Origin of the sequence: Paenibacillus canaveralius (genome assembly GCF_047238265.1) — a bacterium.
GTDB lineage: Bacteria > Bacillota > Bacilli > Paenibacillales > NBRC-103111 > Paenibacillus_F.
Genome location: NZ_JBDFMM010000001.1, coordinates 3,539,944 through 3,770,629, shown reverse-complemented (window position 1 = coordinate 3,770,629; position 230,686 = coordinate 3,539,944). Strand labels below are relative to the sequence as shown.

The following is a 230,686-nucleotide window of genomic DNA, read 5'->3' as shown; positions in this document are numbered from 1 at the left end:
CCTTCGCAGAAATGTGGACCGGGTGAACGGGTTGAACGTTTTCCCCGTCCCTGACGGAGATACCGGAACGAATATGAACCTGACGCTTACGTCGGGCGTAGAGGAACTGAAACGCAAGCCGTCCGCACATATCGGGAAGGCGGCGGAAGCTTTGTCCAAGGGACTGCTCATGGGCGCCCGGGGTAATTCCGGCGTGATTTTGTCCCAGCTTTTCAGAGGCTTCGCCAAGTATACGCACGATATGGAATCGATCGATGTGCAGCAGTTTGCGGCGGCTTTGCAGCAGGGTGTGGACACCGCTTATAAAGCGGTCGTCAAGCCCGTGGAAGGCACCGTGCTGACCGTGTCCAAGGAAGCGGCGAAGCATGCCGTTGCCTCGGCAAGACGCTGTGCGGACGTCACGGAGCTCGTGGAAGAGGTGCTGAAGCAGGCGACCGAAACCTTGTCCAAAACGCCGGACATGCTTCCCGTCCTCAAACAGGTAGGCGTAGTCGACGCGGGCGGGCAAGGCCTGGTCTGCATTTACGAAGGATTCGTTTCCGCACTGAACGGTGTACAGCAGGAGGACACGTCCTCCTTTATCGTTGCGGACGCGCCCGTCTTGGGACAGGCGGCCAAGGACAAGGACATTGCAACGCTCCAGCTCGCTCCCGAGGCCCATCACATGGACCGCACGAGCCCCGCGCAGCTTCATATGTCTACGGATGATATCGAATTCGGCTACTGCACCGAGTTTTTGCTGAAAGTCGTTCCCGGCAAGACGAAAGGGATCGAATTCAACGAAATTAATTTCCGCAGCCAACTGGGCAAGCATGGGGATTCGCTGCTTGTCGTTGCGGACGACGAGCTTGTCAAAGTTCACATTCACGCGGAATATCCCGGACAAGTCATGAACCTTGCGATGGAATACGGAGATCTGACCCGGATCAAAATCGAGAACATGCGCGATCAGCATTCGCATATCCTGGAAGAAGCGGCTGAAGTCTACGAGCGTGCCGCCGAAGAGGAAGCGCAGCGCTCCGTTGTGCCGGCCGCCAGAGAAATGAAGCCGTACGGGTTCGTAGCCGTCGCTTTGGGCCAAGGCATCACGGAAATCTTCACAAGCGTCGGCGTGGATGTCGTTTTGTCCGGCGGGCAGACGATGAATCCGAGTACGGAAGACGTGGTGAAGGCGATTGGGCAAATCGATGCGGAAACCGTGTTTATTCTGCCCAATAACTCCAATATCATCATGGCCGCGAAGCAGGCGAAAGACCTCGTGGAAGACAAGCGGATTGTCGTCATTCCGACGAAGTCGATTCCGCAGGGGCTTGCTTCCATCCTGGCGTTCCAGGAGAAAGCCGCTCCCGACGTCAACGAACAAACCATGAACGAGGCGATCCAAGGCGTTCGTTCCGGCCAGGTTACCTTTGCGGTTCGCGATACGTCCATCGACGGCATCGAGATCAAAGAGGGCCATTTTATCGGCATTGAGGACGGAAAAATCGTCGTATCCGAACCGGAGCTTGTCGAAGCGAGCCGGAAGCTTCTGGATCATATGATCCGAGAAGCCGAAATCGTGACGATTCTGACGGGCGAAGATGCCAGCGACGAGCAGACGGAGCAGCTTACCGCCTATATCGAAGACCGGTATCCGAACGTGGAGATCGAGCTTCATCCGGGCGGACAGCCGCTGTACGCCTATATATTTTCCGTAGAGTAAGAGAGGGGTTTGCATATGAGCCGTGTTCGTATTGTAACGGACAGCACGTCGGATATTCCGGAAGCTACCCGTGAAAAACTCGGTATTGAAATGGTTCCGCTCAAAATCCACCTCGACGGAGAAACTTATCTGGATGCGGTTACCCTGGATGCGGAGCAGTTTTATCATAAGCTGGTCGCCGCTCACAGTATGCCGACAACCTCTCAGCCTTCGCCCGCGGAATTTCTCGCCCTTTATGAGAAACTGCTGGCCGAGGATCCCGAGGTTCAAATTTTATCGATCCATCTGTCATCGGCCATGAGCGGGACTTACCAGTCCGCCCTGCTGGCCAAATCGATGCTGGATGAGGAAGACCGGGTACAAGTGATCGATTCCAAAACCGCGTGTTACGGAATCGGCGCCCTTGTCGTAGCCGCCGCGGAAGCGGCCCGGGAAGGCAAAAGTCTGGAAGAATGCGTGGAGATCGTGCGGAAAATCCGCGAATCCTTCGTCATTTACTTCCTCGTCGATACGCTCGAATATTTGCAAAAAGGGGGCAGAATCGGCAAAGCGTCCGCTTTGATCGGTTCCCTGCTCAACATTAAGCCGATTCTGTCCGTAGATCCCGAAGGAGAAATCGCTTCGGTGGATAAAGTACGCGGGCAGAAGAAGGCAATGGCCCGGATTATCGAAATGATGCGGCGGGACATTCCCGGCGGAGAAATTCATATCAGCGTGGCACACGCGAACAACACGGAAGCGGCGGAAGAGCTGTACCGCCTTATCGAGCAGAACTTCACGATCAAGAGCATGCAGTACATTACCATCGGTCCGGTTATCGGAACCCACGCGGGACCGGGAACCGTAGCCGCATTCGTGAGTCCGGCCTGACATGGATCTTAACGAAATTCCGGTTACCGAAGTCCGCGGAATCGGCGGACAGAAGGCCGAGGAACTGCAGGCGCTTGGCATTACCCGTGTTGCTCATCTGCTCGAGTACTATCCGTTCCGCTATGAAGATTACTCCATCCGCGATCTGACCCAGGTCAAGGACGGAGAGAAAATTACCGTGCAGGGCAAGATTATGTCCGAGCCTGTCCTGCAAAGGTACGGCCGCAAAAACAGACTCAGACTGCAAAGTGGTCATTGACCACTTTTTTGTTACCGCCGTCTGGTTTAACCGCCCGTTCCTGAAAGACCAGCTCGTTCCGGGACGGGAAATCGTCCTGACGGGCAAATGGGACCAGCGCCGTCATCAGATGACGGTTACGGATTCCGAATTTCCCGATAAGGGAACTTCCAAGACCGGCACTTTGCAGCCGGTCTATTCCGTTGGAGGCTCCCTTACCCAGCATTTTATGCGCAAGGCGACGGCTCAGGCGCTTACCCAGTACGGGGCCATGGTAAGGGAGATCGTCCCGGCGGAACTGCTGCGCAAATACCGCCTGCTGCCCCGCAGAAGGGCGATGGAGATCATTCACCGTCCCCAGGGGACGGAGGACGGTAACGAGGCCCGCCGCCGTATGGTGTACGAGGAGCTGTTCCTGTTCCAGCTCAAAATGCATGCCTTCCGGGCCATCACGCGCAGCCGCGCCGACGGGCTTGCCCAGCAGGTGGACCTGCCGAAGGTGCGTGCCTTCGTGCGCGGCCTGCCGTTCACGCTGACGCCCTCGCAGAAGAAGGTCATCGCGGAGATCCTGCAGGACATGCAGGAGCCTTACACGATGAACCGGCTGCTTCAGGGCGATGTCGGAGCGGGCAAGACCGTCGTCGCCGCGGCGGCGCTCTACGCGACCGTAACGGCCGGCTGCCAGGGCGCTCTGATGGTGCCTACGGAGATCCTCGCCGAACAGCATAACCGCTCGCTGACGGCGATGTTCGAGCCCTACGGGCTGCAGGTCGCCCTGCTTACCGGCAGCACGACCGCCCGCCAGCGGCGGGAGCTTCTCGCGTCGCTGCAGATGGGCATGCTCGACATTCTGGTCGGCACGCATGCCCTTATCCAGGAAGACGTCTTCTTCCGCAAGCTGGGTCTTGTCGTCACCGACGAGCAGCACCGGTTCGGGGTCAACCAGCGCAGCATTCTGCGGCGCAAGGGGATGAACCCCGACGTGCTGACGATGACGGCGACGCCGATTCCCCGGACGCTGGCGATTACGGCGTTCGGCGATCTTGACGTCTCGACGCTCCGGGAGCTTCCGAAGGGCCGCAAACCCATCAAAACGTACTGGGTGCGGCACGAAATGTTCGACCGGGTGCTCGGCTTTATCCGCCGGGAAGCGGATGAAGGCCGCCAGGCTTACGTGATCTGCCCGCTGATCGAGGAATCGGAGAAGCTGGACGTGCAGAACGCGATAGACGTGCACATTCAGCTTCAGCAGGCGTTCCCCGATTTGAAGGTCGGTCTGCTGCACGGGCGGATGGCCGCGGCCGAGAAAGACGAGATCATGCGCCGGTTCAAAGAGGGCGAGATTCACACGCTCGTATCCACAACGGTTATCGAGGTCGGTGTGGACGTGCCGAACGCGACACTCATGGTCGTATACGACGCGGACCGCTTCGGCTTGTCGCAGCTGCATCAGCTGCGGGGCCGGGTCGGGCGCGGGGAGCACCAGTCGTTCTGCGTCCTGATCGCCGATCCGAAAACCGAGGTCGGCAAGGAACGGATGCAGGCGATGACAGATACGACGGACGGTTTCGAAATCGCCCGGCGAGATCTGGAGCTTCGCGGACCCGGAGATTTTTTCGGCACGAAGCAGAGCGGCCTGCCCGACTTCCGGATCGCCGACATGATGGTCGATTTCGAAACGATGGAGCTGGCCCGGGACGATGCCGCCGAGCTTGTGGCGCGGCAGGAGTTCTGGACGGCTGCGGAGTATATTCCGCTTCGTGACTTTCTCCAGCGGGAGCTTATTTTCGACGGGGATGTCATGGACTGAGGAATGGCACAGACAGACAACAACCGACCGGCGCTGCCGGCCGGTTTTTTTGTGCGCCACACGCGAAACTTGCAGCGCTCGCTGCTCGGCCTCACATAAGGGCGGTAAACCACGCAGGGGTTCCCGGCGCGCCAGTGCTTGGCGTCACAAGGGTTGACGCCATTCCAGGGACTCGACCGCCTCCCCGCGCATTGGAGCGGCGCGCTTAGGTTTCGCGCCGTAGTCGAGTCGTTTCTTTCCTGCGCGGGGCGGCCCGTGTTTTTGCGGACCGGATCCGGTAATTCCGATGAATCGCCGTTCGGGATAAAACTTGAGCGTGAATGGGATCCTGCCGCAGGACGGGCCGTAAGCTTTTCCACACGTAAAATCTAGGCACATCCGGGCATCCGCCGACATATGTTAGCAGGGATGGATAACGGGGAGGTGTTCAAGTGAGCTATCAGCAATATGGAATCGATCCGGCTCTGGTCGAACGCGTGAAATGGAAAATGAAAAACCCGGAAATTAAAGAACGCATTAAGAGGCTTCTCGAAGGGGTCACGAAATACGATCTGCAAAACCGGCAGAAGGTCGCCGTTTTCGTCGCCCAGTTTTCCAAAGTGCTGGGTGAACCGCTTACTCAGTCTCAGTCGTCGTCTCTGATTGATTTTGTCATCGCCCAAAAAATCGACCCCAACAATACGTTCCATTTATTAAAGCTGTGGGGGATGTTCCGTTAAAAAAGTCCGGCGAGTCCCGAAGATGACAGGCACGAAAGGTTCCGTTATTTTTCGTGCTCATCTACAAAAAAACCGTCTATTCTTCGATAAAGAAGAGAGACGGTTTTTTGCTTTTTTGTTCGTTGCGGCAGATTTGTCCGAAAAGGGTTCTGTTTATTCCCGGATAGTCGGAACGGATATTTCCTGTTTTACTAGAATCCGCCGTAACGGGATTTTTAATTGCTGATTCTGAGAATATCGTCATAAGCGAGCCGGCGCACATCGCCCGGCACTTCAAGATGGATTTCCTGCTTCAGAGCGTCGATGCGGCGGACGATCCCGGTTATTTCCTCGTCCTCGAAAGGGCCGAATACCGTCACGGTCAGCATCCGTCCCGTTGCTTTGGCCTGGGCCAGCAGGCTGCCGATGCGCTGGCGCTCTTCGTCTTCCAGAGACGGATGAGCCCGGCGGTTCAGTTCCCGCTGATGGCGCAGGTAGGCTTCCTTATGCTCGGGCAGCATCATGCGGGACGATTCGTACAAGCCGTTTCCTTGAAGTTTCTTGCCTGTTTTGGAACCCGCCGAGGAAGATTTCACTTGTAATGACCTCCGATCTTATGGGATCTGTCTTTGGCCTGGCCGGCCGGTGTGGCGGAAACCGCGCGCATGATGGCGGTGCTTCCGAACCGCTGCCGGATCGTATCCGTCGTCCGCTCCAGAGCGATTTTGCGCTCCTCGTCTCCGAACATGAGCAGCTGGTATTGATCATCGGGCACGAGGTCTCCGAGCGTGACCCCGACCTTGCGTACGGGAAGGCCGTCCCAATGCTTGCGGAACAGCAGCTGCGCCGTCTCGTAGACCGTATCGGTGAGCTGCGTGGGGTCCGGGAGTTTCATTTGGCGGTAAAAACCGCTGGGATGGTCGTAATCCGCTCCCTGACAGCCGACGGATACGACCTGGCCCTTGCGGCCTTTGGCCCGGCAGCGCTGGCATACCAGCTCGGAGAGCTCAAGCAGCACGACTTTGATTTCTTCGGCCGTCGCATAGTCGCGGGGCAGTGTCATCTGATGGCCGACGGCCTTCTGCCCCTCGTGAGTCTGAGGAGTCACCGGAGAAGGATCGATGCCGTTGGCTACCCGCCAGATGACTTCTCCGTTAATTCCCCAGCGGGCGCGAAGCCGGGCCAGAGGGGTTCTGGCCAGGTCGCCGACGGTAAGGATGCCCATACGGTTAAGATGCCGGGTCATCCGGGACCCGATCAGATACGTTTTGCTGACGGGTAGCTCCCAAAGGCTCCCAATTTCGTTTTTGGGCAGAGTGAAGATGCCCTCCCGGTTTTTCTTGGCGAAATTGTCGCAGGCCATTTTGGCGAGCACTTTGTTCTCGCTGATGCCCACCCGAGTCCATACGCCGGTTTCCTGCAGCACTTTGTGCTGGATGTCTCTGGCGATTTCGACGGGGGTGCCGAAGAGATGCAGGCTGCCCGTGACATCGAGGTACTGTTCGTCGATGCTGAACGGCTCCACGAGATCGGTGTATGTCTGCAGAATGGCCGTAATCTGCATGGAGACTTTGATGTACTCTTCCATGCGGGGACGGATGACTACGGCATCGGGGCATTTCCGGAGGGCCTCGCCGAGCCTTTCGGCCGTCGTGACGCCATGCGCTTTAGCGAGGGGACAGGCGGCCAGAATAATGCCCGAACGACGGGCGGGATCGCCCGCTACGACGACAGGCTTATCGCGGTATTCGGGATGAGCGGCTTTTTCCACGGATGCATAAAATGACTGGCAGTCCGCCAGCATGATTACACGTTTGCCTTGCTCAGGGAAGGCGGTCATCGGTAACACCTGCCATTTTTGTCGGAATGATAACATGCATTGAGATAAGGGAACTTACGTTCGTGTCTATAAATAAACCATACACGAACATTCATTCGCTTAACAACCGGTAATGTTTGCCTGCCCGGTGTTTTCGGTGCCGGATCCGGCGGCAGAATCCAGGTACGTCCCCAGCGTGGTAACGATTTCCGCGCGGATCAGCCGCCACAGTAAAGAAAACCGGTGGTGATAACCGCGGCATATGTAAGCAACGCTCAAACCATCCGTCGTGCGCCTTTGCTCGTAAATCCGGATGCCCCGCCCGCGGAACTGTTTGCGTAAAAAAGCCATGTCGGCCGTGACGCGATCCTGGATCAGGCGAAGATGGCCGATCAGCGGCTCGGGAAGTTTGCCGGAGCTTTCCAGCAGCAAAATGTTCTTTTCCAGTACGTCCAGCAGAACCGGAAGCAGCACATACCGCTTAACGAGCATGGAATCGTCACGGGTTTGCAAAGGCGGCTGCATGATGTCTCACTCCTCAGGTATGGAAACGTATGTTCTTATGTAGTATATTCAGAATAACGAACATATATTCGATTTTCAAGAAGAGAATTATTTGGCATTTTTGTGTGGAATTCGCCAGTTCAGTACTCCTTTTGCGTGTAGCCGTAAAAAAAGAGATCATGGTACAATAAAAAGAGCAACATGCCATTTATTGGGAGAGGGGACGCATCTTGCGAACATATACATACCGGCAGCTTCTGCTGGCTCTGCTCCGCAATTACCTGCTCGGCTCCGCGATTGCGGTGCTGGGAGTAGGCAGTGTTCTGATTTATTCCACACTGCGGGCGACCAATCGCGAAATGTCCGTCATGCTGGTTATCCTGGGCGTTTCGCTCTTTGTGATGATACTGGCCGAGCTAACCGTGTTTGCGCGTCAAATGAGGCCGGTCCGTGCGGTCTTTCTCAAACATAGTCCCACTCTGGGAGAAATCAAGGAAGCGTATATACGTATTCACCAGCTTCCGGTACTGGCGGTTAAGCGCATTTTCGGACCGCACTTGTTCGGAATGGTTCTGCCTGCCGTCGTGCTGGCAATCGCCGCCATCCGTATGGGCATGCTGGAAATCAGTTATTTTGACCTGACGCTTGCCGTGCTCGGCGCTCTGCTTGTAGCGTGCATGCACGCGATGATCGAATTTTTTCTGACCGCGTACTCCATCCGCCCGGCGATCCGGCATACGCACGATCTTGCCCTTCGCCTTCACGGCACAGAAGTGTCCTTGGACGGCAGAGTGCTGTTTTCAATTCGTAAAAAGTTCCAGTGGAGCGCGTTTCTGATCGGCACCTTCCCGCTTTTTCTGTATTATTTGACCGTTCAGCTCCGTCTGGTCCGGGAAGATACGTCGCTGCTGATCGATTACTGGAACTGGGACGCGATGATCATCCTGCTCGGCATTCTGTTCGCTTCGCTGGGTGCCTGGCTGCTTTCCCGGGATATCGAGCATCCCATCGGGCAGATACACAAAGTCATGGGAGAAGTCCGTGCGGGGAATCTGGCTACACATGCGCCTGATCTTTATCCCGATGAGTTTTCGCGTCTGGTAGCGGGCTTCAATCACATGGTGGAGGGTCTCCGGGAGCGGGACCGGATTAACCATGAGCTGATTTCGGGCTACTTCGCCGCGCTGGCCGCCGCGCTGGATGCCAGAGACGCCTACACGGCGGGACACTCCGAACGGGTCGCGGGGTATTCTGTCCGGATCGGCAGTCTGGCGGGATTCTCCGAACACGATTTGGAGGAGCTTCGCAAAACGGCGCTGCTGCATGACATCGGCAAGATCGGAATCAGCGATACCGTGCTGTTAAAAGAAGGGCGGCTCACGGACGACGAGTTTGCCCAGATTCAGATGCATCCGGCGCTGGGGGAGCGGATTCTGAGGCAGATAGAGCCGAAGAGCCTGATGGCTCCGTTCCTGCCGGGAGTCCGTTCCCATCATGAACGGTTTGACGGCCGGGGCTATCCGGACGGCCTGAAGGGTCAGGATATCCCCCTTTTCGGCCGGGTGATTGCGATTGCCGACGCTTACGACGCGATGACCTCGGACCGCCCGTACCGCAAAGGAATGTCCGCGGAGAAGGCGCTGTCCATTTTGAAAGAAGGAAGAGGCACGCAGTGGGACCCTCACTTCGCCACCTTGTTTATAGGCTGGCTGGAAGAAGAGAGCGGACCGGATACATCATTGGCCGGAACGGAAAGAACGCGCGAACACGCCGGCTGACTTGGCGGAATAAGGAAGACAATGGCCCTGCCGTCCGGGTAGGGAATGAACGAAGAGACACAGGTACTTTCCGCAGGGCGGAGGTGATGTGTCTTTTCGTTACACGAGGAGCCTTGAGGTCCGTGCCGGTTGCAGCGGCGGAAGAGGGGGCCCATAATTTGGAGCCCAGGCGGCCGCGGTTTTTGTTTGAATTCAATTGCCCGGTGTATTACGGTGTATTTAAACGTGTGTGAATAAGGAGGAAATGTCCATGTGCGGACGGTATACGATCACGGTAACGGTAGAGGAGCTTATGGCCCGCTTCGGCCTTTTCGATGCGCCGGGCATTCCTTATCACAATCCGAAATATAACGTAGCTCCCGGCCAGATGGTGCCGGCCGTCGTGAACGACGGCCGGAGCAACCGGATCGGCGAGCTGAAATGGGGGCTGATCCCGGAGTGGGCCAAGGATGAAAGCGCCGGCGCCAAAATGCTGAATGCCCGCGCGGAGACGGCCGCGGACAAACCCGCTTACCGCATCCCTTTGCGCCGCAAGCGGTGTCTTATTCCGGCCGACGGTTTTTACGAGTGGAAGCGGGAAGGGGGGCGCAAGCAGCCTATGCGTATCCGGCTGAAGGACGGCGGTTTGTTTGCGATGGCCGGTCTCTACGACACCTGGCTTTCGCCGGACGGCCGGCGCGTCAGTACCTGTACCGTGCTGACGACGGCACCGAACCCGCTCGTGGCGGAAATTCATGACCGGATGCCGGTTATTTTGCGGCGGGAGGACGAGGCTTTCTGGCTGGACCGGCAGATTCAGGATCCTGCCGATCTGCTGTCTTTGCTGCAGGCCTATCCGGCCGCGGAGATGGAGGCGTACCCGGTTTCGCAGCTGGTCGGGAACGTGCGCAATGACAGTCCGCGGCTGATCGAACCGGTCGTGCCTCCGGAAAGTCCCGTACAGGAAGGATGGCTGCTGTAAGAAGCGGCCTGAAACAGGCCCACCCGGCTGCAGGATTAAAAAACGCCCGGCACTGCCGGGCCAAACACCCGAAAAAAGCGGGGATCCTCGTGTAAAGGATCCCCGCTTTTTCGATTGATTTACTCCGCGGCAGGTTCGGTTTTGCCTGCCGGATCTTTTTTCCGTTCGGTCAGTCTGATTGTCGGTACGGCCACCGTAAGCACGGCTCCCAGTATAATGAAAATCAGCGCGAACAAGTAGACGGAATGCAGAGAGGAGACGAGCGAATTTTTCAGAATCGGAGCAATGGTTTTCAAAAACTCCGCGGGCATCTCCTTCATAGCTTCCGGGCTGAACAGGAACGAATACAGTCCTTGCGGATTCGTATGAATCATCTCCGTAAATTTGGCCGTCAATTCCTTCGCCTGTTCGGGCAGCTTTTGCAGCACGGGGACAAGCGTGTCCGTCAACTGGCTGGTCGATTTATGATTCATAATCGCCCCGAGGATGGTCATCCCGAACGTTCCGCCGATGGAACGGAAAAACTGGCTCGACGATGTGACGACCCCGAGCTCCGATTTCGGGAACGATTCCTGGAGCACAAGCGTTAGGATCGGCATCACAAGCCCCATGCCGAGACCGATGACGAGCATAATCATCGTAGCGGTAAGCTTCGTCGTGTCAATGCTCATCGTGGTCAGGAGCAGGAATCCGGCCGCCATCACGATCATGCCGATGCTGATTTGGACTTTCGGACCGATCTTGTAGACGATCTGACCGCCTATGATACTGGCAATGATCATCGTAATCATCATCGGGGTCATGATGGTACCGGACGCCGAGGCGCTGACACCGACAACCCCCTGCATGAAGAGCGGCACGAAAATAATGGCGCCGAACATCCCGATGCTCATCAGAAAACCGATGCCGTTGAGCACGGTAAACGTGCGGTTTTTAAACAAACGGACCGGAAGGATCGCTTCCTCCGTACGGGATTCGATAATAATAAAAGCGGTGATGGAGATGACGGCGAGAACGAACAGGCCGATAATCTGCCAGGACAGCCACGGATACTCGCTGCCCCCGAAGCTGAGACCGAGCAGGAGACTGACGACCCCGACAATCATGGTAAACATGCCGGCTACGTCAAACTTGACGGGCCCTTGTGTCTTATGTTTGCTGAGGCCCATGGCGATAAAGATAACGGCGATAATCCCGACGGGCAGATTAATGTAGAACACCCATCTCCAGTTGAGGCCGTCCACGATCCATCCGCCGATCTGCGGACCGATTACGGATGCGAGACCGTACAGGGCACCGAAAACACCCTGCCATTTGGCACGCTGCTTGCCCGTAAACAAGTCTCCGATAATAATCATCGCCATCGGCATCATAATGCCGCCGCCGATACCTTGAATGCCGCGGTAGACGATAAGCTGAGTCATGCTGTCGGTCGTTCCGCAAAGCGCGGAGCTCACCATAAATATAATAAGCCCCGTCACATAGACGACACGCCGGCCGAGAAGGTCGGCCAGTTTACCGGCAATCGGCACAACCGCGGTAGACGTCAGCATGTAGGCGGTAGTCAGCCATGTCATATAACCGAGCCCGCCGAGCTCACCGACGATACGCGGCATAGCGGTACCCACGATCGTTCCTTCGAGGGCTCCGAACAGCATGGCGATAATCAGACCCGCGATCAGCATGCCGCGGTGTTTGGTCATATCTTGTTGTTCCTTTTCCAGTTGAAGTGTTTCTCCCATCGTTTAAACTCCGTTTCTTTCTATGATTTGCAGCAATTTCCGCTGCCGTCATTTTCATCTCCGGCAATGTTTTGCAGTTTTTCGGAAATTTTCATCAGCGACTCCAGCTCGTCCTGGTCGAGCCGCGAATAATACTGTTTGATGACTTCGAAAGTTCTCTGCTTCGCTTCTTTAAGCACACTTTGCCCGTGTTCCGTAAGAGATACCATGACGACACGGCGGTCATTCTCATCGTGATGCCGGACGACAAGCTTGTTCTGTTCCATCCGGTCGATCATAACCGTAATGGCACTGGGCTTTACTTCCATCATTTCAGCCAGCTGGGTGATTTTTCCGGGTCCGGTCTCCGCGATCCAGTTCAGCACATGAAATTGCGGACCGGTCAGCCCCATTTCTTTAAAATGAGACATCTGAGGCCCGATCCTGCGGTAAAAGGACATGGTGGCCCGTAAAATTCGAGCTACGTAATCTTCGTTATCTAGCACGGAAGATTGTCTCCTCCTCTCCATTCAAAAAAATATGTTCATTGTTTATTATTTAAACTATATAAATATTAAGTGCTATATATAAAAAAGTCAATCGCACGGTTTATAAAAAGCGGAGCGCCTTGCCGGAAAAGAAGCAAAACGCTGTCCCGATGTGCTACAATGAAGAAAGCAGGTATAGTTGCGGAGGGTATAGATGAGAACGACGATAAACCAACACAGAAAACCGGCATGGATCGGTTTCCTGCTGGGCCTGCTGACTGCCTGCATCCTGATCGGACAAGCTTACGCTTTTCTCTGGACGGAGCAGCAGAAGGCGAACAGCCGGAACCATCTGTTCTGGGATTCGTATTTAAACGCCATGTACGGCGTTGATAAAAATTGGTCTTCCGTAATTAAACAATTCAAACAAGATTCAGACCCGCAGCGCTTGGCCGCAGATGCCGGTCTTCGCCTGTACAATGCCGATCAGAAGCTGCTCTTCGACGCGGCCGCAACGTCTTCATCCGATAAGGAAGACGTTACGGCCGCCGGCATCGACTTGAGGACCGTTAAGGACGGTAACCGGACTCTGGGTTATTATAGTTTGCCCGCAGCGCCGTTTCATCATCCGGAGCCGCCGTTCTGGGCCGCGGTATTGGCTGGCTCCCTGCTCGTCGGAGGGGCCGCCGGTCTCTACCTGAAGCGGGGAGACAAGCGGTTCCAGACGATGCTGGACCGCATCCTCTTCCGCCTTTCCGTTCTGGCGAGGGAAGACGGATCCGGACTTTCTTTCAGGCGGGGCAAAATAAACGACGGTACGGACATAAACGCCAGAACGGCGGAAGCGGATGCCCTGCTTACGGGCGTCGAGGACAAGCTGCGGCAGATGGAAACCGTGCGTCCGCGCATGGTCGCCGATCTGACCCAGGAGCTCAGGCGCCCGCTTACGGTGCTCCGCTCCAGCCTGGAGCAGGCGCAGATCGAAGAGAAGAGGCTCACGACCGATAAGGCGGCCGCACTCTTCGAGGAAGTCAGCCTTATGTCGGCGCTCGTGAACGACATGCAGCAGCTCATGCTCGCCGAATCCGGCCATCTGGAGCTGGAGCGGCAGTGGTTCTCGCTCCGGGCGAGCCTCGATCCGCTGATCGCCCGGCTGGAAACGGAGGCCCGGGCTTCCGGCATCGAGCTGCGCTATTCGCCGTCCCGGGAGGTCAGCCTGTACGGCGACCGCCACAAGCTGGAGCAGGCTTTCGGCCATCTGATCGGGAACGCCGTGCGGTTGGCCCGTTCGTCGGCAGCCGTGTCGGTCACCGTTAACGATCTGGAAGTGACCGTCACTGTCCGTGATGACGGGGCCGGCCTTGCGCACGACGAGATTCCGCATCTGTTCGAACGCTTTTACCGGACCGCGTATCCGTCGGCCGCCGCGGCTTCCGAACCGGGGCTGGGCTTCGGGATGGCTCTGGTCAAACAGTATGTGGAGGCCCATAACGGAAGTGTCCGGGTCACAAGCGAAGCGGGTCAGGGAACGTCTTTTACCGTCCGTCTGCCTATATTTACCGGCACGTAATCCGGATACCACAAAGGCTGCGGGCATACCTTCAAATGAGGAGGGACGACGATGAGCTACCTTAAATTGCTGCAAATTTACGAAAATGACGGTATGACGCCTAAACGCGCCACCTCATTCCGATATGATCAAATGCTCGGAACCATCCTGCAGGAAATGAAGCCTACGGAAGTGGGCCATTCCATGGTGCTCTGCCGGGTGGACGATTTCCGGTCTTTCCAGACAACCCGGGTTCAGGCCATCGACCGGGACGGTGCCGAGTTCCGGGTGCTCACCCGGAACACGATTTACCACTTCGAAGTCGTGGAGAGCCGGAACGCTTCGCCGGCTTCGCGCCGTGCGTTATGCGAAACCTCTTCGTGAAACCGAGACCGGTCACAGACATCGCCAAAACGTATGCGGTGCCCGGTTAAGCGATACCGAACCGCGTGTGAGCGAGAAGCTTGCACGATATGCCAAAACGCCTCTCAACCCGGTTTAACGGGCTGAGAGGCGTTTTTGTTATGTCAGGCGCAAGTCAATCGCCGGTATTCCGTGCCGCCGCGGCAGCGGGACTCTTTTCGCTGAAAAAGAATTTCATCATCGGCGGTGTGACGATGGTGGTCACGAGAACGACCACGACAATGACCGCGAACATTTCTTCGGAAAGCAGTCCCGACTCCTGACCGATGGCGGCAATAATCAGGGCGACTTCGCCGCGGGATACCATGGCCGCACCGATGGCCAGAGAGCTGCGCCACTTGAACCCGGCGAGTCTGGCGCCGACGGCGGAACCGGCAAGCTTCGTCGCGATGGCCAGAAGACTGAGCATCACGATAAGCCCGATCGAAGAGGAAATTCCCTGGAATTGCACGGTAACTCCGATAGACGTGAAAAAAACCGGAACGAAGATGGAGTAACCGATCGTCTCCACTTTTTCGAACACTTCGTGCTTGAAATTCGTCAGGCTTATGGCGACTCCGGCGATATAAGCGCCGATGATGGCTGCGACTCCGGCATATTCCGCCATATAGGCGTAACCGAAGCAGATAATGAGAGCGGCGGAGATTACCGTTTCCGTAACTCGCAGGGGAGCGAATTTTTTCAAGATCCAAGGGACCGCTTTCCAGGCGAAAAGAAGAGCAAGCGCGAAGAAAACGACTTTTTTCACGACAATCATGCCGAGGTTGACGTCTCCGCCCGCCATGCTCATCACAAAAGCGAGCGCGATAATGACCAGCACATCGTCAATGACGGCCGCTCCGAGGATCGTCGTCCCTTCCCTGGATTTCAGCTTGCCCATCTCCTTGAGTGCCTGAACCGAGATGCTGACGCTGGTCGCGGACAGAAGAAGGCCGAGAAAGGAAGCTTCCAGCGGAGATTGATTCAGCAGGATGCCGGCGAGATAACCGAGGCCGAACGGGACGATAATGCCGGCTACCCCGACGTAACCGGAGGCTTTGCCCGTACGTTTAAACTCCTCCGTATCGGTTTCGAGGCCCGCGATGAACATCAGCAGAATGACCCCGATTTGACTGATTTCCTGCAGCACGTCCGTATTCGTCACAAGGCCGAGAAGATTGGGTCCCAGCACAATCCCGATAAGAAGCTTTCCCAGAACCGAAGGCTGACCTAGCCTTACGCTGATGTCCCCGGCCAGTTTCGATGCAAGCAGAATAATAGCAAGTTGAAAAATTAGCACGTACCGCCTCACACTCCTTGTTGTCTTATTGTAGTCCCGGAAGCCGTAAAAGCATACAAAAAGAGCCCGTTACCAAAACCCGCTGTGTAGACACAGCAAGGCCTTGGTGACAGGCTCCTCCGGGAACTGCAATTTTAAGTTGCTATAATTATACACCGGTGACGGACGAAAAGCAATGGAAACAGGTGGGATAGACAGATGACAGGCCGGTGAGCCATTTTTCGCAAGATGCCCAAGATTGTGGTACAATTTAGGAAATAAGGTTGGGAAAGGAAGGCGCCTGCATGAAAATAGTTAAGGAAGCAATGGGTTGGGCCGGGTCTATCGGCATTTCGTTTGTTCTCGTCCTGTTTATCGGTATTTTCGTTTTTCAGCCCTACAAAGTTGACGGACATTCCATGGACCCTACGCTTCAAGATAAAGAGCGGATATATGTCTCCAAGCTGGTACATACCTTCGCCCAGGAACCGGAATACGGGGACATCGTCGTCATCGACAGCCGGGTGGACCGTCCTCGTACATTTAAGGACAGCTTGATGGAACAGCCGGTCATTCAGATGATTGCGGGAAGCGCGAATAAGAAAACCTTTTACGTCAAAAGAGTGATCGGCAAAGCGGGGGACGTTCTGGAATTCAAAGATCATCAGGTGTACCGGAACGGACAAGCGCTTGAGGAGCCGTATATAAAAGAAACGATGGAGTTCGTTTCCGATCAGAAGTGGACAGTGCCGGAAGGCCATGTTTTCGTGATGGGAGATAACCGCAACGACAGCGAGGACAGCCGGGACATCGGATTTATCCCGCTTGGTCATGTGATGGGAGTCAAAAAACTGCCATAACCGGTTGCGGAAGCATCGGCAAAGATCAGTTTTACGAACGGCGGCTGAGACCGGAAAGGAGGTTATTATGAGAACGCCTACGGACGATCAGGCATGGTACAGTTATCCGGGAATGGTGGCCGTCGTGACTTCACGTTACGGCGGTCGGCAAAACGTGATGGCCTCCGGGTGGCACACCTACATAGGCTCCTCTCCCGGTATATACGGCATTTCTTTAAGGAAAGAGACCCATACCTATGCTCTAATAGAGAAGAGCGGCGTGTTCGGCGTTCATTTTCTGCCGGGTTCGAAGTCGGAGCTCATCCAAGCGGTGGGAACGTTCAGCGGAAGAGACATGGACAAGTACAAGGAATTCGGAATCGCTTATGACAACGGACTGCTGGCGGATATTCCTGTTTTGAAGGATGCCTACTATGCTTATGAGTGCAGAGTCACGGATATCCGGACTTACGGGGATCATGAATGGATTGCGGGAGAAATTCTCCAGCGGTATAAGGACGAAGACTTGTTTTTGGACAACGGCCTGTCCGATTTGGGCAAGCTTCAGATTCCTTTGTACATGGGAAGGTCCACCTACCGTATCGTGGAGGAGAACACGAAAGAAGCGAAGCATCTGTTCGGATAAGATTTTTTGTGTACAGTTGATAAAACAAACCGCCCCGTTTAACGAGGGCGGTTTTGTCTGGTTTGCCGCTTGTTCCAACATACCCCGGCATTAAGCAGGAGCTGCCCTGTCGTCGGGCAAATACTCAACGGACCGCTTTTTGAAAGAGGCTGATGTAAAAGTCCGGAGCGACTTCCACGTCCCGTTCATGCTTGTAGCCGTTTTTCAAATATAAATTTTTCGCCGGAACGTTGTCCTTGCCCGTCGCTACGTTAATCAGGGACATGTGGCCCATGTCGGATTCCAGCGTGTTTAAAAGCTTCTGGGCGATACCCTTCTTGAAATGATCCGGGTGGACGACCATCCGGCAAATCGTGACCGTTTCTTCTTCGACCGTGCAGGAAACGGCTCCCGCGAGCTGATTGTCCAGGAAATAACCTCTAAACTGTTCGCCGCATGTCAGAAATTGTTCGAAAGTCTCTTTTAACGGCGGAATCTCATAGAAATCGATAAGTTTAGCTTCGATTAAGTAAGAGGCCCGCTGTAATTCATACAGATTGCGTACGAGCTCCGTGTCGTTAAAATCTAAGATTGTAATAAAGCCTTCATTCAAAATAGGTCACCTCATGGATTGTTAGGAGTAGTCTCTATCATACGGAGCGGGGATTTTAAATTAAAGAGGAGCGTTTCATTATAACGAATTTTTCCAATGGAATTAGTATCCATATAACAAATATAAAATGGAAAAACCCCGTGCCGAATGGTACGGGGGCCTTTTTTAGATAGAAGTATCAACTTGGAACTCAACTTTTTTATAACCGTTCAGCTTATCCATAGATACGAACTGAACAGTTTTACTTTCCCCTTTTTTCAATCCTTCGACGCCGCCTTGTGCAATCCCCAGACGTTTTTCGTCTTTATCATAAAGTACTGCACTCAGCACGGCTGCTTGAATATCTTTATCTCCGGTATTTTGTACTTTAGCTGTTACCATCCACATTCCGGCCGATTCTTTTACGGATACGCCCGTGATTTTAAACTCTCCCGCAGTATATTCGCCTTCGCTTTCTTTCGCTTTAGGAGCTTCGGAAGGCTTAGGTGTAGCTTCCGGAGTTGCTTTAGGAGTTTCGCTGGGAGCGGAACTAGCAGCAGGTGGTGTTTCGGCAGATGTTTTGGCCGGTTGCTCAGAACTGCAGCCAGCGGCTAAAACTAAGGCGGCAACAGATACAAAAAGAATCTTTTTCATTTTTCCCCCTATGAACATAAACCATATTTAAATACAATTGCTAGTTTAGCAGATAGAGGGAATTATATCCATATGATTTGAGACTTTCTGTTATCGGTCATCCTGTTTATGTAGAAATTTATGAAACAGTAACGCTTGCAGGATTGAGCGAAAATCCTCTTACTCCCGCCGGTCCTCTTGGGTGTCAGTCCATTCATATAAGTCATCCATATAACAATTGAGGATTATTGCGGCTTCCCTGGTTTTAACTAAAGATAAGCGCCTCTCACCATGGACAACTTTAGAAACGAAGGAATCTGAAAGGTTTAATCGTTGGGCCAATTGTGCTTGTGTCATACCTTTACTGCCGAGGAGTTCGGGCAAGCGGCTTCTCCCAATACGGAGCGCCAAAGAAAGGACCTCCTTCATGGAACAATTCATTTGGATAAATTGTATCACGCTTATTTCAAGCAGGTAAACGGCCATGGGGACTAGACGCGTATCTATAGAAGAAACAAATTTTTTAATTGTGAAAAAACTATACCTAAAGGTCTATAAATAAAAATCGGCCCCCGTATCACTACGAGGGCCTTTCATGGGAGAGGAGAAACCGGACGAAGAGCTTATGGGGAAACGTAAGTCTTCTCCGCGGTTGTCTACGACACTTTTGATGTCGATAATTCAATCATATCCGAAAAAAAGACAGGCTATACACGGACAGGAAATTTTTATTTTTCAAAGCCCTTTTGTGCAACGAACAAAGATTGTGGTACGATAACAGAAAACCGACAAGAACAATACAGTGGGGAATTTAGCGTATGAGAGTGATTTCTGGAAGTGCCCGGGGCCGTTCCTTAAAGGCCGTACCCGGGATGAGCACGCGTCCGACGACCGATAAGGTCAAGGAGGCGATCTTTTCGATGATCGGGCCTTATTTTGACGGAGGCACGGGACTGGATCTGTTCGCCGGAACCGGCGGTCTCGGGATCGAGGCTTTGAGCCGGGGGCTGGACACGTGCATATTTATCGACCTGGAGAAAAAAAGTTTGGACACCGTGCGCCACAATCTGGAGGTTACCGGATTGACGGACCGTGCGGAAATATACCGCAATGATGCGGGACGCGCACTGAAGGCTCTGGAGAAACGGGGAAAGCGGTTCGGGCTTGTTTTCCTGGACCCGCCTTACCGGTTTAAAATTACCGGAGAACTTATGCAAAAAATGAAGGGATCGGGACTGCTCGAGCAGGGGGCGACGATCGTGGTGGAACATGACGCCGCGGACAAGCTTCCTGAGGATTTCGAGGGTTTTGTCATGCAGCGGCGAGCCGATTACGGGGATACGGCCGTGACTTTGTACACCTTTGAAGACACCGGGCTGAACTGAACCGAACAGAAGAAGGAGCTGACACAGCTGTGCATCAGGAAAAACCACGCTTGAAAATAGCGGTTTATCCGGGAAGCTTCGATCCCGTGACGAACGGCCATTTGGACATTATCCGCCGGGCGGCAAAAGTTTTTGATAAATTAATCGTAGCCGTACTGAACAACACGTCAAAAAATCCTTTGTTTTCTCTCGAAGAACGTATCGAACTTCTGACGAAAGTGACGAAGGACATTCCGAACGTCGAGGTGGACGGGTTCCGGGATCTATTGATCAACTATATGGAATCCAAAGATGTACATATTATTGTCCGGGGACTCCGTGCGGTCTCCGATTTCGAATACGAGCTGCAGACTGTCGACGATGAACAACAAACTGAACGAAGAAGTGGAAACGTTCTTTATGACCTCTTCACCCCAGTACTCCTTCCTCAGCTCCAGCATTGTAAAAGAAATTGCCCGTTTTCACGGCCCGGTTTCCCATTTCGTGCCGCAGGAAGTGGAAGAAGAGCTGAAACTGAAATTTGCCGCAAGCACGCGGCAACCGTAGAACAAGGAAGGCTGCCGGGTGCAGGCTTCCTCTCTCTTTTGCGGGCTTGTCAGGCTTTAGGGCCCGCATGGAGTGCGCGCTGCGAGCGTACATGCAAAGCATAGGAGAGGACGCAGGCCGCGGCCAGAACGAGCAGAAGAATGCCAAGCTGCGCGAAGGCAGGCATCCAAACGCCCGAGAAAGAGAGCAAAGGCCACTCCTCCGCCCTTGCCGCAGGGGCTAGAGTTCCCGAAACTTCGAGCGTTTGCCGCGCGGAGGGCGCATAGGGGAACAGTCCGCTTGTGAAGCGCCATAACAGAAGCACCAGCACGTATGAAAAGCAGGCGTGCAGCAGGCGCGCCATCAGAAAGGGCAGATACCGCAGACCCGCGCCGTAGGCGGCGCTCAGGGCCTGTGCGTGGGAAGACAACCCGCCGAACCCGAGAAAAGCCGCGATTAAAGCGAGTTTGATGCTCTGGGGCAATGCCTGCTCTCCCGCCGCGGCGTGAGCGCCCAAGTGCAGCTCGAACAAGCCGGAGGCGAGATGATGCAGCAGGTCGGGCCCGACGGGCAGTCCGAGGAGCCCTCCGGCGGCTTGCAGCATCTCCGGCATCGTTATTAGGTGAATAATGACGGAGAAAATCATAATATAGCCGCCGACGACCATCAGCGACTGCACCGAAGCCGTCACGGCCTCGCCGAGCAGCTGGCCGAACGCGCGGCCGTCCTCGCTGCGGGCGTGGGCCAGGCTGCCTGCGGCCTGCCGCCACAGGGAGGCGCCGGAAGCCCGGCTGACCTCCCCGCGGCGCTTCGCGGGTGGGGCCTCGGCGCCGCGGCCGGGCGCTGACGCGTCCGCCCGCCAGGCACGCTCCCGCGCCTCGCCGGGGCCCGCGTGCGTGCGGGCAGGCTCCGCGCCCGCCCCGCCGGCGGCTTCACGCGAATCCCCGGCTCCGTCCGCGGATTCGGGCTGCCCCGGCTCTGCAGCGCCCGCCGGCTTCTTCGGAGGCGGCAGCACGAAGCCGAGCAGCAGCGCGCCGCCGTAGTGCACGCCGGCCAGCAGCAGCCCCAGGCGCGGGCTGTGCAGGAACCCGGTGCCGATCACGGTGACGATCAGCACCGGGCTTGCCAGATGCGACAGCGCCAGGAGGCGCTCGCCTTCCCCGTGCGTAAGCAGCTCCCGGCGGCGGAGCTTGGCCGTGAAGTGGGCGCCGCCCGGGAAGCCGCTCAAAGCTCCTGCGGCAAGCGCCAGGCCGCCCGCGCCCGGAAGGCGGAGCAGGAGCCGCGCGAGCGGCTCCAGCAGGGTGCCGAGGGCGTGAACGACACCGAAACCGAGCAGCAGCTCGGTAAGAATCATAAACGGCAGCAGCGCCGGGAATACGATATTCCACCAGATCGTGATGCCCTCCAGGGATGCCTGGAGCGCCTTGTCCGGAAAAGCGATAATCGACGCGACCAGAGCGGCCGCAAGACTGCCGAGCAGCAGCGTGGTACGATACCCGCCGCCGCGGTGCGTTAGGGATTTCGGCATGTAAACACCTCGATTCGTTTGCTACATGTGTACGCCGGACCGAAGATGTTTAGACCAAGCCCGCCCCGCATACACTAACAAACATCCATTCTCCGATTTTCGGAAACGGAACGGGAGGGAGCCCTTTAAAATGACTGACAAAAATTATGAAAACCAGCGTTACAACGACGAGCAGGAACAAGAAGAACGCGAACGGGAAACGGATTACGGCAGCGGAGCCGATGAAGAGGTTCGGGAGAGGCCCGTTATCCGCCGGGCGCATCCGCAGAGGCGTTCCAGGCGTTTTTTTACGTCGCTTCTTGTCGGCTTTCTCTGTTTCGTTATCCTGTTTTACGTTCCTCTGCCCTTTTTTATCTATATGCCCGGTACGGCTGAGGCCGTCCATCCGATGGTCAGTGTCCCCAAGAGCGATAACACCGATGAGAAAGGCTCGCTTATGCTCGTTACGGTCCGGGTGGCCAATGCGAACGTAGTAACGTATCTGTGGTCCCTGGCCAACAAATACGACGAACTCCAGCTCAAGAAAGATGTCCTCCGGGGGATGTCCGAGAAAGATTACAGCCAGCAGCAGCAATTTGTCATGCTCACTTCCCAAAGCGACGCGATTCAGACCGCTTACAAGAAAGCGGGCGTTCCTTTCCATATAAAAGGAGAAGGTGTGATGGTCACGGGCCTCTCGCCGGGTCTTCCCGCAGAGAAAGTGATGCAGGCCGGAGACAAGGTCACCAAAGCGGACGAGAAGGAAATCAAAACTTCTCAGGACCTTTTCGCCTTTCTGGAAAACAAGAAAGAAGGGGACACGGTTACGCTAACCTTTATCCGCGGAGATAAAGAGATGACGGCGCCGCTCACGCTGGCCAAGCTGCCGCCCGATAAAGACACCGGCAAGAGCCGTGTGGGTATCGGGATTACGATGGCCGAAATGCAAAGCGTCCAGGCGGACGATCCTTCCAAGCAGGTTACCATCAAAGCGGGTGAAATCGGCGGCCCCTCGGCCGGTCTGATGTTTTCCCTGGAGATTTACAACCAGCTGCTTCCCGAAGACATCACGAAGGGGCACAAAATCGCGGGAACCGGGACGATCGATACGGAAGGGAAAGTCGGCGTTATCGGCGGAATCAAGCATAAAGTCATCGCGGCGGACCGCGAAGGAGCGGAGATCTTTTTTGCTCCCCAGGATCTCAAAACAGACAAAGGCACGATCTACAATTATACCGAAGCTTTGGCCCGGGCCAAGGAAATCGGAACGAAGATGAAGATCGTTCCCGTCGCGACGATGGACGATGCCCTAAAGTATTTGGCGGAGCTTCCTCCGAAATGATTGACAAACCGGAAGATTAATAGCTATAATTATCTTTGTTTGTTTGAGGTGATAAAACATGTGGATTCAACTGAAAGAAATTATGGCCAAAGGACAGCCTGTTGCCATCCGCGAATCGCTTAACGGCGAGGCGCTGCTGAAGGGCCGCAAGGATATTTTGTCCGCAGGACCGATCGTCACGGATCTGGAGGCGAAACCGGCGTCCGACGTCGTGGAAGTAACCGGCCGTGTTTCCGTCGAGCTTGAGTTTAGCTGTTCCCGTTGTTTGACTCCGTTCAAGCAGACGTTGAACATTCCCTTTCGGGAAATTTTTACTTCGAAGCCGGAAGTGGAAGCTCAGGCTTCCGAGGATGAGGACGAGATCATCCATCTGGTGCGCGAAGATAAAGTGGAATTGAACCCTTACATTGAAGAGAATATACAGCTTGAGCTGCCGCTCGCGCCGGTTTGCCGGGAAGACTGCAAAGGGCTTTGTCCCGAATGCGGAACGAACCGAAACGAACGCGACTGCGGCTGCAAGAACGAACGGATCGATCCAAGACTGGCCGGTCTGGCTGATTTTTTCAACTCGTAGGGATATGGGGATTACGTTAAGGAGGTGGAATTCATGGCAGTACCGTTCAGAAAAACATCCAAAACCCGCCGCGACAAGCGCCGTACCCACTTCAAATTGGAAGTTCCGGGCATGGTTAAGTGCGAGCAGTGCGGAGAACTGAAACTTTCTCACCGCGTTTGCAAAAACTGCGGCACATACAAAGGCAGAGAAATCGTACAAGCTTAATTTTATTAGGCTGACAAATAGTACTTCATCTTAGGTGAGGTGCTATTTTTTTTGCCCAAAAGCCGGGAGTGCTATAAGGTGAAAGGAGGACCGGAGCGGATTTGTCCGCAAGGCTTCCCTTTTGCACGCAAATTATATATACTACTTTTAGTACTAGGTAATAAGAGGAGGCCATATTACCGGCCGCCTCCACAAGCAGGGTGGTGCTTGTCATCGAACGTCTTCCGAAACGCACTCGTCAGCAGCAGCTGCTGCAGGCAATTGAAGATAATCCGTTTCTGACGGATGAAGAATTAATGCGCAAGTTTCAAGTTAGCATTCAAACCGTTCGACTGGACCGTCTCGAGCTGGGGATACCCGAGCTGCGCGAACGGATCAAGCATATGGCGGAACGCTCCTACGATCAGGTTCGTTCTCTGCCCATTGATGAAGTGATCGGGGAAATCATCGATCTGCAGCTCGACAAGAGCGGCATTTCCATGTTCGAACTGACCGAAGATCATGTTTTTTCCCGTACCAAAATCGCGCGCGGGCATCATATTTTCGCCCAGGCCAATTCGCTCGCCGTTGCGGTAATCAACGATCCGATCGCGCTTACCGCTTCGGCCGACATCCGGTTTATCCGCTCCGCCATGCTTGGCGAGAAATGTATCGCGAAAGCGTACGTTAAGTCCCTGTCGAAGGGGAAAGCCAAGGTGGACGTGCAGACGTTTATCGGAGACGAAGTTGTTTTCGAAGGCAGCTTCGTCATCTTTCACTCCAAGAAAGAACAACTACGAACAGAAGGTGGGCAAGCCAATGCGGATCGCAATTGACGCAATGGGCGGCGACCACGCCCCGGCAATCGTCGTGGAGGGAGCTCTGGCGGCAGCCAAGGAATGGACCGATGTCGAGCTTCTGCTCGTCGGCGATTCGGCGAAGATCGAGGCGCTGCTTACGGAGCGCCCCTCGAATCTGCGTGTCATTCACGCTTCCGAGATCATCGAAGCCGAAGACGAGCCTGTCCGGGCCGTCCGCCGCAAGAAAGACGCCTCGATGGTCGTCGCCGGCCGGCTGGTCAAGGAAGGCGGAGCCGACGCGATGATTTCGGCCGGCAACACCGGCGCCCTTATGACGACGGGTCTTCTCGTAGTCGGCCGGGTGCCCGGCATCGAACGCCCGGCTCTCGCGCCGATGATCCCGACGCTGGACGGCAACGGTGTTCTCGCGCTTGATCTGGGCGCGAACATGGACTCCAGTCCCGAAAACCTGCTCCAATACGCCATTATGGGAAGCATTTACAGAAGCAAGGTTCACGGCATGGACCGTCCGCGCGTAGGTCTGCTTAACATCGGCACGGAAGCGAAGAAAGGCAATGAGCTGACGAAGGCGGCATATCCGCTGCTGGAGCAAGCTCCCGTACATTTCGTGGGCAACGTTGAGTCCCGCGATATTCTCCGCGCCGAATGCGACGTTATCGTCTGCGACGGATTTGCCGGCAACATTATGCTCAAAACGCTGGAGGGAGCGGCCTCGGCCATCTTCTCCGCTTTGAAAACCGAGTTCACCCGTACGACGCTGACCAAACTGGCCGCGGCCGTACTGAAGCCGGGCTTGTCCGCTTTCAAGGGCAAGCTGGATTATACGGAGCACGGGGCGGCTCCCCTGCTCGGATTAAGCGGGCTCGTGCTGAAAAGTCACGGCTCGTCCGACGCGAAGGCGATCAAGAACGCCGTGCGCCAGGCGAGAACGGCGCTCCAGAACGACCTGGTCGGCGCAATCGCTACGGAAATCAAGAACGGGAAGTGAGTGGTCCTAATGAATGGCATTCCTGTAGGCATTCTGGGCACGGGTAAATATGTGCCCGATCGGGTTTTAACGAATCAGGAGCTTGAAACGATGGTGGAGACGAACGATGAATGGATCGTGACGCGCACCGGAATCCGGGAACGGAGAATGGCGGCTCCCGAGCAGGCAACCTCAGATCTGGCATTGGAAGCATCGCGCATTGCGCTTGAGAAGGCGGGAATTACGGCGGATCAGCTCGATTTGATCATCGTGGCTACCGTCACGCCGGATATGGCGTTTCCATCGGCTTCCTGCATTCTTCAGGAGAAGCTGGGCGCCAAGAACGCGGCGGCTTTTGACTTGGCCGCAGCCTGCGCCGGTTTTATCTACGGATTGGCCAACGCGTCCAATTTTATAGCGAACGGTGTTTACAAGTATGCCCTGGTCATAGGAGCGGATACCTTGTCGCGGATCACGGACTATACGGACCGCAACACGTGCATTTTGTTCGGCGACGGAGCCGGCGCGGTCGTGATCGGCGCGGTTCCGGAAGGACGCGGGTTCAAATCCTTTGAACTGGGAGCCGACGGCTCCGGTGCGGAACTTCTTAAGATCGCCGGCGGCGGCTCACGCAATCCGGCATCCCCGGAAAGTCTCGACCAGCGTCTTCACTATATCTATATGGCCGGCAGCGAAGTGTTTAAGTTCGCGGTACGCATCATGGGATCGGCCGCGGAAGAAGCGCTCCGCAAAGCGGGACTTCACAAAAACGATATCGATCTGCTGATTCCTCACCAGGCCAACATCCGGATTATCCAATCCGCGCTCAACCGTCTGGACCTGACCGAGGATAAATGCATGATCAATCTGGACCGCTACGGCAATATGTCGGCGGCTTCCATTCCGGTAGCGCTGGCGGAGGCTGCGGATCAGGGCCGTCTTAAAGAAGGCGATACCACGGTGCTGGTCGGTTTCGGCGGCGGTCTGACCTGGGGAGCGTCCGTACTGGTCTGGTAAAATAGCGGAAGGGGAATTCTGACGTTTATGGGCAAGATAGCTTTTGTATTTCCGGGACAGGGAGCCCAGTCCGTCGGCATGGGGAAGGATGCTTATGACGCTCATGAAGGAGCGAAGCGCGTCTTTGACGAGGCCGACAAGGCACTGGGATACTCCTTATCCTCTCTCATATTCGAGGGGCCCGAGGATGAACTGAAAATCACGTATCATACACAACCCGCTCTGCTTACCGCGAGTGTGGCTTATCTGGAAGTGTTCCGTCAAAAAGGCATCGTGCCGGACTTTACGGCCGGTCACAGCCTGGGCGAATATTCCGCACTGGTAGCCTCGGGCGTGCTCGGCTTCGAGGATGCCGTGCGCACCGTGCGTGCACGCGGCGAGTTTATGGAGCAGGCCGTGCCGGACGGGCTCGGCGCAATGGCTGCCGTATTGGGAGCCGAGCGCGGGGCGCTGGACGAGCTTTGCCGCTCCGTCAGCGGAGAGATCGGCGCAGTCGAGCTGGCCAACATCAACTGCCCGGGCCAGATCGTCGTTTCCGGCACCCGTGAAGGCGTGCAGGCGGTCGTGGACCGCGCCAAAGAAATCGGCGCGAAACGGGCGATTCCGCTCGAAGTGAGCGGACCGTTCCACTCCTCGCTGATGAAACCGGCGTCGGAGAAGCTGGCGGACGTGCTTGCGGGCCTCAGCCTGCAGGAAGCTGCCGTGCCCGTCGTGGCCAACGTTACGGCGCGTCCGGTTACTTCGCCGGATGAGATCCGCGATCTTCTAGTCCGCCAGGTATATTCTCCGGTGCTGTGGGAGGACACTGTCGCGTGGCTAATCGAGCAGGGAGTGGACACCTTCGTCGAGATCGGCTCGGGGACCGTGCTCGCCGGTCTGATCAAGAAAGTCAGCCGGAGCGTGAAAATCGTTTCCGTCAACAGCCTGGAAACGGCGCTGCAGGCGGAGGTTTAAGCGTCACACAATCCAATATGTAGTCGGGAGGACACAAGCCATGCTGAGTGGTAAAGCGGCGCTCGTTACCGGAGCTTCCCGCGGAATCGGCCGTGCCATTGCCCTGGAACTTGCCGCAAGCGGCGCCGATGTGGCGGTCAACTATGCGGGCAGCGAGCAAGCTGCGGAAGAAGTCGTTAAAGAGATCGAGGCGATGGGAAGACGCGCGGTCAAGCTGCGCGGCGATGTAAGTAAATCCCAGGAAGCCGAAGATCTTGTCAAGCAGACGATTGAAGCCTTGGGCAGTCTGGACATACTGGTGAATAATGCCGGAATTACCCGGGATAATCTCATTATGCGGATGAAAGAGGAAGACTTTGACATCGTCATCGCGACCAATCTCAAAGGCGTTTTCAACTGCACCAAAGCGGCGACCCGCCCCATGATGAAACAGCGTTCGGGCCGCATTATCAATATCTCGTCCGTGGTGGGCGTGCTCGGCAATCCCGGGCAGGCCAATTACGTGGCGGCGAAAGCGGGCGTCATCGGTCTGACGAAGGCGTCCGCCAAGGAGCTTGCATCCCGCGGAATTACCGTCAATGCGGTAGCGCCGGGCTTTATCTCCACCGATATGACCGACAAGCTGCCGGAAGAGCAGAAGGCGTCCCTTCTGCAGCAGATTCCGCTCGGCAAGCTCGGCAAGCCGGAAGATATCGCGAAAATCGTCCGTTTCCTCGCTTCGGACGAAGGTTCCTACATGACCGGCCAGACGCTTCACGTCGACGGCGGCATGTACATGTAAGACGCCCTACGGGGTCCGTGCCGCAGTCGGCGGTTGTCCCGCTTAGACAAGTATGGCATTTTGATTCGTATTCTCGTATAATACCAAGGAGGAGGTGAGCCGGATGTCCGACGTACTAGATCGCGTAAAGAAAATTATCATCGACCGTTTAGGGGTAGAAGAATCTGAAGTTACCCTTGAAGCGTCTTTCAAAGAAGATTTAGGTGCTGATTCTCTCGATGTTGTAGAATTGGTTATGGAACTTGAAGATGAATTTGATCTGGAGATTTCCGACGAAGATGCTGAGAAGATTACGACTGTGGGAGAAGTAGTGAATTACATAAAATCTCATACGTAAAAATCTTTGGAGTCCCGTTCTAAAAAGAGTCCCGTTCTCATAAAGGCGGGACTTCTCCTCATTTTCTGAACGTAGAAAAAGCGAGAGAAAACACCCTTAATTCAGAGGTGGTACACGTGAATAGAGTCGTTATTACAGGACTTGGAGTTATGAGCTCCCTGGGTCAAGAAGTGGATACTTTCTGGGGCAATCTGCTTGCGGGCAAATCCGGTATCAGCGCTATCGAAAGCTTCGACGTAAGCGAGTATCCGACGCGCATCGCCGCATCCGTTAAAGATTTCAACCCCGAAGATTATATAGATAAACGTGAAGCAAGAAGAATGGACCGCTTCGTGCAGTTCGCGGTTGCGGCCAGCATCAATGCCTTGAAGAGCTCCGGCTTGAACATACAGGAAGATACGGATCCCGAACGGGTCGGCGTTTATGTCGGTTCCGGAATCGGCGGCCTGTCGACTTGGGAAGAACAGCATAAGATTCTGCTTGAAAAAGGACCGAAGCGGGTCAGCCCGTTCTTCATTCCGATGATGATCGCGAATATGGCTTCAGGCCAAATCTCGATGATTACCGGAGCGAAGGGTCCGAACAGCACGGCGGTTACCGCTTGTGCGACCGGAACGCACTCCATCGGAGATTCGTTCAAACTTATTCAGCGCGGAGACGCCGATGTGATGATTTGCGGCGGAGCCGAGGCGACTATCAGCCCGACGGGCGTTGCCGGCTTCTGCGCGCTGCGTGCGATGTCCACCCGCAACGACGAGCCTGAGAAGGCGAGCCGTCCTTTCGACACGGGCCGTGACGGTTTCGTGATGGGCGAGGGTGCGGGCGTCCTCGTGCTTGAGTCGCTCGAACACGCACAGAAGCGCGGTGCCCACATCTATGCCGAAGTTATCGGCTACGGTATGAGCGGAGACGCGCATCACATGACGGAGCCCGATCCGGACGGAGCGGCCCGCTGCATGGTCAAAGCGATCAAGGATGCAGGCATCGCGCCGGAAGACATCGACTACATCAACGCGCACGGTACGAGCACGCCGGTCGGGGACAAGTCCGAAACAACGGCCATCAAGAAAGCGCTGGGTGAGCATGCTTACAAAGTCGCTGTCAGCTCGACGAAATCCATGACCGGCCATCTTCTGGGCGCGGCCGGAGGCGTTGAAGCCGTTATTTGCGGGCTCACGCTCGAAAACGGTATCATTCCGCCGACGGTTAACCTGGACGACCAGGATCCCGAATGTGATCTGGATTACGTGCCGAACGTTCCGCGCAAGAGTGACGTTCAAGTGGCCATGTCCAACTCCTTCGGATTCGGCGGACATAACGCAACGATTATTTTGAAAAAATATCAAGCCTAACAACCGGCCGGTGGTGAGAACATGAACCGAGACGTCAATCAGCTTCTAGCCGACATGGAGATCCGTTTTCAAGACCTCGATTTGCTTAGGCAGGCTTTTACGCACTCTTCCTATGTGAATGAACACCGGATGGCGAATTACCAGGACAATGAACGTCTTGAATTTCTGGGTGATGCCGTTTTGGAACTTACGGTGTCGGAATACTTGTACTTCAAGTATCCGCATCGCACCGAGGGAGAGCTGACGAAGCTGCGGGCATCCATCGTATGTGAGCCCTCGCTGGTCAATTTTGCGGAGAAGCTCAATTTCGGGAGTTACGTACAGCTCGGCAAAGGCGAAGAAATGACGGGAGGCCGTTCGCGTCCCGCGCTTCTTGCCGATGTTTTCGAATCTTTTATCGGAGCGTTGTACCTGGACCAGGGGCTTGAAGCGGTTAAGCTCTTTTTGCAGCAGCATGTGTTTCCCTATGTATCTGCGGAGGGAAAGCTGCTTGTGATCGATTACAAGACGCAGCTGCAGGAGCATACCCAGCACCACAATATGGGGGCGCTCGAATACCGTATCGTGGAAGAGCGGGGTCCGGCTCACGAGAGAGAGTTTGTGGCTGAAGTGTATATGGATTCCAAACAGCTCGGCAAGGGAGCGGGACGTTCCAAGAAAGAAGCGGAGCAGCAGGCGGCTTCCCAGGCATTGACGAAGCTGAATGTACCCATGGAACGATAGAAGCGCAGCAAAAAAGGCCGGTGCGGAGGAGTACCGTTACCAAGCGCCGCCTTATAAAGCAGAGAAGGAGCAGCCACGCAGACTGCTCTTTTCTTTTGCGTTCTGTTTTGAACGCGGGATATGGTACAATAGAGGCTGGACCGGTGCCGGTCCGTGCTCTTTTACAGGGGACAAATTCTCCCGGTTTGAAAGAACAAACCGCCGAGAGACCGGACACCGGACAGGCTGGCGGAACGGCTGGTAAAGCGGGCGGCTTCGGGCGCCTTAAACTTACCGTATGCGCAGGCAGCCGGGAACGCTGCGAATACGGCCCGTAATTGCCGTAAGCGGTATTTTGGCGAAAAGGCGGGCATCGTATACAATATTTTTGTTTCGCGAAGTTTAACCGCTCGTTAGAAAGAAAAACTTTTCTTTTCTTGCGAAAAGATCCAGCAATGCTTACAAAGTTCGGCAGTTCTTACGAAATAACTTTGCGGTCGCAAAGTTCAGCAACGCCTATGAAGTAATTTTTCTTACGAAAAGTTAAGTAACACTTACGAAGTAACTTTGCTGTCCAAAGTTTAGCAGTCCTTACGAAGTAACTTTTCTTACGAAAAGTTTTGAGGTGAAAAGAATCTATGTTTTTGAAGCGGATTGAATTATCCGGATTTAAGTCGTTCGCGGACCGCACGGAGCTGGAATTCGTCAAAGGAATCACGGCCGTAGTCGGACCGAACGGCAGCGGGAAGAGCAACATTTCAGACGGTATCCGCTGGGTGCTCGGAGAAACAAGCGCGAAGAGCTTGCGCGGCGGCAAGATGGAAGATGTTATTTTTGCCGGCAGCGACGCGCGCAGAGCCGTCAATTACGGCGAAGTGTCGCTCACGCTCGACAATACGTCCCAGTCGCTGCCTCTCGATTACAATGAGGTGACGGTCAGCCGGCGTGTACACCGGAGCGGTGACAGCGAGTATTTTATAAACAAGCAGTCCTGCAGGCTGAAAGACATTACCGAGCTGTTTATGGATACGGGGATCGGCAAAGAGGCCTACTCCATTATCGGCCAAGGCCGGATCGAAGAAATTTTAAGCAATAAATCGGAAGAGCGCCGTAGTATTTTTGAGGAAGCGTCCGGGATCGTCAAATATAAATCGCGCAAGAAGGAATCGGAGAAGAAGCTTCAGGAAACCGAGCAGAACCTTCTGCGTATTCACGACCTCGTCACGGAGCTGGAGGATCAGATCAACCCGCTGCGTGAGCAGGCCGAGAAAGCGATCCGCTACAAAGAGCTGAAGGAAGAACTTAAGCACAGCGAAATTGCGGTGTACGTTCACCAGATCGATCAAATCTATGTCTCCTGGTCGGAGACAAACGAGAAGCTCACCGCTTTAAAAGAGGAGCGGCTCAGCCTATCCACGTTTGTCAGCCAGCACGATGCCCAACTGGAGAAACACCGCTGGGAAACGAAACGGCTGGAGGAAGAATTGGAGAAGCTCCAGGAAACCCTGCTGCAAATTTCCGAGGATTTCGAAAAATGCGAAGGCCACGGCGAAGTGCTCAAAGAACGGAAGAAAAATTTCGCTTCCAATGAGCAGCAGCTGGAACAGACCATCCTTTTTCAGGAAACGAGATTTGCGGAGAAAGAAGCGGAGCTGGCCGGGCATCGCGAGAAAATCGTACATATCGGCGCGCAGTTGTTCGAATATCAAGCCAAGCTGTCCGAAGAGGAAAACCGCCTTCAAGGGGTAAGCGGCGGGCTGAATTCCGGCGTGGAGGACCAACTGAAGTCCGAGCTTCTCGATAAAATGAATGCGATGGCGCAGTGCCGCAACGAAATCCGCTATGCGGAGCAGCAGCTCGAATCTCTGGGACGGCGGCTTCAAAAGCTGGAAGAAGAAGGACAGAAAAGGACCGCTCTGCAGTCCGATATCGCCGCCCGCAAGAAACAGCTCGAAACAAAACTGGAGCAGACCCGTAAAGAAGTCGAGAAGATCCGCTCCGCCTATTTGGATTTGAGTGAAAGCCTCAAGAAGAAGCAGACTCTGCTGGAGGAATCGTCCGGTATGCTGCGCAAATGGGAGCAGCGGATCGACGCGCTCACATCCAGACGCGACACGATGAAGGAAATGCAGAATGACTACGACGGCTTTATGCACGGCGTTAAGGAAGTGCTGAAAGCCAAGAACCGTCCCGACGGGCTTAAAGGGATTCACGGGGCCGTGGCGGAGCTTGTCAGCGTGCCGGCGGAAATCGAGCTGGCCGTGGAAACGGCTCTCGGCGGCGCCTTGCAGAACATCGTCGTGGCGACGGAAGGATACGGCCGCGAAGCGATTGCTTTCCTGAAGCGCCGCCAGATGGGACGCGCGACGTTCCTCCCCATGGATGTCATCCGGGGGCGTTCGATCGGTGATAGCGAACGCGGTGCGCTGATGTCTTCGAAGGGGTTCGTCGGCATCGGGGTTGACTTGATTAAATTCGATACTCAGTATCACAATATTTTTTCCAGTCTGCTGGGTACGGTTATTATCGCGGAGACGCTGGAAGATGCGAACCGCATTGCCGCCAAAGCGAACTACCGGTACCGTGTCGTTACGCTTGAAGGAGATATCGTGAACCCGGGCGGTTCCATGACAGGCGGGAGTCTTCAGAAAAAAAGCTCCAACCTGCTCGGCCGCCAGCGGCAGATCGAGGAGCTTGACGGCGAAATTACGGCTGCGGAGACGCAGCTTCAACAGCTCAAGACAAGGGCTTCCCAGGCCCGCAAAGAGATCGTCGAAGACAACGCGAATCTGGAAGAACTGCGGGGGCGCGGCGAGCAGAAGCGGATCGAAGAACAGCAGATCCGGGCGGATCTGGCTCCGCTTGAAGCGGAAGTGCGCCGCATGCAGGAGCAGCTGACACTGGAACGCGACGACCGTTCGACGCTGCTTGAGGAACGCGGCCAGCAGGAGCGCAGCATCGAGGAGAACCGCCGTCAGCTCGAAGAGCTGCAGCAGGAGGAGGAAGCGCTCCAGCAGGCTATCCGGGACGCCGAGTCTTCACGCAAAGCGAATGAATCGGCGAAGGAGGAGCTGCAGAACCAGCTGACGGACCTCAAGGTTCGCGTCGCTTCCGCTTCGCAGGAGAAGCAGTCGCTGCAGGATCAGCAGCGGAGGCTCCAGCAGGATCTCGCGGAAGCGAAGCAGGAGCTGGAGATGAACCGACGCCAGCTGTGGCAGCTCCGTGCGGAGATGGAGTTCCATGCGGAAGAAAGCGTCAAGCAGGTGGAACTGCTCAATACGCTGAAACTCCGCAAGCAGAAATGCACGGAAGACATCGAGTTCAAGCGTTCCGAACGCGCGGGATGGATGGACAAGCTTCAGCAGGCCGAGAACGAGACACGCGAACAGCGTACGCAGCTCAAACTGGTCGAGGAACAGTGCCTGCAGCATGAGGTGCGCGTGAACCGGCTGGACGTAGAGCTGGAGAACCTGCTCAAAAAGCTGGGCGAAGAGTACGAAATGAGCTACGAGCTCGCCAAAGAACGCTACCCGGTGCCCGAAGATATCACGGGTGCGCAGAACAAGGTGCGCGATCTGAAGCGTTCCATCTCTTCGCTGGGCGATGTCAATCTGGGCGCGATAGAGGAATACGCCCGCGTGTCGGAACGTTATGATTTCCTGTCCGTCCAGAAGGACGATCTGGTGGAGGCGAAAACGACGCTCTATACCGTGATCCGGGAAATGGACCAGGAAATGTCGAAACGCTTCAAGACGACTTTCGATGCGATACGTTCCCACTTCGTCGTCGTTTTCGTGAAGCTGTTCGGCGGAGGCCGGGCGGATCTGATTTTGTCCGATCCCGAAAATCTGCTGGAGACGGGCATCGAGATCGTAGCCCAGCCTCCGGGGAAAAAACTGCAGAACCTGCAGACTGCTCTCCGGCGGAGAAAGAGCGCTCACGGCGCTTGCGCTGCTGTTCTCGATTCTGCGCGTCAAGCCCGTTCCGTTCTGTGTGCTGGACGAAGTCGAGGCAGCGCTGGACGAAGCGAACGTCACCCGTTTTGCCGAGTATTTGCGCGAATTCTCCGAAACGACCCAGTTTATCGTGGTCACGCACCGCAAGGGAACGATGGAGGAAGCGGACGTGCTGTACGGGGTCACGATGGAAGAAGGCGGCGTTTCCAAGCTCGTGTCCGTCAGGCTTGAGGACGAAGAAGCGATGATTTCCGCCTCTTGACGAGAAACGATCGTTCCGGGAAACATATCGTCCGCTGGGAAAATGATTTCACGGACGGTAATCCGGTTATATAAACGTGTATTTCAATCAGCCACCTTTAACAGGCTCTTCAAGAGCCATTTCAGAAAGCGAGGAACAGCTTCAGATGAGTTTTTTTAAACGGTTAAAAGAGAGCATTTCGAGCAAAACCGAGGCGGTAACGAATAAATTCAAGGAAGGCCTCACCAAAACGCGCGATGTCTTCGTGGACCGTGTGGACGATCTGTTCAGCCGCCGCAAAAAAATCGACGAGGAGTTTTACGAGGAACTGGAAGAAATCCTCATCGGCGCCGACGTCGGCGTAAGCACGGTCATGGAGCTGATCGAGCAGCTGCGCGGCGAAGTGCGCAAACGCAGAATCGAAGATCCCAACGACCTTCAGCCGGTTTTGTCCGAGAAACTGACGGAGCTCCTGAAGGGCAGCGAGGACAGCAGCATGAAGCTGGCTCCGGGCGGACTGAGCATCATTTTGTTCGTCGGCGTCAACGGCGTGGGCAAAACGACCACAATCGGCAAAATGGCGCACATGTACAAATCGCAGGGTAAAAAAGTGATTCTCGCCGCAGGCGATACGTTCCGTGCCGGTGCCATCGAGCAGCTCGAAACGTGGGGCCAGCGTGTCGGCGTGGACGTCATCAAGCAGCAGGCGGGTTCCGATCCGGCGGCCGTCATGTATGACGCCGTGCAGGCCGCCAAGAACCGCGGAGCGGACATACTGCTTTGCGATACGGCGGGACGTCTGCAGAACAAAGTGAATCTGATGGAAGAACTCAACAAGATTTACCGGGTTATCCGAAGGGAAGTCCCCGACGCTCCGCATGAAGTGCTGCTCGTGCTGGACGCTACGACAGGCCAGAATGCCCTCCAGCAGGCCAAAATGTTCGGCGACAAAACCGGTCTGAGCGGCCTCGTATTAACGAAGCTGGACGGTACGGCAAAAGGCGGCATCGTGGTTGCCATCCGCCAGGAGCTGAACATTCCCGTGAAATTCGTGGGACTGGGCGAGAAAATGGACGATTTGCAGCCGTTTGATTCGGAGCAGTTCGTCCACGCGCTGTTCGGGAAGTGGATCGCCGAGGAAAAAGCGGAAGCGTAAACGGGCTTTCGGTGTGCGGCAGATCCGCGTAAGCAGCAGTGCGGCTTCACTTGTACGGTTTGTATGTGTGAGCCTCCGGAAGACCGTATTCCGCGGGGGTGTGAATTTTTTCTGCTGACAAGGTGCAGGGCTTGACATCCCCTCCGGCATCCTATAATATAAGGACTGTTGCTGGTGTAAAGTGCATAACCTTGACGGAGGCGGGCCTTATGACGGAAGATCGCATTCTGGAGAAAACGAACCGAATTAATCTTCTGTTTGATTTCTACGAGCCCATGCTGACGGACAAACAGCAGGCTGTGCTTAAACTGTACTTTCACGACGATTACTCCCTCGGGGAAATCGCCGAGCAATACAAGATCAGCCGTCAGGCTGTTTACGAACATGTGAAACGCGCGGAGCAGATGCTCGAGGATTACGAGAGCAAACTTCTGCTGCTGGCAAAACACGAACGCCGCTTGAAGCTGCTGAGCGAGGCGGAGGAGATGCTTCTCCGGTCGCCGGGCGATCTTGCGGACCGGGCGGCAGACTATATGCGCCGGATCGTTCATACGGAATAGAACGAATAACTCTGCCGAGGCAGAAACCCATACATGTACGAAGATGCAAGTTAAGAGCAATTGAATCAGGCAGGAAGGAGGCGGTTTAGATGGCATTCGAAGGATTAACCGGCAGGCTGCAGGGCGTGTTCGACAAGCTCCGTGGCAAAGGCAAACTGACGGAAGAAGATGTGGGCGAGGCGCTTCGCGAAGTGCGTCTGGCTCTTCTGGAAGCCGACGTTAACTTTAAAGTCGTCAAAGACTTCATCGCCAAGGTGAAAGAACGCGCGGTCGGACAAGACGTGATGAAGAGTTTCACTCCGGGCATGGTTGTCATCGACATTGTAAACAAAGAGCTCACCGAACTTATGGGCGGAACGCACACGAAGCTCGCCAAAGCGAACAAACCGCCTACCGTTATTATGATGGTCGGTTTGCAGGGTGCGGGTAAAACGACGACGTCGGGCAAGCTGGCCAAAATGCTGCAGAAGCAGAACCATAAGCCGCTGCTGGTCGCCGGCGATATTTACCGGCCCGCTGCGATCAAGCAGCTTCAGGTGCTGGGCGAACAACTGAAGGTTCCCGTATTTTCGATGGGAGATCAGGTGAGTCCCGTCGAAATCGCGAAGAACGGACTTCAGTTCGCCAAAGACAACAACAACGACTACGTGATCGTCGATACGGCCGGCCGGCTGCACATTGACGAAGCGCTCATGGATGAGCTGAAAAACGTGCGCGAAGCGGTAGGCCCGCACGAAACTCTGCTGGTCGTCGACGCGATGACGGGGCAGGATGCCGTCAACGTGGCCGAGAGCTTCCATAAGCAGCTGGAGCTGACGGGGGTCGTTCTGACCAAGCTCGACGGCGATACGCGCGGCGGTGCCGCACTATCGGTTAAAGCCGTTACCGGCTGTCCGATCAAATTCGCCGCAATGGGCGAGAAAATGGACGCGCTGGAGCCTTTCTATCCGGAGCGGATGGCTTCGAGGATTCTCGGTATGGGCGATATGCTCACCTTGATCGAGAAGGCTCAGGCGGGCATCGATGCGGATAAAGCGAAGGAAATGGAACGCAAGATGCGCAATGCCGAGTTCACGTTCGATGATTTCCTCGAACAGATGGAGCAGGTGAAGAAGCTCGGTCCGCTGGACCAGCTGCTGGATATGCTGCCCGGAGCCGGCAAAATGAAAGGCATGAAAGACCTGAAAGTCGATGACAAGCAGATGGGCCGTGTCGAGGCTATCGTGAAATCGATGACGAAGGAAGAGAAGCGCAAGCCTGAAATCATTAATGCCAACCGGCGCAAACGTATTGCACTGGGAAGCGGCAATTCCGTTCAGGATGTCAACCGGCTGCTGAAGCAGTTTGAAGATATGCGCAAAATGATGAAGCAGTTCTCGGGCATGATGAATCCTAAGGCCATGAAGAACATGAAGAAGCTGGGCAAAGGTTTCAAGTTTCCGTTCGGTTAACGGCCGGCGGTTTCAATACAAGGCGTTTATTCTATGTGGGAGGTGATATTCATGGCAGTTCGTATTCGTTTGAAGCGTATGGGTGCTCACAAAGCTCCTTTTTATCGTGTAGTTGTTTCCGATTCCCGCTCTCCGCGTGACGGACGTTTTATCGAGGAGATCGGTTACTATAACCCGGTTGCTCAACCTGCAGTCGTTAAAATCGACGAGGAGAAAGCACTGAAATGGCTCCAAGACGGCGCGCAAGCGTCCGATACGGTTCGTTCCCTGTTCAGCAAAGCAGGTCTTATGACCAAGTTCCACGAGTCTAAGCTGAAAAAGTAATCCTACCCAGGCATTTCGGAGGTCTTTATGAAAGAGGTCATTACCGTTATCGCGAAGGCACTCGTGGATCATCCGGAAGACGTGCGTGTGAATGCGGTGGAAGGCGAGAACAGTGTCGTTTATGAACTGTCCGTACACCCGGGAGATGTCGGTAAAGTTATCGGCAAACAGGGGCGTATCGCCAAAGCTCTTCGCACAGTCGTCACGTCAGACTGCAGTCAAGGAAAACAAACGGGTTACCGTTGAAATTATGTCATAGAGGAAAAGGTTAGGATCATTCCTAACCTTTTTCTTGCATCTGAACACGAGAAACCGTTTCCTGCCGGAGGACGCATCCGGAGAAACAAAACCGGGCAGGCGAACGGAAACCGGTTTTGATCCTTTTTCGGCGTCCGGAGAATCGGAACAAGTATGGAAACGGGACAGAGGTGGAAAAATACGGATATGAGCGATAAATTATATACGGTCGGGACCATCGTCAACACACACGGTCTGCGGGGTGAAATGAAAGTCGTGCCGCATACGGACTTTGCCGAGCAGCGTTTTGCGGTCGGCAGCAAGCTTGTCGTCGAGGATGCCAAAGGTAAACTTACACCGGTGACGATTAAAAGCACACGGCTGCACAAAAACATGTACATCGTCCAGTTCAAGGAGTTTTCTCACATCAACGAGGTCGAACCTTTAAAAGGTTCCCTGCTTCGGGTAGAAGAGAAATACCTGGAAAGTCTGGATGAAGACGAGTACTATTATCACGAAATTATAGGCTGCAGAGTTCTGACTGAAGAAGGCGAAGAACTCGGCACGATTCAGGAAATCCTGACACCGGGAGCGAACCATGTGTGGGTAGTGGGAAGGCCGAACAAAAAGCAGCTGCTGCTCCCTGTAATTGACGACGTGGTGCTCGATGTGGATGTGGAAGAAAAGGTTGTAACGGTTCATCTACTGGAGGGGCTGCTCGATTTATGAACATAGACGTACTGACTTTGTTTCCTGCCATGTTTGAAGGCGTGTTTACATCAAGCATTCTGGGCAAAGCCCGGGAAAAAGGCATCGTAAATTTGTCTACCGTGAATTTCAGGGACTTTGCAGGCAACAAGCACAACACGGTGGATGACTATCCGTACGGCGGAGGAGGAGGAATGGTGCTTAAACCGGACCCGATCTTCGCGGCGGTGGAATCCCTGCTCGGTGTGCCTTCCGAAGGCCCGGAAACGGCCGGAGATCGGGTCCCGACAGGAGCTAAACCGCGCGTCATTCTCATGTGTCCCCAAGGCGAGACGTTTACCCAACAGAAAGCGGAAGAGCTGTCGCGGGAAGAGCATCTTATTTTTATTTGCGGACACTATGAAGGCTATGACGAGCGGATACGGGAACATCTCGTGACGGACGAGCTGTCTATCGGCGACTATGTACTTACGGGCGGAGAGCTTCCGGCCATGGTGGTGATCGACAGTGTCGTGCGTCTCCTCCCCGGCGTTCTGGGCAACGAACAGTCGGCGGTTACGGATTCTTTCAGTACGGGGCTCTTGGAGTATCCGCACTATACCCGTCCCGTTGAATTCAGGGGATGGACCGTACCGGATGTGCTCATTTCGGGCCATCATGCGAATATCACCGAATGGCGCCGGCTGCAGTCGCTTTACCGCACGTTCAAACGCCGTCCCGAACTGCTTGAGAATGCCGAACTGACGGACAAGGAGAAACGATGGCTGCGTGAAAGAAAGGCCGAGGAAGAGGGACGGCAGGACTAAAAATCGTCGGAAATCCGGTTTTTTTTGCAGCCGTCTCGAATCTTTTCTACCAAATAGAAAAATACGAACGATTTTGGTTGTTTTTCTGTTGAACGTATGATAGAATATCCAATGTTGTGTTGTTTGAATCGGGTGGTCCTCTACGCATACAAACGTGGTTTTGACAGCTAAGAGATGGCGGAATGAACACCTATTGTGGAAGGAGGGAATCTTAAATGAATCTCATTCAGGAAATTACGAAAGAACAATTGCGTTCTGATATCCCGAGCTTTCGTCCCGGCGATACTTTGAAAGTATTTGTAAAAGTAATCGAGGGAACCCGCGAGCGCGTTCAGCTGTTCGAAGGTGTCGTGATCAAGCGTCGCGGCGGCGGAATCAGCGAAACGTTTACAGTTCGTAAAATTTCTTACGGCGTTGGCGTGGAAAGAACACTTCCGCTTCATTCTCCGAAGATTGAAAAGATTGAAGTAGCTCGTCGTGGTAAAGTTCGTCGTGCGAAACTTTACTACCTGCGCGGTCTTCGCGGTAAAGCGGCTAGAATTAAAGAAATTCGATAATAAAGACCGAGGGGGCTTGTTTTCAAGTCCCCTTTTAGTTTCATAAAAGCTCATGTTCATTTGATCAGGAAATGGGGTTTGGATGATGGAGAGAAGAGAGCAGGAACTTTCGGCCGAAACCGAAAATGTGGCAGCTCCGGCGAAAAATCCCGTAAAAAAGGAAGCATGGGAATGGATTAAAGCCCTGCTTATCGCTGCCGTTCTTGTATTTTTGATTCGTTGGCTTCTGTTTGCCCCCTTCATCGTCGAAGGTCCCTCCATGGAACCGAACTTTCATACGGGTGAACGGTTAATCGTAAATAAGATCAAGTATAAATTCAGCGATCCTAAACGGGGCGAAGTCATCGTGCTTCATGCGCCGGAAGGCATCGATTATATCAAACGGGTCGTGGCTCTTCCGGGAGAAACGATCAAGGTGGACGGCGACAAAGTATACGTCAACGATAAGGTCATTGAAGAGCCTTACATAAAAGAAGCCATAGATAATGCGGTAAAAGAAGGGCATGCTTATAACAGGCGCAATTTCCCCGAAGCGGGCAGCGAGGGCACGACGGAGATTAAAGTGCCGGACAAGTCCGTGTTCGTTATGGGGGATAACCGCTCCAACAGTAAGGACAGCCGTTTCGCAGAAGTCGGGTTTGTTTCATACGATAAAATAGTAGGCCGTGCGGATCTGGTGTTCTGGCCCCTAAATAAAGCAGGTTTCGTGCACTTCTGATGAAGAAGTGCTCGTTTTGTATGCAGAGGTGATAGGATGACGATTCAATGGTTTCCCGGCCATATGACCCGGGCAAGAAGACAAATCGAAGACAAATTGAAGCTCATTGATGTGGCGATTGAGCTGCTCGACGCGCGGATTCCGATGTCCAGCCGCAATCCCATGGTCGATGATATTCTGAAGGGAAAGCCCCGGCTCGTTCTTCTGAACAAGTCGGATCTGGCGGACCCGGCGATTACGGCGGATTGGGTGAAGTATTTTATGGATCAGGGACTGAAGGCGCTGCCGATCGATGCCAACACGGGAACCGGTGTGAAAGAGATTTTGCCGCGCTGCAAAGAGCTCATGAGCGCCAAAATCGAAACCCAGATTCGCAAAGGCATCAATCCGCGGGCCATACGGGGACTCATTGTGGGAATTCCGAACGTAGGGAAATCCACTCTGATTAACCAGCTGGCAGGGCGGAAAATAGCGAATACCGGGGATAAGCCGGGCGTTACGAAAGGCCAGCAGTGGATTAAATTCGGAACGGATATGGACCTTCTGGATACACCGGGCATTTTGTGGCCGAAATTCGATGACCAGAACGTGGGCATGAAGCTGGCGGCTACGGGTGCGATCAAGGAAGAAATCCTGCATCTCGACGATATCGCTTTTCATACGATCCGTTACATGGCCGAATACTACGGAGAACGTCTTCAGGAACGTTATGGCATCAAGGAGCTTCCCGCGGACAGCGAGAATCCTAACGAGGTCATCGAGGTTATGGAGGCGATCGGGCGCAAGCGTGGAGCGATTATCAGCGGCGGGCGCGTTGATCTTGAAAAAACCTCCCTTCTGTTTTTGCGTGAGCTTCGTTCCGGCAAATTAGGGCGGGTTTCACTGGAAGTTCCGGAAGAGTATCTTTAAGACGTCTGAGTCTTTTAGAGCCATTAAGCGGTTAAACGTGCACAGCCCTCTTCGAAAACCGGGGAGGAGCGGTCGCACGTTTTTTGTTGTTTTCACGGGACAATATGTCGATTTTTCCGGTATAATGGAGAGCGGGAGGAGGTTGCACCATGCTTCATGAAGAAACGGGATTATGGGAAAAAGGCTACTCCCGGATTGCGGGAGTCGATGAAGTCGGACGAGGCTGTTTATTCGGAGATGTCGTTGCGGCCGCCGTTATTTTGCCACAAGGCTTACTATTGGATGGCGTGGACGATTCCAAAAAGCTTTCCGAGAAAAAACGCGAAGAATTGTATGATGTGATCATGGAAGAAGCGATTGCCGTAGGCATCGGTACGATAGATGTAACAACGATTGACGAAATCAATATTAAGCAAGCTTCCAGACTGGCGATGAAACGGGCGGTGGAGCAGCTGAGTCCTTCGTCCGATTATTTGCTGGTCGATGCGGAACAAGTGGATGTGGATATTACGCAGATGGCGATTATTCACGGCGATGCGACGAGCCAGTCGATCGCGGCCGCTTCGATTATCGCCAAAGTGACCCGGGACCGGATGTGCAAGGAATGGGATAAGCTTCACCCGGAATACGGCATTGCCAAGCACAAGGGATACGCGACCCGGCAGCACAGGGAAATGCTGATCGAATTCGGGCCGACCCCCCTGCACCGGAAGCTTTTTATCCGCAACGTGATGGTTATGCAGCAGGAGTTATTTTAATTGGGGTTCCGTCCGATATATACATAAAGAATGCAAAACGAAAGGCGGGTCGGCGTGAACATTAGCGGATTGATTCGTGGTTTGGCCGGCGGCATGCAGGCGGCGGAGCCCAAAACATTGGAGTTGAAGCCCGGACAGGTAGTCAAGGGTGTGGTTTTGCAGGTATACGATAATCAGGAAGCCCAAATGTCGATCGACGGCGTACAGGTGAGAGCCAAGCTGGAGACTCCCCTTGCGCCCGGGCAGACCGCATGGCTGCAGGTGCAGCCGGAAAGTACGGGCGGACAGGTTGTTCTTAAACCTGCGGCTGGACCGGTCGTGCCGGCTACACAGGAAGAGATCGGACAGATGCTGAAGCAGACGGGGTTAAAAGATACGGCCGTGAACCGCGAGCTGGTCCAGATGATGAAACAGCAGGGCATCCCGCTGACGAAGGAGGCGGCAGCGCCGCTGCAAGAGATCATGAGCCGCATCCCGGCTTCCGTGAAGCCCGAACAGTGGATACAGGCGGTCGGCGTGGCCGTCGGCAAAGGTCTTCCCTTAACCGCGGATACGGTAGGAGCCGTCCATCAGGCCTTATTCGGAAAGCCGTTCGGAGAAACGCTGCAAAATCTGGCGCAGACCTTAAGCGGACTGCTGCAAAACGGCGGTCTGGCCGAAGGAACGAACGGCGGCGGAGAAAAATTGCTCCGGCAGTTAGCCGATGTTTTGCGCACCATGCAGGATACGGCAGGCGGGGTAGGAGGAAAACCTGCCGGGACCGGGGCGGCAGCCGGAGCGGAAAGCGGAACCGGCAAGCCGGGACCGGCGGCGGTAACGTCTCCGGCTAATGGCGGTGCGGGAACTGCTGGAGAGGCGACAACACGCCAGCCGGCAGGAAGCCGTCCCGATGGCGGCAATACGCAGGCCGCCGGACAAGGCCGCCTTGTGCCGTCGGGAACATCCGGCTTGCCGCAGCCGGCGGCCGGAGCGCCCGCTGATGGCGTCAGGCTGACGCAACCATCAGCGGGCATGCAGGCTGACGCAGCCGCAGAGCTGCCGGGCACGGGCCGGACCGCGCCCGGGACGCAGCCGCAGCAGCCGGCCGCCGGCGGCATGCCCGCCGGGCAGACAGCGGCGCCGGCGGGCGGCGGCCCTGCAGCCGCGGCTCCGGGCGTGCCTGCGGGCGAGCCCGCAGAGCTGACGCCGGCCGCGGGACGCCCAGCGGCGGGCGCCCCGACGCCTGCGCCCGGTACGGCAGCCGCTGGCGGGGTTGCCGCTGGAGGCGCGCGGCCTGACGCGGCGGCGGTCCAGCCGCAGTCCGTGCAGCCGGCAGGTGCGCCGCGTGCGGCGGCCGATGCCCAGGCTGCGCAGGCAGCAGCCGCGAGCCGCGGAGGCGCGGCCGAGGCGGACGGCCCACGCGCTGCCGCTGCAGGCGAACAGCGCCCGGCGGCCGACGGCGGCTGGGTGCGCGAGCTGCTGCGGGCGGTGGGCGTCGACCACGAAAGCCGCCTCCTGAGGCAGCCGGGCAGCGCACCGCACGCAGGCGGGGCCCATATGGCCGCCGCTGGCGAAGGGCAGGCTGCGGCACTCAAGGCGGACGGCACCGAGACGCTCAAGAGCCTGCTGCTCCAGCTGACGGCGGCTGACGATCTCCCGGCTCCGATCCGGGAAACGGCCCAGCAGGCGCTGCAGCAGATTACGGGGCAGCAGCTGCTGCTCTCGCCGGACCGAAGCGGGGTGTTTACGCACGTGACGCTGTTTGTCCCGCTTCTCGGCGCGGACGGACAGCCTACGGCAGCCGTTCACATCCAATCCCGCAAAGGCAGACGCGGAGAGCTGGATGCGGAGAACTGCCGGCTTTTGTTTGATCTCCAAATGAAATCGATGGGCCACACGCTTGTGGACGTCGGTGTGATGAATAAAATGGTCAGTCTTCAAGTTTTTAATGACGATCCGGTTATCGGCGAGCTGCTAAATAGTTCCAAGGAAGAAATTGCAGCGGCCCTGGATAACTTGGGCTATCAGTTTCTATCTATGAAAACGGGGGAATATCCGAAGTCGCTTGGAAGTCTCTCCGGCGGGGACTCCGGTTCTCCGCTAAGTGTGGTTATGATGGATACTATCGTGCCGGGAGAAGCCTATCGGGGAGTGGATTTGCGCGTATGAATTTTTCTGCCAAGCAAGGCCGGTCTCCGTCAAACTCCGGTCCAGACAAGGAAGCGGCTGACGGAGAAAGTACGGGGGCGCAAGCGATCCGCAAAGCGGTTGCGCTGAAATACGCGCCCGGAGAGCAGAAAGCGCCTACGGTTATCGCGAAAGGGAAGGGCAAAGTCGCGGAAGCGATTGTCGAGAAGGCAAGGGAGAGCGGTGTTCCCGTACAGGAAGACGCTTCGCTTGTGGAAGTGCTCTCGAAACTGGAGCTCGATCAGGAGATACCCGGGGAGCTTTATCAGCTTGTAGCCGAGGTGCTTAGCTACATTTACCGGTCCGATAACCGAATGAAAGAAATGAGAGACCAGCAGCGGAAGGGGCTGTGACATGGCGTTTTCGCCTTTATCCCGTAAAGATCTGGGGCGGTACGGCGAGCAGAGGGCGGAAGAGTACTTAGCCGCTCAAGGTTACGGAATCGCAGCCCGTAATTGGCGCTGCCGCTCGGGTGAGATCGATCTGGTAGCCGAAGCGGGCGATCAGCTTGTGTTTATCGAAGTGCGTACGCGCAGGCTTACGGGACGGTTCGGTACGGCGAAGGAATCCGTGGACGCCCGCAAGCAGCTGAAAGTGCGCCAGATCGCGCAGGTGTACCTGCATGCGGTTAAACAATGCGACCGCAAGGTGCGGTTTGATGTGATCGCGGTCGAGCTGACTCCCGAGGGGGAGTTTATCCGTCTGGAGCACCTGGCGGGAGCATTTTGAATGAACGATTCGAGTTCACGGGTTTTGTCCGCCAGTCTCGGATCAGACCGGTAAAAGTCAGAAAAGGCGCCCGTCGCGTGGACGGATGCCTTTTTTTGTTTTTCTATATGTTAGGAAGATACGGGGTAGCGGACGAAAGACAGCATAACGGGGAACCGCCACCTATGCTTTTTAGCGATGGGGGAAGGAATAGGTCAGAATATAAAATATTCGTCATGTTTTAGAGCTTCCCGGTTAGAGGGAATATGATTTATCCAGATTTCTGTATTGGATCGCTTCGGCTATATGCCCGTAAGCGATGGCGTCGCTCTCTTCCAGATCGGCGATCGTCCGCGCGATTTTCAGAATCCGGTCGTGTGCCCGCGCGCTCAGGTGAAGCAGGTCAAACGTTTGCCGGAGGAGGTCTTCGGCCTCGGGAGGCAGCGCGCAGTATTTACGGAGCCATTTGCCGCCGAGCTCGGCGTTACGGCGTATGGGGCTGCCCTCGTAACGCCGCGTTTGTCTGCGGTGAGCGGCAAACACCTGCCGGCGCATATCATCCGAGGAAAGCGAAGGGCGCTTGTCGGTCATCGCGGTGTAATCCAGCCGGGGAACCTCCACATGAAGATCGATGCGATCCAGAAGCGGCCCCGAAATGCGCGCCCTGTACTGTCTGACTTTAAGCGGGGAGCAGATGCAGCTCTTGTTCGGCGGTTTCCGTGCCGTAGAACCCGCACGAGCAGGGATTCATCGATGCGGCAAGCAGAAAGCCGGACGGAAACGTGAAGGATGCGCGAGCCCGCCCTATGGTTACCTTCCGGTCTTCCAAAGGCTGACGCAGCACTTCCAGCACGCTCCGCGAAAACTCGGGAAGCTCATCGAGAAAAAGGACGCCTTGATGAGCCAGACTTACCTCTCCGGGCTTCGGTACGGACCCTCCGCCAATAAGACCGGCCGCCGAAACGGTATGATGCGGCGAGCGGTAGGGCCTCTGCCGCATAAACCGGTTGATGGCGCCCAGTTTTCCCGATACGCTGTATATTTTCGTCACCTCAAGCGCTTCCTCGTCGGACAGCGGCGGAAGTATGCCGGGAATCCGGCGGGCCAGCATCGTTTTGCCCGTGCCGGGAGGCCCGATAAATAACAGATTGTGCATGCCGGCCGCAGCGATCATAACAGCCCGCTTGGCATGATGCTGCCCGATCACATCGGCATAGTCGTCGGCGGCCGCCACGGTGCCGTTTATCTCAGCCTGAATACCCGGACGGGCGGGTAAAACTTCACCAGAAGCGGGTTCGCTTCCCGGCCGGGAAGCACAGTCTGCCGTGATACCGCGCTTGCCGGTGTTCCCCAGTTCGCTCAGACTGCTTATCCCCAGTACCTCTGTGCCGGATATCAGGCGGGCTTCGTCCACATTGGACAAAGGGAGCACGACCCGCCGGATTCCTCTCCGCCGAGCGGCATCGACCAGGGACAACACCCCCGGTACGGGGCGGAGTCCGCCGTCCAGCGCCAGCTCTCCGATCAGCAGACAATCGCCTATGCCGGGAAGCTCAATCTGTCCGCTGGTCAGCAGGATGCCGGTGGCAATGGCCAGATCGAAGGAGGCGCCTTCCTTTCTCAAATCGGCCGGGGCGAGGTTGACCGTAATGCGTTCCAGCGGAAACTGGAACCCGCAGTTTTTGATCGCGGAGCGTACACGGTCGATCGATTCTCTGACGGCGGTATCGGGAAGGCCGACGACGTTGATTTGGGGGAGTCCGTTCGCGATATCGGTCTCCACCTCGATGCAGATTCCGTCGATTCCGTGCAGACAGGCTCCGGTTACTTTGCCATACATGTAAAAACACCTTCTCCCTTCACAGTGGACAGGGTCAAAGGTGCTTCCTTATGATCCGTATCATTTCATTTGTGTTTATTCGGACATTATACCAAAAATACCCAAACATGAAAACAATCTTTTAGCCGCGGATAATTGGTCATACTAATGGCGAGGTGATTGATATGCAGGATAAACCGTATTTTTGCCCGAACTGCCGCTCCAACCGGATCAAATTCAGTCTGATGACCAGCTATTCGCAGCCATTTGTGAAAGACGCTCTGACGGGTGCCGTCACGGTGTCCAGCGAACCCAGCGAGATTGCCGAGAACGAACCGACGATTCAATGCCAGGTATGCAGCTTTGTCGGCAACGAAATGCGATTTGTCAAGCAGGCGGAGCGCCAGCCCCGCACCATGACCCCGACCAGCCCGACTTACGTATAGGCAAGGCAGTTGTATCCAAGCGCTTCCGGACCGTACGGGGATGGAAGTGCTTTTTTCATGAAGAGGGTGGAAGAAGAGTTAACGATTTCCTAAGCAATTAGAAAAAACGATTTCTTTTTTAAAAAGTGAGGAAACTGTCGACAAAAAGTGATACAATTATCGATGGCAAATGTTTGTCCGGGCCCAAAATGAGCCGGGCAGGATTTCCCCTGTCAAACGGCGAATACCCTACGTTGATTATGCGGATAGATTCGAAGCTTGAATGAGGTTTCGTGCATACAGGGAGAAACAATACGTTTAGGAGGATTTGCAAATGAATATCCATGAGTATCAAGGCAAAGAAGTCCTGAAGCAGTACGGCGTTGTCGTACCTCAGGGCAAAGTGGCGTTTTCCGTGGATGAAGCGGTCGAAGCAGCTAAAGAGCTGGGCACTCAGGTCGTAGTTGTCAAAGCGCAAATTCACGCAGGCGGCCGCGGTAAAGCGGGCGGCGTGAAAGTAGCTAAAAATCTGGACGAAGTCCGGACTTATGCGGAGCAAATCCTGGGCAAGGTGCTGGTTACTCACCAAACCGGTCCTGAAGGCAAGGAAGTTAAACGCCTGCTCATCGAGCAAGGCTGCGATATCAAGAAAGAGTACTACATAGGCGTAGTTGTCGACCGTGGAACGGGCCGCGTTACGATGATGGCTTCCGAAGAAGGCGGTATGGACATCGAGGAAGTGGCGGCTAACACTCCGGAGAAGATTTTCAAAGAAATCATCGATCCGGCCATCGGCCTGCAGGCTTTCCAAGCGCGTAAACTGGCATATGCCATTAAAATCCCTCAAGAACTCGTGAATAAAGCGGTTAAGTTCATGCTTGCCCTTTACACCGCGTTCGTGGAAAAAGATTGCTCCATTGCCGAGATCAATCCGCTCGTCGTAACCGGCGACGGCAACGTAATGGCGCTTGACGCGAAACTTAACTTCGATTCCAACGCATTGTTCCGTCACAAAGACATTCTGGAGCTGCGCGACCTCGAAGAAGAAGACGAGAAGGAAATCGAAGCTTCCAAATACGACCTCAGCTACATCGCCCTTGACGGCAATATCGGCTGTATGGTTAACGGTGCGGGACTTGCCATGGCTACGATGGATATCATCAAGCACTACGGCGGCGACCCGGCTAACTTCCTTGACGTAGGGGGCGGTGCTACGAAAGAGAAAGTTACCGAAGCGTTCAAAATCATCCTTTCCGACTCGAAAGTAAAAGGCATTTTCGTCAATATTTTCGGCGGAATCATGAGATGTGACATTATTGCCGAAGGCGTTGTGGCCGCAGCCAAGGAATTAGGTCTGGACCGTCCGCTCGTCGTACGTCTGGAAGGCACCAACGTGGATCTGGGCAAGAAAATCCTGAATGAATCCGGACTGAACATCGTTTCCGCGGATTCGATGGCTGACGGCGCACAGAAAATCGTCGCGCTCGTTAAGTAATTCCGGTCTATTGAGTACAAGCTTTCTTTTCTTCAAAAAATTCAGGGGATGTGAATAATTACCATGTCTATTTTGATTGATAAAAACACAAAAGTCATTACCCAAAACATGACGGGTAAGACCGGTATGTTCCATACACTCGGCGGTCTTGAATATGGTACGCAAATGGTAGCCGGCGCTGTTCCGGGAAAAGGCGGCACACAAGTCGATTTCACGCTTGAAAACGGCTCTACCGTTACTCTTCCGGTTTACAACACGGTACAAGAAGCGAAGGACGCGACAGGTGCTACGGCATCGGTTATTTACGTTCCGCCCGCTTTTGCGGCCGATTCCATCATGGAAGCCGTTGACGCGGATCTTGATCTCGTCATCTGTATCACCGAAGGCATTCCGGTGCTTGACATGGTGAAAGTTGCCCGTTACATGGAAGGCAAACGCACCCGTCTGATCGGACCGAACTGTCCGGGCGTCATTACTCCGGGCGAATGTAAAATCGGCATTATGCCGGGTTACATTCATACTCCGGGCCACGTGGGCGTAGTATCCCGCTCCGGTACCCTGACGTATGAAGCGGTTCACCAGCTTACGACCCGCGGCATCGGCCAGTCCTCCGCAGTAGGTATCGGCGGCGACCCGGTTAAAGGCTCCGAGTTTATCGACATTCTTAAACTGTTCAACGAAGATCCGGAAACTTACGCGGTCATCATGATCGGTGAAATCGGCGGTTCCGCTGAAGAAGAAGCGGCCGAGTGGATTAAAGCGAACATGACGAAGCCGGTTGTCGGCTTCATCGGCGGTAAAACAGCGCCTCCGGGAAAACGTATGGGCCACGCGGGTGCCATCATTTCCGGCGGTAAAGGTACGGCGGCTGAAAAAGTGGCAACACTTGAAGCTTGCGGTATCCGCGTAGCGGCTACTCCTTCCGAAATGGGCTCCACTCTCGTGAGCGTCCTGGAAGAAAAAGGCCTGCTGGAAAAATGCATCACTAAAAAATAATAAAGCTGCCGATTTCGGCGCTTTTATGGACGGTAAGCAACCTTCCGGTTCCCTTTGGGAATTGGAAGGTTTTTTTGTTTAGGGCTGTAAAATTTGTGAATGACAAGGGAGTGTTTTATACTATGGAGAATCGCTCTGTACTTATCGGCCTTCACGGCATATCGGGAGTGGGATGGAAGACCATCGATCTGCTGGTTCGTTCATGTTCCGATTTGAAGGATTTGCTGCACTGGCGGGCAGGCGAATATGCCAGGCTCGGCGTTCCGGCAGCCAGAATCCAGCGGTTAATAGAAGAATTGACTCCATTTAAAATTGAAGCTTCATTAGAAAAGTACGAGCGGCTCGGCATCCGCATTCTGACCCGCTTCGATCCGAGCTATCCGCGGCTGCTTGAAGAAACCGCGCAGCCTCCCTGGGTCCTCTACTGCAGAGGACGGCAGGAGGTGCTGCAAAGGCCGGCACTCGCGGTCGTCGGTACGCGGACACCGACCGCTTACGGCCGGAAAGCCGCGCAGGAGTTGAGCCACGCTTTATCGGCCGCGGGCTTTGTCGTCGTAAGCGGGTTGGCGCGCGGCATCGATGCGGAGGCGCACCGCGGGGCCAAAGACGGAGCGGGCGGAACGGCAGCCGTGCTCGGTGTGCCGCCCGACCGGATTTATCCGCCGGAGCATGCGAGGCTGCATGAGGAGATCATCGCCGGCGGCGGCCTCGTCATGTCCGAGTACCCGCTCGGTACGGTTCCGCACCCGGGGTTATTTCCGATGCGCAACCGGGTGATCGCGGGCATGAGTCTGGGTGTTATCGTGGTGGAGGCTGCGGAGAGAAGCGGCTCCCTGATTACGGCGGATCTGGCTCTGGAGGAATCAAGGGACGTGTTTGCCGTTCCGGGTCCCATCCATTCTCCCAAGAGCAGAGGAGCGCTCTCGCTTATTAAGCAGGGGGCCAAAATGGTGACGGATCCCCGGGATATCTACGAAGAATATTCCCACTTAATGTCCTCCCTGGGTAGACAACTGGGAGTTTCGTCCCAGACGGCTTATATGCCGTCACCCGGGCACCAGCTGACAGAAGACGAGGCTATTCTTTATCGATTGCTGTCGAGCGTGCCCGTCCCCATTGACGTCCTCCTGGAGCAGACTCAATTTACGTTTGGACATTTGCATTCAGTTCTGATATCCTTGCTATTGAAAAAGGTGATAGCGGAGCTTCCAGGCTCTTCTTACGTTTCCATATGAAATTTCTATTAAAAAGATGATGATATACATGCAGCAGCAGATGACACTGAGGGGAGGAGCATTCGACCGATGGCAGACTCATTAGTGATTGTAGAATCACCGGCTAAGGCCAAAACGATCGGTAAATATTTGGGAAGCAAATATATTGTAAAAGCGTCGATGGGTCATATTCGGGACCTTCCGAAAAGCCAGATCGGCGTTGAGGTTGAACGCGACTTCGAGCCGAAATACATTACGATCCGCGGAAAAGGCTCCGTTTTGAAGGAATTGAAGGATGCCAGCAAAAAAGTGAAAAAAGTTTATCTCGCAGCTGACCCGGATCGCGAAGGGGAAGCTATCGCCTGGCATCTGGCGCATTATCTGGAGTTAAACGATACCGACAACTGCCGCGTCGTATTCAATGAGATTACGAAGCAGGCGGTTAAAGACGCGTTCAAAACACCGCGGCCGATTAACATCGATCTGGTGAACGCGCAGCAGGCCCGCCGTATTCTCGACAGGCTGGTAGGCTATAAAATCAGCCCTCTTCTATGGAAGAAAGTCAAAAAGGGCTTATCCGCCGGACGCGTCCAATCCGTAGCCGTTAAGCTTATTATGGATAGGGAAAACGAAATCAAAGCTTTCGTTCCCGAAGAGTACTGGACCATTACCGCCTTGCTTGAAGCAGGCAAAGCACACTTTGAAGCGAAGTTTTACGGGATGGACGGTGCCAAGAAAGAGCTCGGTTCCGAGGAAGAAGTTCAAGCTGTCCTGAAAGCGATTGAAGGAGCTCCTTTTATCGTGAAGGAAGTGAAAGAAAAAGAGCGGCTTCGCAATCCTTCGCCGCCGTTCATCACAAGCTCGCTTCAACAGGAGGCGGCCCGCAAGCTTAATTTCCGTGCAGCCAAAACCATGTCCGTAGCGCAGCAGTTATATGAAGGGATCGACCTCGGCAAGGAAGGTACGGTCGGTTTAATCACTTATATGCGTACCGACTCCACCCGGATTTCTCCGGTAGCCCAGGAAGAGGCCAAGGAATATATTTTGGGGAAATACGGGGAGAGCTTTTACCCGGAAACCCCGCGCGTCTATACGAAGAAGGGTTCCAACACGCAGGATGCGCACGAAGGGATACGTCCTTCATCCGTAACTCGTGACCCCGATTCCGTTAAAGAATTTTTGTCTCGGGATCAGTTCCGTTTATACAAGCTGGTATGGGAACGTTTCGTTGCAAGCCAGATGTCGTCGGCCGTGCTGGACACGATGACGATCGACTTGAACGTCGGAAACACGGTTTTCCGGGCTGTCGGCTCCAAACTCAAGTTTCCGGGATTCATGAAAGTTTACGTGGAAGGCAACGATGACGGGACGACGGAAGAAGACAAACTGCTTCCTCCCCTTAAGACCGGAGATCAGGTCGCTTCCAATGAAATTCAACCGAAACAGCACTTCACCCAACCGCCTCCGCGGTACACGGAAGCCCGTCTCGTACGCGCTCTCGAAGAACTGGGCATCGGCAGGCCGAGTACATACGCCCCGACGCTTGAGACGATCCAGAAGCGCGGTTATGTCGCCATTGAGGAAAAGAAGTTTGTGCCCACCGAGCTGGGAGAACTGGTTATCCAGCTGATGAGCGAGTTTTTCCCGGAGATCCTTGATGTGGAATTTACCGCGCAGATGGAAGAAGAGCTTGACCACGTAGGCGAAGGCAAAGAAAACTGGGTCAAAGTTCTTGACGAATTTTATACCTCTTTCGAAAAACGGCTGGAATTTGCCGAGGAAGAAATGAAGGAGATCGAGATCCAGGACGAAGTTTCGGATGAAATTTGTGAGAAGTGCGGCAAACATCTTGTCTATAAAATGGGACGTTTCGGCAAGTTTCTTGCCTGCTCCGGTTTCCCGGATTGCCGCAACACAAAACCGATCGTCAAAGATATCGGCGTCACTTGCCCGAAATGCAAGGAAGGCAAAATCGTCGAGCGCCGCAGCAAAAAGGGCCGTATTTTTTACGGCTGCGACCATTATCCCGAGTGTGACTTCGTGTCATGGGACAAACCGGTCGCCCAGCCATGTCCGAGCTGCGGTTCCATGATGATCGAGAAGCGGACGAAAACATCCGTGAATCACCAGTGCGTGGAATGCGGATTTAAAGAAGAAGTAAAAGATGAGGCAAACGACGAAGGCTGATCGGATTGCTAACGATTGAACTAGAGGTGTGAACATTGACAGCAGGACAAAAAGTAACCGTAATCGGTGCCGGCCTGGCAGGAAGCGAAGCGGCTTTTCAAATCGCCAACCAGGGCGTGCCCGTTGTATTGTACGAAATGCGCCCGGTGCGGAGAACACCGGCGCACATTACCGATAAATTCGCCGAGCTTGTATGCAGCAACTCGCTTCGCGCGAACGGGCTGACGAACGCCGTAGGCGTTCTGAAGCAGGAGATGAGAGAACTGAACTCTCTCATCCTCTCCAGTGCCGACAAGCACGCGGTACCCGCCGGAGGCGCTCTGGCGGTGGATCGTGACGGCTTCTCCGGGGAGATCACGGATACCCTCCGTAATCATCCTCTCATTGAAGTGCGGACCGAGGAACTTAAGGAAATTCCGGACGGCATTACCGTTGTGGCTTCCGGGCCTCTCACATCCCCGGATTTATCTGCAAGCCTGCAGGCGCTTATGGGTGAAGAGTATTTGTATTTCTACGATGCGGCCGCGCCGATCGTCGAGAAAGACTCTATTGATATGAGCAAAGTGTACTTGGCTTCCCGGTACGACAAAGGGGAAGCGGCTTATCTGAACTGCCCGATGACAGAGGCGGAGTTCGATGCTTTCTATGAAGCTCTGATTACGGCGGAAACCGCGCCCGTGAAAGAATTCGAGAAAGAAATCTATTTCGAAGGCTGCATGCCGATCGAAGTAATGGCCAAACGCGGCAAACAAACCGCTCTTTACGGCCCGATGAAACCGGTTGGTCTCATCAACCCGCATACGGGTGAGCTTCCTTACGCGGTCGTTCAGCTACGCCAGGATAACGCGGCGGGAACGCTGTACAATCTGGTCGGATTTCAAACGCATCTGAAATGGGGCGAGCAGAAACGGGTTCTGCAAATGATTCCGGGCCTGGAAAACGCCGAGTTCGTGCGCTACGGGGTTATGCACCGCAACACTTTCATCAATTCTCCCCGTCTGCTGAAACCGACCTATCAGTTCAAAAACCGGGACACTCTATTCTTTGCCGGACAGATGACCGGAGTGGAAGGTTACGTCGAATCGGCCGCATCCGGTTTGATCGCCGGTATTAACGCGGGAAGATTGGCACAGGGCATGGATTGTCTGGAGTTTCCGCTGGAAACCGCCCTCGGCAGTATGGCGCAGTATATCACGACTGCGGACACGAAACATTTTCAGCCGATGAATGCTAACTTCGGTCTATTCCCGCCGCTGGGCGAGAAAATCCGCAATAAAAAAATGAAGTACGAAAAACTTGCGGAACGTGCAATTGAGACTATTCAGAATTTTTCGCAAAATACAGTCCAGTCAGCTTGTAAGTGAAAGTGCGGCTGTGTTACGATTAAGTTGTTTTGAACGACGCTGTACACAGCCACTTTAAATCAAACTCCGGAAGCAGCATCAAAACAACCTTTTGCTGCTGCTTCTTATTTTCCGTTCTCTCGCAGCAGGCAGCTTCGGAAAAGAATCGAGAGGTGAACTATGGATCCGACAAATGCGACTTTTCACGCCACCACTATATTTGCCATCCGTAAAGACGGTCGCGGGGCGATAGCCGGAGACGGTCAAGTGACTTTCGGCAACAGCATGATTATGAAGAACACGGCGAAGAAAGTGCGGCGGCTGTACCGCGGGAAAGTGATTTCCGGATTTGCGGGGTCTGTCGCGGATGCGATTACGCTGTTTGAGAAGTTCGAAGGCAAGCTCGAGGAACATCACGGCAATCTTCAGCGTGCGGCCGTAGAGCTGGCCAAGGAATGGAGATCCGACCGCGTTCTGCGCAAACTCGAAGCGATGATGATCGTGATGGACGAACACGGGCTTCTGCTTATTTCGGGTAACGGCGAAATTATCGAGCCGGATGACGGCATCGTTGCGATCGGTTCCGGGGGCAGTTTTGCCTTGGCGGCCGGGCGTGCCCTATCCCGTTATGCCACCGACATGAGCGCAGCCGACATTGCAAAAGCTTCTCTGGAAATGGCCGCAGATATCTGCGTGTTTACGAATCATAATATTATTGTGGAAGAAATATAACGCCGAGCGACGAATAATGAACAGGTAAGGCTTGGAATCAGGCTTTATCGGGCACTATATGAAGGAGGGGTTCCTTTTGAGCACAAGCTCCCTTACACCTAGACAAATCGTGCAAGAGCTGGACCGGTATATTGTCGGTCAGAAGCAGGCCAAGAAGTCCGTAGCCGTCGCCCTGCGTAACCGTTTTCGCCGCAGCAGATTGGACGAATCGATGCGTGACGAAATTGTGCCCAAAAATATCCTGATGATCGGACCGACGGGTGTGGGCAAGACGGAAATAGCAAGAAGACTCGCTAAACTCGTCGGAGCCCCGTTTGTGAAGCTCGAAGCTACAAAATTTACCGAGGTCGGCTATGTGGGCAGAGATGTAGAGTCCATGGTCCGGGATCTCGTTGAAACATCGATACGCATGGTAAAGAGCGAACGCACCGAAAGTGTGAAAGACCGTGCGGAGGAGCTTGCCAACGAGCGTCTCGTGACCATTCTGGCGCCAAGTGCGAGCCGTCCCAAATTCCAGCGCAACCCGCTGGAGATGATATTCGGCAATCAGCAGGGCTCCCAGGAACCGGATGAGGAAGACAAAGATCCTCAACTGGCAACGAAACGCGCGCAAATTAAAGAACAGCTTACGCGCGGTGAACTCGAAAATTACATCGTTGAAGTCGATGTGGAAGATAATTCTCCCTCCATGCTGGATATGCTGGCCGGCCAGGGACAAGATCAAGCCGGCATGAATATGCAGGAGATGTTCGGCAGCCTCCTGCCGAAACGCACGAAGAAGCGGAAGCTTCCCGTCAAGGAAGCCAGAAAAGTACTGATCCAGGACGAAGCGCAGAAACTTATCGATATGGATGAGGTAATTCAGGAATCCATCCGGCGCGCCGAGCAAAGCGGAATCATTTTTCTGGATGAAATCGATAAAATTGCGGGCGGCGGCCGTGGAAGCGGCGGACCGGATGTATCCCGCGAAGGCGTCCAGCGCGATATTTTGCCGATCGTGGAAGGTTCGACGGTGGTTACGAAGTATGGACCTGTCAAAACGGATTATATCCTGTTTATTGCGGCCGGGGCTTTTCATGTTTCCAAGCCTTCGGATCTGATACCGGAGCTGCAGGGGCGTTTCCCGATTCGTGTGGAGCTCAGCAATTTAACGCATGAAGATTTTGTTTCCATTCTCAAAGAGCCTAAAAACGCGTTAACCAAGCAGTACACGGCTTTGCTGGAAACCGAAGGAATCCGGATCGATTTCAGCCAGTCCGCGATCGAGGAGATTGCGCGCATTGCCGTGGAAGTCAATCAGAATACGGAAAATATCGGTGCGCGGCGGCTGCACACCATTCTGGAGAAGCTGCTGGAAGATTTATCGTTCGAAGCTCCCGAGTTAAATCTGGAGGAGATGGTGATCACACCGGAATACGTCCGCGAGAAGCTGGGCGATATCGTTCAGAATCGGGATTTGAGCCAATATATTTTATAAACCGGAAGGCGTACCCGCCTTCGGTTTTCTATTCTTGGGTATAAGATTGTAGGAGGCAAGCCAATGACCTTGTTGAACAAAACGAGAAGGCTTAACCGTCTGCTCCAGAAGGAGGCGGTGAGTGCTGTCAGTTTTATGGATATGGCCGAAGTTTTGCGGGATACCATTCACTCTAATGTGTATGTGGTCAGCAGACGAGGTAAATTGTTAGGCTACGCCACGACGAATGAACTGCCGACTTCGGCTATCAATCAAATCGTGGCGGAGGAGAAAAGATTCTCGCCTGAATTTAACCATTTTCTGTTGAAAGTGGATGAAACCACGTCGAATTCGGACGCGCTTGAAATGTTTCCGACTTTTGTGGAAGAAATGAAAAATTTAAGAGAATATACCTACTTCACCATTGTACCGATTTTAGGGGGCGGAGACAGACTTGGGACTTTAGTCCTATGTAGAACGCACTCAGCCTTTACGGATGACGACTATATATTGGCAGAGTATGGGTCGACAGTCGTAGCTATGGAGATTCTTCATATGCGGGCGGAAGAGGTTGAGCAGGAGGCAAGAAGCAAGGCCGTGGTTCAGGTGGCCATCGGTTCGTTGTCGTTCAGTGAGCTGGAAGCAGTGGAGCATATTTTCGAAGAATTAGAAGGAAAAGAAGGACTTCTCGTTGCAAGCAAGATTGCAGACCGTGTCGGAATCACCCGATCCGTGATCGTAAATGCGCTCCGCAAACTGGAGAGCGCAGGTGTTATTGAAACGCGTTCCCTCGGAATGAAAGGAACGTACATTCGCATATTGAATGAACAATTGATGCAGGCGATTGACCAAGTTAAGTCCAAAATGTAACAAAAATTTCATACATGCATGCGAACCAAACAAAGGCCCATCTTCCTAAAGATAGGGCTTTTTTCTCATTGTCTATTTCCAGACTTTTCTTCATGATAATTTTAGCAACATTATTCTACATAATGTACACACTTTGAATAATCCTTGTGTCGAAGTTAGGAGGAATGTGAAGTTACATTATGGAATTTAGTTTCATAAAGATATAAAAGGTGGGGTAACCATGTTCTTGCTAAACCAAGCCGGATTTCAGTGGATGGAGAAATCGCTGGATGCGTCAGCCCTCCGGCAGCGGGTGATTTCCAACAATGTGGCCAACGCCGACACTCCTCATTTTAAAAGGTCAGACGTTCTGTTCGAGGAATTGCTTCAAGAGAAAATGACCGGTAACCAGCCGGTATTGGAAGGAAGACGCACAAATACAAGACATCTTCAGATTCCATCTAATACCAACTTACCCGGTCAAGCGATTGTTGAATCAGATCCGAAAAGTTTGATGAACAACAATTTAAACAACGTCGACATGGATTACGAGATGTCATTGATGGCCAAAAATCAGCTTAAATACAACACGATGATACAGGAAATGAACAACGAATTCCGTAAGCTCAAAATCGCGATGGATGGGAGAAGATAACGGATGAGAATCACGAACAGCTTTGACATCAGTGCTTCGGCTTTAACGACGCAGCGTTTAAGAATGGATGTCATCTCTTCGAATATCGCGAACGCGGATACGACCCGTGCGTCATTCGTAAACGGGCAGTGGACACCTTACCAGCGCAAAATCGTTTCGGTTGAACCGAAAAACCAGCCAACGTTCGCCCAGATACTAAACTCGGCAATGACCGACGGGACGGGGCAGGGAGTTCGGGTTTCCGGCATTTCCGGAGATACCACGCCGTTCAAGCAGGTTTACAATCCTACGCATCCGGATGCCAACCAGCAAGGGTATGTGATGATGCCGAACGTCGACGTCGCCAAAGAAATGGTGGATATGATTTCCGCCACAAGGTCTTATGAAGCAAACGTAACGGCTCTTAACGCTAGCAAAGGCATGATCTCAAAAGCGCTTGAAATCGGCAGATGATAAAAGATAAAAAAGGAGAATGAGTGTGGTAAACCCGACTTATCTAAATGCATTTTCTCCGGTGCAGACAATAAAGCAGCCGGTGGGGAGCGAGCCTGCAAGTGCCTCCCAATTTACAAAGCAGTTTTCCTCTTTTCTCAGCGAAGCCATGAACGGGTTGAATTCGGATCAGCATACGGTAGACGGACTCAACCAGCAGTTTGCCAAAGGGGAATTATCGGACGTCCATCAATTGATGATTGCTTCCGAAAAAGCATCGCTCGGTTTAGAGTTCACCGTCCAGGTGCGCAATAAAGTCGTGGAAGCTTATCAGGAAGTCATGAGGATGCAGCTCTAACGGCGGCTGAACCATGATCGACATTGATTGAATCGGATGGGGTGACATTGTGAACGAAAGATTGCTCCAATATTGGGAGAAAGTCAAACAGTATTGGAATCAATATAGCAAAACGACCAAGCTTACTTTTGTAGCTGCATTGTTCGTTCTCCTATTGACTATTGGAATCATCAGCTACAATCTCGCGAAAACGGAGTATTCACTGGCTTATACGAATCTCCAGCCGGCGGATGCCGCGGCGATTAAAGGGTACCTGGACACGGCGAAAATTCCTTACAACCTCAGCCAGGACGGCAAAAGCATTGAAGTTCCGAAAAATGAAGTCGCCAATGTCAAGCTGGGCATTGAGTCGCAAGGTTTGAACAAAGGAAGCTCGATCGGTTACGACGCATTCGCTTCGGACAGTGCTTTCGGAATGACGGACAACGAGTTTAAGGTGAAATATTTAAGCGCGGTGCAAGGTGAGCTTCAGCAGCTTATCAATTCCAACGAAGCGGTGGACAAATCGAAGGTTCTGATTTCGATGCCGGATGAGACGGTATTTCTCGCCAACCAGAAGCAGGAAGCTACGGCATCGGTCGTACTGAACGTCAAGCAGGGCTATTCGCTGGATCAAGGGCAAGTGGATACGATTTATAACCTGGTTTCTCACAGTGTTAAAAATTTGCCTTTGCAGAACATAACGATCTCCGACCAGTATGGTCAGTTCCTGGCTTACTCCAAGGAAACGAACGGCGGTCAAAGCACATCGGGTCTGGTTCAGAACCAATTCGACATCAGACGCAAGTTTGAAACAAGCGTCCAGGGAAACATTACAAATCTGCTCAACAAAATGCTTGGTCCCGATAAGGTAGTGGTCAGTGTTTTCTCGACGATGAACTTCGATCAGAAGAAAACGACGGAAAATCTGGTTACGCCTCCGAATGTGGAAGACAAGAAGGGACTTGAAATTTCTACCCAGGAATCCTCTAAAACTTCAACAAGCACAGGAGGAAACACAGGGGGAGTGGCCGGAACCGGTCAGACGGACGTTCCGGGTTATCCGGGAGGCGCGGCATCCGGAAATGCCAACTCCGAAGAAAGCAGCAAGACGGTCAATTACGAAATTAACCGCATTACGAACGATATAATCCAGACACCTTATGTCGTCAAAGATATCAGCATCAATATCGGATTTGATTCAACCGGCAAAGACCAGGCCGCGGTAGCGGATCTGAAAGGTCTTATCGAAGGTCAAATGGCGAACATTGTTCGTGCGGCGCTTGCCGACAACAAGGTGGAATACACGCCGGCTCAAATTCAGGACAAAGTGAAAGTGGTTCCTCAAACATTCGTAACACCAACCGGAATTGCGGGTACGAATTTGCAGCAATATCTTCTGTACGGCGGAATCGGTCTGGCTGCTCTGCTGCTCGGCGCGCTCGGCATGTATGCCATCAGAAGAAGGAAAAAAGCTGGAGAAGAAGAGGATGAGCTTGACCTCCCACCGGCAAAAGTGGAATATCCTACGATCGATATCGAGAATGTCTCCAACGAAAATCAAGTACGCAAGCAATTAGAGACGCTAGCCAAGAAAAAGCCGGACGAATTCGTCAACTTGCTTAGAACATGGTTAGTGGATGAATAGAGGTGTGGGTGTTTGGCAAGAGGAGCAATACAGCAGGGGTTAACGGGAAGGCAAAAAGCGGCGATTCTGCTTATCAGCCTCGGACCGGAAGTTTCTGCTCAAATTTTCAAGCATTTGCGCGAAGATGAAATTGAGCAGCTTACCCTCGAAATCGCAAATGTACGCAAGGTAGACGCCTTAGAAAAAGAATCGATTTTATCGGAGTTCCATCAAATCTGCCGGGCACAGGAATATATTTCCCAAGGCGGTATCGCCTATGCGAAGGAAATTCTTGAGAAGGCGCTCGGTTCCAACAAAGCCGTCGACATTATTAACCGACTAACGGCTAATCTGCAGGTAAGACCGTTTGATTTCGCACGAAAAGCGGATCCTGCGCAAATTTTGAACTTTATCCAAAACGAAAATTCACAAACGATCGCACTCGTTCTTTCCTACTTGCAGGCGGAACAAGCTTCCATCATTTTGTCTTCGCTGCCGCAGGAGAAACAGGCGGATGTTGCGAAACGGATCGCTCTGATGGACAGTACGTCACCGGAAGTGATTTCTCAAGTGGAGAGAGTGCTGGAACAGAAACTTTCGGCCACCGTTACACAGGATTACACATCGGCCGGCGGTATTTCTTCGATCGTTCAAATTTTGAACGGCGTCGACAGAGGTACGGAACGCACCATCCTGGATTCGCTCGAAATTCAAGATCCCGAACTTGCCGAAGAGATCAAGAAGCGGATGTTCGTTTTCGAGGATATCGTCAATGTGGACAACCGTTCCATTCAGCGCATTATCCGCGATATCGAAAATGCCGACCTTCAGCTTGCGCTTAAAGTGGCGAGCGAAGAAGTCCGCGAAGCTATTTTCCGCAACATGTCCAAACGGATGGCGGAGACGTTCAAAGAAGAAATGGAATTTATGGGCCCGGTTCGGCTGCGCGATGTCGAAGAAGCGCAAACCCGGATCGTATCAACGATTCGCCGCCTAGAAGAATCCGGAGAAATCATCATCGCACGCGGTGGAGGAGACGATATCATTGTCTAACATCCTAAAGCCTTTCCATTATGCTCCTGCGGATGAGACAAATGCTTACCGGGTACCGGTTAAACCGATTTATACGCCTCAGCCCGAGCTTGCGGACGATGAACCGCGGTTCACACCCGAAGAAGAAGCGCAGCTGAGTGAAGCGGAAACCTTGAAACGCCATATTCTAGAAGATGCGGAATCCTTTGCGCAAACCCATATGCAGCAGGCGATCCAGGAAGTATCCGATCTGAAAGAACAGACGGAAGCCGAGATCGAAGCCTGGTGGCATCAGCGTCGTGAAGAAGATGAGCAGCTTCAGGAGCAGGCCCGGACAACCGGTTACGAAACGGGTTATCAAGAAGGCTTGGATCAAGCACGGCAGGATGTCAGCCGGCAGTACGATGACATGTTATCGGAAGCGCGGCAGGTACTGCAGCAGGCTTATCAGGTGAAACAGCAGATGATTCAGGAAGCGGAGCCTTTTCTCATCGAATTAAGCTGCTCCATAGCGGAGAAAATCATCTCCAAGCAGTTGACCGTATCTCCGGAATGGATGGTCGAAACGATCCGAAGCGTTCTGGCCCGCCGTAAAGAGAGCGGAACGATTACACTCTGCGTGGCACCCCGACACTTCGCTTACATTCAGGATGCGCGCGAAGAACTGCTGTCGGCAATTGACTCGCAGGCTGAACTGGAAATCATTCCGGATGCGAGTGTTCGTGATGAAGGCTGTGTAGTCCGTTCCACGTTCGGCAGCATCGATGCCCGTATCGATACTCAGCTTCACGAGATTAAGCTGGCTTTGCAGCGGATCGCCCTTCACGGTGAAGGTGACGAATCATGAGTCAAGCAAGCCCGAATGCAGGCAAATATGTAGACTTTCTGAGACAAATGGATCCTGTCCGTGTAAACGGTAAAGTGACGCAAGTGATCGGTTTGACCGTTGAATCGGAAGGTCCGGATGTAAGTATCGGCGAGCTTTGCCACATCTATCCTCATAAATCCAATCAGCCGCTGATGGCGGAAGTGGTGGGATTCAGAGGAAACAAGGTCATTCTCATGCCGCTTGGCGAGCTGGAAGCGATCGGCCCCGGCTGCGATGTGGTAGGAACGGGCAAACCGCTGACTGTACAGGTCGGTCACGAGCTGCTCGGTAAAGTATTAAACGGTCTCGGCCAGCCTTTGGACGGTTCATTCCTGCCGTCAAGAATGGCTCACGTTTCCACGAACAATGTCCCGAGCAATCCGTTGTCAAGGCCGCGGGTTCAAGAGCCTCTCGGCGTCGGTGTCCGCGCGATTGACGGACTGCTGACCGTAGGCAAAGGACAGCGGGTCGGTATTTTCGCCGGTTCCGGTGTGGGCAAAAGTACCCTGCTCGGGATGGTTGCGAGAAACACGTCGGCGGACGTCAACGTGATCGCGCTTATCGGCGAACGGGGCCGCGAAGTTCTGGAATTCGTCGAGAAAGATCTCGGACCGGAAGGATTGGCGCGTTCGGTCGTTATCGTCGCTACGTCGGATCAACCGGCGATGGTCCGGATCAAAGGAGCTTTCATCGCAACGAGCATTGCCGAATATTTCCGGGATCGCGGGATGAACGTCATGCTCATGATGGACTCCGTAACCCGCTTCGCGATGGCTCAGCGTGAAGTCGGTCTGGCGGTAGGAGAGCCTCCGGCGACGAGAGGATACACGCCTTCGGTTTTCGCGCTTCTGCCTAAGCTGCTTGAACGGTCCGGAACCGGTTTGAAAGGTTCGATTACGGCTTTTTATACGGTGCTGGTGGACGGTGACGATATGAATGAGCCTATCGCGGATGCGGTTCGTGGTATTCTGGACGGTCATATCGTCTTGGACCGGAATATCGCCAACAAAGGTCAATATCCCGCCATTAACGTTCTTGCCAGCGTAAGCCGGGTTATGAAAGAAATCGTCACCCCGGAGCAGCTCGAAGCTGCAGCTCATCTCAAACGAATGCTTTCTGTTTATAAAGATTCGGAAGATTTGATAAATTTGGGGGCGTACCAGAGAGGGTCGAATCAAGAAATTGATATTTCCCTTCAGTATATGGATGAGATCCTTGATTTTGTTAAACAAAAAACAAATGAGAAAGTGACGTTGGAAGAAGCCCAACAGCGCTTGATCGATCATTTTTCGTTAGGATGAGGCTAATATGAAATTCCAGTATGCGTTTCAGCAGATCGTAAATTTGAAAAATAATGAGCGTTCGCAGGCGGAGTGGAATCTTTCTACTGCCATCGGCAACCTGAATCACGAAGAAAGCTCTCTTCAAGAGCTGATTCGTCTCAAAAACGAAGCTCAGGAGAAAATGCTGGAAACTTCCATGCGGCCGGTTTCCATGCTGGAGATTCGTCAGCTGCAGTCTTATGTGGATCACATCGAGCATCTGATTGCGCGCAAGCGTCACGATGTTTCCAAAGCCCAGCGCCATGTGAATCAGAACAGAGACCTCCTGAACGACAAAATGGTCGACGAGAAAGTCTGGACGAAAGCGCGGGATAAAGCGTTGGAGCAGTTTACCGGTTTTGTTCTGAAAAAGGAGCAAGAGGCACTGGACGAAATTGCATCCAACCGGCATATCCGGCTGTCCTATCAGTAAACCCGCACGAAAGGAGGAGGCGTCATGGAAGAAACAGGCACAGAGTCGTCCTCGGGCGGTAAATTGGAACGTTTTCTGGTCTGGTTTCTGATCCCGTTCGTGTTTACGGCCGTTCTTCTTGGTGTTCTTCTATCCGTTTTTGATTACGATGTGATGAAAACAGTCCAGCGGACGCTGAACAAAATCCCGGTCGTCGGGGAAATGATTCCCCTGCCGAAAGAGGATGCGGAAAGTGCCCCCACAGCTAAAGGAACGGAAGAAGATGCAGTAAAAACGAAAACCAAAGAAATCGAGCAGTTGAACAGCAAGGTGCAGGAACTCAAAACTGAACTGGACAAGGCGGATCAGACGAGTGCCCAGAAGGACAAAACGATTCTGGATCTCAAGCAGCAAAAGGCGGAGCTGGAAGATAAAGAGCTGGCCAAGCAGGATGAAGAGTACGACAAAAAAGTACGGGAACTTGCTTCGGTCTACGCGAAGATGATGCCGAGCAAGGCGGCACAAATCATTCAAAACCTGAGCCCTCAGGAAACGATCCTCGTTCTGAACGCGATGAAAACAGACGAGCGGGTGAAGGTGCTCGAAAAAATGGATCCGAAGAAAGCGGCCGACGCTTCGATTGCCCTAAAAGATCTCACTTCTTCGCAGGATCAAAAGATCGCGGCACTCCAGGATCGGCTCGTTCTCCAGCAAAAACCGGATTCCGCACAAAAGAAGATGACTTCGGCTGAGCTGAGCCAGACGTTCGCGTCGATGGACGCGGCCAAAGCCGCGAAAGTATTAACCGATATGTATGGGAAGAACTCGGGTCAGGTGTTAACGATCCTGAGGGAAATGGATACGAGCAAGCGGGCCGCTTTAATGGGTGAAATCGCAGGCATCAGCAAGGAAACCGCAGCTTCCATTACCGGTAATCTGGTTCCATAAATTTTTAATGAAAGGAGGTGAATATAAAACATGGAAATGCCAGTAGCAAGCACGACTCCGTCCGCACCGTCGGCAGGATCTACGGCGGTTAAAGCGGGAACGGCAAAGACTACAGCAGCGGCTGGAACATCAGCAGGAAGCGGCAAGGGCGATGCGGGAACTTTCCAAGAGGTAATGAGCGGCCAGCTTCAGAAGGAAGCGGGCGAAGGCAATGCGAGTCCCGTTGATTCCATCCTGGCCGGCCTGCTTCAAGTGATTCCTTTCCTCCCGGCGTCCGTTCAGGAAGCTCTGAGCGATATGGAAGGGCAAACGGAAACGGAAGGAATGGTGGACCTTTTGCTCAGCACTATTCAGGGCAGTCCGGAGCTGTTCAGTCAGCTCAGCCAGTCCGATGCGATGCAGCAGTGGGCGAACGATGCTTCAGCTCTGCTTCAGCTGTTAAGCGGCACGCAGCAAACCGGGCTTCAGGCTGTCCAGCTTGATAACGGCGATGCTTCATTGAAACTGCAAAAGACCATTTTGGATTTGACGACGATGCTTAAGCAGCAGCCGGATCATCCTGTTCTGCAGCAAGCTGTCGGCGGAATTCAAGCAGCTCGTAGAGGCGGCCCTGCCGTCGCTAGTTAACCAACAGGCGGGTACAGCCGGCAAAACAGCGGCCAAGGCGGCTGACCAAGCGGACTTAGTAATCCCTGCGGGTGCGGCCGACAGTGAACCTGACGCGGCGGCGCCGGTTATGACCGTTATGAAGACCGGGAGCGCCAAAGCTTCATTGGAATTGCTGGCTGCAAGAAACGGCGTCTGGAATTCAGTGAGACAAGCGGCTCAAGAAACGGTGGAAACCGTACAGACCTCCACTTCCCAGGCATCCGAAAATGAGCCGGTAGCGAACGGTCTGACAGGTCTGCAAGAAGGCATGAAGACGGCCCTTCCGGAGCAGGCGGCCAAAGCAGCGGCTCCTACGATTTCAGCTCAAAATTTCGCTCAAGAACTGAGTCAGTTCATGGTAAAGCGCATGAGCCTGAAGATGGGGAACGGCTTCTCGGAAGCTAAGCTTTCGCTCCGCCCTCAGCATTTGGGAACCATTGACGTGGTCCTGACCATGCAGAACGGACAACTGGTTGCCCAATTTACAGCGGATACGGCTCTGGGAAAAGAACTTCTCGAAAGCCAACTCGCACACTTGAGGCAATCCCTGCACAGCCAAGGCGTTCAGGTAGACAAAATGGAAGTCGGCCAAAACACGATGTCTTCCACAACGTTCCAGGATTCCAGACAGCAGCAGTCTTCGCAGCAGTTTCTGCAGCAGCGCGGCGGCGGTGGAAACCAGAACAATTCCGAAGAGATGACAGAGTGGAACGAAGAGTTGAGAATTTTGGAGGAAACCAGAAAAGCGGCTTTAGGAAATTCCTTCGAAACCTCGGCTTGATGGAAATGGACATAACTCGGCTTAGATAGGAGGTGCAGCAATGGCAGAACTTTGGGGAGATTTGAGCAAAACGGGATCGGCGACGAACACGGCAAGCGCGGCCTCGAAAGCCAAAGACAAGAAAGACGGTTCGATCCTCGGCAAAGATGATTTTCTGAAAATCCTGATCACCCAGCTTCAAAATCAGGACCCTATGCAGCCCATGCAGGATAAAGAGTTTGTGGCGCAAATGGCCCAGTTCACTTCGGTCGAGCAGTTGTCGAATATGGCATCCGAGATGAAATTGCTCCGGTCTTCGCTCGGATTCACTTCGAGTCTGATCGGGAAGGATATCAGCTGGATGAGCAAAACGGACAGCGGCGAAACGGTAATGGCCAACGGAGTTGTCGAGTCCATTATCGTCCGGGACGGTGTGCAGTACGCGACGGTAGGCGGGAAAGAAGTCAAGCTGGAGGAAGTTCTTAAGATAGAAAACTCCAAGCCGGCGGTTCCTGCGCCATGACCGAACGTATTACGGTAGGAAGACTATATCCCACTCCGCCGGCACCCCTTCAGCGAAACGGTGGTCCCAGACCGGCAGCCGGACGCTCCGAATTCGATCAGTTTCTGCACAGCGAACTGGTCAAGTTCAGTCATCATGCGGAGACGCGGTTGAAACAGCGGGGAATTCAAATCGACAACGAGCAGTTAACCAAGCTTGAGCATGCGATTGATAAAGCGGCCGCCAAAGGTGCCAAGGATACGCTGATGGTACTCGGGGGAACGGCTCTCATCGTAAACGTCCCGAACCGGACGGTAATTACGGCATTGGACGGAGCCAAGCTGCAAGATCAGGTTTTTACGCAAATAGACAGTGCTGTCATCATTTCATAGACCTTTACACACCAAAGCGGGCCGGACCTAGGCAGGAGGCCCTGAAAGCTGCGGACCGATAGAAGCGGCTTTAAAGGAAGATGCCCACCCAGGCGGGCGACATAAGAGGAGGAACAACAAATGTTAAGATCCATGTACTCCGGTATTTCGGGTATGCGCGGTTTTCAGACAAAGCTGGATGTAATCGGCAATAACATTTCCAACGTGAACACGGTAGGCTTCAAAAAAGGCCGCGTCATGTTCCAGGACATTCTGAGCCAGACGGTAGCTGGAGAAACAGCACCAACGTCTACGACTCAGGGGGGGATTAACTCCAAACAAATCGGTCTCGGCGTAGGTACTGCTGCGATTGACACTGTACACACGGGCGGAAGCGCTATGACAACAAATGTTCCTACGGATCTAAGAATTGATGGTAATGGATTCTTCGGAGTAACTCAGAACGGGGAAGATCCCTTATATTTGACACGAGCCGGAAATTTTTATGTTGATGGCGACAATTATATCGTGAATCCGGACGGTATGTATCTAATGTCAACATCTGCCGAGCCTATCCAGCTTGCTGCTGACGCTACTAAATTTTCAATCTCTCAAGACGGAACGGTCATGCAGGTCATAGGGGGAGTTCCAGTTCCTTCAGATTATAAAGTGGCAGTTGTCAAAGTAGCCAATCCGGCTGGGTTGAATAAAGCGGGAGGTAATCTTTACGAATATACTCCTAATGCTGATGTGACTAACACAATAGATGTAGCCTTTCTTTCGAACGCATTGCCAGCTGATCCAACTACAGGCACAGGCTCCATCATTGCCGGACAACTGGAAATGTCCAACGTCGATCTGACCGAAGAGTTTTCCGAAATGATCGTGTCCCAGCGCGGTTTCCAGGCGAACTCCCGGATCATCACCACGTCGGATGAAATTTTGCAAGAAATCGTAAACCTGAAACGCTAATAACAGGCAAAGGTAAAAGGTAAGGGGGGCCTGGTCCCCCTCCTGGAACCTATGGAGGGAACCATGGTACGTTTGACCCGAATGAACGGCAAGCCGCTAGTGATCAACGCGCTTATGATTGAAATGATGGAAGAAACACCGGACACCGTGATTACGTTGATTAACGGAAAGAAAATTATGGTCCTTGAAAAAGAGGCAGTGGTCACAGAGATGGTGGAACAATTTTTGAAACGGATCGGTGCGGTGCAAGCAACGATCAAGTCGGCGAATACGGAGGGCTTGTAGTGCTTAAAAATCGATTTTTTCTGATGCTGGTTTCTATTCTTGTCGCCATCACATTAGTCTTGACGGCTGCATTCGTTTTATGGACGGTTATGGATAACAAATCTGAATCCGCCGGTGAAGAGAAGGTTCAAACGTCGGCAGAGATCAAAGAAAACACCGTCATTATGAAAGACATTACGACAAACCTGGCCAGTCAGGGCAGCTTTGTGAAAATCAGTCTGGCTTTTGAGCTGGAAAATAAAAAGGCAAAAACGGATTTCGAAAATCTGATTGATTCCCGCATCAAAGGAACAATCATCCGGACTCTTTCTGACATGAATTCCGATCAGATTTCAGGCAGCAAAGGGCAGGATAACTTGACCACCACACTGATTAACAAGCTTAATCCGCTTCTTAATGAAGGAAAAATAAGGCGCATTAATATTACCGATATTGTACTTGAGTAGCCTTTTACATAGATCGGATACGCACAAAGGGGGTGACTCTTATGGTTGATGTTATGTCACAGAATGAAATCGACGCTCTTCTGGCAGCTCTCTCTTCCGGTGAAATGGATGCAGAGGAACTCAAGAAAGAAGATACGCAGCGAAAAGTCCGATTGTATGATTTCAAACGGGCCGTACGCTTTTCCAAAGACCATATCCGGAGCTTGACCCGGATTCATGAAAACTTTGCCCGGTACTTGACGACGTATTTCTCGGCACAGCTAAGAACGTTTGTCCAGATCAATGTCGTTCAGGTCGAACAGCTTCCTTATGATGAGTTTATCCGCTCGATTCCCAAAATGACGATCTTGAACATTTTTGAAGCAGAGCCATTAGAGGGAAGAATGGTCTTGGAAGTACACCCGAACGTGGCGTACGCGATGCTGGACAGACTGCTTGGCGGTGTCGGCGTGTCGCCTCAGAAAATTTCGGCTTTGACTGAGATCGAAACGATCGTGATGGAGCGGATTTTCAGCCGGGCGTTTGAGAGCCTCCAGGAAGCATGGAAGACGATTATCGATCTTTCTCCTCGGCTTGAAGCGCTGGAAACGAATCCGCAGTTTATGCAGATCGTTTCTCCCAACGAAACTATCGCCTTGATCTCGCTAAGCACTAAAATCGGCGACACGACCGGGATGATCAACCTGTGTATCCCGCATGTCGTTATCGAGCCGATCATGCCCCGCTTGTCGGTGCACCACTGGTTTGTGTCCCAGAAGAAAAGCCGGGCTCCCGAGGAAGTCGAAATCTTGCAGGACAGGCTGACTCAGGCCAAGCTGCCCATTATCGCAGAGCTGGGAGAATCGCAAATCACGATTCACGAATTTCTGAATCTGCAGCCCGGGGACGTTATTACACTGAACAAGCCGGTAAACGAGCCTCTGCACATCAAAGTCGGCGAAAAGCTTAAATTTACAGGCAGCGCTGGTACAACGAAGAGCAAAATGGCCGTTCAAATCGGCGAAATTGTAAATGAAGGAGCAGAAGAACATGACGAGTAAAGATTATTTGTCGCAGGAGGAAATAGACGCGCTGTTGAAGCAGGCGGTAGATGAGCGTTCCGACGATAATCCATCTTCTTCTCTTTCTTCGAATATCGATGATTACCTATCCTCGCTGGAGCAGGACGCTCTGGGAGAGATCGGCAACATCACGTTCGGAAGCGCAGCGACGGCTTTATCCACTCTGCTCGGCAAGAAAGTGGACATTACGACTCCTAAAGTATCGTGCATTCCGCGCGTTCAACTGGTTAACGAGTTTCCAAAACCGCACGTTGCCGTTCATGTCAACTATGTTGACGGCTTTGACGGCATCAATTTGCTCGTGATCAAGACTCGCGACGCACAAGTCATTGCCGACCTGATGATGGGTGGAGACGGTCATGTGGAAGGTGACGAGCTGTCTGAAATTCACGTCAGCGCCGTTCAGGAAGCCATGAATCAGATGATGGGTTCGTCCGCGACTTCGATGTCCACGATATTCAACCGGTTCGTGAATATCTCCCCTCCGGGAATAGATATTTTGAATCTGTCGAATGGAGAAGGAAAACTGCCGAACGAAGACGTATTTATAAAGATATCCTTTAGACTGACAATCGGGGACCTTATCGATTCGACCATCATGCAGCTTCTTCCCGTCGATTTTTCCAAGGAAATGGTAAATATCCTGATGGGCGGGGGTTCCGAAGCGGTTCACGAAGAAATGGCGGCCGCAGTCAGCGAAGAAGTTCCGCCGCCGGCTGTCACCAGCCAGGCGCAAGCGGATACGAACGCTCAAGCTTATCAGCAGCCGGTTCCGGAACCGCCGTATACAAACCCGGCAGAAGCGCCGTATACGAATCCTTCGATGGGGGGCAACCCGATGCCGATGAATCAACCGCCTGCACAACAGTCATACGCACAGCAGCCGATGAATCACGCACCACAGGGAGGAAACTACGGAGGAATGAACAGGAATGTTAACGTACAGCCGGTCCAGTTCTCCAATCTTCAGCAGGGAGGATACAGCCAGTCGGACGACACGAACCTGAACCTGCTGCTCGATATCCCGCTGAAAGTAACGGTAGAGCTGGGAAGAACGCAGAAAGTGATCAAAGACATCTTGGAACTTTCGCAAGGTTCGATCATCGAGCTGGACAAACTGGCCGGTGAACCGGTTGATATTCTGGTCAACAACAAATTGATCGCCAAGGGAGAAGTCGTCGTTATCGATGAGAACTTCGGCGTTCGCGTAACCGATATCGTCAGTCAGTGGGATCGCATTCAAAAAATACAATAACTATCTTTTGGGAGGATTATTTTATCATGGGGAACAGAATTTTGATCGTAGACGACGCAGCATTTATGAGAATGATGATTCGCGATATTTTAACGAAGAACGGATATGAAGTGGTCGGTGAAGGAAACGATGGCCTGCAAGCCGTAGAAAAATTCAAAGAGCTGCGTCCCGACCTGGTGACGATGGATATCACCATGCCTGAGATGGATGGAATCAATGCGCTGAAAGAGATCAAAAAGATTGATCCTAACGCCAAAGTGATCATGTGTTCGGCAATGGGGCAGCAGGCGATGGTAATCGATGCGATTCAAGCCGGCGCCAAGGACTTTATCGTGAAACCTTTCCAAGCGGACCGTGTTATCGAAGCCATTAAGAAAACAATGGGCTAAGCGTAAGCTTTTTAATAAGGAAGGAATGTGAAGCTTGAAGAAACAGGCAGGAAAGCTGCTTCTGGCAACGGCAGGACTGATCGTTCAGCTGCCGTTCTGGACTTCCGTTTGTTTTGGGACACCTGGGTCGGGCGGCAACATCGGGCCCGGTCCGGGAACGGGAGAGACGGGGAGTATGGATTCGATCGTAATGATCGGAAAAGTGATTTTCTTTCTCCTCCTTATCATCGGTCTTTTTTACGGCATTATGAAGATGTTGTCGAAAAAAAGCGGATTCCGCTTCGGACGTGCCATGCAGTCGCTGGGTGGAGTTCCACTTGGCCAAAACAAGTCGATCCAAGTCGTCGAAATCGGCGATTCGCTGTACATCGTGGGAGTCGGGGATAACATCCAGCTTCTGGAGAAAATAGCCGATGCCGGCGAGGCGGCGAGACTGAAAGAGCAAATTACGGCACAAACCCGGGCGGCAACGGAATTTATTACTGTCGGCAAATGGCTTGAAAAAATACGCAAGAAACCAGGTGAAACTAACGCGGTGGAGGAAGAAGAGCTTACGCCGAACTTTCACCAGGTCTTTCAGGATAAACTGCAGAATGTCGCCCAGCGCAACAAAAGCGTTGAAGAATGGCTGCAGGAAGAAAACGAACAAGATCGGTTGAAGTCAAATGAGCAAAAATAAAGGAACTCTTATTATTCTGCTTGCTTTACTTGTGTTCATGGGATGGGCAGGAAATACGGCTTACGCCGCTCCGGACCCGCAGAATCCGATTCCCGGCATAAGCGTCAACGTAGATTCGGGTAGCGGTGCTTCGGGAGCCTCCAGCACGATCAGCGTCATTTTGCTGCTGACGGTTCTGAGTCTCGCGCCTTCGTTTCTGATTCTGATGACCAGCTTTACGAGAATCGTCATTGTGCTGGGGTTCGTACGCACGTCTCTCGGGACGCAGCAGATGCCGCCCAACCAGGTTTTGATCGGACTGGCTCTGTTTCTAACCCTGTTTATTATGGCACCGACGCTGGGACAGATTAATGATACGGCCGTCCAGCCCTACATGAAAGGGGAGCTCAACCAGACGCAGGCCCTTCAAAAAGCGTCCGTTCCCATCAAGCAATTCATGTGGAATCATACCCGGCCTAAAGATTTGAAGCTTTTCCTGGATTACACGAAGGCGGAGGCTCCCAAAGGAGTCGAAGACACACCGCTGACAGCCCTCGTTCCGGCTTATGCCATCAGCGAGCTGAAAACGGCGTTTCAGATGGGCTTTATGATTTTTATCCCTTTCCTGGTTATCGATATGGTTATCGCCAGTACGCTGATGGCCATGGGGATGATGATGCTGCCGCCCGTTATGATATCGCTGCCGTTCAAAATCCTGCTGTTTATTCTGGTGGACGGTTGGTATCTGGTCGTTAAATCGCTGCTCCTCAGTTACAGTACATGAACGCGGAAGCTGGAGGTCACCTAACATGAGTTCGCAATTTATCATTAAGCTGGCCGGCGAAGCGGTCTATACGGTGCTGAAAGCCAGCGCTCCGATGCTGGTGATCGCCCTGGCGGTCGGTCTTATCATCAGTATCTTTCAGGCTACGACTCAAATTCAGGAGCAGACGCTTGCATTCGTGCCGAAAATCGTGGCGGTCCTGCTGTCGGTCTTAATTTTCGGACCCTGGATTTTGAACACGCTGGTCGACTTTACATTCAATCTGTTCAACAATCTTCATCAATATATCGGGTAGGCGGCCATGGAGCTTTGGTTTCAACTTCTGCCCAACGCTATGCTGATTTTTTGTCGAATGACCTCGTTCCTTGTCGTCGTACCGCTATTCTCGTCCCGAAATGTGCCGAGTATGTTCAAAATCGGACTCGCTTTGTTTCTGACTTTGATCGTAACGGCGGCTCAAGGGACGTCCCAGCTGGTTCCGATGGACGCGCAGTATGTCCTGCTTGTGATCCGGGAAATAATCGTCGGCCTGCTGCTCGGTTTTATCGCTTATCTGTTTTTTACGGCCGTACAGATCGCGGGTTCTTTTATTGATATGCAAATCGGACTCGGGATGGCCAACGTGATTGATCCGATGTCGGGAACTACCGTACCCTTGATGGGCAATTTGAAGTACATGCTCGCAATGCTGCTGCTGCTGAGCTTCAACGGTCATCACTTTATGCTGCAGGGTATTATGAACAGCTATGAATGGATACCGCTGTCCAACAGTTTGTTTGCCCAGCTCTACGGGGGACAAATCACCGAATTTCTGGTGAAGACATTTTCGAGTGTTTTCGCTCTGTCCATGCAGCTTGCGGCCCCTGTTGTCGCAGCGATGTTTTTGACGGACCTCGGTTTGGGTTTACTGACGCGTGTCGCTCCCCAGTTTAACATTTTCGTAGTCGGGGTGCCGCTGAAGATCATCATCGGGTTTTTCCTGATCGCCCTGCTGATGCCCGAGCTGATCGGTTTGTTCCACCAATTGTTTGACCGGATGTTCGAAGCGATGCAAAAGCTGCTGAATCTAGTGGCCGGCAAAGCGCTGGAAGCTCCGTAGCACCTGTACGGGAAAGGAAAGGATACGTATGGAACCGCTCCGTTTGAAGCTGGACCTGCAGTTGTTCTCGCAAGAGAAGACGGAACCGGCGACACCGAAAAAGAGGCAGGACGCCCGTAAAAAAGGCCAAGTGGCGAAAAGTATGGAGCTGCCTGCTGCTTTTATCCTGTTCTTTTCATTTTTATCGTTTTACATGATCGGCGGATTTATGAAGGAGCGGATGGTGGATCTCTTCTCGGGTACGCTGAGGCATGATTTGCTGATGGATGTGACCATGGCAAATGTACGGATGTTATTTTACCGGCTGTTAATTCACTTTTTGATTATGCTGGCACCCATTTTGATCTTGACGATGGTGATTGCCCTGGCGGGAAACTATCTTCAGATCGGAATTCTTTTTACAGGCGATCCGCTCAAAATTAAGTTAAGCAAACTGAATCCCATTGAGGGATTCAAAAAAATATTTTCGATGCGCTCCGCCGTGGATTTTTTGAAATCCATGCTGAAAATGAGCGTGATCGGGATCATCGTTTATATGACGTTGTGGGACGAGAAAGAGAAGCTTCTCAGCCTTAGTCATGTACCGCTGGAAAAATCGCTTCATTATATATGGTCCCTGACGCTTTCGCTGGGAATGAAAATCGCTTTAGTTCTGGTCGTGCTTGCCCTGTTCGATTACCTGTACCAGAAGTATGAATTCGAGAAAAGCATACGGATGTCCAAGCAGGACATCAAAGACGAATACAAGAAAATGGAAGGCGATCCCCTGATTAAAGGGAAGATTCGCGAAAAACAACGCCGGATGGCCATGCAGCGGATGATGCAGGAAATTCCAACGGCGGATGTCATTATTACAAACCCGACGCATTTTGCGGTAGCCATCCGGTATGATTCGGCCAATATGCAGGCTCCTAAAGTGGTAGCGAAAGGGACGGATCATGTGGCTTTGAAAATACGTGAAATCGCGAAGGAACACGGCATTATGATTATGGAAAACAAGCCGCTTGCACGGGCGCTCTACGCTCAGGTCGATCTGGAAGAATCGATTCCGGGCGACCTGTTCCAGGCCGTAGCCGAAGTGTTGGCTTATGTATACAAAATTAAGGGCAAAGTGAAGAAAACGTAGAAAGGGGGGCCGTACATGAAACCAAAAGATCTAGTTGTACTGATCGGGGTAATCGGGATTATTTTGATGATGGTGGTGCCGATTCCAACCGCCCTCCTCGATTTTTTGCTCATTATTAACATTACAATCTCGCTGATGATTATTCTGGTGGGGATGAATACGCAGGAAGCGCTGCAGTTTTCCATTTTCCCGGCCCTGCTGCTCGTAACGACCTTGTTCCGTTTGGCACTTAACGTTTCGACGGCCAGAAATATTTTGGCTCATGCCGAAGCGGGAGCCGTAGTCGAGACGTTCGGTAACTTCGTGGCGGCGGGCAATATCGTAGTCGGATTTATCGTGTTTCTTATTCTGGTTATCGTGCAGTTTATCGTCATCACGAAAGGTTCGGAGCGCGTAGCCGAAGTGGCGGCCCGCTTCACCTTGGATGCGATGCCCGGCAAGCAGATGAGCATCGACGCCGATTTGAACGCCGGCATGATCAACGAGCAGCAGGCACGTGAGCGCCGCAGAAAAGTGGAGCGCGAAGCCGACTTCTACGGAGCCATGGACGGAGCAAGTAAATTCGTCAAAGGTGACGCGATTGCCGGTATTATCATCCTCCTGATCAACCTGATCGGAGGACTGATCATCGGGATTTCGATGAAGGGCATGTCGTTCGGAGAAGCCGGACATACATACTCGATTCTTACTATTGGTGACGGACTGGTCAGTCAGATACCGGCCCTGCTTATTTCAACCGCATCCGGTATTATCGTAACGCGCGCCTCTTCGGAGGGAACGTTCAGCAACGATATCGTCGGTCAATTGACCGCTTATCCGAAGCTGCTGTATATCGTGGCGGGAACGATTGCTTTTCTGGGAATTTTCACACCGATTCATTGGTATACGACCATTCCTATTGCGGTTCTTCTCGTTTTTGCGGCGAGGAAGATGCAGCAGAACTTGAACCGGAAACAGGTAGAGGAAGAACAGATGGTGGAAGAGCAGCAGATCGAAGAAGTCCGGAGTCCGGAAAGTGTGATCAGCCTGCTGCAGGTGGATCCGATCGAATTCGAATTCGGTTATGGTCTCATTCCGCTGGCCGACGCCCAGCAGGGCGGGGATTTGCTCGACCGGATTATTCTCATCCGCAGACAATGTGCGCTGGAGTTCGGTATCGTGGTTCCGGTTATCCGGATCCGTGACAATATTCAGCTACGGCCGAACGAGTATATCATCAAAATTAAAGGCAATACGGTTGCGGGCGGCGAATTGCTGCTTAACCACTACTTGGCCATGAGCCCGGGATTCGAAGACGAATCCGTTACGGGAATCGAGACGACCGAACCTGCGTTCGGACTGCCAGCCCTGTGGATCGATGAGATGACCAAAGAGCGGGCGGAGTTGTCCGGATACACCGTGGTGGATCCGCCTTCCGTCGTCGCCACGCATCTCACGGAAATTATTAAGAAACACGCCCATGAGCTTCTGGGACGTCAAGAAACCAAGACGCTTATCGACAACGTCAGGGAAGCGTATCCGGCTCTTGTGGACGATTTGATTCCGAATGTCCTGTCCATCGGCGACGTGCAGAAAGTGCTTGTGAAACTGCTCCGGGAAAAAATTTCCGTACGTGATCTGGTTACCATCCTGGAAACGCTGGCGGATTACGGACCTTACTCCAAAGATCCGGATATTTTGACGGAATATGTACGTCAGTCTCTATCGAGACAAATCACACTGCAGTATTCGTCTCCGCAGGATTCGCTCCGCGTCATTACCGTAGGCCCGGGACTGGAGAAAAAAATCGCGGATTCCGTGCAGCAGACGGATCAAGGATCGTATCTGGCTATCGACCCGTCTTCTTCGCAGGTCATTTATCACAAGCTGGGTGAACAGGTGAGCAAAATGGTCCAGTCCGGTCACCAGCCGGTTATCCTGGCTTCACCGACGATCCGTATGTATTTGCGCCAGCTTCTGGAGCGTACCATGCAGGACATTCCGGTTTTGTCTTACAGCGAGCTTGAACCGAGTGTAGAAATTCAAAGCATGGGAGTTGTCAACTTGTGAGAGTGAAACGTTACATTGTCGATTCAATGCCGGACGCTCTTCATAAAATCCGCACCGATCTCGGTAAGGATGCCGTTATTTTAAGCACCAAAGAAGTAAAAACCGGCGGATTCCTGGGACTCTTCGGAAAAAAACGCATCGAAGTGATTGCGGCTTTGGAAGAAGGGCAGGCCGGTTCAGGCAAAAGCGGCCCGGAAAGCGGGTCTCAAGTCCGACCTTCCTCCAAAGCGGCGGCTGCCGCAGCCGTTACGGCCGTTGCCAAAGCGCGGCAGGAAGAGGAAGCGGAGAAGGGGGCCAATCCGCCCCCTCACAATAAAGAGCAGGAACTGAGGCAGAGAGAATTTGCGGAACTTCTGCTCAGACAATCGGCCTTGCAAAATGAAACGGTTCCGACTTTCGGAACCGGCGAGATTGCCGACCCTGCGGGACCGGGTCTTCTCAAGAAGTCCGATGTGGAGGCTAAGGCGGCCACGGGGATACCGGGGGCTTCCGATCCCGGACAAATGCCTGGCGGCGAGAACGGAGCGGGAGCGGGCCAACGTCCGGCACCGGCTCAGCCATCCGCGCCTCAGTCGCCCGCTTCCCACGGGCGACAAAGCGAAAGCACCGCCGACACCCGGTCCGCGGCGCCGGCGAACGCGGGGCAGCCTGCCGCAGAGGAAGCGCTGCCCGTGATACCGCAGCGCCCTCCGGCGGCCGCCGCAGCCGCTTACGCGCAGGCCCGGCCGGCTGCCGCAGAGCAGCGTCAGGCCCCGCCGCCCCCAGCGGCGCCGCGGAACCTGCCTCCGTCGGAGGCGCCTGCCGGGCCGGCCGCCGAAACGCCTGCCGGGCCGGCCGCCGAAGCGCCGCAGACCGGCGGCTTCGCCGACGAGCAGGCCGAGGCGCTGCGCGCCGCACTGGCCGCCTCCCGCGCGGAGGCGGCGGCAGAAGCGGCCGCTGCGCAGAGCGCGGCCCGCGAGGACCTGATGCTGGCGGAACTCCAGCATCTCAAGACCATGATGGCCGGCCTTGCCCGGCCATCCGCGCAGCCCCAGCTGCCCCCCGTATGGGGGCGGCTGGAGGAGCATCTGCTGGCGCAGGAAGTGCAGCCGGACCTGGTCCGGCAGCTGATCGAAAGCGCCAGAAGAGATCTTGCCGCCTCGGCCGACGAGGCGGATGCGCGGCAGGCGGCGGAAGCGGTCCGCAAGCGGATGCTTGCGCTGTTCCCGCCGCCGCAGGGCAAGCCGATCTCGGCGGACTCCAAGATCGTCCATATCGTCGGGCCGACCGGTGTCGGCAAGACGACGACGATCGCGAAGCTGGCGGCCGATCAGGTGCTGAAGCAGCGCCGCAAAGTCGGGCTGATCACTTCCGACACTTACCGGATTGCCGCGATCGAACAGCTTCGCACGTATGCGAACATTTTGGACGTTCCGGTGGAAGTGGTTTTTTCCCCGGCCGATCTGACGAGAGCCCTGCACAATTTGCGGGAGGCCGACGTGATCTTCATGGATACGGCCGGGCGCAATTTCCGCAACGAGATGTACGTGTCCGAGCTTAATACGCTGATCAGGCACCAGGGGCCGAGTGAAACGATTCTGGTGCTCAGCCTGACATCGAAGTACAGCGATATGAAAGCCATTACCGCTAATTTTTCCAAGTTTAAAGTAGATAAAGTCCTTTTTACTAAAATGGACGAAACGTATTCGTACGGCGCCATGCTGAATTTGCTGGATGAATTTCCGATCCGGCTTTCCTACGTGACGGACGGACAAAACGTCCCCGATGACATCATGGTCGCGGATGAGAACCGGATTGTCGATGCGGTGCTGGAGGGTTACTCGTATGAGTGACCAAGCTCAGGAGCTGCGTAATCTGATCCGGATGAGGCATGAGAAAGATACGCCGTCCCCGGGTGCCGAGCTAACCGGCGGGCCCGAGCGCAAGGCACGTATTATTACCGTTACAAGCGGCAAGGGCGGGGTAGGCAAATCGAATTTCACGTTGAATTTCGGTCTCTGCCTGCAGGCAAGGGGATACAAGACGCTTATATTCGACGCCGATATCGGGTTTGCCAACATTGACGTGCTTATGGGGATTTCCCCTAAAGCCAACCTGCTTCATTTAATTAAAGGGGAAAAAACGATCGGGGAGCTCGTTCAGACAGGACCTAAAGGTTTGCAATTTATCGCAGGGGGCTCGGGGCTTTACGATCTGGTGAGACTGTCGGACTCCGAGGCGGATTCTTTTACCGACCAGATTCAGGAGCTTGGCGGCATGGCCGACTTTATTCTGTTCGATACGGGAGCCGGACTTTCCAAGGAAACCCAGCGGTTCATTGCCGCCGCCCAGGAGACGCTCGTGGTTACGACGCCGGAGCCCACGTCCATTACGGATGCGTATGCGCTTATTAAAATGGTCCGCAGCGAAGATCCGGATGTAGCCTTCAAGCTCGTGGTAAACCGGGCCGCTCACGGCCGGGAGGCCAGGGAAACGGCCGAAAAGATCGCCATGGTGGCCCGCCGCTTTCTGTCCGTCGAGCTTCAGACCCTCGGATTCGTCGAGGACGATCATCACGTATCGCGGGCCGTTAAGGAGCAGACTCCTTTTACGATCGCTTACCCGAATTCTCCCGCCGCCAAAAGTATGAATGTCCTAGTCGATCAATTTCTGGGCCAGCAGCCCAAAGCGGACTCAACCGGCGGATTTAAAGGTTTCCTCAGCCGGCTGATCGGCCGCTAATTTACTCACATCTAGAGCCAATTCAGGAGGGACCCTATGGAGCCGTACCGTATTCTGGTAGTCGACGATTCGGTATTCATGAGGAAGATCATTACGGATCTGATCGAAGAAGACCCCAATTTCCGTGTTATAGCCGTCGCGAAGAACGGTGCGGAAGCCGTAGACAAAACAAAAGAGCTGAAACCGCACGCGGTTACGATGGATATTGAAATGCCTGAAATGAACGGGCTGGAAGCGCTCGAACGCATTATGGCCGCCACCCCGACGCCCGTCATTATGCTGAGTTCTCTGACCATGTCGGGAGCGGCTGAAACGATCCGGGCGCTCGAACTCGGCGCGATCGACTTTATCCGGAAACCGTCCGGTTCGATTTCGCTGGATTTATTTAAGGTCAAGCAGCTTTTGCATGAAAAGCTGAGAATAGCGGTCAAAACCCGCATGCAGTACCAGCCGCCGATAGAACCGGCGAAACGGCCCGAACGATTTGTTCAGCCGTCCGCTCCGTTCGTCAAGCCGTCGCCGGCAGCGGAAGTTCCCCGGAGGACCGCCGCTTCACCGCAAGAGACGGGGAAGCCGGCAGGCGGTGCCGGTGCCGGCGGTTTGAGAGGCTTTCAGCATCTCGTGGCGATCGGCACGTCGACCGGGGGACCCAGAGCGCTGCAGAAAGTACTGAGCGGCCTGCCGGCGGATTTTCCGGCCCCGGTTCTTATCGTCCAGCATATGCCTCCGAATTTCACGAAGTCGCTGTCCCAGCGCCTTAACGACCAATGTGCCGTTCGGGTAGTGGAAGCGGAGGAAGCTCAGCTGCTCGAACCCGGTACGGCTTATGTCGCTCCCGGCGGGCTACATATGACCGTCGTCAGGAGCGACGACAAGAAGTACCGGATTTCTTTGAGCAAGAGCGAGCCGGTATCCGGACACCGTCCTTCCGTGGACAAGCTTTTCCAATCCCTGCTTCCTTTAAAGGAGCTGACCCGGCACGCCGTTATTATGACAGGGATGGGCAGTGACGGAGCGAGAACGATCGGTGAACTGAGAAAGGACGGAGCGGCGACCACGATTGCCGAGTCCGAAGAAACGTGCGTCGTATACGGCATGCCGCGGGTCGCGGTGGAAAACGGAGCCGCCATGTTTGTCCTTCCTTTGGGAGATATCGCTCCGAAGCTCGTCGAACGGGTGACGGATAAAAACGGCAGCCGCTAAAGAAAGTACTCGTTAAATTGACGGAGGTGCAGTTCTGTGGAGTTGAACCAATATTTATCGATGTTCATCGACGAATCGAAAGAACATCTGCAGGCTCTTAATGACAACATGCTCAGCCTGGAAAACAGTCCCGACAACATAGATATCGTTCATAATATTTTCCGCTCGGCACACACACTTAAAGGCATGTCCGCGACGATGGGTTTCGAAGACCTCGCGTCGCTGACTCACGAAATGGAAAACGTGCTGGACCTGGTCCGAAATCTTAAACTGAAAATGGATCCGTTCATTTTCGATAGTCTTTTCCAAAGCTTGGACGCTCTTGAATCGATGGTCGAAGATATCGTTCAGGGCGGAACGGGTAAAGCCGACGTCACGGCGATTGTCGCGGCATTGAAATCCATCGTGAGCGGAGATTATCTTAAAACCGCACCTGCCACAGGAGGAAGCGCCGGTGCGCAGGGCCAGGAAGAGAGCGTTACCGCATTGGACCAGTTCCAGCTCTCGGTCCTCCAGCAATCGATTGACGCCAGCATGCAGGTGTTTTACATCGAGGTCACCGTGCGGGAAGATTGCGTCCTGAAAGCGGCTCGTGCCTATATGGTGTTCGAGATTTTGGAGCGTTCCGGCGAGGTTATCAAAGCAACCCCTTCCGTCCAGGAGATTGAGCAGGAGAAATTCGACCGGACTTTCTCCGTGTATTACATAGCCAACGTCGCGAAAGCCGAGCTGGAGAAGGAAATTTCGAATGTCTCTGAAATCGAGCATGTCCAGATCATCGTACTCGACCGTGAAACGCTGGACGAGATGACGGGCAGCGGAGCCGCCCAGGCGGAGGTCAAGGCCGGTGAAGCCCAGGCGGCAGCGGCTTCTGCACCCGCTCCGGCAGCCAGACCGGCGACGGCCAAGGAAGCGGGCGGGGCAGCCAAACCGGCAGCGGCCGGAGGCGGCGCACCAGTGGGAACCCGTACGATCCGGGTAGATATCGAGCGCCTCGATTCCCTGATGAATCTGTTCAGCGAACTGCTGATCGACAGAGTCCGTCTGGAGCAGCTGGCAGGCGAAATCAAGCGCAATGAACTGACGGAGACGGTCGAGCATATGGCACGCGTCAGCGGCGATTTGCAAAATATCGTTCTCAAGCTGCGGATGGTACCGGTCGACACGGTCTTTAACCGGTTCCCGCGTATGATCCGGGATATCGCCAAGTCGCTGGACAAAAAAGTCGACCTCGTCATAACCGGCGCGGAAACCGAACTGGACCGCACCGTCATCGATGAAATCGGCGATCCGCTCGTGCATTTGCTGCGCAACGCGGTTGACCACGGACTTGAAACGGTAACCCAGCGTGTGCAGAAAGGCAAAAGCGAGAGCGGTACCGTCCATCTCCGCGCTTATCACAGCGGCAACAACGTTTTCATCGAGATCGAAGACGACGGAAACGGCATCAACCGCGAGAAAGTGCTTGCGACGGCGGTCAAGAAGGGTATTGTCGCGCCGGAAATGGCGGACAAAATGAGCAACTCCGATATCGATCAGTTGCTCTTCGCATCCGGTTTCAGTACCGCGGACGTAATCTCGGACATTTCCGGCCGCGGCGTAGGCTTGGACGTTGTAAAGACGAAAATCCACTCGCTCGGGGGACATATTCATGTCGAGTCCAATCCGGGCAGCGGTTCGATCTTCTCCATTAAGCTTCCGCTTACGCTCTCGATCATTTCGGCCATGCTGGTCAAAATCGGCAGCGAGAAATATGCGATCCCGCTTTCATCGATCGTGGAGACGGCTCTTATCCAGCAGACGCAGGTCCGCTCCGTGCAGGGTAACCGCATGATCGATTTCAGAGGCAGCATGATTCCGCTCGTTTCGCTCAGCTCCATTCTCGACATTCCCGACTTCAGCGAGGCGGATGAAACGGAAACCGAGGTCGTGGTCGTTCGCAAAGGTGAGAAAATGGCTGCGCTTATGGTGGAAGAATTTATCGGGCAACAGGAGATTGTCTTGAAAACATTGGGTAAATATTTTACAAAGCTGTTCGCGATTTCGGGAGCGACCATCCTCGGCGACGGTCAGGTCGCTTTGATTCTCGATACGAATGAACTCATTAAATAAATCAGGCAGAGGAGGCCGTTCAAATGGCTGAAGATAAAAAAATTATCGTATTTGCACTGGCACATGAGGAATACGGAGTAGAAGTGGATAAGGTCAAAACGATCGAACGGATGCTGCCGATGACCCGCGTTCCGAAAACGCCCGCTTTTGTCAAAGGTGTCATTAATCTAAGAGGCGTGGTTGTGCCGGTTATCGACCTTCGTTCCCGCTTCGGACTTCCCGAAACCTCGTATTCCGACAATACGCGTGTCATCATCGTGGCAGTGAACGACCTAGAAGTCGGTCTTATCGTCGATTCCGCTAACGACGTGATTGACTTGAACGAAGACAATATCGAGAATCCTCCCGAAGTTGTCGGCGGTATCAAGGCGAAATATCTGCACGGCATCGCCAAAATCGGAGAAGACCGCCTGCTGGTCCTGATGAATCTGGAGCAGGTTCTGAACAGGGACGAAATCATCCAGCTGGAAAAGATTGAGGCCTAAGCAAGTGGACACGTTCAGGCAGTTGGCGGATTATCAAATGGATGTGCTCAAGGAAATCGGCAACATCGGTGCCGGTCATGCGGCCACTGCTCTGTCCACCCTGCTGGACAAGCCCGTGGATATGCTCGTTCCGAAAGTTATGGTTCTTCCTTTCGAAGAAATTCCGGAAATCGTTGGCGGAGCGGAAGAGGTCGTACTCGCTATTTTTCTGCGGGTAGTCGGAGATGCTCCGGGCAATATGTTTTTTATTCTGAATCTCGAATCCGCCAAACGGATGCTGTTTTCCCTAATCGGGATGGAGCTTTCCGACAGCGGTGAGTATACGGAATTGGAAATTTCGGCATTAAACGAAATCGGCAACATTTTGGCGGGCTCGTACTTGTCCTCGCTGGCCGATTTCACACGGCTCTCTATGTCCCCGACCGTACCCTCCCTGGCCATTGATATGGCGGGTGCCATTTTAAGCTACGGGTTGCTGCAGTTCGGGGAGATGGGGGATCAGGCACTGCTGATTGACACGAAGTTTCTGGAAGGAAACGAAGAAGTGCAAGGCAACTTCTTTCTTATTCCGGACCCCGAATCGTTCGGGAAATTATTTGCGGCACTAGGGGTAGAGGCACATGAATCAACAGACGATCATTAAAGTCGGTATGGCGGATCTTAATGTCGGTATGCCGGGGGGCGTGCTTAAAACGACGGGACTCGGTTCCTGCGTCGGGCTTACCTTGTTCGATGGCTTTGCCAAAGTCGGCGGAATGGCGCACGTCATGCTTCCGACATCCGAAATCGCCCGGGAAGGCACCGTCAACATTGCCAAATATGCGGATACCGCCATTCCCGAATTGATCGACCGGATGACACGTCTTGGTGCCTCAATCAATCGGATGGAAGCGAAACTGGCGGGAGGAGCTCAAATGTTCGCTTTTGCTGGAGGGGGCGATACGATGCGAATTGGACCTCGTAATGTAGAGGCTTGCAAAGATATGTTGATCAGATACAAGATTCGAGTCAAAGGTGAAGATACGGGCCAGAACTATGGAAGAACAATCGAACTTAATTGCGATACGGGCGTGCTGACGATTCGAAGCGTGCAGCACGGCTTAAAGGATTTGTAGAGATGGCCGGAACGATTCGCTGGAACTTCATAGTCGGTGCCGTCTCTTTCGTACTCACGTTTCTCCTGTCGTTAGGCAGCAACGTCTGGTTGACCACGCTGCTGCGGAGCCTATACAGTTTTGCCATTTTGTTTGCAGTCACATTCGGTTTTCGCTTTATTATAGGCCTGCTCCTTTCCGCGGGCGGACCCCCGGTAAATGAAACGGCTGCGGCCCCTGCAGAAGGGCCCGCTCCGAACAAGAATCTCGGCCAGCATCTCGATCTGACTACTCCCTCCGACGAAACCGTGCAAGAAGCGGCTGCCGGAGCGGACAGGGAGGAAGCGGAATTCGCGCCGCTGCTGCCCACCAAGCTGGTTACCCGGAAGCAGCCTGACACCGAGCAATCGGTCAGAGCCCTTCGTCAAATGTCTGAAGAATAAGGACGGTGTACAGCCATGATTGATAAAAAACCTAATCTGGCGCATTTCGATACGTGGAGACAGTGGAAGCAGGGCGGTTCCAGAGAAGCCAAGCAGACGCTGATTGAAACGTACTTGCCTCTTGTCGAATACGTATCGGGCCGTTTGGCGATTGGTCTGCCCAAGAACGTTTCCAAGGAAGATCTCGGTAGCTTCGGAATTATGGGCCTGATCGACGCCGTCGAGAAGTTTGACTACGAACGCGGTCTGCAGTTCGAGACTTACGCGTCCTGGCGTATACGCGGAGCTATTATCGACGGCCTCAGACAAGGGGATTGGGTTCCCCGTTCCGTGCGCGAGAAAGCCAAGAAGATCGAGGAAGCGTATCAAAAGCTGGAGCAGAAGTACCTTCGCACCGTGACGGACGAAGAAATCAGCGATTACCTCCAGGTCACGGAGGACGAGTTTCAGCATATGCTTCAGGAAATCGCCGTGACGTCCATTTGTTCCATCGACGAACCGATTCGTGAAGAAGAATCCGAAACCCGGCTTTCGCTTCTGGTGGACGAGCGTGCTAAAAATCCCGAATTTACGGTAAACGAATTTTACCTCAAAGAAACTCTTGCACGGGCGATTGAAAAATTGACGGAGAAAGAGCGGATCGTCGTCTCTCTGTTCTATTTCGAAGAACTCTCCCTGAGCGAGATTGCGGAAGTAATGAGTTTGTCGCCTTCCCGTATATCTCAGCTTCATTCCAAAGCCATGCTGCGGTTAAGAGGCGTTTTGAGCCGATATAAAGTTCAGTTGTTTGAAAAATAGAAGCTGCCGGGAAAGGTTGACGATACAGGATGGAACGGATTTTGGAGTTGGACCAAATCATTAGGATTTCCGTCACCGACGATAAGTTGACATCCTTACTGAAGTTTGCCGATGTCGGGGATGATTTTACGGTCACGTTTGACGAGCTTCAAGGATTGGCCAGAGCGAACAGCATCGTCCACGGACTCGATACGGAGGTGCTGCTCCGCATTGCGATTGATCCACAGCCCTATCTGCTGGCCGAAACGGTAATCGCCCGTGGCACCCCTCCCGTTAACGGAACGGACGGATACGTCCATTATTTGTACGGACGCAACAACGATACGCATAAACCTGTCGAGACGGAAGACGGACGCGTCGATCTTAAAGAAGTATCCACCTTGAACAACATCATCAAAGGTCAGCTTATCGGCAAAAAAATCGCTCCGACCGAAGGAACGCCAGGCAAAGCCGTAACCGGAGAGCCGCTGCCGGCCCGCGCCGGTAAGGAAGCCAGATTTAAGCTGGGAAAAAACGTCGTGACGGATGCCGAGGAAAACGCCATATATGCCGCTATCGACGGTCTCGTTACTTACACGGACCGCAACAAGGTAAACGTGTTTCCCGTATACGAAGTGAACGGGGATGTGGATTACCGTACCGGTAACATCGATTTCGTCGGAACCGTCGTCATTCGCGGAAACGTGAGCCCCGGTTTCAAAATCAAAGCATCCGGCGATATCCGTATCGTGGGCGGTGTGGAAGCGGCCGAACTTGAAGCCAGCGGTTCCGTTGAGATAACCGCCGGGATCGTGGGCAGGAACAAAGCCGTAATCCGGGCGGGGAAAAACGTGAAATCTTCCTTTATTCAGGATGCGACGGTAGAAGCGGCGGAAACGATTACTGTTTCCCAAAGTATACTTCATTCGACTATTCGGGCGGGTAAAATCGTCGCTTGCAACGGGCCTAAGGGGCTGATAGTGGGCGGAACCGTGCAGGCGGGCGAGAAAGTGATCGCCAGAACGATCGGAAATTCCCTCTCCAATGCGACAGCCATCGAGGTGGGAGTCCTTCCGGAGCTTCGCAATGAATTGATTCAGCTTCGTTCCCAGCTCAAAGTGCTTGCGGATAACCAGTCCAAGACGGACAAAGCCCTTATTTTGCTGGACCAGCTGGCAGCGTCCGGCCAGCTCGGACCGGACAAAGTAGCGCTGCGAATTAAGCTGAATCATACTAAGCGGCAGGCGGGAGAAGAACAGCGCGAGCTTCGCGAGCGGATTTTCGAAATGGAGAAATCGCTTGAAGACAGCGACCGTTCCAGCGTGGAAGTGATCTCTACCGTTTACGGAGGAGCCAAAATCGTGATCGGCCGCTACACGAAATTCATTAAAGATCCGATGAGCCATGTCGTGTTCCAGCTTGTTGCAGGCGATATCGGCCACAGTGCCTATATGCCTAAGTAAAGCTCCTTGGTGAAGACCATAACCAGCGATAATGACGAGGTGGAACTTCTATGGATATGAAACCGGTCGATTTGCAGTTTGCGGTTCACAAGAATGATCAGGCCGGCATCCGGCAGCAGCAGTTGAACCACAAGCCCGAGATGGACCAAGTGCTGTTGGGGGCGGAAAATGAAAAGGCCGCCGAACATAACCGGAAAGCCAGCGAGAAAATCGGAGAGAGCGAAGAGGCTCAAATCCGTAAAGAGGGCAGGCAGAACGGCGGTCAGGGCGGTAGGGGCCGGCAGCAGAGGAAAGGGGCCGCTCCTCAAGAAACGGAGCCTCCTATGGCGGTTCACCCTTTTAAAGGCTCGCATATCGATTTGAGTCTGTAAGGAAGATTGGAAAGTACAGGTGATGTTAAAATGGATCCTTGGCAGATGATTGTTCTTCTCGGCCTCGTTATTGTGGTGTTTGCGGGACTGATTCCCCGTTCGGCCGCAAAAAAAGGCGGGCAGGCGCCTTCGGCCCAGCTTGTGAATGAGCTGGAAGAGAGCATGGCTCACTTCGCATCCGATCTTGAGCAGCAGAACCAGGCGCTCATCGACCTGTTCAAAGAGACGCAGAGAGAGCACAAACTTGAGGTCGCCAAACTGACCGCCAGGCTTGAAGTGCTGGAACGCCGCAGCGCGGAAGGAACCGGTGCGGCGGTGAATGGCGGCCGTGGCACCGGGCCGGAGTTCTTCCGCCAGGAAGGCCCGCGGAACCCGGAAACGCACGTCTACACGGACCCTGCCGTGCAGTCGCACGGATCCGCACCGGCAAAGCCTCTCCCTTCGCAGAAGGAGGAGCTCCGGACCGCGGAAGCCTCTGCTGCCGTGTCTGCTCAGCCGCAGAATGCTCTGCGGGGAGAGCAGGAGCTGTCCGTGCGAGCCCGGTACGCGGCCCTTTTTGAGCTGCATGACCAGGGAAGATCCACGGAGCAGATCGCTAAACAGCTCGGGATGAACAAAGGGGAAGTCATGCTGATCATGCAGACTGGCCAAGCGGGAGGGACATTCCGATGAAAGTAAATAAAACGCTGCTGGTGGGAATCGGCATCGGCATGATCACGGGTTCGGCGCTTCTTCAGTTGATGCTTTCGGCTGCCCGGCCCGTTCAGCCTTTGTCGCAAAATTCGGCCGTTTCCATTGAACAGATGGATATGAACAAGCTGAAAACCGAGGCGGGCAAGTATTATCAGGTTTTTGACAAAAACCAGCCCGTCTTCACGAAAGAGCAGCATGAACAGGAGACTGCAGAAGCAGCTTGGAGGCGGAGAAAGCGAAAGCGTCATCCGTTCAGCAGCCCGCTCCTTCGGCGCAGCCGCAAATAACCGCCGTCTACATCGCCCCCGGAATGAGGTCCAGCCAGGTGGCGAAGATCGTTTTCGTAAGCGGATTAGTCGAGAGCCAGGAGCAGTTTGAACAGGCGATGGCGGCTAAAGCGGCTACGGGAAAGATCAAGTCGGGCGTTCATAAATTTACAGGCAAGCCGGCGCTGGACGAGATCATTCAGAATCTGACCAGCAAACCCGAATAAAAATAAGGCTCTTGCATCGCGCGAGGGTCTTATTTTGCGTTCGGAAGGGAATAATGATAACGCCCTGCCGGTGCCTTTTCGCCGGTTAAAAATCTTGCCGAAAGTTGTCTTCAAACGCTGTTGCATCCCGCATGCGACTTGTGGTATAGTTATTGACGGTGTTAAAAACACACGACAGTTAATTCGTATAACGGTGCTTGTCCGAACCTTGCGTACGGCGAGTTTTATACGAAGATGCGGCTGTCGGAGGAGCATTACACTAAAACCATTTTATTGAGGAGGTGTGTGAGGATGGCAGTAATTTCCATGAAGCAGCTTCTAGAAGCTGGGGTACACTTCGGTCACCAAACCCGTCGTTGGAACCCGAAAATGGACAAATACATCTTCACTGAAAGAAACGGCATTTACATTATCGATCTACAAAAAACGGTTAAAAAGGTTGAGGAAGCTTACAACTTCGTTAAATCGGTCTCCGCTGAGAACGGTACGATCATGTTCGTAGGCACCAAAAAACAAGCTCAAGATTCCGTTAAAGAAGAAGCGGAACGTTGCGGCATGTTCTATATCAACCAACGCTGGCTCGGCGGCACGCTGACCAACTTCCAAACGATTCAAAAGCGTATCAACCGTCTGAAAGAGCTTGAAAAAATGGAGCAGGACGGCACGTTCGAACTTCTTCCTAAGAAAGAAGTTATCATCCTGAACAAGGAAAAAGATCGCCTCGATAAATTCCTCGGCGGCATCAAAGGCATGAAAGGCCTGCCTAGCGCCCTGTTCATCATTGATCCACGCAAAGAGCGTATTGCGGTTGCAGAAGCTCGCAAACTTGGTATCCCAATCGTGGGTATCGTTGACACGAACTGCGATCCGGACGAAATCGACTACGTTATCCCAGGTAATGACGACGCGATCCGCGCTGTTAAATTGCTGACAGGTAAAATGGCCGATGCCGTGATCGAAGCTAACCAAGGCGAACAAACAACGGCTTAATCGACATAAACGAACGTAACAGGAAAAGGGTGGTCTGAAGGCACTTAAGCCTATCACCGCCCTTTTTTTAAAATACTTACACTCTTAGGGAGGTCCCTATTATGGCAGTAACAGCAGCAATGGTAAAAGAATTGCGTGAAAAAACAGGCGCAGGTATGCTTGATTGCAAAAAAGCGCTGGACGAAGCACAAGGCGATCTGACGAAAGCAAGCGAAATCCTTCGCGAGAAAGGTCTTGCCGCTGCCGCTAACAAAGCGGGCCGTGTAGCTACCGAAGGCGTTGTAGAATCCTACATCCATGCTGGCGGACGTATCGGCGTTCTCGTTGAAGTTAACTGCGAAACGGACTTCGTCGCCAAAACGGACAACTTCCGTGATTTCGTAAAAGGTATCGCGATGCAAATCGCAACTGCGAACCCTTCCTACGTACGTCGTGAAGAAGTTCCGACCGAAGAGCTTGATAAAGAAAAAGAAATTCTTCGCAACCAGGCGCTGAACGAAGGCAAACCTGCTCACATCGTGGACAAAATGGTTGAAGGCCGCATCAGCAAATACTACGAAGAAATTTGTCTGATGGAACAATCTTACATCAAAGATCCGGACAAAACGGTATCCGTTCTGCTGAACGAAATGATCAGCACGATCGGCGAGAACATCTCCATCCGCCGCTTTGCACGCTTTGAGCTGGGTGAAGGTCTTGAGAAGAAAGTCGACAACTTCGTAGAAGAAGTAATGGCACAAGCCAAAGGCAACGCCTAATACCGAACGGACCGAAAGCGGGAACACATTGTGTTCCTTCTTTTATAAACAGAAACGGTATAAGAAAGATAGAAGCACGCTGATTTGTCAGAACGGAGGGTACCAAAGTTGGAGCGACCTTTGTATAAAAGAGTAATCTTAAAGCTGAGCGGCGAGGCTCTTGCCGGACAGCAAGGATTCGGGATCGAATCGGACATCATTTCTTCTATCGCCCTGCAGGTGAAAGATGTGGTTGATCTCGGGGTGGAAGTTGCTATCGTCGTGGGCGGAGGCAACATCTGGCGCGGGATTGCAGGCAGTGCCAAAGGCATTGACCGGGCTACGGCGGACTACATGGGTATGCTTGCGACAGTCATGAATTCCCTGGCTATGCAGGACGCGCTGGAGAATATTGGCGTGCCGACCCGTGTGCAAAGCTCCATTTCCATGCAGCAGGTAGCGGAGCCTTATATCCGCAGAAGAGCGATTCGTCATCTGGAGAAAGGCCGAGTCGTCATCTTTGCTGCCGGAACAGGTAACCCTTATTTTTCCACGGATACGACGGCTGCGCTTAGAGCGGCCGAGATTGAAGCGGAAGTTATCCTGATGGCCAAAAACAAAGTGGACGGAGTTTACTCCGCTGATCCTTTCAAAGACGAAACGGCCGAGAAATACGAGACCCTCACTTATCTTGAGGTGCTTAACAAAAATCTCGGCGTGATGGATTCAACCGCTTCCTCGCTGTGCATGGACAACAATATCCCGCTTATCGTATTTTCGATCACAGAGAATGGTAACATTAAACGGGTAGTCCTCGGCGAAAAAATCGGTACCATTGTCAAAGGGAGTGTATAATCGTATGCCGCAATCGATTAAAAAGAATGCAGAAGAGCGGATGAGCAAGGCTATCGACGCACTCAAGCGCGATCTGGCTACTCTGCGTGCAGGCCGCGCAAACCCTGCGCTGCTGGATAAAATCCAAGTGGAATACTACGGCGCCTTGACTCCGGTCAACCAGCTGGCTAACATCTCCACGCCGGATTCCCGCACGCTGATCATTCAGCCGTGGGATAAAAGCTCTATGGGAGCCATCGAGAAAGCCATCCTTAAGTCCGAGCTGGGCTTGACTCCGGCTAACGACGGTACGGTGATTCGTCTGGTCATCCCGCCGCTTACGGAAGAACGCCGTAGCGATCTGGTCAAGCTGACCCGCAAATACGGGGAAGAGGCCAAAGTCGCTATCCGTAATATCCGCCGCGATGCCAACGATGACATCAAGAAGCAGGAGAAAAACGGTATTTCGGAAGACGAGTCTCGTCGTCACCAAGACGATATTCAGAAATTTACGGACAAATTCACGGCTGAAGTCGAGAAGGTCCTGACAGGTAAAGAAAAAGAAATTATGGAAGTGTAAACGGCTATCGTCGCCCCCTGAAATACCGGGGGCTTTTCATCTTTCCATAGTGGGGGAAAAAAGATGTTCAATCAACTGAAAAAATGGCTTGGAAACGAGTCTGCACAGGACGAGAAGTCTCCCCATTTGGAGTTGGACAACGTTCCGTCTCATATTGCCATTATTATGGACGGAAACGGACGCTGGGCGAAACAGCGCGGACTTCCCCGTGTGGCCGGGCACCATTCCGGTATGAAGAATGTGAAGAAAATCACCATTGCAGCCGACAGTATCGGAGTCAAGGTGCTGACGATGTATGCATTTTCCACGGAAAACTGGAAACGGCCGAAAGAGGAAGTCGAATTCCTCATGAAGCTGCCCCAGGAATTTTTTCCTTTGGAGATCGAAGAACTGATTGAGCGTAATGTGCGTATTCGTATGACCGGCTGGAAAGAAAGCCTGCCGGATTACACATTGAATGCCATTGAGGATGCCATCGAGCGTACAAAGAATAACACAGGCCTCATTTTAAACTTTGCTCTGAATTACGGTGGCCGCAAAGAACTGCTCGCCGGCGTTCAGGATGTGCTGAGGGATGTCCGGGAAGGTAAACTTCGCCCGGAAGAGTTGTCCGAGGAAACGTTTTCTTCGTATATGCTCACTTCCGGACTACCCGACCCCGACTTGCTGATCCGGACGAGCGGAGAGTTGAGGCTTAGCAATTTTCTGCTGTGGCAGCTCGCATATACCGAATTATGGTTTACGGAAGCTTACTGGCCTGAATTCTCGGAAGAGCATTTTTACCGGGCCGTTGCCGAATACCAACGACGGGCAAGACGATACGGAGGCTTGTAAGCATCGGTTTGGAGGAATGAAGCGTTGAAGCAGAGAATTCTGACGGGAGCGATAGCCGGAGCCGGATTTCTGGGCCTGCTGGCTGTCGGCGGCAACTGGTTTGCCGCCCTTATCGTACTTATGGCCATAATCGGCTTTGATGAGTATGTGCGAATGAACAAGTTGAAAGACCACCGGATCACATGGCTGGTCGGCATGATCGCTTTGATCTTGCTAACCCTTCCATGGGAGCTGCACCGGTTTACCTACGAGCTTAACGAGGTCGGCCTGATCTGGGGAGCCGCCTTCGTGTTGATGGCCGCCACGGTCTTGTCCAAAAACAAAATCACGATCGACATGGTGTCGCTTCTTTTTCTCGGAGTGGTGTACATCGGTGTCGGATTTCACTATATGATCATGACGCGGTGGATACCCGAGCATGGTTTGTTTTGGACCTTCCTTATTTTTGTCTGTATTTGGGCGACGGATTCCGGCGCGTATTTTGTCGGATCGAAATTCGGCAAACATCTGCTTTGGCCGGTAATCAGCCCGAAAAAGTCGGTTGAGGGAGCACTCGGCGGAGTGCTGATCGCTATCGTGGCGGGGCTGTGTTTCTCCCTGGCCCGTCCGGAACTTCTGTCTCCGGCTCGTGCGGTACTGATCGGAGTCGTTATAGCCGTATCGGGACAATTTGGCGACCTTATCCAATCCGCTTACAAGCGGGTGAAAGGGATTAAGGATACGGGGACTATTCTGCCGGGTCATGGCGGAATTCTCGACCGCGTGGACAGCTGGCTTATCGTTTTTCCGCTTGTCCACTGGCTTGCCCTGATTCCTTCCTGAACCGGTTTACGCGTCCATCAGACAGAATAAACCCAGGCTCATCCAACGGGGGAGATTATGAATAAACGAATAGCAATACTTGGTTCCACCGGTTCGATCGGGACACAGACACTTGATGTGATCGCCCATCATCCGGAACAATTTACGGTCGAAGCTCTTGCCGGCGGCCAAAACGTGGAGCTTCTGGCCGAGCAAATCCGCAGGTTCAAGCCGAAACTGGCTTCGGTGGCCACACGGGAGCTGGCGGACAGATTATCCGCTCTTATACCCGGCGGTACGCGGATTATGTACGGTGAAGAGGGGCTTCTGGAGACCGCTGCCGGAACCGATGCGGATCTGGTCGTAACGGCTGTAGTCGGCAACCGGGGGCTGGAGCCGACGATCGCTGCGATTGAAGCGGGCAAAACGATCGGCCTGGCGAATAAAGAGCCGCTTGTAAGCGCGGGGCATCTGGTAACGGAAGCCGCAAGACGCAAAGGCGTACGGCTGCTGCCTATCGACAGCGAACACTCCGCGATTTTCCAGTGTCTGAACGGCGAACGCCGGGAAGAGGTCAGGAAAATCACCATCACGGCTTCCGGCGGTTCTTTCCGGGATCGTACCCGGGAGGAGCTGGAAGGCGTCACCGTGGAGCAGGCGTTGAACCATCCGAACTGGTCCATGGGTGCAAAGATCACGATCGACTCGGCGACCATGGTCAACAAAGGGCTTGAAGTCATCGAAGCCCACTGGCTTTTTGACCTGCCTTACGATCAGATCGGTGTGCTTCTGCATCCGGAGAGCATCATTCACTCTTATGTCGAGTTCAAGGACAGCAGCATCATAGCCCAGCTCGGAAACCCGGACATGCGCGTGCCGATCCAGTACGCGTTGTCCTACCCGAACCGGCTCCTGTCTCCGGCCAAATCCCTGGATCTTGCGGAAATCGCCACGCTGAATTTCCGGCCCATGGATTTCGACCGGTTCCCGTGCCTTCGCATGGCTTACGAAAGCGGCCGGACCGGAGGCACGGCACCGACCGTGTTTAATGCGGCCAACGAACAAGCCGTAGCGAAATTTTTGCGGGGAGAGATTCCTTTTCTCCGTATTGAAACGATTATAGAAGAATGTCTGCAAAGGCATTCGGTGTTGAGCAATCCGCAGATCGGTGATATTTTGGAAGCCGACCGGTGGGCGCGTGAAACCGCGTCTCTGCTCGGCTGAGCCTCTATGAAGGGTGAACCGGCCGCTCTGGAAATTTTCCGGACGGCCGGTTTTTTAGTCTATGAGCCCCGTGTTCCCGCGTATACTGACATAGGCGATTGCTTGTATTAGCCCGCTCAATAATGGTACATTAGGAACATACGTAAGCATAAACGAGACGGCTTTCAGGAGAGAAAGCGCCGGAGGAGGCAGATGCGGGTTGGGAAGCATTGAGACAGGACTGAAAATCGTCCTTATGTTCTTCGTCCTCGTCACGATTCATGAGTGGGGACATTTTTATTTTGCGAAACGGGCCGGAATTTTGGTGCGTGAATTCGCTATCGGGTTCGGACCAAAATTATTTTCATATAAAAAGGGCGAAACTCGTTACACATTGAGATTGCTTCCGTTCGGCGGATACGTCCGCATGGCGGGCGAAGACCCGGAAATCGTACAAGTCCAGGACGGACAGACGATTGCCGTGAAGTTAAACAAAGACAATCAAGTCACCAAGCTTTATTTGGATCAGCTTGACCAGCGGGCGAACGTCATTCAAGGCTCCGTACAGCAGATCGATCTGGAGAAAGATCTGTTTGTAAAGCTTGAAGTGGGAGACGAGCAGGTCCGTTACCCCGTTCAGCCGGATGCCCTCATGGTTACCCGCGGCGTGGAAACACAGATCGCACCGCTTGACCGGCAGTTCGGCAGCAAAACGGTGGGACAGCGGTTCCTGTCAATTCTGATGGGTCCGGTTATGAACTTTTTGCTGGCCGCGGTTCTGTTTCTCACTCTCGTTATTATGCAGGGAGTTCCGACGAACGTTAAAGTCGACAAGCTGGAGCCCGGCCGCCCTTCCGAGAAAGCGGGGCTTATGGCCGGAGACGTCATCGTGTCCGTGAACCAGGAGACGATCGGAGACAGCCGCGAGAAGTTTATGAAGGTGGTCGGTTCCTCGCCCAACCAGAAAATGAACTGGGTAATCCAGCGGGGCGGCGTCGAGAAAAAAATCGAAATCACTCCGGATGAGAACGGCAAGGTCGGTGTATATATTACGGGAGATAAGCGTTCGGCCTCCTTTGGGGAAACCATAAAGGGTACCTACAACTATGTGTCTACTTCCACAGTTGGAATCCTGGACGGATTTAAGAAGCTCGTGCTGGGTCAGTTCAAAATGGACGATCTGGGCGGTCCGGTACGCATTGTGCAGGTAACGGGAGAGTTCGCCAGCCACGGCAGCGAATCGTACATTTACTGGGTGGCGCTGTTAAGCCTGTATCTGGGGCTGTTTAATCTGCTGCCGTTTCCCGCGCTTGACGGAAGCCGGCTCGTATTTCTTGCCATCGAAGCGGTTCGCGGCAAGCCGGTAGATCCCAACCGCGAAAGCATGGTCCACTTTATCGGTTTTGCCATGCTCATGCTATTGATGGTCGCCGTGACCTACAACGATATTTTACGTTTAATTAAAAGCTAATCTGTATTATGATAGAGAAATGTAACCGTTAGGTGAAACGATGCCTGTCCGCCCGCCGGGTGAACCTTGCGTTCGCCCCGCCGGACGGACTTCCGTAGGAGGATCCGTATGTCCAAAGATAAACAATTTGTCCGGGAAATTACGCCGCAGGGCGAAGATTTCTCCCAGTGGTACATTGATGTCATCAAAAAAGCCGACCTTATGAGCTATTCCCCGGTTCGCGGGTGCATGGTTTTCAAGCCGGACGGCTACGAGATTTGGGAAAACATCCAGCGTGAGCTAGACAAGCGTTTCAAGGAAACGGGGCACCGCAACGCCTATTTCCCGCTATTCATCCCGGAGAGCTTTTTCCAGAAGGAAAAAGAACATGTGGAAGGCTTCAATCCGGAGCTTCCATGGGTAACCGAAGCGGGCGGCGAGAAGCTTGAAGAGCGTCTGGCCATCCGTCCGACTTCCGAGACGATGATCGGTCATATGTACGCGGAATGGATCAATTCCTACCGTGACCTGCCGCTTCTTATCAACCAATGGGCGAACGTGGTCCGCTGGGAGAAACGTACTCTGCCGTTCCTTCGTACGACGGAGTTTTTGTGGCAGGAAGGACATACCGCTCACGAGGACGAAGAAGACGCGCGGCGTGAAACGATGCAGATGCTGGAGATTTACAGAGATTTCGCTGAAAACTTCCTTGCCATGCCTGTTATCATCGGTCAGAAAACACCTTCCGAGAAGTTTGCCGGTGCGGTGGATACGTTCTCGATCGAAGCCATGATGAAAGACGGCAAAGCGGTACAAGCGGGTACTTCGCATTATCTAGGCACCAATTTTGCGGTTGCCTTCGACATTAAATATTTGAACCGGGAAAATCAGCACCAGTTCGCGCATACCACTTCCTGGGGAGTGAGCACTCGTCTGATCGGCGCGACGATCATGGCACACGGGGACGACCGCGGACTGGCGCTGCCGCCTAAAGTCGCTCCTACACAAGTAATCATGATCCCGATCGGCCCTCCTAAAACGAGAGAGCAGGTCGTGGCCCGTACGGATGAGCTGTTTGCGGAATTAAAGCAGGCGGGTGTACGGGTAAGAGTGGACGACCGTGCGGACCTGAGTCCGGGCTGGAAATTCAACGAGTACGAAATGCGCGGCGTTCCGATCCGCGTCGAGCTGGGACCGCGCGACATGGAGAACGGCCAAATCGTTCTCGTATCCCGGATTACCGGAGAGAAGAAAATCGTCCAGCAGGTCAACTTCGTTCAGGAAGTTCAGCAGCTTTTGGAAGAGATACACCAAGAGATGTTCAACCGTGCGAAGCAGCACCTTGAAGAGCATTTGATCGCGGTAGACACGCTGGATGAATTTAAGCAATACTTGGAAACGAACCGCGGGTTTGCGCTTGCAGGCTGGTGCGGTTCGGAAGCTTGTGAAGCCCAGGTCAAAGAAGAGGCGGGAGCAACGAGCCGAAACATTCCGTTTGCGCCGCGGGAATCGAAAGAAACCTGTCTGGTTTGCGGAGATAAAGCCAAGCACACCGTCGTTTTCGGTAAATCTTATTAAGCACGATTACAATGAAGGGCAAACGAGATTACTTTCTCTCTTTGTCCTTTTCTTTTTCCGGCCGGATGAGAACAAGGCGGCAAACGGAGCAAGCCGGAAGCTTGGGGGAGGGAAGACATGAGTCATACACCGGATAAAAGGCAGCGGTTCGAGCTTTTGATGAAGCAGGCGGACATATCGCACGAGATGTCGACGGTTCATTTTGCAGACGGTTATATCGACAAAGTAGAGATCAGCCGGAAAAACCGGGAGTGGACCTTCCACCTGGTGAAGCAGGAGATGGTTCCGCAGGACGTGTACCGGTCTTTCTGCCGGAACGTTCAAGAGAAGTTCGCTCATATCGCCAAAACGCGATTTGTCATACACATGGAGAACGCCGAGCCAAGCAGGCTCGTGGAAGAATACTGGAGCCTCTTTCTGGAGTGGGTGCAGCGTGAAGCCGTTACGGTAAACGGATGGCTCAGCAAAGCCAAAACCGAAGTGCAGGGGAATCAGCTTACGTTAATTTTGCTGGATCAGATCGGGTTTGAACTCGCGAAGAAAAAGAACATGGATAACTGGGTCAAATCCTTTTTTCAGGATTATTTTAAAACCGATTTTACCGTGAAATATGCGCTCAGTGAGAAAAGCACCGAGGAATTCGAAAAGTTTGCGCAGCAGATCGTCGAAGAAGAGAAGCTTGTTACACAGGAGATTATGCAGTCCATCGAACAGGAACTGCAGGCGTCGGCCATTCCCGATGCGGATGTCCGGCTGATGGTCGGCTACGATATCAAAGATGCGCCGGTGCCGATCCAGGACATTGTGGAAGAGGAGAAGAAGGTTACCATTCAGGGGGCCGTCTTCAACCTGGAAGTGAAAGAGCTGCGTAACGGCAGCACCTTATATTCGTTTAACGTTACCGACTACACCGATTCCCTTATGCTGAAATCGTTCGGGAAGACGAAGGAAGACGTGCGCATTCTCAATCTGCTCTCCAACGGCACCTGGATTCGGGCGCGCGGACGTGTGGAATACGACCGTTTCATGATGGTGCCCGAGCTGGTGATGATCCCATCGGATATCAACGAAGTTCTGCCTCCCAAAGGAAGAATGGATGATGCCGAAGAGAAACGCGTGGAATTCCATCTTCATACGACGATGAGTACGATGGACGGGATTACGCCGGTCGACCAGTATATCAAGACGGCTGCAAAATGGGGCCACAAAGCGATCGCGATCACGGATCACAGCGGAGTGCAGAGCTACCCGGATGCGAACAAGGCGGGCAAGAAAAACGGTATCAAAGTGATTTACGGCGTAGAAGCGAATGTGGTCAACGATTCCGTACCGATCGTCCTCAACCCGATTGATGCGGATTTGAAGCAGGCCACTTATGTCGTTTTTGATATCGAGACCACGGGTCTGTCCGTCCTCAATAATAAAATTATCGAGATTGCCGGGGTAAAGGTACAGGAAGGCAAAGAAATCGGCCGTTATTCTACGTTTATCCAGCCGCATGAGAAAATTCCTTATCATATCCAGCAGCTCACGAATATCACCGACGAGATGGTCAAAGGTGCACCGGAGCTCGCCGACGAGCTTCCCAAGTTTATCGAATTTATCGGCGATTCCGTACTTGTCGCTCATAACGCCCGGTTCGATATCGGCTTTATTCAGGCCAATCTGAAAAGATTGGGACATAAGCAAATGACGAATCCGGTACTGGATACGCTGGAAATGGCCAGACTGCTGTTCCCTTCCATGAAAAATCACAGGCTGAATACTTTATCCGACAAATTTAAAGTAAGCCTGGAAAACCATCACAGGGCGATTGACGATACGATTGCCTTGGGACACGTACTCCAGCATTTGATCAATGAAGCCTACGACCGGAATATCACGAATCTCGGACGTATGAACGATTTTGTGGGAAAAGACTTATCGAATCAGCGACCTTTTCACTGCTGTATTTATGCGACGAATGCGGTCGGAAAGAAAAATCTGTTCAAACTGATTTCGATTTCTCATACGGAATACTTCAATAAAGTAGCAACCATTCCGAAAAGCAGGCTCATCGAGCTGAGAGAAGGGCTGCTTATTGCTTCGGGCTGCGAAAAAGGCGAGTTTTTCGAAACGGTTCTTAACAAATCGCAGGAAGAGGCCGAGCAGGTCGCCGAGTTTTACGACGTTCTGGAAATCCAGCCTGTCAGCTACAACATGCATCTGGTGGATAAAGGGCTGGTCGGCAGCCGCGCGGATCTCGAAGACGCCGTGAAGCGGATTGTCGCCATCGGCGCCAAGCAGGGCAAGCCCGTTATTGCGACGGGGAATGTGCATTACCTGGAGCCGCGGGACAAGATCGCACGAGACATTACGATCAATGGCATCACCGGCTTCAGTCCCCTCAAAGACATGAAAAAACCGGACGCTCATTTCCGCACGACGCGCGAGATGCTGGAAGAATTCCGCTTCCTCGGTCAGGAAAAGGCTCATGAAGTCGTAGTGCGCAACACGAACGATCTGGCCGACCGTTTTGAAGAAATCGAACTGTTTCCGACCAAGCTGTTTACGCCGATCATCGAAGGAGCGGACGACGAAATCCGCGACAAATGCTATGACACGGCCCGGCAGATTTACGGGGACGAAATTCCCGAACTCGTTGTGCAGCGGCTTGAAAAAGAACTGGTGCCGATTATCAAATACGGGTTTTCGGCCAACTATCTGATTTCGGAACGGCTCGTTAAAAAGTCGAACGAAGACGGCTATCTCGTCGGTTCCCGGGGATCGGTCGGCTCTTCCGTAGTCGCGACGTTCCTCGGTATTTCCGAGGTTAATCCGCTTCCGCCGCATTATATTTGCCGCTCGTGCAAATTCAGCGAATGGTTTACGGACGGCAGCATTCCGAGCGGGTTCGATCTGCCGGATAAAACCTGCCCGACCTGCGGTGACAAGCTTAAAGGCGAAGGCCAGGACATCCCCTTCGAAACGTTCCTAGGATTTAAAGGGGACAAGGTTCCCGATATCGACTTGAACTTTTCCGGGGAATATCAGCCCGTCGCCCATAACTATACGAAAGTGCTTTTCGGCGAAAAAAGCGTGTTCCGGGCAGGCACCATCGGTACGATTGCGGAAAAAACAGCCTTCGGTTACGTGAAAAAGTATGAAGAAGGCCAGGGCAAAAAATGGCGCAACGCCGAAATTACGCGGCTCGCCTCGGGCTGCACCGGCGTCAAGCGAAGCACCGGACAGCATCCCGGCGGTATTGTCGTCGTGCCGGATTATATGGAAGTGGACGATATCACTCCCGTACAATTCCCGGCTGACGATAAGAATTCCGAGTGGAAAACGACGCATTTCGACTATCACGCGTTTGACGCCAACCTGCTCAAGCTCGATATTCTCGGGCACGATGATCCGACCATGATGCGGATGCTTCAAGATTTGACCGGTATCGATCCGACGACGATTCCGATGAACGACCCCAAAGTCATGAGCATTTTTCACTCGACGGATGCGCTCGGGGTTCCGCCCGAGAAGATCAGAACGCCTGTCGCCACCTATGGAGTACCCGAAATGGGTACGAAGTTCGTCCGGCAGATGCTTCAGGAAACGCATCCGAGCAGCTTTGCCGATTTGCTGCAAATATCCGGTCTTTCCCACGGAACCGGCGTTTGGCTGGGCAATGCGCAGGAACTGATCAAGAAGGGGATTTGCAACATTAAGACCGTAATCGGCTGCCGGGACGATATTATGCTCTATCTCATTTATAAAGCCGGCATGGATGCGGGCCTCGCCTTCAAAATCACGGAAAGCGTACGTAAAGGGAAAGGCTTGACCGATGAGTGGAAGGAAGACATGAAGAAGCATAATGTGCCGGCCTGGTACATTGAATCCTGCGAACGGATCGAGTATATGTTCCCGAAAGCGCACGCCGCCGCTTACGTTATTTCCGCGGTGCGTACGGCCTTTTTCAAGGTCTACCATCCGATCGCGTATTATGCGACCTATTTTACGGTCCGTGCGGAGGACTTTGATCTCGAACTGCTGTGCCAGGGCTATGATGCGATCATGAAAAAGCTCATCGAAATCGAAGATAAAGGATTCCAGGCGCTGCCGAAGGAAAAAGCGATGATTTCCATTCTGGAAATGGCTTTGGAAATGACCGCACGCGGTTTCAGCTTTAAGCCCATCGACTTATACCGCTCCGACGCCACGAAGTTTATTATTGACGGGGATTCGCTTATTCCGCCGTTCTCGGCCGTACCGGGAATCGGGGAGAATGCCGCCCGCAACATTGCCGCTTCCAAGGAAAGCGGGGACTTTCTCTCGATCGAAGATTTCCAGAACCGTTCGAAGGCTTCGAAGACTGTCGTCGAGCTGCTGAACGGGATGGGCTGCTTCCGGGGATTGCCCGAATCGAATCAACTGTCCTTGTTTTAAAAGGCGCGGAGCGCTTTGTGACAAGGTGAGTAAGTTTTTCTTACTATTGTCAACCTTTAGACGGTTATGGTATAATTTTTCTTGGCAATAATGAGGATATCGACTGTGAACCGGAGAGTGGGGAAACCCACTCTTTACATTTTGCTAAGACTTTTTGGCAGGTTCACCGGGAAGGTCATACAGGAGGGTAGAGAGAAAACCTATGAATTCACCAATTAAATCCGTCGTGGAAGATATGCTGCTGGATTATTTGAACGAGCAAGGCTTTGAGCTGGTCGACATCGAATACGTGAAGGAAGGAAGCAACTGGTTTCTCCGTGTATTCGTAGACAAAGAAGGCGGCATCGACATCGACGATTGCGGCCGCATCAGCGAATTCTTAAGCTCGAAGCTTGATGAGAACGATCCGGTTCCGACGGCTTATTTCCTGGAAGTCTCTTCACCGGGTGCCGAGAGGCCGCTTAAGAAACCGGAAGACATTAAGAAGGCTGTTGGCAAACATGTATTTGTAACTACATACGAGCCAATTGACAATAGCAAGGAATTCGAAGGTGAGCTTCTGTCGTTTGACGGAGAGGAGCTTGTTGTGCAAACCCCGAAGAAACGCAGCGCCATTCCATACAGCAAAGTGGCCAGCGCGAGGCTTGCCATCGTATTCTGACGCGGTTATCCGCGTCTGCGAACCATTGAAAGGGGGAACTCGGTTCAAATGAACATGGATTTTATCGAAGCGTTGGCTGAAATCGAAAGAGAGAAAGGCATTTCCAAGGACTTGCTGATTGATGCGATTGAAGCCGCGATGATTTCCAGCTATAAACGCAACTTTAACACAGCGCAGAACGTGCGCGTGGATATTAATCGGCAAACCGGCACCATCCGCGTCTACGCACGCAAAACCGTCGTGGAGGAAGTGCTGGATCCGAGGCTGGAGATCTCGCTGCATGCCGCGCGGGAAATCAACCAGAATTATACGATGGACGATATTGTAGAGATCGAGGTTACACCGCGCGACTTCGGACGTATTGCGGCACAGACCGCCAAGCAGGTTGTGACGCAGCGCATCCGCGAAGCCGAGCGTGGACTTATTTACAATGCTTTTATCGAGAAAGAAGAAGATATCGTTACGGGAATCGTGCAGCGTCAGGATCAGCGCCATTATTATATCGATCTTGGCAAGGTGGAAGCCGTTCTTCCTCTGACCGAGGTAATGCCTAACGAGAAGTTTAAACAAGGCGAGCGCGTTAAAGCGTACATTACCAAAGTGGAAAACACGACAAAAGGTCCCCAAATCATTTTGTCCCGTACACATCCGGGGCTACTCAAGCGCCTTTTCGAGCTGGAAGTTCCAGAAATCTACGAGGGCGTCGTAGAAATCAAGTCCGTTGCGAGAGAGGCCGGCTTCCGTTCCAAGATCGCCGTGCATTCCCGCAATACCGAGGTGGATCCCGTCGGTTCCTGCGTAGGTCCGAAAGGACTTCGCGTCCAGACGATCGTCGGCGAACTGCGCGGCGAGAAGATCGACATCGTGCGCTGGATGGAGAGCGTGGAAGAGTACGTCGCTAACGCGCTCAGCCCTTCGAAGGTGCTTGAAGTCAACGTGTTCGAGAACGAGAAGATGGCCCGCGTCATCGTTCCGGATTATCAGCTTTCGCTGGCAATCGGAATCAAAGGACAGAACGCGCGTTTGGCCGCCAAGCTTACCTGCTGGAAAATCGACATCAAGAGCGAGGCGCAGGCGGAGCAGGAATACGGCCGTCCGAGAACGCAGATCGAGGAAATGCATCAAGATTCCGTCAGCTTTGACTGACGCCGGCGGGGCGAGGTGAGGATGACGTGAAACAGCGGAAAATACCGTTGCGCAAATGCGTGGCCTGCCAGGAAATGATGCCGAAGAAGGAATTGATTCGGGTCGTTCGTACCCCCGAAGGGGAGATCCAAATCGATCTGAAAGGCAAAAAATCGGGCAGAGGCGCTTATTTGTGCGGTAAAGTGGCTTGCTTCAGGCTTGCCAAAAAATCCAAAGCGCTGGACCGTGCGTTGAAGCAAGCGGTGGGCGCTCCCATTTACGATCAGCTTGAACAGGATTTTATCCAGGTGGAAGAAGAATTCCAAGCGGGCAAAGATGGGATGGACGATGACGAATAAAAATTATTTTTCAAACTTAGGTCTCGCCATGAGGGCAGGTAAACTCGTTACCGGAGAAGAGAGCGTGCTGAAAGCTATCCGCTCCGGTGATGCGAAGCTTGTCATTCTGGCGGAAGATGCGGCTGACAATACAAGCAAGAAGTTTCAGGACAAATGCCGTTCATACGACGTACCTTTGCTGGTCCTGGGCAACCGTGAGGAACTTGGTTCCAGCATAGGGAAGGAAGCTCGAGTCACGATTGCCGTCGTTGACGACGGCTTCGCCCGGATGCTGAAAAAGTATCGGGTATAACCTCCGGAGGTGAATGGGTTTGACAAATAAACAAGATCCTAAGGATAAACTTCGGGTTTATGAATATGCCAAATCTTTGAATATGAGCAGCAAGGAAATTATAACGATCCTGAAGCGTTTGAATATACCCGTCAACAACCACATGAGCGTGATGGAAAACAATGCGGTCAGCAGCGTAGAAAAGTTTTTCCGTGACATTAAAGCCAATGCGGCTGCCAAACGGGCAGGGTCAGATGGAGGTAACGTGAGTCCAAATTCAAATCAACCCAAACAAGACAAACAGTCCAACCCTAGAGCAGAGGTAAGCGCTAAGCAGCCTGTGCAACAAACGGGGTCCGAGCAAGCGAAGAAAGAGGAGCGTCCGGCTGCGGAAGCACGTCCGCAAGGCTCCCAGGATAACCGTGCACCGCGTCCGAGCGGAGACGGAAGAACGGGCGCGCCGCGCGGCGATCGTCCGCAAGGCCAAGGCGCACCGCGCAGCGGCGGCCAAGGCGGCGGACAGCGTCCGCAAGGCGGCCAGGGCGGATACAACCGCGGGCCGCAAAGCGGCGGTCAAGGCCGTCCGCAGGGCGGTCAGCGTCCGCAAGGCCAAGGCGGCGCACCGCGCAGCGGCGGTCAAGGCGGCGGCGGTCAGCGTCCGTCAGGCGGCCAGGGCGGCGGTTTCAACCGCGGACCTCAAGGCGGCAGCGGCGGCGGTCAGCGTCCTCAGGGGGGCGGCGGTCAAGGCGGCGGTTTCAACCGTGGCGGATCTGCCGGTGCCGGCGCAAGACCGGGCCAAGCGCCTCGCAGAACGGACGGACGTCCGGCTGCGGGTACGGATGCGGGCCGCGGCGGTCAGCGTACGGGCGATAACAGACAAGGCGGCAACCGCGACGACCGCAGCAAATCCAGCCGTTACGACGACGGACGCGGCGGACGCGGCGGCGCAGGCAACCGTGGCGGCAACAACCGCGGCGGGCGCAATAACGGGCGCGGACGCGGTCAAGAGCCGATGGTCAGGAAAGAGAAGATCGATAACACACCGAAGAAAATTATTGTGCGCGGCGCAATGACCGTCGGTGAACTCGCGAAACTTCTCCACAAGGACGTTTCCGAAGTTATCAAGAAGCTCTTGTTCCTTGGCGTAATGGCAACCATCAACCAGGAACTTGATCTCGATACGATTCAACTCGTAGCCGGAGAATACAATGTCGAAGTGGATCTGAAGATCCGCGTCGAAGACGACCGTTTCGAACTGGAAGAAGAAGTGGACGATGAGGCGGATCTGAAAGAACGTCCTCCGGTCGTTACGATCATGGGTCACGTTGACCATGGTAAAACCACCCTTCTTGACGCGATCCGACATACTAGTGTGACGGAAGGCGAAGCGGGCGGAATTACCCAGCATATCGGGGCCTACCAGGTTGAAGCGAACGGCAAGAAAATCACGTTCCTGGATACCCCGGGCCATGAAGCTTTCACGACCATGCGTGCACGCGGCGCTCAGGTGACCGACATCACGATTATCGTGGTAGCGGCGGATGACGGCGTTATGCCGCAAACCGTCGAGGCGATTGCCCACGCGAAAGCGGCCGGCGTGCCGATTATCGTGGCGGTTAACAAAATCGATAAGCCGGAAGCCAATGTGGAGAAAATCAAACAAGCTCTTACCGAGTATGAACTCGTACCGGAAGAGTGGGGCGGCGACACGATCTTCTGCGAAGTTTCGGCCAAACAGCGGATCGGGCTGGAAAACCTGCTTGAAATGATTCTTCTCGTGGCTGAGGTTCAGGAATATAAAGCAAATCCGGATAAGCGCGCCAGAGGTACGGTTATCGAAGCGGAGCTGGATAAAGGACGCGGTCCTGTAGCCCGTATTCTCGTACAGCACGGTACGCTCAAAGTCGGCGACAGCTTTGTTGCGGGCGTATGTTTCGGCCGTGTCCGCGCAATGGTAAATGATAAGGGCAAACGTCTCAAAGAAGCGGGTCCTTCGACTCCGGTTGAAATTACCGGCCTTACGGAGGTTCCACAGGCGGGAGATCCGCTGCTTGCCTTCGAAGACGAGCGCAAAGCGCGCGATATTGCCGAGAAGCGTTCGATCACGCTCCGCCAGTCCGAGCTTACGGCGAATTCCCGCGTTACGCTGGATGACCTGTATAAGCACATCAAAGACGGTGAAATTAAAGATCTGAACGTGATCATCAAAGCGGACGTTCAAGGGTCTCTTGAAGCGCTGCGCGGCTCCCTCGAGAAAATCGAAGTGGAAGGCGTGCGCGTGAAGATGATTCACACGGGCGTAGGTGCCATCACCGAATCCGATATCATTCTGGCATCGGCTTCCAACGCCATTATTATCGGCTTCAACGTTCGTCCGGAGCCTGCCGCTCAAGTAACGGCGGATCAGGAGAAAGTAGACATTCGTCTGCACCGGATCATCTACAATGTGATTGAAGAAATTGAACAAGCCATGAAGGGTATGCTCGATCCGATTTTCAAAGAAAACATTATCGGGCATGCGGAAGTCCGCAACACCTTCAAAATTACGGGCGTGGGCACCATTGCGGGTTGTATGGTTACCTCCGGCAAAATCGCGCGTAACGCGGAAGTTCGTCTGCTTCGCAGCAACATCGTAGTCTACGAAGGTAAAGTGGACGCGCTGAAACGCTTCAAAGACGACGCCAAAGAAGTGGCGCAAGGCTACGAGTGCGGTATTTCCCTGGAAAAATACAATGATATTAAAGAAGGGGACATTATCGAAGCCTTCGTCATGGAAACAGTAGAGAGGTGATCAGCTATGGCTAGAGTTCGTGTAGGCAGAGTGGGGGAGCAGGTCAAGAAAGAGATCAGCCAAATTTTGCAGAGCGAAATTAAAGACCCCCGCATCGGATTTCTTACGGTAACCGGGGTTGACGTAACGAATGATCTGTCTCAGGCCAAAGTTTATCTCAGTGTGCTTGGTACGGACGAGCAAAAGGAAGGAACTTTGAAAGCCTTAAGCAGTGCGAGCGGGTATATCCGTTCCGAACTGGGCAAAAGAATCCGGCTGCGCAAAGTACCCGAGCTTATCTTTAAATTCGACACATCGATTGATTACGGAAGCCGGATCGAAAGTCTGCTTCATGATCTTAACGATGGGAAATCCGCTGAATGACGGCGGGCCAGTTTATAGGCGGCGGCGCCTCCGGCAGCTATTTGGAGCAGTTGGAGGCGGCAAAGCAATTCATGCACGATCATAATGATTTCCTGGTGGTATCCCATGTCCAGCCGGACGGGGATGCCATTTCCTCTACTTTAGCCGTTGCGTGGCTGCTTGACCGGATGGGAAAGCGCTATACACTTGCCAATGAAGGGGACATACCCGGGAAATTCAGCAGGCTCCGGGGGTTTGACGGCATTCGGACTTTGTCCCAACTGCCCGATCACTTGTCCTATGATACGATCATCAGCGTGGATTGCGCCGATTTTGCAAGAATCGGACGGGTGAGCGAGAAATTTGCCCCCGATGCCAAGCTGCTCAATATCGATCATCATGCGACAAACGACCGTTTCGGAAGTTGTTCCGTCATACAGGCTTCCGCCGCTGCAACCGTTGAAATCATTTATGATTTATCCAGGCACCTTGAAATGGAAGCGGACATCGATTTCGGAACCTGTATTTACACGGGACTGCTGACTGACACGGGCGGTTTCAGGTATTCCAGCACGACGCCCAAAGTGATGAAAACGGCGGCGGACCTCCTGGAATGGGGAGTAAAAGGGGCGGAACTCGCCGAAGCTTTCCTGGAGCGAATGACCTTCCAGCAAATTCGTATTCTTCAGCAGGGACTCGCTACGCTAGACTTTCATAAAAATGGGCGTATTTCGACGATTGCGGTATCTACCGAAGTCATCGATGCGACGGGCGCCACCAACGAAGATATGGACGGGCTGGTCAATTACGCGCGCAATGTCGAGGGAGTCGAAGTCGGACTCTTGTTTAAACAAAGAAATGAATCGGCGGTTAAGGTGAGCCTGCGCTCCGCGGGAGCGGTAGATGTGGCTCAGATCGCGCAGACGTTCGGAGGCGGAGGCCATATCCGCGCCGCGGGCTGTACGATTAACGGCTCCATTGAGGAAGCCATCCGACGGGTTGTAGAGGAAGTAGGGAATAGACTGCCATGACGATAGAAGGAATACTTCCAATCCTCAAGCCAAAGGGAATGACTTCCCACGACGTGGTAGCGAAAGCGCGCCGTTTTCTTGGGATTAAGCGGATCGGTCATACCGGTACGCTTGATCCTGAGGTTACCGGCGTGCTGCCGCTTTGTATCGGCCGTGCAACCCGCATGGTCGAGTATATCCAGGAGCTGCCGAAACAGTATGAGGCAGCCGTGGTTTTTGGATTGGCTACGGATACCGAAGATCTGAGCGGGACTGTGCTGGAAGAAATTCCGCACGTTCAGCTAGCGGAAGACAGGGTGCGTTCCGTCATCCAGTCGTTCGTCGGGGAAATCAGTCAGGTTCCCCCGATGTACTCCGCCGTGAAAGTCGACGGAAAGCGGCTCTATGAACTGGCGAGAGCGGGCGTCGAAGTAGAGCGTAAAGCCCGGAATGTCACCATTTACGAGATTGAACTGCTCGAACTGGACTTGAACCGGGAACATCCGGAAGTCCGCTTCCGCGTCCTCTGCTCCAAAGGCACCTATATCCGCACCTTATGTGTGGATATAGGGAAAGCCCTGGGGGTTCCGGCCGCGATGAAGGAGCTGGTCCGTTCTTCCACTGGAAGAATCGGACTGGAACAATGCGTAGCGCTGGAAGACCTCCCTCGTTTGCGCGAGGAGGGCCTTCTGGATACAAAGATCATTCAGGCGGACCGGGCGGTCGATTATTTGCCGTCTCTCGTGCTGAATGAGCAGCTGTCCGTTTTTGCTCTGCAGGGACGCAAAGTCAGGCTTCATCAGCCGCCCGCCCTGCAGATCAGCGGTAACAGCGAGGCAGGGGTGGAGCAGAAGGGAATCATTCGTGTGTATGATCCCCATCAGCGGTTTATCGGTCTTTTCTCTTGGGATGAAGCCGAAGGACATCTTGCCCCGATCAAAGTTTTTAATTAGGATGTAGTAAGCCGGCCCTCTACCCTGAGGGGGTAAGGCCGGAATCTTTTTAACCCCTGGCGGTATAAAGCGGTTCAAGGAATAGTAGGTGAACTCGTACCCATGCAAACCATTCATTTGTCTTATCCCATCGAAAACGCGGAGCTTCTTCCGCTGGCCGGTAAAAAGGTCATCGCCATCGGCGATTTCGACGGTGTGCATCTCGGACATCGTGAAGTTATCCAGCGCGCTGTCGAAAATGCCCGTGAGCTGGGAGTCCCCGCCGCGATCATGACGTTCGATCCGCATCCGCGGGAGCTGCTCGGCCAGGAGAAGTATGCGCGGCTGCTGACGCCGACCTCTTACAAGATGGAGCTCTTTGAGAAGCTGGGCGTCGACTGCACGTATGTGCTCAAGTTCGATACGGCGCTTATGCAGGCTTCTCCGCAGCAGTTTGTCGATCGTGTCCTGGAGGCGCTCGGCGTTGAAACCGTCGTAGTCGGATTCGACTTTACGTTCGGCTACAAAGGCCGGGGCACTCCGGACACGCTCTGCGAACTGGGCCACGGCCGCTTTGCGGTAGAGGTGATCCGCCCCTATCGGATGAACGGCGCCAAGGTCAGCTCCACGGCAATCCGTGAGGCGCTGCTCTCCGGACATCCTCCCGCGGCTTCCGAGCTGCTCGGCAGAAGCTACGGCATACGCGGCGTCGTCGTATCGGGCGACAAGCGCGGCCGTCAGCTCGGTTTTCCTACGGCAAACCTGCAGATGTCCGAGAACTTCCTCGTGCCCGCTTCCGGCGTTTACGCCGTCCGTGCTTTTGTGGGAGGAAGCTGGTACCGGGCCGTTATGAACATCGGCACGAAGCCGACTTTCCACAGCGGGGAAGTCATGTCGCTCGAAGTGCATCTGCTGGACTTTGACGAGGATATTTACGGCAGCACCGTATTTGTCGAATTTGTCGATTACCTGCGTCCCGAGCGCAAGTTTAACGGCATCGATGAGCTGATAACCCAGCTTAGAAGAGACGTAGCGACGGCCGAAACGAAGTTTGCGCAGATTCTGTAGGCGTTGGCATTTACTTCTGTTGGTCATGTATGCTATACTGATTTACGTTGCTTCGGCGTTGCCGTAAGCTTCAATTACGAACCTTGGCGCGGAGCCGCGCTTCACCGACGCACTCTGGGCCACAGGCGATTATATGAATAGGAGGTGATTGGGATGGCATTAACTCAAGAGCGTAAACAGGAACTGATTCAAACGCACAAAACGCATGAAAGCGATACGGGATCTCCCGAAGTGCAAATTGCTATCCTGACGGAAAACATCGTAAACCTTACGAGCCATTTCCGTACACACAAGAAAGACCATCATTCCCGTCGCGGACTTCTTAAAATGGTCGGTCAACGTCGTAAGCTGTTGGCATACCTTAAGAACAAAGACGTTAAACGCTACAGTGCTTTGATTGAAAAGCTCGGTCTGCGTAGATAAAATCCGCATTCAGAAAGCAACCCTGCTGTTCTCTGTGGTGGGCTCCGAGCCGAGCTTCCGCAGCGGCTCCGGGTTGCTTTTTGTGTATTTTAAATCGTTGCAAAGAAGGAAATACTGTACATACGCAGAATAATTAATGGGGTGCAGGGGGCGCAAGTTTCCGCACATCCTGCCGTTTTCTCCGAATCGGAACCATTTTGCGCGGTATAGTTCGATTCCCGCGTGTTTTGAGATAAAATTAGGAGGTTTAGTATGGAAAAACGTGTGCAAATGGACCTGGCCGGACGTCCGCTTATTCTCGAAACCGGCCGTTTAGCCAAGCAAGCCAACGGCGCGGTACTTGCCCGCTATGGCGACACCGTCGTGCTCTGCACCGTGACCGCTTCCAGCGAGCCGAAGGATCTTGATTTCTTCCCGCTGACGGTTAACTATGAAGAGCGTTTATATGCCGCAGGTAAAATTCCGGGCGGGTTTATCAAAAGAGAAGGGCGTCCGAGCGAGAAAGCGATTCTCTCCAGCCGCCTGACCGATCGTCCGATCCGTCCTCTGTTTCCGGAAGGATTCCGTAACGACGTACAGATCGTTGCAGTGGTCATGAGCGTGGATCAGGAGTGTCCGCCGGAAATTACGGCCATGATCGGTGTTTCCGCCGCTCTGTCCATCTCCGACGTGCCGTTTAGCGGTCCTGTGGGCGGAGTCATTGTAGGCCGCATCGACGGTAACTTTGTCGTGAACCCGACACCGGCGCAGGAAGAGAAGAGCGACGTTCATCTCGTTGTGGCAGGTACCAAGGATGCCATCATGATGGTAGAAGCAGGCGCCGCCGAAGTTCCCGAAGACGTTATGCTGGAAGCGATTATGTTCGGCCATGACGAGATCAAGAAAGTAATCGCCCTTCAGGAGCAGCTCGTTGCCGAAGCCGGCGTTCCTAAAATGGAAGTGAAGCTGCATACCGTAGACGGCGACATCAACGCGGCCGTTCGCGAGTTTGCCGAAGCCCGTCTTGTTGAAGCGATCAAGGTTCAAGAGAAGCATGCGCGCCAGGAAGCGATTGACGCGGTCAACGCGGATGCCGTTGCTCATTTTACAGCGGTTTACGAAGAAACGCCGGAGAAAATGAAAGACGTTAAGGAAGTGCTTCACGATATCGTGAAAGACGAAGTCCGCCGCCTCATCACTCATGATAAGGTAAGACCGGATGGACGCGCACTTGATGAAATCCGTCCGATTGACGTGGACATTAACCTGCTGCCTCGCACGCACGGCTCCGGACTGTTTACACGCGGGCAAACGCAAGCGTTGAGCGTATGTACGCTCGGAGCGCTCGGTGACGTGCAGATCCTCGACGGTTTGGATCTCGAAGAGACCAAACGCTTTATGCACCACTACAATTTCCCTCCGTTCAGCGTAGGGGAAGCAAGACCGCTTCGTCCGCCGGGACGCCGCGAAATCGGACATGGCGCTCTCGGAGAACGCGCGCTTTCGTACGTGATTCCAAGCGAAGCCGAGTTCCCGTATACGATCCGTCTCGTTTCGGAAGTTCTGGAATCCAACGGTTCGAGCTCCCAGGCAAGCATTTGCGCTTCCACGCTGGCTATGATGGATGCAGGGGTTCCGATCAAAGCTCCGGTTGCGGGTATCGCCATGGGTCTTATCAAAGAAGGCGAACATTTCTCCATTCTGACGGATATTCAGGGGATGGAAGATCATCTCGGGGATATGGACTTTAAAGTGGCCGGTACGTCCAAAGGGGTTACCGCACTGCAAATGGACATTAAGATTGACGGAATCAATCGCGACATCTTGAAGCAGGCTCTGGATCAAGCCAAAGCGGGCCGCACCTTCATCATGAACAAAATGCTGGAGCGTATTTCGGAACCTAAGAAAGAACTTTCCGCATATGCACCTAAAATTGTCGTGATGCAGATCAATCCGGATAAAATCCGCGACGTGATCGGAGCGGGCGGCAAAATCATTAACAAAATTATTGAAGAAACCGGCGTTAAGATTGACATCGAGCAGGACGGCAAAGTCTTTATCGCTTCGTCCAATGCGGAGATGAACGAACGTGCCAAGCAGATTATCGAAGGCATCGTACGCGACGTCGTTGTCGGCGAAACTTACCTCGGTACGGTAAAACGCGTGGAGAAGTTCGGAGCTTTCGTAGAAGTGCTGCCGGGTAAAGAAGGACTCGTCCACATTTCCCAGCTGTCTACCGAACGGGTTGCCAAAGTGGAGGATGTCGTTAAGGTCGGCGATACGATTACCGTTAAAGTCACGGAAATCGACAATCAAGGACGCGTCAACCTGTCCCGCAAAGCAACGCTCGTGAACAGCGAAGTTTCCACTCAATCCTAATAACCGAATCGCACCAAACATACAAAGAGCCAGATATTTCTGTCTCTTTTTTGCATTGTCTAGACCGGATTTTCATGTGTAGGGCCGTATCGTCCAAGTCATAACCCTGTCCGGCTTTGCATAAACTCTGACATAATCTTTACGGAGGAGTCGGAATCTCATGCAAAAAAAGATGCTGGTGCTGCTAGGCGGTTTGACGGCCGGATGTATATGGGTGCTACTGCAAAGCGAAAGTGTACATACCTTTGTAGCGGGAATCCGGGAGGGAAAGCAGTCCTCCATGGCGATACAGACAAACCTTTCCAATGATACGGGAGGGCCCGCTGGAGACGGAAAGACCGCACAACCGGCTGAGGATGCTTTGCTCGTGCGGATCCGGGAAGAAGCGAAAAAACTGTACATCGCCCCCGTCGATGCGAAAGTGGACAGAGTTTGGAAAGCGGTCCCGGGTTATAACGGGCTCGAAGTCGATATCGGCAAGACCTACGAAGCGGCCAAGAAGAACGGGACGGGAGACAAATTGCCTTTTGTCATGAAGCAAATTCCGCCCAAGGTTAACTTAAGCGACCTTCCGCCGGAGCCTATCTACAAAGGCAACCCCAAAAAGCCGATGGTTTCTTTTATGATTAATGTCGCTTGGGGGGAAGAGTTTCTTCCGTCTATACTGGAGACGCTTCGCAAAGAACATGTAAAAGCCACCTTCTTTTTCGACGGAAGCTGGTTGAAGAAGCATGTGGACATCGCCAAAGAAATTCAAAATGAGGGCCACGAATTGTCCAATCATGCCTATTCGCACAAAAATATGAGCACGCTCAGCCGTTCCAAGGCTTATGAGGAAATTGTGAAAACCGAGGAGCTCCTTAAAAAGGAACTCGGTGTCACCAATGTCCTTTTCGCTCCTCCCTCGGGAGATTTTGACGCGGAAACGGTAAAAATAGCTGCAGAGCTTAAGTTGAAAACCGTCATGTGGACATTGGACACCGTGGACTGGAAAAACCCCGGGGCCCCCGCGATTCTTGCCAAAGTCCGTAAAAATATAGAGCCGGGAACGCTCATTCTGATGCATCCGACCCAGTCTTCCAGCGCCGCGCTTCCCGAAATGATTTCGATTATCAAAAGCAGGGGGTTGCAGCCGGGCACGGTAAGCGAAACGCTGTCACCGCAGCGGATACCGAATCCCGCTCAGGGCACGGGCAAGGGTGAGGAAAAGCGGTCAGGTTGAGTCACTTCGACATTTTTGTTAAAATCAAAGTTGAACTTAAGGGCTCCTAAGCGGACCCCATTGTGCGTACATTTGAGGAGGAACAGCTTGGTGAACAAAACCCATTTAAATAACGGGCTCAGAGTCGTGACGGAGAAAATTCCGACCTGCCGTTCGGTAGCGATCGGAATCTGGGTTAAAACCGGTTCCCGGAACGAAACTCAGCTGAATAACGGAATTTCCCATTTTATCGAACACATGCTCTTTAAAGGCACAGAGCGCCACAGCGCCAAAGACATCGCGGAAGTGTTCGACGGAATCGGCGGTAATGTGAATGCTTTCACATCCAAAGAATATACATGTTATTATGCCAAGGTGCTCGACGAACATCTCGGCATTGCGGTAGATATTTTATCCGATATGTTTTTTAATTCAGTCTTTAATGAAGAAGAGCTGGAGAAAGAAAAGAACGTCATTTTCGAAGAAATCGCCATGTATGAAGATACTCCAGACGATCTGGTTCACGATCTCGTGGCAAAAGCCGCCTACGGAAGCCATCCGCTGGGGTATACGATTTTGGGGACGCAGGCTCATTTGTCCGGCATGAAATCGAACGATCTGCGGGCTTATATGAAAGAATGCTATACCATCGAGAATACCGTGATTGCCGTAGCGGGGAACATTGACGACAGCGTGTTCGGACTGCTGGAAAAGCATTTCGGTCATTTCGACGTTTCGGGTACGCAGCAGAACCAGGAAGAGCCCGCGTTTATGAGCGAGCGGGTTTTCCAAGCCAAGACGACGGAACAGAATCATATCTGCCTGTCGCTTCCGGGTCTTTCCCTTCGTGAAGAAAACCTTTATCCGATGGTGCTGCTCAACAACGCGATCGGCGGGGGAATGAGCTCCAGATTGTTCCAGGAAATCCGGGAGAAGCGGGGACTGGCCTACTCGGTATATTCTTATCATTCTTCTCACATCGACAACGGGGTATTTACGATCTATACGGGAACGGCTCCGAAACAAACGGAGGAAGTTCTGAAAGTGACGATCGAAATGCTCAGTGAAATCGCGGAGAAAGGCATGACGGATGCGGAACTGAGGAAAGGCAAGGAACAGCTGAAAGGCAGCCTGATCCTTAGTCTGGAAAGCACGAACAGCCGGATGAACCGGATCGGCAAGAACGAGCTGATGACCGGAAGACATTACACGCTCGACGAAATGATCAACCGGATCGAAAGCGTTGAGATGGACCATATTCACGCCTTGACCCGCAAGCTGTTCTCCAAGCCATTCGCCATCGCGATGGTAGGCAGCCGCGACGAGGCCTTGCAGTCAATCAGAGGAGATGAGCTTCTTGGAAAATAACCCGACCGTATTCCCCATCCGCATTAAACGACTGCCCGGCAGCGAAGGTTTACCGCTGCCGGAGAAAATGTCCGCCGCAGCAAGCGGCTTCGATCTGCACGCGGCGAATATCGAACCCCTGGACTTGGCGCCCGGCGAGCGGGCGCTCGTTCCGACGGGGTTCGCGCTGGCGATGCCCGTGGAGCTTGAAGCCCAGATCCGCCCCCGGAGCGGACTGGCTTACAAGCACGGCATCACCACGCTGAATTCGCCGGGCACGATCGATGCGGACTACCGCGGCGAAGTCAAAGTGCTCCTGATCAATCACGGTCAGGAGACATTCACGATCCGCCGCGGCGAAAGAATCGCGCAGATGGTGTTCCAGCTTGTGCCGGCCGTCCTGTTGACGGAAGTGGACGAGCTGGATGACACGACGCGCGGCGCCGGAGGCTTCGGCCATACGGGATTAACGACCGAAGCCCGCCAATAACCGCTGTCCTGCCGGAATACAGGCAGTGACCAAGACGGCAGCGGCCGGCCCCAAGTTTCGTCGCCGGCTGGACAGGTACTCGCAGTTACCTGGCGGTACATGCTGTATTGCGTGTCATTTCCCAGCCCTTCTGGATGGTTTAAATGCCGGAAAGCCTCTTCTCAGTCCTAAGCTGAGAAGGGGCCTTTTTTGCGTCCGCCAAAGATTTGCCCTTGAGAAAGAGGGCTGAAGCCTTAATGGACGGACGCCCGGCAAGCGGCTGTCACCCTCAGGTAGGCGTCGGCATACTGTATGTTATGAAGACGGATGTACGTAAGGGAGGAACGGAGACAGTATGCTCACCGGAGCGGAAGTGGTTTTTATCGGCGGCGATGCCCGTCAGCTTGAAGTGATCGATAAGCTGATCGAGCTGGATGCGTCCGTGACTTTAATCGGATTCGACAATTTGCAGAAGCCGTTCGGCGGAGCGACGGGGAAGCAGCTTTCAGCCGAAGCGCTGGAGAAAGCCGATGCGCTCGTTTTGCCGGTTGTGGGAACGGATGAACAAGGGCGTGTGGAAGGGATTTTTTCCGGCAGTGAACTGACGCTCACGGCGGAATTGCTCGGCGCTCTCCCTAAACATGCCGTGATTTATACGGGCATGGCAAAGCCATACTTGAAGCAGCTTTGCGCGGCGCAGGGCCTGAGACTGGTCGAGCTTCTCGAGCGGGACGACGTGGCGATTTACAATTCGATTCCGACGGCGGAAGGCGCTTTGATGATCGCCATTCAGAATACGGACATTACGATTCACGGCTCGCAATCGATGGTTTTGGGGTTCGGAAGAACCGGTTTGACGATGGCTCGCACCCTTCAGGGATTGGGAGCAAAAGTGAAGGTCGGAGTGCGAAAACCGGAGCATTTTGCCAGGGCTTTGGAGATGGGTTTTACGCCGTTTTATACCCGCGAACTCTATCAGGAAGTGGCGAATATTGACTTGCTTTTTAACACAATTCCGACTATGATAGTCACAGCGCAAATAATAACGAATATCCCGCATCGCGCGGTATTAATCGACCTAGCTTCCAAGCCGGGCGGAATGGATTTCCGCTTTGCCGAGAAGAGGGGGATTAAGGCGATGCTCGCTCCAGGCCTACCCGGGATCGTCGCACCCAAAACAGCTGGTCGGATTTTGGCGAATACGCTGAGTCAGTTGATGGTGGAAGACATCAGGAATGGGAGTGATCCGGAATGAACTGGAACGGGAGAACGGTAGGGTTTGCGTTGACGGGTTCTCACTGCACCTTGGAAGAGATTATGCCGCAGATTCAAAGATTCATAGATGCAGGCGCCGCGGTTGTGCCGATCGTCTCTCAATCCGTTTTGACGACGGATACGAGATTCGGGAACGCCGTGGATTGGCAGAAGCAGCTTAAAGACATGACCGGCAGCGATCCCATCACGACGATTGTCGAAGCGGAACCGCTCGGTCCATCCAAGAAGCTCGATGTCATGGTGATCGCTCCCTGCACAGGCAACACGACCAGCAAGCTCGCGAATGCAATGACCGAAAGCCCTGTCCTAATGGCCGCTAAAGCACAGATGCGCAATCAGCGTCCGCTTGTACTGGCCATTTCTACTAATGACGGGCTCGGACTGAATTCCGCGAATATTGCGAAACTGCTCGTTACGAAGAACATTTATTTTGTCCCGTTCGGCCAGGATGCGCCGGAAGCGAAGCCGAATTCACTTGTCGCCAGAATGGATTTGATTCTGGAGGCGTGCGAAGCGGCCCTAAGCGGCAAACAGCTCCAGCCGATGATTATTGAGCGATTTCAATATTCTTAATTATAGATCATTTAAATAATGGGGGAGCAAACGACATGTCTAATGAAAAAACTTTTAACGTAGCAGTAGTCGGCGCAACCGGCGCCGTCGGAGAACAAATTATCCGCTTACTCGATGAACGCAATTTCCCCATTAAGGAATTAAAATTTCTTTCGTCCCCGCGCTCCGCGGGTACGAAAATTCGTTTCAAAGACAGAGAAATTACGGTGGAAGCGGCAACTCCGGACAGCTTTAAAGGAGTGGACATCGCATTGTTCAGCGCGGGCGGCGATGTGAGTAAAGAACTCGCTCCGATTGCTGCCGCCGGCGGTACGATTTGTATCGACAACACGAATGCTTTCCGCATGGATCCCGAAACACCGCTTGTCGTGCCGGAAGTCAACATTGACGAGGTACACAAGCACAAAGGCATCATCGCTAATCCTAACTGCTCCACGATCCAGATGGTGGCTGCCCTGAAACCTCTTTACGACCGTTTCGGCATCTCCAAAATTATCGTATCTACATATCAAGCCGTATCCGGAGCAGGCAGCAAAGCGATTGATGAGATGCTTCGCCAGTCCCGTGAAGCGCTGGCGGGCAACCCCGTAAACCCGGAAATTTTGCCGGTCGGTTCCCTTCCCGTTAAACATCAGATCGCATTCAATGCGATTCCGCAGATCGATAAGTTTCTGGATAACGGGTTTACAAATGAAGAAATGAAAATGATCAACGAAACGAAAAAGATTATGAACGACGAATCCCTTGAAGTTACGGCAACCTGCGTACGGATTCCCGTCGTATACGGTCACTCGGAATCGGTTTACGTGGAATTGAAAGAAGACTTCGACCTTGAAGAAGTCCGCAGCCTTCTTGCGAACGCGCCGGGTATCTTACTCGTTGACAATCCGCAGGAACAGCAGTACCCGCTGGCAACCGAAGCGGCCGGGAAACTGGAAACGTTCGTAGGACGTGTACGCCGGGATCTTCACAACAAGCGTGCGCTTAACCTGTGGATCGTATCCGACAACCTGCTGAAGGGCGCTGCCTGGAATGCGGTACAGATCGCGGAATATTTTGCACAGAACAAGTAAACTCACACAATCGGCATCGTCATCAGACGGTGCCGATTGCTCGCATCATGATAAACTCGGGCAAGATAAGCGAATAGGAAAAGAGGGAAGGACATGCGTATTCGGGTTCAAAAGTTTGGCGGGACCTCCCTGTCCACGCCTGAAGCCAGAAAACATGTGCTGGAACATATCCAGGCCGCGCGCAGCGAGGGTTGCCAGCTTGTCGTTGTTGTATCGGCGATGGGGCGGCAGGGAGAGCCTTATGCAACCGACACTCTGCTCGGTTTGATCCGGCAGAATGGCGACCAGCTTCCTTCAAGGGAGAGGGATTTGTTGATGTGTTGCGGAGAATGGATTTCCGCAGCGAATTTGTGCAGTCTCATCCAAGCGGAAGGCATTCCGGCCGCCGTTCTGACCGGCGGGCAGGCGGGGATCGAAACGAATGACGCCTACGGCAACGCACAGATTGTTTCGGTTCAGCCGAAGCGGATCCTGGAGCATCTGGACCGGGGCGAGGTTGTCATCGTCGCCGGGTTTCAGGGACAGACGGCCGATCATGAGTTTACGACACTCGGACGCGGAGGAAGCGACACGTCCGCTACCGCGATCGGCGGGGCGCTTAAAGCGGAAGTCGTGGACATTTTTACCGACGTAAACGGAATTCTGACGGCGGATCCGCGCATCGTTGAAGATGCCAGGCCTTTAACGCGTGTAAGTTACGCGGAAATTTGCAACATGGCCCACAACGGGGCCAAAGTGATTCATCCCCGCGCGGTGGAAGTAGCGATGCAGGCTAACGTCCCGGTCCGCGTGCGTTCGACTTTCTCCAAAGAGGAAGGTACGCTCGTGACCAATCCCGACTCCTTGTACGGGGCGGAGAAGCGGGTTGAAGACCGTCACGTGACGGGGATCGCCTATTTCGGGAATATTACACAAATTCAAGTGCCTGCGGCTGAGGGCCAATACGACCTTCAACTACAAGTATTCAAAACAATGGCGCAGCACAGCATCAGCGTCGATTTTATTAACGTAAATCCTTCGGGGGTTGTTTATACGGTATTTGATCACGTGGCGGAAAAAGCGCTTGAACTGCTGCGGGGACTCGGCTATAAACCCACTTCACTGAGTGGATGCGCTAAAGTGTCCGTAATCGGAGGCGGGATGAACGGTGTTCCGGGCGTTATGGCGAAGATCGTCGAAGCGCTTACGGAAGAGAACATCCGGATTCTGCAATCCGCGGACTCCAACACCACCATCTGGTGCCTGGTACACGGGGAAGATATGGTTAGCGCGGTAAGGGCACTTCATAAATCGTTCCAACTGCATAAATAGGCAAAAAGCATACGTAGGAGGCGGGAATTTTGGACTTCGGAAGAGTAATTACAGCAATGGTAACTCCCTTAAATGAACAGCTGGAAATCGATTGGGATCAGGTGGGCCCCCTGGTCGATTACCTGATTAACGAGCAGGGCAGCGAAGGGCTGGTCGTTTGCGGAACGACCGGCGAATCGCCGACCTTGACGGACGAAGAGAAGCTGAAACTGATTGAAGCCGTCGTGAAGCATGCGAACGGACGGTGCAAGGTCATTGCGGGAACCGGCAGCAACAACACGCATCACTCGATCGAGTTATCACGGGAAGCGGCCAAGCTGGGCGTCGATGCGATCCTGCTCGTCGCTCCTTACTATAACAAGCCCAGCCAGGAAGGTTTGTATCAGCATTTTAAAGCCGTCGCCGAAGCCGTCGATGTGCCGATTATCCTGTACAACGTTCCAGGCCGCTCCATTGTTAACATTGATGCGGAAACGACGATCAGGCTCTCCCATGTGCCGAACATCGTGGCTACCAAAGACTGTTCGGGTACCGACCAGTTAACGACCGTTGCCGCCGGAGCGGCCGAGGGCTTTACGGTGTACAGCGGTGACGACAGCATGACGCTTCCCGCGCTGGCCGTCGGCTGTCACGGCATAATCAGCGTAGCGAGCCATGTTGTCGGCAAAGAAATGCGCGGACTGGTTGAAGCGTATACATCCGGTGATGTCAAGCGCGCGGCTCAGCTCAACGCGAAGCTGCTCCCGGTATTTAGCGGTTTATTCTGCGCTCCGAGTCCCGCTCCGGTCAAATACGCCCTTCAATTGAAAGGGATGGAGACGGGCAGCGTACGTTTGCCTTTAATCGATTTGAGCGAGCGGGAGCAGGCTTTCGTGGCATCTCTGTTTTAAATCAATCGCAAAAAAATGTTTCTTACGACCGGTGCCGGATGGCATCGGTTTTGTCATTTTAGGAGAGACTACAAATCATATACGCACCAACTTGTAATCGGGTAGATCTTTCCTGTATAATGGTGGCAAGTGACTGGTTCGGTTTCATTATAAAAATCGTCGTCAAATGAATTCAAGGAGGTTACTTTTTTGTCTAAGAAAAATAATGATAAAGTTCTGATTTTTGCCCTTGGCGGCGTGGGCGAAATCGGTAAAAATATGTATGTGGTGCAGTATGCGAATGATATTGTGGTTATCGACAGCGGTTTGAAGTTTCCTGAAGAAGATATGCTGGGAATCGACATTGTCATTCCGGATATCAACTACCTGCTCGAGAATAAGGACAAGGTCCGCGGCATTTTGCTGACTCACGGCCATGAAGACCATATCGGAGGCTTGCCTTACGTACTTCGGCACTTGAATGTGCCTGTTTACGGTACGCGCCTTACCCTAGGTCTTGTCGAGAACAAGCTGAGAGAAGCGAATCTGCTTGGCGAAACCAAGCGGATTCTGATCAATGCGGATTCCGAGCTTAATTTGGGAACGATTACAGCCACGTTCTTCAAAACCAACCACAGCATTCCGGATTCCGTCGGGGTTGCTCTTGAAACTCCCGAAGGAGTCATCGTGCACACCGGAGACTTTAAATTCGACCAGACACCGGTTAATGATCAATATGCTGACCTGCACCGGATGGCCGAAATCGGACAAAAAGGGGTTCTGGCCCTTCTTTCCGACAGCACCAATGCCGAGAAACCCGGATTCACGGGTTCTGAGAAAAGCGTCGGCGTTACTATCGAGGAAGTATTCCGTAAAGCCAAGCAGCGCGTAGTTATCGCGACTTTCGCTTCGAACATTCACCGTGTTCAGCAGGTGATCGATGCGGCTGAGGCTACCCGCCGTAAAGTTACGGTAATCGGTCGGAGTATGGTTAACGTGGTGTCGATCGCTTCGGAACTCGGATATCTCCGCGTTCCGGACGGTATGCTGATTGAACCTGAAGAAGTAAACCGTATGGCGGCCGACCGCGTGGTCGTTCTCTGCACGGGCAGCCAAGGGGAGCCGATGTCGGCTTTGACCCGTATGGCTCGCTCCACACATCGCAAAGTGGACATTCTTCCAGGCGATACGGTAATCATTGCAGCTACTCCTATTCCGGGTAACGAGCGCTATGTCGGCCGTACGGTAGACGAACTGTTCCGCTTGGGTGCGGACGTTATCTACGGACCGGGTTCCAAGACGGGCGTACACGTTTCCGGACACGGAAGCCAGGAAGAGCTTAAGCTCATGCTGAACCTCATGAAACCGAAATATTTTATTCCGATTCACGGGGAATACCGCATGCTTCGTCTTCACGGTCAACTTGCCGAATCCGTCGGAGTGGACCAAGAAGATATCTTCATTCTGGATAACGGGGACACCGTTGAAATCCAGGGAGGAGTAGCTCGTAAAGGTGCAAGAATTCAGGCAGGCAACATTTTGATCGATGGACTCGGTGTCGGAGATGTAGGTAACATCGTCTTGCGCGACAGAAAGCTTCTTTCCCAAGACGGCATTCTGGTCGTTGTCGTGACACTAAGCAAACAGGATGGGACCATTCTTTCCGGTCCGGACATCATTTCCCGCGGCTTTGTATATGTCCGCGAATCCGAAGGTTTATTGGACGAAGCGAACCGTATCGTGACGAGTACGCTGAATAAGTTAATGAATGATAACGTAAATGAATGGGCGTCTTTAAAAACACATGTGAAAGACGCGCTTGGACGATTTTTATATGAACAAACCAGAAGAAGACCAATGATTCTTCCGATCATCATGGAAGTTTAGTCTCTCAAACTAGTCACTTAACCCAACCGAAACCAAAGCTCTCTCCATTTCCGGAGAGGGCTTTTTTAAATGCTCCCACACTCTCTTTCACCGCGGCCTCAGAACATGTGAATAAAGTGATGGCGTTCCTGCCTACACTAACCCCGATGATCAATTAGGAGGAATAGCTATGGGATACGGTAATCGATATAAAGGACAGCAGAACAGACCTTCCTACACGGGAGCAGATATATCCCCCGACCGCTACGCGGGCAGAAACGAATATACTTCCCAGCAAATGAATGCCGGTATTTCCGCGAGCAGCGGTGCGCTCCACAGAGGGAACGGTTACGGTGGTCAACAGAGCGTGGGACAGAGTCCTGCCGATGCGGGGAATGCGTACTCTGCTTACTCCGGCGGGCCTCAAAGAGGCGCCTATGGACAGGTGAATGCCAATCCCTATAACGGGGCACCACCGTACGGCTACAGACAAAACGAAACCTCCGGCACAGCAGAAGAAGAGGTTAACGAAGCCGATCAGGTGACGCTGCAGCAGGTTCATTATGAAGAACTGGGAGAAGGAGCACCTGCGTTTAGAGCGGATTCCTCCGTTACAAGTGACTACAGCCCGCGTCCTCAGGCCCCTTTTCCCGGACCGGCTCCTTTTAACGAGCCGCCTTCCTTCCGAAGCGAAGAGCAGCCGACGGAAGAGCAGAAGAAGCTGGCGGCGGTTGAGACTATCCAGCAGCTTGGGCAGATTAACACGCCGGCGGGCGAGTCGAACATCTACTGCATGAGTATTATCGGTCAGGTGGAAGGACATATCGTACTGCCCCCGCAAAACAAAACGACAAAATATGAACATTTGATTCCTCAGCTGGTGGCAGCCGAACAAAATCCGAAAATTGAGGGTATCCTCGTTATTTTGAACACGGTTGGCGGCGATGTGGAAGCGGGACTTGCCATTGCCGAGATGCTTGCAACGATTTCGAAACCCACGGTTACCCTTGTACTGGGCGGCGGGCATAGCATCGGTGTGCCGATCGCGGTCAGCTCGAACCGTTCTTTTATCGCCGAAACGGCTACCATGACGATTCATCCGATTCGCCTGACGGGACTTGTCATCGGTGTGCTTCAAACGTTTGAATATCTGGAGAAAATGCAGGAACGGGTTACCCGTTTTGTCACGAAGCATTCCAAAATATCCGAAGAGCAGTTCAAGGAGCTTATGTTCAAAACAGGCGAGCTGACAAGAGACATCGGAACTACGGTTATCGGCCAGGATGCCGTTAAATACGGATTGATCGACGAAGTGGGGGGAATCGGCCAAGCTATCGCCGAACTGAACCGGAGAATCGAAGAACGGAGAGCTTCCCGGGGAGGCGGCACGGCATGACCCATTACACGATACTGCCGGATGAAATTGTCTACGAAGGCTGGGACGAATTCGAGCCCCGCTTCCGGGACGTTGAAATCAGCGGAATCCTCATGCAGGTGGAAGCTGTCGACGAGAGCAGCGTGCGGATCGTGCGTCTATACAGTCCGGAGCCAAAACATTACTTAAATCCGCTTTTTACGCCAGGAAGTCTGATTAATTACGTGCCCGGCCCGCAGGGGATCTAGGCACTGCCGCCCGTGTTCCGCCTACCGAAACTGTGGTATAATGATTTATCGGAGGTGGAATAGAGTGGCAAAACGCCGTAAGAAAAGCAAGACGGTCAAGACTAATCTCATGTTTGAACTGTACGGTATTTTAATCCTGATTTTCTCGGTCATTGCACTGGCCAGGGAAGGTCATGTGGGACGTTCGTTTCATTACGTTTGCCGCTTTTTCATCGGTACGTGGGATTTTCTCATCCCGCTGATCTGCATATACATAGCACTGCATGTTATGGTGAAGCGTTCCTGGCCCTCACGATGGACAACCCGCAAAACCGGGGTTTTGTTAATTGTGACGGGTCTTCTTGTCATGAATCATATTAATTTATTCCAAGCTCTTTTTCTTGAAGGCGACTATCAAGCGACAACGATTTTGTCGGTAACATGGGAAGCTTTGAAGCAGGGTCTCCAGCCCGCCAACGGCAAAATTTTATTGAACGATGTGGGCGGAGGAATGATCGGAGCGATCGTCTACAGCCTGCTGTACTTTTTGTTTGACAACATGGGCGCGCGTCTAGTGCAGTTCGCCTTATTTGCGATCGGGCTCATTCTGGTGACCAATTTGTCTTACGTGGAAGCCGTGCAGAAACTGCGCGCGCGCGGGCAACATTTTTTTACCTTGCTGGAAAAGAAATTCCAGAGTATGCAGCGCGGTAAAGCCAAATCCTCCCCGGCTGCCAAATCAAAAGGGAAGGCCCCCGTTTCCGCAAGCAAAAGCGAACGAACCTACAAAGAACCTGACTTCCCGTATGACGACGAATTCGACGAGGAAGTATACCGCCCGTACCCGAAGAGGAAGAAACCTCGTTTCCTCCAGCTTTTAAAGCAGCCCGGCCCTCGGCAGGATGACGATTTCGATGAGGACGACTTGGCTGTATCCGGTGCCGGCAGCGCTCATCCCGAGGAGAAGGTCGTCTATAAAGTCGATCCGCCCCTGAATTCCGCTTCGCTGGATATGAACGATGAACCGCAGGCCGAACGTGAATTTTCCACCGTTTTCCGGGACTTTCAAGAGCAGGTGCAGAAGGAAGAAAAGATTGTCCCTTCCGCTCCGGTGCCCGGAGGCGTGACAGGAACGGCTGCGGTCGTGGGACCAAAAGCGTCTCCGTCTGCCGACGCAGAGCAGATTCCGGCCGATGAGCCGCTTGAAGCTATGGAAGATCTTCAGCTGGGTGATGCCGCCGTGCCGCCGGTTCTCCCGCCTTACGACCTGCCGTCTTTGACGCTTCTTTCGAAGCCCGCTGCCGGCAAGGGCTCCGAGATGGCGGATTACAAAGCGAACGCCCGCAAGCTTGAAGCGACGCTGGAAAGCTTCGGCGTACGTGCGAAGGTGCTGGAAGTTGTCCGCGGGCCTGCGGTAACCCGGTATGAAATTCAGCCGGACGTAGGGGTGAAGGTAAGCCGGATCGTCAGCTTGACGGATGATATCGCACTTGCCCTGGCCGCCAAAGACATCCGGATGGAAGCGCCGATTCCCGGCAAATCCGCGATCGGCATCGAAGTGCCGAACTCGGAGGTATCCGTCGTTACGATGCGCGAGGTAATGGAGACATCCGCTTTCCAGGAAGCGAGCTCCAGATTGTCCGTAACCTTGGGCAGGGACATTTCCGGACAGCCGATTGTCGGCAACCTGGCGAAGATGCCCCATCTGCTCGTCGCGGGCGCTACGGGCTCGGGTAAATCCGTCTGTATTAACGGGATTATCACAAGCATTCTTTACAAAGCGAAGCCCAACGAAGTCAAGTTTCTGATGGTCGACCCTAAAATGGTCGAGCTCAATGTGTATAACGGGATTCCGCACCTTATGGCACCGGTCGTCACCGATCCGAGAAGGGCATCTCTTGCCCTGAAAAAGGTCGTCGTCGAAATGGAGAAGCGGTACGAGCTGTTCTCCAAGAGCGGTACGCGGAACATTGAAGGCTACAATGCCATGCTGATCGAGAACGGGACGGAAGCTCCGCTTCCGTACATCGTCGTCATCGTGGACGAGCTGGCCGATCTGATGATGGTGGCGGCCAACGATGTGGAGGATGCCATCTGCCGGCTTGCCCAGATGGCACGTGCGGCCGGAATCCATCTCATCATTGCGACCCAGCGCCCGTCCGTGGATGTCATCACCGGCGTTATTAAAGCGAATATTCCTTCGCGTATCGCCTTCGGCGTATCCTCGCAGGTCGACTCGCGGACGATTCTGGACATGGTGGGGGCCGAGAAGCTTCTCGGCCGGGGCGATATGCTTTACCTGCCTGTCGGAGCGTCCAAGCCCGTCCGTGTCCAGGGGGCTTTCCTTTCCGATCAGGAGGTCGAAACGGTGGTCAATTTCGTCCGGACCCAGCAGGAAGCGAATTACCGGGAAGATATGGTGCCCCAGGTGGAAGAGCAGCCGGAGCAGCAGGACGAGTTCGGCGACGAGCTCTACGATCAGGCCGTGCAGATCGTCATCGAAGCCAAGCAGGCTTCGGCGTCCCTGCTCCAAAGACGGATGCGCATCGGCTATGCGCGCGCGGGACGGCTCATCGATTCCATGGAATCGAATGGAATCGTCGGGCCGCATGAAGGAAGCAAGCCGCGTGAAGTGCTTATTTCGATGGAGCAGTTCCAGCACAATCGCATGAGTTCCTGATTCAAGCTTTAAGAACGCCCTGCCGGGTTTACGGCAGGGCGTTTTTGGTGCATAGAACGTTTCCTCCTTTCTCATAATAATCACTAACAGCCAGTCATCATGAGAGAAAGGTTGATAATGGAGCATGAATAAACGCATGAACAAACGATTGATCGCCATCACGGTTTGCGTCGTATTTACGCTGTTTGCGGCTCTGCAGATTAAGCAGAACTTCACGACTGAAGCTACCTTCAGCAAAAATCTCATCAGTTATGGAGCCAAAGGCTCCGATGTCAACGAGCTGCAGGGAAGACTCAAGTTTCTGGGATTTTACACGGGGACCGTAGACGGCGATTACGGCTGGAGAACACTCCGGTCCGTCAAATGGTTTCAAAGCGAGTTCGGTTTGAAAGTGGACGGCCATGTAGGCCCCAAAACGAAGTTAAAGCTGTGGGAAGCCACCAAGAGACTGGAAGCCGACGGCGGCTGAAGCCGGTCAGGCAGGCAATGCAGGCAACGCGGCAGGTCCGGCCGGTCAAGGGAACCAAGGCGGCGGCGGTACGGCCGCTCCCGGTTCGAATCTGACGCCGACGACGCACAAAGGATTTTCCAAATCCGACCTCGATCTGATGGCCAATGCCGTTTACGGCGAATCCCGCGGCGAGCCTTACATCGGGCAGGTGGCCGTTGCGGCGGTCATTCTGAACCGCGTGGATTCGGCGAGCTTTCCCAACACCGTGTCGGGCGTGATTTTCCAGCCCGGAGCTTTTACCGCCGTAGCGGACGGCCAAATCTGGCTTACGCCGAATGAGAACGCCAAAAAAGCAGTCCGGGACGCTATCAACGGCATGGACCCTACCGGAGGCTGCGAATACTATTTTAACCCCGAAACGGCCACGTCCAAATGGATTTGGACACGTCCGCAGGTGAAAACTATCGGCAAGCATATTTTCTGCAAATAAGCTGAACTGAACAGAACGACAGAGGAAGTGACCGCTCGGTTGCTTCTTCTGTTTATGAAGGAATATAATGGGTATAGCCATTTGAAGAACCGAATAGTTTAGACCCAAGACGGTTGTGAAGGGAGAACGACAGCATTGAGCACTCAACAGTTTGAACGGAGTACACTGCGGCAGATCCGGCTGCATGTGCTGCCAACGGACCGCTATAAAACATTCGCCATTTCCGCTTACATAGGACGTCCCCTTTCCGAGGAAGACGTGACGCAAACGGCTTTGATCCCTTTTGTTCTTAGAAGAGGAACGGAGAGCTATCCCGATACGAAACAGTTCCGCGAACATCTCGACGATCTCTACGGAGCGGGTTTCGGTTTTGACATTTACAAGCGCGGGGATTACCAGATCGTTCAATTCCGCATGGATGTGATCAACGACCGGTTCGTGTCTTCCCCCGAATCTCTTTTGGAGAAAGCCCTTTCGTTTCTGGGCGAAGCCATTACGAAGCCGGCGTCCGAAGGAGACGCTTTTCTTTCCAAGTATGTGGATTCCGAGAAGGAAACGCTGCGCAAGCGGATCGAATCGATCATTAACGATAAAATCCGTTTTGCCGCCGAACGCTGCATTGCCGAAATGTGCAAAGATGAGCCGTACCGGCTGCATCCGCTGGGGGAGCTGAAAGATATTCCCGCTTCTACCCCGGAATCTCTTTTTGCCTATTTCAAAAAATGGCTGGCGGAAGCGCCGATCGACCTGTACGTAGTCGGCAACACCACCCTCCAGGAAGTCGAGAACATCGTGAGCCGTTCGTTCCGGCTGGAAAGGGAAGAGAATCCCCGCTACACGCGTACCGCGCCTCAGCGCCGGACGGGGGAGACCAACGTTGTCGTGGAACGGTTCCCCGTTACGCAGGGCAAGCTGAACATGGGTCTGCGCACACCGATTACGTACGGAGACGACGCGTATCCCGCAGCGCTTATGTATAACGGCATTCTGGGCGGCTATCCGCATTCCAAGCTGTTCTTGAACGTGCGCGAAAGAGCGAGCCTCGCTTATTACGCTTCTTCCCGTCTTGACGGGCACAAAGGCATTCTGACGATCCAATCGGGGATCGAAATGCAGAATTACGAGAAAGCGGTTGATATTATCCGCAAGCAGCTGGAAGACATGAGAACCGGCTTTATCAGCGATATCGAGCTCAGCCAGACGAGAGCGATGATCGCCAATCAGCTGCGGGAAATGCAGGATTCCGCCTTCGAGCAGATCGCGTTTGATTTCAATGCCGTCCTGTCGGGCAAAGAGCGCACGGCGCAAGAGCTGATCGACGGAGTGACGAACACAAGCATCGCAGAGATTCAGCAGGCGGCCGAGGGAGTATTCCTGGACACCATCTATTTCTTGAGGGATGAAAAGGAGGAAGCCAAGTGAACGTCATTCCCTATCCTCACTTAAACGAGACCATCTATGAAGAAAAGCTTCCGAACGGCCTTCACGTATATGTGCTGCCCAAGGAAGGCTTCCAAAAAACGTATGCGACGTTTTCCACCCGCTACGGGTCGATCGATAACCATTTTCAAGTGGAAGGCGGGCCCGAAATCCGCGTGCCGGACGGAATCGCCCATTTCCTGGAGCATAAAATGTTCGAGGAGCCTACGGGCGACGTTTTCGCCACGTTCGCATCCCGCGGAGCTTCCGCAAACGCGTTTACGAGCTTCGAGAGAACGGTTTATCTTTTCTCGGCTACGGGCCAGATTATGGAGAACATCACCACCCTGATCGACTTTGTCCAAAATCCGTATTTCACGGAAGAAAATGTGGAGAAGGAAAAAGGCATCATCGGGCAGGAAATCAACATGTACCGCGACAATCCCGACTGGAGAGCTTATTACGGCCTGATCGAAGCCTTGTACAGCAAACACCCGGTGCGGATCGACATCGCAGGGACCATTCCGTCCATTACCGAGATTACGAAGGATATGCTTTACGACTGCTACCACACGTTCTACCACCCGAGCAATATGACGGTTTTTATCGCTGGCGGGGTAAATCCCGAAGAAGTGATCTCCCATATCCGGGCCAATCAGGCGGCCAAAACGTTCAAGCCACAGGGCGAGATCCGCAGATTTTTCGAGACCGAGCCGGAAGCCGTCGAAACGGAGCGGAAAGAGACGGTTTTACCGGTATCTCTGCCTAAATGCCTGTTCGGTTTTAAAGAAAAAGCTCTCGGGGAAGAAGGAGACGCCATCCTCAAAAGAGAGCTCACGACGAAACTGGTATTGGAAGTCCTGCTGGGCGCAAGCTCCCCGATCTACCAGAAGCTGTATAACGAAGGGCTTATTTCGGACAGCTTCAGCCATGAGTATAATTCATCTCCGGAGTATGCGTTTTCCGCGATGGGCGGGGATACGAAAGATCCGGATCTGCTGCTGAGCCGTATCCGTGAAGAGCTGGACCGCGCTAAAGCGGAAGGGCTTGACGAAGAAGCTTTCGAACGGAGCCGCAGAAAAAAAATCGGCGGATTCCTGCGGATGCTTAATTCTCCCGAGGCTATCACGAATGAATTCACCCGGTATCTGTTTAAAGGTGCCGATATGTTTAACATTTTGAAAGTTTACGAATCGATCACCAAGGAAGAGGCGGAGTCCAGACTCCGCGAACACTTTGACTGGAGCCGCTTTGCCGTTTCGCTCGTGCGAAGCGAGCGTCCGTGACGGGGCTCCGGCCGTTTACCGAGCAGACGGTCCTCGTAACGGGCGGCAGCCGCGGTATCGGAGCGGCCGTCGCCGAACGGTTTGCCAAGCTGGGCATGAACGTGGTGATCCATTATCTGCAATCACATGAATCCGCGAATGAAGTGGCGCGCCGATGTATGAACCATGGGGCGAAAGTCATGACGGTATCCGCGGATCTGAATTCGAAGGAACAGATTGTCGCGATGCGCGACAAAATGGAGCAGCGCGGATTTATGCCGGATGTGCTGGTCAATAACGCGGGAATCTCCCATTACGGGCTCCTTTCCGATGTGACGGAAGAGGATTGGGACCGTGTTATGGACATTAATTTGAAGGGAACCTTTCTGTGCAGCCAGCTTTTTATGGAACGGATGATCTCGCGGAAATACGGCCGGATTATTAACGTGTCTTCCATCTGGGGCATTTCGGGCGCATCCTGCGAGGTCATTTACTCCACGGCAAAAGGCGGCATCAACGCGTTTACGAAAGCGTTGGCCAAGGAGTTCGCTCCTTCCGGGGTCACCGTCAACGCGGTTGCGCCGGGAGCGGTCGATACCGATATGATGTCCGGCTTCGACCACGCGGAGAAAGAAGCGATTGCAAGCGAAATACCCGCCGGCCGTTTTGCGGCGCCCGACGAAATCGCCTCGCTGGTGTACTTCTTGGCTCTGCCGGAGTCCGGTTACATCACGGGCCAGATTATCAGCCCCAACGGCGGCTGGCTGACTTAAGCGGTATTCCCTTAATTACCAAGGGTCTGAGCGGCCTTGCGGGAATATTAGATTGTCCGGATGCAGATATTACAGGTGTTCCTCTCATCCTAACAATCCAAAGGAGGCCCGACCCATGTCTACGGTACTTACAGTGTTTGACAGATGGAAAGAATTTTTGGCTGAACGGGTGGACCAAGCCGAGAGAGCAGGTCTGAACGACGAGAAGATCTCCAAGCTTGCTTTCCAGATCGGTGAGTTCCTGGCCGATAAAGTGGATCCGGAAAACCGCGAAGAGCGCGTGCTCAAAGAACTCTGGGACGCAGGTGACGAGAACGAACGCAAGGTTATGGCGCGTTTAATGGTCAAACTGGTGAATAAAGAGTAGAATAGATGATGTACATGAGAAAAGCCCCACTTCACTGCGGGGCTTTTCCATGCCATCATTTCACGAAAGGATCGGTATCATGAGTTTCTCGCGGGCAAAATATGCAATTTTCCTGCCAGTCATCACGGTTATGCTTTCTTCATGCGGGACTCGCGGGCTTCCGACGATCACCGAACAGCAGCTGGCGTCCAAGCATTCGGTTCTGGTCGTAACGGCCCCGGATGTGGCGCCCGAAACGAAAACGAGCGTTGCGGCGGCACTCGCCAAATGGAGAAGCGGCAGCGGGCTCACTTCGGAGTGGAAACAGGACGCGGCCTTTGACAGCGCCCTGGGCAAACAGCTGGATTCAAAACGCTATGATTATGTCGTTGTAATCGGCAGCAGTCTTGCACCCCAAGCCTCGGCAGAGGCGGCCAGGCTCAAGAATCAGAAATTCGTCCTGCTTGCGGACCGTATGGAAGATCCCGGAATGCAGGCGGAGAGAACGCCCCCGCCTAACACGGTCCTTCGCGATGTGGATCATGCGATGATCGAACAGGCGATGAGCGGCTGGGTCAAAGAACAGGCGGACAAAAGAAAGTCCATTGAGTGGGTAACAAAAACTTCGGTTCCCATACCCTCAGGTTTATCCCCTTCCGGCTTATCCGGTCATACCGTAAACACGGACAGCAGTCCCGAATGGTTCGAGCAGCTCAAAAAGCAAGCCTCCGATCATCGTTCAAGCTGGATCATCCAGTACACCGCTCTTCAGAAAACGGATCAGCAGAAAATAAAGTCGCTGGGAATTCCCATCGTGCCGCTGGACCAATCTTTTGCCGTACAAGTGAATTGGGAAGCCGTTATGGCCAAGGAGCAAAACAGGATGATTCAAGGGGATTGGAAGCCGGGTATAGAGACCTATTCTGCGGAAGAAATGAAACAATTCCAGTTTCTAAAAAAGTCGTAGTTACAAAGAAGTTGGCAGGACTTTGTCAAACGTTGTAGAATAATAACTTCGGAATGTCTAATTCGTGCCATGGCAAATGAGGTGCTTACGTTTTGGAAATTAAAGAATGGTACATGGAATACCGAATACATAAGAACCGTCCGGGTCTTCTGGGGGATATCGCTTCTCTCATGGGGATGCTCGATATTAATATTGTGACGATTAACGGGGTAGAGGACCGCACACGCGGAATGCTGCTTCAAACCAATGATGATGAAAAAATCGAGTTAATGGGTAAAATGTTAAAAAAGGTGGATAATATCACCATAACCGCCTTCAGAACCCCGAAACTGGTTGATATTCTTGCCGTCAGACACGGCCGGTACATAGAACGCGACTCCGACGACCGGAAAACGTTCCGTTTCACAAGAGACGAACTCGGACTTCTGGTCGATTTTCTGGGTGAAGTATTCAAACGCGAGGGCAATCAGGTGATCGGGCTTCGCGGAATGCCGCGTGTAGGCAAAACCGAATCCATCATTGCGGGCAGCGTCTGCTCGAACAAACGCTGGACGTTCGTGTCGTCCACTTTATTGAGGCAGACCGTGCGCAGCCAGCTTTCCGAGGATGAAATCTCCTTGAACAACGTATTTATCATTGACGGAATCGTTTCCACCATCCGTTCCAATGAGAAACACTTCTCGCTGCTTCAGGAAATCATGGCGATGCCTTCTACCAAAGTAATCGAGCATCCGGATATTTTTATTAAAGAATCCCACTATACCTACAACGATTTCAATTACATCATCGAACTGCGCAACAGTCCCGACGAAGAGATCAACTATGACAGTTTTACGTACAACACAGAACCATTTTGAGGTTTCACTCGTCTAAAGGGGAAGGACCCACTGAATTTACGGAGGTGAGAACATGTCGGAACTCGGTCAGCGATTGAAGCAGGCCCGATTGGAAAAGAGAATGTCTCTTGAGGATCTACAGGAAGTAACCAAAATCAGAACCAGATACCTCGAAGCAATTGAAGAGGAAAATTATAAAGTTTTGCCCGGCAGTTTTTATGTGAGGGCTTTTATCAAAAGCTATGCGGAAGCGGTCGGTCTCGATCCGAACGAAGTTCTGAACATGTATCAGGGCACGGTTCCGGCTGCTCCGCCGGAGCCTACGGTCGAAACGATCCGCACACCGCGCCGTAGTTCAGCGAGAAGCACGGACAGACTCAGCAAATGGGCGTCCACCATTATGGTCGTTTCGTTCGTGCTGTTGATTGCGGCCATCGTGTACTATTTCGTCGTGATGAACAACAAAGGGGACAGCTCGGGTGCGATTAATGAGCCCAACAGGCTGACGGATACAGCGGATCCCAACGCGACGGCCGCTCCGAGTCCTACTCCGGGCAACGGAGGGAACACGGCGGGCACAACTTCGCCGGCTCCTACACCGACGCCTAGCGCGACCCCTACGCCGACTCCGACCCCGCCAGCAGGCGCGTTGACGCTTGTGAACAGCAGCAGCAGTCTGGACAATTACACGGCGGTGGGCGGCAAACTCGACATTACCGTGACGGCGGCAGGGACACAGTGCTGGTACAGAGTCGACAGTTTCCCGAACAACAGCAAGAAGATGGAGAAGCAGGGGACTCTGAAGCAGGGCGAAACGGAGACATTCTCCCTGACGACTACCGCACAGATTCGTGTAGGCGCGGCCAACGCCGCTAAAATTACCGTAAACGGGCAGGAGCTCAACGTCGGAGACGCCTCCAACCCTAAAAATATTAAAATTACGCTGCAGCCGCAGCCTTAATAACGTAGTACCGTACTAAAACTCAGGAGAGGACGAAGCCAAATGAGTTCGGAAAGCTCTTTCGATATCGTATCCAAGCTGGATATGCAGGAATTGAACAACGCGATTACGCAGGCCAAAAGAGAAATCGAAACCCGTTTCGATTTTAAGGGCAGCAAAAGCGAGATCACCTTGGAAAAAGAAGAACTCGTTCTTCTTTCCGACGACGATTTTAAGCTTCAGAACGTGATTGATATCCTTCATGCCAAGATGGCAAAAAGGGGTATCGCCCTCAAAAATCTCGAATACGGCAAAATCGAATCGGCTTCCCTGGGAACGGTCCGCCAGCGCGTTAAGCTGAAACAAGGGATTGAAGCGGATATCGCCAAGAAAATTAACATCATGATCCGGGATTCCAAGCTCAAGGTGAAGAGTCAGATTCAGGGAGATTCTATCCGTGTGACCGGCAAAAGCAGAGACGATTTGCAGAAGGTGATTCAAATGCTGAAAGGCGCCGACCTTCCTATCGATCTGCAGTTTGACAATTTCAGATAAACAAAAACAGCCCTCCGGTGTCCCGGTTTTCCCGCGGATATCGGAGGGTTTCCCTATTTTGACACTCGGATTAGCGATGTATTATACTTGTAACGATGGCTTTGCTACGACGTTTGGAGGTTTCAGCATGACGGAAAAGGTTAGAGTAGTAACGCTTGGATGTGAGAAAAACTTGGTGGACTCCGAGATTATGTCCGGACTGGTCGATCAGCGGGGCTACAGCGTGGTCGAGAAGAACGAAGAAGCCACCGTGATCATTGTAAATACGTGCGGATTTATCGATGCCGCAAAGGAAGAATCGGTTAATACCATTTTGGATATGGCCGATCTTAAAAGAACCGGCAAGTTGAAAGCGCTAATTGTTTCGGGGTGTCTGACACAGAGGTACAAAGAAGAACTGATGAAAGAAATGCCTGAGATTGACGGAATTGTGGGAACAGGCGATTTTCACAATATCAATGCCATTATTGACGAAGCCTTGATAGGGAAGAAGCCGGTCTATGTCGGGAATCCGGTGTTTAATTATGAGCAAGCGCTTCCGCGCAAGGTCTCCACTCCCCGGTATACCGCTTACGTCAAAATCGCCGAGGGTTGCGATAACGCTTGTACGTTCTGCTCCATTCCGATTATGCGGGGGAAGTTCCGCAGCCGTTCGATGGAATCCGTCATTTCGGAAGCACGGTTGCTGGCGTCGCAAGGGGTCAAGGAGGTCAGCCTTATCGCCCAGGATTCCACCAATTACGGAACGGATCTGTACGACAAGTTTATGCTTCCCGAACTGCTTAACCGGGTGAGCGAAGTGGAAGGAATCCAGTGGGTAAGGCTGCATTATGCCTATCCGGGATTTTTTACGGATGAGCTGATCGAAACGATGGCAGCCAATCCGAAGATATGCAAATACATAGACATGCCGCTTCAGCACAGCTCCGACGCCGTCCTTAAACGGATGAGACGTCCCGGCAGGGAGAAGGACGCCCGGGAACTTATTCTCAAAATCCGTAAAAGAATGCCGGATGCGGCTCTGCGGACTTCGCTTATCGTCGGATTTCCCGGCGAAACGGAAGAAGATTTCGAACATCTGGTGCAGTTCGTGAAAGATGTCCAGTTCGACCGGCTTGGGGTTTTTACGTATTCCATGGAGGAAGACACACCCGCGTCCCGTCTTCCCGGCCAGTTGCCGGACGACGTAAAAGAATACCGCGCGGCCGCTCTGATGGAGCTCCAGCGCGAGATATCCAACCGGCGCGGAGGCCGCAGGCTGGGCGAAGCGGTGGATGTGCTTATCGAACGTTATGACGGCCGCAGCGATGTGTATGTCGGCCGTTCCCAATACGATGCGCCGGAAATCGATGGGGAAGTTTTTGTAACCGGCAAGAATATCGGAATAGGCGGCGTTGTAAAAGTGCGTGTTACCCACTCCTTTGAATTCGACCTCTCCGGGGAGGTTATCGCATAATGAATTTAGCCAACAAAATTACACTTGCCAGAATATTCCTGGTCCCGATTATTATGTTTTTCCTGCTTGTGAACATCCAGTTTCCGCATATTAAGATTCAGACGTTTTCCATCACGTACAACCAGATTATCGCGGCGCTCATTTTCATCATAGCGGCGAGCACCGACAGTCTGGACGGGTACATCGCCCGCAAGAGAAAGCTCGTTACGAATCTCGGTAAACTGCTGGATCCGCTGGCCGATAAGCTGCTTGTAACCGCAGTACTGGTGTCCCTTGTCGAGATGGACAAACTGGGCGCATGGATCGTGATCGTCATCATCAGCCGCGAATGGGCCGTTACCGGGCTGAGGCAGATCGCGCTTCTGGAGGGGGCTGTTATTCAAGCGAGCAAATGGGGTAAAGCTAAAACAGCGGCACAAATCACGGCGATTATCGCGCTGCTTATCAACAACTTCCCGTTCGCGTTTATCAACTTCCCGTTCGATTTGATCGCAAGCTGGATTGCCGCGATTATTACGGTGTACTCCGGGCTCGATTATTTCATTAAAAATAAGCATGTTATCGATTTTTCCGAGAAAACACAGTAGATACTGTGTTTTCTTCGTCTCCGGGAACAAGCTGCGGGGCAAAGGATTGATTGGATGGGAAATACAATCCGGATGTTCAAGTCCCCTGCAGCGAACGGAGTTGTCCAGGGGACAAGCGGAGGAACGGACAAACCGGCGGATTCGCCGTTTATCATTTCGCGGGCGAAGCGGAAAGATATGTTTTTCCGTAAATGAAAGTTTGCAATACTGGAAGTTCACATGAAAGCAGCCCACATAGATGAAAGGGGATTTATCGCATGAAAGCAGAATTAATTGCCGTCGGAACCGAGCTTCTGCTGGGGCAGATTTTAAATACGAACGCTCAGTATTTGGCGCAGGAGTGTGCGATGCTGGGCATCGATCTGTATTTCCAGACCGTCGTAGGCGACAACCCTGCCCGCATCCGGGAAGCTCTGGAACAGGCCGGCAATCGGGCCGATCTGGTTATTACGACGGGAGGACTCGGCCCGACTCTGGACGATTTGACGAAGGACGTGCTGGCCGATATGACCGGCCGCCGCCTTTATATGGACGAGATTTCGATGGCCAAAATCCGTGAATTGTTCGAGTCGCAAGGGCTTCATATGGTCGAGAGCAATTCCAGGCAAGCGAACATGATCGAAGGAGCGGAGCCCCTGCCGAACGACACGGGACTGGCCGTCGGACTGGGCCTGGACCACGATGGAACCCGTTATCTGCTCCTTCCCGGTCCGCCGAAAGAAATGAAGCCGATGTTCGAGCGTTATGCCAAGGACTGGCTGAGCGGGCTGATGACCGACGAGATGCCTTTGTACTCGAAGATGCTCAAATTTGCCGGGATCGGGGAGTCCTCTCTGGAACACAAGCTGTTCGATCTCATCGAGAAACAGACGGATCCGACCATCGCGCCTTATGCCAAGGAGGGGGAGGTAACGATCCGTCTGGCGACGAAGGCGCACACGGAGGAAGAAGCTCTCCGCAAGATGGAGAAGGTCGAGCGGGAAATCCGCAGCCGCGTAGGGGAGCATTTGTATGCGGAAGAGGACATCCCGATCGAGGAAGCGGTGCTGGCGATACTTCAATCGAGGAATCAGACGCTGACGACGGCCGAAAGCTGTTCCGGCGGACTCTTGAGTGATTTGATCACCTCTATCCCGGGTCGTTCCTCCGTATTTCTGGGCGGAGTCGTCTCTTACTCCAACGAAATGAAGCACAGTATGCTTGGCGTTCCCGTAGAAATGCTCGAAGGGGAGGATGCTCCCGGAGCGGTCAGCGCCGAAACGGCCGAAGCGATGGTGCAAGGCTTGCTGGAGCGCACGAATGCGGATTATGCCGTATCCGTCACGGGAGTTGCCGGTCCGACTACCTCGGAAGGCAAACCGATCGGGCTTGTCTATGTCGGAGTCGGCTGCAGGCACGGAGATATTCACGTTCAGAAGCTCCAGCTTCCCGGACTGCGGGAGACGATCAAGATGCGCGCGGCCAAAACGGCGCTGCACCAGCTTTGGAAACTTGTAAAAACCGACGGCTGACCGGCGTTTTTTGTTGAAAAACCGCAAATTTTAAGGTATAATAAAAGAATGTTAACGGAAGAACCGTAGCGAAGAATTTGTCTTTGCTGCGGTTTTTATTTTTTCCGCGCATGGACCGAAAGGAGCGCCGTTTCCCTTTAAACAAGAGAAGCTTTCTGCTGGAATTCCTCTCCGGACGGGGTTAGAGGGCCGTCACAAAAAAAACGAATGTATGTTCGAAAAAATACTTGGCAACGGGTAAAAAAGAAGGTATGATATACCTATAACAGTTAAAGGAAGTGAGTGTATTGTCAGATCGTCGTGCCGCATTAGAAATGGCATTGCGCCAAATTGAGAAGCAGTTTGGCAAGGGTTCGATCATGAAACTCGGAGAATCGACACACATGCAGGTGGAGACCATCCCCAGTGGTTCCCTTGCTTTGGATATAGCACTTGGAACCGGGGGCTTTCCTCGCGGTAGAATTGTTGAAATCTATGGACCGGAATCTTCCGGTAAAACAACGGTCGCTCTTCACGCGATCGCAGAAGTGCAAAAGTCCGGCGGACAAGCCGCTTTTATCGATGCGGAACATGCTCTTGACCCGCTTTATGCGAGCAAGCTCGGAATCAACATTGACGAATTGCTGCTTTCCCAGCCGGACACAGGCGAGCAAGCGCTTGAAATCGCGGAAGCTCTCGTACGCAGTGGCGCGGTTGATATTATCGTTATCGACTCCGTTGCCGCTCTCGTTCCGAAGGCGGAAATCGAAGGCGAGATGGGGGATTCCCACGTGGGTCTGCAGGCCCGTCTGATGTCGCAGGCGCTGCGTAAACTTTCCGGTGCCATCAACAAATCGAAGGTTATTGCTATCTTTATTAACCAATTGCGTGAGAAAGTCGGTGTTATGTTCGGTAACCCTGAAACGACACCGGGCGGCCGTGCTTTGAAATTCTATTCGACCGTTCGTTTGGATGTTCGCCGTGTTGAAACGATCAAGCAGGGCAACGATATGGTCGGTAACCGTACCCGTGTCAAGGTCGTGAAGAACAAAGTCGCGCCTCCGTTTAAACAGGCCGATGTTGACATTATGTACGGCGAAGGTATCTCCCGTGAAGGCAGTATTATCGATATCGGAACGGAACTGGATATCGTGAACAAGAGCGGCGCCTGGTATTCCTATAACGGCGATCGTCTCGGCCAAGGACGCGAAAACTCCAAGCAATTCCTCAAGGAAAACAAGGAAATTGCCGATATCATCGAGCAAAAAATCCGGGAAGCCAGCAATCTCACAAATGTCGTTCCTCCGACAGGCGTAGATGTAGATGATCCGGACGAAGAATTGGCACTCTTTACGGAAGACGAAGAATAAGAACAAGGGCCGCCTCTTACGTACAGCGCAGGATGCGGCCCTGTTTTAGCTCCCTGGGGAGCTTTTCTTTGTTTTTGGACCCATAAGATGCCGAAGGGGGGAAAGAACGCATGAAAGACGAAACAGAAGCTTCCGTGATAACGGGAATAGAAAGACAGAAGCGCAACAAAAAACGATATAATGTTTATGTCAACCAGGAATATGCCTGTTCCGTGCATGAAGATATCCTGATCAAGAACCGTCTGCTCAAAGGGGAACAGATAGATGCGCAGCGCTTGAAGCAAGCGCTTGAGGAAGACGAAAGGCATGAAGCTTACCTGAAAGCGATCCGCTTCGTGGCGGTCCGGCCACGGTCTGTCCAGGAAGTAAAAATGAAGCTTAAGGACTTGGGCTACGAAGCCGACCTCATCGACTGGACGGTTGGCCGCCTATTGGAGCAAAAGTACCTCGATGACGCCGATTTCGCGAAGTTATGGACGGAGCAGCGGATTCAATACCAGCGCAAAGGCAGAAACGCGGTCCGCTACGAGCTGGCCCAGAAAGGCCTCTCGCGCGACGAAATTTCCAAAGCGCTGTCTGCGGTCGATACGGAGGAAGAAATGGAAGGGGCCCTTATTGTGGGCCGCAAGAAATGGAAAACCGTGTCAGGCGAGAAGATGGACCGCAAAAGAAAAACGATGGCTTTTCTGCTTCGGCGCGGGTATCCGTCTTCGCTCGTTAACGATGTGATGCGCCGGCTTTCCGACGAAGAACTCGAAAATGAGGAATAGCACCTCTATGAAAGCGTCCTCAGTCACGGTTGACGAAGCCAATAGCTTGACAATGTTCTTTGTGAACAGATAAAATACAATTGTATATTTTCATAAAAAATCATCAGATTTTCTATGAGGTAACGGAAGCGATTTCCGCCAAGATTGCTTCTGCTCCATGCTGTTCCGAACAACCCCCGTTGTACGGACAAACAAACCGAACCATTTTCTAGCACGGAATGTGGTCCATACGGCTTGAACAAACGAATATCGGATTAAAAAAACCGAATCATCCCAAGCTAACACCTTGGAGGAACCAACGAGGAGGTGAACATGATGAATCCAATTATCTGGGTCCTGATCATTCTCGTTGTTGGCGTTATTTGCTTAGGGATTGGTTATTTTATCCGCAAGTCTCTTGCAGAAGCGAAAATTTCCAGTGCTGAAACAGCCGCTGCACAAATTGTAGAAAATGCCCGCAAAGAAGCGGAGGCACTGAAAAAAGAAACGGTATTGGAAGCGAAAGATGAAGTTCATAAGCTCCGGGCCGAAGCTGAAAAAGACATTCGTGAACGTCGAAATGAATCTCAACGACATGAAAGACGATTGTTGCAAAAAGAGGAGTCGCTGGATAAAAAATTAGAATCTCTTGAACGCAAAGAAGAGCAAGTCGCCAACAAAGAGAAGAGAATTGAAGAAACGCAGAATCAGATTGATGAGCTCTACCGCAAACAGGTATCGGAACTCGAACGTATTTCCGGCATGACCATGGAAGAAGCGAAGACCATCATCCTATCCGGCGTTGAACAGGAAGTTCGTCATGAAACCGCACAACTTATTAAAGAAATAGAGCAGCAGGCCAAAGAAGAAGGCGACAAGAAAGCCCGTGAAATCATCACGCTCGCCATTCAGCGCTGCGCTGCCGACCATGTTGCCGAAACGACGGTATCTGTCGTAAGTCTTCCGAATGAAGAAATGAAAGGCCGGATTATCGGTCGTGAAGGCCGTAATATCCGTGCACTTGAAACTTTGACGGGGATCGATCTTATTATCGACGATACTCCGGAAGCCGTTATTTTGTCCGGCTTTGATCCGATCCGCCGGGAAATCGCGCGTACCTCGCTTGAGAAGCTCGTGGCCGACGGACGTATTCATCCGGCTCGTATCGAAGAGATGGTGGAGAAGTCCCGCAAGGAAGTGGACGAGCGGATTCGCGAGTATGGGGAACAAGCTACGTTCGAAGTGGGCGTACACGGTCTGCATCCGGATCTGATCAAAATTCTGGGACGTCTCAAATTCCGTACAAGCTACGGACAGAACGTTCTCAAACACTCGATGGAAGTTGCTTATCTTTCCGGTTTGATGGCTGGAGAACTCGGCGAAGACGTAACATTGGCGAAACGTGCCGGGCTTCTGCATGACATCGGTAAAGCGCTTGACCACGAAGTTGAAGGGTCACACGTTGAAATCGGTGTTGAAATCGCCAAAAAGTACAAGGAACATCCTGTCGTTGTGAACAGTATCGCTTCCCACCACGGAGACGTGGAAGCGACCTCGGTTATCGCCATGCTCGTCGGAGCGGCGGACGCCTTGTCCGCGGCAAGACCGGGTGCACGCCGGGAAACGCTGGAAACTTATATCAAGCGTCTTGAGAAGCTTGAGGGCATTTCGGAATCGTTCGAAGGCGTGGAGAAATCGTACGCCATCCAGGCCGGACGCGAGGTTCGCGTCATGGTTCAACCGGAGAAAATCGACGATGCGGAAGCGTTCAGACTTGCCCGCGATATTACGAAGAAGATCGAGAACGAGCTTGACTATCCCGGTCATATCAAAGTTACGGTCATTCGTGAAACCCGTGCGGTTGAATACGCCAAATAAAAGAAGTATACTTGTGAAAAGTGGCTGCGTAAGCCACTTTTCCTTTTTTTAGCCGAAAGAGAAAGAGGCAGGAGTGATGGGTTATTAAGATCGTATTTATCGGAGATATTGTCGGATCAGTCGGCCGGAATGCAGTAAAAACGATGGTGCCTAAACTGAAATTAAAATATGCCAACGCGGTATTTATCGCAAACGGTGAAAATGCGGCCGGAGGCCGGGGGATTACCTCGCAAATCACGAAGGAGCTCTACCAGCTCGGGATTCACGGAATAACGCTCGGAAACCACACTTGGGACCAGAAAGAGATTTTTGATTTCATCGACGATGAAGTTCAGATGGTGCGTCCGGCCAATTTTCCCGAAGGAGCGCCGGGTCGGGGCCATACCGTTTTGAAGGTCCGCAACCAGGAGATCCTGCTTATCAATCTCCAGGGACGGACTTTTCTTCCGCCGATCGACTGTCCGTTCCGCAAGGTAGACGAGATTCTCGAGGCGGCGAAAGGAAAGTACAAGCATATTTTCGTCGATTTCCACGCGGAGACAACGTCGGAGAAGATCGCCATGGGCTGGCACCTGGACGGCCGTGTTTCGGCGGTCGTAGGGACGCATACACATGTCCAGACGAACGATAACCGCATCCTGCCCCAGGGAACGGCCTACGTGACGGATGTAGGGATGGTAGGTCCCCGCGACGGCGTCCTCGGTATGGAGCGCACAGCCGTTCTGCGTAAGTTTACGACGCAGCTTCCGGTACGATTCGTCGTGGACGAAGGGCAGTGGCATTTCCATGCGACCGTCATCGATCTCGACGATACGACAGGCAAAGCCGGGAAGATCGAGCTCATTCGGATCAACGAAGAAGATCTTCTTTTCGAATAAAAGGCGCGAGCAGCCAACCTGACGCATGACGATTTAACTTGTACCTCTCGGGGATTTCCGGTCAGGAATGTTTGATCACCTGTCCGAATAGGATGGAAAGAGGAAACCTTTATCCTTAATCCTTTATCCATCAACCCAAGGAGGTACTTTTCCATGGAAGTATTAAAAGTTTCAGCAAAATCCAATCCAAACTCCGTAGCAGGGGCGCTTGCAGGCGTGTTACGGGAGCGCGGGGCGGCGGAGCTTCAAGCCATTGGCGCGGGTGCTCTGAACCAGGCAATCAAAGCGGTAGCGATCGCAAGAGGATTTGTGGCGCCCAGTGGAGTCGACTTAATTTGTGTACCCGCCTTTACAGACATCGTCATTGACGGGGAAGACCGGACGGCGATCAAACTCATTGTAGAGCCGAGATGATGCACGATCGCTCCTCGGGTTGTACATACATGAACGGACCTGTTTACATACTCTGTAGACAGGTTTTTTTCGCATCATGCACGGCAGGTTCTATTAAAAAGCCCGGAGGTAACCATGATAATCGACGCTCACTGCGATGCTTTGATGAAGATGTACCGGGATCCGCTGCTTGATTTTAACGCGGGCGAGCCTTTGTTGGATGTAAATTATCCGCTTATGAAGCAGGGTGGAGTCAAAATCCAGTTTATGGCAGTCTACCTGCCGGAAGAAATCAAGAACCCGGACGTGGGACACATTTTGGAATATGTGGACATTCTGCACAGAAGAGTGCTTTGCAATCCCGATATCGTTCTGATCCGGAGCCGCTCGGACCTTCAGCACGTACTGACGACGGGCAAGCGGGGCGTACTGCTTACTCTCGAAGGCGCGGAAGGACTCAGAGGAAGCCTGGCTCACCTGCGCATTCTTTACCGGCTGGGGCTGAGAAGCTTAGGTCCCGCCTGGAATTTCGCGAACTGGGCGGTGGACGGGGCCATGGAGACGCGAAACGGGGGCTTCACCCTCCGGGGGCAGCAGTTGATAAAAGAAAGTAATCAGCTCGGGCTTATGCTGGATGCTTCTCATTTGTCAGAAAAGGCATTCTGGGAAGCTGCCGACGTATCCGGCCTGCATCTTTTCGCTTCCCATTCCAATGCCAAATCGGCATGCGACCATCCGCGGAATTTGACCGATGGACAAATCCGCCGCCTTATCGAGCGGAAAGGAATGATCGGGATTACCTTCGTCCCCTGGTTTGTGAAGAAGACCGGTTCGGTTTTCATTACCGATCTTTTCCGGCATATCGATCATATCTGCTCGCTGGGCGGAGAAGACTTTATCGGCTTCGGATCGGATTTCGACGGGATTGACAAATACATCCGGGGACTGGAGAACGCCGGCATGTACGCGAACCTGGCCAATGAACTGTACAAGCACTACACGCCCGTACAAGCCCAGAAGTTCCTCTGGCAGAACGGGTACGCCTTCCTGGAACGCAGTCTGCCGGTGTCCTAGAGAGCGATCTCTTTTTGATATGGGTATCATCTAAAAAAGCTATCTGTCCCTTTTACGGAAAACCCTTGCAATTTACGGGGTCTAGGAATAGAATTTGGATAGCTTGAAAAAATTTTTTTATATCCTACAATCTATCATACAAGCATCGTTCTAAGCAGGGCTCGTTTTGCAAAATGGTTTGCAAGAGGCGGAGCAGCTCACCATCAAAAGGAGTGGACGCAAGGTGATTAGTCAGTTATCGTGGAAGATCGGGGGACAACAAGGGGAGGGTGTAGAAAGTACGGACCGTATTTTCTCGACGGCGCTTAACCGTCTCGGATACTATTTGTACGGCTACCGTCACTTCTCTTCGCGCATCAAGGGAGGACATACGAACAATAAAATCCGTATCAGTACGAAACCGATTCGCTCGATTTCCGATGATTTGGATATTTTGGTCGCTTTCGACCAGGAAACGATTGATTTGAACTCTCATGAGCTGGGAGTCCACGGCGTGATTGTCGCGGACGCGAAATTTAATCCCACCCTGCCGGAAGGCGTTAACGCGCGTCTGTTCCCGGTGCCGATCACGGCGATTGCGGAAGAGCTTGGAACTTCCCTGTTTAAAAATATGGCGGCTTCCGGCGCTTCCTGGGCGCTTCTGGGGCTGCCTTTAGACGTATTCAACAAAGCGGTCGAAGAGGAGTTCGGACGCAAAGGCGCGGCCGTGGTCGAGAAGAATATCGAGGCGGTTCGCAAAGGCGCGGAATCCGTGCTGGAGCTCGCCGGAGGTCCGATCGTAGAACTGCAGCTGGAGCCTGCGGACGGCGAGCAGAAGCTGTTCATGATCGGCAACGACGCCATCGCTCTCGGGGCGGTAGCCGCGGGCTGCCGCTTTATGCCGGCTTATCCCATCACTCCGGCTTCGGAGATTATGGAATACTTGACGAAGGTGCTTCCTAAATTCGGCGGAGCCGTTATCCAGACAGAGGACGAGATATCGGCTTGTACGATGGCAATCGGCGCCAGCTACGGCGGCGTACGCGCCATGACGGCCTCGGCCGGTCCCGGATTGTCCCTGATGATGGAAGCGATCGGTCTGGCCGGCATGACGGAAACGCCTGTCGTGATCGTGGATACACAGCGCGGCGGCCCGAGTACGGGACTTCCGACCAAACAGGAACAAAGTGACGTGAATGCCATGATTTACGGCACGCACGGTGAGATCCCCAAAGTCGTGCTCGCGCCGAGCTCGATCGAAGAGTGCTTCTACGATACGATCGAAGCGTTTAACATTGCGGAAAAATTGCAGCTTCCGGTCATTCTGCTGACAGACCTCCAGCTTTCGCTGGGCAAGCAGTCTTCCGAGGTGCTGGATTATAATAGAATCGTTATTGAACGCGGCAATCTCGTCGCGCAGCCTGAGGAAGTCGAGGACAGCAAACAACTGTTCAAGCGTTATGAGTTTACGGAGAACGGCGTCTCGCCGCGTGTGCTGCCGGGCGTGAAGTACGGCCTGCATCACGTGACAGGCGTTGAACATGACCAGGAAGGCCGTCCGTCCGAGAGTCCGGTAAACCGGAAGAAAATGATGGATAAGCGGCTGGAGAAGCTCAAGCACGTGGAAGTAACCAACCCGATTCTCGTCAACGCGCCGCATGAAGAGCCGGATGTCCTGATCATCGGCATGAGCTCGACGGGCGGTACGATTGAGGAAGCAAGAGGCAGACTCGAGAAGGACGGCCTTGCAACGAACCATGTTCACGTTCGTCTGCTGCATCCTTTCCCTGCCGAAGAGCTGAAGCCTCACCTGGAGAAAGCAAAACATGTAATTGTCGTCGAAAATAACGCGACTGCACAGCTGGCAAACCTGATCAAGCTGAATGCAGGCAGTGCCGATAAAATCAAGAACATGCTGAAATACGACGGAACCCCGTTCCTGCCGTCCGAAATTTATCAAGAATGCAAGGAGCTGACTGTAGCATGGCAACGTTAAAAGATTTCCGCAACAATGTAAAGCCTAACTGGTGCCCGGGCTGCGGAGATTTCTCCGTTCAGGCCTCCATTCAGCGCGCTGCCGCAAATGTGGGACTGGAACCCGAGCAATTGGCGATCGTCTCCGGTATCGGCTGCTCCGGCCGTATCTCCGGCTATGTGAACTGCTACGGCTTTCACGGGATTCACGGCCGTTCCCTGCCGATTGCCCAAGGACTTAAAATGGCGAACCGCGAATTGACCGTTCTGGCTTCCGGCGGCGACGGCGACGGATTCGCGATCGGCATGGCTCATACGGTCCATGCGATCCGCCGCAACATCGACATGACCTATATCGTCATGGACAACCAGATTTACGGCCTGACTAAAGGCCAGACGTCTCCGCGAAGCGGCGAAGGCTTCAAAACGAAGAGTACGCCGAGCGGTTCCATCGAAACGCCTCTGGCGCCTCTTGAGATGGCGCTTGCTGCGGGCGCGACTTTCGTGGCGCAGTCTTTCTCCAGCAATTTGAAACAGCTGACGCATATCATCGAAGAAGGCATCAAGCACCAAGGCTTCTCGCTGATTAACGTATTCAGCCCGTGCGTTACGTTCAACAAAGTGAACACGTACGACTGGTTCAAGGAAAATATCGTGGATCTGGAGACGATTCCGGATTACGATCCGAGCAACCGGATCCAGGCGATGACGAAGCTGATGGAAACCGACGGCATGCTCACCGGCATTATTTATCAGAATACAACGAAGCCGAGCTACGAGAATCTCGTTACCGGCTTTAAAGAAGAAGGACTTGCCAATCAGGATATGAAGCTGAGCCAGGCTGATTTTGACAAATTGGTTGCAGAATTCAAATAAGCGGGACAGAAAAGCGTGCAGAGTGATCTGTGCGCTTTTTTTTTCGGCGCGTAGAGGTTAAACTGAGGGGGAGAAGCTGCTGTAGAGACAGAGAATGGATACAGGAAGGGATGAAGACAGAATGAAACAAATACCTATCGGGATTTCCGCCCGTCATATTCATTTGAAGCCGGAGCATATTGCCCGCCTGTTCGGTGAGGGCTATGAGCTGACTGTTCTGAAAGACCTGTCCCAGCCGGGACAATTCGCTGCAGGTGAAACCGTAGCGGTCGTCGGTCCCAAGGGCCGGTTTGACAAGGTTCGTATCCTGGGACCGGCCCGGAATATTTCCCAACTGGAAATATCTCGCACGGATGCTTTCGCACTCGGCGTTAATCCGCCGGTACGCGAATCCGGGAACATTGAAGGAACGCCGGGAATCAAGATTGTGGGTCCCAAGGGTGAGGTGGAGCTGGAAGAAGGCGTGATCGTTGCGGCCCGTCACATCCATTTCCATACGGAAGACGCGAAGAAATGGGGCATAGAGGACAAGCAGCGACTGCGAGTCCGCGTGGAAACGGATCGTCCCGTCATCTTCGAGGATGTCATTGCCCGCGTTTCGGACCAGTTCGCCTTGGATATGCATATCGATACGGATGAAGGCAACGCCGCAGGGCTTAAAACAGGCGATGTCGGAATTATTGTAGATTAGGAAGCGGGCCGGACAAATCGTCCGGAAGCCTGCGAAGAGCCGTGTACGGGGAGCTGATTTCCTCTGCCCGGCTCTTTCTTCTTTTGTCCGGGGACCAGGCATGGTATAATCAGATTTATGAGTCCAGCATGGAATATTCAGGAGGAATGGCGAAATGACGGTGAAAACCGCTAAATCCGATAAGGATTTTTCGATCTATTTTCAACCTCCTTCTTATAAGGATGCGAAACAGCGCGGCAAGGAAAACATTGAAGTGCTGTATGATTTCAACATCCCGGAAGAGATGAAGGAGTTTGGCAAAGGCAAGCGGTACATGATTCGCACGTACGGCTGTCAAATGAACGAACATGATACGGAAACGATGAAAGGCATGCTCGAAGAGCTGGGGTATACCTCAACGGAAGAGAAACAGGAAGCCGATGTGATTCTTCTCAATACCTGCGCGATCCGTGAGAATGCGGAAGACAAGGTATTCGGCGAGCTGGGACACCTGAAGAGCCTCAAGACGGAAAAGCCGAATCTGGTGCTCGGAGTCTGCGGCTGCATGTCTCAAGAGGAAGGCGTCGTTAAGCGGATCTTACAAAAACACGGGCATGTCGATCTCATTTTCGGCACCCACAACATTCACCGGCTTCCGGCCCTTCTGCAGGATGCTTACTTGAGCAAGGAAATGGTCGTGGAAGTGTGGTCCAAAGAAGGCGACATCATCGAGAACCTGCCCAAGAAGCGGGAAGGCATGCGCGCCTGGGTGAACATTATGTACGGCTGCGACAAGTTCTGCACCTACTGTATCGTGCCGTATACCCGCGGCAAGGAGCGGAGCCGTCGTCCGGAGGACGTCTTGGCGGAGGTGCGCGATCTGGCCCGTCAAGGGTTTAAGGAAATCACGCTGCTGGGGCAGAACGTTAACGCATACGGCAAAGATTTCGAGGATATCTCGTATTCCTTCGGAGATCTGATGGCGGATATCCGTAAAATCGACGTGCCGAGAATCCGGTTTACCACTTCGCACCCGCGTGATTTTGACGATCATCTGGTCGAAGTGCTTTCACACAAAGGAAATTTGATGGAGCATATCCATCTGCCGGTCCAATCGGGAAGCACGGAAGTGCTGAAAAAAATGAGCCGCAAATACAGCCGTGAGCTGTACCTGGATCTTGTGCGCAAAATCAAAACGGCTATCCCCGATGTGGTGCTCAGCACGGATATTATCGTCGGTTTCCCGGGAGAGACGGATGAGCAGTTTGAAGAGACATTGTCCCTCGTGAAGGAAGTCCGGTTCGATTTCGCCTACTCGTTCATTTATTCCCCGCGTGAAGGGACGCCGGCGGCCGCAATGGAAGACAACGTTCCCGAGGACGTGAAGAAAGAGCGTCTGTACCGGCTCAATGAGGTACTTGGAGCTTTCAGTAAAGAAAGCAACGAGAAGCTTCGCGGTGAAGTGGTCGAAGTTCTTGTTGAGGGAGAGAGCCGGAAGAATTCGGAGGTCCTCTCCGGACGGACCCGCACGAATAAGCTCGTTCTTTTCAGAGGATCGAAGAGCCTGATCGGATCTTTCGCCCACGTACGCGTGACGGAACCGCAAACCTGGCTCGTAAAAGGCGAGCTGGTCGCGGAGCCTCTGCAAATGTTAAGCTAAGAACGCCATAATGAAGAAGCGGAGTGTGCAGGATGGAGCATTACACGAATACCGAAATGATCGTAAGAGAAGATATTTTGGCCAAAACGAAGGAGCTGGCGGAGCTTCTCACCACCTCATCCGAGGTACAGTTTTTTCAGCAAGCCGAAAAACAGATCAACCAGAACGAGCACATTCAATCCCTGATCCAGGCTATGAAGAAGAAGCAGAAAGAAATCGTCGCTTTTGAAAAATTCGACAACGAAATTATGGTCAAAAAGATCGAGAAGGAAATCGAGGATCTGCAGGATGAACTCGACAATATTCCGATCGTCAGCGAATTTCAGCAGTCCCAAGCGGACATCAACTATCTGCTTCAGCTCGTTATGGGTGTAATCCGGGATACCATTGCGGATAAAATCACAGTGGAGTCCGGTTCGGCGCAACCGCCTTCCAGTCTGCAGCGAATAAAGAGTGCCTGTCACAGAAAGGCCGTTCCCGGCGGGGACGGCTTTTTTGGCTTTCATTTAATTGACTGTAAGTTGACAAAAAACAAACAATAATTTAAATTGTTTATATACATACAAACGGAAGAATGAAGGTGTTTGATTTGAAGGATGTTTCAGAACTTTTTTGGAGTGCGGCGACGGATGAGATCAAACGGGGCTATATTTATTCGGATCAGGAAGACGCATATGTGTGTCTGGTTTGCGGAAAAACGTTCATAAAAGGGATCATTTACCGCGAAGACGAGACGTTTTACGAAGCCGAAAAGTTCGCTTCCCGGCATATAACCGCCGAGCACGGGTCCATGTTCCACTACCTGCTCAATTTGAACAAGAAACTGACGGGATTGACCGACCTGCAGAAGCAGCTGCTCAGATATTTTCACGACGGATTGTCCGACAAGGAGATTGTGGGGGAACTGGGCGGCGGGAGCACCTCTACGATCCGTAATCACCGGTTTACGATGAGAGAGCGGGAGAAGCAGGCCAAAGTGTACCTGGCGCTTATGGGGCTTCTGGACCAGCGGCCCCATACCGGTAAAGGGCCTTCTTTTATTGCCGTTCCGAAAAGCGCCACAGTGCTTGATGAAAGATTCGCCATTACCGAGCAGGAGAACGAGCAGTATCTGAAGCTGTATTTTCCGGACGGGACAGACGGACCTCTCCAGAAATTTCCGAAAAAAGAGAAGCGGAAAATCGCTATTCTCCGGCAGCTGGTAACCAGATTCGAAGCGGACCGGAAGTACACGGAAAAAGAAGTGAACGAGGTGCTGAAAGAAGCGTGGCACGATTACGTGACCCTGCGCAGATATTTGATCGAATACGGTTTTATGAAACGTCAAGACGATGGAAGCGCGTATTGGGTAACCACTTAAGACAATCGGGAAGCCCGGTATTGGGTCAAATTCACTAAAAAAGGTTAATATCCGTATAGCAGCAGCTAGAGACAAAGGAGGATATAACCATGCCCCATGATATGACCCACGAAGGCGTAAACGAAGAAATTCAACGCTGTATCGAAGAATGTATAAATTGTATTAAAACCTGTAATTATTGTTTTGATGCCTGTCTGAAGGAAGACCATGCTTCCCAGATGGCCCAGTGCATCAGGCTGACCCGTGAATGCGCGGACATCTGTACCTATGCCGCTTCGGCCATGACCCGTCAAAGCCCGTTCATTGTGGAAATCTGTAATCTTTGCGCCACGGTATGCGAAATTTGTGCCAAAGAATGTGCGGAGCATGAACATGAGCACTGCCAAGAATGCGCCAAAGTATGCCGCTCCTGTGCGGAAGCTTGCCGCAGAATGGCTGCTTAATGCATGTTAATAAACATAAAAAAGAATCCTGCTAGAGGATTCTTTTTTTATTTTCAAAAGCACGAAAAAAAAGTAAAACCAGTTGTAAAAACCATAAAGTTAATCTAATAATTGGGTGACCGGAAAGCGGAGGTTCAGGTTATAATTAGGTGAAGAGTCCTGCGTAAGTGCAACCTTCCCTACCGCATTACGTCTATGACTGAAAGCCTGTTTCATTCCGCTCTGATTTGGGTAAATGTTGCTGATGTGCATGTAATCCTAGTATAGACCTAATTTTTGTTGCCTGAGGAGTTATCGTTTATGAAGGAAACTATTATTGTGGGCCTGCCGGCCTACAACGAACAGGATGCCTTGCCTAAACTGCTTCCGAAGATGGAACAATTGTCGGCGCAGCTTGGGGAGGCTTTTCGTGTGGTTGTGGTTAACGACGGAAGCTCGGACGGAACGGCCGGGGTCCTGGAGGAAGCCTGCCGAACCTACGCGTGGCTTCAAGTTATCGACCATGAGCGCAACCGCGGACTCGGGGAAGCCATGAACACCCTGGTCCGATATGTTACAAGCGAGTACCAGTCGGGCGATGTGCTTGTGACCCTGGATGCGGACAACACGCATAATCCGAATCTGATTCCGGCGCTCGTCGCAAAGCTGAAGGAGAACAAGCTGGATCTGGTGGTGGCGTCCCGTTTTGCCAGAGGGGGCCAGGAGCTGGGTTTATCGCTTATCCGGAGAATGTACAGCCGCGGGGCGATGGTATTTTTTAAATTGTTTTTTCCGATCGAAGGAGTTCATGATTATTCAAGCGGATTTCGCGCCTACCGGATCGGGTATCTTAACCAGGCTATGAACCTTTACAAACAAAGACTGATCACGACCAGCGGTTTCGACTGTATGGCCGAAATGATGGCCCGGTTCAGCAAAATCGGCATTAAAGCGGGGGAGTACCCGCTCGTGCTGGAATATCACTTAAAAGTCGGCCGCAGCAAAATGAACGTTAAGCGGACGATAGCGGGCTATTTCCGCCTGCTGATGAAAGTCAAACCTCCCGTGCAGGGGACGCAAAAGAAAGTGAAGGGGACCGTATGAGCGCACTTTGGGTCATTTTATTATCGGTCGGGATGGGAGCGGTCGGCCAAGTTCTTCTTAAAGCGGGGGCGAACCGTCTGGGGGAACTTTCGCTGGCTCCGGCTACTTTGATTCCGGATCTGTTCCGGATGGTCAAAACTCCCGAAATCCTGATCGGACTTATTTTGTTCGGAACGAGTTTTCTGCTTTGGGTCAAGGTGCTCACCAAAGTAGAGCTCAGCTACGCCTACCCGATGATGAGCCTTAGCTACGTGATTGTGTTCGTGATGTCGTTCCTATGGTTCCAGGAGGCGTTTACGATGCAGAAGCTGGTCGGTATGGCCGTGATCATCATCGGAATCATTATCATTAATAAATAAGGAGAAGCGCATGGAACAGAAGACGCGCATTCCTGCGTGGCTCATAACCGCCCTCTTGTTTATTGCGATTGCTGCGCTGAGAATTCCATACATAACCAATTCACCGTATGAAATCGATTCATGGAGACAGTCGGACACGGAATCGATCGCCCGGCACTTCGTGGAAACGAAATTTAATGTGTTCTATCCGCAGTTCAATTATCAGGGGCCGCTTCCCAATTATGTGGAGCTGGAGTTTCAGATCACCCCGTTTCTGATTGCGATTTTGTACAAAATGTTCGGCTATCACTACTGGCTGGCCAGGCTCGTGCCTCTCGCATTTTTTATGGGCTCGGCGTGGTTTCTGTACTTGATTTCCCGCACGTTCTACTCGAAGCGGACGGCCTGGATCGCGGTTTTGCTTTACGGGATCCTACCGGTCACGGTGACCTATTCCCGGGCGATTATGCCGGAAGCGGCTTCGCTGTTTTTCTACCTCGGCGCCTTCTATGCGTTCACGGTGTGGATACGCAGAGGGGGCACGGCCTTTGTGCTTACCGCGGCGCTGTTTACGGCGCTGGCGATATCGCTCAAGGTGCCGACGGTATTCGTCGGCATTCCGATGATTTTTATGGCGGCGGCGAAGTATAAGTGGAAAATGGCCGTAAACTGGCGTTTGTGGCTGTTCGCCGCGGTTGCTCTGGGCCTCCCCGTGCTGTATTACGCCTGGGCTTCGTCCATAGCGGAATTCCAGTTCGTATCGGGGATCGCGTCCAAGCACATTTTCCCGAAAATGGCGACGGCGGTGTTCACGCCCGAGACCTGGGAGTTTTTCCTGCGGGAACTGCCGAAAGCCTTCACCTGGCCACTGCTGGCGTTGGCGGCCGCAGGGCTGCTTGCCGGCTTCAGGCAGAAGGACATCCCCGTACGCATATGGGGATGGGCGATGCTCCTGGAGCTGGCGACGATCGTGGCGGTGATCAAATTCGACTATTATTTGATTTTCTTCGCCCCGGTGGCGGCTTTGCTTGCCGCCAAAACGATCGGCCGGCTGGCGGAACTCCTGCGTTACGGCTGGATTCCGGCGGCGGCCGCCGTTGCCGGAATCGGATGGGCCTGCGTTCTTATGATAAATCCCGACTACGGGAAGGAGAAAACCGTCATTCTGGAGCAGGCCCGGGCGGTCGAGCGGCTGACGAAGCCGGATGATCTCATCGTCGTCGGCACCGACGATCCCTCGCTCCTGAACGCCAGCCACCGGGTAGGCTGGAGGGTGTTAAATTCCATCCCGGACGACCTCGTCAAAGAGCTGGAGTATTTCCGGGCGGGAGGAGCCGCTTATTTTGTTCCGCTCAAGGGTCAGATCGATGGAGATAAGGCAGGGGAGACTGCGGCGTTATCTTGACGCGAAGTTTGAGAAAATTCCCGTAGCGGGCGGCTATGACATTTACCGGCTGAAATGAAAAAGAAAGCAGGACCTGCATGCAGGTCCTGCTTTCTTTGGGTTTGCCGTTTGTCGCGGCTCTTATGTACTTCCTCCGCTCCGGCGGCTGCTACTTGACTACAAGCACCGGAATTTGCGCGTGCTGGACGACATAGTGGCTGACGCTTCCGAGCACCCACTCGCGTACGCCGCTCAGACCGCGGCTGCCGATGACAATTACATCCCGTCCGGTACGCTCGGCGTGTTCGAGAATGGCGCGGCCCGGGTTGCCGCTGAGCAGATAAACTTCGGCGGGCTGGGAAAGCGAAACTAAACGCTGCTTCGCTTCGTCTTTAATTTGTTCCGCCAATTCGTAATATTCTCCGGACATGCCGGCAGGCGTGGAAATGAGGGCTTCACCGACCACAAGGTTCGGCATATTCGCCACATGAACGACTTCCAGCTTGGCGGACGGGTTGCTTTGAGCAAGTCCGACGGCTTTTTCCAGCGCTTTCTTCGATACTTCAGAACCGTCATACGCGCATAAAATATTCAAGAATTGCATGATCGTCACCTCTTTGGCATAATGAATTAGGGAAGCTGTCGAATTTTTAACTTATTTGTAACTCTTTACTCCCCATTTCTAACTATAATTATACCGTCTAACGAACTATAATGATATCGTCTGCTCCTACACTCCTGTCTATACATTCCGAAGGAATCGTATACCATACTCAAGAATTGAGGTTTTAATGATGTCTGACCCTATTAATCCGAACTCAACCCCCGTTTCCGGTACTAATTCGCGTAAATCCAAACTTAAAAAGAAAACCAAATGGCCCTTGTGGAAAAAAATAGCCGTAACCGGCGGGATTATCGTTCTGCTTATCGTCATAGGAATCGGATCATACGCCGGCTATCTCATCAGCAAAGCCGATGAGGTCATCAAAAATGTCGGTACGACCGAAGTCGTGGCTCCGAAAGATTCCGCGAAAGTCAAACCGCTCAGCATTTTGCTGATGGGAGTCGATTCCCGGGAAGAAACCGGTTCGCTGAACAGCGACGTGATGATGGCGATTTCGTTGAATCCCGAGACGAAGTCCGCTACGATCGTATCTCTGCCGCGCGATCTTGAAATGAAACTGAAGAAGAACGGCGAATCTCATAAGGCTAACTATTTTTACCCGCATTTTACGTTAACTGAACCGGAAACCGCGATGAAAAAGACGAAGGAGTTTTTCGGCAACTTTTTCGAGGTTCCTTTTGACTACATGGTGACCATTGATTTCGAAGGCTTTAAACAGGTTGTCGATGAGCTTGGCGGAGTAACGGTCGATGTCGACCAGGATATGTATTATGTGGACAACTGGGACGGCACGAAAATTGATCTCCAAAAAGGCGTCCAGAAGCTGGACGGCAAAAAAACGCTCGACTTCGTCCGTTACCGCAAATCGAACCCGGGCTCGAAATTCGAAACCGCGGAATCGACCGATACGGCGCGCAACGCGAGACAACAGCAGGTATTGAACGAAATTCTCAAAAACATGAAAAGCCTGGGCGGGGTGTCGAAAGCTTCCGGCATTTTGGAAGCAGTCGGCAACAACCTCAAAACGGATATCCCTTCCAGCCAGATTTACGATATGATTTCCCAATATATTACGATTGATACCCAGAATATCGAACTCATCCATATGGAAGGTGACTGGATCAGCCCTTACATTGTCGTAAAAGATGAAGAGATCCAGGAAGCCAAAAACGCTTTGAAGCGTCGTTTGGATCCGAACTGGGTGCCGAGCAGCAGCCCGAACTCCACGAATTCGTCTAAAGGGTCGGACAATAGAGGCAATGGCAATACTGATTCGGACGGCAAACTTACTCCGACGCGCACGACGAAGCCGTCGGGTAGCCCGACTCATACGCCTAAAGCGACAATCAAGCCGACGCCGACACCGACGCCTAAATCGTCCGTAAGGCCGAGCCCGACTCCGGAGGACGATGATGTTGTGCCGGGGCTGACACCGGATCCGAGCCGCAAACCGGGCGGCAGCGTCACTCCTGTTCCGACAGGAAAGCCTACGCCGACTCCGAAAAATTCGGAGACGCCTAAACCGACGCCGACTCCGCAAAACCAGGACGCGATTCAAAAGGCTGGATAACATTTTACATTCAATCCCTGTACTTCTCGAAATGAGAGGTGCGGGGATTTCTTTTTTTCTGAGAAGTGGATTGTGAACTTTTTCCCCTGTACTTGTGTAGGAAAAGATAGTTGCGGGTAATATCAACAGGAGACAATCTAAAAAAGGATGAGGTGTTCGTGATGAGCAAACATATTCAAGCCTATTTCCGCACCGAAAACGAAGCGGAGGATGTGCGTATCCGGCTCCAAACTTATTCTGTCGAGCAGCTTGAAGTCGGGGAGACTCAGGGAAGCGTTTCGCGGACCGGGCTGATTGCGCCTCCGGCTTTTGCGGGCGGAACCTCCGGTGCCGTCGGTGTACCCGGTGGTACGATCGGCACCTCTCCGAGTCCGGGCGGCTTCATACCGGTCCGGGCGGCGGCGGAGGATCGGCACGATCCCGGCCGAACCATCCGGGGCGAGGACGACGGGCCACTGGCCGATCTCATCTTTGGAGACGGCGACGATGATGCCGAAAATTTGCGCTATGTGCTGACAGCCAAGGTGCGGGATTCCGACTATACGGAAATTGTCGAAATTATCCGCAGCAACAAGGGATACGTTGAATCGATAGATTAAGACCAGATAAACGAAAAGGAGTGGAGCAACCATGAGTAAAATCGCATTTTTACTGGCACCCCAATTCGAGGATTCCGAAATGCAGGAACCGTATGAAGCGTTGAAGGCCGACGGACACGAAGTCGTCATTATCGGATTAAAGCAGGGAGAACTGCTTACCGGGAAAAACAAAAAGGCCGAATATACGGCCGATCAAGGTATCAGAGAAGTCAAACCCGATGAATATGATGCCGTCGTAATTCCCGGAGGCTCTTCACCGGAAGGGCTGCGTCTGGATGCCGACATTCAATCGTTCGTAAAAAAGATCGACGAGGCTGGAAAGCCTGTCGCCGCTATCTGCCACGGGCCGCAGATTCTGATCAGCGCCGGGCTGATCAAAGGCCGGAAGCTGACGTCTTATCCGCCGCTTCAGGACGATGTGCGCAATGCCGGAGGGGAGTTCGCGGATCAGGAAGTCGTGATCGACGGCAACCTGATTACGTCGCGCACACCGAAGGATGAGCCCGCCTTCATCGCCGCCATCAAAAAGGCGCTCTAAAGAGATTTCTTCATAAGGCAAGAACGTCTGCGGCGCAAGCTTGCAGGCGTTCTTGTTTTTCCTATATGATGGGGGTATCTCATCCGAAGGAGAAGGTATCTACTTATGCTGTTCGTCCGTCAAGAAAGCTTCAAGGAATACATACGCCGGTATCCGGTTACGAGTCTTCTCGTCCTTATTCATGTCGTGCTTTTTGTGCTGATGGAGGTAAGCGGCTCGTCGACAAGCACGAGAACGCTCATCGAGTACGGAGCCTTATTTTCCGCCCCGGGTTTCGCTCCCGAATGGTGGCGTTTCTTCACCGCTATGTTCCTGCATATCGGCTTGTCCCATCTGCTGTTTAACAGCTTCGCTCTCGTCATTTTCGCACCGCCGCTGGAACGCCTGCTGGGCAGTGTTCGCTACGCGGTCTTTTACCTGGCCAGCGGGGCGCTGGGCAGCGCGTTCTCCTATTGGCTGCATACGGACGCTTATGTCGCGGCAGGGGCTTCCGGCGCCATCTACGGAATTTATGCGGCCTATCTTTATCTGGCCTTGTTCCGCAGGCAGCTGCTGGACCAGCAATCGAGACAGACGGTCATCATCATTCTCGTGAGCGGTCTGCTGTTCTCCGTCATCGTGCCGAATGTGGATCTATACACGCATCTGGGCGGATTTCTGGCCGGTTTTATCCTGTTTGCCTTGTTTGTGGAATTTATCAAGCGGAGCGGCAGAAGGTAAGGCGGATGGCCGGATGTAAGCGAAGAAGATAAAGTGATCGCCTGTAAAGGGACGTTAGGAAGGGAACCGTCATTCATTTCGTGACCTTCCGCTTTCCGCAAAACCGAAAGAAGACTCCTGAAGTTCCATAGGAACCGGACAGGAGTCTTCTTTATATGCTTGTAAAAGCTTAAGATTTCAGAACATCGTGGTCCACGTAACGCTCGCCGTTCAGCTCGCTGACGATGTTGATGGCCGCCTTGGCGCCGTCGCCCGCCGTAACGATCGTATGTACGCTCATGCCGGCAATCGTGCCCGCCGCCCAAATCCCTTCTACGCTCGTTTTGTTGTTCGCGTCCGTCTGCACGATCGTTTTGATCCGCGGTTCCGTACCCGGGATTGTCGTGACTCCGATCTTGTCGGCAAGATCGGCCAGGACACCGGTTGCGAGCAGGACGTGTCTGGTTTCGTAGCTGCCCTGATCCGAAGTGACGAGAAAGCCGTCATCCTGCTTGTCTACGGACTCCACTTTGCCTTCGGCCATTTCCGCACCGAATTTGGCCGCTTGTTTTTTGCCCAGCTCCACCATGTCGGGACCGCTGATTTCGGCGACTCCGTAATGGTTCTCGATCCAGGCGCGCTTCGTCATGCTCTGCCCGCTGTCGATTAGAAGTGTCTTTTTGCCCGCTCTGGCGGCAATCAGTCCGGCACTGGCACCGGCGGGACCCGCTCCGATAATAACAAGATCGTACATGCTCTTCTCTCCTTCGTATGGCAAAATAAAGACTCTTATCCAGTATAGCGGATCGGCAGAGTGAAGAAAAGCAGCGCTTACATACCGGGCCGTCACGGGTCCGGGTTAAGGCGGAGCCGTGAAATGTGGGTTTTTGTCTCCTTGCATGCTATGATAGAAAGAGGAATCCACCCAGATTAAACAGTGAAAAACCTTAAAAGAACAGGTGATCAAATGAACAATCGAATCCAACAAATCAGCGAGCATATGGAACGAAGCAACCTTGATGCCGTAATCATTACGGTACCCCGGCACGTGTATTATTTGACGGGATTCGCTTCCGACCCGCACGAACGTTTCCTGGGTCTCATTCTTCCGAAAGGGGAGGAGCCGTTTCTGCTTGTACCGGCTCTCGATGCGGAAGCGGCCGCCCAGGCGTCTTCTGTCCAGCGGATCCATACGCACAGCGATACGGATTCCGCATACGAAGTTCTTCGCGGATTGCTTCCGGCTTCGCTCGGCAGCATCGGCATTGAGACCGAGCACTGGACCGTCAGCCGTTATGAAGAGCTGAAGAGCTATATCGGCGTAAGCCAGGTTTCTTCGGTCGACGGGCTGCTGCGTGACATGCGGGTCATCAAATCCGAAAGTGAAATCGTCCTGATGAAGGAGGCCGTCGCGCTTGTGGAAGAAGTTCTGAAGCGCGGACTGGAGAAGGTCGCCGTCGGCGTGACGGAAATCGACCTTGTCGCGGAGCTGGAATTTCAGATGAAAAAGCTCGGAGCCCAGTCTCCTTCGTTTTCGACGATGGTTTTGACCGGTCCGGCTTCGGCACTGCCGCATGGCGTTCCCGGTTCGCGTAAAATCAGCCGCGGGGATCTGCTTTTGTTCGATCTCGGTGTGTATCTGAACGGCTATGCGTCCGATATTACGAGGACCTTCGCAGTGGGTCAAGTGTCGGAGGAACACCGTCGCATCTATCATGCGGTTCTCGCCGGCAACGAAGCCGCCATCGGAGCCGTCCGGCCTGACGTGACTTGCGCGTCCATAGACGCTGCTGCAAGAAACCGGATTGAAGCGGACGGCTACGGCCCGTACTTCAACCACCGGCTCGGTCACGGCCTCGGTCTCGACGTTCACGAATATCCGTCCTTGCACGGCAAAAACGAGGCGGTGCTGAAAGCCGGCATGACGTTCACCATCGAACCCGGTGTTTATGTGCCGGGTGTGGGCGGAGTCCGTATCGAAGACGACGTTCTCGTTACATCCGGAGGAGTCGAGGTGCTGACTTCCTTCCCTAAAGAGCTGACGGTTCTCGGCGGCTGATCTGCAGCGGCGAAAGCCTGCCCCATGTATTCCTGACGGAATAACGGGGCGGGCTTTTTTGCGTTGGATTAATTCTAGACGCATACGGTTAAACATACATAATGAACAAAAGGAGAGGATGTGACAGTCATGCACGCTTTGCGTAAAATAATGAATATTGCCGGCCTCCTCTTGGTCCTTATCGTAAATACGTTGTCCCAAGTACTGCCTATCAACGGGATGACGACCGGCGAGATATCGGACCGGCACCATACTTACGTTACACCGGCCGGGTATGTTTTCACGATATGGAGCGTCATTTATCTGGGGCTGATCGGCTTCGTCATTTACCAGGCCCGCAAGGATACCGGGAACCGTCCGGCGGTAGAGCGGATCAGCTACTGGTTCGTCGTCAGCTGTCTGCTCAATTCAGCCTGGATCTTCTTGTGGCACTATGAACAAATCGGCTGGAGCACACTTGTCATGGCCGCTCTTCTGCTGACGCTTATCGCGATCTATCAGAGAATCCGCTACGGCCGTGAATCGCGGGCCATCGGGGAGTACAGCTTCGTTCAAGTGCCTTTCAGCCTGTACTTGGGCTGGATCTGTGTGGCGTCCATCGTGAACGTTACCGTATGGCTGCAGGATCTGGGATGGAACGGCTGGGGCATCGATCCCCGGATGTGGGCCGTCATTCTGCTGACAGCCGCAGGTGTACTCGCTGTCGCATTCAGTTACGCGAAGAAAGATGTGCCGTTCGCACTCGTTTTTGTCTGGGCCTTTATCGGCATCGGTGTCGAACAGCAGGCGGACGCATGGATACGCAATGCGGCATGGTCGCTGGCTGCCATTGTCGGAGCGACGACTTTATGGCTGCTGGTCCAAGTAATCCGGGATCGCAAAAGATGGGACCAGCCTTATATCAGCCGGTAGCCGCTAGCCTATTCGGTAGTCGGTAGTCGGTAATGAAGACCTTTAGTCCTAAACCGGAAGCTTCTCTTGAAGAAGAGGGCTTCTTTTTTTGTGCAGATGTCGAAATAAAAAGAAAAAGGAGGAAATATCCAAATTATTGTAATATACAAGAAGAATATTCCATATAGACCAAAATGGTGCTACAATACGGGTAATCGGATTGGCAAACAGGGGAGAAAATAACAGGAGGTGATTAGCGGCTCAGCTTAACCTGCTCGGATGTTCTCCGTTTTTGTATGTCTGGAGCCAGTTTACACCTGAAGGAGGAAGATGACGGTGAAAAGATCACTTCGCTCAAGCGGGCTGCTCCGCAGAACGCTGTTTGCTGTCCTGCTCCTGTCTGTTGCCGCGTCAGGCTGCATCTCGTTTTACGGGACTGCCGGAGCGGTTTCCGGTTTGCATGAGGCTGCGTCAGCCGCCTATTTGCAGCACCCCGGGCCTTACAGGGGCATCGCGGTGCCGCCCGACAGCCCGAAATCCGGCGCCGCCGATGGGGATCCTTTTCGTCCGGCGGACGGGCCCAAGGTCCCTTTTCATCCGCAGTCGACTCTTGACGTGTCGGTAAATGAATCCGTTTACGGATCGCACGTCAGACTGCCCGACGGAACTTTGCATCCGGTTGCCGGCATGGATCAGGAGCGTAAAGAAGACGCTCTGACCGTGTTTACGAGCACATACGGAATGTATACGACTCCTTTCGATGACAGGACGATCGAGCTGATCGTGACGGAAGGCATCATCGTTGATAAAATTACAGACGGCAAAAAAGGAACTTACTTACCTAAAAACGGCTACGTACTGTCGGGCACGGCCAGCACAAAGGCACTTCTGCAGCAGTTGAATGTGGGAGACAGTCTTACTGCCGTGAACCTCACAATTCCCGTTCTGCCTGCGAAGTATGTGCGGGTCGCGGATTTGATTATTCCTCTGGATCGGGTTAACGGTCCGCGGAATCAGGGGGAAGCGGTACTGTTCGATTCGGATTACGGAGCCTCCACCCGCACGAACCCGTGGGGAATCGAAGTGACGATCGAAAACGGCCGGGTTACGGCAGTTAAAGGACTTCTTATCGATTCCGGCAGAAAATTCATCGACAATGATTCGCCGATTCCCAAGGGGGGATACGTCCTATCCGTGCAATCGGCAAGTCCTTACTATGCCGATCTGCTGGCTTTGGCGGCTCCGGGGCTGGCCGTATCCATGGAGTTGAATAACTATCCCATGTATTTTGCGTCCAAAATGACTTATGACGCATTTAATCCCAGGACGAGGGAAGACAACCCGCCGGGATGGGACGATACGAACAACAAGCCGTATCCCGGACATCGCGGAGCGGAGCAGCTCATCGTTTACGACAGCAGTTACGGTCCTGCTACCGGCACCAATCCGTGGGGGGGTGAAGCGGCCGTGAATGCGGACGGCAAAATCATCGCGAACGGAGGCAACAACCGGCCGATTCCCGCAGGGGGATTCGTTCTTTCCGGACACGGCTCCAAAATGGCCTGGCTTTCGCGATATGCGGCCATTGGGGCGACTGTGAAAATCAACCGGGCGGAGAAGCAGGTGCTGCTTATTTTTACCCCGCAATCTTATCTGGACAGGGCGCGGATTACCGCCGGGAATGCGGAGCAGGCAATAGAGGAATCCAAACGCAAATTTATGGATGTTCCCTACGATGAAATCCGCAAAGAAATCCGGCAGGTGAAGCAGTTGGAAATACAGGCGGGCAGGCATCTGGAGGAAAAAGGCGTCGAAGGGTTGACGGAACTGCTCGCCGAGCTGGATGCGAAAGCCACGCGTGTTCATTACATGAACATAGAGTCCAGAACGGTTGAAAACCGGGGAATCTGGATCCGGCCCAAAGAGAAGACTCTGGAGGAAGTTAAACGGGCGCTGGATAAGATTAAAGCGGCTCACCTTAACTCCGTTTACTTGGAGACGTTCTGGAACGGGTATACCATCTATCCCACCAAGAACAAAATTACGGCCCATAATCCCATGTACGGCGGGTTTGATGTACTGCAGGCTTATTTGGATGAAGGAAAAAAGCGGGGCCTCGAGATCCATGCCTGGGTCGAAAACTTCTTCGTGGGAGGACCCGAGCCCGGACCGATCGTGGAGCGCAAGCCCGAATGGTCGCTGCTCAGCCGGAAAGGCCAAAATTATCAGGAAGATGCGGCAAGCGGATTCCGTTATTATTTTATCAATCCCGCTCTGGACGAAACGCATGACTTCCTGCTGGACGTCTATAAGGAGCTGCTCGGCAAATATGACGTCGACGGTCTGCACCTCGATTACGCGAGGTATCCGGGTTCGGGAGATTTTACGAACGATTTCGGTTATGACACCTATACCCGGAGCCTGTTTCAGAAGAAATACGGGACCGACCCCGTCCTGCTGCACCCGGGAGATGCACTTTGGGCTCAGTGGGTGGATATGCGCGTCGGTTTTGTCGACAAGTTTGTGTTCCGCCTGGCCCGGGAAGTGAAGAAGTGGAAGCCCCAGGTAAAGCTGACCGCCGCGGTGTGGCCCGAATATGAGATTGCCCGCGGAGACGTGCTGCAGGATTCGATGAACTGGGTGAAGCATAACCTGATCGACAACGTGTTCCCGATGTCCTACAAGCTGGACACCACGCTCGTTGTGGAAGATGCCCGCAAAACGTTCGAGATCGCACGGGATAAATCGTATGTGACGATCGGCGTCGGGTCCTTTATCGATTTGACCAGAGACGCGTTCACCGATCAGATCGCAGCAAGTCATCGGCTCGGAATCAGCGGCAGCGCCGTTTTCGAGTATGAATCGTTTTTCGATCAGGGGTATGACAAAAACACGGTGCTGGGCGTGTACCGGAATGAAGCGGTCGTTCCCGACAGAGATCCCGCCCGTTCTCTTGCCTCCGTTATCGCGGGACAAAAGCGGAAAGTAAAAGAACTTTACCTCCCTTATAAAGGGATCGATGCCCGCAAAGCCGGCCGTTATACCGATGAGCTGGAAGCAATCGTCAAAAAGCTGGGCGGAGAGAAAAATCCACGGCTCAATCCGGGACGTCTGAAGCAGGTAAGAAAATCACTGGCGTCCCTGGTTAACGATATCTCGTCCGACAGCCGTTTGAATGCCGAGGTCAAAGAACGGGTGCTGTACGATTTGAAGGGAGCGCTCAAGATTGCCGAGATTACGTCTGCCAAATCCGGAAAAGGCGCTAAGTATGCCGCAGAGTCGGATGATGCCGGTGAAAACGGCGGCACGCAGGCGGATGAGGATGTTTTGTTTTCCGCGGAGGCCGGTTTGAATGGAGAGTCGGGTATGTCCGGTGAGACAGAGGAGTAGGGTGTGTACATGCAGAAAACCGAACAACGACCGGTAGGAAACCAGAAGGTAGAACAGAAGGTAGAACAGAACGTAAGACAGAAGGTAGAACAGAAGGTAGAACAGAACGTAAGACAGAAGGTAGAACAGACCGTAAGTGGTTTCAAAAAGGCTGCAAAAATAGCTTTTCAATCCTTTAGAGGAAGAGAAGAGGTGCAGAACTATGAAATGTACGTTTGCGGTATTGTCCGATATTCATGTGGTCGCCTGGGACCCGGAGTCCCACCGCCGTCTGGAAGTCTGCCTGAAAGATTACGCATCGATGAAGCATCCGCCCGATTTCATCGTCATTAACGGGGATCTAACCGAGGGGTTTTCCGAGGATTATACGGTATTAAAACGTATTTTATCCGAACATGCCCGCGTTCCCGTTTATGTGACGAACGGAAATCACGAATATTACCGGATGTGGTACAAGGACGGGAGTTTCAGCACGGATACCTTCCCGAACGGCTGGTCGACGGCGGAAGCGATGGCCCGGTTTCTCGGCTTTCTGGAAAAGCCGCTGCCCTATTACGACCTGCGCCTGAAAGGGCTGCGCTTCGTATTTATGAGCGCCGAGCGCTACAGGGACACCGATCCGGCTATCCGGGAGGATGCCTGGATCAGCGACGGCCAGTTCGCCTGGCTGGAGCGGATTCTGCGGGAGGAATCCCGCCCCCGTCATGCCGAAGCGCAGGGCAGAGCCGAAACGGCCTCCGCGGCCGAGGCGGCACCGGCACCGGCACCGGCAGCCCTTGAAGCCGCCGCACCCGAAAGCGGCAGTACGGGCCAGGCCGGCTCCCCCGGAGAGGAAGAGACCGGGCTGCAGCCGGCGGATTCCTCGCCGGAGGAAGAAGGCTACCGTCCGCATGGCCGGGAGCGGCCGGTGTTCGTCTTCCTGCATCAGCCGCTTCCTCATACCGTGGCGGGAAGTTATGACCCCGGCGAGAAAGGCGTCGTGCAGGATGTGCGGCTGAGAGAGCTGCTGCGCCGGCATCCGAACGTGTGCTTCTTCTCGGGGCACACCCATTACACGCTGGCCAGTCAGGGGATTTATTTCGAAGACGGCTGCTCTCATATGGGAACCTCCTCTGTCCGCAGGCCGATCGGAGACGGCATTGACCCGGCTCCCGTTGAAAGCGAAAGCGTCCTCGTCGAGGTGGCGCCGCATTCGGTAACGATCCGGGGGCGCAGGCACAACACGGGGGAGTGGCTGCCTTCGGCCGTATTCGTAAAACGGTATTGAAAAACCGCGGAGCCGGAAGGGGAATCCTGGAAATAACCCGCCGCAGATAAACGGGGAAAAGCCGCCTTTAGCAGAAGATTCTGCATAAAGGCGGCTTTTCGATTGGAGACCGGGTATTGCGGGGATGAAAACTTAAAGCGGGGTGATGGTCGGCCATGCCAGCTCTACGCCGTTCCAGGATAAAATGTTCTGCAAGCCTTCCAGTTTCGTCTTGTCCGCATGCACTTCACGGGGCTGGTAGCCGTTCTGTACACAGTAGCCGGCGAGGAAGCCCGCGGCTTCGCCGATATTCCATTCCACGGGATGCAGACGGTAGCAGCCGTTCGTGATGTGGGTCGTGCCGAGGTTCTTACACGCCGGCAGGAGGTTGTTGACCCGCACGGGAATGAGGCTGCCGAGCGGAATCTGGAACGGAAGGGAGGACACGTCCAGATAGTTGCGTCCCGTCATGCTCGGATGAAGATCGATCCGGTAAGCGCCGATTCCGACGGAATCCGGGAACACTTCGGCGCCTTTGTCGCCGCGGATCGCCGTGCTGACGTGCTGCTCCTTGACGGTGAATTCCGCCTTGATCCGGCGGGATTCACGGATATACGGCGCCTGGGCCATTCCGTCCTCGGTCCCGACGACATCCGGTCTCAGGCGCAGACCGGGATAACCGGCCTTGCCGTCCGGACGGGGGGCTTCGGTCTGGAGCCAGTAGAGCAGAGAATAGCTGAGCTGCTTGGCCTGTTCGAGATTTTTCTTCGCTTCCGCTTCGGGAACGTCATAAATATTGCCGAGCCAGTAATCGTTCTGCGGCCAGTTCACGAGAGAAATATCGCTCGGGAACGTACCCGGCATGAAATTCGCCTTATCGATTACACGGCGGTAATTGAAGAGCGGATATTTCTCGGTGCCCGGAAACAGGGTATCTTCGGCAGGCTCAAGCGTTACGGGGTTAGGCGAAATCCAGCTGAGCTGCTTGTCCGGCCAGAAGTCCGCCTTATAATTGCGCCAGAAATTGTAATCTTTCGGCTTGTCGATGACATGGTTCTCGCCTTCGAAATAGTCCATGGCAAAACAGACCGTAAATGCCTGGATATCTTTCGGATCGGCCACTTCCGGCGCGCTTGGCTCTCCGGTGTCTTTACGGGATTCGGCACCTGTCACATACTCGACCTTGGCGAGCGGAAGAACATCTCCGCACTCGGTCGCGTCGAGGAAATAAGGCGCGGTCAACGTGTGTTTATGACCGAGATCCAAGTGTTTTACTTTGACGGCCCTGATTTTGTCCCCGTCCGTTTCGGCCGCCGTAATGCGGTGGCGGGTTAGAATAATCAGCTTGCCGCTGTTGACGTAAGGCGCAAGCATCTGCTCCAAGACCGCCAGCATGGCTCTCGGTTCCGCACACAAGCGGCTTACTCCGCCGTTTCCCGGATTGAGGTTAACGATGCTGCGAGCTTCGGCCGTAAGCGGGAAATAATCGCGGTAGTAGGAGCGCACCCCGTTGCGGAACTGGCGAAAGCTGCGGGTGCAGCCGAACTGCTCGATCCACTTGTGCTCGTCCGGCGGTACCGCCTGGCTGGTTAATTGTCCGCCGATCCAATGGTTTTCTTCCGTCATGATCACTTTCATTCCCATTTTGGCGGAAGCAAGAGCGGCTGCACAACCGCCGACACCCCCACCGATAATGACGACATCTGCTTTCAATTCACGGTTCATAGTCAAATCCCTCCACAGTCTATTTATTTTCCTGATATTGGAATCTATTTCATTTTAGCAAACATACGTTCTTATTTTAATACGACGAAAGTCTCATTTTGGTTCGGATGACAGGCCGGAAAAAAGAAGAAATTTCGTTTTCTTGGAGCCTGTTTACGTTTTTTTAAAACTTTTTTCAAAAAAAATTTAAAGAGCTTTTAAAGATAAAAAGTCCCTCCCGGTATCTATGCAGGATAAAGAAGCGGTATACCTGAACAACCATCCATCTGAGGGCGGTTTTCAAAATCAGCCTTTATAAGTAATCTTATTTAGGACTTAGTACCTATATTTTTGTTGATATTTTTATCTGAACTTGCTAAATTATAGTAAATATAAGTTAAAATAAAGTTGTACTCTCCATCCAGAAATCGACGGTTCTCAGCAAGAAAAACCCTTTGTACGACAGGAAACTACAGAAATAAACCGTGTGGACACATAGGCAAACTTTGAAAAATATGGAGATGCACTAGGCAAATCGCCTAGTTTCAAGTACTATTCATGTAGAGACTAGAAAAGAAAACCGTGAACTGATTGTCTGACCGCGCAGAATGACGAAAAGGAGTCCCATCTATGAGCAAAATCGCCGATTTGAACAATTCGCTGCTGCTCCTCAACAGTATTTATTCCTCACTGACCAAATCCGAGCAGAAAGTGGCCGACACCGTATTAAAGGATCCTGAAGCTACCGTTTTCTATACGATTACGGACTTGGCGGAAAAAGCGGAAGTAGGCGAAACTTCCGTCATCCGTTTGTGCCGCAAGCTTGGCTACAAGGGATATCAGGAATTTAAACTTTCGCTCGTCCAGGTGCTGGCTACGCCAAGCGAGCAGGTGCACGGCAAGATTGAGGAAAGCGACGATCTCGACCAGATCATGAAGAAAATGACCTCCCAAAACTCGCAGGCGGTGCAGAACTCGACATCTTTACTCAACGTCCAGGAGCTGCAGCAAGCGATTGACGCTATTCTGGCGGCACGAAAAATTTTGTTTTTCGGAGTAGGGTCTTCGGGCATTACCGCCCAGGATGCCAAATACCGGTTCATGAGGCTCGGATTTAATGTGGACGCCGGTTGCGACGGCCATATTATTGCCATGAACGCGTCTTTGGTAGAGAAAGGCGATGTAGTCGTCGGTATCTCTTCGACGGGCAGCACCAAGGATCTTGTCGACGCTGTCCGCCTGGCGAAGCAGAAAGGCGCTTACATCATCTGCCTGACCAACCATGCCCGCTCGCCGATTGCGAACCAGAGCGATGTCGTCCTTCTCGCTACGGCGAAGGAAACCCCTCTGCAGGGCGGAGCCTTCTCTTCCAAGCTGGCGCAAATTCATCTGCTGGATATTTTGTCAACGGCCGTTGCCATGCAAATGAAAGATCAGACTTACCGGGCTTTGGAGCACACGGCGAAATCTGTTCTGGATAAACTGTACTAATCGCTACTCCTGCGCGCAGCCGGGGCCTTCGGGTCCCGGCTTTTTGCTGCCCGCGTGACGGCAGCGGTTTTTGGCGGGCCGTCCGGTCTCTGCAAAGCTTCCTGAACGATATAGAACGTTCTTAAACAGATGTGAGACGAGGCGCGATCCCGGACGGGCATATGTATGCGTCTCGTCCCTCAGCCGGTTAAGCCGTGCGGGCATATCGGATGCTTTCACTCGGACAAGGTCAGGTGTTAAATAAATGGAAGGCAGTTTTCTGCTTCTCTACAGTCTATAGCAGGATGAAACATGTGGCAAATTTTGTAAAGTAAGGATGCGGCAAGCGGCCCTTGTCCATTATCAGACATGTTTCCCCGAAGAAACCCGTATAGTGTTAGCAAAGCGATAAATCTTATTAAGCGGGGGGAACTGTCTTGGCGGCAGAAAAACGGAAAACGACAGTCAAGAAGGGGCTCCGCCTATATGCTGCGCACCGGCTGGAGCGGATTCTGAAAAGCGGGGCATACCGGACGGCGGTCCCCGTCATTCTGCTGGCCGGGATGGCCGAGCATGCGTACTGGCTCTATCATTTAGGCAAAAACGTGCCGGCCGGCTATGTTTCCAGGCAAGAGTGGGCTTCGTTTCTTCTTCTGACGGTGATCCTTTTTGGCGGCTGGCTGCGTTACATGGGCTATAGGCAAGCGGAGGGATTCAAGGAAAGTCTGAAAGCTCTCCTGTGTATGCTGCTGTTCGTTCTCTATGCGTTTTACTGCGGAGCGGGCTGGATATCGGCAGCGGAAGCGGGTGGAGGACACGGTTTCGGCCGCTCCTATTTAACGGAAGCCCGGATTGCCGCATTTGCCGCAGCTTCGGGGGCGGCACTCTTTGCGATTTTGAAATGGCTTCGGGCAAGATTTCCCCGTAAGGCTCGTAAATAATGAAGGCCAGGTACGGCCTTGCCGGATTAATTTAGAGTGACGGCGAACCCGATCGTGCCAAACGGACCCGGACGGTCCGTTTTATTTATACCAGCAGAGTAGGAAATGCGTTTAATGACCCTCGTATTTTGGTTAATTTTGCTGGTGATGCAACCAGAAGGGGGTCAACGGCATTTTTACAAAAAAATTTATAGATACAAAAGGAATCCGACCCGGCGCTTTTTGCGAAAGGAAAGATAAGGGCGATCATCGGTGGAAAGGAGCCCCAACATGAATGAGTGGCCGGAAGATTCGCAGCTAATGCGCCTTATTGCTCAAAAGCAGCCCCAGGCGCTGGAGCAGTTGTACGATCGCTATGAACGTCCGATGTATTCGTTTGCCTATCGGTTCGTCAAAGATTCCATGATGGCCGAAGAGGTGGTTCAGGAGCTGTTCCTGCGCATTTGGAATCATGCCGAGCGGTATGAGGACGCCCAGGGCAAACTGTCGACGTGGATGTTCGCGATTGCCCGCAACATTTCCATAGACACGCTTCGCCGGAAACAGACGCGCACGTCGGGGCAGCTTGCCGAACCGGACAAGCTGCTTCAGGTGGCGGACCGGGGCAGGGGAACCGAGGAGGAAGTGGAACTCCGTTTTATGGGGGAAGAGCTTGCCTTGGCGATGGAAGATTTGAACGAGGATCAGAAAAAAGTGATCGATCTTATTTATTTTAAAGGATATACTCATCAAGAAGTATCCCAAAGACAGGAGATTCCGCTGGGTACGGTAAAAAGCCGGGTAAGGCTGGCCATGAAACAGCTTAAGGAGAAGCTGGCTGGCCGCGGAAAGGAGGGTGCGCCCATATGAGCAGACAAGAATCTCCCAATCTTTGCGAATGGCTGGAGCTATACATGCTCGGGGGACTGTCACAGTCTGAGAGAGAACAGATGGAAGAACATCTGAGTCATTGCGGAGCATGTAAAAAAGAACGAGAAGACTTGCAGGCTGTCATGGACCTGCTTCCTTATACGGTAGAGCCCGCACCGGTTCCCGATGGAATGAAAAAGCGCGTTCTTGGCGGTATTCTGAACAATGAAGCGGATCCATCCGCAGCGGCACCGTTCACCGGCGCAAACGGTCCGCATGAAGGGGCGCAGGGCAGTTACCGCGCAACGAATACACCGGGCGAAGCCGAATTACAAAAGGGGACCGGCGGGACGGTACCCGGACCGGTGCAGGCCGTGGAGCACGAGCCGGTGTCCGCCAGAAGACCCGCGGGCAGAAGAAGCCGGACTTTTATCCGGTGGGCGGCCGGAACGGGAATTACCGCCGCAGCGCTGATTCTCGGATGGGTGAACGTGCAGCTCAGGGAAGATGTCCGCTCGCTGAAGGGCCTCAATGCTTCTCTTCAGCAAAGTGTATCGTCGCTTCAAGGGCAGCTTACGCTGGCGGGACAGCCTTCCCAGGCATCGAAGGCGAATAAAGTGGTAAAGCTGAACCCTGCCGTTGAAGGCATCGTGGCAGAGGGCCTCGCTACGATCGTGATCGACGCCAAGGGCACCCATCTCGTTGTTCAGGCTGAGAAGCTGCCTGCTCTGCGGGATTCCCAGGCTTTTCAGGTATGGCTCATTAAAGGCGAACAGAAGGTGAACGCGGGAACTTTCCTTCCGCAGGGCGGCACGGGCGCTCTCTACTACACCTTCGAGCCGAAGGATTACGACACGGTCGCTATCACGCTGGAACCTGATGCGGGGGGAACACAGCCCAGGGGGACGCTCGTGCTGGCGGCGAAAATCTGAGAGCGGACGACGGGTTAAGCTGTCCGCGAGGCTGGATGCGCAGGATCCGAAAGAAAGCGGAAGCGCGATAATCTCACGCATACGCCAGTATACCGGTCATCCTGCGAAGCGCTGAGGCCGCAATCGAGTGAAAGAGCTAAGGCACGAACGCCCGGGGAGTGGAGGGACTGGCTGCGTAAAACCGCGCGGCGAGGTCGAGTCCTTGCGGTACGTGCCCGCGCGGCGCGATGAGAGCCTGTGGCATGCAGCCGGCGAGGCTGGGGCCCGGCGGCATTACCCGCGCAGCGAGGCCAAAGCCCCTGCGGCACGCACCCGTCCGTCCGTTCAGCGAAAAGCACCGAGCACAGCCGGTTTACCGGCGTGTTCGGTGCTTTTTTGGCGCTTGTAAAGGACGGGTTTCCGTGTCGCCATGCTACAGCGCTTTGCGGAATTCTTCCGTCAGCAGAGGCACGACATCGAACAAGTCCCCGACGATCCCGTAGTCGGCGACTTTAAAGATCGGCGCCTCCGGGTCTTTGTTGATCGCGATGATGACCCGCGATCCGCTCATCCCGGCCAGATGCTGGATGGCGCCGCTGATGCCGCATGCGATGTAAATTTCGGGCGTGACCACCTTGCCGGTCTGCCCGATCTGCATCGCATAGTCGCAGTACCCGGCGTCGCAGGCTCCGCGCGATGCCCCGACCGCTCCGCCGAGCACGCCGGCAAGCTCTTCGAGCGGCTTGAAGCCGTCGGCGCTCTTGACGCCGCGTCCGCCGGAGATGACGACCTTGGCTTCGGCAAGGTCGATTTTGCCCGAGGTCTTCTGGACGACCTCGCGGATAACCGTACGAAGGGACGGAGCTTCGTACGGCACGTTTTCGACCGCTGCCGGCGCACCTTCGGCGGAAGGGGGAGCGGCAATGTTGTTGGGCCGGACGGTGACGACCCACGGGAAGGAAGTAAACGCTTTCTTCTCAAGCGCTTTACCCGCATAGACCGGACGTGTAAAGACGGCTCTGCCTCCGTCCGATTCAACGGCCGTCACATCGGAGATCTGCCCGGCGCCGAGCAGGGAAGCGATCTTCGGGGCAAGGTCTTTACCGATGGCGGTGTGACCGAACAGGACCGCGTCGGCCCCCGCCTGCCGGATGATGGCATGAAGCGCTTTGCCGTAAGCTTCCGGGTTGTAGTCTTTGAGGTCGGCATGATCGGTCACGTAAACTTTCTCGACGCCGTAAGCGGCCAGTTCATCCGCAAGGCCCGCCACGCCGGAGCCGATCAATGCGGCGAGAACGGAATCCCCCTCGGCGGCAGCCGCCTTCGCCGCGCCGATCGTTTCGAAAGAAACCTGGCGCAGAGCGCCGCCTTTAGCTTCAGCTACAATCAGGTAAGTGTTGGACATGATTCAGTCGCCTCCTATATAGACTCAAATAGGGAATAAGTGCGCAGAATAACCGTTCAAAACCGGAGAACCGCTTAACAGTCAGCGGACCGATCAGATAACCTTGGCCTCGTTACGCAAAAGCTGCACAAGCTCCGCAGCCGTTTGCGCGGGTTCGCCTTTGAGCGTTCTTCCGGCTTTGCGCGGCGGCGGCAGGAACAGATCTACGCGGCCGGTGCGGGATTCCACAGAGCTTAGTCCGATATCGTCCAGCGTGATTTCCCGGAACGGCTTCTTTTTGGCCTTCATGATTCCCTGGAGGGAAGGATAACGCGGCTCGTTTAACCCCTGCTGGGCCGTGAAAAGTGCCGGAAGCGACACTTCCGCCACTTCCAGATCTCCTTCGGCGTCGCGGTGTACGACCGCTTTGCCGCCTTCCAGCTCAAGCTTGGTGATCGAGCTGACGTGGGGGATACCCAGCAGCGTGGCCAGACGGACCGCCACCTGGCCGGCGCCGTTGTCGACGGAGAAGTTTCCGCCCAGAATGAGATCGTACGTTTCCTGCGAGAGAAATGCGTGGAGCGCCTGAGCCACGGCATGCTCGTCGACGCCGATGCGCTCATCGTTGAGAAGAACGGCTTCGTCGGCTCCCATCGCCAGCGCGCTCCGTAAAGCTTCGGCGGCGCGTTCCGGTCCGGCGGAAACGACGACGACTTTGCCTCCGTGCTCGTCGCGGAGCTGAATGGCCTGCTCGACCGCATATTCATCATAGGGGTTGATGACAAACTTGACGCCATCCTCCGAAATTTGTCCGTTTTCAAGCACGATTTTTTCCTCGGTATCAAACGTTTGTTTCAGCAGCACGATAATGTCCATCGCTGTTGTCCCCTTCCTCTATTGAAAATGAATATCCTCTATGGATAACCGGCTTTTAAGCCTGAATTCCCTGAAGAAAGAACTGCACGGTGCCGTCCACCTGGGCGGACAACGAATATTTGCGTCCTGAAATAAGCCAGGAGGTAACCACTTCATCCATCGCCCCGAATAACAGCAGTCGCGTCAGCTTCACATCAAGATCGGCCCGGAACAATTTTTCCTCCACGCCCCTCACAAGAAGCTTCTCGATTAATTCAATATACGGCTTAACGGCTTTTCCTATTTCTTTGCGGAGTTCAAGTGAACTTTGCCGCAGCTCGATTTGAGTGACGAAGGCGAGATCGACGTTATTTTCCAGCTCCGTATAATGAATTTCGCAAACTTTGCGGAGCGCTTCCTTGACGCCGGTGGTCTGCTCGATGTGCAGATGAAACTTGCCTACAAGCTCTCCGAGTTTCTCGCGGAACAAGGAGATGAGAATATCCTCCTTTCTTTTGAAGTACAAATAAATCGTACCGTCCGCGACGCCGGCGGCCTTGGCGATCTTGGAAACCTGAGAGCGGTGAAACCCGTGTTCGGCGAATACTTTCAGCGCTGCTTCGAGAATTAAATCATATTTTTCTTTTTTTTTGCTTGTCATGGAATCACCCCGGTGCTAAAATACGAATTAAATAGTGAATGAATACTCATTCATTTTCTACAGCCATCATAAAATAGATCCAGGGCCATGTCAACGACTGAATGACCGCCGTCAAGGCGAAGTTCCGAGGTTGCGGCACCATGAGAAGAGCATGATTGATCCGAACGTTAGTCAGGAGAGCATGCTTTTATTTGCTCGGGTCATGTAAACGCTTTATATGGTTGAAGTGATAAAAGATGTTAAGCATCCGAGAAAGGGGTTGTTTCCTTTGCTGGGAGCGATCGTGCAGTTGATTCTGTTTCTGGGCGTGACGGGACTCTGCGTTTACCTGTTTGCCAAAGCTGTGTATCACCGTTATTGCTATGTAAGGCTCGGACAGCCGGTCGATTGGGGAGGACAGCTTCAGGAGAGGCTGAAAGACTTCGCCGTTCAAGTGTTCGGCCAGACGAAACTGCTGAAGGACAAGAAAAGCGGCATCATGCACATGGTCATTTTTTACGGGTTCATTATTCTTCAGTTCGGCGCACTGGACATTATCGTCAAAGGGCTTTCCGCCCACGGGCTGCCGCTTCCCGGTTACGAAGCTTTCGGTCTGATCCAGGAAATCACGGTAGCGGCCATTCTGATCGCGATGGGATACGCAGCGTACCGCCGGTACGGAGAGAAGCTGAAACGGCTGAAGAGAGGATGGAAGCCGAGCCTGGTCGTCTATTTTATTTTCAGCCTGATGCTTTCGGTCCTTCTCACGCTTGCTTTCGACCGGATCCGGGAAGGATTGGAGCCTACCGTGATGGCACCCCTCTCATCTTTGCTGGCCTTCGCGTTCGGATGGATGCCTCTCGGTGCGGCCGTCGTTCTCTATCATCTGTTCTGGTGGGCGCATCTGCTTATTCTGCTGGCTTTCCTGGTTTATGTGCCGCAGTCCAAGCATTTTCATCTGATTACGGCACCGCTTAACATTTTGCTTAAAAGACGGGAACCCGCCGGACGGCTGCGGAAACTGGACCTGGAAGATGAGGAGGCGGAATCATTCGGGCTGGGCAAGATCGAAGACCTGACCCAAAAGCAGATGCTCGATCTGTATGCCTGCGTGGAATGCGGGCGCTGCACGAGCGTCTGTCCGGCCTCCGGCACCGGTAAGATGCTTTCGCCGATGCACATGATCGTGAAGCTGCGCGATCACCTGACGGAGAAGGGGGCTGCGGTTACAAGCAAATCCCCTTGGGTACCCGCTTTCGCTTTCGGGGAAAGTGCGGTTCATGAAATGAACGCGGAAGGACATGAGCCGGGAGCATGGAACGGATCGGGCATTACCGATATCGCTCCGACGATGGATGCGCAGAAGCATTCCTGGGTAACGACGGACAAAAAGCCGGAGGAGATGGAACTGGTCGGCAGCGTGATGACCGAAGAGGAAATCTGGTCCTGCACGACGTGCCGCAACTGCGAAGACCAGTGTCCGGTAGCGAACGAGCATGTCGACAAAATCATCGATTTGCGCAGACATCTCGTTCTCATGCAGGGCTCCATGCCGCATGACGGGCAGCGGGCCATGCAGAACATCGAGCGCCAGGGCAACCCGTGGGGGATTTCGCGCAGCGACCGGGCCAAGTGGGTGCAGGAAATCGATCCGGAAGGCGAACTTCACGTGCCGACGGTCAAAGAAAACGCGGAATTCGATCTCCTGTTTTTCGTCGGTTCGATGGGCTCGTACGATAACCGGAGCCGTAAAATCACGCGTTCCCTCGTCCGCCTCATGAATGAAGCGAACGTTAATTTCGCGATTCTCGGCAATGAGGAGAAAAATTCCGGAGATACTCCGAGGCGCTTAGGGAACGAATTTTTATTCCAGCAGCTCTGCGAGGAAAATATTAAATTGTTCCGGAAATACGGGGTGCGCAAAATCGTGACTGCCTGCCCGCATACGTACAACACCTTGAAGAACGAATATCCCGAATTCGGGCTGGAAGCCGAGGTTCTTCACCATACGGAACTTCTGGATGAACTGGTCCGCACCGGAAAGCTGACTCCGAGCCATGAGGTGAACGAACGGATCACGTATCACGATTCGTGTTACCTCGGCCGTTACAATAACGTCTACGATCAGCCCCGCAATGTGCTCAAAGCGATTCCCGGCGTGGAACTGGTTGAAATGACCCGCTCCCGTGAGAACGGTATGTGCTGCGGTGCGGGCGGAGGCATGATGTGGATGGAGGAAACGGCCGGCAAGAGAGTCAACCTGGCCCGGACCGAGCAGGCGCTGGAAGTTAACCCGACGGTGATTTCATCGGCATGTCCGTACTGCCTGACCATGATGGAAGACGGCACGAAAATGAAAGAAGCCGAAGAAACGGTCAAAGCCCGGGATATCGCAGAACTACTCGAAGAATCCGTATTTGGTGCCAAGGCACCGGCGCCGTTCCAGACCGTTTCATAAGCAAAAGCGGCCGGACGGCAGATGAAGATCAGGAGGGAATGCGACATGGTGAATCAGATTCAAAAAGCGGCCGTTATCGGCTCCGGCGTGATGGGGGCGGCCATTGCGGCACATCTGGCGGGTGCGGGTATTTCGTGCCTGCTGCTGGATATTGTTCCGACGGCTTTGACGGACGAAGAAGCGAAAAAGAGCCTGACCCTGGAGCGGCCGGAGGTGAGAAACCGCCTGGCGGCGGAAGCGGTCGAGAGGCTGAAGAAAACGAATCCGGCTCCGCTGTACAGCGAAGCGTTTGCCTCACGCATTACACCCGGAAACCTGGAAGACGATCTGGCCAAATTAGCGGGCGTCGACTGGATTATCGAGGTAGTCGTGGAACGTCTCGACGTGAAGAAGCATCTCCTGTCCCGGATCGAGAAGGTGTGGAAACCGGGAACGATCGTTTCGTCCAATACATCCGGAATTTCTATTGAAGCTATGGCGGAAGACTGCGGTCCGGAATTCAAGAGGCACTTTTTAGGCACTCATTTCTTTAATCCGCCGAGATACATGAAGCTGCTTGAAATCATTCCGGGAGCATCTACCGATCCTGAAATCCTTCGTTTTATGGCTGATTTCTGCGAAAAAAGGCTCGGAAAAGGCGTCGTAACGGCCAAAGATACGCCGAATTTTATCGCCAACCGGATCGGCACGTACGGGCTGCTCGTTACCCTCCGGGAAATGCTGGAGAAAGGCTATACCGTAGAAGAAGTCGATGCCGTCACGGGGCCCGCGCTGGGCCGTCCGAAAAGCGCCACGTTCCGCACGCTGGATCTTGTCGGACTGGATACTTTCGTTCACGTGGCAAGTAATGTTTACGACTTGGTCGATAACGAAAGGGAGAAAACGATTTTTGACGTTCCTGCCGCGCTTAAAGGCATGGTGGAGCAGGGATGGATCGGCGAGAAGAAGGGCCAAGGTTTTTACAAGAAAATAAAAAATGAAAAAGGGAAAGAAATCCAGGCGCTTAATCTCGGCACCATGGAATATGCACCGTCACGGAAAGTTACTTCCGCATCTCTGGAAGCGGCCAAGAATGCGAAAGGCAGCGCGGGCAAAATCAAAGCGCTGCTCTCGGTCCCGGATAAATATTCCGAGCTTGCCTGGAACGTCGTTAAACCGGTCCTGCTTTATTCGGCCGAGAAGCTGGGAGAAATCGCCGATTCCATCGTTGAAATCGACAACGCGATGAAGTGGGGCTTCAACTGGGAGCTTGGGCCGTTCGAGCTGTGGGACGTCATCGGCCTGGAGCGCTCTGTCAAAAGAATGGAAGGGGAGGGGGAAACCGTCCCCGCCTGGGTGAAGGAGTGGCTTGCAGCCGGACATACCCGTTTCTACGAGAAACGAGAAGGCACGACGTTCTATTACAACCGGGGCGCGTATAAGGAAGTCGACACGCGTCCGGAGCATATTTCGCTAAAAGCGCTTAAGCAGCAAAATAAAGTGATTTTGAGCAACAGCGGCGCCAGTCTGATCGACATCGGAGACGGCGTGGCGTGTCTGGAGTTCCATTCGCCGAATAATGCGATCGGCGCCGATATTTTGACGATGGTGCAGAAAAGTACGGAAGAAGTGAGGCGAAATTACCGCGGGCTGGTCCTCGCCAACGAAGGGCGCCACTTCTGTGTGGGCGCGAATGTCATGATCCTGCTCATGGAAGCGCAGGACGGGGAGTGGGATGAGGTGGACAGCATCATCCGCCTGTTCCAGAACTCGATGACGGCACTGAAAAAGCTGGAGAAACCGGTCGTCGCCGCCCCTCACAGCATGACGCTCGGCGGGGGGGTCGAAGCATGCCTGCCGGCCGACCGGATTATTTTCTCGCCGGAAACGTATTTCGGCCTGGTTGAAGTCGGCGTCGGCGTCATCCCGGCCGGAGGCGGCTGCAAGGAAATGGCGCTGCGGAGCAGCCGGCTTGCCGCGGGCAATCCCGAGGTAGACCTTCAGCCGTACATCAACGGTTACTTCGAAACGATAGGAATGGCGAAGGTGTCCACCAGCGGCTACGATACGAAGCGGCTCGGTTATATGGGTCCTAGAGATTCCGTCGTTCTGAACGGCGATCACCGGATTTATACCGCCAAGCAGGCGGTGCTGGCCATGGACCGCGAAGGCTATGTACTTCCGCAGGAAGAGAAAATTCGGGTCGTCGGCGACAGCGGCAAAGCGGTGCTGCAAGTCGCCTCGTATACGATGAAGCTCGGCGGCTATATCAGCGATCACGATCAGCTTATCGCGAATAAACTGGCGCACGTGCTGGCGGGCGGAGATATTCCGGCGGGAAGCCTGGTGACGGAACAGTATATGCTGGACCTGGAACGCGAGGCGTTCCTGAGCCTGTGCGGCGAACCGAAAACCCAGCAGCGGATGCAGCACATGCTGTCCAAAGGTAAGCCGCTGCGCAACTAATTCAGGACGAAGCGAGGGGAGAACACCATGAAAGAAGCGGTCATTGTATCGATAGTACGCACTCCGGTAGGCAAAGCGAAGAAAGGCAGCCTTGCCCAGACGAGGGCCGAAGATCTCGGACGGATCGTCCTGGAGGAGGCGGTAAGACGGGCGCCGGGACTGCGCAAGGAAGACGTGGAGGACATTATCATCGGCTGCGCGATGCCGGAAGGCGAGCAGGGGCTGAACTTCGCCAGGACGATGGCGCTGTACGCGGGCTTCCCGGCTGCGGTTCCGGCCGTCACGATCAACCGGTTCTGCTCGTCGGGTCTGCAATCCATCGCCTACGCGGCGGAACGGATCATGCTCGGGCACGCGGACGTGATCATTGCCGGAGGCGTGGAGAGCATGAGCCATGTGCCCATGACGGGATTCAAGCTGTCGCCGCATCCGAAGCTGGCCGTGGAAATGCCGGAGATCTACATGGGCATGGGGCACACGGCGGAGAACGTCGCGCAGCGGTTCGGCGTCTCCCGCGAGGACCAGGACGCCTTTGCGGCGGAGAGTCACCGCAAGGCGGCGGCCGCGATTGCCGCAGGCCGCTTCAAGGAGGAGACCGTTCCCGTCGAGACGAGCGTGAAAGGGGTGGATGCCGGCGGCAATCGCTGGGAGAAGCCGGTCGTGCTCGACACGGACGAAGGCGTCCGTGCCGATACGACAACCGAAGTGCTCGCGAAGCTGCGTCCCTCCTTTGCGCTGAAAGGCAGCGTAACGGCCGGCAACGCCTCGCAGACGAGCGACGGAGCGGCGGCGGCCGTGGTTATGAGCCGCGAGCGCGCGGAGGAACTGGGGCTGACGCCGCTCGCGGCATTCCGTTCCTTCGCGCTGGCGGGCGTAGCGCCCGAGATTATGGGTGTAGGGCCGGTCGAAGCGATTCCGAAGGCGCTGAAGCAGGCCGGGATCACGCAGGAGCAGGTGGATTTGTACGAGATCAACGAAGCGTTCGCTTCCCAGTGCGTGCACATTATCCGCGAGCTGAAGCTGGACGAAGCGAAGGTGAACGTCAACGGAGGCGCCATCGCGCTCGGTCATCCCCTGGGATGTACGGGTACGAAGCTGACGGCCAGTCTCATTCACGAACTGAGACGCAGAGGCGGCGGTTACGGAGTCGTGTCGATGTGCATCGGCGGCGGGATGGGAGCGGCCGGCGTATTTGAAGTGTACGGCGGATAGGAGCCGCAATTTTCGGGGCGCCCGGACGTGAAGCACGTTAGGCCGGGCCGCAGGCGGTAAAGCGGTCGATCACGGACTCTCGTCAAACGGCCATACGGCGCCGACTGTGCTCCGGGAGCCGGACACGACGAATATGAAGATGGGGGCCGTAGGGCATTCCTTCCAAGGCTATGAATTAAACATACCCGGCCCCTGCGGCCTCTGCACGAATGCAGGCTGTAGTTCCGTAAAACGGACGGCCGTAAGCGGCGGAAACCGGATATAAAGCAAGCTTATCTTCGCGTATGAATCCATTAAAGGAGAGATCGCATATGATTGAAACGAGGAAATGGACCCGGGGCGGAAGTTTCGTAATCGAAGATTTGGATGTCAACACTCTCGTTACACCGGAGGATTTCACCGAAGAACAGCGAATGATGATGGAGACGACCCGTGACTTCGTAGAAGGAGAAGTGCTTCCGAAGGACGAACAAATTGAGAAGCTTGATTACGGGCTGACCGTCAAACTGATGCGCAAAGCGGGAGAAATCGGCCTGCTGGGAGCGGATGTGCCGGAGGAGTACGGCGGGCTCGGGCTCGATAAAATCAGCTCGACCGTTATCAACGAGAACTTGTCCAAAGCGTCCGCCTTTGCCCTGTCCATCGGAGCGCACGTGGGGATCGGCACCCTGCCGATCGTCTTCTTCGGCACCCCTGAGCAGAAGCGGAAATATTTGCCGGAGCTCGCCACGGGTGAAAAAATCGCGGCCTACTGCCTGACGGAGCCTACTTCCGGTTCGGATGCGCTGGGCGCGAAAACGACGGCAAAACTGTCGGAAGACGGGCGGCACTACATTTTGAACGGGTCGAAGCTGTATATCACCAACGCGGGATTCGCGGATATTTTCATCGTATACGCCAAGGTGGACGGCAAAGATTTTAGCGCCTTTATCGTGGAACGCGATCTGGCGGGCTTCTCTATCGGTCCGGAAGAAAAGAAAATGGGCATCAAAGGTTCGTCCACCTGCCCTCTTTATTTTGAAGATGTGCATGTGCCGGTCGAGAACCTGCTCGGGGAAGTGGGACGCGGGCATATTATCGCCTTTAATATTTTGAACATTGGTCGATTCAAGCTGGGAGCGGGCTGTCTCGGCGCCAGCAAGGAAGCCATCGAGCTCAGCGCGAAATACGCCAACACCCGTACGCAGTTCGGTCAGCCGATCTCTTCCTTCCCGCTTATCGGGAAGAAGCTTGCGGAAATGAATATCCGCACGTATGTGACGGAAAGCATCGTATACCGTACATCCGGCATGATCGACACGGCTCTCCGGAACCTCGATCACGACAGCGCGGAAGCGGGACAGCAGTCCGCCAAAGCGATCGCGGAATACGCGCTGGAATGTTCCATTAATAAGGTTTTCGCTTCGGAGGCTCTCGATTTCGTGGCCGATGAGGGTGTGCAGATTCACGGCGGTTACGGCTTCATTCAGGAGTATAAAATCGAACGGATTTACCGGGATTCCCGGATCAACCGGATTTTTGAAGGAACGAACGAAATTAACCGCCTTCTCATTCCGGGAACGCTGCTTAAGAAAGCGATGAAGGGCGAGCTGGATCTTATGGGCAAAGCGCAGGCTCTGCAAGCCGAGCTCATGCAGCTTATTCCGGGCCAAACGTTCGACGAAACGCTGGAGCAGGCAGCCCATCTGACCGCTATGGCGAAAAAAGTGTTTCTGATGGCGGGCGGCTCCGCCGTACAGAAATACGGCATGAATCTGGAGAAGCAACAGGAAGTGCTCAGCAATCTGGCGGATATGATGATCGGGATTTATGCCATGGAAACGACTCTGGTGCGGACGCGCAAGCTCATCGCGAAATCGGGCGAGGAGAAAGCGAAGAACGCGATCCAAATGACGGACGTTTTCGTTCAGGAAGCGTTTGCCGATATCGAGCGTCTTGCCAAGGAGACGCTGGCCGCGATGGAAACCGGCGACGTGCTGCGCACCCAGCTGTCCGTTCTCAAGAAGCTCACGCGCAGCACACCGGCCGATACGGTCGGGCTAAAGCGCGAAATTGCGGCTCGTGTCATAGCTGCTGAGAAATACGTCATCTGACGATATGGCCCGCGAAAGGGATGATCTTGTATGGATTCGGCTAAGCCATGGCTGCATCACTACGAAAGTGAAGTCGCCTCGACTTACGAGTATCCCAGGCATAATTTAGCGTACCTTCTGGTACAGGCGGCGGGGAGAAACCCGCAGCTGCCCGCCCTTTATTTTATGGGCAAAAAAATCAGGTACGGGCAGCTGATGGAGGCGTGCTACCGGTTCGCCAACGGTTTGAGGCGGCTCGGCGTCAAGAAAGGGGAGCGGGTTGCGATCATGCTGCCCAACTGTCCCCAAAGCGTGATCGCTTACTACGGGGCGCTGCTTGCCGGCGCGGTAGTGGTCCAGACGAACCCGCTCTATATGGAGCGGGAGCTGGAGCATCAGCTTGTCGATTCCGGGGCCGTCGCGATCGTAACCCTGGATCTGCTGTACCGGAGAGTCGGCGCGGTTATGCCGAGAACACACCTGCGGCACATACTCGTTTCTTCTTTGAAAGAATACCTGCCTTTTCCGAAGAATATCCTGTACCCGATCAAAGCGAAGCGGGACGGAGCGGATCTGAGCGTTCCGTGGAGCGATTCCGTGCAGTCCTTCCAAACGCTGCTGGCGGCGTCATCGGCAATACCGGTCATGGAAGAAGTGAATGCGGCCGAGGATGTGGCGCTGCTCCAGTATACGGGAGGCACGACGGGACTCTCGAAAGGAGTCATGCTGACGCACTTGAACCTGATCTCGAACACGCTGCAGACTGTGCATTGGTTCTACCGGGCGGCAGACGGACAAGAAATTTATTTGGCAGCGCTTCCATTTTTTCATGTGTTCGGTATGACGGTACTCATGAACCAGGCGGTCGTCCGCAGCGGCCTGATGGTGCTTGTTCCGAAGTTTGAAGTGGGCGAAATCCTGGGCCTCATTTCGAAACTGAAGCCGACGGTGTTCCCGGGCGCGCCGACGATGTATATCGCCTTGATCAATCATCCCGACATCCGGGAGTACGATTTATCTTCGATTAATGTGTGCATCAGCGGGTCCGCTCCGCTTCCTCTTGAGGTGCAGGAAAGATTCGAGGAGCTGACGGGCGGGCGCCTGATCGAAGGCTACGGATTAACGGAAGCGTCTCCGGTGACGCACGCGAATCCCATCTGGGGAAGAAGGAAGATCGGCTCGATCGGCGTCCCGTTCCCGGATACGGAAGCTAAGGTCGTAAACCCCCTAACCGGAGAGCAGGCGGAAATCGGCGAAATCGGTGAGCTGATCGTGAAGGGACCGCAGGTCATGAAAGGGTATTGGAACCGTCCGCATGAGTCGGAGGCGGTGCTCAAGGACGGCTGGCTCTATACCGGAGACATGGCGCGTATGGACGAGGAAGGCTATTTTTCAATCGTGGACCGGAAAAAAGATATCATCATTGCAGGCGGCTTCAATATTTATCCGCGGGAAATCGAGGAAGTACTTTACGAGCATCCGGCCGTCAAGGAAGCGGTCGTGATCGGAATACCGGACCCGTATCGGGGAGAGACTGTGAAAGCCTTCGTTATCGTCCGGGAAGGAGAAATCCTTACGGAAGAGGAACTCAACACGTGGTGCCGGGACCGGCTGGCTGCTTTCAAGGTGCCGCGGCGGTATGAATTCCGGACGCAGCTTCCGAAAACGATGGTCGGTAAAGTCCTGCGCCGCAAACTGCTTGAAGAAGAACTTCAGCAAATGTCCGATGCGAAAGAGTAAGGGGGCCGTAATTCCGGCCCGCTCCGTCGCTTAAGCCCCGCAGCGGGGCTTTTTCTTTCCGGAACAACCCGGTATAATGCAGCTAATTAGAGAAGGGAGGGAACCCGATGGAACCGGAAAATGCAGTCAGCCCGCAGTTTCAGGATCTGATGGAACGTGCGAGAAATACGTTCTGGGAGTATCTCGGCTGTGAGATTGTGGAGGCAACCGCGGACAAAGTCGTGGTCCGGCTCGTCGCCCAGCAGCATCATCTCAATCTGATCGGGATCGTTCACGGGGGAGTCACCTCTTCCATGCTGGATAACGCTATGGGCGTCGTGCTTATGCTCGCGAGACCCGACGACAAGATAGTGACGACGAATTTGAACGTGCAGTTCGTGGCGCCCATGCAGCCCGGCGAATTGTTCGTGACGGCGGAGATTGTCCACCAGTCGCGGAAAATGCTGACGGCCGTCGGCCGTGTCACGGATGCGGAGGGACGCCTCGGCACCTTCGGAACCGGAACCTTCCGGGTCATCTGAGAACCGGATTCTTTTGAAAAAGAACCTGAAGAGGCGATCTCTTCGGGTTTTTTTGCTTAAACGGGTGGGCACCGGCCTTTTGCGGGAGTTTGATCCGGTTGTGTACAATTGAATAATTCATTATACTAATTATAATCCTTATAAACAGGAAGTATGGAAGGGAGCGAAATCTATATGGCAAACTGGACTGAAGTCACCACATTGGAACAATGGAACGAGATTTTCGACGGATCCGCGGAGAAGCCTTTCGTCATGCTGAAGCACAGCACAACCTGCCCGGTCAGCGCCAGCGCACTGGAAGAATACGACGAATATTTGGGCAAAAACCCGAACGAGAAAGTAAACTATTACCTCGTCAAGGTCATCGAATCCCGCCCGGTCTCCAATAAAATAGCCGAGGATGTCGGCGTGAAGCACGCTTCCCCGCAAATTATTTACGTGAAGGACAAGTTCGCGGAATGGAACACTTCCCACTGGTCGGTAACGTCCAAGCACATTTCCGCCGTGCTGGACTAAAAGACACAGCCGGATTTGCGGATACATCTGCCTGTTCGGTCAGATTGGCAATATATACACCTATATATACGAAATGATGTACGATATACTGAGCTTACGGACGGGTATCGTGGAAAGTAGCCGTCCGTCGGATCTTTTTTTCATAACCTTTGCCCATACGGGCTCAGGTTATTTTTTTGTTCCGGAGGATGGCCCTTCGCAAACAAATCAGGTATACTGTTCCGAGTACATAAATTGACCCTTGGTAAAGGAACACGGAAATCATGACTACACATTCGAATGACAAACCCCTGTTTCCGGTGCCCCTCGCGTTTATCGTCGGCATTATCGGAATCTCTTTCTCTGCCATTTTCGTCCGCTGGAGCGAGGCGCCCGTGGCCGTAACGGCCATGTACCGGCTGCTGCTGACCAACCTGATCATGCTGCCGTTCTTGTTCAAATACACGGCCGAAATCAAGGCGATCCGCTGGAAGTCGGTATTCGGTCTGATCGGCTCGGGCTTATTCCTGGCGCTGCATTTTCTTCTCTGGATGGCGTCTTTGAGCTATACGACGGTCGCCTCCTCGACGGCGCTGCTTACGCTTGAACCGATCTTCGTGATGATCGGGGCATACTGGCTGTTCCGCCAGAAGAACAGCTGGGGCACAGTGATCGGCATGCTGATCGCGATGATCGGAGCCGCCATGATCGGCTGGGGAGACTTCCGGTTCTCCGGCGAGGCTCTCAAAGGCGATCTGCTGTCCATCGTCAGCGCAGCGGCCGTGGCCGTCCATATGCTGCTCGGCAAAACAATGCGGCAGTCCATGTCCGCATTCGTGTATAGCTTTTTCGTCTTCCTGGCCGCCGCCGCCGCTCTCGGTGTCTACAACCTTGCGCAGGGGACGCCCCTGACGGGTTATTCTCAGAGGGACTGGCTCATGTTCCTGCTGCTCGCGATCGTGCCGACGATGTTCGGCCACTATCTCTTCAACTGGCTGTTGAAATACGTGAAGGCCGCGACCGTGTCCATGAGCGTACTCGGTGAGCCGCTGGGTTCGACGGTACTCGCGTTCTTCCTGCTCGGCGAGGCGATCACCGGCATCCAGATCGGCGCGGGCTGCCTGCTGTTGTTCGGCATCTGGTTGTTTATCCGCAGTCAGGGCAGGAAAGGAAAGGACGAAATGGTGGCGACTCCCGCCGTGCCGGCTCCCCTGCCTGAAGAACATACAGGCGCTTCCAGGCCTCCTCTAGCCGACAGTTGAAGAAGTGGGAACTCTTCTTAACAAGAAATAAATAATACGCCGCAAAATGAACAGACGCGTAAAAGAAATCCCCTTTATGGGGCTTTTTTTCGTAAAATAAGCGAATTTAGGTCATTTTGACGGGGATTGAGTCATAAAGATTTCTTATAAAGTTTCTTCCTAAGGCTGACCCTTCTGTTTCAAAAACGGGAAAATTGGATAATGAATAGCAAACTACCCATATACATATAGCGGGTATTGTTAGGCGTTCCTGCAGGTTCCTGCCTGATCGGATGGACGCCATGCTGACAAAGAGGGGGATGCCATGATTAATTTTACGAATGTCAACAAGTATTATGGATCATTTCACGTGCTGCAGGACATCAACCTCGAAGTGAAAAAAGGCGAAGTGGTCGTCGTAATCGGTCCTTCGGGATCGGGAAAAAGCACGATGCTGCGCTGCATTAACCGGCTGGAAACGATCCAGCAGGGGGAGCTGACGGTGGAAGGTGTGCGTGTAAACGACAAGAAAACCGACATCAACAAGCTCCGGCGGGAAATCGGCATGGTTTTCCAGCATTTTAATTTGTATCCTCACAAAAAAGTCATCGATAACATTACGCTGGCTCCTGTCAAAGTTCTCGGACTGTCGAAAGCGGACGCGGAGAAGCGCGCAATGCTTTATTTGGAGAAGGTAGGAATTCCTGATAAAGCGCAATCTTTTCCATCCCAGCTTTCAGGGGGACAGCAGCAGCGCGTCGCCATAGCCCGCGGGCTTGCCATGGAACCGAACATTATGCTGTTCGATGAACCGACATCCGCCCTTGATCCCGAGATGATCGGAGAAGTTCTCGACGTAATGAAGACGTTGGCGAAGGAAGGGATGACGATGGTCGTCGTGACCCACGAAATGGGCTTCGCCCGTGAAGTGGCGGACCGGGTCGTATTTATGGACCAGGGTCAAATCGTCGAGGAAGCGCTTCCTAAACAATTTTTCGAAAATCCGCGGGAAGAACGGGCCAAGTTGTTCTTGAGCCGTCTGCTTGCGCATTAATTGGACGAAGGTGATCAGGTTTAACCCACTACAGAAGTGATAAAAGGAAGGGGTCTGTTTATGAAAGTTTGGAAGCCTTTTAAAATCGGTATGATTCTGCTTACCTTTATTCTGGTGCTCGGCGCCTGCGGCAAAGCCAAAGATTCGGGGGGTTCGACGGGCGGATCGACTCCGGGCGGTTCGACCGCACCGGCAGCCGAAACGAAAACGCTCGATGCGATCAAGCAGCGCGGCAAATTCGTGGTCGGCGTCAAATTCGATACAAACCTGTTCGGGTTGAAAGATCCGGGAACAGGTCAGGTCAACGGCTTCGATATCGACATTGCCAAAGCCATCGCCAAGAAGCTGCTCGGTGACGAGACGAAAGTCGAGCTGAAAGAAGTGACGTCCAAAACGCGCATTCCGATGCTCCAAAAAGGAGATATCGACGCCATTATCGCGACGATGACCATCTCCGAAGAGCGCAAGAAGGAAGTGGACTTCACGGACGTTTATTTCAAAGCGGGCCAATCCCTGCTCGTCAAAAAAGGCAGCGACATCAAGTCGATCGATGACGTTGTGAAGAAGAAGGGCGTTAAAGTCCTGGCCGTAAAAGGTTCTACCTCCGCGAAAAACATCCGTGCCAAGGCACCGGACGCACAGGTGCTGGAGTTCGAGAACTACCAGGAGGCGTTCACGGCGCTGAAATCGGGCAAAGGGGAAGCTTTGACGACGGATAACGCCATTCTTTACGGCATGACGAAACAGGACCCGGGCTACGAAGTCGTAGGCGGCACGTTCACGGATGAGCCGTACGGCATTGCGGTCCGCAAAGGCGACACCGAGTTTACGAAAGCGGTCAACGACGTTCTGAAAGAACTGAAGGACAGCGGTGAATACGCGAAAATTTACGAGAAATGGATCGGCGAGAAACCGGCCGAGTAAAACGGAGCGGGATAGGCGGCTAGCCGGCCGCTTGTCCCGTTTTCTTCCGGGATAAGTTATCAGAAGGAACAGATCGGGGTGCTGCCGGTGGATTTAAGCGTAATTACAGAGAATTGGGACAGATATATCGAAGGATTCGGCAATACCGTGATGGTCAGTCTTCTTTCGCTCGTACTCAGCTTTCTGCTGGGAACGCTGGTGGCGGTCTTTCGGATTTCGCCTTTTAAGGCGCTGCGGGCGATCAGTGCGGTCTATGTGGAATTTGTGCGGAACATTCCGCTGCTGCTCATTATTTTCTTCTTCTATTATGGGTCGTCCGAATTCGGCCTGTCCCTGGACGGGTTTACCGCCGGAACGATCGGCCTGACGATTTACACGTCCGCTTTTATTGCGGAGGCGATCCGGGCCGGTATTCTGGCCGTTCCCGCGGGCCAGTCGGAGGCGGCTCGTTCCTCGGGGCTTTCTTACGGACAGACGATGATTCACGTCGTTCTTCCCCAGGCGATCAAGATCGTGGTCCCGCCTCTGGGCAACCAGTTTCTGAATTTGATCAAAAACTCCTCCATTCTCGGAGTTATCGCCGGTATGGATCTGATGTATTTCGGGGATCTGATCAATTCCGATACGCTCGATACATTTAATGTGTATATCGGGGTCGCGCTGTTCTATCTGGTGCTGACGATACCGCTCAGTCTCTTGGTGCAGTATCTCGAAAGAAGAATGGCGCGCGCCTAATCGTATCCGGAGGGGACAAGATCCGGTGAATGTCAAAGTGGGGTGTCGGAATGGATTTTTCAGGTGCTTACAGCGCGGATAATTTGATGTTTTTGCTTAAAGGCTTTCTTGTTACGCTGGAAATGGCCGTGATCGCCATTATTTTAAGTTTTGTCATCGGCAGTCTGATCGGGGTCATCCGTTATGCGAAGATCCCTGTACTCAACCAGCTTATGGTCGTTCTGGTGGAAATGATCCGGAACCTGCCGCTGCTGCTCATTATTTTCTTTGTTTATTTCGCCGTGCCGGAAGTGACGGGAATTGAAATGAGCATTCTGACGTCGGCGATCATTTCCTTGACGATTTTCGAATCGGCCATGATCGCGGAAATCATCCGCGGCGGGCTCAATTCCATCGACAAGGGACAAATCGAAGCGGCTCGTTCCTCGGGGTTAACCTATGTGCAGACGCTGTGGCACATTGTGTTCCCGCAGGCGGTGCGCCGCATGGTTCCGCCGATCGTCAGCCAGTTCATTTCGCTGCTGAAAGATACGTCGCTTACCGTTATTATCGCGGCGCCGGAACTGATGCATAACGCGCAGATTATCAACGGATCGTCTCAGAAGTTCATCGTTCCGATTTTCCTGCTCGCCGCGTTGATGTACTTCGTCGTCAACTACTGCATCTCGCTGTTCGCTCAGCGTTTCGAGCTGAAAAGAACATAACACCGCGGAAGCCGTACGCGGCTCCCGTAATACCGGCCCCGGCCGGACAACAAAAAAGAACCCGTCGTACCGGTCCCGGACCGGTTTACAGCGGGTTCTTTATGCATGGCGGCTTCGTGTGGGCAGAACTTAACGCGCGGAACGGCCGCGTTCGAATTCGGCCTTGATCTCGGCGAGCAGCGCCGGGTCCGTGATGACGTCGTAGGCGGTGGCCGCCAGCATCTTGGCGGCCAGAATCATGCCGTCCAGCGCGCGCTGCCGCATCGCCAGATCGCGGAATTCCGGCGTGTGGAGCAGATGCTTCTCTTCAATGACCTTCATGTACGGATGAATCGTCGGGCAGTGAAGAGAAACGTTCCCCAGATCAAGGGAGCCGTGATCCTTCCCGGTCTGGATCATGTCCTCGGTAATGCCCGCCGAAGCCAGGTTGCGGTTAAACACCGCCGAGAGCGTCTCGTTCGTGTTCAGCTCGTCGTATGAGTACTCGTAGTTGGAGGTGGTAAGGGTGCAGCCTGTCTGCAGCGCAGCCCCTTCCGCGCATTTAAGCACCTTCGTCACGACTTCGTTCGTATACGCGCGGGAAGAGGAGCGGACGTAGAACTGGGCGACGGCATAATCGGGAATAATGTTCGCGGCCTGGCCGCCTTCCGTGATAATCCCGTGTATGCGCACATCGCTGCGGAGCTGCTGGCGCAGCGCATTGATGGAATTGAACAGCATCAGCACGGCGTCAAGAGCATTCACGCCTTCGTAAGGGGAAGCGGCGGCGTGGGCCGCCTTCCCGAAATACTCGAACTGAATGGCATCCAGAGCCAGCGATTCGCCCGAGCGCTCATAGGTATAATAAGGATGTGCCATCAGCGCGAAGTCCACGTCATCGAACAGCCCCGCGGCCGCCATGGGAACTTTCGCCCCTTTGGTTTCTTCGGCAGGCGTGCCGTAGACGCGGATGACGCCGCCGATCTCGTCGATGACGGATTTAAGCCCCACGGCCGCGCCGATGCTCATCATGCAGATGAGATGGTGTCCGCAGGCATGGCCCAGCTCGGGAAGCGCGTCGTATTCCGCCAGAAAGGCGACGGTCGGTCCCGGCTTGCCCGAGTCGTACACGCCCAGGAATGCGGTCGGAATGTCGAGCACGGCCCGTTCCACCGTGAAATCGTGCCGTTCCAGTTCTTCGATCAGCCGGGCGCAGGCGAGAAATTCTTCATGGCCGAGCTCCGGGTTTTGCCCGATATAAGTTGAAATTCCTTGAAATTCCGGCGTGTGGAAATCGATGGTGTTAAAAATACGTTCCTTCATGGGCGTTCTCCTTATGTAAAGTGATAGGGGCGGCGCCCCGTCGTTATCTTTCGGATGTAAGTCCATTGTAATACAAACTCGGACCCGCTACCACTTCCGGCGTCTTTGCGTTACAATAAAGCACGGAAAGCGCAAAGCCCGCATTTTACGCACAAACGTACAAAGATTCCATAAAGCGGATGTTTACATAGCCCAGAAGGAGGATATTTATGAATAAATACGGATCGGACGATTGGCGGGATCACCGCTTTACATTGGCCTGCCAAGAAGTCGAGCGCAGAGGACAGTGGCTGGACATTCATTTGTCTCTTAGCCCTGAAGAGGGCGAGACCCTGCCGGAGGAGCTTCACGAGCCCAGCGTGTACGTGATCTGCAATCTTAGGGGAACGGTCGTTCAGATCATCCTGCTGGATGAAGGCTGCGACTGCGAATACCAGTTTACCCCGGGCGAGAAGGAGAAGATTGCCCGTTTTCTCGAAGAGCACTGCTCTGCGGAGATGGATTCTCTACTTTTAAGCTAGAAAAGATGAGACCGGGAGGCCGGCTCCGGAATATACTGTCTTACAGACGCATGCGACAGGAGGGGCCGCCATGGGAAGAGCATTACGCTACATCGCGTTCGGAGATTCGCTGACCGTCGGTACGGGCGATCCGGCGCGGGAAGGTTTCACCGCAAGATACCGGGGCATGGCAGAAGCTGCGCTCGGGCGCAGCGTAAGCCTGCGCAATGCCGGTACGAACGGCGCCACATCGGGCGAGCTGCTGCAATACTTGCGCAATGAAGGCGATTTGCGGAGGGGGCTGGTGACCGCGGACATCGTCACGATTACGGCCGGGGGGAACGATCTCATCCGTTCGGCCATGCCTTATCTGAAAAGCCGCGACACGGGCGTGCTGAAGCGCAGCCTGCGTACGTTCGGAGGCAACCTGCGCCAGATCGTGCGTTATACCCAGCATCCGGGTCCGGACGGGAAGCTGCCGCTTGTGATCCTCGTCGGATTGTACAATCCGATTTCCATGCTGCCGGAGGCGGAATTCTGGATCAAGCGCTTCAACGGGCAGATGGTCCGGCTCCAGTCCCGCACGGTGCGCTACGTGGATGTGTATCCGGCTTTTAAGGGAGCGGAGAGCCGCCTCCTATCCGACGATCTTTTTCACCCGAACGCGGAAGGTTACAAGCGGATCGCGGAGTGCATCGCGCAGAGCGTCCCGCTCGCTTCCCTGACCGGAGGCGGGCATTAAAAAAACAGTGAAGCGGCTGCCTCACTGTTTTTTTTCGCCCGGCCGGCTGTCGCGCAGCGGCGCGGCGTCCCCTCCGGGATTCGCTGGGGTTTACGCGGGGACGGGCAGGACCTGCATTACGGCGAAGAAGTGGCAGACGCTGCCACCGAGTACGAACGAATGCCAGATCGCATGGTGGTAAGGAATGCGCCGCCACAGGTAGAACACCGTTCCGACCGTGTAAAGCAGACCGCCCGCCACCAGCCAGATGAGGCCGTTTGCCGACAAATGCTCGGCCAGCGGCTTGATGGCCAGTACGATCAGCCAGCCCATGCCGATGTAGCATACCGTCGAGAGGACGATAAATCTTTTGACGAAGAAAATTTTCAGCACGATGCCGAGAAGAGCCAGCCCCCAGACGATGCCGAGCAGGGTCCATCCCAGCACACCCCGCAGCGTAACGAGCATAAAGGGGGTATAGGAGCCGGCGATCAGTACATAGATGGCGGAATGGTCCATAATCTCGAAAATGTCCTTCAGCTTCCCTCCGGGAGCGCTGTGAACGAGTGTGGAGCAGAGGTAAAGCAGAATCAGCGAAATGCCGAAAATGCTGAAGCTGACGATATGCCAGGTGTTTCCGTAGGTGGTGGCCTGCATGACGAGAAGAACGAGAGCGGCTATGCTCAGCAGGGTGCCGATTCCATGTGAAACGGCGTTCGCGACTTCTTCGCGCGGTGAATATTCCATAAGTATTTCCTCCAAGCTATCCGGGACTGTGTGCCCAATTTACTGGCTCATGTTTACTTAGACGCCTTTCCTCGACAAAGCCCTTCAATGTTATTTACCCGTGTTTGTTCCTATTTATATGGAACTTTTAACCAATGGCTCCTTCCGTGTAAATCCGAAGGCTCAGAACCTGCATAAATATACAGGTTTAATGCCCTATATACGGCAGATGGAGCATTTTCATAAAGCATCTTGCATAAAAGAAGCGATTTCGGTATACTAAGTCATGTTCTTTTTCGAATTGACCTTGCGTTAATAAACCACTTTGCATAAAAGGAGCACATGACATGAAAAAATGGGGACTGACACTTATCGCCCTTGTACTGACTATGAGCCTCATAGCTGCATGCGGCAAAAAAACCGAAGCACCGAAAGACGCAGCCGGAGGCGCCCAAACGACGGCACCGGCCAAGAAGCTTATCCTGGGTACGAGCGCGGATTACCCGCCGTATGAATTCCACAAATCGACGAACGGCAAAGACGAAATCATCGGCTTCGATATCATGATCGCGAAAGAAATCGCGAAGGACATGGGCGCCGAGCTGGAAATCAAGGACATGAAGTTCGACGGTCTGCTTCCGGCGCTTCAATCCGGCAACGTGGATATGATCCTTTCCGGAATGACGCCTACCGAAGAGCGCAAGAAGAACGTCGATTTCTCCAAAACGTATTACACCGCCAAACAGATGATCGTGGTACGCGCGGAAGACAAGGACAAGTACAAGACGATGGACAGCCTGGCAGGCAAGCGGATCGTCGTTCAGAAAGCTTCCATTCAAGAAACGGTAGCCAAAGAACAAATCAAAGACGCCAAAATCAAAACACTAAGCAAAATTACCGACATCGTGCTTGAGCTGAAAAACAAAAATGCCGATGCCGCGATTATCGAGCTTCCGGTTGCGACTTCCCACGTAAGCCGCGACAAGAGCATCGTGATTGCCGAAGCGACACCGACGGTTGAAGAAGCCGGTTCCGCGGTTGCTTTCAAGAAAGGCAGCCAGGACAAGATCGACCTGGTGAACAAGACGATCGACCGTCTGATCGCCGAGAAGAAGATCGAGCAGTTCGTAACCGAAGCCTCCAGTCAGGTGGAAGCCGAGTAAGCAAAGGGTTATCGGACCGGTAACTGCAAGGAATGCGAGATAGCGGAGAACCCTCCGCTATTTTCTTTTTTCAGGGATGGTCACATGGTGTATAGAAATTGTATAATTAGCGGTGTCCATCCGCACTTAAGGAGGAGTTAACAGCCCATGAATTTTTCATTTTTAAACGAATACGGGCATTATTTTGTGGACGGAACGAAGGTCACGCTTCTTCTGTCCGTGATTACCGTCATTTTGGGCGCTATTTTCGGAACAGGGATGAGCCTGCTCCGTTTGTCGGGTATTTGGCCGCTCCGGTGGCTGGCTACCGCGTATATCGAGTTTTTCCGGGGAACGCCGATCATTATTCAGATTTTCCTCGTCTATTATGCGCTGCCGCAGTTTATCCCGGACTTTCATTTCCCTCCGTTCCCGTTTCTGGAGGAGTACGGCGGGGAGTTTACCGCAGCCGTCATTACACTCGGACTCAACAGCACGGCCTATGTGGCTGAAATTATGCGCGCGGGCATCCAGTCCGTGGACAAAGGGCAGATGGAAGCGGCCCGTTCCCTCGGGATGAAGCCATGGATGGCGATGCGTCTCGTCGTGATTCCGCAGGCGTTCCGCACCGTGCTTCCGGCGCTCGGCAACGAGCTGGTCGTCGTTATCAAAGAAACCTCGATCGTATCGGTTATCGGCCTCAATGAACTGATGTTTAACGCGGATACGGTCAAAGGAAGCCTGTCGCTTCCGTTCGAACCGCTGATCATCGCCGCTTTTATTTATCTGGCTATCACCCTGACGCTGTCCAAGCTCGTCGGAATGCTCGAAAGGAGGCTGACGAAATCGAATGCTTAAAATCACGAATCTTCATAAACATTTCGGTAAGTTAAACGTGCTGAACGGAATCGACATCGAGATCGAAAAAGGCGAGGTCGTCGTTGTCATCGGGCCTTCCGGCTCGGGCAAAAGCACATTCCTGCGCTGTCTCAACCTGCTGGAGGTGCCGACCGACGGCGAAATTCTCTTCGAGGGCATTTCCATCACGAACAAGAAAACGGATATTAATTCGGTCCGTCAGAAGATGGGCATGGTGTTCCAGCAGTTCAACCTGTTCCCGCATCTGTCGGTCAAAGACAATATTACGCTTGCTCCGCGCAAGCTGAAAAAAATGTCGGTGAGCGCGGCGAATGAAACCGCGGCCGATCTGCTCCGTAAAGTAGGTTTGGCGGAAAAAGCCGACGCGTATCCGGCCCAGCTGTCCGGAGGACAAAAGCAGCGGATCGCGATCGCGCGCGCGCTTGCGATGTCCCCCGACGTCATGCTGTTCGACGAGCCCACCTCCGCGCTTGATCCCGAGATGGTCGGCGAGGTGCTCGACGTCATGAAAAAGCTGGCTAAAGACGGCATGACCATGGTCGTCGTTACGCATGAAATGGGATTTGCCCGGGAAGTGGGCGACCGCGTCGTCTTTATGGACGGAGGCGTAATCGTCGAGCAGGGCCGCCCGGAAGAAGTATTCTCGAATCCGCAGCATGCCCGGACGAAGGAATTCCTGGGCAAGGTGCTTTAAGAGAGAACTTGATATCGTTACTGGAGAGCAGGGAGGAAGTCTCGTGGCGCCGATTAAAATTTTTACGGACAGCACGAATGATTTAAATCCGCAATATTTGAAGGAAAACGAAATTGGCGTAGTTCCCCTTTATGTCGTCTTCGGCGACGACTCGTACCGTGATGGGGTGGATATCACACCAGAGGTTTTGTACAGGAAAGTCGAACAGTCGGGCAAGTTGCCCAAGACAGCGGCTCCGTCGCCGGCCGACTTCGAGAGAGCGTTCCGGCCTCATATCGAGCAGGGTTCCGATATCGTCTATATCGGGCTTTCTTCGGAAGTTTCTTCGACTTATCAGAATGCCGTATTAACGTCCGATCTCTTTCCGGAAGGCCGGGTAACCGTCATCGATTCCCGCAACCTGGCTACCGGCATCGGCATTCTGATCTGCAAAGCCGTGGAAGCGGCGAAGCAGGGACACAGTGCGGCGGAGATCGAGGCCATGGTAAGATCGTTTATTCCTAAGGTGAGTACGGAATTCATTATCGATACGCTGGATTATTTGCATAAAGGCGGCCGCTGTACGAGTGTACAGGCTTTTTTCGGGAGTCTGCTGAAAATCCGCCCGGTCGTGCAGGTCAAGGACGGTTCCATGATTCTAACTTCCAAAGTGCGTGGTAAGAGGGAGAAAGCGCTCGAACAGCTGGTGGACAACGCGCTGGCTTTCAAGCACGGGATGGACCCGGATGTCCTGTTCGTGACACATTCCATGGCGCAGGAGGAAGCGGAGCTAGTACGGGCCCGCCTGCTGCAGGAAACGGATGTCAAACGGATTGAAATTACGGAGACCGGATGTGTGGTTTCGAGCCATTGCGGTCCTCAGACAGTGGGCATCGTATTTATTAAATCTTAGAAATGAGGGTACTTCTTGACGATCAAGATTATTACGGATGGAACTTCCGATTTGCCTCAGGAGCTGGCCCGTGAATTAGACATCACAGTCGTTCCCCTGATCGTCCGTTTCGGCGACAAGGAAATGACTTCAGACATGAGCAGAACATTATTCTATGAGCTGATGAGGCAGGAGCCCAAGCTTCCTCAGACGGCTAGCCCCGCCCCGCATACTTTTATGGAAGAGTACCGCAAGGCTTCACAAAGTGACATTCTGGTAGTCTCTGTTTCGTCTAATCTAAGCAGTACCTATCATCATGCCCTCATGGCAAGAGAACAGCTTATGGAGGAAGGTTACGCCGGCCGGATTGAAGTGCTGGATTCCCGCACGGCTTCTCTCGGACAAGGCCTTCTTGCCGTAAAAGCGGCCAAGTTTGCGAAAGAAGGCATGCCGTTCGAAGAGCTGACGGCCCGGATGAAGGAAGAAGTCAAAAGCCATCATACGTATTTTTTCCTGGACACGCTTGAAAATGTCATAAAAGGAGGCCGCCTCGACCGCGTCCGCGGTGCGGTGGCTTCCGTGCTGAACATCAAGCAGATCATGAAAGCGAGCGAAGAGGGCACCCTGGAGCCTTTCGAGAAAGTGCGCGGGACCCAGAATGCGATCAAGCGTCTGATCGAACGGGTGAGCGAGAAAGTGAGCGAAACCCGGCACGATCTGGAGAGGTGCATCCTCGGCATTGCCCACAGCAACTGCGAGGACCGGGCCCGGGACGTGAGAGATCAGCTGCTGCGGCTATTCCCGTTCGGACAGGTCGTCATCACCGAGATGGGGCCGGTTATCGGCACCTACGCGGGAGAGGGCGGCATCCTGATCAGCTGCTGACAAGCAGGCGGGATAAGGAGGTTTATCCTGTTTGCGGACTCGGAATGTGTCCGCCGCTTCACATAGGCACGGAAAGAAAAACAGGCTGTTTACCGGTCCGCGGGACGGGTAAACAGCCTGTTTTTTTATGCGCATTTCGGCACCGATGTGGTCTTCGCCTGCCAGCAAGCGCGTGAAGGTCCCATCGGGACGTATGCGTGCGTGGAAGGTCGCTCGAACGCACGACGTCATTCACGGGAGGACCGCACGAGCGCCTGCCGGGCTTCACGAGAGGGGCTGCACCGGCACCTGCCAGCATGCGTGCGAAGGGCGCATCGGGACGTATGCGTGCGTGGATGGCCGCTCGGGCGCACGCCGTTATTCACGTCAGGACCGCACAGGCCCTGCCAGCATGCGCATCTAGATCGCATCGGTGCCTGTGGGCTTTCGCAGCGTCGTGTATTTGCCGACGCGGTGAAAGCCGGCCTCGCCGGGCTTAGCCGCCTCACGAATCCGCGCTGTCCTCCCCGGGAAGCTCCCGGGTTACAATCTCGGAATCGTCGACGCTTACGAGCGGGGAAGGCTCGCCGTCGTAAAGCACCCACAAATCGTGCAGGGCGCGGGTACAGCCCACGTAGAGCAGCTTGGCGTCCTGAGCGTCGGCGCCGTAGCGGAGCGGGTCCGCATCCGTCAGGATAGCGGCGTCGAACTCCAGCCCTTTTGTCAGGTAGACGGGCACGACCGATACTCCGCCGGCATACTGCTTCTGGTCCGCCGTGATTCTGCTCGCCGCAAGCCCCAGCTCTCCGAGCTGCGCGTGAAGCCGCACGGCGTCTTCTTCGGTGCGCGTAATGACCGCCACCGTATCGTAGTTCCGGCGGAGAAGCCGCTCAACCGCTTCGCGGAGGAAGGCGCTTTCCCGCTCCTTCTCTACCCGGAGCACCTTGACCCGTTCGCCGGACCGGAATACGGGAACGGCCAGAAGACCGGCTCCGACTCCGGTGGAGAGCACATGGTTTGCGAAACGGATAATTTCCATCGTGGAGCGGTAGCTCCGCTCCAGTTCGAAATAGGCGGTTTCGCCTTCACCGAAGAGCGACGTGAGCTCGGCCCAGTCCTGCGTGCCCCGGTAGGCATGAATCCCCTGGGACAGGTCGCCAAGAATGGTGAAGGAATGCTGCCGGGTATACTGGTCAAGCACGGCAATCTGGAACGGAGAAGCGTCCTGCGCTTCGTCGATGACCACGTGGTCGAACCGCTCCGAACCTTCGATGCCGTGAAGGGAAGCATGGATAAAGACGAGCGCCGGGAGATCTTCGTGGCGTACTTTCTTACGACGGAAGGAAGCCAGCGTATCTTTCGCGACGGCTTCGGGAATCCGGCCGCGCAGTTCTTCCGTCATCCAGGCGGCTCCGGCCTTGGGATCGAATACGGCTTTATAGAAAGACAGCGCATCGAACTCCGGCCAGCCTTTCAGATAGGCTTTCAGCCGCTGGGTCGATTTGGTCTTCCGTTCTTTTTTCTGCTTGGCGTCCCAGACCTTGTCCAGTTCCATCGTTATCCATCGTTTGATCCGGGCGACGACCCGCTCTCTGCGCTTGGCGGGAGGGAGATGTTTGTATTCTTCGTTATACCAGACGCCGATGGTAGCGGCGGGGAGCGTTTTTCCGTCCCAAGGGTGAAAAGGCTCCTGCGGAAGACAGGTCCGCGCATAGCCGTCAAAACAGCTTTCCAGGAAGTCCCGGAAGGCGACGGAGCCTTTCCAGCGGCCGGAAACTTCGTCGTTTAACGGCGGGCGCTTGGAACCGAGCGCAAACCAGACGGCACTTTCGTCGGCCGGATTTTCCAGCGGGAAGAAAACCCCCGTAAGCTCCAAGGCCCAATCCGCAAACGTGCTCTGCCGGATGTGACCGACGCCAAGCTCGGGGAGAACCCCGGATATGTAATCGAGAAACATGGAGTTCGGAGCGAAAATCATCATATTTTCCGCTTTAACCTGGTCGCGGTATTGATAGAGCAGAAAAGCGAGACGGTGGAGAGCGACGGTCGTTTTGCCGCTTCCGGCGACGCCTTGAATGATAAGAGCCGCGTTTTTGGCCGAACGTATAATTTTATCCTGTTCCGCCTGGATCGTGGAAACGATATCGCGCAGCTTGTTGTCCTTGTTCTCGCCGAGACGGTACAGCAAAAACTCATCTCCGCCCGCTCCGGACAGGAGGTCGCTGTCCCGGTCGTAGGTGTCCACAACCCGCTGGAGAATCTGCTTGCGGATGACGAGGTTTCTTTTTAAATATACGAGACCTTCGACAAGACCGTCGGGAGATTCGTACGCCGCTTTCTCGTCTCCGCCGGTGTAGGAATAGAACATGCTGGCTATCGGCGCCCGCCAGTCGATGACAGAAGGCTCTCCGCCGTTCTCGTCGTCGACGCCGAACTTGCCGATGTATAAAGCGGACTTTCCGGTAGCATGTTCAGGCTGAAAGTCAAGCCGTCCGAAATAAGGTTCGTCCGATGCCAAAGCAAGTGACTGGCGGCTGCTTTCGCGTACGGCTTCAAGCGCCTGTTCCGTGAAATCCGGCCCGCGGTACACGGGAACGGCTTGCAGCTCCGCCAGTCTCCGGTTGACGTCCGTCAGAATGGCGTCCAGCCGGTTTTGTTCTTCTTGATAGGCACTTTGATTCTTATCCAAGATCAGTTACCCCCTAAGATCAGATTTTGAGCATGAAGAAATAATATATCATATCCGGCAAACAATGGCAACAATATCCGGTATGGCGGAAGTGCAGGCGCAGGGCGTAAGCTGAATAGAAGACAGATAGGCGGGCGGAGGCGGTAAACCTGGAGGTTCTGGCAGGATCATCCTTTCGATTTGTGATATAATGACTGCATATTTTCTGGAACCGTATCATCTAAGATGACATGTAAGTTCCCATAACCGAATGTGGAGTGAGCTGCCAATGAAAAAAGGAATAGAACTGCAAGCCGTTATGACCGGTCTGCTTATTGCGGACAAGCCCAAAACGTTTATTACGCGCCATCTCGATTGGGCGGAGATGCAGTTCGGGGGATTGGTCGGAGACCGGCATTTCGGAGTGACAAGCAAGGCCGACGTCCGCCAGCCGATGTATCCGCGCGGAACCGAGATCATGAACCGGCGTCAGATCAGCATCGTGTCCGAAGAGGAATGCGAACAGATTGCGGCCGCCCTCGGCATCGAGCGGGTTGCCCCCGAATGGCTGGGAGCGAATATGGCGTTCAAAGGGCTGGAGCGTCTGACCGCACTGCCTCCCGGAACAAGAATTTTGTTTCCGAGCGGAGCGGGACTCGTGTGCGAAGGGGAAAACGAACCTTGTATCCATCCCGGTAAGGTGATTGCCGAGCAGGCGGGAAATCCCAAACTTGCGGGCAAGTTCGTAAAAGCCGCCTGGAACCGCCGGGGAATCGTCGCCTCGGTAGAGAGGCCCGGAATCGTCTCCGCGGGGGACGAGGTAAGGGTTCTTTTTCCGGACGAATTGTAAGCCGATACTTGCCGTTTGAAAGGAGCGTTTGCGCATGAAAATAGGAGTATTGTCCGATACGCATATGAGGCCGACGGCGGGTAAACTGCCGGACGCCGTTCTGGAGGGGCTGGCGGGGGTCGATCTCATTCTTCACGCCGGAGACTGGACCAGCCCGGAAATTATCGGGTGGGTGGAGAAGATCGCGCCCGTCGAATCCGTTGCGGGGAACAATGACGGCCCGGATATTGTGCGCAGATTCGGTTACAGCAAGCTGATCGAGGCAGGAGGGCTCAAAATCGGGCTCGTCCACGGGGATCGCGGCCGGGGAAGGACGACGGAGCAGCGCGCTCTGATCACTTTTCAGGATGAGCACCCGGATGTGATCGTATTCGGCCATTCGCATATTCCTTATTCGGAGAGGATAGACGGTCTTCTCTTGTTTAATCCGGGCTCCCCTTGGGACAAGCGCTGGCAGCCGCGGTTTTCGTTCGGGCTGATCGAGACGGACGGAGAGAAGACCGAGGCGAGACATATTTTTTTCGATTCCAGGGAATAGCCGCTCAGAGCGTTAAAGAACCGGAGAATCGTCCATACGGATGGCCGCTGAAAAGGCGGCTGTCTTTTTTTTGCAAAGATGAGGGGCATTCTTTATCACGGATTACGGCGGGTGCATCGGGGCTTCCAGTAGCTTTTAAAAACTCAGGATAGTTCATGTCGTAACCGCTCTTTCCATCTTAGGATGTTGGCGATTGCATGTTGTTCGCCGCCGAGATAAATATCTTCAATTGTCAGGGACCAGAGTGCGGGCTTGCGCTTCAGGTCTTGATCCGGGAGAGCGGTAGTCAGTTTACGGATGTTCTTCATTAACTCCCGATTCCTTTTAAGAATATACGCCGTTTTCCAATCTTGATCGTAAGCGTCGATAAATAAACGGACCAGATGCCGGTAACCTTCTTCCGTAAAGCGGGAAGGATGCTGAATCATGTAACATGAAACGAGCCAGAAATGTAAAGCATATAATTCCGGGTCATGATGTTCCCAAACAAGAGGGAAACCGAACAATTCCCAGCAGGAAAACCCGTCTATCCCCGCAGCTCCGCATTCCATACATCTTCCGGACTCCGTAACGGCGCCATTCTCACCCACTTAGGCATAACCTCCCATCCAAACAGCTATGTTTATAAGTTAGCATAAAAAGATGTTCTTCTCATTGACTTCGAGCAGCCTCAATCCTTTAACTGGAGTACTTACTGCATACGCCCTCTTGCGTCAAATATCAAGTTTAAGTTGGAACGGGACCTTTACGAGACAGGTAAATGGTTTGAAATAGACGGTTAAAAAATGATAAAACGTTTAATCATTGATCCATCAAAACGTTATGCAGTACAATCATCTCGATAGGAAAAATAAACAAACAAGACAAGCTCTCTTAGTTATAAAACGATTAATCAATTTTCTGACAAATCGGCCGATTTGGGGGAACTATGAACAAAATAACGATCAAAGATATAGCCGCGGAGGCGGGTGTATCTATCGCGACCGTATCCAACGTCATGAACGGGACGGGAAGAGTCTCCGGGGAAACCGCCAAGAGAGTGCTCCAGGTCATCGACCGGCACGATTACGCGCCCAGCACGGCGGCCCGTTATCTGAAAGAAAGACGCTCCCAGCTCATCGGAATTCTGGTTCCGACGGGTGAGAGGGGGCGGCTGGAAGACAACCCGTTTTACTGGCAGCTTGTGATGGCCGTCGAAGCGGAAGCGAGGGAAGAACGTCTGCATGTTATCGTTTCGGGCGTTACCGAAGAAGATCCGCTTACGTTTGTCCAGGAGCGGCAGCTCGACGGTATAATCGCCGTCGGAATCACCGGCGATTCGCCGCTGCTGGGACGCATCGCCCAGCTTGATGTTCCGTGCGTGTATCTGGACTGCTATCTCACCGACGGGGAAAACCTTCAGGTCGTCAATATGAACGACCGGATGGGCGGCTACCTTGGCACGAAGCATTTGCTGTCACTCGGACATGAGCGGATTGCCGTCATCGCGGGCGACATCGTCACTGCGGGCGTCTATGAAGAGCGGTGGCTCGGCTATGTCCGGGCGCTGAAGGAGAGCGGCATCGAAGCGGACCGCGCTTTGCTCGTGGAGACGCCGGTCTCTCTGCTCGGCGGCTATCACAGTGCGCAGCAGGTGTACATGCTCAGCCCGCAGGTCAGCGCCGTCTTCGCTTTTTCGGACGTCGCTGCGATCGGACTGATGAAAGGGCTGCAGGAGCTCGGCGTGCGCATTCCCGACGATATATCCGTTATGGGATATGACGATATCGACTACGCCGGCTTTCTGACCCCTTCTCTGACCACGATCCGGCAGGATATCGGCACCAAGGGAAAGACGGCGATACGCCGTATTCTCAGCATGATCCGCGGAAGCGTTCCGGCCGAGCATTCGGTTGCGCTTCCCGTTGAATTGAAACGCCGCCAGAGTACCGCCCGGCGGTTCCAACCCAACTCCATTCAGAAAGAGGAATAGGCCATGCAAACGAGCGAAACCATTCATCCCGACAAATCCATCGATACGGTGCTGGAAGTGGCCCCTAAAGCACCGGGAAGCGCCATCCGCGTAACCGAGCACGACGATTCTTATATCATTCACGGCCAGCATGCCAATCTGCTGCTGACTTTTTTGGAAAGCGGGCTGTTCCGCATCAAATTGTTCCACGGCAGCAAGCCGGAGTTCAAGGCAGCGACCGCCGCCGTATTGGCGGATTCGTTTCAACCGGTAAAAGCCGACCGGTCGGAAAGCCCGGAAGCGTTTGAATTCCGTACGTCCGTACTGCGCGTTATCCTTGAGAAGGAAACCTTCGCTTTGACGGTCGAAACGGCGGAGGGCGAGCTGATGATGAAGCAGCCTACGCTTTCGTGGACGACCCGCGGTTCGCTGAGCGGATCCTATGTGATGGGGACGGACTCCCATTTTTACGGACTCGGGGAGAAAACGAGTTTCCTTGACAAGAGGGGAGAGCGCTACGCCATGTGGAACTCGGACGTGTTCGCTCCGCATGTGCCGGAAATCGAAGCGCTGTACGAGTCGATTCCGATGCTGATCCATATGCATAAAACCGGTTCTTACGGATTGTTTCTGGATAATCCGGGACGTACCGATTTTGATATGCGCACTCATCCCGATCTTTTCACGATCCAGTGTACGACCGGTGAGTACGATCTGTACTTTATTTTCGGACCGCAGCCCAAGGACGTCGTCGGCCGTTACACGAAGCTGACGGGACGCATCTCCATGCCTCCGAAATGGTCCCTCGGCTACCACCAGTCCCGCTACAGCTACATGAACCAGCAGGAGGTGCTGGAGCTGGCACGTACGTTCCGCGAGAGAAACATCCCGTGCGACGTCATTCATCTGGATATCCACTACATGGATCAGTACCGCGTCTTTACGTTCGACAAGGACCGTTTCCCGGACCCGGAAGGGATGATGGCGGAGCTGAAAAAACTCGGCATGCGCATCGTGCCGATCGTAGATCCCGGCGTCAAAAAAGATCCCAAATACACGATCTACCGGGAAGGAATCGAACACGGCTATTTCTGCAAAAAACTGGAGGGTGAACTGTTTATCGGAGACGTATGGCCCGGCAAAAGCGCGTTCCCCGATTTCACGGAAGACGCCGTGGGCAAATGGTGGGGAGAAAAGCACAAGTTCTACGTGGATCTCGGCATCACGGGAATCTGGAACGATATGAACGAGCCGGCCGTATTTAACGAATCCAAGACGATGGATCTCGACGTCATCCACGGCAATAACGGCGACAGCAAGACGCATGAAGAGCTGCACAACCTGTACGGAATGATGATGTCCAAAGCGACATTCGAAAGCCTCCGGGAGCAGCTGGACGGAGAGCGGCCGTTCGTTCTCACACGAGCGGGGTACAGCGGCGTCCAGCGGTATGCCGCCGTATGGACGGGCGACAACCGCAGCTTCTGGGAGCATATGGCGATGGCGATTCCGATGGTGCTGAACCTGGGACTCTCCGGAATTCCGTTCACGGGCCCCGATATCGGCGGCTTTGCGCACAATTCGACGGGGCAGCTGCTTGCCCGGTGGACACAGATGGGCGCGCTGTTCCCTTTCTGCCGCAACCACAGCGTAATCGACTCCGTGCGCCAGGAGCCGTGGTCGTTCGGCGAAGAGACCGAAGCGATCTGCCGAAGCTATATCGAGCTGCGCTACCGCTGGATGCCGGTACTGTACACGCTGTTCCACGAGGCTTCAAGTACCGGTATGCCGATCCTGCGTCCGCTTGTGCTGGAATATCCGCACGATCCGCAGGTGACGAACCTCAGCGACCAGTTCCTGCTCGGATGCAGCGTTCTTGCCGCTCCGGTGTACCGTCCCGATACGGAACACCGCGCCGTGTATATCCCGGAAGGCGAGTGGATCGACTACTGGACCGGAGAAAAGCATACGGGGCCGAAGCATATCCTCGCCCACGCGCCGCTCCACATTATGCCGATGTATATCAAAGCGGGAGCCGTCCTTGCGGAAGAGCCGCTCAAACAGTATGCGGACGAGAAGACGGCAGAAGCTCTGACGTGGAACGTTTACGCGTCCGGAGGCAGAGCCGAAGGAACCGTGTACGAAGATGACGGGATCACCTACGGCTACGAACAAGGAACGTATAATGTGATCCGTCTGTCCGCGGAAGCGGCCGGCAGCGGGATGAAGCTGGCATGGACTTACGAGCATAAAGGGCTGCCGGACGGAAACCGCAGCTTCCTGATCCGCATCAAGCATGCGGATTTCATTCCGACGGCGGTCGAGGGACTCCGGCGGCATGAAGCGGGGCTGATCGCGGGGGATACGTCCGCAGCAGGCTGGGCGTACGACGAAGCGGCCGGGGAGATCCTGATCCGGACGGCGGACGCTCCGCAGCGGGTATTACACATCAGCGCCTGACGTGTTATCGGCGGCCGAACCGCTTTTATAGCCAAAGCTCCGGACTCTTCGCGGGTCCGGAGCTTTTTTGCGTGACCCGGCGTGTTCCGGCGTGACCCGGCTGTGCAGCTTAAGGAACGAGCGGGTGGGAGCCGCCGCCTGGCAGTGCCGTCCGATTAGGGGCTCCAAACAGGCGGATGCTGGCTCATAGCCTGTTCTTCCCGGCGGGATTTGCGCGGCCGGCTGCTTTTCCACAGCTCCTCTGCCGCTATTTCAGCTTGGTGACAACAAAACCGCCGACGACGATACCGAGGCCGACCCATGTTTTCCAGTTCGGAATTTCCTTCATGAAGATGTAGCCCATGAGTACGCATATAAAAATCTCGATGCCTTTGGATATGCCGAGTGACAAGGTCAGATTGCCCGTCGTCTTGTAACAGAACTTCACGCCGTAGCCGATCATGACGTTGGCGGCGAACACCAGCGGAATCATTTTGCACTGAAACCACAAGGTCGGCCAGAGCGAAGGATCGATATGTTTGCTCTGATACGAGAAGATGCTGTTGATCGTAAGAAGTCCCGCCAGAAGCAGGGCGATTCCGTAAAGCATAAACATGTTCAACTCTCCTTTGGCTGTCTGTTTCTTCCCGATTAATGTTTCCGGCACGCAACAAATTAACCGCTGTAAAACATATTTGTTCCGGACGAAATAAACTATTCACACAATGTTAACGGGAATAGCCCTGTTGAGTCATATTAAAAAAGGCAATCGCGTGTAAGAATAATGGAAGTGAAAGGAAAGGAGGCATTGCCTTGCTAAAACCGATCAGCCGATTCCTGCTGGCCGTTCTTCTGGTGTTTGCCGTCACGGCTTGTTCGCCCGATCTTAAGGGACAAGACCCGTCCAAAGTCAAAGTCGATCTCGTCACCGAGCCTTCGCCGGTCAAAACAGGCGAGAAAGCGGTGATCACGGCGAAGATTACCGGATTAACCACACAAGAGGGGGCGAGAGTCCAGCTCGATATCCGCCTGGCGGACAACAGCGGACTGCCGGAACTGCTCGATGCCAAGTCAAGCGGGGACGGAAATTACTCGATAGAGAAAACATTCGATGAGCCCGGCAAATATGCCATTTACGTGCATCTCTACCAGGGAGTCACGCACATCACCAAGAAAAAGGCGCTTGACGTATCATGAAGCTCCGCCTGATCCCCCTGTTGCTGTGCGTCTGGGCGGCGGCAGCCGCCGGACTCTGGCTGCCCAGCTACCGGGCGGACGCGGCTCCGGCGGATGATAGTGCCGCGCGGACCGCGGCGCTCCAGCAGCTCATCGACCGTACGCCGGCGGGCGGCCTGCTCAGGCTCCCGGCAGGCTCCTACGAAGGTCCCGCCGTTATTACCCGTCCCATCGTGATCGAGGGACAGAACGGCGCCGTCGTCGGGAACAAGCCCGGGAGCGGGAAACCCGCCATCACGGTCGGGGCGGACGATGTTACCCTGAGCGGACTGCAGATCGTGCAGGACGGGGAAGGAGCGTCCTCCGACACGACGGCGGTGCTTGTGCAGGGAAGCCGGGCATGGCTTCATTCGCTGGATATCCGCACGGGGGCTTTCGGCATCCTGCTGCGGGATACCGGCTATAACCGGATCGAGAACAATTCCGTCGTCCGAGTCGGAAGCGAAGCGGCCAAGCTGTCCGAAAGACGCAACGGCATCGATCTTTTCAACGCGCACGACACTATCATCTCGGGCAACCAAGTGAGTTCCATGAACGACGGCATCTATCTGGAAAGCAACCACCGGAACAAAGTGGAAGCGAACTCCGTCGAACATTCCCGGTACGGGATTCACTGCATGTACACGAAGGAGACGGTCGTACGCGGCAACACCGGCATGTACAACGTCACGGGTGCCATGATCATGGGCGTCAAGGAAGCCGAGGTATCCGGCAATGCCTTTACCAAACAAAGCGAGAGCGTGAACTCGCAGGGCCTTTTGTTTTTCGACGTACATAACTCGAAGGTAACCGGCAACAAAGTGGAGGGAAACCGGGTCGGCCTTTATGTCGAGCAATCGGGCTCCAACGATTTCACCGACAACGACGTGCTGCAAAATTTCGTCGGCGTCCAGTTTCTGGAATCGGAAAATAACCGGTTCACCGGCAACCGTTTTATCGGCAACGTGATCGAAGCCGAAGCGGATGCGGACGAGACTAACGCGTTCAGCGGAAACTTCTGGGAAGCGTTCCGTGGTCTGGACAGCGACGGGGACGGCCGGAGCGAGCTGTCGTATGCGCTGAATCCTTTTTTTCAAAGACTGACGGGGGATGTTCCGGCTTACCAGCTTTTTTTTCAATCGCCGGGGATGCAGTTTCTCGAAGGCATGTACACCTCCGGCCGTGAAGGCTGGACGGAGGATGAAGCGCCGCTGATGAAGCCGGGAACGGAGCGGGAACAAAAACCGGAAAGCGGAGTGACGGGGAATACGACTCTGATGTTCGGACTTCTTCTGCTGCTGGCATCGGTCAGTACAATTTATTATGTGGGGGTAAAAAGGGTATGAAAAAAACGGGATTGTTTTTGCTGAGTGTACTGCTGATTATGACGATGTTGTCCGCATGCGGGAAAGCAAAGGATCAGGCGGAGCCCATCAACGAGGAAACGGACAAGTGCGCAATCTGCAACATGCAGATCAAAGACGACGCGTTCGCCGTCCAGCTCAAAACGAAAGACGGAAAAACCTACAAATTCGACGATCTCGGCTGCATGAACGAATGGAAAGGGAAAAATGCGGCGGATTCCATCCAGGTCCAGTTTGTCCGGGATTACAACAACAAGGAATGGATCAAGTATGAGGATGCTACTTACGTGTACGATCCTTCTTTCAAATCTCCGATGGCCTACGGCATCTATTCGTTTAAGGACAAGGCGGAAGCCCAGAAGTTCGCGGACAGTCAGAAAAAAGGCAAAGTGATGACGGCGGCCGATCTCGGCAAGCACACATGGGAACAGAACAAAAGCATGATGAACATGGGCGGAAGCCATGACCACAGCGTGACGCCGGAAGCGGGCGGCGGGAAGGACGCTCACGGCGGCAAAGCCGGCGACCAGGGAACGCACGGCAAATGAACGTGCTGACGATCGCGCTTCGCGAAGTGAAAGTCGGGTTTAGAAACCCGTGGGCCTATTCGTTTATGGCCCTCTTTTCTTTATTCAGCCTGTCCCTGCTCCTTATTAACGCCCAAAGCTTCGTACAGGGCTATTCAAGCTCCACTTCATCCATGCTGAATCTGATCTTATATTTACTGCCGCTTATGGCGCTTCTGCTGGGCTCGTTTTCATTAACGGCGGAGAAGGAGGAGGGAAGCTGGCAGCTTCTTTCCACGTATCCGCTCGCTACTTTTGCGTTTATTGCCGGAAAATACACCGGGTTAACCGTGGTGATGCTGACCATCGTCGCGTTCGGGTACGGGCTGACGGGCGTGGTCGGAGCGTTGACCGGCAAAGGGCTGCAGCTTGACACGCTCGGGATGTTTTTCGCCTTCTCCACGGGGCTCGTCATGCTGTTTCTTGCTGTGGCGCTCGTGCTGGGCACATTAGCCAAAAACCGCTGGCAGGCGCTGACCGCAGGCGTGGCGGTGTGGTTTTTCGCGGTAATCGGCTGGCCGACGCTGCTGATTGCCGTTCTCGGTCTGCTTCCTTACGTCTGGATTAAAAGCGCGCTGACGGTGCTCACGTTCCTGAACCCGGCGGAGCTTGTGCGGCTGTTCGTTGTCGTGAAGCTCGGCGGCGGAGCTGCACTGGGCCCCGAGTATTACGAGTGGGTCCGCTGGATCGTCCGTCCCGAAGGAACCTTGATATTCCTCGGCTTGTGCCTCGTCTGGATTGCCGTATGCGCAGGCCTGGCGAACCTGATCTGGGAAAGGGGGCGTTTCCGTGGCTGAGAACATCGTAACCGTATCGGATCTGCACAAAAAAATCGGCAGGCAGCACATTATCCATTCAGTCAATCTCCGGATAAACAAGGGTCAAGTGCTGGCCCTCTGCGGCGGAAACGGAGCGGGGAAGAGCACCATACTGCGCATGATCGCGGGAATTTCGCAGCCTACTGCGGGGAGTATAGAGGTGAACGGCCGCAAATGGAAAGAAAACCGGATGGCCTACGCGGAGCAGATCGGGTATATGCCCGACGATTATTCTTTCGGACAGGGATTATCCGCGGAGGAAACGCTTCTGTTCTGGGCTTCGCTGCGGAAGGTTTCCAGAGCGAGGGTGCTGGAAACGCTGGAACTCGTCGGGCTTACCGATGTGAGGCGCAAGCCGGTCGGCTCCTTCTCCAAAGGCATGCGGCAGCGGCTGCTGTTCGCCCAGGCGCTGCTGGCCAAGCCGGCGTTGCTCATCATGGACGAACCGACGAACGGCCTCGATCCGTACTGGATGGATTCCTTCGTCGAGCTTGTCCGGTACGCGCGGGCGGAAGGCCACGCGGTCCTGTTCTCCACGCACCAGCTTGGCGTGGCGGAGTCTGCGGCCGACCATGTCGTCTTCCTGAAAGAAGGTCGCATAGCCGAAGAGGGGACGGCCGATTCTTTCAGGGAAGCATACGGTCCCCAAGGGCTGCAGGCGGCCTTCTCCAAGCTGTTCGGTTATCGTACCGGCGGTACCGGCGGGGACGGCAGGGTTTAGCGGGAGGTGGGAGTTGTGACACATAAGCTGCGGCGGGGAGCCGTCCTGCTCATCGCGGGGCTTATAGCGGCCGCTCTGGCCTACACGCTGTACCGTGCGGATTCACGGGACACGGCGGGAGCCGTCCGGACCGGCGAGGCGGCCCCTGATTTTACCGTTACGGGATTGGACGGCCGTTCCGTTTCGCTTTCTGAGTACAGGGGCAAGGGCGTGCTGCTTAATTTCTGGGCCTCCTGGTGCGGTCCCTGCACGCATGAGATGCCCCGTATGAATGAAGCTTACCTCGAAGGAATTCCGGGCGTGGAAATCGTCGCCGTCAACGTAGGCGAATCAAGAGGAACGGCGAATGAGTTCGCCTCGCAGAGAAACCTTGCTTTTCCCGTCCTGCTCGATCCGAGCGGCGAGGCCGCCCGGCAATACCGGGTTGTCGGTCTTCCGGCGACTTTCCTTATCGATGCCGACGGCAAAATCGCGGGAGTTCGTCCGGGTGAGCTGACCAGCTCTTCGGAAGTAAAGAAGCTGCTGGAAAGTTTGCGCAGATAAGAGGGAGCCGGGCTACGTGGTTTAACCAGCAGCCTTACGGCGGCGGGTAACACCGTTTTCGGATCATACCGGCAGCTTTACGGCCGGTAACAGCCGTCGTTAAAAAACTCCGGACCTGGGAAGGTCCGGAGTTTTCGTTTGTTCGCCGCCAAGCTACCGACGTGGCCGTGCGTTGGCGGATGCACGGAATCAGCACCGGCAGGCGGGGTGCCGCCGCAGATTATCCAGCAGCTCCTCCGTGAGAGGAATGCCGAGGCTGCGGTATCCCATCAGCAGGGCTCCGGCTGCGGGGGAGAATGCGGGCGGCTGCCAGCGGTAGGTTTTGTGGTTGCCGGCACTTAATTTATCGGCCAGTTTTAGCTTGAAATAAGGACTGTTCACGACGCTTCCGGCGGCCGCCACGTAAACCGTCTCTCTGTTAAAATAGGAGCCGAGCAGCTCGATGCCGACCGAAATCTGGTGAACCGCCCGGTCGCAGACCGTACGGGCCAGCCGGCTGCCCCGCGAAGCCTCGCCCGTAATCAGCGGGGCCAGTTCTCCGAACTTTTTATTGCGCGCCTTGGTATCGGGAAGGAATCCGGCGCATGCGAGCCCGGAATAGCTTTCCAGTGTTTCCAGGCCCCAGTGCTCCAGCATGCCCCGGATCAAGTCCGCGTCCGACTTGTCCGTATTGCCCGCCAGTGCTTCGTACGTGGCGTCATAGGCGAGAAAACGGGCCGCGCTGGAAGCGTAATGATGCAGGTCGTAATTGCGGATGTGCCGGTTATCTTCCGTAACGGCCAGAATGATCGAACCTGTCCCCGATATGACCATGATCCCGGGCTCCGACAACAAAGCGCCGCTGTGGGCGACAACGGCGTCGTTCACCAGCTGCCGGGGACAGCTTAACCCTTCCACATCGGTCAGTGCGCGAACCCAGGGCAGGTCGGATTCGGAATCGTATCCCGCCATCCCGGCGGTCAGAGAGGCCGCCTGTTCCAAGGATCTGCCGGCCCGCTCCACGGCTTCCCGTATAGCCGCGTGAACATTTTCTTTTGCTTCGTCGTCCTTATGGATGGACGAGGCGCCTTTTTCCGCATAGGCAAGCACGTGTCCCGATAAATCCGCCGCAAGGACACGGGTATGCGTGCCGCCGCCGTCCATTCCGAGAAGAAACCTTTCCGTCGTTAACGCTGTCATGGTAACCCCCTGCCGATAATAATCTTTCAGAGCGATCATAACTCAAATTCCAGGCTCTGGAAATGTACGGGCGCAAAATTTTTTACAGGACGGACGGGACCTGCCGCACACAGGAATTTCGGAGGAATTTTCCGGCTGCAGCTTCTCCAGCTTTCGCACCGTCCCTTGCAGGGTTTCTTCCGGGCCGATATACTGAAGTGTACGAGAAACACGGACTGGTGCCGGAACGATACTAAAGAGGATGTCTTGCCTGTGCGGGAAACGCGGCGAGATACATAGATAGGAAGATAGCCTTTGAAAACACTCGTGATTGCCGAAAAACCGGATATGGGCCGGACGATTGCCGCTGTCATCGAACCGAAGGCGGCGAACAAACGCACGTATATCGAGGGATCGGATTATATCATTACCTGGGCCATTGGACACCTTATAGAACTTGCGGAACCCGATAAATACGATGATAAATATAAGAAATGGCGCTTTGAGCACCTGCCGATTATTCCCGACGAATTCAAGCTGCTGCCGAACCCCCGGACGAAGGATCAGCTCAAAGTGATCAAAGAACTCGCCAAACAGTGCGACAAAATCGTCAACGCCTGTGATGCGGGGCGTGAAGGGCAGCATATTTTCTCGCTCATTCAGCGTCATCTGAAATTGAAGCAGCCGGTGAAGCGCTTGTGGATTTCCGATTTGACCGCGGAAACGATCCGGAGCGGCTTTCAGCAGCTGAAGGACGGCTCCGATTTCGACAATCTGACCAGAGCCGCAAGAGCCCGGAGCGAAGCGGACTGGATCATCGGGATGAACGGCTCCCGGGCGTTTACGACCAAGCATAACGTGCTTTTGTCCGTCGGACGGGTTCAGACTCCCGTGCTGGCGCTCATTTACGACCGTCAGAAGCTTATCGAAGATTTCTCTTCTTTGAAATTTTACGAGGTGGAGGCGTTTTTCACCCAGGAGCAGACGGACTACCGCGGATTGTGGCAGGGAGAGCGTATTACCGACCCGGCCAAGGCCGAGGGCATTGCAGCCAAAGTCAAAGGAAAACCGGCACGGATCGCGTCTTACGAAGTTAAAGATACGAAGGAATATCCGTTCAAACTGTATGATTTGACGCTTCTTCAGCGGGAGTCCAATGCGAAGCTCGGTTTTTCGGCCAAAAAAACGCTGGACGTGGCTCAGGCGCTCTACGAGAAGCACAAAGTCATTTCGTACCCGAGAACGAACTCGAACTACGTGACGGAGCAGAATATCCCCGAGATGCACAAAACGCTGTCGGCTCTCCAGGGAACGGCCTACGACGAGCAGGTCCGCCAGGCGAACCGGAATCTGGTTCACAAAAACAATAAAGCGATTTGCAACCCGTCCAAGGTAGAGGACCATCACGCGATTTTGCCGACCGGCAAACGGGCGAACGGGCTGTCGGCGGATGAGCAGAAGGTGTACGATCTGATCGTGCGCCGGTTTTTGTCGCAGTTTTATCCGGCGGCCGAATATAAGGTGCATACCGTTCTGACGGAAGTGGAAAAAGAAACGTTCAAGACGACCGTCAAGGAGCTGCTGCAGCTCGGCTGGAAAGTGCTGTACCCGGAATCCAAGAAAGACGGCAAACGCGGAAAAACGAAGGATGACAAAGGAAAAGAAGAGGAAGAGGCTGAGGAAGAAGAAACGTCCGAGCCGTTTTCCCTGAACGCTTCTCTCGGCGCACACTGCAGGGATGCGGCCGCCAAGGAGAAAGAGACCCAGCCGCCCAAAGCTTTTACGGAAGGCACGCTGCTGAAGGCGATGGAAAGCGCCGGCAAGCAGATCGAAGATGAAGAGCTGCGCGACGCGATGAAAGATTCCGGTCTCGGGACTCCCGCTACCCGCGCGGCGACCATCGAGCGCCTGAAGCACGTCGGCTACGTCACGATGCAGGGCAAGCGCATCACGCTGACGCCCAAAGGGCGGACCGCCGTGGAGCTTATCCGCGCGGCGGGCGTGGAGCTGCTCACTTCGCCGGAGATGACGGGCCAGTGGGAACGCCGGCTCAATGAAATCTCACGCGGGCAAGCGTCCGATGAGACGTTTATGCGAAACGTCAAAAAGTTCGCCACGCTCATCGTCGAGAAGGTCCGCGTCCAGAACCGCGCGGCGAGAACCGCCTTCGAGGGCGACGAGCCCGCCGGAAAAGCGGGCGGACGGGCCGCGTCCGGCAGGACACGCCGGAGCGCCAAAGCCGGCGGCACGGACGGCGCCGCTGCGGCAGCCGCGCCTGGGACGCGCGCAGCGGCGGGCACAGCGGCCCGCGGAAGCGGCACTGGGGCAGCCCGGGCGGCTTCGGGCCGGAGCGGAGCTGCCGCCGGCAGCGCGGGACAGGCGCGCGTGCGGGAGACGGCGGGAGGCGCGGCTGACATGCCGGCGCAGAGCTCCCGCCCCGCAGCGGGACAAGCGGCGGGCCGGGGAGCTCCGGCTGCCGCTAAACCGGCGGACGGGCCGCGCGTGGTCGGAACCTGTCCGCGGCCGGGCTGCGGCGGAACCATTTTTATGGGTAAGAAAGGGTATGGCTGTTCGCATTACAAGACCGGCTGTACCTTCGTGATCTGGAAGGAAAGCTTCGGACGGAGCCTGACGGATGCCCAGGTGAAGGCGCTTCTGGAAAAAGGCAAAACCGCCAAGCTCAAACTGGAACGGCAGGGCGGAGAGGAAGTTTCCGCCAGGCTTGTGCTTGCCGATCCCACGACCGGAAGACTGGAAACGGAGGAATAGGAAGGAGACGAGGCTATGACGATCTTGAAAAACGACTGGGCGGAATTGCTGTCGGAGGAGTTCGAAAAACCGTATTATCTGAAACTTAGGGAGTTTCTGAAGGGAGAATACGCCGAACGGACGATTTATCCGGAGATGCACGATATCTTTAACGCCCTGCACTATACGGCGTTTAAGGACGTAAAGGCGGTTATTTTGGGACAGGACCCTTATCACGGCCCCGGTCAGGCGCACGGCCTGAGCTTTTCCGTCAAACCGGGCGTACCCGCCCCGCCTTCGCTTAAAAACATGTTCAAGGAAATGAAAGAAGATATCGGCTGTCCTCTCCCGGCAACGGGGTATTTGAAGCATTGGGCCGACCAGGGCGTGCTCCTTCTAAACACGGTGCTGACGGTGAGGGCCGGCGAAGCGAATTCCCACAAGGGCAAAGGGTGGGAGCTTTTTACGGATAAAGTCATCGAGACGCTGAACCGCAAAGAGACGCCCGTTCTTTTTATTTTGTGGGGAAGCCACGCGCAGTCCAAAACGCAGCTCATCGACTTGAACCGGCACGGCGTCATCAAAGCTCCTCATCCGAGCCCGCTTTCCGCCCACCGGGGATTTTTCGGCAGCAAGCCTTATTCCAAAGCCAACGCATGGCTTACGGAGCAGGGAATCGAGCCGATTGACTGGTGCCTGCCGGAATAAACGGGAGGGCAAGTAAAACGCACTTTTAGATTTATGTTTATACAGGAAAAAGCTTATCCGGACAAGCCGTCAATCGAAAGCCGCGCGCATGCGCGGTTTTTTGTTGGTTTCGATGGGGAAAAATCCGGGAAGATTTACAGGGATTCTTAAGCCTTCGCATGAAGGCTTTTTTTGTTGCGGATTTATCGGCGCTCGGGATTTTAGGTTGACAAAAAGAGGAAGGGGGTTTATCTTTGGTCTAAAGGTTTAAATGTTTAAACATATAAACTAATAAAATGATAAACATCATTAACGATCCTACGGAGGTTTTTCTTATGACAACACAGGAAACGTCACGCGTCTTAATCATTCAAGGGCATCCCGACCGGGAGAGCTATTGCACCGCTTTGGCGGAATCGTACCGCAAGGGGGCAATCGCAGCCGGAGCGGAAGTCCGTTTCGTCCAGATCGGCGATCTCGATTTCAATCCGAATCTGGCTTACGGGTACAGAAAGCGGACGGAACTGGAGCCCGACCTGCTTGGAATTCAGGAGTCGATCCGTTGGGCGAATCATGTCGTGTTCGTGTATCCGACCTGGTGGTGGACCATGCCCGCGCTTCTCAAAGGGATGATCGATCGGGTATTTCTACCGGGCTTCGCTTTTAAGTACAAGAGCAAGGACTCCCTTACCTGGGAAAAGCTGCTTAAAGGGAAGAGCGCCCGCCTCCTTGTGACGATGGACACTCCCGTATGGTATTATCAGACTATAAGCGGAAGTCCCGGCCACAAGGCGATGAAGAAGGGGACCCTCGAATTCAGCGGATTTAAGCCGGTACGTGTCACAACGCTCGGATCGCTCAAATTATCCACGGCGAACAAGCGGAAATCCTGGCTGGACAAAGCCGAGAAGCTCGGCCGCAAGCTGATTTAGGTATCCTCTTCCCACGTCGCTCCGGCCGCATCGATGAAGAAAGATGTGATCGTATGAGCGAAACAACTGAACGGACTACAATGGAATACTTCGAGGAGTGCACGAATCTGTTCCGGACACTGGGAGACCCGGCCAGACAACAGATTATTCTGCTGCTCGGCAAACACGGACCCATGAACGTCAAGAGCATCACGGAGCATTCGCATCTGTCGAGGCCGGCCATTTCGCATCATCTGAAACTGCTCAAGCAGGCGGAGATCGTTACGATCCGTCAGCAGGGCACCGAAAAATACTATGCGCTCGATGCCGGATCGGCCATGAAACTCATGAAAGATCTTATCGCGGCATTCGAAAAAGAATGCCCGCCGGAAGCGGCGGGCGGGGAAGAAAGAGCAGGGCAGCCTTGCGAAGGCGGCACCGCTGCCGAACGTTAGATGCCTTACAATACATGCCCCCGGAGAATGCAAAGGGTTTCGGAAGCGTGGCAAGAAAGCGGGAAAGTCCAGTAAGTCCAGCAGGGCGGCAGTGCTTCGGATGAGAAGTAAGGAAGCAGCTCCCTGATCCCGGCCTGTTCACCGCCCCGGATCAGATCAGAAACATCGCGACGACTGTCGTGACGGCCAGACCGATCACCACCGGCTTCAAGTTCCGCCGGGCCAGCTCGAAAGGATCGACGCCGCAGATGGCGGCGGCGGGAATAAGCGCCCACGGGATGAGCGTGCCGCCTCCGACCCAGATGGCCGCCACTTGGCCCAGAGCCGTCAAGGTAGCGGCTCCCGCGCCGAGTGCGGAGGAGAACAAGTGGGCAACCGAGCCGGCCAGCGAGATGCCGGAGAAGCCCGATCCGTCCAGCCCGGTGATGGCGCCCACGGCTGTCAGCGTGACGGCGCTTGCGGCCGGATGAACGGGCACGGTCTGGGCCAGCGCCAGTCCGAGATCGTTCACGATCCCGTGCGAGGAGGCGGGCAGGACATGCCCGTACAGCTCGGTAAGAGCCGCGTCGCCGAGGTAAAAGAAGGCGGCGATCGGAATGACGGGACCGAATACCTTAAAGCCGAAATGAAATCCGCCCACCAGGTATGAGGTCGTTTTGCCGAATCCGCCCCGGCGGTGGGCCATGAGCGAGACGAGCAGCAGGATGAGGGCGGCTGTCCCGCCGATCAGCGCGGTCGCCTCCCCTCCCTGGAGGTTCAGCTCGAACATGGCCGCAATGTCGGCCGCGAACAGCAGAGGGATCGCGACCGCAAGAGCCAGGCGCTTCCCGCCGGTCAGCAGCTTCCCGGCGGAAGAAGCGCCGCCGATGACGGGAGCGGGCGGCTTGATGGCGCTTTCCGGCTTCAAAGCTCCGCTTCTCAAATCGCGCCGCAGGAACCAGAAAGCCGCCGCGGTCGTGACGGCTCCCATCACGGCGACGAGCGGGACGGAAGCTTCCATGACGCTTCCGACAGGAAGCCCGGCGGCGTCGGCGGTCAGCTTCGGCGCGGCCTGGATGACATAGTCGCCGGAAAGCGCGATGCCGTGGCCAAACAAGTTCATGGCCACGGCCGCCCCGATGGCCGGCAGACCGGCCCTAACCGCCGCCGGAAGAAGCACGGCCCCGATCAGGGCAACGGCCGGGGACGGCCAGAAGAAACACGAAACGGTCATCATGACGATGCCGATGATCCAGAAGGCCGCTCCCGGGCTGCGGATGAGCTTCGCCGCGGGAGATATCATCGTGTCGCTGACGCCGGACAGCGATAGAACCTGGCTCATGCCGACAATGACCGAGATGACGAGAATGGTCGGCAGAAGCTCCTTCATCGCATAGATGAGGCTGGAGAATATACCTCCGACCGATTGAGGAAGCGAGCCGGTAGCGGCAAGGCCCAGCACGAAAATGCCGATCAGACAAACCGGCGTCGTATCTTTGCGAAACAGCATAAACCCGATAATCAGGGCGATAAAACATACATAAACGATATGCAGACCCACCAGTTCCACACTCACGGGAATCCCTCCGTCTTGGGCTTACATCCTGTAGTGCTACAGCTTATGCAGGTCCAGTATGAAAGTTCCCGGCCGGTCCCGGCCCGGCAGAGGACAAAAAGAAACCCCCTCGTCCGAGGGGGTTTTTAGCAGTTCATAAGAATCCGTTATTTATCGTCTGAAAGTTGTTCCTGCTATTTAAATAGGGTCGATTTGTAGGTTATGTAGGGTCAGCTTCATTTCATCTCTATCTATACGGGTTTACTGGCTTGCTTAGTTAGGCTGCTCTTCCGCGCTTTCCATTTTGGCGCTGAATTCGCATTTTTCTCTTGAGTAGATCGTTGTACAGCTATTGAGGCTCGAACGGATTTTCACCTGGTCCTGGTTGTACTTTTCGATAAAACCTCGTCCGATTTGGACATACACATCGTTGTGATCCATTCCCCAGATGTAGACTTCAGTCTGCGAGAGTGCTGCGGCGAACAATTCGACATCCATTTCCAACAGTTTCGTTCCATAAATCATCTCATCGTACACCCCAACTCCATAGTAAATCGTATTTCTATCGTTCCTACTAGTATAGACAGGCCGGGACTTCCAATAATCACACACCCTGGCAGTTTTTTTTGTCCGGAATCAGTTTCTTTTGTCAAAAATCGCGGGATTCGCTACAATCAGAGAAGGTTAGACAGCAGGTTAACGGATAAAGGGGAAAAAAGCATGAAATTCGAAGTGGAATTTATCTCATTTTTTGTCATACGCGAAGAAGGGACGGGCAAGGCTTACCGTCACTTTCAGACTTTGGACGGGGACGCTTACGAAGGCAGCGCGCTGGAACAGTTTCTGGGCGGCGAGTTTGCCCGGCTTGCCAAGCGCAAGGTGGAGCGCAATCCGCAGTCCGAGCAGGTTCCGACCAAAATCGGACGCTTTATAACGGAGCCGGGATGCGGACTTGAAACGAATCCGAACTACAATATGTTCGCTAGACTGCGCGGCGCATCTTCCCGGGAGGATTTCCTGAAAGAAAGCGACGAACTGGCAAGAGCCTACATTCAGACGAGTTCGGTGCGCAGCGGAGCGCTTATCACGGCCAGCGCCAAGCTGCCGCAGTACTTTGACGAGCCGTTCGTGTTCGTGATGAAATGCGATTTCGAGCCCAAAATCGCCCGGATTACGGACGAATCCAGCCTGCTTCACGAAGTGGAAATGGCGATCAACGCGAAAAATATGAAAGCGATCCAGTATCCGTATATGCCGGAGGTCGGTATGTTGGAAGACTGGGAGCTAAAGATCCATCAGCCTTCGCACGCCAAATATTTCGAGGATTTGCTGAAATTCGTGGAGTATGAAAAATCCATGCCCGAACTGCTTAATCATCAGGTGGTCAACCTGGTGCAGCAGCATATCGAGCAGACGCTCGAAGCCCATCCCGAGCAGAAAGAGGCGGAGGAACGGGATCTTGAACTTTGGGCCGCAAGCGAGAAGCGGGAACTGCAGGAGAAGTGGGCGCCGGAGCTTGTCATGGAGGCCGCCAACTTTCTGGTGGAACAGCAGCCCGATTTGGGCATGACCTTTAAGCTCGATCATCTGACGGTAAAAGGAAAGCTGGCGGATTACGGAAGGAAAGTTCATTTTGCCAAGTTCGGGGACCGGTATGTCGTACTGCTTAGCGGCAGTTCCCTTCATTTCGAGAAGGGGGTTTCACCCGTGGAGCTTCTTCAGCCTGAAGATATCCAGTCCGTCCTGGCCCGCCTTGAGCGCGAAGCCGCCGAGGACGCCGAAGGCGGAGATTTTTAAAAGACGCGTACGTCCGGTTCGGGTGTGGTAAAATAAGGATTATGGCTAGGGAGTTGATGAGCTGTGGGAATTTTGGACGGTTTATTGGGAAACGCCTCGGAGATGTCTCCGGAGAAGCTTCAAAAGGAACTGGAGCCGTTTCTCATCCAGGGAGAGCAAGTGCAGGTCGCGTACAAAATTATCCGGGACGGTTTCGTATTCACGAACAAACGCCTGATTCTTATCGACAAACAAGGGGTGACGGGGTCCAAGGTCGAATATATGTCCGTGCCCTACAAAAGCATTATCCGGTTTGCAAAAGAAAGTGCGGGGACGTTCGATCTGGATGCCGAGCTTAAAATCTGGCTGTCGAGCACGCACGAGCCTATCGTCAAGAAGTTTAACAAAAGCGCCAACATCAATGACGTGTACGCGATGCTGAGCCGTTATGTTTTAGGATAAAACGCATAAATAAGAAAAGCCTTCCGGCCCGAATGGCCGGAGGGCTTTTTTTTGGCGTGAAGACGGAATCCTGCGGAGAAAAGAAGTTACTCCCCTAAAACGTTTTCGGGCTTCGGTTGGGGACCTTTGCCGTCGGCCAGCTTGTCGCCGAACTGGTCGAGTCTGCCCGGATGACTGGCCGGACCGCGATTTTTGGGCTTGCTGTTTCTTCCTGCCATGGAATCCACCTCCGGCTATTAGTTTGCTTGCAGGGGAAGCAATTCATGCACCGGCAAAGGCGGGATAGGGAGAAAAATAGCGAAGGGACGCACGCGAAAAATGGCGTACGATTCTAACTATACAAATTGTATTTATGTTGATACAATATGTATCAAGCAATCTATTAATCTCTCATGACGGCAAAAACAGGAGGTAGGGAATGGGAGGAGCGATGAAACGGTTTTCGCATCCTTTGGAACCGCAGCTTGTGCGGGTCAACAAAAATTTATACATCAGCCGGGGAGACCCGCAGTATTTCGATAAAGTCATCCGCTATGCCGATAAAACGTCTCCCGAAGCCCATTTTCGGATGGGAGAGCGTGCAAGGGAGCAGGGAAACTTGTCCAGGGCGCTTTTTCATTATCAAGAAGTGATGAAAACGTACCCTTCCCCGTATTACTCTGACGCTAACCGTGCTGTGCATGAACTGGCGAAGCGGGAGGAAAGCGACCTGGCGGAAGTCCGGAAGGAGCTGGAGGCGGCGACAGGAAGCAAATTCAACAAGTTTTTGCGGACATTTCTTTACGCGCTTATCGTTATCAATCTTATTCTGCTGGCCGTTCTTCTCTCAGGAGATGGGGGCAAGAAGACCGCTTCCGCCGCGGAAAACGGACCTCCCTCAAGTTATGAATCGCATGCAGTACAGCCTCAACAAGGAAGCAGCTTCTCGCCGGAAGCTGCTTCTTTACGCCCGGAGGCGTTTTCGGGGGTGGAAGCGGACGAGCGGCCTTATCTTATGCGGGTTGCCCCTGACACGGACAATGTCCGCACGGAGGCTTTACTCCGGCTGGAAATGGAGCAGCTTATCGGACGGAATCCGCAGAAAAGCCGGGTCATTTACGGAATCCGCCAAAGGGACAGCGCCGCGGATTTTTCGGCGGATCCGGCAGCGGGACAAGCGTTCCCGGCCGGTGGGCCCGCCGAATTGGAGAACGCTTTCGTTATGGCGCAATATGTACCGGAGATTCGAAAAACCGTGGAGGTCACCTATCTGGATGAGGGTGCTCCGCGCGCCGAAGTGCTGACGCGGATAGGGACCCAGCTCATCCGGACGGCGCTCCGGACCTACGCCGCGGACCATGGCGGGAAATTTCCGGGGAGCCTGGACGAGCTGGTCCGGGACTATCCCGGAAATTACCTCAGCTTCGTGCCGCGGGAAGCCGTGACGGGCTCCATCCGGGTGAGCCCGTCCTACGACGGCGGTGGCGGGTGGGTTTACCGGCCCGCCGCAGGAGACGCGGGTTCGGCCTTGACGCCGAACCTGCCGGGAGCCTCGCTTGCGGGCGTCCAGCCACCCGCAAGCGCTGCCGCACAGGCGAACGTTCCGTTCGAGCCTGTGCGGGTGACGGTGATCAAGCGGGAGCACCGCTTGATCTTGACTGCCGGAGGCGCGGTGCTGGAGGCCCGCGCCGGGATCGGCCGTCCGGAGTCGCCGACGCCGGACGGCACGTTCGCCGTGCGGGAGCGGGTGATCGCTCCCGCGGGCAGGACGCCGGGCGTGTACGGCGCCGCGGCGCTTGGGCTCGGCGCCGTCGCGGTGCACGGCACGGCGGATGCAGCGTCTGTCGGCGCGGCGCGCTCGCTCGGCTGCATCCGGCTCGGCGATGCCGACATGCTGGCGCTTTTCGCGCTCGTGCCGAAGGGCAGCGCGGTCCGCATCGCGGATACTGCGTCCGCAGCAGGTGCCGGCTCCGCATCCGCGGCCGATGGGGCCTCTGCCTCGGCAGGGGCGGCTGCGAAAGGCTCGGCTGCCGTCGGCAGCTTGGACCTCGCGACCGCAGCCGCGGCGCTGAGACCGCCGGCAGCGCCTGCCGTGTGGGAGTCCGCTCCGGCGGGGACTGTGTTCCACTGGCTGGGCTGACCGCCCCGGTCAGGCGGCTGTGCTGCCGTTGGCAGCCTGGACCTCGCGGCCGCAGCCGCGGCGCTGAGACCACCAGCAGCGCCTGCCGTGCGGGAATCCGCCCCGGAGGGGGCCTTGTTCCACTGGCTGGGCTGATGCCTCCGGTCAGGCGGCTGTGCGCGGAGGGGGAAGTTTCCGTGCCGGGCCCTTTGTATTTCTTGCCCGCATCCCCTACAATAGGAGGGACAGGTAACGGAAACGAACTGGTTCTATAGCACAGCCTTATAGCGGCAGAAGTTTCCGGACAGCCCAACATCCGGGAGGAACTCATCATGCTTATTATGAACGAGAAAATAAAAGCGGCAGAGGTCGAGCTTACGGGATTAAACGGGGAAAAGCTCGGAGTCCTGACGAGGGAAGAAGCGCTGAAGCTGGCGAAGGAAGCAGGCGCCGATCTGGTCTGCACGTCATTGATGAGCAGCCCTCCGCCATGCAAGCTTGCCGCACGAGGAACGGCGAAGCAAGCGGCCCAGAAAGACAAGCAGGCGGCCCGCCGCCAAGACATGCCGCTGAAAGTGAAAGAGCTGAGGCTCACCGTGCACATCGAAGACCACGACTACGAAACAAAGCAGAGACAGGCCGAGAAGCTTCTGGCTTCCGGGAACGCCGTGCAGCTTGTCGTCCGCATCCAGGGCAAAGAAGGACCGAAAGCGAAGGAACTTCTGGAACGGCTGGTTAAGGATCTCTCGAGCGCCGGTATGAAAGAAACGAACATTCAGGTCAGCGGCAAGCAGGCGGCGGTCCGGGTTAATCCGCTGTAACACATTCTGCTCCGGTGCGCCTCCGGCCCCGCGGGCAGAAACAAAAGAGCAGTCTCCCGATTCGGGCAGACTGCTCTTTTGCCGTTTACATCTGCCCGATCCAGTCAGGGCGGGCAACTTGTTTCCAGCGGGCGCGGATCGCTTCCAGCTCTTCCCGGGGAAGCGGACCCTGACCGGCCAGGCGCGCGTTCTGGACCCAGCGGCCGGGCTTGCTCGTACCGACGATTACCGTCGAGACGTCCGGTACCGATAAGGTGAAGCGCAGCGCTTTTCCGATGGAATCTTCCAGATCCCCGTTCAGAAAATCATACTGCAGTTCCTGGAGCCGGTCCCAGTATGTATGCTGATACGGACTTTGGGGCTTTTGGCCGGTCCGCCACGCCGCATTGGCGATCGGGCGTTTGACCGTGACGCCCATGCCTCTTTGGGCCGCTTCAGGCAGCGTCAATTGGATCGCTTCCTGATCCGCGATATTGAGTGAAGTTTCGAGCGAATCGAATACTCCCGTCCGGATCGCGTACAGAGCCGCTTGATGATCCCCGCTGTAGCCGATATAACGCGTTTTGCCTTGTTCTTTGGCCCTTTTTAGAACTTCGATGACTTCACCCCGCCGCAAAATTTCTTCGGAGCAGCTGTGAAGATGGATCACATCCACATAATCCGTATGAAGCCTTTTCAGACTGCGGTCGATACTTTGCTCCAGCAGCCTCGGATCCCAATCCTCAAAATCCAGGCCGGAGGCATGACCGCATTTCGTAAACAGATAATAATCGTCCCGCCGGTGCGAGACTGTTTTACCGATCAGCTCTTCGCTCGTTCCGTAGCATTCGGCGGTGTCGATGAGATTCAGCCCGGCGTCCAGCGCCGTACCGAGCAGCTTTTCGGCCACCGCCGTTTCCACTCCCTCCAGTCCGATTTCCGCCGCTCCGAGGCCAAGCATGCTTACCTTCATGTCCGTTTTGCCGTAAGAACGTTTTTCCATCCTGCCACCAGCTCCTTTCCCATACGATTACCCGGGTAAACGTACGGTAAATCCTTTTTTCTGCAAGGGTCAAAAGAACAACAGCTTCACCCGGGATAGGTGAAGCTGTTTGCAGAGTCGCGCCGATCACTGCAATCGACGGGTCCGGCGTAAACCGAAAGCCAGGTTTACTTCAGGTTTTCGGGGTTCAGGCATTCCAGTTCGGAAATAACGAAACGTCCGTCCTTGCGGATTAGGACATCGTCAAACCAGATTTCGCCGCCGCCGTATTCGGGACGCTGGATAAGCACGATATCCCAGTGAACGGAAGAACGGTTGCCGTTGTCGGCGATTTCATAAGCTTGTCCCGGCGTAAAGTGAATGGAACCGTCGATTTTTTCATCGAACAAAGTGTCTTTCATCGGGTGCAGAATGTACGGGTTCACGCCGATAGCAAATTCACCGATATAACGCGCGCCTTCATCCGTATCCAGAATTTCGTTCATGCGGGCGGAGTTGTTGCTCGTCGCTTCCACGATTTTTCCGTTTTCGAATTTGAGGACGACATTCTCGAAAGAAGTACCGGAATATACGGTAGGCGTATTATAGGAAATGACACCGTTTACCGTGTTGAGTACGGGTGCCGTATACACTTCGCCGTCGGGAATGTTGCGCTTGCCGCAGCATTTGATCGCCGGAATGTCTTTGATGGAGAACGAAAGATCGGTTCCCGGAGAAACAAGGCGGACCTTGTCCGTACGGTTCATAAGCTGAACCAGGGGTTCCATGGCCGTTTCCATTTTGCTGTAATCGAGGTTGCACACCTGGAAGTAGAAATCCTCGAACGCTTCGGTGCTCGTGTTGGCCAGTTGGGCCATGGAGCCGTTCGGATAGCGCATAACGCACCATTTCGTGTGGTTGACACGCTGGTTCGTCACCGGTCTGGAATACACGCTCATGTACAATTTCAAGCGGTCTTCCGGCACGTCTGCGGTTTCCGTTACGTTGTCCCCGGCGCGTACGGCCACGTAAGCCTGCATTTCTTTCATGCGGCTCAGTTCGATCTCGGCTTTTTTCTCCAGCGTTTCGCGTGTGGCGCCGAGCATCATGCTGCGGTTGATCGCCGGATCGCGCAATTCGACGATAGGGTTGCCGCCGACGGCGTACACTTCTTCGATAAAGCATTTTGCAAGCTCAGGATCTTTGACGCCGATCAGCTCGATCAAAATATTTTCGCCCGGCTGAAGTTCAACCGAATAGCGGATAATGTTGCGTGCAAACGTAACCATTCTTGGATCTCTCATGGGCAGGAACTCCTTCTATGTAAAAAATTTCAGTACGGAGTACTGAAGACAAGCTTCTTCCCATTATAGTACATTTTGGGGATGTGTAGAAGACGGCTCCAAAAATAGTGATTAAACTGGAACATGTATTCTTCTAATGGTCAATTAATTTAGGCGGCCGCATGTCCGGGAGGACGGTGTGTTCATCCGTATCGTTTCGGGTAAAATGAAAGCAAGTATGAAATGCTAAACGAAAAAACGGCCGCAAGGAGGCGAAGACAAGTGGCGAGAGGAAATACAATGGTACCGTTCGGGTATGAAGAAGAGCCGCCCGCTCAGCGGGGGACGCTGCTCGTTTTCGAAACGTTCGAAGACTGGTCGGAACAGGAAGCCGGGATGGTGGCAGTGATTGCGGATGAGCGCAAATTCAGGAAAGTCGTCTTTTACCCCCAGCACGAAGAAAGCTTGAAACGGATGGGCGTTCCCTGCGCGGCCGCTTATCATAAACGGGTGAAATTGCTGGAAGAACTGCTCCGGGACAAACCTCCGGAACGATACACGGTGGACACGTGGGAAGGCAAGCGCAAGAAATATACTCCTGTCGACACGTCGCTCCGGTTTTTGAACGATAAATACGCCAGCCCTTATTTTGTCATGATGAACGATCGTTATGCAGCGGAGTTTGCGGGGTACAAAGGCTTTGACGAATGGATCCGCAAAGTCAGGCTGATCGTCTGGAAACGGTTCGGTGTGCCGCTGCCGGGCAAGCTGCTGGCTTACGGGGAACGTCTGGACTTTATCGGGGAAAACGGGGAAAGCGTTGAAGCCTAAAAAAATTAACCGGGGGTCGATTCACAAGCGTTCCAGCCGATGGTACAATAGTCGGGTGTTTTCAATAGGCTGGGAGGTTTAACATCATGAACGTATCGTCGGTTAAGACGATGAGTCCGACACGCCGCCTGGTACTTCTGCTGCTGGTTGTCATCATTTCCGGTTTAAGTCAAGGACTTCTGCTTCCGCTGCTGACTATCCTGCTGGAGCAGACAGGCGTTTCGTCGGGAGTTAACGGGTTTAACGCCGCTGCCATGTATATCGGCAGTTTTGCGT

At 53.9% G+C, this 230,686-nt stretch carries 221 protein-coding genes and 7 pseudogenes (2 of these 228 running past the window's edge); 199 read left to right on the top strand and 29 right to left on the bottom strand.

The features are described 5' to 3' along the window. From ABC395_RS16970 to ABC395_RS16955, 4 genes and pseudogenes are all read left to right on the top strand, one after another. Positions 1–1,702: the 3' portion of a DAK2 domain-containing protein gene (locus ABC395_RS16970; protein ID WP_413004893.1), read on the top strand. It extends 68 nt beyond the left edge of the window; 1,702 of the gene's 1,770 nt are visible here — the last part of the coding sequence; its start codon lies beyond the left edge, outside the window; it ends in the stop codon at positions 1,700–1,702. Positions 1,703–1,717: 15 nt separating this feature from the next. Continuing rightward, positions 1,718–2,572 (top strand): DegV family protein, encoded by an 855-nt coding sequence (locus tag ABC395_RS16965; RefSeq protein WP_103993754.1) that lies wholly within the window; start codon positions 1,718–1,720, stop codon positions 2,570–2,572. Between the two features lies 1 nt (position 2,573). Then, a pseudogene (recG, locus tag ABC395_RS16960) lies at positions 2,574–4,620 on the top strand (ATP-dependent DNA helicase RecG). A 431-nt stretch (positions 4,621–5,051) separates the two neighbouring features. Continuing rightward, a complete protein-coding gene (locus tag ABC395_RS16955) occupies positions 5,052–5,339 on the top strand; it encodes a stage VI sporulation protein F (RefSeq protein WP_413004891.1) in 288 nt (95 codons plus the stop codon). Positions 5,340–5,554: 215 nt separating this feature from the next. Here ABC395_RS16955 and ABC395_RS16950 read toward each other — a convergent pair whose 3' ends face one another. The 3 genes from ABC395_RS16950 to ABC395_RS16940 form a co-directional block, all read right to left on the bottom strand. Further along, positions 5,555–5,914, bottom strand: coding sequence for a YolD-like family protein (locus tag ABC395_RS16950; RefSeq protein WP_413004890.1), 360 nt, complete (start codon positions 5,912–5,914; stop codon positions 5,555–5,557). Continuing rightward, complete coding sequence (locus tag ABC395_RS16945) at positions 5,911–7,158, bottom strand: DNA polymerase IV (RefSeq protein WP_413004888.1); 1,248 nt, start codon at positions 7,156–7,158, stop codon at positions 5,911–5,913. Before ABC395_RS16945 ends, ABC395_RS16950 begins: the two co-directional genes overlap by 4 nt. Positions 7,159–7,257: 99 nt before the next feature. Then, entirely contained in the window at positions 7,258–7,662 is a 405-nt protein-coding gene (locus ABC395_RS16940) for a YhjD family protein (protein ID WP_413004886.1), read from the bottom strand. A 209-nt stretch (positions 7,663–7,871) separates the two neighbouring features. Between ABC395_RS16940 and ABC395_RS16935 the strand changes: the two genes are divergently transcribed. Both ABC395_RS16935 and ABC395_RS16930 read left to right on the top strand, forming a co-directional pair. After that, positions 7,872–9,419 (top strand): HD domain-containing phosphohydrolase, encoded by a 1,548-nt coding sequence (locus ABC395_RS16935; RefSeq protein WP_413004884.1) that lies wholly within the window; start codon positions 7,872–7,874, stop codon positions 9,417–9,419. 250 nt (positions 9,420–9,669) lie between these two features. Continuing rightward, on the top strand, positions 9,670–10,380 hold the full coding sequence (locus tag ABC395_RS16930; RefSeq protein ID WP_413004882.1) for an SOS response-associated peptidase: 711 nt from the start codon (positions 9,670–9,672) through the stop codon (positions 10,378–10,380). A gap of 119 nt (positions 10,381–10,499) precedes the next feature. On the opposite strand, the gene ABC395_RS16925 is transcribed toward ABC395_RS16930, so the two are convergent. Next, a complete protein-coding gene (locus tag ABC395_RS16925; RefSeq protein WP_413004880.1) occupies positions 10,500–12,122 on the bottom strand; it encodes an MDR family MFS transporter in 1,623 nt (540 codons plus the stop codon). 20 nt (positions 12,123–12,142) lie between these two features. Then, positions 12,143–12,607, bottom strand: a complete 465-nt coding sequence (locus tag ABC395_RS16920) for a MarR family winged helix-turn-helix transcriptional regulator (RefSeq protein WP_413004878.1) — start codon at positions 12,605–12,607, stop codon at positions 12,143–12,145. A 196-nt stretch (positions 12,608–12,803) separates the two neighbouring features. Here ABC395_RS16920 and ABC395_RS16915 point away from each other — a divergent pair, with 196 nt between their 5' ends. Together ABC395_RS16915 and ABC395_RS16910 are read left to right on the top strand one after the other, a co-directional pair. After that, positions 12,804–14,159: a sensor histidine kinase gene (locus ABC395_RS16915; RefSeq protein ID WP_413004876.1), complete on the top strand. Its 1,356-nt coding sequence runs from the start codon at positions 12,804–12,806 to the stop codon at positions 14,157–14,159. Between the two features lie 51 nt (positions 14,160–14,210). Continuing rightward, positions 14,211–14,522, top strand: a complete 312-nt coding sequence (locus ABC395_RS16910; RefSeq protein ID WP_413004874.1) for a hypothetical protein — start codon at positions 14,211–14,213, stop codon at positions 14,520–14,522. 154 nt (positions 14,523–14,676) lie between these two features. Here the strand turns inward: ABC395_RS16910 and ABC395_RS16905 are convergent, their stop codons facing one another. Beyond that, positions 14,677–15,840 (bottom strand): cation:proton antiporter, encoded by a 1,164-nt coding sequence (locus ABC395_RS16905; protein WP_413004873.1) that lies wholly within the window; start codon positions 15,838–15,840, stop codon positions 14,677–14,679. A 284-nt stretch (positions 15,841–16,124) separates the two neighbouring features. Here ABC395_RS16905 and lepB (ABC395_RS16900) point away from each other — a divergent pair, with 284 nt between their 5' ends. Together lepB (ABC395_RS16900) and ABC395_RS16895 are read left to right on the top strand one after the other, a co-directional pair. After that, positions 16,125–16,679 carry a signal peptidase I gene (gene lepB / locus ABC395_RS16900; protein ID WP_413004871.1) on the top strand — a complete coding sequence of 185 codons (555 nt, stop codon included), beginning with the start codon at positions 16,125–16,127 and terminating at the stop codon, positions 16,677–16,679. 67 nt (positions 16,680–16,746) lie between these two features. Further along, positions 16,747–17,304 (top strand): flavin reductase family protein, encoded by a 558-nt coding sequence (locus ABC395_RS16895; protein WP_413004869.1) that lies wholly within the window; start codon positions 16,747–16,749, stop codon positions 17,302–17,304. A gap of 124 nt (positions 17,305–17,428) precedes the next feature. Here ABC395_RS16895 and ABC395_RS16890 read toward each other — a convergent pair whose 3' ends face one another. From ABC395_RS16890 to ABC395_RS16880, 3 genes are all read right to left on the bottom strand, one after another. Further along, positions 17,429–17,896: a GNAT family N-acetyltransferase gene (locus ABC395_RS16890; protein ID WP_413004867.1), complete on the bottom strand. Its 468-nt coding sequence runs from the start codon at positions 17,894–17,896 to the stop codon at positions 17,429–17,431. Between the two features lie 165 nt (positions 17,897–18,061). Continuing rightward, the gene (locus ABC395_RS16885; protein ID WP_413004866.1) at positions 18,062–18,529 is read right to left on the bottom strand and encodes an FxLYD domain-containing protein; all 468 of its coding nucleotides are present in this window, start codon (positions 18,527–18,529) and stop codon (positions 18,062–18,064) included. Positions 18,530–18,688: 159 nt separating this feature from the next. Further along, positions 18,689–18,937 carry a helix-turn-helix domain-containing protein gene (locus tag ABC395_RS16880; RefSeq protein WP_413006760.1) on the bottom strand — a complete coding sequence of 83 codons (249 nt, stop codon included), beginning with the start codon at positions 18,935–18,937 and terminating at the stop codon, positions 18,689–18,691. 389 nt (positions 18,938–19,326) lie between these two features. Here ABC395_RS16880 and rsmD point away from each other — a divergent pair, with 389 nt between their 5' ends. Together rsmD and coaD are read left to right on the top strand one after the other, a co-directional pair. Then, on the top strand, positions 19,327–19,893 hold the full coding sequence (gene rsmD / locus ABC395_RS16875) for a 16S rRNA (guanine(966)-N(2))-methyltransferase RsmD (RefSeq protein ID WP_413004864.1): 567 nt from the start codon (positions 19,327–19,329) through the stop codon (positions 19,891–19,893). A gap of 29 nt (positions 19,894–19,922) precedes the next feature. Beyond that, a pseudogene (gene coaD, locus ABC395_RS16870) lies at positions 19,923–20,439 on the top strand (pantetheine-phosphate adenylyltransferase). A 49-nt stretch (positions 20,440–20,488) separates the two neighbouring features. On the opposite strand, the gene ABC395_RS16865 reads toward coaD, so the two are convergent. Next, entirely contained in the window at positions 20,489–21,946 is a 1,458-nt protein-coding gene (locus ABC395_RS16865) for a sporulation protein (RefSeq protein ID WP_413004862.1), read from the bottom strand. A 130-nt stretch (positions 21,947–22,076) separates the two neighbouring features. Between ABC395_RS16865 and ABC395_RS16860 the strand changes: the two genes are divergently transcribed. The 26 genes and pseudogenes from ABC395_RS16860 (at position 22,077) to ABC395_RS16735 (ending at position 46,234) form a co-directional block, all read left to right on the top strand. Continuing rightward, positions 22,077–23,267, top strand: coding sequence for a SepM family pheromone-processing serine protease (locus ABC395_RS16860; RefSeq protein ID WP_413004860.1), 1,191 nt, complete (start codon positions 22,077–22,079; stop codon positions 23,265–23,267). A gap of 58 nt (positions 23,268–23,325) precedes the next feature. Then, on the top strand, positions 23,326–23,841 hold the full coding sequence (locus ABC395_RS16855) for a YceD family protein (RefSeq protein WP_413004858.1): 516 nt from the start codon (positions 23,326–23,328) through the stop codon (positions 23,839–23,841). 33 nt (positions 23,842–23,874) lie between these two features. Further along, positions 23,875–24,048, top strand: a complete 174-nt coding sequence (rpmF, locus tag ABC395_RS16850) for a 50S ribosomal protein L32 (RefSeq protein ID WP_009673368.1) — start codon at positions 23,875–23,877, stop codon at positions 24,046–24,048. A gap of 200 nt (positions 24,049–24,248) precedes the next feature. Then, positions 24,249–24,863 carry a transcription factor FapR gene (gene fapR, locus ABC395_RS16845; RefSeq protein WP_036739470.1) on the top strand — a complete coding sequence of 205 codons (615 nt, stop codon included), beginning with the start codon at positions 24,249–24,251 and terminating at the stop codon, positions 24,861–24,863. Beyond that, complete coding sequence (plsX, locus tag ABC395_RS16840) at positions 24,847–25,836, top strand: phosphate acyltransferase PlsX (RefSeq protein ID WP_413004856.1); 990 nt, start codon at positions 24,847–24,849, stop codon at positions 25,834–25,836. The genes fapR and plsX overlap by 17 nt, the downstream gene beginning before the upstream one ends. Positions 25,837–25,845: 9 nt before the next feature. Then, the gene (locus tag ABC395_RS16835) at positions 25,846–26,832 is read left to right on the top strand and encodes a beta-ketoacyl-ACP synthase III (RefSeq protein ID WP_413004854.1); all 987 of its coding nucleotides are present in this window, start codon (positions 25,846–25,848) and stop codon (positions 26,830–26,832) included. Positions 26,833–26,859: 27 nt separating this feature from the next. After that, positions 26,860–27,786, top strand: coding sequence for an ACP S-malonyltransferase (fabD, locus tag ABC395_RS16830; RefSeq protein ID WP_413004852.1), 927 nt, complete (start codon positions 26,860–26,862; stop codon positions 27,784–27,786). 40 nt (positions 27,787–27,826) lie between these two features. Then, entirely contained in the window at positions 27,827–28,567 is a 741-nt protein-coding gene (gene fabG, locus ABC395_RS16825; RefSeq protein WP_103993776.1) for a 3-oxoacyl-[acyl-carrier-protein] reductase, read from the top strand. A gap of 103 nt (positions 28,568–28,670) precedes the next feature. After that, the gene (acpP, locus tag ABC395_RS16820; protein WP_042232799.1) at positions 28,671–28,904 is read left to right on the top strand and encodes an acyl carrier protein; all 234 of its coding nucleotides are present in this window, start codon (positions 28,671–28,673) and stop codon (positions 28,902–28,904) included. A gap of 116 nt (positions 28,905–29,020) precedes the next feature. Continuing rightward, entirely contained in the window at positions 29,021–30,256 is a 1,236-nt protein-coding gene (gene fabF, locus ABC395_RS16815; RefSeq protein WP_413004849.1) for a beta-ketoacyl-ACP synthase II, read from the top strand. A 21-nt stretch (positions 30,257–30,277) separates the two neighbouring features. Beyond that, complete coding sequence (gene rnc, locus ABC395_RS16810) at positions 30,278–30,979, top strand: ribonuclease III (protein ID WP_413004847.1); 702 nt, start codon at positions 30,278–30,280, stop codon at positions 30,977–30,979. A gap of 617 nt (positions 30,980–31,596) precedes the next feature. Further along, positions 31,597–35,176: pseudogene (gene smc, locus ABC395_RS16805) on the top strand (chromosome segregation protein SMC). A 145-nt stretch (positions 35,177–35,321) separates the two neighbouring features. After that, positions 35,322–36,311 (top strand): signal recognition particle-docking protein FtsY, encoded by a 990-nt coding sequence (ftsY, locus tag ABC395_RS16800; RefSeq protein ID WP_103993779.1) that lies wholly within the window; start codon positions 35,322–35,324, stop codon positions 36,309–36,311. A gap of 209 nt (positions 36,312–36,520) precedes the next feature. Continuing rightward, positions 36,521–36,871, top strand: coding sequence for a putative DNA-binding protein (locus ABC395_RS16795; protein WP_413004845.1), 351 nt, complete (start codon positions 36,521–36,523; stop codon positions 36,869–36,871). Positions 36,872–36,960: 89 nt separating this feature from the next. Next, complete coding sequence (gene ffh, locus ABC395_RS16790) at positions 36,961–38,322, top strand: signal recognition particle protein (RefSeq protein WP_413004843.1); 1,362 nt, start codon at positions 36,961–36,963, stop codon at positions 38,320–38,322. A gap of 51 nt (positions 38,323–38,373) precedes the next feature. Continuing rightward, the gene (gene rpsP / locus ABC395_RS16785) at positions 38,374–38,646 is read left to right on the top strand and encodes a 30S ribosomal protein S16 (RefSeq protein ID WP_042232810.1); all 273 of its coding nucleotides are present in this window, start codon (positions 38,374–38,376) and stop codon (positions 38,644–38,646) included. 27 nt (positions 38,647–38,673) lie between these two features. Next, positions 38,674–38,905 (top strand): annotated as a pseudogene (locus ABC395_RS16780) (KH domain-containing protein). A 185-nt stretch (positions 38,906–39,090) separates the two neighbouring features. Next, a complete protein-coding gene (gene rimM, locus ABC395_RS16775) occupies positions 39,091–39,612 on the top strand; it encodes a ribosome maturation factor RimM (RefSeq protein ID WP_413004841.1) in 522 nt (173 codons plus the stop codon). Continuing rightward, entirely contained in the window at positions 39,609–40,397 is a 789-nt protein-coding gene (gene trmD, locus ABC395_RS16770) for a tRNA (guanosine(37)-N1)-methyltransferase TrmD (protein ID WP_413004839.1), read from the top strand. Before rimM ends, trmD begins: the two co-directional genes overlap by 4 nt. A 215-nt stretch (positions 40,398–40,612) precedes the next feature. Then, on the top strand, positions 40,613–40,954 hold the full coding sequence (rplS, locus tag ABC395_RS16765) for a 50S ribosomal protein L19 (RefSeq protein ID WP_042232818.1): 342 nt from the start codon (positions 40,613–40,615) through the stop codon (positions 40,952–40,954). An 82-nt stretch (positions 40,955–41,036) separates the two neighbouring features. Next, positions 41,037–41,672: a signal peptidase I gene (gene lepB / locus ABC395_RS16760; protein ID WP_413004837.1), complete on the top strand. Its 636-nt coding sequence runs from the start codon at positions 41,037–41,039 to the stop codon at positions 41,670–41,672. 36 nt (positions 41,673–41,708) lie between these two features. Further along, positions 41,709–42,581: a ribosome biogenesis GTPase YlqF gene (ylqF, locus tag ABC395_RS16755; protein ID WP_413004835.1), complete on the top strand. Its 873-nt coding sequence runs from the start codon at positions 41,709–41,711 to the stop codon at positions 42,579–42,581. Between the two features lie 149 nt (positions 42,582–42,730). Beyond that, the gene (locus ABC395_RS16750) at positions 42,731–43,339 is read left to right on the top strand and encodes a ribonuclease HII (protein WP_413004833.1); all 609 of its coding nucleotides are present in this window, start codon (positions 42,731–42,733) and stop codon (positions 43,337–43,339) included. Positions 43,340–43,393: 54 nt separating this feature from the next. Further along, complete coding sequence (locus ABC395_RS16745; protein ID WP_413004831.1) at positions 43,394–45,487, top strand: hypothetical protein; 2,094 nt, start codon at positions 43,394–43,396, stop codon at positions 45,485–45,487. Further along, positions 45,484–45,858, top strand: a complete 375-nt coding sequence (locus ABC395_RS16740) for an EscU/YscU/HrcU family type III secretion system export apparatus switch protein (RefSeq protein WP_413004830.1) — start codon at positions 45,484–45,486, stop codon at positions 45,856–45,858. The genes ABC395_RS16745 and ABC395_RS16740 overlap by 4 nt, the downstream gene beginning before the upstream one ends. 1 nt (position 45,859) lies before the next feature. Next, on the top strand, positions 45,860–46,234 hold the full coding sequence (locus ABC395_RS16735) for a YraN family protein (protein WP_413004828.1): 375 nt from the start codon (positions 45,860–45,862) through the stop codon (positions 46,232–46,234). 234 nt (positions 46,235–46,468) lie between these two features. Here ABC395_RS16735 and ABC395_RS16730 read toward each other — a convergent pair. Continuing rightward, positions 46,469–48,053: pseudogene (locus ABC395_RS16730) on the bottom strand (YifB family Mg chelatase-like AAA ATPase). Between the two features lie 164 nt (positions 48,054–48,217). On the opposite strand from ABC395_RS16730, the gene ABC395_RS16725 reads away from it, so the two are divergent. The 110 genes and pseudogenes from ABC395_RS16725 to ABC395_RS16180 all read left to right on the top strand — a co-directional run bounded on the left by ABC395_RS16725 (position 48,218) and on the right by ABC395_RS16180 (position 157,362). After that, positions 48,218–48,478, top strand: coding sequence for a hypothetical protein (locus ABC395_RS16725; protein WP_413004827.1), 261 nt, complete (start codon positions 48,218–48,220; stop codon positions 48,476–48,478). Between the two features lie 313 nt (positions 48,479–48,791). Further along, positions 48,792–49,952 carry an ADP-forming succinate--CoA ligase subunit beta gene (gene sucC / locus ABC395_RS16720; protein WP_103993792.1) on the top strand — a complete coding sequence of 387 codons (1,161 nt, stop codon included), beginning with the start codon at positions 48,792–48,794 and terminating at the stop codon, positions 49,950–49,952. A gap of 63 nt (positions 49,953–50,015) precedes the next feature. Beyond that, positions 50,016–50,948: a succinate--CoA ligase subunit alpha gene (gene sucD / locus ABC395_RS16715; protein WP_103993793.1), complete on the top strand. Its 933-nt coding sequence runs from the start codon at positions 50,016–50,018 to the stop codon at positions 50,946–50,948. A gap of 122 nt (positions 50,949–51,070) precedes the next feature. After that, on the top strand, positions 51,071–52,183 hold the full coding sequence (dprA, locus tag ABC395_RS16710; protein WP_413004824.1) for a DNA-processing protein DprA: 1,113 nt from the start codon (positions 51,071–51,073) through the stop codon (positions 52,181–52,183). A 69-nt stretch (positions 52,184–52,252) separates the two neighbouring features. Continuing rightward, positions 52,253–54,349, top strand: a complete 2,097-nt coding sequence (gene topA / locus ABC395_RS16705) for a type I DNA topoisomerase (RefSeq protein WP_413004822.1) — start codon at positions 52,253–52,255, stop codon at positions 54,347–54,349. Positions 54,350–54,384: 35 nt separating this feature from the next. Beyond that, positions 54,385–55,713, top strand: a complete 1,329-nt coding sequence (trmFO, locus tag ABC395_RS16700) for an FADH(2)-oxidizing methylenetetrahydrofolate--tRNA-(uracil(54)-C(5))-methyltransferase TrmFO (RefSeq protein WP_413004820.1) — start codon at positions 54,385–54,387, stop codon at positions 55,711–55,713. A 159-nt stretch (positions 55,714–55,872) separates the two neighbouring features. Then, positions 55,873–56,424: an ATP-dependent protease subunit HslV gene (gene hslV, locus ABC395_RS16695; RefSeq protein WP_009674471.1), complete on the top strand. Its 552-nt coding sequence runs from the start codon at positions 55,873–55,875 to the stop codon at positions 56,422–56,424. A 76-nt stretch (positions 56,425–56,500) separates the two neighbouring features. Further along, a complete protein-coding gene (gene hslU, locus ABC395_RS16690; RefSeq protein ID WP_413004818.1) occupies positions 56,501–57,901 on the top strand; it encodes an ATP-dependent protease ATPase subunit HslU in 1,401 nt (466 codons plus the stop codon). Positions 57,902–57,964: 63 nt separating this feature from the next. Further along, on the top strand, positions 57,965–58,750 hold the full coding sequence (codY, locus tag ABC395_RS16685) for a GTP-sensing pleiotropic transcriptional regulator CodY (protein ID WP_103993799.1): 786 nt from the start codon (positions 57,965–57,967) through the stop codon (positions 58,748–58,750). Positions 58,751–58,970: 220 nt separating this feature from the next. Further along, the gene (gene flgB, locus ABC395_RS16680; protein ID WP_413004815.1) at positions 58,971–59,384 is read left to right on the top strand and encodes a flagellar basal body rod protein FlgB; all 414 of its coding nucleotides are present in this window, start codon (positions 58,971–58,973) and stop codon (positions 59,382–59,384) included. A 3-nt stretch (positions 59,385–59,387) separates the two neighbouring features. Then, entirely contained in the window at positions 59,388–59,837 is a 450-nt protein-coding gene (gene flgC, locus ABC395_RS16675; RefSeq protein WP_413004814.1) for a flagellar basal body rod protein FlgC, read from the top strand. A gap of 25 nt (positions 59,838–59,862) precedes the next feature. Beyond that, on the top strand, positions 59,863–60,174 hold the full coding sequence (gene fliE / locus ABC395_RS16670) for a flagellar hook-basal body complex protein FliE (protein ID WP_009674468.1): 312 nt from the start codon (positions 59,863–59,865) through the stop codon (positions 60,172–60,174). 49 nt (positions 60,175–60,223) lie between these two features. After that, positions 60,224–61,801 (top strand): flagellar basal-body MS-ring/collar protein FliF, encoded by a 1,578-nt coding sequence (gene fliF / locus ABC395_RS16665; protein ID WP_413004812.1) that lies wholly within the window; start codon positions 60,224–60,226, stop codon positions 61,799–61,801. A gap of 12 nt (positions 61,802–61,813) precedes the next feature. Then, complete coding sequence (gene fliG, locus ABC395_RS16660) at positions 61,814–62,833, top strand: flagellar motor switch protein FliG (protein ID WP_103993803.1); 1,020 nt, start codon at positions 61,814–61,816, stop codon at positions 62,831–62,833. After that, complete coding sequence (gene fliH / locus ABC395_RS16655) at positions 62,826–63,659, top strand: flagellar assembly protein FliH (protein WP_413004810.1); 834 nt, start codon at positions 62,826–62,828, stop codon at positions 63,657–63,659. The genes fliG and fliH overlap by 8 nt, the downstream gene beginning before the upstream one ends. Further along, positions 63,656–64,981: a flagellar protein export ATPase FliI gene (gene fliI, locus ABC395_RS16650; protein ID WP_413004808.1), complete on the top strand. Its 1,326-nt coding sequence runs from the start codon at positions 63,656–63,658 to the stop codon at positions 64,979–64,981. The genes fliH and fliI overlap by 4 nt, the downstream gene beginning before the upstream one ends. Before the next feature lie 7 nt (positions 64,982–64,988). Next, positions 64,989–65,435 (top strand): flagellar export protein FliJ, encoded by a 447-nt coding sequence (fliJ, locus tag ABC395_RS16645; RefSeq protein WP_413004806.1) that lies wholly within the window; start codon positions 64,989–64,991, stop codon positions 65,433–65,435. A 24-nt stretch (positions 65,436–65,459) separates the two neighbouring features. Then, positions 65,460–66,362 carry a MotE family protein gene (locus ABC395_RS16640; RefSeq protein ID WP_413004804.1) on the top strand — a complete coding sequence of 301 codons (903 nt, stop codon included), beginning with the start codon at positions 65,460–65,462 and terminating at the stop codon, positions 66,360–66,362. 30 nt (positions 66,363–66,392) lie between these two features. Continuing rightward, positions 66,393–66,989 carry a hypothetical protein gene (locus ABC395_RS16635; RefSeq protein ID WP_413004803.1) on the top strand — a complete coding sequence of 199 codons (597 nt, stop codon included), beginning with the start codon at positions 66,393–66,395 and terminating at the stop codon, positions 66,987–66,989. A 109-nt stretch (positions 66,990–67,098) separates the two neighbouring features. Further along, the gene (locus ABC395_RS16630; RefSeq protein ID WP_413004801.1) at positions 67,099–67,791 is read left to right on the top strand and encodes a flagellar hook-length control protein FliK; all 693 of its coding nucleotides are present in this window, start codon (positions 67,099–67,101) and stop codon (positions 67,789–67,791) included. A gap of 40 nt (positions 67,792–67,831) precedes the next feature. After that, positions 67,832–68,293: a flagellar hook capping FlgD N-terminal domain-containing protein gene (locus tag ABC395_RS16625; RefSeq protein WP_413004799.1), complete on the top strand. Its 462-nt coding sequence runs from the start codon at positions 67,832–67,834 to the stop codon at positions 68,291–68,293. Further along, positions 68,290–68,664 carry a TIGR02530 family flagellar biosynthesis protein gene (locus ABC395_RS16620; RefSeq protein WP_413004797.1) on the top strand — a complete coding sequence of 125 codons (375 nt, stop codon included), beginning with the start codon at positions 68,290–68,292 and terminating at the stop codon, positions 68,662–68,664. The genes ABC395_RS16625 and ABC395_RS16620 overlap by 4 nt, the downstream gene beginning before the upstream one ends. 120 nt (positions 68,665–68,784) lie before the next feature. Next, positions 68,785–69,615 carry a flagellar basal body rod protein FlgG gene (gene flgG / locus ABC395_RS16615; protein WP_413004795.1) on the top strand — a complete coding sequence of 277 codons (831 nt, stop codon included), beginning with the start codon at positions 68,785–68,787 and terminating at the stop codon, positions 69,613–69,615. Positions 69,616–69,678: 63 nt separating this feature from the next. Further along, positions 69,679–69,900 (top strand): flagellar FlbD family protein, encoded by a 222-nt coding sequence (locus tag ABC395_RS16610; RefSeq protein ID WP_413004793.1) that lies wholly within the window; start codon positions 69,679–69,681, stop codon positions 69,898–69,900. After that, on the top strand, positions 69,900–70,346 hold the full coding sequence (locus ABC395_RS16605; RefSeq protein WP_413004792.1) for a flagellar basal body-associated FliL family protein: 447 nt from the start codon (positions 69,900–69,902) through the stop codon (positions 70,344–70,346). The genes ABC395_RS16610 and ABC395_RS16605 overlap by 1 nt, the downstream gene beginning before the upstream one ends. A 41-nt stretch (positions 70,347–70,387) precedes the next feature. After that, positions 70,388–71,386, top strand: a complete 999-nt coding sequence (gene fliM, locus ABC395_RS16600) for a flagellar motor switch protein FliM (RefSeq protein WP_103993814.1) — start codon at positions 70,388–70,390, stop codon at positions 71,384–71,386. Then, a complete protein-coding gene (fliY, locus tag ABC395_RS16595) occupies positions 71,376–72,662 on the top strand; it encodes a flagellar motor switch phosphatase FliY (protein WP_413004790.1) in 1,287 nt (428 codons plus the stop codon). Before fliM ends, fliY begins: the two co-directional genes overlap by 11 nt. A gap of 26 nt (positions 72,663–72,688) precedes the next feature. Then, complete coding sequence (locus tag ABC395_RS16590; RefSeq protein ID WP_103993816.1) at positions 72,689–73,051, top strand: response regulator; 363 nt, start codon at positions 72,689–72,691, stop codon at positions 73,049–73,051. Between the two features lie 34 nt (positions 73,052–73,085). After that, the gene (gene fliO, locus ABC395_RS16585; protein WP_103993817.1) at positions 73,086–73,730 is read left to right on the top strand and encodes a flagellar biosynthetic protein FliO; all 645 of its coding nucleotides are present in this window, start codon (positions 73,086–73,088) and stop codon (positions 73,728–73,730) included. Continuing rightward, positions 73,717–74,493, top strand: coding sequence for a flagellar type III secretion system pore protein FliP (gene fliP, locus ABC395_RS16580; protein WP_413004787.1), 777 nt, complete (start codon positions 73,717–73,719; stop codon positions 74,491–74,493). Before fliO ends, fliP begins: the two co-directional genes overlap by 14 nt. A 25-nt stretch (positions 74,494–74,518) precedes the next feature. Next, positions 74,519–74,788, top strand: a complete 270-nt coding sequence (gene fliQ / locus ABC395_RS16575) for a flagellar biosynthesis protein FliQ (protein WP_009676755.1) — start codon at positions 74,519–74,521, stop codon at positions 74,786–74,788. A 6-nt stretch (positions 74,789–74,794) separates the two neighbouring features. Beyond that, on the top strand, positions 74,795–75,592 hold the full coding sequence (gene fliR, locus ABC395_RS16570; protein ID WP_413004785.1) for a flagellar biosynthetic protein FliR: 798 nt from the start codon (positions 74,795–74,797) through the stop codon (positions 75,590–75,592). 28 nt (positions 75,593–75,620) lie between these two features. Beyond that, positions 75,621–76,718, top strand: a complete 1,098-nt coding sequence (gene flhB / locus ABC395_RS16565) for a flagellar biosynthesis protein FlhB (RefSeq protein WP_413004784.1) — start codon at positions 75,621–75,623, stop codon at positions 76,716–76,718. 15 nt (positions 76,719–76,733) lie between these two features. Further along, a complete protein-coding gene (flhA, locus tag ABC395_RS16560) occupies positions 76,734–78,767 on the top strand; it encodes a flagellar biosynthesis protein FlhA (RefSeq protein ID WP_413004782.1) in 2,034 nt (677 codons plus the stop codon). Then, complete coding sequence (gene flhF, locus ABC395_RS16555) at positions 78,764–80,599, top strand: flagellar biosynthesis GTPase FlhF (RefSeq protein ID WP_413004780.1); 1,836 nt, start codon at positions 78,764–78,766, stop codon at positions 80,597–80,599. Before flhA ends, flhF begins: the two co-directional genes overlap by 4 nt. Next, on the top strand, positions 80,592–81,488 hold the full coding sequence (locus tag ABC395_RS16550) for a MinD/ParA family protein (RefSeq protein ID WP_413004778.1): 897 nt from the start codon (positions 80,592–80,594) through the stop codon (positions 81,486–81,488). The genes flhF and ABC395_RS16550 overlap by 8 nt, the downstream gene beginning before the upstream one ends. Before the next feature lie 36 nt (positions 81,489–81,524). Then, a complete protein-coding gene (locus tag ABC395_RS16545; protein ID WP_413004776.1) occupies positions 81,525–82,691 on the top strand; it encodes a protein-glutamate methylesterase/protein-glutamine glutaminase in 1,167 nt (388 codons plus the stop codon). Between the two features lie 36 nt (positions 82,692–82,727). Next, positions 82,728–84,803: a chemotaxis protein CheA gene (locus ABC395_RS16540; RefSeq protein ID WP_413004774.1), complete on the top strand. Its 2,076-nt coding sequence runs from the start codon at positions 82,728–82,730 to the stop codon at positions 84,801–84,803. 23 nt (positions 84,804–84,826) lie between these two features. Continuing rightward, positions 84,827–85,288 (top strand): chemotaxis protein CheW, encoded by a 462-nt coding sequence (locus ABC395_RS16535; RefSeq protein ID WP_413004772.1) that lies wholly within the window; start codon positions 84,827–84,829, stop codon positions 85,286–85,288. A 4-nt stretch (positions 85,289–85,292) separates the two neighbouring features. Further along, positions 85,293–85,931, top strand: coding sequence for a chemotaxis protein CheC (locus ABC395_RS16530; RefSeq protein ID WP_413006759.1), 639 nt, complete (start codon positions 85,293–85,295; stop codon positions 85,929–85,931). Continuing rightward, positions 85,909–86,403 carry a chemotaxis protein CheD gene (locus ABC395_RS16525; RefSeq protein ID WP_103993828.1) on the top strand — a complete coding sequence of 165 codons (495 nt, stop codon included), beginning with the start codon at positions 85,909–85,911 and terminating at the stop codon, positions 86,401–86,403. Before ABC395_RS16530 ends, ABC395_RS16525 begins: the two co-directional genes overlap by 23 nt. 2 nt (positions 86,404–86,405) lie before the next feature. Next, entirely contained in the window at positions 86,406–86,825 is a 420-nt protein-coding gene (locus ABC395_RS16520) for a hypothetical protein (protein ID WP_413004770.1), read from the top strand. Positions 86,826–86,840: 15 nt separating this feature from the next. After that, on the top strand, positions 86,841–87,623 hold the full coding sequence (locus tag ABC395_RS16515) for a FliA/WhiG family RNA polymerase sigma factor (protein WP_009676771.1): 783 nt from the start codon (positions 86,841–86,843) through the stop codon (positions 87,621–87,623). Positions 87,624–87,652: 29 nt separating this feature from the next. After that, entirely contained in the window at positions 87,653–89,065 is a 1,413-nt protein-coding gene (locus ABC395_RS16510; protein WP_413004768.1) for a flagellar assembly protein A, read from the top strand. A gap of 50 nt (positions 89,066–89,115) precedes the next feature. Next, positions 89,116–89,436 carry a hypothetical protein gene (locus ABC395_RS16505; RefSeq protein ID WP_413004766.1) on the top strand — a complete coding sequence of 107 codons (321 nt, stop codon included), beginning with the start codon at positions 89,116–89,118 and terminating at the stop codon, positions 89,434–89,436. 30 nt (positions 89,437–89,466) lie between these two features. Then, positions 89,467–90,108, top strand: a complete 642-nt coding sequence (locus ABC395_RS16500; protein ID WP_413004764.1) for a hypothetical protein — start codon at positions 89,467–89,469, stop codon at positions 90,106–90,108. After that, positions 90,105–90,416: a hypothetical protein gene (locus ABC395_RS16495; RefSeq protein WP_413004762.1), complete on the top strand. Its 312-nt coding sequence runs from the start codon at positions 90,105–90,107 to the stop codon at positions 90,414–90,416. The genes ABC395_RS16500 and ABC395_RS16495 overlap by 4 nt, the downstream gene beginning before the upstream one ends. A 38-nt stretch (positions 90,417–90,454) precedes the next feature. Next, positions 90,455–90,622 (top strand): hypothetical protein, encoded by a 168-nt coding sequence (locus ABC395_RS16490; protein ID WP_413004760.1) that lies wholly within the window; start codon positions 90,455–90,457, stop codon positions 90,620–90,622. A 291-nt stretch (positions 90,623–90,913) separates the two neighbouring features. Then, on the top strand, positions 90,914–91,612 hold the full coding sequence (gene rpsB / locus ABC395_RS16485; protein WP_009676777.1) for a 30S ribosomal protein S2: 699 nt from the start codon (positions 90,914–90,916) through the stop codon (positions 91,610–91,612). Between the two features lie 101 nt (positions 91,613–91,713). After that, a complete protein-coding gene (gene tsf / locus ABC395_RS16480) occupies positions 91,714–92,370 on the top strand; it encodes a translation elongation factor Ts (RefSeq protein WP_413004758.1) in 657 nt (218 codons plus the stop codon). A gap of 108 nt (positions 92,371–92,478) precedes the next feature. Continuing rightward, entirely contained in the window at positions 92,479–93,204 is a 726-nt protein-coding gene (gene pyrH / locus ABC395_RS16475; protein WP_009676779.1) for a UMP kinase, read from the top strand. A gap of 4 nt (positions 93,205–93,208) precedes the next feature. Beyond that, positions 93,209–93,763, top strand: a complete 555-nt coding sequence (gene frr / locus ABC395_RS16470) for a ribosome recycling factor (RefSeq protein WP_103993835.1) — start codon at positions 93,209–93,211, stop codon at positions 93,761–93,763. A gap of 63 nt (positions 93,764–93,826) precedes the next feature. Continuing rightward, complete coding sequence (gene uppS, locus ABC395_RS16465) at positions 93,827–94,597, top strand: undecaprenyl pyrophosphate synthase (protein WP_413004756.1); 771 nt, start codon at positions 93,827–93,829, stop codon at positions 94,595–94,597. Positions 94,598–94,621: 24 nt separating this feature from the next. After that, entirely contained in the window at positions 94,622–95,419 is a 798-nt protein-coding gene (locus ABC395_RS16460; RefSeq protein ID WP_413004754.1) for a phosphatidate cytidylyltransferase, read from the top strand. Between the two features lie 57 nt (positions 95,420–95,476). Beyond that, on the top strand, positions 95,477–96,622 hold the full coding sequence (locus ABC395_RS16455) for a 1-deoxy-D-xylulose-5-phosphate reductoisomerase (protein ID WP_413004753.1): 1,146 nt from the start codon (positions 95,477–95,479) through the stop codon (positions 96,620–96,622). A 199-nt stretch (positions 96,623–96,821) separates the two neighbouring features. Continuing rightward, entirely contained in the window at positions 96,822–98,072 is a 1,251-nt protein-coding gene (rseP, locus tag ABC395_RS16450) for an RIP metalloprotease RseP (protein WP_413004751.1), read from the top strand. A gap of 108 nt (positions 98,073–98,180) precedes the next feature. Further along, a complete protein-coding gene (proS, locus tag ABC395_RS16445; RefSeq protein WP_413004750.1) occupies positions 98,181–99,629 on the top strand; it encodes a proline--tRNA ligase in 1,449 nt (482 codons plus the stop codon). Between the two features lie 117 nt (positions 99,630–99,746). Then, complete coding sequence (locus ABC395_RS16440; RefSeq protein WP_413004748.1) at positions 99,747–104,051, top strand: PolC-type DNA polymerase III; 4,305 nt, start codon at positions 99,747–99,749, stop codon at positions 104,049–104,051. 202 nt (positions 104,052–104,253) lie between these two features. After that, positions 104,254–104,712: a ribosome maturation factor RimP gene (gene rimP / locus ABC395_RS16435; RefSeq protein ID WP_413004746.1), complete on the top strand. Its 459-nt coding sequence runs from the start codon at positions 104,254–104,256 to the stop codon at positions 104,710–104,712. A 48-nt stretch (positions 104,713–104,760) separates the two neighbouring features. Further along, positions 104,761–105,858, top strand: coding sequence for a transcription termination factor NusA (gene nusA, locus ABC395_RS16430; protein ID WP_413004744.1), 1,098 nt, complete (start codon positions 104,761–104,763; stop codon positions 105,856–105,858). A gap of 26 nt (positions 105,859–105,884) precedes the next feature. Beyond that, positions 105,885–106,196 (top strand): RNase P modulator RnpM, encoded by a 312-nt coding sequence (gene rnpM / locus ABC395_RS16425; RefSeq protein ID WP_413004742.1) that lies wholly within the window; start codon positions 105,885–105,887, stop codon positions 106,194–106,196. Continuing rightward, positions 106,186–106,488: a YlxQ family RNA-binding protein gene (locus ABC395_RS16420; protein ID WP_103993844.1), complete on the top strand. Its 303-nt coding sequence runs from the start codon at positions 106,186–106,188 to the stop codon at positions 106,486–106,488. Before rnpM ends, ABC395_RS16420 begins: the two co-directional genes overlap by 11 nt. Positions 106,489–106,570: 82 nt before the next feature. After that, entirely contained in the window at positions 106,571–109,258 is a 2,688-nt protein-coding gene (infB, locus tag ABC395_RS16415) for a translation initiation factor IF-2 (protein WP_413006758.1), read from the top strand. Positions 109,259–109,264: 6 nt separating this feature from the next. Beyond that, positions 109,265–109,621, top strand: a complete 357-nt coding sequence (rbfA, locus tag ABC395_RS16410) for a 30S ribosome-binding factor RbfA (RefSeq protein WP_009672009.1) — start codon at positions 109,265–109,267, stop codon at positions 109,619–109,621. Beyond that, on the top strand, positions 109,618–110,631 hold the full coding sequence (locus ABC395_RS16405) for a DHH family phosphoesterase (RefSeq protein WP_413004739.1): 1,014 nt from the start codon (positions 109,618–109,620) through the stop codon (positions 110,629–110,631). Before rbfA ends, ABC395_RS16405 begins: the two co-directional genes overlap by 4 nt. Next, on the top strand, positions 110,628–111,563 hold the full coding sequence (gene truB / locus ABC395_RS16400) for a tRNA pseudouridine(55) synthase TruB (protein WP_413004738.1): 936 nt from the start codon (positions 110,628–110,630) through the stop codon (positions 111,561–111,563). Before ABC395_RS16405 ends, truB begins: the two co-directional genes overlap by 4 nt. Before the next feature lie 102 nt (positions 111,564–111,665). After that, entirely contained in the window at positions 111,666–112,610 is a 945-nt protein-coding gene (locus ABC395_RS16395; RefSeq protein ID WP_413004736.1) for a bifunctional riboflavin kinase/FAD synthetase, read from the top strand. A 153-nt stretch (positions 112,611–112,763) separates the two neighbouring features. After that, positions 112,764–113,033: a 30S ribosomal protein S15 gene (rpsO, locus tag ABC395_RS16390; protein WP_009674959.1), complete on the top strand. Its 270-nt coding sequence runs from the start codon at positions 112,764–112,766 to the stop codon at positions 113,031–113,033. A gap of 252 nt (positions 113,034–113,285) precedes the next feature. Next, positions 113,286–115,391 (top strand): polyribonucleotide nucleotidyltransferase, encoded by a 2,106-nt coding sequence (pnp, locus tag ABC395_RS16385; RefSeq protein WP_413004733.1) that lies wholly within the window; start codon positions 113,286–113,288, stop codon positions 115,389–115,391. Between the two features lie 160 nt (positions 115,392–115,551). Further along, a complete protein-coding gene (locus ABC395_RS16380; protein ID WP_413004731.1) occupies positions 115,552–116,613 on the top strand; it encodes a polysaccharide deacetylase family protein in 1,062 nt (353 codons plus the stop codon). 90 nt (positions 116,614–116,703) lie between these two features. Continuing rightward, positions 116,704–117,960, top strand: coding sequence for a M16 family metallopeptidase (locus tag ABC395_RS16375; RefSeq protein WP_413004729.1), 1,257 nt, complete (start codon positions 116,704–116,706; stop codon positions 117,958–117,960). Beyond that, positions 117,950–118,429: a dUTP diphosphatase gene (gene dut / locus ABC395_RS16370; protein ID WP_413004728.1), complete on the top strand. Its 480-nt coding sequence runs from the start codon at positions 117,950–117,952 to the stop codon at positions 118,427–118,429. Before ABC395_RS16375 ends, dut begins: the two co-directional genes overlap by 11 nt. 334 nt (positions 118,430–118,763) lie before the next feature. Next, the gene (dpsA, locus tag ABC395_RS16365) at positions 118,764–119,663 is read left to right on the top strand and encodes a dipicolinate synthase subunit DpsA (protein ID WP_413004726.1); all 900 of its coding nucleotides are present in this window, start codon (positions 118,764–118,766) and stop codon (positions 119,661–119,663) included. Next, positions 119,660–120,256: a dipicolinate synthase subunit B gene (locus ABC395_RS16360; protein ID WP_413004724.1), complete on the top strand. Its 597-nt coding sequence runs from the start codon at positions 119,660–119,662 to the stop codon at positions 120,254–120,256. Before dpsA ends, ABC395_RS16360 begins: the two co-directional genes overlap by 4 nt. Positions 120,257–120,291: 35 nt before the next feature. Further along, entirely contained in the window at positions 120,292–121,329 is a 1,038-nt protein-coding gene (locus ABC395_RS16355; RefSeq protein WP_413004722.1) for an aspartate-semialdehyde dehydrogenase, read from the top strand. A gap of 93 nt (positions 121,330–121,422) precedes the next feature. Continuing rightward, on the top strand, positions 121,423–122,640 hold the full coding sequence (gene dapG / locus ABC395_RS16350) for an aspartate kinase (RefSeq protein WP_413004721.1): 1,218 nt from the start codon (positions 121,423–121,425) through the stop codon (positions 122,638–122,640). A gap of 29 nt (positions 122,641–122,669) precedes the next feature. Continuing rightward, a complete protein-coding gene (gene dapA, locus ABC395_RS16345; protein ID WP_413004719.1) occupies positions 122,670–123,530 on the top strand; it encodes a 4-hydroxy-tetrahydrodipicolinate synthase in 861 nt (286 codons plus the stop codon). Positions 123,531–123,719: 189 nt separating this feature from the next. Then, a complete protein-coding gene (locus ABC395_RS16340) occupies positions 123,720–125,396 on the top strand; it encodes a ribonuclease J (RefSeq protein ID WP_413004717.1) in 1,677 nt (558 codons plus the stop codon). Between the two features lie 700 nt (positions 125,397–126,096). Continuing rightward, the gene (locus ABC395_RS16335) at positions 126,097–126,771 is read left to right on the top strand and encodes a ClpP family protease (protein WP_258042385.1); all 675 of its coding nucleotides are present in this window, start codon (positions 126,097–126,099) and stop codon (positions 126,769–126,771) included. Continuing rightward, a complete protein-coding gene (locus ABC395_RS16330; protein WP_413004715.1) occupies positions 126,768–126,998 on the top strand; it encodes a YlzJ-like family protein in 231 nt (76 codons plus the stop codon). The genes ABC395_RS16335 and ABC395_RS16330 overlap by 4 nt, the downstream gene beginning before the upstream one ends. Positions 126,999–127,062: 64 nt before the next feature. Then, positions 127,063–129,657 (top strand): FtsK/SpoIIIE family DNA translocase, encoded by a 2,595-nt coding sequence (locus ABC395_RS16325; RefSeq protein ID WP_413004713.1) that lies wholly within the window; start codon positions 127,063–127,065, stop codon positions 129,655–129,657. Between the two features lie 136 nt (positions 129,658–129,793). After that, a pseudogene (gene sleB / locus ABC395_RS16320) lies at positions 129,794–130,598 on the top strand (spore cortex-lytic enzyme). A 135-nt stretch (positions 130,599–130,733) separates the two neighbouring features. Continuing rightward, on the top strand, positions 130,734–132,020 hold the full coding sequence (gene yfmF, locus ABC395_RS16315) for an EF-P 5-aminopentanol modification-associated protein YfmF (protein WP_413004711.1): 1,287 nt from the start codon (positions 130,734–130,736) through the stop codon (positions 132,018–132,020). Beyond that, positions 132,017–133,303 carry an EF-P 5-aminopentanol modification-associated protein YfmH gene (gene yfmH / locus ABC395_RS16310; RefSeq protein WP_413004709.1) on the top strand — a complete coding sequence of 429 codons (1,287 nt, stop codon included), beginning with the start codon at positions 132,017–132,019 and terminating at the stop codon, positions 133,301–133,303. Before yfmF ends, yfmH begins: the two co-directional genes overlap by 4 nt. Then, positions 133,300–134,055, top strand: a complete 756-nt coding sequence (ymfI, locus tag ABC395_RS16305; RefSeq protein WP_413004707.1) for an elongation factor P 5-aminopentanone reductase — start codon at positions 133,300–133,302, stop codon at positions 134,053–134,055. Before yfmH ends, ymfI begins: the two co-directional genes overlap by 4 nt. A 115-nt stretch (positions 134,056–134,170) precedes the next feature. Next, a complete protein-coding gene (locus tag ABC395_RS16300) occupies positions 134,171–134,422 on the top strand; it encodes a DUF3243 domain-containing protein (RefSeq protein ID WP_103993864.1) in 252 nt (83 codons plus the stop codon). 79 nt (positions 134,423–134,501) lie between these two features. After that, complete coding sequence (locus ABC395_RS16295) at positions 134,502–135,368, top strand: hypothetical protein (RefSeq protein ID WP_413004705.1); 867 nt, start codon at positions 134,502–134,504, stop codon at positions 135,366–135,368. A 92-nt stretch (positions 135,369–135,460) separates the two neighbouring features. Continuing rightward, positions 135,461–136,225: a DUF3388 domain-containing protein gene (locus ABC395_RS16290; protein WP_103993866.1), complete on the top strand. Its 765-nt coding sequence runs from the start codon at positions 135,461–135,463 to the stop codon at positions 136,223–136,225. Positions 136,226–136,277: 52 nt separating this feature from the next. Next, positions 136,278–137,165, top strand: a complete 888-nt coding sequence (locus tag ABC395_RS16285; protein ID WP_413004703.1) for a helix-turn-helix domain-containing protein — start codon at positions 136,278–136,280, stop codon at positions 137,163–137,165. 42 nt (positions 137,166–137,207) lie between these two features. Then, positions 137,208–137,699: a YajQ family cyclic di-GMP-binding protein gene (locus tag ABC395_RS16280; protein WP_042233112.1), complete on the top strand. Its 492-nt coding sequence runs from the start codon at positions 137,208–137,210 to the stop codon at positions 137,697–137,699. Positions 137,700–137,826: 127 nt separating this feature from the next. Continuing rightward, entirely contained in the window at positions 137,827–139,155 is a 1,329-nt protein-coding gene (gene rimO / locus ABC395_RS16275) for a 30S ribosomal protein S12 methylthiotransferase RimO (protein WP_413004701.1), read from the top strand. After that, entirely contained in the window at positions 139,155–139,742 is a 588-nt protein-coding gene (gene pgsA / locus ABC395_RS16270; protein ID WP_413004699.1) for a CDP-diacylglycerol--glycerol-3-phosphate 3-phosphatidyltransferase, read from the top strand. Before rimO ends, pgsA begins: the two co-directional genes overlap by 1 nt. Before the next feature lie 54 nt (positions 139,743–139,796). Continuing rightward, entirely contained in the window at positions 139,797–139,937 is a 141-nt protein-coding gene (locus ABC395_RS16265; protein ID WP_413004697.1) for a hypothetical protein, read from the top strand. Between the two features lie 62 nt (positions 139,938–139,999). Beyond that, positions 140,000–141,253: a competence/damage-inducible protein A gene (locus ABC395_RS16260; protein WP_413004695.1), complete on the top strand. Its 1,254-nt coding sequence runs from the start codon at positions 140,000–140,002 to the stop codon at positions 141,251–141,253. A gap of 287 nt (positions 141,254–141,540) precedes the next feature. Beyond that, positions 141,541–142,602: a recombinase RecA gene (gene recA, locus ABC395_RS16255; RefSeq protein WP_413004693.1), complete on the top strand. Its 1,062-nt coding sequence runs from the start codon at positions 141,541–141,543 to the stop codon at positions 142,600–142,602. 110 nt (positions 142,603–142,712) lie between these two features. Next, the gene (locus tag ABC395_RS16250) at positions 142,713–143,372 is read left to right on the top strand and encodes a RecX family transcriptional regulator (RefSeq protein WP_413004691.1); all 660 of its coding nucleotides are present in this window, start codon (positions 142,713–142,715) and stop codon (positions 143,370–143,372) included. Between the two features lie 312 nt (positions 143,373–143,684). Then, a complete protein-coding gene (gene rny / locus ABC395_RS16245; RefSeq protein WP_009674960.1) occupies positions 143,685–145,229 on the top strand; it encodes a ribonuclease Y in 1,545 nt (514 codons plus the stop codon). Positions 145,230–145,312: 83 nt separating this feature from the next. Then, positions 145,313–146,107 (top strand): TIGR00282 family metallophosphoesterase, encoded by a 795-nt coding sequence (locus ABC395_RS16240; RefSeq protein WP_413006757.1) that lies wholly within the window; start codon positions 145,313–145,315, stop codon positions 146,105–146,107. Between the two features lie 153 nt (positions 146,108–146,260). Continuing rightward, a complete protein-coding gene (locus ABC395_RS16235; protein WP_005550495.1) occupies positions 146,261–146,521 on the top strand; it encodes a stage V sporulation protein S in 261 nt (86 codons plus the stop codon). A gap of 114 nt (positions 146,522–146,635) precedes the next feature. Next, positions 146,636–147,574 (top strand): dipeptidase, encoded by a 939-nt coding sequence (locus ABC395_RS16230; protein WP_413004688.1) that lies wholly within the window; start codon positions 146,636–146,638, stop codon positions 147,572–147,574. Between the two features lie 223 nt (positions 147,575–147,797). Next, the gene (locus ABC395_RS16225; protein WP_413004686.1) at positions 147,798–149,549 is read left to right on the top strand and encodes a 2-oxoacid:acceptor oxidoreductase subunit alpha; all 1,752 of its coding nucleotides are present in this window, start codon (positions 147,798–147,800) and stop codon (positions 149,547–149,549) included. Then, complete coding sequence (locus tag ABC395_RS16220) at positions 149,537–150,403, top strand: 2-oxoacid:ferredoxin oxidoreductase subunit beta (RefSeq protein WP_413004684.1); 867 nt, start codon at positions 149,537–149,539, stop codon at positions 150,401–150,403. Before ABC395_RS16225 ends, ABC395_RS16220 begins: the two co-directional genes overlap by 13 nt. Before the next feature lie 121 nt (positions 150,404–150,524). Further along, on the top strand, positions 150,525–151,094 hold the full coding sequence (pduL, locus tag ABC395_RS16215) for a phosphate propanoyltransferase (RefSeq protein WP_103993877.1): 570 nt from the start codon (positions 150,525–150,527) through the stop codon (positions 151,092–151,094). A 154-nt stretch (positions 151,095–151,248) separates the two neighbouring features. After that, positions 151,249–152,733, top strand: coding sequence for a tRNA (N6-isopentenyl adenosine(37)-C2)-methylthiotransferase MiaB (gene miaB, locus ABC395_RS16210; RefSeq protein ID WP_413004682.1), 1,485 nt, complete (start codon positions 151,249–151,251; stop codon positions 152,731–152,733). 32 nt (positions 152,734–152,765) lie between these two features. Then, positions 152,766–153,170, top strand: a pseudogene (locus tag ABC395_RS16205) (YlbF/YmcA family competence regulator); the annotation flags it as partial. Between the two features lie 152 nt (positions 153,171–153,322). Continuing rightward, positions 153,323–154,093, top strand: a complete 771-nt coding sequence (locus ABC395_RS16200; RefSeq protein ID WP_413004680.1) for a DUF2087 domain-containing protein — start codon at positions 153,323–153,325, stop codon at positions 154,091–154,093. A gap of 89 nt (positions 154,094–154,182) precedes the next feature. After that, positions 154,183–154,536, top strand: a complete 354-nt coding sequence (locus ABC395_RS16195; RefSeq protein ID WP_103993881.1) for a four-helix bundle copper-binding protein — start codon at positions 154,183–154,185, stop codon at positions 154,534–154,536. Positions 154,537–154,836: 300 nt separating this feature from the next. Continuing rightward, a complete protein-coding gene (locus ABC395_RS16190; protein WP_413004678.1) occupies positions 154,837–155,619 on the top strand; it encodes a glycosyltransferase family 2 protein in 783 nt (260 codons plus the stop codon). Further along, complete coding sequence (locus tag ABC395_RS16185; RefSeq protein ID WP_413004676.1) at positions 155,616–155,978, top strand: EamA family transporter; 363 nt, start codon at positions 155,616–155,618, stop codon at positions 155,976–155,978. Before ABC395_RS16190 ends, ABC395_RS16185 begins: the two co-directional genes overlap by 4 nt. 10 nt (positions 155,979–155,988) lie before the next feature. After that, a complete protein-coding gene (locus ABC395_RS16180; protein ID WP_413004674.1) occupies positions 155,989–157,362 on the top strand; it encodes an ArnT family glycosyltransferase in 1,374 nt (457 codons plus the stop codon). 148 nt (positions 157,363–157,510) lie between these two features. On the opposite strand, the gene ABC395_RS16175 is transcribed toward ABC395_RS16180, so the two are convergent. Further along, on the bottom strand, positions 157,511–157,945 hold the full coding sequence (locus ABC395_RS16175; RefSeq protein WP_413004672.1) for a universal stress protein: 435 nt from the start codon (positions 157,943–157,945) through the stop codon (positions 157,511–157,513). Positions 157,946–158,222: 277 nt separating this feature from the next. On the opposite strand from ABC395_RS16175, the gene ABC395_RS16170 reads away from it, so the two are divergent. The 4 genes from ABC395_RS16170 (at position 158,223) to ABC395_RS16155 (ending at position 161,393) form a co-directional block, all read left to right on the top strand. After that, the gene (locus tag ABC395_RS16170; RefSeq protein WP_413004670.1) at positions 158,223–159,536 is read left to right on the top strand and encodes an LCP family protein; all 1,314 of its coding nucleotides are present in this window, start codon (positions 158,223–158,225) and stop codon (positions 159,534–159,536) included. Between the two features lie 161 nt (positions 159,537–159,697). Next, positions 159,698–160,135 carry a hypothetical protein gene (locus ABC395_RS16165; RefSeq protein ID WP_413004669.1) on the top strand — a complete coding sequence of 146 codons (438 nt, stop codon included), beginning with the start codon at positions 159,698–159,700 and terminating at the stop codon, positions 160,133–160,135. A 31-nt stretch (positions 160,136–160,166) separates the two neighbouring features. Beyond that, positions 160,167–160,673, top strand: coding sequence for a type 1 glutamine amidotransferase domain-containing protein (locus tag ABC395_RS16160; protein WP_413004667.1), 507 nt, complete (start codon positions 160,167–160,169; stop codon positions 160,671–160,673). A 105-nt stretch (positions 160,674–160,778) separates the two neighbouring features. Continuing rightward, positions 160,779–161,393, top strand: a complete 615-nt coding sequence (locus ABC395_RS16155; protein ID WP_217557416.1) for a rhomboid family intramembrane serine protease — start codon at positions 160,779–160,781, stop codon at positions 161,391–161,393. A 169-nt stretch (positions 161,394–161,562) separates the two neighbouring features. Here the strand turns inward: ABC395_RS16155 and ABC395_RS16150 are convergent, their stop codons facing one another. Beyond that, positions 161,563–162,126, bottom strand: a complete 564-nt coding sequence (locus tag ABC395_RS16150; RefSeq protein ID WP_413004665.1) for an NAD(P)/FAD-dependent oxidoreductase — start codon at positions 162,124–162,126, stop codon at positions 161,563–161,565. A gap of 213 nt (positions 162,127–162,339) precedes the next feature. Here ABC395_RS16150 and ABC395_RS16145 point away from each other — a divergent pair, with 213 nt between their 5' ends. From ABC395_RS16145 to ABC395_RS16130, 4 genes are all read left to right on the top strand, one after another. Then, positions 162,340–163,431, top strand: a complete 1,092-nt coding sequence (locus ABC395_RS16145) for a M24 family metallopeptidase (RefSeq protein ID WP_413004662.1) — start codon at positions 162,340–162,342, stop codon at positions 163,429–163,431. Positions 163,432–163,560: 129 nt separating this feature from the next. Then, positions 163,561–164,343, top strand: a complete 783-nt coding sequence (locus tag ABC395_RS16140) for a TspO/MBR family protein (protein WP_413004660.1) — start codon at positions 163,561–163,563, stop codon at positions 164,341–164,343. 309 nt (positions 164,344–164,652) lie between these two features. Beyond that, positions 164,653–167,712: a glycoside hydrolase family 10-like protein gene (locus tag ABC395_RS16135; protein WP_413004658.1), complete on the top strand. Its 3,060-nt coding sequence runs from the start codon at positions 164,653–164,655 to the stop codon at positions 167,710–167,712. 202 nt (positions 167,713–167,914) lie between these two features. Next, a complete protein-coding gene (locus tag ABC395_RS16130; RefSeq protein ID WP_413004656.1) occupies positions 167,915–168,979 on the top strand; it encodes a metallophosphoesterase family protein in 1,065 nt (354 codons plus the stop codon). Between the two features lie 132 nt (positions 168,980–169,111). On the opposite strand, the gene ABC395_RS16125 is transcribed toward ABC395_RS16130, so the two are convergent. Beyond that, the gene (locus tag ABC395_RS16125) at positions 169,112–170,683 is read right to left on the bottom strand and encodes an FAD-dependent oxidoreductase (protein WP_413004654.1); all 1,572 of its coding nucleotides are present in this window, start codon (positions 170,681–170,683) and stop codon (positions 169,112–169,114) included. A gap of 609 nt (positions 170,684–171,292) precedes the next feature. Between ABC395_RS16125 and ABC395_RS16120 the strand changes: the two genes are divergently transcribed. The 4 genes from ABC395_RS16120 to ABC395_RS16105 all read left to right on the top strand — a co-directional run bounded on the left by ABC395_RS16120 (position 171,293) and on the right by ABC395_RS16105 (position 174,854). Next, positions 171,293–172,153: a MurR/RpiR family transcriptional regulator gene (locus tag ABC395_RS16120; RefSeq protein WP_413004653.1), complete on the top strand. Its 861-nt coding sequence runs from the start codon at positions 171,293–171,295 to the stop codon at positions 172,151–172,153. A 416-nt stretch (positions 172,154–172,569) separates the two neighbouring features. Beyond that, positions 172,570–173,073: a hypothetical protein gene (locus ABC395_RS16115; protein ID WP_413004652.1), complete on the top strand. Its 504-nt coding sequence runs from the start codon at positions 172,570–172,572 to the stop codon at positions 173,071–173,073. Positions 173,074–173,343: 270 nt separating this feature from the next. Next, the gene (locus ABC395_RS16110) at positions 173,344–173,922 is read left to right on the top strand and encodes an RNA polymerase sigma factor (RefSeq protein WP_413004651.1); all 579 of its coding nucleotides are present in this window, start codon (positions 173,344–173,346) and stop codon (positions 173,920–173,922) included. Next, complete coding sequence (locus ABC395_RS16105; protein WP_413004649.1) at positions 173,919–174,854, top strand: anti-sigma factor domain-containing protein; 936 nt, start codon at positions 173,919–173,921, stop codon at positions 174,852–174,854. Before ABC395_RS16110 ends, ABC395_RS16105 begins: the two co-directional genes overlap by 4 nt. A gap of 412 nt (positions 174,855–175,266) precedes the next feature. Here ABC395_RS16105 and ABC395_RS16100 read toward each other — a convergent pair whose 3' ends face one another. The 3 genes from ABC395_RS16100 to fadR form a co-directional block, all read right to left on the bottom strand. Then, positions 175,267–176,238 carry an electron transfer flavoprotein subunit alpha/FixB family protein gene (locus tag ABC395_RS16100; RefSeq protein WP_413004648.1) on the bottom strand — a complete coding sequence of 324 codons (972 nt, stop codon included), beginning with the start codon at positions 176,236–176,238 and terminating at the stop codon, positions 175,267–175,269. A gap of 93 nt (positions 176,239–176,331) precedes the next feature. Continuing rightward, positions 176,332–177,093 (bottom strand): electron transfer flavoprotein subunit beta/FixA family protein, encoded by a 762-nt coding sequence (locus ABC395_RS16095; RefSeq protein WP_413004647.1) that lies wholly within the window; start codon positions 177,091–177,093, stop codon positions 176,332–176,334. Positions 177,094–177,148: 55 nt separating this feature from the next. Next, positions 177,149–177,733, bottom strand: coding sequence for a fatty acid metabolism transcriptional regulator FadR (gene fadR / locus ABC395_RS16090; protein WP_413004645.1), 585 nt, complete (start codon positions 177,731–177,733; stop codon positions 177,149–177,151). 268 nt (positions 177,734–178,001) lie between these two features. Here fadR and ABC395_RS16085 point away from each other — a divergent pair, with 268 nt between their 5' ends. The 12 genes from ABC395_RS16085 to ABC395_RS16030 all read left to right on the top strand — a co-directional run bounded on the left by ABC395_RS16085 (position 178,002) and on the right by ABC395_RS16030 (position 193,313). Further along, complete coding sequence (locus ABC395_RS16085) at positions 178,002–180,170, top strand: (Fe-S)-binding protein (protein WP_413004644.1); 2,169 nt, start codon at positions 178,002–178,004, stop codon at positions 180,168–180,170. A gap of 45 nt (positions 180,171–180,215) precedes the next feature. Continuing rightward, complete coding sequence (locus ABC395_RS16080; RefSeq protein ID WP_413004642.1) at positions 180,216–182,615, top strand: 3-hydroxyacyl-CoA dehydrogenase/enoyl-CoA hydratase family protein; 2,400 nt, start codon at positions 180,216–180,218, stop codon at positions 182,613–182,615. 27 nt (positions 182,616–182,642) lie between these two features. Continuing rightward, a complete protein-coding gene (locus tag ABC395_RS16075) occupies positions 182,643–183,827 on the top strand; it encodes an acetyl-CoA C-acyltransferase (protein ID WP_413004640.1) in 1,185 nt (394 codons plus the stop codon). A 311-nt stretch (positions 183,828–184,138) separates the two neighbouring features. Next, positions 184,139–185,920: an acyl-CoA dehydrogenase family protein gene (locus tag ABC395_RS16070; RefSeq protein WP_413004639.1), complete on the top strand. Its 1,782-nt coding sequence runs from the start codon at positions 184,139–184,141 to the stop codon at positions 185,918–185,920. Positions 185,921–185,950: 30 nt separating this feature from the next. Next, the gene (locus ABC395_RS16065) at positions 185,951–187,639 is read left to right on the top strand and encodes a long-chain-fatty-acid--CoA ligase (RefSeq protein ID WP_413004637.1); all 1,689 of its coding nucleotides are present in this window, start codon (positions 185,951–185,953) and stop codon (positions 187,637–187,639) included. A 107-nt stretch (positions 187,640–187,746) separates the two neighbouring features. After that, positions 187,747–188,160: a PaaI family thioesterase gene (locus ABC395_RS16060; protein WP_413004635.1), complete on the top strand. Its 414-nt coding sequence runs from the start codon at positions 187,747–187,749 to the stop codon at positions 188,158–188,160. A 174-nt stretch (positions 188,161–188,334) separates the two neighbouring features. Further along, complete coding sequence (gene ytxJ / locus ABC395_RS16055) at positions 188,335–188,676, top strand: bacillithiol system redox-active protein YtxJ (RefSeq protein WP_103994258.1); 342 nt, start codon at positions 188,335–188,337, stop codon at positions 188,674–188,676. Positions 188,677–188,939: 263 nt separating this feature from the next. After that, entirely contained in the window at positions 188,940–189,917 is a 978-nt protein-coding gene (locus ABC395_RS16050) for a DMT family transporter (protein WP_413004633.1), read from the top strand. 304 nt (positions 189,918–190,221) lie between these two features. After that, the gene (locus ABC395_RS16045; RefSeq protein ID WP_413004631.1) at positions 190,222–190,950 is read left to right on the top strand and encodes an amino acid ABC transporter ATP-binding protein; all 729 of its coding nucleotides are present in this window, start codon (positions 190,222–190,224) and stop codon (positions 190,948–190,950) included. A 60-nt stretch (positions 190,951–191,010) separates the two neighbouring features. After that, complete coding sequence (locus ABC395_RS16040; protein WP_413004630.1) at positions 191,011–191,874, top strand: transporter substrate-binding domain-containing protein; 864 nt, start codon at positions 191,011–191,013, stop codon at positions 191,872–191,874. Between the two features lie 78 nt (positions 191,875–191,952). Beyond that, positions 191,953–192,609: an amino acid ABC transporter permease gene (locus ABC395_RS16035; RefSeq protein ID WP_413004628.1), complete on the top strand. Its 657-nt coding sequence runs from the start codon at positions 191,953–191,955 to the stop codon at positions 192,607–192,609. 50 nt (positions 192,610–192,659) lie between these two features. Beyond that, the gene (locus ABC395_RS16030) at positions 192,660–193,313 is read left to right on the top strand and encodes an amino acid ABC transporter permease (RefSeq protein WP_413004626.1); all 654 of its coding nucleotides are present in this window, start codon (positions 192,660–192,662) and stop codon (positions 193,311–193,313) included. A gap of 129 nt (positions 193,314–193,442) precedes the next feature. Here the strand turns inward: ABC395_RS16030 and ABC395_RS16025 are convergent, their stop codons facing one another. After that, positions 193,443–194,615 (bottom strand): M20 family metallopeptidase, encoded by a 1,173-nt coding sequence (locus ABC395_RS16025; protein ID WP_413004624.1) that lies wholly within the window; start codon positions 194,613–194,615, stop codon positions 193,443–193,445. A 209-nt stretch (positions 194,616–194,824) separates the two neighbouring features. Between ABC395_RS16025 and ABC395_RS16020 the strand changes: the two genes are divergently transcribed. Continuing rightward, on the top strand, positions 194,825–195,136 hold the full coding sequence (locus ABC395_RS16020) for a hypothetical protein (protein WP_413004622.1): 312 nt from the start codon (positions 194,825–194,827) through the stop codon (positions 195,134–195,136). A gap of 70 nt (positions 195,137–195,206) precedes the next feature. After that, a complete protein-coding gene (locus tag ABC395_RS16015) occupies positions 195,207–195,857 on the top strand; it encodes an SGNH/GDSL hydrolase family protein (protein WP_413004620.1) in 651 nt (216 codons plus the stop codon). A 90-nt stretch (positions 195,858–195,947) separates the two neighbouring features. Here the strand turns inward: ABC395_RS16015 and trhA are convergent, their stop codons facing one another. After that, complete coding sequence (gene trhA, locus ABC395_RS16010) at positions 195,948–196,583, bottom strand: PAQR family membrane homeostasis protein TrhA (protein ID WP_413004619.1); 636 nt, start codon at positions 196,581–196,583, stop codon at positions 195,948–195,950. A gap of 326 nt (positions 196,584–196,909) precedes the next feature. Here trhA and ABC395_RS16005 point away from each other — a divergent pair, with 326 nt between their 5' ends. The 5 genes from ABC395_RS16005 (at position 196,910) to ABC395_RS15985 (ending at position 201,033) form a co-directional block, all read left to right on the top strand. Continuing rightward, positions 196,910–197,725, top strand: a complete 816-nt coding sequence (locus ABC395_RS16005; RefSeq protein ID WP_413004617.1) for a transporter substrate-binding domain-containing protein — start codon at positions 196,910–196,912, stop codon at positions 197,723–197,725. A gap of 147 nt (positions 197,726–197,872) precedes the next feature. Continuing rightward, positions 197,873–198,562, top strand: a complete 690-nt coding sequence (locus tag ABC395_RS16000) for an amino acid ABC transporter permease (protein ID WP_103993918.1) — start codon at positions 197,873–197,875, stop codon at positions 198,560–198,562. Next, positions 198,555–199,277: an amino acid ABC transporter ATP-binding protein gene (locus ABC395_RS15995; protein WP_413004615.1), complete on the top strand. Its 723-nt coding sequence runs from the start codon at positions 198,555–198,557 to the stop codon at positions 199,275–199,277. Before ABC395_RS16000 ends, ABC395_RS15995 begins: the two co-directional genes overlap by 8 nt. A 43-nt stretch (positions 199,278–199,320) precedes the next feature. Beyond that, on the top strand, positions 199,321–200,169 hold the full coding sequence (locus tag ABC395_RS15990; protein WP_413004613.1) for a DegV family protein: 849 nt from the start codon (positions 199,321–199,323) through the stop codon (positions 200,167–200,169). A 15-nt stretch (positions 200,170–200,184) separates the two neighbouring features. Next, positions 200,185–201,033 (top strand): DegV family protein, encoded by an 849-nt coding sequence (locus tag ABC395_RS15985; protein ID WP_413004611.1) that lies wholly within the window; start codon positions 200,185–200,187, stop codon positions 201,031–201,033. Positions 201,034–201,517: 484 nt separating this feature from the next. Here the strand turns inward: ABC395_RS15985 and ABC395_RS15980 are convergent, their stop codons facing one another. Continuing rightward, positions 201,518–203,701, bottom strand: coding sequence for a HelD family protein (locus ABC395_RS15980; RefSeq protein ID WP_413004609.1), 2,184 nt, complete (start codon positions 203,699–203,701; stop codon positions 201,518–201,520). 268 nt (positions 203,702–203,969) lie between these two features. On the opposite strand from ABC395_RS15980, the gene ABC395_RS15975 reads away from it, so the two are divergent. Next, positions 203,970–204,530 carry an MOSC domain-containing protein gene (locus ABC395_RS15975; protein WP_413004607.1) on the top strand — a complete coding sequence of 187 codons (561 nt, stop codon included), beginning with the start codon at positions 203,970–203,972 and terminating at the stop codon, positions 204,528–204,530. A 34-nt stretch (positions 204,531–204,564) separates the two neighbouring features. Then, positions 204,565–205,068, top strand: coding sequence for a metallophosphoesterase family protein (locus ABC395_RS15970; protein WP_413004606.1), 504 nt, complete (start codon positions 204,565–204,567; stop codon positions 205,066–205,068). A gap of 4 nt (positions 205,069–205,072) precedes the next feature. Here the strand turns inward: ABC395_RS15970 and ABC395_RS15965 are convergent, their stop codons facing one another. Continuing rightward, positions 205,073–205,225 (bottom strand): hypothetical protein, encoded by a 153-nt coding sequence (locus ABC395_RS15965; RefSeq protein WP_413004604.1) that lies wholly within the window; start codon positions 205,223–205,225, stop codon positions 205,073–205,075. Beyond that, entirely contained in the window at positions 205,212–205,658 is a 447-nt protein-coding gene (locus tag ABC395_RS15960) for a DUF5946 family protein (RefSeq protein WP_413004602.1), read from the bottom strand. The genes ABC395_RS15965 and ABC395_RS15960 overlap by 14 nt, the downstream gene beginning before the upstream one ends. 338 nt (positions 205,659–205,996) lie before the next feature. Here ABC395_RS15960 and ABC395_RS15955 point away from each other — a divergent pair, with 338 nt between their 5' ends. After that, complete coding sequence (locus ABC395_RS15955) at positions 205,997–207,040, top strand: LacI family DNA-binding transcriptional regulator (RefSeq protein ID WP_413004600.1); 1,044 nt, start codon at positions 205,997–205,999, stop codon at positions 207,038–207,040. 3 nt (positions 207,041–207,043) lie between these two features. Then, the gene (locus tag ABC395_RS15950) at positions 207,044–209,479 is read left to right on the top strand and encodes a glycoside hydrolase family 31 protein (protein ID WP_413004599.1); all 2,436 of its coding nucleotides are present in this window, start codon (positions 207,044–207,046) and stop codon (positions 209,477–209,479) included. Positions 209,480–209,726: 247 nt separating this feature from the next. Here ABC395_RS15950 and ABC395_RS15945 read toward each other — a convergent pair whose 3' ends face one another. Further along, positions 209,727–210,074, bottom strand: coding sequence for a hypothetical protein (locus tag ABC395_RS15945; RefSeq protein ID WP_413004597.1), 348 nt, complete (start codon positions 210,072–210,074; stop codon positions 209,727–209,729). Positions 210,075–210,271: 197 nt separating this feature from the next. Between ABC395_RS15945 and ABC395_RS15940 the strand changes: the two genes are divergently transcribed. From ABC395_RS15940 to ABC395_RS15915, 6 genes are read left to right on the top strand one after another with little or no spacing between them, the layout of a single operon-like run. Further along, positions 210,272–210,655, top strand: coding sequence for a FixH family protein (locus ABC395_RS15940; protein ID WP_413004595.1), 384 nt, complete (start codon positions 210,272–210,274; stop codon positions 210,653–210,655). Continuing rightward, entirely contained in the window at positions 210,652–212,019 is a 1,368-nt protein-coding gene (locus ABC395_RS15935) for a right-handed parallel beta-helix repeat-containing protein (protein ID WP_413004593.1), read from the top strand. Before ABC395_RS15940 ends, ABC395_RS15935 begins: the two co-directional genes overlap by 4 nt. Next, the gene (locus ABC395_RS15930; RefSeq protein WP_413004591.1) at positions 212,016–212,585 is read left to right on the top strand and encodes a nitrous oxide reductase accessory protein NosL; all 570 of its coding nucleotides are present in this window, start codon (positions 212,016–212,018) and stop codon (positions 212,583–212,585) included. The genes ABC395_RS15935 and ABC395_RS15930 overlap by 4 nt, the downstream gene beginning before the upstream one ends. Beyond that, positions 212,582–213,400 (top strand): ABC transporter permease, encoded by an 819-nt coding sequence (locus tag ABC395_RS15925; RefSeq protein ID WP_413004589.1) that lies wholly within the window; start codon positions 212,582–212,584, stop codon positions 213,398–213,400. Before ABC395_RS15930 ends, ABC395_RS15925 begins: the two co-directional genes overlap by 4 nt. Then, positions 213,393–214,142 (top strand): ABC transporter ATP-binding protein, encoded by a 750-nt coding sequence (locus ABC395_RS15920; RefSeq protein ID WP_413004588.1) that lies wholly within the window; start codon positions 213,393–213,395, stop codon positions 214,140–214,142. The genes ABC395_RS15925 and ABC395_RS15920 overlap by 8 nt, the downstream gene beginning before the upstream one ends. A 15-nt stretch (positions 214,143–214,157) precedes the next feature. Then, a complete protein-coding gene (locus ABC395_RS15915) occupies positions 214,158–214,685 on the top strand; it encodes a peroxiredoxin family protein (RefSeq protein ID WP_413004586.1) in 528 nt (175 codons plus the stop codon). Between the two features lie 189 nt (positions 214,686–214,874). Here ABC395_RS15915 and ABC395_RS15910 read toward each other — a convergent pair whose 3' ends face one another. Further along, positions 214,875–215,864, bottom strand: coding sequence for a BadF/BadG/BcrA/BcrD ATPase family protein (locus ABC395_RS15910; RefSeq protein WP_413004584.1), 990 nt, complete (start codon positions 215,862–215,864; stop codon positions 214,875–214,877). Positions 215,865–216,158: 294 nt separating this feature from the next. On the opposite strand from ABC395_RS15910, the gene ABC395_RS15905 reads away from it, so the two are divergent. From ABC395_RS15905 to ABC395_RS15890, 4 genes are all read left to right on the top strand, one after another. After that, a complete protein-coding gene (locus tag ABC395_RS15905; RefSeq protein WP_413004582.1) occupies positions 216,159–218,612 on the top strand; it encodes a type IA DNA topoisomerase in 2,454 nt (817 codons plus the stop codon). Positions 218,613–218,627: 15 nt separating this feature from the next. Then, complete coding sequence (locus tag ABC395_RS15900; RefSeq protein ID WP_413004581.1) at positions 218,628–219,299, top strand: uracil-DNA glycosylase; 672 nt, start codon at positions 218,628–218,630, stop codon at positions 219,297–219,299. A 314-nt stretch (positions 219,300–219,613) separates the two neighbouring features. Then, complete coding sequence (locus ABC395_RS15895; RefSeq protein WP_413004580.1) at positions 219,614–220,210, top strand: NAD(P)H-dependent oxidoreductase; 597 nt, start codon at positions 219,614–219,616, stop codon at positions 220,208–220,210. 53 nt (positions 220,211–220,263) lie between these two features. Beyond that, positions 220,264–220,644 carry an ArsR/SmtB family transcription factor gene (locus tag ABC395_RS15890; RefSeq protein ID WP_413004579.1) on the top strand — a complete coding sequence of 127 codons (381 nt, stop codon included), beginning with the start codon at positions 220,264–220,266 and terminating at the stop codon, positions 220,642–220,644. A 151-nt stretch (positions 220,645–220,795) separates the two neighbouring features. On the opposite strand, the gene ABC395_RS15885 is transcribed toward ABC395_RS15890, so the two are convergent. Beyond that, entirely contained in the window at positions 220,796–222,199 is a 1,404-nt protein-coding gene (locus ABC395_RS15885) for a hypothetical protein (RefSeq protein WP_413004577.1), read from the bottom strand. A gap of 252 nt (positions 222,200–222,451) precedes the next feature. Continuing rightward, positions 222,452–222,703, bottom strand: a complete 252-nt coding sequence (locus ABC395_RS15880; RefSeq protein ID WP_413004575.1) for a hypothetical protein — start codon at positions 222,701–222,703, stop codon at positions 222,452–222,454. A 195-nt stretch (positions 222,704–222,898) separates the two neighbouring features. Between ABC395_RS15880 and ABC395_RS15875 the strand changes: the two genes are divergently transcribed. Together ABC395_RS15875 and ABC395_RS15870 are read left to right on the top strand one after the other, a co-directional pair. Continuing rightward, positions 222,899–223,975: a DUF3900 domain-containing protein gene (locus ABC395_RS15875; protein ID WP_413004573.1), complete on the top strand. Its 1,077-nt coding sequence runs from the start codon at positions 222,899–222,901 to the stop codon at positions 223,973–223,975. Between the two features lie 63 nt (positions 223,976–224,038). Next, positions 224,039–224,416, top strand: a complete 378-nt coding sequence (locus ABC395_RS15870; RefSeq protein WP_372007692.1) for a PH domain-containing protein — start codon at positions 224,039–224,041, stop codon at positions 224,414–224,416. An 86-nt stretch (positions 224,417–224,502) separates the two neighbouring features. Here the strand turns inward: ABC395_RS15870 and ABC395_RS15865 are convergent, their stop codons facing one another. Beyond that, a complete protein-coding gene (locus tag ABC395_RS15865; protein WP_413004571.1) occupies positions 224,503–224,634 on the bottom strand; it encodes a hypothetical protein in 132 nt (43 codons plus the stop codon). A gap of 200 nt (positions 224,635–224,834) precedes the next feature. Between ABC395_RS15865 and ABC395_RS15860 the strand changes: the two genes are divergently transcribed. Both ABC395_RS15860 and infC read left to right on the top strand, forming a co-directional pair. Continuing rightward, positions 224,835–226,535, top strand: a complete 1,701-nt coding sequence (locus tag ABC395_RS15860; RefSeq protein WP_413004569.1) for a L,D-transpeptidase family protein — start codon at positions 224,835–224,837, stop codon at positions 226,533–226,535. Between the two features lie 311 nt (positions 226,536–226,846). Then, positions 226,847–227,335 (top strand): translation initiation factor IF-3, encoded by a 489-nt coding sequence (gene infC / locus ABC395_RS15855; protein ID WP_413004567.1) that lies wholly within the window; start codon positions 226,847–226,849, stop codon positions 227,333–227,335. 85 nt (positions 227,336–227,420) lie between these two features. Here infC and ABC395_RS15850 read toward each other — a convergent pair whose 3' ends face one another. Both ABC395_RS15850 and ABC395_RS15845 read right to left on the bottom strand, forming a co-directional pair. Continuing rightward, positions 227,421–228,317, bottom strand: a complete 897-nt coding sequence (locus ABC395_RS15850; RefSeq protein WP_413004565.1) for an aldo/keto reductase — start codon at positions 228,315–228,317, stop codon at positions 227,421–227,423. A gap of 167 nt (positions 228,318–228,484) precedes the next feature. Further along, positions 228,485–229,600, bottom strand: coding sequence for an aminopeptidase (locus ABC395_RS15845; protein WP_413004563.1), 1,116 nt, complete (start codon positions 229,598–229,600; stop codon positions 228,485–228,487). Positions 229,601–229,861: 261 nt separating this feature from the next. Here ABC395_RS15845 and ABC395_RS15840 point away from each other — a divergent pair, with 261 nt between their 5' ends. Both ABC395_RS15840 and ABC395_RS15835 read left to right on the top strand, forming a co-directional pair. Continuing rightward, a complete protein-coding gene (locus ABC395_RS15840) occupies positions 229,862–230,410 on the top strand; it encodes a hypothetical protein (RefSeq protein WP_413004561.1) in 549 nt (182 codons plus the stop codon). 86 nt (positions 230,411–230,496) lie between these two features. After that, on the top strand, positions 230,497–230,686 hold the 5' portion of the coding sequence (locus ABC395_RS15835; protein ID WP_413004559.1) for an MFS transporter. Its footprint extends 1,007 nt past the window's final position; 190 of the gene's 1,197 nt are visible here — the first part of the coding sequence; the start codon lies at positions 230,497–230,499; its stop codon lies off the right edge, out of view.

Excerpts from the sequence above, each read along its gene's own strand:
- ABC395_RS16110 (WP_413004651.1), top strand. The coding sequence starts at position 173,344 with ATGAATGAGTGGCCGGAAGATTCGCAGCTAATGCGCCTTATTGCTCAA.
- ABC395_RS16520 (WP_413004770.1), top strand. The coding sequence starts at position 86,406 with ATGGCCGGAACGATTCGCTGGAACTTCATAGTCGGTGCCGTCTCTTTC.
- acpP (WP_042232799.1), top strand. The coding sequence starts at position 28,671 with ATGTCCGACGTACTAGATCGCGTAAAGAAAATTATCATCGACCGTTTA.
- ABC395_RS16015 (WP_413004620.1), top strand. The coding sequence starts at position 195,207 with ATGGGAAGAGCATTACGCTACATCGCGTTCGGAGATTCGCTGACCGTC.
- flgC (WP_413004814.1), top strand. The coding sequence starts at position 59,388 with ATGAGAATCACGAACAGCTTTGACATCAGTGCTTCGGCTTTAACGACG.
- ABC395_RS15865 (WP_413004571.1), bottom strand. The coding sequence starts at position 224,634 with ATGGCAGGAAGAAACAGCAAGCCCAAAAATCGCGGTCCGGCCAGTCAT.
- ABC395_RS16135 (WP_413004658.1), top strand. The coding sequence starts at position 164,653 with ATGACGGTGAAAAGATCACTTCGCTCAAGCGGGCTGCTCCGCAGAACG.
- rsmD (WP_413004864.1), top strand. The coding sequence starts at position 19,327 with ATGAGAGTGATTTCTGGAAGTGCCCGGGGCCGTTCCTTAAAGGCCGTA.
- ABC395_RS15965 (WP_413004604.1), bottom strand. The coding sequence starts at position 205,225 with ATGAACTATCCTGAGTTTTTAAAAGCTACTGGAAGCCCCGATGCACCC.
- ABC395_RS16125 (WP_413004654.1), bottom strand. The coding sequence starts at position 170,683 with ATGAACCGTGAATTGAAAGCAGATGTCGTCATTATCGGTGGGGGTGTC.
- topA (WP_413004822.1), top strand. The coding sequence starts at position 52,253 with ATGGCAGACTCATTAGTGATTGTAGAATCACCGGCTAAGGCCAAAACG.
- flhA (WP_413004782.1), top strand. The coding sequence starts at position 76,734 with ATGAAACCAAAAGATCTAGTTGTACTGATCGGGGTAATCGGGATTATT.
- ABC395_RS15890 (WP_413004579.1), top strand. The coding sequence starts at position 220,264 with ATGAGCGAAACAACTGAACGGACTACAATGGAATACTTCGAGGAGTGC.
- ABC395_RS16235 (WP_005550495.1), top strand. The coding sequence starts at position 146,261 with ATGGAAGTATTAAAAGTTTCAGCAAAATCCAATCCAAACTCCGTAGCA.
- ABC395_RS16265 (WP_413004697.1), top strand. The coding sequence starts at position 139,797 with ATGGGAAATACAATCCGGATGTTCAAGTCCCCTGCAGCGAACGGAGTT.
- hslV (WP_009674471.1), top strand. The coding sequence starts at position 55,873 with ATGGATCCGACAAATGCGACTTTTCACGCCACCACTATATTTGCCATC.
- ABC395_RS15910 (WP_413004584.1), bottom strand. The coding sequence starts at position 215,864 with ATGACAGCGTTAACGACGGAAAGGTTTCTTCTCGGAATGGACGGCGGC.
- tsf (WP_413004758.1), top strand. The coding sequence starts at position 91,714 with ATGGCAGTAACAGCAGCAATGGTAAAAGAATTGCGTGAAAAAACAGGC.
- ABC395_RS16230 (WP_413004688.1), top strand. The coding sequence starts at position 146,636 with ATGATAATCGACGCTCACTGCGATGCTTTGATGAAGATGTACCGGGAT.
- ABC395_RS16515 (WP_009676771.1), top strand. The coding sequence starts at position 86,841 with ATGATTGATAAAAAACCTAATCTGGCGCATTTCGATACGTGGAGACAG.
- ABC395_RS16285 (WP_413004703.1), top strand. The coding sequence starts at position 136,278 with ATGTCGGAACTCGGTCAGCGATTGAAGCAGGCCCGATTGGAAAAGAGA.
- ffh (WP_413004843.1), top strand. The coding sequence starts at position 36,961 with ATGGCATTCGAAGGATTAACCGGCAGGCTGCAGGGCGTGTTCGACAAG.
- ABC395_RS16635 (WP_413004803.1), top strand. The coding sequence starts at position 66,393 with ATGGAAATGCCAGTAGCAAGCACGACTCCGTCCGCACCGTCGGCAGGA.
- rnc (WP_413004847.1), top strand. The coding sequence starts at position 30,278 with ATGAACCGAGACGTCAATCAGCTTCTAGCCGACATGGAGATCCGTTTT.
- ABC395_RS16750 (WP_413004833.1), top strand. The coding sequence starts at position 42,731 with ATGCTTCATGAAGAAACGGGATTATGGGAAAAAGGCTACTCCCGGATT.
- ABC395_RS16095 (WP_413004647.1), bottom strand. The coding sequence starts at position 177,093 with ATGGACATTATCGTGCTGCTGAAACAAACGTTTGATACCGAGGAAAAA.
- ABC395_RS16045 (WP_413004631.1), top strand. The coding sequence starts at position 190,222 with ATGATTAATTTTACGAATGTCAACAAGTATTATGGATCATTTCACGTG.
- ABC395_RS16155 (WP_217557416.1), top strand. The coding sequence starts at position 160,779 with ATGCTGTTCGTCCGTCAAGAAAGCTTCAAGGAATACATACGCCGGTAT.
- ftsY (WP_103993779.1), top strand. The coding sequence starts at position 35,322 with ATGAGTTTTTTTAAACGGTTAAAAGAGAGCATTTCGAGCAAAACCGAG.
- miaB (WP_413004682.1), top strand. The coding sequence starts at position 151,249 with ATGACGGTGAAAACCGCTAAATCCGATAAGGATTTTTCGATCTATTTT.
- dapG (WP_413004721.1), top strand. The coding sequence starts at position 121,423 with ATGCGTATTCGGGTTCAAAAGTTTGGCGGGACCTCCCTGTCCACGCCT.
- ABC395_RS16545 (WP_413004776.1), top strand. The coding sequence starts at position 81,525 with ATGGAGCCGTACCGTATTCTGGTAGTCGACGATTCGGTATTCATGAGG.
- pnp (WP_413004733.1), top strand. The coding sequence starts at position 113,286 with ATGGAAAAACGTGTGCAAATGGACCTGGCCGGACGTCCGCTTATTCTC.
- ABC395_RS16360 (WP_413004724.1), top strand. The coding sequence starts at position 119,660 with ATGAACTGGAACGGGAGAACGGTAGGGTTTGCGTTGACGGGTTCTCAC.
- ABC395_RS15850 (WP_413004565.1), bottom strand. The coding sequence starts at position 228,317 with ATGGAAAAACGTTCTTACGGCAAAACGGACATGAAGGTAAGCATGCTT.
- rpmF (WP_009673368.1), top strand. The coding sequence starts at position 23,875 with ATGGCAGTACCGTTCAGAAAAACATCCAAAACCCGCCGCGACAAGCGC.
- ABC395_RS16180 (WP_413004674.1), top strand. The coding sequence starts at position 155,989 with ATGGAACAGAAGACGCGCATTCCTGCGTGGCTCATAACCGCCCTCTTG.
- ABC395_RS16080 (WP_413004642.1), top strand. The coding sequence starts at position 180,216 with ATGGTGAATCAGATTCAAAAAGCGGCCGTTATCGGCTCCGGCGTGATG.
- ABC395_RS16945 (WP_413004888.1), bottom strand. The coding sequence starts at position 7,158 with ATGACCGCCTTCCCTGAGCAAGGCAAACGTGTAATCATGCTGGCGGAC.
- ABC395_RS16495 (WP_413004762.1), top strand. The coding sequence starts at position 90,105 with ATGAAAGTAAATAAAACGCTGCTGGTGGGAATCGGCATCGGCATGATC.
- ABC395_RS16440 (WP_413004748.1), top strand. The coding sequence starts at position 99,747 with ATGAGTCATACACCGGATAAAAGGCAGCGGTTCGAGCTTTTGATGAAG.
- ABC395_RS16735 (WP_413004828.1), top strand. The coding sequence starts at position 45,860 with ATGGCGTTTTCGCCTTTATCCCGTAAAGATCTGGGGCGGTACGGCGAG.
- sucD (WP_103993793.1), top strand. The coding sequence starts at position 50,016 with ATGTCTATTTTGATTGATAAAAACACAAAAGTCATTACCCAAAACATG.
- ABC395_RS16140 (WP_413004660.1), top strand. The coding sequence starts at position 163,561 with ATGCACGCTTTGCGTAAAATAATGAATATTGCCGGCCTCCTCTTGGTC.
- ABC395_RS16065 (WP_413004637.1), top strand. The coding sequence starts at position 185,951 with ATGGATTCGGCTAAGCCATGGCTGCATCACTACGAAAGTGAAGTCGCC.
- ABC395_RS16005 (WP_413004617.1), top strand. The coding sequence starts at position 196,910 with ATGAAAAAATGGGGACTGACACTTATCGCCCTTGTACTGACTATGAGC.
- ABC395_RS15860 (WP_413004569.1), top strand. The coding sequence starts at position 224,835 with ATGGGAGGAGCGATGAAACGGTTTTCGCATCCTTTGGAACCGCAGCTT.
- ABC395_RS16330 (WP_413004715.1), top strand. The coding sequence starts at position 126,768 with ATGACCCATTACACGATACTGCCGGATGAAATTGTCTACGAAGGCTGG.
- fliP (WP_413004787.1), top strand. The coding sequence starts at position 73,717 with ATGAGCAAAAATAAAGGAACTCTTATTATTCTGCTTGCTTTACTTGTG.
- fabD (WP_413004852.1), top strand. The coding sequence starts at position 26,860 with ATGGGCAAGATAGCTTTTGTATTTCCGGGACAGGGAGCCCAGTCCGTC.
- plsX (WP_413004856.1), top strand. The coding sequence starts at position 24,847 with ATGCGGATCGCAATTGACGCAATGGGCGGCGACCACGCCCCGGCAATC.
- ABC395_RS15925 (WP_413004589.1), top strand. The coding sequence starts at position 212,582 with ATGAACGTGCTGACGATCGCGCTTCGCGAAGTGAAAGTCGGGTTTAGA.
- ABC395_RS16915 (WP_413004876.1), top strand. The coding sequence starts at position 12,804 with ATGAGAACGACGATAAACCAACACAGAAAACCGGCATGGATCGGTTTC.
- ABC395_RS16795 (WP_413004845.1), top strand. The coding sequence starts at position 36,521 with ATGACGGAAGATCGCATTCTGGAGAAAACGAACCGAATTAATCTTCTG.
- ABC395_RS16130 (WP_413004656.1), top strand. The coding sequence starts at position 167,915 with ATGAAATGTACGTTTGCGGTATTGTCCGATATTCATGTGGTCGCCTGG.
- ABC395_RS16860 (WP_413004860.1), top strand. The coding sequence starts at position 22,077 with ATGACTGACAAAAATTATGAAAACCAGCGTTACAACGACGAGCAGGAA.
- lepB (WP_413004837.1), top strand. The coding sequence starts at position 41,037 with ATGATGGAGAGAAGAGAGCAGGAACTTTCGGCCGAAACCGAAAATGTG.
- ABC395_RS16855 (WP_413004858.1), top strand. The coding sequence starts at position 23,326 with ATGTGGATTCAACTGAAAGAAATTATGGCCAAAGGACAGCCTGTTGCC.
- ABC395_RS16505 (WP_413004766.1), top strand. The coding sequence starts at position 89,116 with ATGGATATGAAACCGGTCGATTTGCAGTTTGCGGTTCACAAGAATGAT.
- ABC395_RS16395 (WP_413004736.1), top strand. The coding sequence starts at position 111,666 with ATGCAAACCATTCATTTGTCTTATCCCATCGAAAACGCGGAGCTTCTT.
- ABC395_RS16965 (WP_103993754.1), top strand. The coding sequence starts at position 1,718 with ATGAGCCGTGTTCGTATTGTAACGGACAGCACGTCGGATATTCCGGAA.
- ABC395_RS16105 (WP_413004649.1), top strand. The coding sequence starts at position 173,919 with ATGAGCAGACAAGAATCTCCCAATCTTTGCGAATGGCTGGAGCTATAC.
- ABC395_RS16000 (WP_103993918.1), top strand. The coding sequence starts at position 197,873 with ATGAATTTTTCATTTTTAAACGAATACGGGCATTATTTTGTGGACGGA.
- dpsA (WP_413004726.1), top strand. The coding sequence starts at position 118,764 with ATGCTCACCGGAGCGGAAGTGGTTTTTATCGGCGGCGATGCCCGTCAG.
- rpsO (WP_009674959.1), top strand. The coding sequence starts at position 112,764 with ATGGCATTAACTCAAGAGCGTAAACAGGAACTGATTCAAACGCACAAA.
- ABC395_RS16220 (WP_413004684.1), top strand. The coding sequence starts at position 149,537 with ATGGCAACGTTAAAAGATTTCCGCAACAATGTAAAGCCTAACTGGTGC.
- ABC395_RS16625 (WP_413004799.1), top strand. The coding sequence starts at position 67,832 with ATGGCAGAACTTTGGGGAGATTTGAGCAAAACGGGATCGGCGACGAAC.
- frr (WP_103993835.1), top strand. The coding sequence starts at position 93,209 with ATGCCGCAATCGATTAAAAAGAATGCAGAAGAGCGGATGAGCAAGGCT.
- uppS (WP_413004756.1), top strand. The coding sequence starts at position 93,827 with ATGTTCAATCAACTGAAAAAATGGCTTGGAAACGAGTCTGCACAGGAC.
- ABC395_RS16610 (WP_413004793.1), top strand. The coding sequence starts at position 69,679 with ATGGTACGTTTGACCCGAATGAACGGCAAGCCGCTAGTGATCAACGCG.
- ABC395_RS16050 (WP_413004633.1), top strand. The coding sequence starts at position 188,940 with ATGACTACACATTCGAATGACAAACCCCTGTTTCCGGTGCCCCTCGCG.
- ABC395_RS16930 (WP_413004882.1), top strand. The coding sequence starts at position 9,670 with ATGTGCGGACGGTATACGATCACGGTAACGGTAGAGGAGCTTATGGCC.
- ABC395_RS16150 (WP_413004665.1), bottom strand. The coding sequence starts at position 162,126 with ATGTACGATCTTGTTATTATCGGAGCGGGTCCCGCCGGTGCCAGTGCC.
- ABC395_RS16295 (WP_413004705.1), top strand. The coding sequence starts at position 134,502 with ATGAGTTTCTCGCGGGCAAAATATGCAATTTTCCTGCCAGTCATCACG.
- ABC395_RS16725 (WP_413004827.1), top strand. The coding sequence starts at position 48,218 with ATGCAGGATAAACCGTATTTTTGCCCGAACTGCCGCTCCAACCGGATC.
- ABC395_RS15880 (WP_413004575.1), bottom strand. The coding sequence starts at position 222,703 with ATGATTTATGGAACGAAACTGTTGGAAATGGATGTCGAATTGTTCGCC.
- fliR (WP_413004785.1), top strand. The coding sequence starts at position 74,795 with ATGGAGCTTTGGTTTCAACTTCTGCCCAACGCTATGCTGATTTTTTGT.
- ABC395_RS16185 (WP_413004676.1), top strand. The coding sequence starts at position 155,616 with ATGAGCGCACTTTGGGTCATTTTATTATCGGTCGGGATGGGAGCGGTC.
- ABC395_RS16895 (WP_413004869.1), top strand. The coding sequence starts at position 16,747 with ATGAGAACGCCTACGGACGATCAGGCATGGTACAGTTATCCGGGAATG.
- rpsP (WP_042232810.1), top strand. The coding sequence starts at position 38,374 with ATGGCAGTTCGTATTCGTTTGAAGCGTATGGGTGCTCACAAAGCTCCT.
- ABC395_RS16165 (WP_413004669.1), top strand. The coding sequence starts at position 159,698 with ATGAGCAAACATATTCAAGCCTATTTCCGCACCGAAAACGAAGCGGAG.
- ABC395_RS16420 (WP_103993844.1), top strand. The coding sequence starts at position 106,186 with ATGACGAATAAAAATTATTTTTCAAACTTAGGTCTCGCCATGAGGGCA.
- fabG (WP_103993776.1), top strand. The coding sequence starts at position 27,827 with ATGCTGAGTGGTAAAGCGGCGCTCGTTACCGGAGCTTCCCGCGGAATC.
- ABC395_RS16355 (WP_413004722.1), top strand. The coding sequence starts at position 120,292 with ATGTCTAATGAAAAAACTTTTAACGTAGCAGTAGTCGGCGCAACCGGC.
- ABC395_RS16940 (WP_413004886.1), bottom strand. The coding sequence starts at position 7,662 with ATGCAGCCGCCTTTGCAAACCCGTGACGATTCCATGCTCGTTAAGCGG.
- ABC395_RS16250 (WP_413004691.1), top strand. The coding sequence starts at position 142,713 with ATGAAAGACGAAACAGAAGCTTCCGTGATAACGGGAATAGAAAGACAG.
- ABC395_RS15875 (WP_413004573.1), top strand. The coding sequence starts at position 222,899 with ATGAAATTCGAAGTGGAATTTATCTCATTTTTTGTCATACGCGAAGAA.
- ABC395_RS16175 (WP_413004672.1), bottom strand. The coding sequence starts at position 157,945 with ATGCAATTCTTGAATATTTTATGCGCGTATGACGGTTCTGAAGTATCG.
- ABC395_RS16740 (WP_413004830.1), top strand. The coding sequence starts at position 45,484 with ATGAATTTTTCTGCCAAGCAAGGCCGGTCTCCGTCAAACTCCGGTCCA.
- ABC395_RS16020 (WP_413004622.1), top strand. The coding sequence starts at position 194,825 with ATGAATAAATACGGATCGGACGATTGGCGGGATCACCGCTTTACATTG.
- rny (WP_009674960.1), top strand. The coding sequence starts at position 143,685 with ATGATGAATCCAATTATCTGGGTCCTGATCATTCTCGTTGTTGGCGTT.
- fadR (WP_413004645.1), bottom strand. The coding sequence starts at position 177,733 with ATGACAAGCAAAAAAAAAGAAAAATATGATTTAATTCTCGAAGCAGCG.
- ABC395_RS16550 (WP_413004778.1), top strand. The coding sequence starts at position 80,592 with ATGAGTGACCAAGCTCAGGAGCTGCGTAATCTGATCCGGATGAGGCAT.
- ABC395_RS16070 (WP_413004639.1), top strand. The coding sequence starts at position 184,139 with ATGATTGAAACGAGGAAATGGACCCGGGGCGGAAGTTTCGTAATCGAA.
- ABC395_RS16620 (WP_413004797.1), top strand. The coding sequence starts at position 68,290 with ATGACCGAACGTATTACGGTAGGAAGACTATATCCCACTCCGCCGGCA.
- ABC395_RS16060 (WP_413004635.1), top strand. The coding sequence starts at position 187,747 with ATGGAACCGGAAAATGCAGTCAGCCCGCAGTTTCAGGATCTGATGGAA.
- pduL (WP_103993877.1), top strand. The coding sequence starts at position 150,525 with ATGAAACAAATACCTATCGGGATTTCCGCCCGTCATATTCATTTGAAG.
- ABC395_RS15930 (WP_413004591.1), top strand. The coding sequence starts at position 212,016 with ATGAAAAAAACGGGATTGTTTTTGCTGAGTGTACTGCTGATTATGACG.
- ylqF (WP_413004835.1), top strand. The coding sequence starts at position 41,709 with ATGACGATTCAATGGTTTCCCGGCCATATGACCCGGGCAAGAAGACAA.
- ABC395_RS15845 (WP_413004563.1), bottom strand. The coding sequence starts at position 229,600 with ATGAGAGATCCAAGAATGGTTACGTTTGCACGCAACATTATCCGCTAT.
- ABC395_RS16630 (WP_413004801.1), top strand. The coding sequence starts at position 67,099 with ATGACCGTTATGAAGACCGGGAGCGCCAAAGCTTCATTGGAATTGCTG.
- ABC395_RS16880 (WP_413006760.1), bottom strand. The coding sequence starts at position 18,937 with ATGAAGGAGGTCCTTTCTTTGGCGCTCCGTATTGGGAGAAGCCGCTTG.
- fliQ (WP_009676755.1), top strand. The coding sequence starts at position 74,519 with ATGAGTTCGCAATTTATCATTAAGCTGGCCGGCGAAGCGGTCTATACG.
- ABC395_RS16030 (WP_413004626.1), top strand. The coding sequence starts at position 192,660 with ATGGATTTTTCAGGTGCTTACAGCGCGGATAATTTGATGTTTTTGCTT.
- ABC395_RS15950 (WP_413004599.1), top strand. The coding sequence starts at position 207,044 with ATGCAAACGAGCGAAACCATTCATCCCGACAAATCCATCGATACGGTG.
- fliM (WP_103993814.1), top strand. The coding sequence starts at position 70,388 with ATGGTTGATGTTATGTCACAGAATGAAATCGACGCTCTTCTGGCAGCT.
- sucC (WP_103993792.1), top strand. The coding sequence starts at position 48,792 with ATGAATATCCATGAGTATCAAGGCAAAGAAGTCCTGAAGCAGTACGGC.
- dprA (WP_413004824.1), top strand. The coding sequence starts at position 51,071 with ATGGAGAATCGCTCTGTACTTATCGGCCTTCACGGCATATCGGGAGTG.
- ABC395_RS15955 (WP_413004600.1), top strand. The coding sequence starts at position 205,997 with ATGAACAAAATAACGATCAAAGATATAGCCGCGGAGGCGGGTGTATCT.
- ABC395_RS16075 (WP_413004640.1), top strand. The coding sequence starts at position 182,643 with ATGAAAGAAGCGGTCATTGTATCGATAGTACGCACTCCGGTAGGCAAA.
- codY (WP_103993799.1), top strand. The coding sequence starts at position 57,965 with ATGACCTTGTTGAACAAAACGAGAAGGCTTAACCGTCTGCTCCAGAAG.
- ABC395_RS16510 (WP_413004768.1), top strand. The coding sequence starts at position 87,653 with ATGGAACGGATTTTGGAGTTGGACCAAATCATTAGGATTTCCGTCACC.
- ABC395_RS16260 (WP_413004695.1), top strand. The coding sequence starts at position 140,000 with ATGAAAGCAGAATTAATTGCCGTCGGAACCGAGCTTCTGCTGGGGCAG.
- flgB (WP_413004815.1), top strand. The coding sequence starts at position 58,971 with ATGTTCTTGCTAAACCAAGCCGGATTTCAGTGGATGGAGAAATCGCTG.
- infC (WP_413004567.1), top strand. The coding sequence starts at position 226,847 with ATGCTTATTATGAACGAGAAAATAAAAGCGGCAGAGGTCGAGCTTACG.
- ABC395_RS16865 (WP_413004862.1), bottom strand. The coding sequence starts at position 21,946 with ATGCCGAAATCCCTAACGCACCGCGGCGGCGGGTATCGTACCACGCTG.
- ABC395_RS16590 (WP_103993816.1), top strand. The coding sequence starts at position 72,689 with ATGGGGAACAGAATTTTGATCGTAGACGACGCAGCATTTATGAGAATG.
- ABC395_RS15935 (WP_413004593.1), top strand. The coding sequence starts at position 210,652 with ATGAAGCTCCGCCTGATCCCCCTGTTGCTGTGCGTCTGGGCGGCGGCA.
- fliI (WP_413004808.1), top strand. The coding sequence starts at position 63,656 with ATGAGTCAAGCAAGCCCGAATGCAGGCAAATATGTAGACTTTCTGAGA.
- rimP (WP_413004746.1), top strand. The coding sequence starts at position 104,254 with ATGAATTCACCAATTAAATCCGTCGTGGAAGATATGCTGCTGGATTAT.
- ABC395_RS16100 (WP_413004648.1), bottom strand. The coding sequence starts at position 176,238 with ATGTCCAACACTTACCTGATTGTAGCTGAAGCTAAAGGCGGCGCTCTG.
- proS (WP_413004750.1), top strand. The coding sequence starts at position 98,181 with ATGTCCAAAGATAAACAATTTGTCCGGGAAATTACGCCGCAGGGCGAA.
- nusA (WP_413004744.1), top strand. The coding sequence starts at position 104,761 with ATGAACATGGATTTTATCGAAGCGTTGGCTGAAATCGAAAGAGAGAAA.
- ABC395_RS16160 (WP_413004667.1), top strand. The coding sequence starts at position 160,167 with ATGAGTAAAATCGCATTTTTACTGGCACCCCAATTCGAGGATTCCGAA.
- ABC395_RS15975 (WP_413004607.1), top strand. The coding sequence starts at position 203,970 with ATGAAAAAAGGAATAGAACTGCAAGCCGTTATGACCGGTCTGCTTATT.
- rpsB (WP_009676777.1), top strand. The coding sequence starts at position 90,914 with ATGGCAGTAATTTCCATGAAGCAGCTTCTAGAAGCTGGGGTACACTTC.
- ABC395_RS15995 (WP_413004615.1), top strand. The coding sequence starts at position 198,555 with ATGCTTAAAATCACGAATCTTCATAAACATTTCGGTAAGTTAAACGTG.
- ABC395_RS16910 (WP_413004874.1), top strand. The coding sequence starts at position 14,211 with ATGAGCTACCTTAAATTGCTGCAAATTTACGAAAATGACGGTATGACG.
- ABC395_RS16925 (WP_413004880.1), bottom strand. The coding sequence starts at position 12,122 with ATGGGAGAAACACTTCAACTGGAAAAGGAACAACAAGATATGACCAAA.
- ABC395_RS16500 (WP_413004764.1), top strand. The coding sequence starts at position 89,467 with ATGGATCCTTGGCAGATGATTGTTCTTCTCGGCCTCGTTATTGTGGTG.
- ABC395_RS16025 (WP_413004624.1), bottom strand. The coding sequence starts at position 194,615 with ATGAAGGAACGTATTTTTAACACCATCGATTTCCACACGCCGGAATTT.
- trmD (WP_413004839.1), top strand. The coding sequence starts at position 39,609 with ATGAACATAGACGTACTGACTTTGTTTCCTGCCATGTTTGAAGGCGTG.
- ABC395_RS15900 (WP_413004581.1), top strand. The coding sequence starts at position 218,628 with ATGACGATCTTGAAAAACGACTGGGCGGAATTGCTGTCGGAGGAGTTC.
- pgsA (WP_413004699.1), top strand. The coding sequence starts at position 139,155 with ATGAATTTAGCCAACAAAATTACACTTGCCAGAATATTCCTGGTCCCG.
- ABC395_RS16380 (WP_413004731.1), top strand. The coding sequence starts at position 115,552 with ATGCAAAAAAAGATGCTGGTGCTGCTAGGCGGTTTGACGGCCGGATGT.
- ABC395_RS15970 (WP_413004606.1), top strand. The coding sequence starts at position 204,565 with ATGAAAATAGGAGTATTGTCCGATACGCATATGAGGCCGACGGCGGGT.
- rimM (WP_413004841.1), top strand. The coding sequence starts at position 39,091 with ATGAGCGATAAATTATATACGGTCGGGACCATCGTCAACACACACGGT.
- ABC395_RS16040 (WP_413004630.1), top strand. The coding sequence starts at position 191,011 with ATGAAAGTTTGGAAGCCTTTTAAAATCGGTATGATTCTGCTTACCTTT.
- infB (WP_413006758.1), top strand. The coding sequence starts at position 106,571 with ATGAGCAGCAAGGAAATTATAACGATCCTGAAGCGTTTGAATATACCC.
- ABC395_RS16535 (WP_413004772.1), top strand. The coding sequence starts at position 84,827 with ATGGCTGAAGATAAAAAAATTATCGTATTTGCACTGGCACATGAGGAA.
- truB (WP_413004738.1), top strand. The coding sequence starts at position 110,628 with ATGACGATAGAAGGAATACTTCCAATCCTCAAGCCAAAGGGAATGACT.
- ytxJ (WP_103994258.1), top strand. The coding sequence starts at position 188,335 with ATGGCAAACTGGACTGAAGTCACCACATTGGAACAATGGAACGAGATT.
- ABC395_RS16300 (WP_103993864.1), top strand. The coding sequence starts at position 134,171 with ATGTCTACGGTACTTACAGTGTTTGACAGATGGAAAGAATTTTTGGCT.
- rimO (WP_413004701.1), top strand. The coding sequence starts at position 137,827 with ATGACGGAAAAGGTTAGAGTAGTAACGCTTGGATGTGAGAAAAACTTG.
- ABC395_RS15945 (WP_413004597.1), bottom strand. The coding sequence starts at position 210,074 with ATGTTTATGCTTTACGGAATCGCCCTGCTTCTGGCGGGACTTCTTACG.
- rbfA (WP_009672009.1), top strand. The coding sequence starts at position 109,265 with ATGGCTAGAGTTCGTGTAGGCAGAGTGGGGGAGCAGGTCAAGAAAGAG.
- fliJ (WP_413004806.1), top strand. The coding sequence starts at position 64,989 with ATGAAATTCCAGTATGCGTTTCAGCAGATCGTAAATTTGAAAAATAAT.
- ABC395_RS16455 (WP_413004753.1), top strand. The coding sequence starts at position 95,477 with ATGAATAAACGAATAGCAATACTTGGTTCCACCGGTTCGATCGGGACA.
- flgG (WP_413004795.1), top strand. The coding sequence starts at position 68,785 with ATGTTAAGATCCATGTACTCCGGTATTTCGGGTATGCGCGGTTTTCAG.
- ABC395_RS16405 (WP_413004739.1), top strand. The coding sequence starts at position 109,618 with ATGACGGCGGGCCAGTTTATAGGCGGCGGCGCCTCCGGCAGCTATTTG.
- ABC395_RS16885 (WP_413004866.1), bottom strand. The coding sequence starts at position 18,529 with ATGAAAAAGATTCTTTTTGTATCTGTTGCCGCCTTAGTTTTAGCCGCT.
- ABC395_RS16525 (WP_103993828.1), top strand. The coding sequence starts at position 85,909 with ATGAATCAACAGACGATCATTAAAGTCGGTATGGCGGATCTTAATGTC.
- ABC395_RS16190 (WP_413004678.1), top strand. The coding sequence starts at position 154,837 with ATGAAGGAAACTATTATTGTGGGCCTGCCGGCCTACAACGAACAGGAT.
- flhB (WP_413004784.1), top strand. The coding sequence starts at position 75,621 with ATGGAACCGCTCCGTTTGAAGCTGGACCTGCAGTTGTTCTCGCAAGAG.
- ABC395_RS16280 (WP_042233112.1), top strand. The coding sequence starts at position 137,208 with ATGAGTTCGGAAAGCTCTTTCGATATCGTATCCAAGCTGGATATGCAG.
- ABC395_RS15895 (WP_413004580.1), top strand. The coding sequence starts at position 219,614 with ATGACAACACAGGAAACGTCACGCGTCTTAATCATTCAAGGGCATCCC.
- ABC395_RS16120 (WP_413004653.1), top strand. The coding sequence starts at position 171,293 with ATGAGCAAAATCGCCGATTTGAACAATTCGCTGCTGCTCCTCAACAGT.
- trhA (WP_413004619.1), bottom strand. The coding sequence starts at position 196,583 with ATGGAATATTCACCGCGCGAAGAAGTCGCGAACGCCGTTTCACATGGA.
- ABC395_RS16195 (WP_103993881.1), top strand. The coding sequence starts at position 154,183 with ATGCCCCATGATATGACCCACGAAGGCGTAAACGAAGAAATTCAACGC.
- ABC395_RS16640 (WP_413004804.1), top strand. The coding sequence starts at position 65,460 with ATGGAAGAAACAGGCACAGAGTCGTCCTCGGGCGGTAAATTGGAACGT.
- fliY (WP_413004790.1), top strand. The coding sequence starts at position 71,376 with ATGACGAGTAAAGATTATTTGTCGCAGGAGGAAATAGACGCGCTGTTG.
- lepB (WP_413004871.1), top strand. The coding sequence starts at position 16,125 with ATGAAAATAGTTAAGGAAGCAATGGGTTGGGCCGGGTCTATCGGCATT.
- ABC395_RS16835 (WP_413004854.1), top strand. The coding sequence starts at position 25,846 with ATGAATGGCATTCCTGTAGGCATTCTGGGCACGGGTAAATATGTGCCC.
- rplS (WP_042232818.1), top strand. The coding sequence starts at position 40,613 with ATGAATCTCATTCAGGAAATTACGAAAGAACAATTGCGTTCTGATATC.
- ABC395_RS16145 (WP_413004662.1), top strand. The coding sequence starts at position 162,340 with ATGAACAATCGAATCCAACAAATCAGCGAGCATATGGAACGAAGCAAC.